The organism is Mycobacterium tuberculosis complex sp. N0072, assembly GCF_030323725.1.
In the GTDB taxonomy this organism is placed as follows: Bacteria; Actinomycetota; Actinomycetes; order Mycobacteriales; family Mycobacteriaceae; genus Mycobacterium; species Mycobacterium tuberculosis.
In genome coordinates this window covers 1,667,564-1,898,249 of record NZ_CP040689.1, presented here as the reverse complement: position 1 = coordinate 1,898,249, position 230,686 = coordinate 1,667,564, and the positions used below count along the sequence as shown (strand labels likewise).

Here is a 230,686-nt window from a genome sequence, read left to right as displayed (position 1 = left end):
CATCAGCCCGGCGCTTCCGCTGGGTGGCCGCTTTTCGATGGTGTCGCGCAAAATATGCAGTATCGAGGCCGACGAAAGGTTGCCGATCTCGCCCAGCGAGCGCCAGGTCAGCTCGAGCGCCTCGGGAGGCAGCGCGAGGCTCGTGGCGACGGCGTCGATGACCTTGGGACCACCGGGATGGCTCACCCAGGCGCCGATGTCGTCTTTGGTCAGCCGATGGGCATCAAGAAACGTGGTGACGTCATTGGCTAGGTACCGTTCGATCAGGTTCGTCAGGTCCGGGGAAAGCCGCAGCCGCAGGCCATGGGAACCGACATCCCAACCCATGATGTGCAGCGAGTCGGGGTACAGGCTGCTGCGCGAGTCCAAGATGTCCGGTCCGCCAGCGCGAACCTGCTCGGCGCGCCGGTCGCCGACGGCGACCACCGCGGCTGCTCCGTCGCCGAACAGTGCGGTCCCGACCAGACTCGACACGGTTGGTTTGACCGCGGGATACGTCAGCGAGCAAAGCTCAACCGAGACCAGAACCGCGACGTCGTCGGGCGCGCCACGCAGGTAGTCGCGCAGGCGGGCCACGCCCGCCGCCCCTGCCACGCAGCCCAGACCGAACAACGGCATCCGCCGCACGTCGGGGCGCAGACCAAGCCGCCCGGCGATCCGGGCATCCAAAGACGGCACCGCGACGCCGGTGACGGTTGCGGTGGCGATCATGTCGATGTCGCTGGGGCGCAGGTTGGCATCATCGAGCGCGCCCAGCAAGGCCTCGACGCCAAGGTCGACAGCCTTCTCGATAAAGATCTCGTTGGCGTCGCCGAAGTCGGTCAGCGACGGGTATTGCTGCAGCGGCAGCACCAGGTGTCGACCGTTGACCTTGGCGGCGGCATGCAAACGCCGAATGATCTCCTCGTGTTCCTTAAGGCCGGGAAACTCGACAAACGAATCAGTGATCTCACTTTGGCTATAGCGATGCGGCGGCAACGCACCGAACACACCCGCGATGACGCTCATGCCCCTGCCCACTTAAGTTACTTGCCACCCTCGAAGCCCAAAGTTTAAGCCACATTACGCGATCTCGCAAAAACATCGCTATTCAACGCCTGTCGTATTTGCACCTATGCCGATAGCATAATTTGAGCCTGCCAGGACGGATTTCGTCATCGAATATCGTTCTCGTCCTCATCGAGCGCCAGCCCGATAAGAGCTTCGGGGCTTAACGAGTCGATAACCTCGTCGCTGACGGTCCGACCAGCCAAGGACTCCTCGGGCTGGCCGGCCAGCAGCAGCAATTTGTCCAGCAAGCCGGTGCGTCGAAGCTGGTGGATAGGAATGTTTTTCAGCAGCTGCCAAATACTCTCGTCGTCGGATGATTCGTGTTGGCCGCCTAAGAGCTGGCCAAGGCATTCGGCGAGGGCACTCGCAGTGGGATAGTCGAAGATCAAAGTGCGCGGCAGCGACAAGCCGGGCAAACCGATAGCCATCTGGAGACGATTGCGTAGTTCGACCCCGCTCATTGAATCAAATCCCAAGTCTTGGAAAGCACATTCGGGGTCGATGTCATGGCTGCTCTTGCGACCCAAAACGATTGCTGCATGGAAGCACACCAACTCTACCAGCTGGCGCTGCAGTTCCGGTGGGGCTAGGCTTTGCAATCGCGCAATTGCGCCGGCGTCTTTGCCCGTCTGGTCCACCGACAACTCGCCATTGTCACCTAACCAAAACCGCTGCCGGGCAAATCCATACGTCGGCAACTCCACCCGCCGGCCGCCCAAACCCGCAAAGACCGAAGACCAATCAACCGCCACCCCTTCGGCGAACAGTCGCCCCACCCCGGCCAGCACCGACTCCACCTCAGGCCGATCCCTGGCTAGCAGCGCCACCGACGCCTCCAACCCGGCACCGGGACCCACTTCCACAAACACCCTGGCCCCGAGGGATTCAGCCAATCCCACACCGTCGAAGAACCGCACCGGCTTGCGCACATGTTCAACCCAATACGCCGGCGACCCATACCCAGCACCGGCCAGCTGACCTGTCACATTCGAGACCAACCCAATCCGCGGCGCCCGCACGCAGACATCAGCCAGCACCTTCGAGAACTCCTCGACCATGGGGTCCATCAACACCGAATGAAACGCATGCGACACTGCCAACCGCCGCACCCGCCGACCCAACCCCACCAATCGATCCACTACCACACCCACGGCAGCCTGCTCACCCGAAATCACCACCGATTCCGGCGCGTTCACCGCAGCGATGCACACGCCCTCGGTGAGCAACGGTGCCACTTCGTCTTCGCTGGCCGCTACGGCCACCATGACCCCACCAGCGGGCAACGCCTGCATCAACCGGCCGCGCGCCGCCACCACCCGCGCGGCATCCACCAGCGACAACGCCCCGGCCACATACGCCGCAGCAATCTCACCCACCGAATGACCCATCACAAGATCGGGCAGCACACCCCAGTCTTGCAACAACGCGGCCAATGCCACCTGGACGACAAACAACGCCGGCTGAGCAAACTCTGTGCTTTCCAATAGCCCGGCATCGGCGCCCCACATCACCTGCCGCACAGACAGCCGCAGCTGCCCATCCAACACCGCAACGACCTCGTCAAAAGCCCGGGCAAACACCGAGTACCGGCCGTACAACTGCCGGCCCATCCCCAGCCACTGCGACCCCTGTCCGGGAAACACAAACACCGTCTTGCCCACCGACCGCGCACGACCCACCACCACACCCGCGCCCGGCTCACCGGCGGCCAACCCCGCCAACCCCGCCATCAGACGCCCCCGATCAGCGCCCACCACCACCGCGCGATGGTCGAACACCGACCGGGTACTCACCAACGACCACCCCACATCGAGCGCGGTCAGGCCGTCGTCGGCAGTCAGGTGCGCCAACAACCGCCCCGCCTGGTTGGTTAGCGCCTGCGGCGACCGCGCAGCCAACACCCACGGCACCGCCACCGGAGCGTTACTACCCGCTGCGGCAACAGATTCCACTATCTCTGGCGACTGCGTCGGACCCTGTTCCAGGATCACATGCGCGTTCGTCCCACCCATGCCAAACGACGACACCCCAGCCCGTCGCGGCTCATCCGCCACCGGCCACGGCGTCAACGCGGTGTCGACCCGAAGCCCAAGGCTATCCAAATCAATTGGGGCACCGACGTAGTTGAGGCTGGGTGGAATCACGGCATTTTCAATCGCTAACACCGCCTTGAGTAATCCGGCGATTCCAGCGGCTCCCCCGGTATGACCAATATTGGTCTTGACCGACCCCACACTCACCGGGCGACGTTGCCGCGCCGCGAAGATCTCACCCAGCGCCCGCGCCTCGATCGGGTCGCCGATCTTGGTGCCGGTCCCGTGTGCCTCGACGTAGTGAACCTGATGGCAATCCACCCCCGCGCCGGACATCGCCCGCCTGATGACGTCCACCTGGCCGGCGACCGACGGCACGGTCAGCCCGGTAGCGCTGTGCCCGGCGTTGCCGACCGCGCTGCCGCGGATGATCGCGTGGATTCGATCTCCGTCGTCCAGGGCAGCTTGCACCGGCTTCAGCAGAACGAGGCCACCGCCGTCGCCTGGTACGTAGCCGTCGGCACGTTCATCGAATGCGTAGGTATGGCCGGACGGCGATACCGCGCCGAATTCTTGTTCCAGCATGGCTGTTTCGCGTGCCAAGTTGAGGTGAACACCACCGGCAATCGCCAGCGGCGCTTCGCCTGTTCGCACGCTTTCGCATGCCAGATGCACCGCTACCAGGGATGACGACTGACCGGAGTCGATCGTCACGCTTGGTCCACGCAGCCCGAAAGCAAACGACACGCGGTTTGCGATGATTGCCCGACTAGTGCCAGCGAACGCGTGATGGTCAACACGGTCCGCCGCGAGCGTCAGTACTGCGTAGTCGTCGTTCATCGCTCCGAGGTAGACCGCGATCGGTTGTCCGCGCAGCGTTTCCGGCACCACGAAAGCGTCTTCGAGCAGTTCCCAGGTGAGTTCGAGCGCCAGTCGTTGCCTGGGGTCCATCGCGCTCGCCTCGCGGGGGGATAGGTTGAAAAAGTCGGCGTCGAAATCGGCGACGTTGTCAATGGATCCAGCAGCCTCTCGCCCGTCGCGCAACAGGTCCCAGAGGTCGCCGGGGCTGACGACGGTGGGAAACCTGCATGCCAGCCCGATGATTGCGATGCCTGTCGGTTGCACGTGCGCTAAGGTCCAAGTTCGTCGTCGAGGATGGCAAAAAGCTGGCTTTCAGTGGCGGTGGTGATGTCCTCGTCGTCATGGGTGGTAGACGGGCCGGAGCTGGCCGGTGGAGCGGTGCAATCGGTCAAAATCGCTTGCAATCGCTTGATCAGGCGCGTTTTGTCGTCGGGGTTCCAGTTGGGTTGGTCGAGCAATGCTTGTAGTTCGCGGGTGACCTCGTTGAAACGAGTCGACGGGTTGGGTTGGTCGACCGTGACGGCAGGGGCGTTCGCCAGCTGGATGTCGAGGTGTTCGGCCAACTCGGCGGCCGTGGGGTAGTCAAAGATCAAGGTCGGTGGCAAGGTCAACCCGGTCGCAGTCTTGAGCCGGTTGCGCAGCTCCACCGCTGTCAGCGAATCAAACCCGAGATCCTGGAATGCCTTGTGCGCGTCGATCTCAGTGCCGGAATGCCCCAACACGATCGCGGCGTTGCTACATACTAACTCGGTGAGTTCGCGGTGCCGCTGCTCGGGAGTCAGCCCGTGCAGCCGCGACGCCAATCCCGACCCCGACACCTCATCGGCGCCGTCGATGATCCGTCGGATCGGACCGGCAACCAACTGGCTAAATAGTGCCGGCAGCTCGGCACCGGCCAGCGCGGCACGATCCAGCCGAGCAGCCACCACCACGGGCCGATCCGCCAGCAACGCGGCATCCAGGAATCCCATCGCCTGGTTGGTAGGCAACGGCGCCAGTCCAACCTGACTCATCCGGACCCGATCCCGCTCGCCTAAATGCTCGGTCATCGCCGAAGCCTGCTCCCACAATCCCCACGCCACCGACAACGCGGCCAGTCCACGTGATCGCCGATAGGCCGCCAACCCGTCCAAAAACGCGTTCGCTGCAGCATAATTGGCCTGGCCCGGCGCACCCACAATCCCGGCCATCGACGAAAACAACACAAACGCTGACACATCCAGGTGCCGGGTGAGCTCATGCAAATTCCAGGCCCCATCGACCTTGGCCCGCAATACCTTATCCACCCGCTCCGGCGTCAATCCGGTGATTACCGCATCGTCAAGAACCCCAGCCGCATGAAACACTGCAGTCAGATCTGGTTGGCTTGCCACCAAACCCGCCACCGCATCACGATCGGCCACATCGCAAGACACCACCTGCACTCGGGCGCCGGCCGAGCCGAGCTCGTCCACCAATGCTGCGACGCTCTCCGTGTGCTCACCAGCACGACTGGCCAACACCACCTGCCGCACCCCGTATCGACTCACCAGATGACGCGCCACCGCAGAACCTGCCATCCCAGTGCCACCGGTGATCAGCACCGTGCCCGCGGCCCACGCGTCCGGCATGGTCAGCACCACTTTGCCGACATGGCGCGCCTGGCTCAAGAACCGATACGCCTCCCGAGCGTGCCGCACATCCCATGACTTGACTGGAAGCCGATGCAGCGCTTCAGTTTTGAACAACTCGACTAACTCGGCCAGCATCTGCGCAATCCGCTGCGGTCCGGCCTCCATCAAGTCGAAAGCCCGGTAGGCCACCCCAGGATGGTCCTGGGCAACGACCTGGGCGTCCCGAACTCGGTTTTGCCCATCTCGATGAAGCGACCGCCTCGCGGCAGTAACCGCAACGATGCGTCGGTGAACTCACCGGCCAGCGAGTTGAGCACCACATCCACGCCGCGACCCTCGGTGGTCAGCCAAAACGTCTCCTCGAATGCCAGTGTGCGTGAATCGGCAACATGCGTGTTGTCACATCCCATTGTCTGCAACGTGTCCCACTTGCCGCGACTGGCAGTAGCGAAAACCTCCAATCCCCACAGCCGAGCCAGTTGCACTGCCGCCATACCCACCCCGCCCGCAGCGGCGTGTACCAGCACCGACTCGCCCGGCTGCACCTGCGCCAGCACGCGTAACGCGTAGTAGGCCGTCAGAAACACCACCGGCACACCCGCAGCATCGGTCAGCGGCCACCGGTTCGGCAGCTTGACCACCAGCCGCGCATCGACCACCGCTTCCGACCCCGCCACCCCCAACAGACCCATCACCGGATCACCAACTGCTAAACCGGTCACGCCTGGACCGACTTCGGTGACCACCCCTGCCCCTTCGGCCCCCAACTCCGCGGCACCGGGATATATTCCCAACGCCACCAACACATCCCGGAAATTGACACCCAAAGCCCGCACCTCTATTCGAACCTGTCCAGGTGCCAATTCCTTTGCAGGGCATGATGCCAACGTCAAATCCTCAAGGGTGCCCGCGCCGCCGGCGACCAACCGCCAGCCCGAGTTGGTATCGGGCAACTGCAGGATCGGCTGTGGTCGAAGCTGTGCCAGCCGGGCGGCATAGGCTGTGCCGTTCCGGATCATCAATTGCTCTTCACCACAGCCAATGACATCTCCAACATCCATCGAGCCGTCCGAATCGACCAACATCACCCGACCCGGATGTTCGGCTTGAGCCGACCGCACCAACCCCCACACCGCGGCGCCGGCCAAGTTCGTGGCATCCTGGCCGACCGACCCTTGGGTCAGCACCACCAGTCGGCCGGCCCGCTCCTGGGCCAGCCAGGACTGCAATGCCACCAACACCCGATGCGTAGCCGAATACACCGGACCCACACCGTCCTGGAAAGACTCCAACTCCCAGACCACGAGGTCGGCGCTGATGTCGTTGTGCGCCAATTCCACTGGCAACCACGCCACTTCCAACAACCCGCGACCTGCGGCATCGGCAGCGGCGACGGCCGCCGACAACAGCTGAGACGACACCGAACGCATGACCAATGCCTGTACCGACAACACCGGTAACCCCGCCTGATCGGCCAACTCCACCGACACCGTGCCATCACCGGCCGGCGCGATCCGCGCCCGAACCCGGGACGCACCCGCGGCATGCAGGGAGACCCCTTGCCAGGAGAAGGGCAGCATGGTAGCTGCCTGCTCGCCCACCATGCCCATTGCATGCAAGGCCGCATCCAGCACCAGTGGGTGAATTCCGAACCCACTCAACGTCACATCGACATCGTCGGGGACGGCAACATCGGCGAAGAGCTCCGATTCCCGCCGCCACATGGCCGTCAGACCCTGAAACGCCCGGCCATATTCATAGCCCAGTTCGGCGAATCGCTGATAGGCGCCATCGACATCAACCGGGGCAGCACCCAGCGGCGGCCACACCGACAAATCCGCTGCCGGGGCAACCGCCTTTGCCCCCAATACGCCCCGGGCATGCAACACCCACCCGGAATCCGACTCAGCGTTGCGTGAATATATCGACACTGGCCGCTGACCCATCTCACCGACACCCACCACCACCTGTAGCTGCACCCCGCCCACCGTCGGCAAAACCAACGGAGTCACCACCGTCAGCTCCTCGACCACCCCACAATCCACCTGGTCGGCGGCTCGCAGCGCCAGTTCCACGAAAGCCGCACCGGCGAGCAACACCACTCCAGCGATCACGTGATCGGCCAACCACCGCTGCTCCCCCACCGATAGCCGGCCGGTCAGTACCACCACGTCCGAATCCGGTTGCTCCACAACCGCACCCAACAAACCATGCCGGGCTGCCAGCAGACCAACACCGCTGATGTCTGCCGAACCCGCCGACGTAGGCGGCAACCAATACCGCTGCCGCTGAAACGCATAGGTCGGCAATTCGATCCGTCGACCCGGACTGCCAAACACCGCCGGCCAATCCATTTGGGCACCCGCAGTGAACAATGTCGCCACGGCGCCGAGCACCGACGACACTTCGGGGTGCTCTCTACGCATCATCGCCACCGATAGCGCCTCGCCTAAAGGCAGCGACTGCTCGACCAATGCTGTCAGGCCACCGCCGGGACCCACCTCAACAAACCTTGTGGCCCCAACCGCATTCAGCAACTGGACGCCCTCGGCAAATCGCACGGGGCGCCGCGCATGCTCCACCCAGTACTGTCCATCGCCGTAGCCTGCGCCGGCCATCTGCCCGGTCACATTGGACACCAACGGAATCCGCGGTTTCGACACCGAAATACCGGCAGCGATCCGCGTGAACTCGGCAAGCATCGGTTCCATCAGCAACGAATGAAACGCATGTGATACCGCTAGCCGATGCACCCGGCGGCCCCTGCGGGCAAAGTGATCGGCAATATCGCTGACCGCTGCCTCGCACCCTGAAACCACCACCGAGTGCGGCGCGTTGACCGCCGCGAGATTCGCCCCGTCGACCAGCACTGGCAGCACTTCTTCTTCGCTGGCGGCCACCACCACCATCACCCCACCGGCGGGCAACTCCGCCATCAACCTGCCGCGGGCAGCCACCAAACCCGCCGCATCGGTCAACGACAACACCCCGGCCAAATGTGCTGCCGCGATCTCGCCCACCGAATGTCCGATCAGGAAATCCGGGCTGATACCCCAGTGCTGCAACAACGTTGCCAACGCCACTTCGATTGCGAATAACGCCGGCTGGGCGAACTCGGTGCTAGTCAACAGCGCCTCGTCACCTTCCCAGAGCACGTTTCGCAGCGGCAGCCGCAGGTGCCGATCCAGCTCTTCGGCCACCGCGTCAAAAGCCAGGGCGAACAGGGGTAATTCGGCATATAACTGCGCTCCCATGCCTACCCATTGGGCCCCTTGCCCGGGAAACACGAACACCGTCTTCCCCACCGACCGCGCTCGACCCACTGCCACGCCCGCACCCGACTCACCAGCGGCCAACGCCGCCAACCCCGCCAGCAGGGCCCCGCGATCAGCACCCACGACCACCGCCCGATGCTCGAACATCGCCCGCGTCTTGACCAACGACCACCCCACATCGATCGGATCCAAATCCGGGTTGGCCGCGACGAAAGCCAGCAGCCGCTGCGCCTGACCGGCCAACGCCTGCTCCGACCGGGCCGACAGCACCCACGGCACGGCGGACGCCGCTGTTGGGGATGCAACTTCTGGCACAACACTTTCAACTACCGGTGCCTGCTCAAGAATCACATGCGCATTGGTGCCGCTGATCCCGAACGACGACACCCCGGCCCGCCGCGGCCGGCCGTGAACCGACCACGCCCGCGGTTGAGTCAACAACGACACCGCCCCCACCGACCAATCCACATGCGGCGTAGGAACATCCACATGCAATGTCTTGGGCATCACCCCATGCCGCATCGCCTGCACCATCTTGATCACCCCGGCCACCCCCGCCGCCGCCGATGTATGACCGATGTTCGATTTGATCGACCCCAACCACAGGGGCTCAACGCGGTCCTGACCGTAGGTCGCCAAAAGCGCCTGCGCCTCAATCGGATCCCCCAGCATGGTCCCGGTCCCGTGCCCCTCGACCACATCCACCTCAACCGCGCGCAGTCGCGCACTGGCCAACGCCGCCCGAATCACCCGCTGCTGGGATGGCCCATTGGGTGCCGTCAAACCGTTGGAGGCGCCGTCCTGATTGACCGCCGATCCGCGCACCAGGGCCAGCACCGGATGCCCCAACCGCCGTGCATCCACCAGCCGCTCCACCACCAGCACCCCGGCGCCTTCTGACCACGCGGTCCCGTCGGCGGCACCGGCGTATACCTTGCACCGACCGTCGCGCGCCAGCGCCCGCTGCCGGCTGAACTCGACGAATGCGGCGGGGGTGGCCATCACCGTCACCCCACCGGCCAGCGCCAAATCGCATTCCCCCGACCGCAGCGACTGCACCGCCAAATGCAGCGCCACCAACGACGACGAGCACGCCGTGTCCACCGACACCGCCGGACCCTCCAACCCCAGCACATACGCCACCCGCCCGGAGGCCACACTCAGCGTCGAACCCGTTAACCCATAGCCTTCCAGCTCGCCGGATAGCTGGCCCCCATAGCCGGCATGGATAACACCGGCGAACACACCCGTTGCCGAACCCCGCAACTTGGTCGGGTCAATTCCCGTACGCTCCAACGCTTCCCACGACACTTCCAATAGCAGGCGCTGTTGCGGGTCCATCGCCAGCGCCTCGCTAGGACCGATTCCAAAGAATCCGGCGTCGAAGTCACCCGCATGCTCCAGAAACGTCCCGCGGCGGGTATACATCTTCCCGCATGCATCCGGGTCAGGATCAAACAACCCGTCCACATCCCACCCGCGATCCGCCGGAAAATCCGATACCGCATCACGGCCCTGGGCCACCAGCTCCCACAACGTCTCCGGCGAATCCACCCCACCTGGATAACGGCATCCCATTCCGACCACCGCAACCGGCTCGGACAACTTGGCTTCCAAGTCGGACAGGCGTCTGCGGGTGCGCCGCAGATCTGCCGTGAGACGCTTCAGGTAGTCAACATGCGTGGTGGTTCCCGACATTGGTGTTCCTTGCGGGGGGTTAGGAGCCGAGTTCCTCGTCGAGGATGGCGAAAAGCTGGCTTTCGGTCGCGGCGGCGATGTCGTCGTCTTCAGTGGTCAGGCTGGTCAACATGGTTTGCAGGCGGGTGCGCAGGTGCGCTTTGACGTTGGCGCTCAAGTCGGGTTGGTCAAGCAGCACAACTAGCTCGCGGGTGATGTCGTCAACACGGTCTGACAGGCTTTGTTGATCGCTACCGCTGGCGGTGACTAGCCGGCTGTCGAGGTGTTCGGCCAGCGTGGCCGGCGTGGGGTAGTCGAAGATCAGCGTGGGCGACAACGTGAGCCCGGTGGCGGTCTTGAGTCGGTTGCGCAGCTCCACGGCGGTCAAGGAATCGAACCCGAGATCTTGGAATGCTTTGTGAGCGTTGATATCGACACTGCTGGAACGACCCAACACCGCCGCGGCATTGCTGATCACCAAATCGGTGAGTTCGCGCTGCCGCCGCTCGGGCGTGAGCGCATGCAGCCGGCTGACTAAGCCCGACATCGACACCGCCGTATCGGCGGCGTCGATCCTCCGCCGGGTCGGACCGGCAGCCAACTGGCTGAATAATGCCGGTAGCGCAGCACCAGCGCCGGCCAGCGCGGCACGATCCAGCCGGGCCGCCACTACCACCGCGCGATCGGCCTGCAGCGCAGTGTCCAGGAACCCTAGCGCCTGCTCGGTGGTTAGCGGAGCGAGCCCGGCCTGCGTCATCCTGGCGCGATCCCGCTCGCCGAGGTGCCGGGTCATCGCCGAGGCCTGCTCCCACAGTCCCCACGCCACCGACAATCCGGCCAGCCCACGCGAGCGCCGATAGGCCACCAACCCGTCCAAAAACGCATTCGCCGCAGCATAATTCCCCTGAGCCGGTGTGCCCACAATCCCGGCCATCGACGAAAACACCACAAACGCCGACAAATCCATGTCCTCGGTTAGCTCGTGCAGATTCCAGGCCCCATCGACCTTGGCCCGCAACACCGTATCCACCCGATCCGGTGTCAAGCCCGTGATCACGGCATCGTCCAACACCCCAGCGGCATGAAACACCCCTTTAAGCGGATAGCGCGGATCCAGACCCGCCAACAATGCCGCCAGCGCATCACGATCAGCCACATCACAGGAGACCACCGCCACCTGGGCCCCGCCCTCGCGCAACAGGGCCGCGACTTCTGCCGCCCTGTCGGCCTGCTCACCGCTTCGGCTGACCAGAACCAGATTGGCCACCCCATGTCGCCGGACCAAATGGGTAGCCACCGCCGAACCGGCCATGCCGGTCCCCCCAGTGACCACCACGGTGCCCCCCGCCAACCCGGACTGCCCACCCGGACCATCGGGGATGGTCAACACGACCTTGCCGATATGACGGGCCTGACTGACAAACCGGTAGGCCGCCGGGGCGCATCGCGCATCAAAAGTCTTGACCGGCAACCGCGCCAACACTCCGGCCGCTAGCAACCCCACTACCTCGGAAAGCATCGCCGCAATGCGGTCTGGGCCGGCTTCGACCAAATCGAACGCCCGATACCGCACCCCCCGATGCCGCTCGGCCACCGTCTGCCCGTCGCGAATATCGGTTTTACCCAGCTCGATAAAGCGGCCACCGCTGGGCAGTAGCCGCAGCGAGGCATCGGTGAACTCACCGGCGAGCGAGTTCAGCACTACGTCCACACCGCTGCCCTCGGTGGCCCGCAGAAACGCCTCCTCGAACTCCAACGATCGCGAGTCGGAGATATGGATATCGTCAAAACCCATCGCCCGCAATGTATCCCACTTGGCGCGACTCGCCGTGACGAAAACCTCTGCACCCCAATACCGCGCCAACGACACCGCTGCCATACCAACCCCGCCGGTGCCGGCATGCACCAACACCTTCTGCCCCGCCGCGACCTCCGCCAACACCGACAGCCCGTAAAACGCCGTCAGAAACGCCACCGGCACGGCCGCTGCCTCCACCAACGACCAGCCCGCCGGCACCATGGTTACCAACCGCGCATCCACCACCGCCTCCGAACCCACCAGCCCCAATAACCCCATCACCCGGTCACCAACGGCCAAACCGGTTACCCCCGGGCCGACTTCAACGACCACCCCTGCCCCGTCGACACCCAGTTCCCCGCCGCCGGGATACATCCCCAACGCCACCAACACATCCCGGAAATTGACCCCCACCGCACCCACGGCCACCCGCACCTGCCCCGTCGCCAGCTCCACCGGAGCAACGGGCGCCACCACCACATCCGCCAAAGTCCCCCCACCACCGGCAACCAACCGCCAGCCCCCAGCCGACGCCGAAGGCAAAGTCAACCCGGCCGCTACCGGGGCCAACCGTGCCGCATATACCCGGCCTCGACGAACCACCAGCTGCGGCTCACCCGAGCGTGCGCCGAAACCAACCGCATCCTCGACAGCGACCGACCCATCGGTATCCACCAACACCACCCGGCCCGGATGTTCAGCCTGGGCAGAGCGCACCAACCCCCACACCGCAGCACCCGCCAAATCGGTGACATCGTCATCAACCGGACCCACCGCCCCACGCGTCACCACCACACCCAGACCGGTCGCATCGCTAGCCAACCACGACTGCAACACCTCCAACACCTCGTGCACACCCCGGTACACCGCTGCCAGCACATCCCCGCCGGCCTGCGCGCCGGCGTGAGGCGGCAGCTCCCACACCACGGCGTCGTCGCCAATGTCGCCGCCCTCCAACGGCACCGGTGTCCAGATCATCTCCAGCAATCCCCGGTCGCCGGCGGTCGACCTCGACAACGCGGCCGCTGAGACCGGACGAACCATCAACTGCCGCACCGACAACACCGGCAACCCCTGCGGATCGGCCAACTCCACCGACACCGCCCCCCGGCCCACCGGCGCCAGTCGCACACGGACCCGCGCAGCCCCGCTTGCGTGCAAACACACCCCCTGCCACGAGAACGGCAACATCGTCTGCTGCTCACCCTCGACAATTCCCCACGCATGCAACGCCGCATCCAACACCGCCGGATGAATCCCAAACCCCCGTATCGGCACACCCTCAGGGAGAGTGACGTCGGCGAACACCTCGGCCCCCCGCCGCCACAAGGCCTGCAAACCCCGAAACGCCGGCCCATACCCATACCCCCGCGCCGCCAACACCTGATACCCGTCGGCGACGTCCATCGCCCGTGCCCCAACCGGCGGCCACACCGACAGCTCCGCGGCCGGCTGCACCGAGCCAACCCCCAACACGCCCTGCGCGTGCAACGTCCATCCCGGACTCGAATCCGCCTGGCCGGCAGCCGAATACACCCACACATTCCGAGTACCCGACTGCTCGACGCCGCCCACCACCACCTGGACCCGCACCCCATCTGCCGGCAGCACCAACGGTGCCTGCAACGTCAACTCCTGCAGCACCGAACAACCCACCTCGTCACCGGCCCGCAAGGCCAACTCAACAAACCCCGTGCCCGGGAACAGCACCACCGGGCCCACCGCATGATCGGCCAGCCACGGCGCAGCGACCACCGATATCCGGCCCGTCAACACCACCCCACCCGAGTCGGGCCGTTGCACCACTGCAGCCAACAATCCATGCTCGGCGCCCACCAAGCCGACACCACCCAGATCGCCGCCAACAGCACCTAGGCCGTCTAGCCAGAACCGCTGGCGCGCAAACGCGTACGTCGGCAACTCCACCCGGCGGCCTCCCAGGTCGGCAAACGCGGCACGCCAGTCAACACCCACGCCCGCAACGTGGGCCTGCCCCGCCGACAGCCAAAACCGGCCCACCCCGCCGTCATCGCGACCCAGCGTCGGAATGACAATCGGTTCACCCGTAGCGCCGCGATCACAGTCGACCAACGTCTCTTCGATGCCGGCGATCAGGACCGGATGGGGGCTGGATTCGACGAACACCCGGTATCCGCCGTCGAAGGCGTTGCGGACGGCGCGTTCGAACTGCACCGGCTGGCGGATGCTTCGGTACCAGTACTCGGCGTTCACACCGGCGGTATCCATGAGTTCGCCGGTGACAGTGGAGAAGAACGCCACCGTGGAAGTACGGGGTTCGATACCTCGCAGCGCCGCGATGAGCTCCTCCCGGATCGCGTCCACCTGCGCCGAGTGTGACGCGTAGTCGACGTCGATCCTGCGGGCACGAATGCCTTCGGCCTCACATCGCTGCATCAGCTCCGTCACGGCATCCGTCTCGCCGGCCAGCACGACCGACGAGACACCATTGACTGCAGCGATATTCAGTCGGTCTCCCCATTGGGACGCCAACTTCTCGGCCTGCGGCTGGCCACAGGCCAACGAGACCATGCCGCCGGCACCGCCCAACCGCACCAGCAACCGGCTGCGCAGTGCCACCACCGCAGCCGCGTCCCGAAGCGACAGGGCGCCCGCCACATATGCCGCCGCGATCTCCCCCTGCGAATGCCCGATGACCGCGTCGGGAACCACACCCACCGACCGCCACAATTCGGCCAGCGACACCATCACCGCCCACAACGCCGGCTGCACCACATCCACCCGATCCAGCCCCGGTGCGCCGGGTGCCCCGCGCAGCACGTCGAGCAGCGACCACTCCACGTGCTCACGCAGCGCCCGTTCGCAGCGATGGATATGTTCGGCGAACACCGGTGCGGTAGCACATAACTGGGCTCCCATGCCCAGCCACTGCGCGCCCTGGCCCGGGAACACGAATGCCGTCTTGCCCACCGTCTGGGCGCGGCCCGCCACCACGTCGGCGCCGGGCACGCCGGCCGCCAGACCCGTCAGCCCTTCCATCAGCTGAGTGCGGTCGGCGCCCACGACCACGGCCCGATGATCAAACAGCGACCGGGTGTTGACCAGCGACCACCCCACATCGAGCGGGCGCACGTTCTCATCGGCGCCCACCCAGGCCAACAGCCGTCGCGCCTGGTTGGTCAACGCTTGCGCCGACCTCGCCGACAGCCCCCACGGCACCGCCACCGGGTCGTTGCCATGGGCCGCGCCAACCGGTTCCACTGCCGGTGCCTCTTCCAGAATCACATGTGCGTTGGTGCCGCTGATCCCGAACGACGACACACCGGCCCGCCGCGGCCGGCCCGGCACGTGCCACGGCCGCGGCTCGGTCAACAACGACACCGCCCCCGCCGACCAATCCACATGCGGCGTCGGCACATCCACGTGCAACGTCTTGGGCAGCACGCCGTGGCGCATCGCCTGCACCATCTTGATCACCCCGGCGACCCCCGCAGCCGCCGACGTATGACCGATGTTCGATTTGATCGACCCCAGCCACAACGGCCGATCGGCCGACCGCTGTCCATACGTCGCCAAAATCGCCTGCGCCTCAATGGGATCCCCCAACGTGGTGCCCGTCCCGTGCCCCTCGACCACATCCACGTCGGCGACACCTAACCGCGCACTGGCCAGCGCCGCAGTGATCACCCGTTGCTGCGCCGGCCCATTCGGCGTGGCCAGCCCGTTGGAGGCGCCGTCCTGATTGACCGCCGATCCGCGCACCAGCGCCAGCACCGGATGCCCCAACCGGCGCGCGTCAGCCAACCGCGCCAGCACGAGCACCCCGGCGCCCTCGGCAAACGCGGTCCCATCGGCGGCACCCGCATAGGCCTTACAACGACCATCGGCGGACAGCGCCCGCTGCCTGCTGAACTCGATGAACATCGCCGGGGTGGCCATCACGGTGACCCCACCGACCAGCGCCAGGTCGCATTCGCCGAGGCGCAGTGACTGCACCGCCAAATGCAGTGCCACCAACGACGACGAACACGCGGTATCCACCGACACCGCCGGGCCCTGCAGGCCCAACACATACGCCACCCGCCCGGAGGCCACGCTCAGCGTCGAGCCACGCAGCCCGTAGCGCTCCAGGTCACCCGGCACCCGGCCTTGGCCCCCATACGAGCCGTGGAACACCCCGGCGAACACGCCCGTCTGCGAACCCCGCAACGTGATTGGGTCGATGCCCGCCCGCTCCAACGCTTCCCACGACACTTCCAACAGCAACCGCTGCTGGGGATCCATCGCAAGCGCCTCGCTGGGTGCGATCCCGAAAAACTCGGCGTCAAAACCGGCGACATCCGTCAAGAACCCGCCGCACCGGGTATACGACTTGCCTACCGCGTCGGGATCGGGGTCAAACAACCCCGCCACATCCCAGCCGCGATCCGCCGGGAACTCCGAAACCGCGTCACGGCCGTGTGCCACCAGCTCCCACAGCGTCTCCGGCGAATCCACCCCACCCGGATAGCGGCATCCCATCCCCACCACCGCCACCGGCTCGGTGGTCCGGGCAAGAAGATCCCGGTTCTCTCGCTTCAGTCGCTCGTTTTGCTTGAGCGATCTGCGCAGGGCCTTGACGAGGTCTTCGGGAGTGCTGTTCATGGCACGAGGTCCGCCGAGCGTAACGTCACTGCGAGATTGCGATCCGAATAGCGCAGTGGCGTTACGCTCGCGGAATCCAGCATCAGTGCCAGCGCAGCAACACGAGTTCGGAACAGAAGCCTGGGCCCATGGCGATCATCAACCCGGGACTTCCGCTGGGGGGCGGTTTGGCGATGGTGTCACGCAGCACATGCAGCACCGACGCTGACGACAGATTCCCGATTTCGCCCAACGAGCGCCACGTCAGCTCGAGAGCCTGCGGCGACAGGTCGAGGGTCTCGGTGATGGCGTTGATGATCTTGGGTCCCCGGGATGGGTGACCCAGGCGCCGACGTCGGTGGTGCTCAGGCCGTGCGAAGCCAGGAAGGTGGTGACGTCATTGCCCAGATACTGCTCGACCACGGCCGCCAAGTCCCGTGATAGGACGAGCTCGAACCCGGCCGAGCCGACGTCGTATCCCATGGTGCGCAGCGAGTCGGGGTACAGATGGCTGCGCGAATCCAGGATGTCCGGCCCGTCGGCGCCGATGTCCTGGGCGCGCTTCACACCTGCGGCCACCACCGCCGCGGCGCCGTCAGCAAACAACGCACTGCCGACAAGGCCCGGCAGCGTCGGCTTGTATCCCGGATACGTGAGTGAACACAGCTCGACCGAGACCAACGCGGCAACGCCGTCCGGGGCCCCGCGCAGGTAGTCGTGCAGCCGGGCGACCCCGGCCGCCCCGGCCACGCAGCCCAGCCCGAACAGCGGCACCCTCCGGACATCGGCGCGCAGCCCCAGCCGCCCGGCGATCCGGGCATCCAGCGACGGCACCGCCAGTCCGGTGACCGTGGCGGTGATCAACACGTCGAGATCCTCGGGTCGCAGACCGGACTCGTCGAGTGCCCCCGCCAGGGCTTGCACGCCCAAGTCCACGGCTTTTTCGATGAAAATCTTGTTCGCCTCGCCGAAGTCGGTCAGCTTCGGGTATTTCTCCAGCGGCAAGACCAGGTGGCGGCTGTTGACTTTGGCGCTGGCGTGCAGCTGGCGAACGATGTCTTCGTAGCCCTCGAAATCCGGGATGCTGACAAACGAGTCGGTGAGCTCGCGTTGTGAATAGCGATACGGCGGCAACGCGCCGAACACACCTGCGATGACGCTCACTGGTCCCACCCCTTTGACACGCACATCGAGGCCGAATGGTTCAACCGGGTCGCCTAGAGCCCGAAGTTTAGCCCGCCTGGAACTGGCCGGCAAAGTTTCGAGGCCCCCTCAGCGCACCAGCTGGCGGCGCAGCCGCTCGGCGGCTTCACCAATGGCGTTCAGTTGCTCGGCAACCCGGCCCGGCGCGGTGCCACCCCGGCAATCGAGGGCCGACACCGAGCCTTCGATGGTCAGCACCTCGCGGACTTGCGGGGTCAGCTCGGGGCTGATGGCGGCCAGCTCGTCGTCGGTGAGTTCCTGCAGCCCCACGCCGCGCTGTTCGGCCGCACGCACCGCCGCACCCGCGGCCTCATGCGCGGACCTAAACGGAACACCTTGCCGCACAAGCCATTCGGCGAGATCGGTGGCCAACGTATAGCCGGCCGGGGCCAGCTCCGCCATCCGCTGGACATTGAAGGTCAGGCTGGCCACCAGCCCGGCCATCGCCGGCAGCAGCAGCTCCAGCTGGGCCACCGAATCGAACACCGGCTCCTTGTCTTCCTGCAGGTCGCGGTTGTAGGCCAGGGGCTGGGCTTTCAGGGTGGCCAGCAGCCCGGCCAGGTTTCCGATCAGCCGCCCGGACTTGCCGCGGGCCAGCTCGGCGATGTCCGGATTCTTCTTCTGCGGCATGATCGAGCTACCGGTGGACCACGAGTCATGCAACGTGACGTAGCCGAATTCCGTCGAGCTCCAGACGATGATGTCCTCAGCCAGCCGGGACAGGTCGACGGCGATCATGGCGAACACGAACGCCGCCTCGGCGGCGAAGTCGCGGGCGGCGGTCGCGTCGACGGAGTTGTCCGCGGCAGCCGAGAAACCGAGGTCCGCGGCGATCGCGTCGGGATCCAGGCCCAGCGACGAGCCGGCCAAGGCGCCCGAGCCGTACGGGGACACCGCCGCGCGTTTGTCGAAGTCGACGATGCGGTCCAGGTCGCGCAGCAGGGGGTGGGCGTGCGCGAGCAGATGGTGTGCCAGCAGGATCGGCTGGGCGGACTGCAGGTGGGTTTTGCCGGGCATGATGGCGCTCGGGTGTGCGGCGGCCTGCTCTGCCAGCGCACCGACCACGTCGAGCACACCGGTGGCGACCCGGCGCACCGCGTCGCGCAGCCACATCCGAAACAGCGCGGCCACCTGGTCGTTGCGCGAGCGCCCGGCCCGCAGCCGGCCGCCCAGGTCCGGTCCGACCCGGTCGATCAGGCCCCGCTCCAGCGCGGCATGCACGTCCTCGTCGGTGACCAGCGGGCCGAAGCTGCCGTCGGCGACGTCTTGGGCGAGGCTGTCCAGGCCGGCGAGCAGCCCGTCGCGTTGCTCCTCGGTGAGCAGCCCGGCCCGAAACAGCACCATGGTGTGCGCCCGCGACGCGGTGAGGTCGTAGGGGGCCAGCACCCAGTCGAAGTGGGTGGACTTGCTCAGCGCGGCCAGCGCGTCGGACGGGCCGCCGGCGAACCGCCCGCCCCACAGCGACCCCTCGTTGGTGCTCACTTTTCTGTGGCGAGCAGACGCAGAATCGCACGCCGACGGGCGTGGCGGTGCGATTCTGCGTCTGCTCGCGGGAGAACCGTCACCGCAGATCCCGGCGGGCGGCGAGCTTGGAGGACAGCCCGTGCACGTAGACGAAGCCGCGGGCGGCGGACTGGTCGAAGCTGTCGCCCTCGTCGTAGGTGGCCAGGTTGAAGTCGTACAACGATTCCGCGCTGCGCCGGCCGTTGACCGCGATGTGGCCGCCGTGTAGCACCAGCCGCACCTCGCCGGACACGTGCTCCTGGGTCTTGGCGACGAAAGCCTCCAGCGCGGCCTTCAGCGGCGAGTACCACAGCCCGTCGTAGACCAGTTCGGCCCAGCGCTGGTCGGTCTGGCGTTTGAACCGGCCCAGCTCACGCTCCAGGGTGACGTGTTCGAGTTCGGTGTGCGCGGTGATCAGCACCATCGCGCCGGGCGCCTCGTAGATCTCGCGGCTCTTGATGCCCACCAGCCGATCCTCCACGACGTCGAGGCGCCCGACACCTTGCGCTCCGGCGCGGCGGTTGAGCTCCTCGATCGCCGCCAGCATCGACACCGGCTTGCCGTCGACGGACACCGGCACGCCGCGTTCGAAGCCGACGATCACCTCGTCGGGGACCCCCCAGTTGATCGTGGGGTCTTCGGTGTAGGCGTAGATGTCCTTGGTTGGGGCATTCCACAGGTGCTCTAAGAAGCCGGTCTCCACCGCGCGGCCCCAGACGTTCTGGTCGATGGAGAACGGCGAACGTTTGGTGACGTTGATCGGGATCGCGTTCTCCTCGGCGAACGCGATCGCCTTCTCCCGCGTCCACGCGTAGTCGCGCACCGGCGCCAACACCTCTAAATCCGGTGCCAGCGAGGCGAACCCGACTTCGAACCGGACCTGGTCGTTGCCCTTGCCGGTGCAGCCGTGCGCGACGATGCCGCCGCCGTGCTCGCGCGCCGCGGCGACCAGGTGTTTGACGATCAGCGGCCGGCTGATCGCCGACACCAGCGGGTAGCGGTCCATGTACAGCGCGTTGTTCAGCACGGTGGGCAGGCAGTAGCCTTCGGCGAACTCGTCGCGGGCGTCGACGACGACAGCCTCCACCGCGCCGCAGTCCAGCGCCCGCTGCCGTATGACGTCCATGTGCTCGCCGCCCTGCCCGAGGTCGATCGCCACCGCCACCACCTCACGGCCGGTCTCCTTGCCTATCCAGCTGATCGCCACCGAGGTGTCCAGACCGCCGGAATAGGCCAGGATGACGCGCTCTGACATGACTCTCCTTACCGAAGGTTCTCGAACATGCCGGCCAGTTGCGCGCCGGTCGTCGGCTCGCGGGCCACCACCAGGATGGTGTCATCACCGGCGATGGTGCCGACGACCTGGGGCAGGGCCGCGCGGTCGATGGCGCTGGCCAGGTAGTGCGCCGCGCCCGGCGGGGTGCGCAACACCGCGAGGTTGCCGCTGTCGTCGGTCGACACCAGCAGCTCACCGAGCAGCCGCGCCATCCGGTCGGTACCGCCCGAGACGCCGCGCACCGGGCTGCCGTCCTCGGGCACCACGTAGATGCCGGTGCCGCCGTCCGCGCCGCGCAGTTTCACCGCGCCGAGCTCTTCCAGATCGCGTGACAGTGTGGCTTGGGTGACCTCGATGCCCTCGGCGGCCAGCAGCGCCGCCAGTTCGTTTTGGCTGCGCACCTGCGCCGACGACAGGATCGCCACGATGCGCGCCTGGCGGCCGGCGCGGTTTGCGGCGACCTCGGGCCCCGCAACGGGCGCGGCCTTGGCGCGGCTCATGAGCGCTCCAGCAGCCACACCAGCAGCGCCTTCTGCGCGTGCAGCCGGTTTTCGGCCTCGTCCCACACCGCGCTGGCCGGCCCGTCCATCACCGCGTCGGTGATCTCGTCGCCGCGATGGGCCGGCAGGCAATGCAACACGATGGCATCCGAGTCGGCCAGCGCCAGAAGTCGCGAGTTGAGCTGAAACGGCCGAAACGGCTTCACTCGGTCCAACCCGTCGTTTTCCTGGCCCATCGACGTCCAGGTGTCGGTGACCAGAACGTCGGCGCCGGCGGCGGCCGCGTGGGCGTCGGCGGTCACAGTCACCGAGGCGCCGGTATCCTGGGCGCGGCGCTCGGCCGCGGCCCGCACCGACGGGTCGGGCAGGAAGCCCTCGGGAGCCGCGACGGTGACGTGGATACCCGCGGTGACCCCGCCGAGCAGCAGCGAGTGGGCCATGTTGTTGGCGCCGTCGCCGAAGTAGGACAACCTCAGGCCGCGCAGCGCCCCCTTGCGTTCGGCGATGGTCTGCAGGTCGGCCAACACCTGACACGGATGGAACTCATCGGAGAGCGCGTTGATCACGGGCACCGTCGCGACCGACGCCATGGCGTCCAGCCGCTCTTGGCCGAAGGTTCGCCAGACGATGGCATCGACGTAGCGGGACAACACCTTTGCGGTGTCCTGCAGGGTTTCGTCGCGGCCCAGCTGGGTGCTGCCGCTGTCGACGACGACGGCATGCCCGCCCAGCTGCGCGATGCCCAGCTCGAAGGAGAACCGGGTGCGGGTGGAGTTCTTGTCGAAGATGACCGCCACCCCGCGCGGCCCTTGCAGGGGACGACGGCTAACCGGGTCTTTCTTCAGCTCGGCCGCGAGCTCGAGCACCTCGGCCTGTTCGGCCGGGGACAGATCGTCGTCGCGCAGGAAATGCCTGATCACGGGGCCCCCACGGCGCGGTCCAGGATTGCCGGCAAGGCGGCGACAAAGCCGTCGAGCTGTGCTTCGGCGATGATCAGCGGCGGCGCCAACCGGATGACGTCGGGTGCGGCCGCGTTGACCAGGTAACCGGCGTCGCGGGCGGTGGCCTCGGCGTCCTTGGCGTGCGGGGCGGTCAGCGCGATGCCCAACAGCAGTCCGCGTCCGCGCACGTGGTCGATGAGCGGGTGGCCGAGCGCTTCGATGCCGTGCCGCAACGATTTGCCCAAGACTTCGGCGCGGCGGACCAGGCCGTCGCTCGCCAGCACCCGTAGCACCGCCAGCGCCGCCGCGGCGCAGACCGGGTTGCCGCCGAAGGTGCTGCCGTGCAGGCCTGGGGTCAGTAGTTCGGCGGCCGGCCCGACGGCCAGGCAGGCACCGATCGGCAGCCCGCCGCCCAGACCCTTGGCCAGGGTCACCACGTCCGGGGTGATGCCGTCGTGCTGGTGGGCGAAGAACGCTCCGGTGCGGCCCATCCCGGTTTGCACCTCGTCGAGCACCAGCAGCGCGCCGCGCCGCGCCGTGATGTCGCGGGCGGCGGCAAGGTAGCCCGCGGGCGGGACGACGACCCCGCTCTCCCCCATGATCGGTTCCAGGAACACCGCGGCGGTGTGGTCATCGACGGCGGCGGCCAACGCGTCGACGTCGCCGTAGCCGACGTGCGTGACGTCGCCGGGCAGCGGCGCGAACGGCGTTTGCTTGGCCGGTTGTCCGGTGAGCGCCAGCGAGCCCATGGTGCGGCCGTGGAAGGCGTCGTGGGCGGCGACCAGTTTCGTGCGTCCGGTGAGCCGAGACAGCTTGAACGCCGCCTCGTTGGCCTCGGCGCCGGAGTTGCAGAAGAACACTCGCGTCCGCTGGTCGGCCCCCAGCAGCGCGACCAGCTCCTCGGCCAGCGCGATGCCCGGTTCGGTGGCATACAGGTTGGAGGTGTGCCCCAGCGTCGACATCTGCCGGGTGACGGCCTCGATGACCGCGGGGTGGCGATGGCCCAGCACGTTGACCGCGATGCCGCCGAGCAGGTCGATATAGGTTCTGCCGTCCACGTCGGTGACCACGGCGCCGTCACCGCTGGCCAGCGCTATCGGGGGGGTGCCGTAGTTGTTCATCATCACGGCTTGCCACCGCTGCCGCATGGTCGCCGTCGTGGTCGAAGCGCCGGTCATCCGCGCACCACCTTGGTGCCGGTGCCCGCGTCGGTGAACAACTCCACCAACACGCAGTGTGTGACCCGCCCATCGATGATGTGCGCGCTGGGCACCCCGCCGATGACCGCCCGCAGGCACGCTTCGACCTTGGGGACCATGCCCGATTCCAGCGTCGGCAGCAGTTGCGCCAGTGTGCCGGTGTCGATCTCGCTGACCAGCGAGTCGCGATCCGGCCAGCGGGTGTACAGGCCGTCGATATCGGTGAGCATCAACAGCTTTTCGGCGCCCAGGGCTTCGGCGACCGCCGCGGCGGCGGTGTCGGCGTTGATGTTGTGCACCACGCCGTCGGCATCCGGGGCCAGCGTGGACACCACCGGGATCCGGCCCGCCGCAACCAGATCCAGCATTGCCGCGGTGTTCACCTGGTCGACGTCGCCGACCAGGCCGATGTCGGTGGCCACGCCGTCGACGGTGACGCTGCGCCGCACGGCGGTGAACAGCTGCGCGTCCTCGCCGGTGATCCCGACGGCATACGGTCCGTGCGCGTTGATCAGGTTGACCAGTTCCCGGCCCACCTGACCGAACAGCACCATCCGGGCCACGTCGAGCACTTCGGGTGTGGTGACCCGGAATCCGCCCTTGAAGTCGCCCTCGATGCCGAGCCGCCGCAGCATGGCGGTGATCTGCGGCCCCCCGCCGTGCACCACGACGGGATGGATGCCGCAGTTGCGCAGAAACGCCATGTCGGCGGCGAACGCGCGCCGCAGCGTGTCGTCGGTCATCGCGTTGCCGCCGTATTTGACGACGACGACCTTGCCGTGCAACTGCTTGAGCCAGGGCAGGGCCTCGGCCAGCACCTGCGCTTTGATGTGGGTGGGCAGTGCTTCGATGCGGCTCATGAGCTGTAGGCCGAGTTCTCTTCGACGTAGGCATGCGACAGATCAGTGGTTCGGATCCTCGCCTGCCCGTCGCCGACGCCGAGGTCGACGGTGATATCGATGTCCGCGTCCGACAGGTCCACCTCGCGCGCACCGGGAGCGCCGACACCGTGCACACACACCGCGGCACCGTTGAACGACACGCTGATTCGATCCGGGTCGAGGGTGATCGGTGCCATCCCGACGGCGGCGAGCACCCGTCCCCAGTTCGGGTCGGACCCGAACAGCGCGGTCTTGACCAGGCTGTCGCGGGCGATCTGGCGGGCGGCGACCAGCGCGTCGTCTTCGGTGGCGGCCCCGGTCACGGTCACGGTGACGCGTTTGGTGACGCCTTCGGCGTCGGCCTGCAGCTGGGCGCACAAATCGTCGCAGACCCGTAGCACGGCCTCGTCGAGATCGGCCTGGGCAGGGGGGATTTCACTGGCCCCGGACGACAGCAGCAGCACGGTGTCGTTGGTGGAGCAGCTGCCGTCGATGTCGAGCCGGTCGAACGTGGCCGCGGCGGCGCGGCGCAGCGCCCGCTCGAGTGCGGCCGGCTCGGCGGCCGCGTCGGTGGTGAGCACGCACAGCATGGTGGCCAACGACGGCGCCAGCATGCCCGCGCCTTTGGCCATGCCGCCGACCGTCCAGTTGTCGTGATGGTGCAGCGCAACCTGTTTGGGCACGTTGTCGGTGGTCATGATGGCGTGGGCGGCTTCATCGCCGCCGACCAGCCCGCCATGCATCTCGTGCACCACGTGGGCGACGCCGGCGAGCAGCTTGTCCATCGGCAGCCGGTCGCCGATCAGCCCGGTGGAGCAGACGGCGACCTCGATGGCCCCGGTCTCGGTTCCCCAGTCCGACAACGCCGCGGCCACCGCCTCCGCGGTGGCGTGGGTGTCGGCGAAGCCGGCCGGCCCGGTGCAGGCATTGGCGCCGCCGGAGTTGAGGATCACCGCGCGCAGCCGCCCGGTGGTCAGCACTTGCTGGGTCCACAGCACCGGCGCCGCCTTGACCTGGTTGCGGGTGAACACCCCGGCGGCGGCGTAGTCGGGTCCCTCGTTGAACACCAGCGCCAGATCCAGCGCACCGGAGGCCTTGATCCCGGCGGCGACGCCGGCGGCCCGAAAGCCGGCCGGGGCGGTGACGCCCTGAGCGCGCAGCAGCCGGGTGGTGCCGGCCAGGTCGGTCACGGCGCCACCCCCACAACCGAAAGGCCGTCGGTCTCCGGCCAGCCCAGCGCCAGGTTCATCGATTGCACCGCGGCGCCGGCGGTGCCCTTGACCAGGTTGTCGATCGCGGCGATCGCCACGAACGTCTGCGCGTCCTCGTCCACCGCGACGGCGATGTGCGCTGCGTTGCTGCCGATCACCGCGCCGGTGCGCGGCAGCTGCCCCTCCGGCATCAGATAAATGAAAGGCTCTGCATGGTAGGCCTTTTCGTAGGCTGCCCGCAGCTGCGACAGGGGTGATCGGGTGCGTGCCGTGCAGGTGGCCAGGATGCCACGGGAGGCCGGGATCAGCACCGGGGTAAACGAGACCGAGACGTCGCGGTCGGTGACCGCGCGTAGCCCTTGAGCGATCTCGGGGGTGTGCCGGTGGACGCCGGCGATGTTGTAGGCGCGCGCCGACCCGATGACCTCCGCGCCCAGCAAGTCGGTGGTGGCCGCACGACCCGCCCCCGAGGTACCGCTCACGGCGACCACGGTCACCGCGGGCTCGATAAGGTCTGCGGCCAGCGCGGGAAAAAGCGCCAGCAGTGCCGCGGTCGGATAGCAGCCGGGCACCGCGATGCGGCGGGTGCCGCGCAATTGGTCCCGCGCGCCCGGCAGCTCGGGCAACCCATACGGCCAGCTACCGGCGTGCGACGACCCGTAGAACCGCTCCCAGACGGCGGCGTCGGTGAGCCGAAAGTCCGCCCCGCAGTCGATGATCAGTGTCTCGGGGCTCAGTTGCTGCGCCAACACCGCCGAATGCCCGTGCGGCAAGGCCAAGAAGACGGCGTCATGGCCACCGAGCACGGCAGCTTCGGTGGGTTCGACTACTCGATGGGCCAGCGGCGTCAGGTGCGGATGGTGTTCGCCGAGCGTGCTGCCGGCGCTGGTCGCCGCGGTCAGCGCACCGATCCTCAGCCGGCCGTCGGCGTACGCCGGATGCCCGAGCAGCAGGCGGAGAATCTCACCACCGGCATATCCGCTGGCACCGGCAACCGCCACCTTCGTCGCATTGGCCACCTGCCGATTTTGCATCGTTATGCAACAGTTTGCAAACTCATTCCGCGGTGACTGCGCCGGGACTTGACACACCGCCGGGCGGCGCCGATGGGACTCGAAGTTGCGTCCGCGAAAACGTGCGTTTTCCCTCACATGACATAAGACCCAACTAGGCTGAATTTCCCGTGACACATGTCCACTAGCTGCGCCGAGTCGAAGGGGGACCGCCATGTCGTTCTTACTCGTGGAGCCGGACTTGGTCACAGCAGCGGCCGCCAATTTAGCTGGTATTCGCTCGGCACTGAGCGAAGCCGCTGCCGCCGCATCGACCCCCACGACCGCGCTGGCATCGGCCGGCGCCGATGAGGTGTCGGCGGCTGTCTCGCGACTATTCGGCGCCTACGGTCAGCAATTTCAAGCGCTCAACGCCCGGGCGGCGACGTTTCACGCCGAGTTCGTGAGCTTGTTGAACGGCGGCGCGGCGGCCTATACCGGCGCCGAGGCCGCCAGCGTGTCGTCGATGCAGGCCCTGCTCGACGCGGTGAATGCGCCCACGCAGACGCTGCTGGGGCGCCCACTGATCGGCAACGGCGCCGATGGAGTGGCGGGGACCGGGTCAAATGCCGGCGGCAACGGCGGGCCCGGTGGAATTTTGTACGGCAACGGCGGCAACGGCGGGGCCGGCGGACCCGACGGCGGGGCCGGCGGTAACGGCGGGGCCGCCGGATTGATCGGCAACGGCGGCGCCGGCGGCGCCGGCGGTGCTGGAGGTGCAGGCGGCGCTGGCGGGGCCGGCGGCACCGGCGGACTGTTGTATGGCAACGGCGGTGCCGGCGGCAACGGGGGCAGTGCCGCTGCGGCCGGTGGGGCCGGCGGCAACGCCCTGCTGTTCGGCAACGGCGGGAACGGCGGAAGTGGGGCTTCCGGCGGAGCCGCCGGCCACGCCGGGACGATATTTGGTAACGGCGGCAATGCTGGGGCCGGATCGGGGCTAGCCGGCGCGGACGGCGGGTTGTTCGGCAATGGCGGGGACGGTGGTTCCAGCACCTCGAAGGCTGGCGGTGCAGGTGGAAATGCACTGTTCGGCAACGGCGGGGACGGCGGATCGAGCACCGTCGCCGCCGGGGGTGCGGGCGGGAATACCCTGGTCGGCAATGGCGGTGCCGGCGGCGCTGGCGGCACCAGCGGTCTCACCGGTAGCGGCGTGGCCGGCGGGGCCGGCGGCAGCGTCGGCCTGTGGGGCTCCGGCGGTGCCGGCGGCGACGGCGGCGCCGCCACGTCATTGTTGGGCGTCGGCATGAACGCCGGCGCTGGCGGGGCCGGCGGCAACGCCGGCCTGCTGTACGGCAACGGCGGTGCCGGTGGGGCCGGCGGCAATGGTGGGGATACGACGGTGCCATTGTTCGACTCCGGCGTCGGCGGTGCCGGGGGTGCTGGCGGCAACGCCAGCTTGTTCGGTAACGGTGGGACCGGTGGCGTCGGCGGCAAGGGGGGGACGAGCAGCGATCTGGCCAGCGCTACCAGCGGAGCCGGCGGGGCCGGCGGGGCCGGCGGCGTCGGCGGGCTGCTCTACGGCAACGGCGGGAACGGGGGGGCCGGTGGCATCGGCGGGGCTGCTATCAACATACTCGCCAACGCCGGTGCCGGCGGCGCCGGTGGTGCCGCGGGCAGTAGCTTCATCGGCAATGGCGGCAACGGTGGGGCCGGTGGCGCCGGTGGGGCTGCAGCGCTATTTAGCTCCGGTGTCGGCGGTGCCGGCGGCAGCGGCGGCACCGCGTTGCTTCTCGGCAGCGGTGGGGCCGGTGGGAACGGCGGCACTGGTGGGGCTAACTCTGGCTCCCTCTTCGCAAGTCCCGGCGGTACCGGCGGTGCCGGCGGTCACGGCGGTGCCGGCGGGCTGATATGGGGCAACGGTGGGGCCGGTGGGAACGGCGGCAACGGTGGCACCACCGCCGATGGCGCCCTTGAGGGTAGCACCGGCGGTATCGGCGGCACCGGAGGCAGCGCCATCGCGTTCGGTAATGGCGGGCAGGGCGGCGCCGGTGGTACCGGTGGGGATCACAGTGGCGGCAACGGTATCGGCGGTAAGGGCGGTGCCAGCGGAAACGGCGGCAACGCCGGCCAAGTGTTCGGCGACGGCGGGACCGGCGGAACCGGCGGCGCGGGCGGCGCCGGTTCCGGTACCAAGGCCGGCGGCACCGGTAGCGACGGCGGTCACGGCGGCAACGCCACCTTGATCGGCAACGGTGGTGACGGTGGCGCCGGTGGCGCCGGCAGCCCGGCCGGTGCCCCGGGTAATGGCGGCACCGGTGGCACCGGCGGGGTGTTGTTCGGCCAAAGTGGCAGCTCCGGTCCACCGGGCGCGGCAGCGCTGGCCTTCCCTAGCCTGAGCAGCAGTGTTCCCATCCTCGGGCCATACGAAGACCTCATCGCCAACACGGTCGCCAACCTGGCGAGCATCGGCAATACCTGGCTTGCCGACCCGGCGCCGTTCCTGCAGCAGTACCTCGCCAACCAGTTCGGCTACGGCCAGCTGACCCTAACCGCGCTGACAGATGCCACCAGGGACTTCGCTATTGGGCTGGCTGGCATACCGCCGAGCCTGCAATCGGCCTTGCAAGCCCTCGCGGCAGGCGACGTCAGCGGCGCGGTGACCGACGTGTTAGGGGCGGTGGTGAAGGTCTTCGTCAGCGGTGTTGACGCGAGTGACTTGTCGAACATCCTGCTGCTCGGGCCGGTGGGAGACCTGTTCCCCATCCTGAGCATCCCCGGCGCCATGTCACAAAACTTCACCAATGTGGTGATGACGGTCACGGACACAACCATCGCCTTTTCGATCGATACCACGAACTTGACCGGGGTGATGACGTTTGGATTGCCGCTGGCGATGACCCTTAATGCGGTGGGTTCGCCGATCACGACGGCAATCGCATTCGCCGAGAGCACGACAGCGTTCGTCAGCGCCGTGCAGGCCGGAAACCTGCAGGCGGCAGCGGCGGCCCTGGTCGGTGCTCCCGCCAACGTCGCCAACGGCTTCCTCAATGGCGAGGCCAGGCTGCCGCTGGCCCTGCCAACATCGGCGACAGGGGGGATTCCGGTGACGGTCGAGGTTCCCGTCGGCGGCATTCTTGCGCCTCTGCAGCCGTTTCAGGCCACGGCGGTAATACCGGTCATCGGGCCGGTTACCGTTACGCTCGAAGGTACGCCCGCCGGCGGCATCGTTCCCGCGTTGGTGAACTACGCTCCCACACAGCTAGCGCAGGCAATTGCCCCTTAGGGCGGCGCCGCTACCCGGACAGGGCGGCGAGGTATAAACGCGGCGCGCTGAAATGCCGTCGTCAAATTTTCGTTGAACGCGTGCTGAGTCGGTTCAGCCACGCAGCACGGCACCCACCCGTTCGGCTGCGCTTTGCACAGCGGCATCGCGGGCGGCGCTGGCGTCGTCTTCGGTTAAGGTGCGATCCGGCGCACGAAACCGCAGCGCGAAGGTCAGCGACTTGCGGTGCTCACCAATCTGCGGGCCGGTGAACACGTCAAACAACGCAATATCCTCCAGCAGGTCGCCTGCCCCCGCGCGCACGGCGTCGGCCACCGCCTGAGCGGGGATGTCCGCGGCCACCACCAGGCTGACGTCTTGGAACACGGCCGGATACGGCGACACCCTGGGTGCCGGCAGCGGCGCGCTGCACGGAATCGCATCTAGGTTCAGTTCCACCGCGCAGGTGCCTTTCGGCAGACCCGAGCGCTCGATCACGGCGGGATGCAGCTGCCCGGCGTGACCAACCGAGCTTTCCCCGACGAACACCTGCGCGCACCGGCCCGGATGCCACGGCAGATATTGGGCCGGCCGCAGGGTCACGTCCACGCGGCTGGCGCGCGCGATGATTCGCACCGCCTCGAACGCATCAGCCGCCTCTACCGGGCGGCCCGGGCCCCAGGGGCCTCGAGGCTCGCGCAGTCCGGCCAGCACCGCCGCGACGTGCTGGGGTTGCCGGGGCAGCGAGGCATCCAGCATGGCGATCTCATCATCGGTCGGCCGCCGGTCAACCGGGATCAACCCGACACCGCGCGTCTGCTCGGTCGGCTGGACCACCTGGGCGATGGCGAACAGCGCGACGTCGACCAGCCCTCGGGACACGTTGCGCACCAAGGCTTCCAGCAGGGCCGGCAGCAGCGTGGTCGCCAGTTGCGGACGATCGGCCTCCAGCGGGTTGAGCACCCGCGTGGTCATGCGCCGTGAGTCATCGGCTTCCAGCCCCCACAAATCGAACACACCGGCCGGCAGAAATGGAGTCGGCAGAATCTCGACATAGCCCGACAGCGCCAGCGACCTGCCGATCGTGCGACGGCGCTGCTGCCCAGCGGTGAGTCCACGACCCGCGGGCGCCGGTGGCAGCACCGACGGGATAACTTCCAGCCCCTCAAGCCGCAGCACCTCCTCGACAAGGTCTGCGGGTTGCCGCAGATCAGGTCGCCAACTCGGCGGGGTCACGGTCAAGGTGTCGCCGTCGTGGGTCACCACCGCGCCGATCTGGGCCAAGCGCCTGGCAGTAGTGCCCTGCGGATAGGCCACCCCGGCGATGCGGTCCGGCACATCGACTCCCATCCGGATCGGCGGCGGTGACCAGTCATCACACGGCGGGTCACCCCGCCAGTCGGTAAGGGTGGGAGAAACCTCCCCCCCGGCGATGTCGGCGAGCAGCCTTGCGCACCGGTCCAAAGCGGCCACGGAGATGGCCGGGTCCACCGTCCGCTCGTAACGACGGGCGGCCTCGCTAGGCAGGTGCAGCCGCCGCTGGGTACGCGATACCGCAGCCGGGTCCCATATCGCGGCCTCCAACAGGACATCGGTGGAGTCGGCCCGCACTTCGGTGCTGGCCGCCCCCATCACGCCGCCGATCGCCGCTGTCGCAGCATCGTCGACGATCAGGACATCGGCGGTATCGAGCTTGCGCTCGATACCGTCGAGGGTCACGGCGGTCTCGCCGGACCGGGCGAACCGCACTCCGAGGGTTCCGCTGATCCGGTTGCGGTCGTGGGCGTGCATGGGGTGGCCAAGTTCGAGCATCACGTAATTGGTCACGTCGACCGCCGGACAGGTCGCGCGGATACCGCAGAGCAGCAGTCGGCGCTGCAACCACCAGGGCGATACCGCGGCGGGGTCGATCCCGATGACCGGGCGTAGCGCGAACCGGCGCACCCCCGTCTCGGGCTGAACCGTCAGCGGCCAGGCTGGCCCCTCGATGGGTAGCGGCGGCACCCGCGAGTTGCTGGCGGGGTCGACGAAGTCCAGGTCGTAGGCGCACGCGAGCTCGCGGGCCAAGCCGCGCACCGACATGCAGTAACCGCGGTCTGGGGTGATGGCCAGATGGAAGACCACGTCGTCGAGCCCCAGCACGCCCGCGCCGTCAGCTCCGGGCTCGGCGGCTCCGGGGGGCAACACCAGGATCCCGGAATGGTCTGCGCCCAAATTGAGTTCGGCTGCCGAGCAGATCATTCCGTCGGAGTTGCGACCGTAGGCCTTGCGGGCGCTAATGGTGAATCCACCGGGCAGCGTGGCACCGGGCAGCGCTACCACCACCAGATCACCAACCGCGAAATTGGTTGCACCACAAATAATCTCGCGATACTGCCAATCGCCGATATCTACCGCGCAGGCCCGGATCGGCTTCTTGTAGCCGGTGAGCTCCTCGATATCGGCCACCCGCCCCACGGTCACCGGGCCGTCCACCGGACCAAGGGGGATGACCTCTTCGACCTCGTGGCCGATGCGCAACAGCGTCTGCTCGAGTTCGCCTGGGGTAACGTCCCAGCCCGAAGCGCCGACCGCAACCACCTCGCGCAGCCAGCTGTAGGGTAGCCGCATCAGGCACCCACCCCGAACGGCAACGAGAATCGGACGTCGCCTTCGACCATGTCGCGCATGTCAGGAATGCCGTTGCGAAACTGCAGGGTGCGTTCCAACCCCATCCCGAACGCGAAACCGGAGTAGAGATCGGGATCAATGCCGGTGGCCCGCAACACGTTCGGATGCACCATTCCGCACCCGCCCCACTCCACCCAGTCGGCGCCGCCAATCTTGTTGGCAAACCACACATCGACCTCGGCGGACGGTTCGGTGAAGGGGAAGAAGTGTGGCCGGATCCGGGTCCGCGCAGACGGCCCGAACTCGGCGCGCGCAAAAGCGTCCAGCGTTCCACGTAGGTGAGCCATCGACAGACCGCGGTCCACCGCTAGGCCTTCCACCTGATGGAAGATGGGCGTGTGGGTGGCGTCGAGTTCGTCGGTGCGAAAGGTACGACCGATCGAGATGATGTAGACCGGCAGCTCACGCGCTAGCAGGGTGCGAATCTGCACCGGTGAGGTATGGGTGCGCAGCAGCTGCCGCGAATCCTCCGGCGCGATGTAGAAGGTATCTTGTTCGCCGCGCGCAGGGTGGTCGGCAGGGAAGTTGAGGGCGTCGAAGTTGAACTGCTCGGTCTCCACCTCGGGCCCCTCGGCCAGTTCCCATCCCATCGCGATGAACGTGTCGGCGACGTGTTCGGCCAACATGATGATCGGGTGCCGGGCGCCGGCCGGCACCCGAGTCGAGGGCAATGTGACATCGATACCTTCGGCCACCAGCACGGCCGCGTCGCGCTCGGCACGCAGCGTCGCCAGCCGTTCGTCGTAGCTGCGCTGAGCGGCATTGCGGGCGGCGTTGACGCGCTTACCGGCCTCGGCTCGCTGTTCTTTGGGCAGCACGGCCAGCGCCTGCCGCGCCAGCGCCAACGGCGAGCGGTCGCCGAGATGCTCCGTCTTGACGCGCGCCAGGACGTCCAGGGTGTCCGCTAGGGCGATGGCCTGCTGGGCGGCGTCGACCGCCGTGGTCAATGCCTCCGGCGACAACATCGACACAATCGACTCGAGGGGGGGATCACCCACGCGGCGCCACTCTCCTTGCTGACGAGGCTATTCGGACCGCCCGCATCGTCGCGGAGCGGAAACTGGACTGATGGACGTACCCGACTTGCCCGCTAACGGCGTGACGCAAGTGCAAATCATAGGTGATTCGGTCGGCCCGGCTCGGCACGCGTTGTGCGGGACTCAGCGACTTAGCGCCGGCTGCGGAATCGCCAGCGCGCCGGGTGGCAGCGATGTGGCGCGCGCTCTGGTCCAACGCGCAAACCCGGCGGCACCCAGGGCCCCGAGTAGACCCAAGGCCGACCCACTCACCAAGCTCCACCAGCTATGGGCTAGCAGCACCAAGCAGAACCCCGACGCCACCGCCAGCAAGGCACACCGCCCGAGTGTCCAGCGCGCGGGCCGGGTGAAGCAGGCAGTCACTAACATGCCCAACAGCAACGCAACCGTGTGGCCGGCATCGGTGAAACCACCGCCGATGGTCGCAGTCGCCAAGCCCAGCGATACCCACCAACCAATCCATGCCGGCCGCCACCGCCCAGGGATTGCCGCGGTCAGCGCCCCGAGCGCCGCGAGGGCACCGTAGCTCATCCCGACATCGCTGACCCGGCTAATGGACCATGGCAACCAGCCGATCTCGATCGCCCCGGCAAGCACGGCCGCCACCAACAGTGTCGCCCCAATATGACCGACGACGAACGCCACGGTCAGCCGCAAGCTGCGCAGCTGCAGCTCCGCGACCGCGAGCAGACACGCCAAGCAGGGTAACCAGAAATAAAGCGGGCCCTCGTCGATGACGAAGGCGCTGTTCCACAGCGTTCCCAGGTGTCCATGGGCCAGGTTGTGCAGGTTCGTACTGGCATGCCGAATCACCTGGGCGTGCACCTGCGGACCATGCATCAGGATGGTGGTGCTGACCGATGCAAGAGCCGCCACGTAGCCCACGGTGAACCGGATCCGGGCCAGCAGGCAGGCGACGCGGTAGATCATCGCGTTCTACTGTGCATCGGGACTCATCTCATCGAAGTTATCGGCAGCTGTCGACTCGCTAACAGTCTTGATGCGATAGATCGCCAAGTCGGGCGGAATGCCGGTGGGCTTGCTGGCAAACACGGGTTTACGCACCCGCCGGGCCACGACGCCCAGCGCGTCCAACTCACTTTGCGGGATCAGGTCCAGGGTCGGTTGCGAGATCATGATGCCCCCTTTGGTGGCACGTTCCATAACCCGGGCGGCGATGTTGACGTCGACGCCGAGCCAGTCGGCGGCCAGCCGCTGCGGCCGGCCGGTGTGGATACCGATCCGCATTCGCGGTGTATAGCCTTGCACTTCAAGCGACTTCACAGCATCTTGGGCGACGAGCACGGCTCGCAGCGCGACGGTCGGATTGCGGAACACCGCCATGATCCCGTCGCCCAGCCGTTTGACGATGTGCCCGCCGGCGTCCAGGAGGGGGGATTCGACAGCCCGGGCCACCTGCCGCAGCAGCGTGAGGGTGGCATCGTCACCAGCGTGCAACGACCACGTGGAAAAGCCGACCAGGTCGGTGAACACCAACGTCACCTCCGGGTTTGCCGGCCGGCGGGAAACGGCCTCGGTCAACGCCTGCCACACCTGCAGCACACTCAGGCCGACCTCGCGCGAGGCCGCATCGCGATCCCGCAGCAGCCGATCGGCAGCTCGAGCCGCGGCACGTGGACCACCCTCACCCGCGGTGGACAACGGGTCGCCGAATTCCGGATCGCCAGGCAACAGGCGGCGCGCCCGGTGGATGAATGACACCAGGCCAGGGCTGCGGTTCACGGTGCGCAGCCAGCGTAGTGCGGACCGTTGTCGAGGTACTGGCGACGCCATGGCGGTTGCCGTCTCGTCGGGCGCGCCGGACTCCGAATCCTGCGGCCCGACCTCCACGTGGCAAGGGTAGGTGGTGCGGGCTGAGCCCGGCAATGACGACCTCGGTGTTTGTGGCACAAGTCGCATCAAACACGCTGATCACGCGGTTTGCGGCGGCTGTCCGCAGACGGTTAGAAACCGTTGAGTAGGGCGGGAAGAAGGCCGCCAAACTGCGTACCACTCAATTGAATGGCAGTCGGCATACCAGATGTGGGCGTCAACGTGACCGTCACGGGCTGCAGCGGAGCCAAGAGCCCCCCGACCGGAACGCTGATACCCACCGACTCGTAGCCCAGATTCGATGGCCCCGGTATCGACTGCGATATCGCTGTTTGGCCAAACAGGAAGCCGGTCACCGCGTTGCCGGGAGCTTGCAGAAGCGCGCCCGCGGCCCCTAGCAGGTTCCCGCTTTGCACCGCGCCGGAAAATGCTGTGCCGCTGTTTTGCAGCGCGGTCATGGTGGTGAGAGCTGGACCTACCGCACCAAGACCGTACACGAACGGAGCGGGCGCGGTGAGTGATCCCGAGTCGAAAACAACCTGTTGGGTAAGCGGATCAAACGACCCGTTGAGCGTCATCGTTACTGGACCGAATGGGGTGGGCAGACTGGCCGGATAGCTGAATGGCACGGCCAGCAGCGGATCGCTACCAGCGAGGAGCAACGGGCCGAAGCCGAAGGAGACCGCGGCGGCGCTGGAGCCGACCGTCTCGGGCCCGATCAACGGGTGCCCCAACAGCGCCTGGGCGGGCGCATTCACGGCGTTCACCACGGTCTGCTGGACGTTGGCGGCTTCGGCGCTGGCGTAGGCGGCCGCACCGCCCCGCAACGCGCCCACGAACTGGTTATGAAAACCCGCGATCTGAGCACTGATGCCTTGAAAATCCCGGGCATATGCCCCCAACATCGCCGCGACGACCGCCGACACCCGATCCGCGGCCGGGGCCGCCAGCCCAACCGTGGCTGGCGCCGCCGCCGCAGCGGCCTCATTCAGTGCCGAGCCAACGCTTTCCAAATTCCCGGCGGCCGCCGTTACCATGTCCGGCGCCACGGTGAGAAACGACATAGCCCGACTCCTTGTACACGTTGTACTGGCCGCAGCAATCCTTACGTGGTCATTGAGAAATAAAGTCTACAGCTAAGCAATCCTGATCTAGTTAAAAACTTTCTGGCGTTCTAAGCAACATTTTTCATTGGACTCCCTGCCCCCGCACGCACCGCGGGCCAAGCTATGCAGCTGCAGTCCTCGTCCACGCTCGTTGCCACCCGGAGGAGGCACTGGGTGACACGGCGCGATATCGGCGGACCAAATCGTGGACAACGCGCGTTGTCAATGCCTATCGTGGGCGCAGACTAACCTGGCACGGAGGCAGTCATGACTGTCGCATCGAGGACATCCGCCGACCCGCTCGGGCCCGATTCGCTGACCTGGAAATATTTCGGAGACCTGCGCACCGGGATGATGGGTGTGTGGATCGGCGCGATCCAAAATATGTATCCCGAGCTAGGTGCCGGTGTCGAGGAGCATTCAATCCTGCTCCGCGAACCCTTGCAGCGGGTAGCCCGCTCGGTGTACCCGATCATGGGTGTGGTCTATGACGGTGACCGAGCGGCCCAGACCGGCCAGCAGATCAAGGGCTACCACCGAACCATCAAGGGAGTCGACGCTGAGGGGCGTCGCTATCACGCGCTGAATCCAGATACGTTCTACTGGGCGCATGCGACGTTTTTCATGCTTGTCATCAAGGTCGCCGAATACTTCTGCGGAGGCTTGACCGAGGCCGAAAAACACCAGCTCTTCGAGGAGCACGTGCGCTGGTACCGGATGTATGGGATGAGCATGCGACCGGTGCCCAAGTCGTGGGAAGACTTTCAGGACTATTGGGACCGGGTGTGCCGCGACAAGCTCGAGATCAATCAGGCGACCGTGGACATCCTCCAGATGCGGATTCCCAAACCGAGGTTTGTACTCATGCCAACGCCGATCTGGGATCAGCTGTTCAAGCCGCTAATAGCCGGTCAGCGCTGGATCGCGGCCGGCCTGTTCGACCCGGCCGTGCGGGAGAAGGCGGGAATGCACTGGACACCGGGTGACGAGGTGTTGCTGCGAGTGTTCGGCAAGGTGGTAGAACTGGCGTTTTTGGCGGTGCCCGACGAAATCCGGTTGCACCCGCGCGCGCTGGCCGCCTACCGGCGAGCGGCAGGCCGTACTCGCCATGACGCGCCCCTGGTGCAAGCGCCCGGCTTCATGGCGCCACCACGGGATCGGCAGGGGCTGCCGATGCACTACTTCCCACCCCGTTCCCATCGCTTTACCCGGTCGGCTCTCGATCCCGCCAAGGCCCTGATGGAACGCGCCGGGGCGCTGGTCCATTCCACACTTTCGCTGGCCGGCGTGCGGCCGGCGCGGGGCCCCAGCCGCGCTGCGTAGGGCCGGACAATCAGCGGCGGCCCAACGCCCGAGCGCTCTCATACAGACAGATCGCGGCCGCGGCCGCGACGTTGAGGCTCTCCGCCCCTCCCGACATCGGGATGTGTACGCGGTGGTCCGCCAAGGCCGCGATCTCGGCCGACAACCCGTGTGCTTCGGGCCCGAACAGCCATGCCGTCGGCTCGGCAAGCAGCCGATCGGCATCGTCGAGAGCCATCTCGCCGTCCACTGCGGTGGCCAGCACCTGCAGTCCGGCCGCTCGCAGGTCGGCGATGGCGGCACCGACATCGGGCGCGACGACGACCGGGATCGCGAAGATGCTACCGGTGGACGCGCGCAGACACTTGCCGTTGCATGGGTCGACGCTGCGCCCGGCGAGGATCACCGCCGCGGCACCCATGGCGTCGGCGATGCGGATTACCGTACCCGCGTTGCCCGGCTCGCGGATCTCGACGGTCACCGCGATCAGCTGAGGTGAGCCGGCCAATACATCCTCAAGTCGGGTCGCCGGCAGATCGCACACCGCCACCAACCCGGCCGGCGTGACCGTATCAGAGAGCGCCTTCGCGGCCCGCTCAGTCACCAGATGAACCGAAGCCTCGTGCGCGGCCAACAAGAGCTCGTGCCGCCGCGCCGCAACTTCGGTGACGAATACCTCCCGTACCAGCCCGCGCGCCAACGCCGCCGCTACCAGGTTGGGGCCTTCGGCGAGAAAACGTCCCGCCCGGCGCCGGCCTACGTGACGATGCAGTTTGACCGCCGTGGCCACCCTGGCCGAGCGTTCGGTGAGCACCGGCGTAGCCCTGCCTCAGGCCGGAATCCGGATCAGGCGGCCTCCCCGGAGGGGGCGTTGACGTCTTCGGGCAGTGCCGCCCGGGCGACGTCGACCAGCGCGGTGAACGCCGCCGGGTCGCTGATCGCAATGTCGGCGAGGTTTTTCCGGTCCACCTCGACGCCGGCGGCCTTCAGCCCCTGGATAAGCCGGTTGTAGGTGATGTCGTTGAGGCGCGCAGCCGCGTTGATCCGTGCGATCCACAACTTGCGGAACTCGCCCTTACGCGCCCGGCGGTCACGGTAGGCGTAGTTCAGTGAATGCAGCTGCTGCTCTTTGGCTTTGCGGTAAAGCCGCGATCGCTGGCCGCGATAGCCTCGCGATGCCTTCAGGATGCTGCGCCGCTTCTTGTGGGCGTTGACCGCCCGCTTTACGCGTGCCATGGATCTTCCTACTCTCGTTCGGACGTGATTGGTCAGGTGCCGGAGCCGGCCGGCGGTACGGTCAGCCGTTCAGCAACGACGTGACCCGTTTGGTGTCGTTGGCTGCCACCACGGTGCGGCCGTCCAGGCGCCTGGTGCGGGTGCTCGGCTTGTGCTCGAGCAGGTGCCGACGGTTGGCCTTCTGCCGGACGATCTTGCCGGTACCGGTGCGCCGGAACCGCTTCGAGGCCCCGCTGTGGGTCTTGGCCTTGGGCATGTTTCCTCAATTTCTAGAATTTCTAGGTTCTGCGTGTCTTGCTGGCGAGCTAGTTCGGTGCGGCTTTGCTGTCACCGGCCGTGGGCTTGGGCGGCGGCCCGCCGGCCGGTTCACCCGGGTGGCGGGCCCTAGCGCGGGTCTTCGCACCGCGGTGCGGTGCCAGCACCATCGTCATGTTGCGTCCGTCCTGCTTGGCGGACGTCTCGATGAATCCGTAATCGGCGACGTCCGCACCCAGCCGCTGCAGCAATCGATAGCCCAACTCCGGCCGCGACTGCTCACGTCCACGGAACATAATGGTGACCTTGACCTTCGATCCCGCCTCCAAGAAGCGGACGACGTGACCCTTTTTGGTCTCGTAATCGTGATCGTCAATCTTTGGTCGCAGCTTTTGTTCTTTGACGACGGTCTGCTGTTGGTTTCTGCGGGATTCGCGCGCCTTCTGCGCGGCCTCGTACTTGTACTTGCCGTAGTCCATGATCTTGCAGACCGGCGGTCTGGCATTGGGAGCAACTTCGACAAGGTCGAGATCTGCGTCCGCGGCGACGCGAAGTGCGTCTTCGATACGCACAATGCCTACCTGCTCCCCCCCTGGGCCGATCAATCGGACTTCAGGTACGCGGATGCGCTCGTTGACGCGGGTTTCAGTGCTGATGGGGCCTCCCTCGTTGGCTGCTGTTCCAGGCGCGACCAGCTTGTTGGACCCGGCCGGAATCAGGTGGGGAACACACCCAAACCATCAGCAAAAAAAGCCCTGCACAAGCAGGGCCCAATGCCGACCGATCGCGGCCAAAGCCGCCCACGCTGCACGCAGAACAGGCATCCGAGATGCCTGTGACCGGACCGCTGAACCTTGAGAAGGTGTGAAACGATCTCGTGGCTAGCGGTGGGAGTGGGACTCCACTTAACTGTCCCTGGCCTTCGCCGGGATGGTCGCGGCGTCCAGTCTAACAGCCATGACACGTCATCTAAGACAACGGCCGACATCAGCCGGTGCCCTCAGCACACCGATGCGGGGCTACAAAGGGCTGCAACGCCGGGCATTTCCCGGCTTTTGGGAATATCCTCGCGGTCTGTGACACTCACCAAACCTCGCTCGGCCACCAGGGGAAACTCCCGGTATCACTGGGTTCCCGCGGCAGCCGGCTGGACCGTCGGCGTGATCGCGACCCTGTCACTACTGGCCAGTGTGTCGCCGTTGATTCGGTGGATCATCAAGGTTCCGCGCGAATTCATCAACGATTATCTGTTCAACTTCCCCGACACCAACTTCGCGTGGTCCTTCGTGCTGGCATTGCTGGCCGCCGCGTTAACGGCACGCAAACGCATTGCCTGGTTGGTCTTGCTGGCAAATATGGTCCTGGCCGCCGTGGTCAACGCCGCCGAGATCGCAGCGGGCGGCAACACCGCCGCCGAGAGCTTCGGGGAGAATCTCGGATTCGCCGTGCATGTTGTGGCAATCGTCGTTCTGGTGCTGGGCTATCGGGAGTTCTGGGCCAAGGTCCGCAGGGGCGCGCTGTTTCGGGCGGCTGCGGTGTGGCTTGCCGGCGCGGTGGTCGGAATCGTGGCGTCTTGGGGTCTGGTCGAACTGTTTCCGGGATCACTAGCGCCGGACGAGCGGTTGGGTTACGCGGCCAACCGGGTGGTCGGATTCGCCCTCGCCGATCCCGATCTGTTCACCGGCAGACCGCACGTCTTCCTCAACGCGATCTTCGGGTTGTTCGGCGCGTTCGCGTTGATCGGGGCTGCGATCGTCTTGTTCCTATCTCAGCGCGCTGACAATGCGCTGACCGGAGAGGACGAATCCGCTATCCGCGGGTTATTGGATTTGTATGGGAAGGACGACTCACTGGGCTACTTCGCCACCCGTCGCGACAAGTCGGTGGTATTCGCATCCAGCGGCCGCGCCTGTATCACCTACCGTGTCGAGGTCGGTGTCTGCCTAGCCAGCGGCGACCCGGTAGGCGACCACAGAGCATGGCCGCAGGCCGTCGACGCGTGGCTGCGGCTGTGCCAGACCTACGGCTGGGCACCCGGCGTGATGGGCGCCAGTTCACAAGGGGCTCAGACATATCGCGAAGCGGGCCTAACCGCGCTCGAGCTGGGCGATGAGGCCATCCTGCGGCCAGCCGATTTCAAGTTGTCCGGCCCGGAGATGCGCGGGGTGCGCCAGGCCGTGACGCGGGCCCGGCGGGCGGGGTTGACGGTGCGCATCCGGCGGCATCGCGACATTGCCGAAGACGAGATGGCGCAGACCATCACACGGGCGGATTCCTGGCGCGACACCGAGACCGAGCGCGGCTTCTCGATGGCGCTGGGCCGCCTCGGCGACCCCGCGGACTCCGACTGCCTGCTGGTGGAGGCGATTGATCCGCACAACCAGGTGCTGGCAATGCTGTCGCTGGTGCCGTGGGGAACCACCGGTGTCTCCCTGGATTTGATGCGTCGTTCTCCACAATCCCCGAACGGCACTATCGAACTTATGGTCAGCGAACTCGCCTTGCACGCTGAACGCCTTGGTATCACTCGTATTTCGTTGAACTTCGCGGTGTTTCGCGCGGCCTTCGAGCAGGGCGCCCAACTCGGCGCCGGCCCGGTTGCCCGGTTGTGGCGGGGGCTGCTGGTCTTCTTCTCACGGTGGTGGCAGCTCGAGACGCTCTACCGCTCCAACATGAAGTACCAACCCGAATGGGTACCGCGCTACGCCTGCTACGAAGACGCCCGAGTGATTCCCCGAGTGGGCGTCGCCTCGGTGATCGCAGAGGGGTTCCTCGTGCTGCCGTTCAGCCGGCGCAACCGAGTACACACGGGGCATCATCCGGCAGTGCCCGAGCGGTTGGCGGCCACCGGCCTATTGCATCACGACGGCTCGGCACCGGACGTGAGCGGGCTGCGGCAAGTAGGCCTCACCAATGGCGACGGGGTCGAGCGGCGGCTACCCGAGCAGGTGCGAGTTCGGTTCGACAAGCTAGAGAAGCTGCGGAGCAGCGGCATTGACGCCTTTCCCGTGGGCCGGCCGCCCAGTCACACGGTGGCACAGGCGCTGGCCGCAGACCACCAGGCTAGCGTGTCGGTGTCCGGACGCATCATGCGAATACGTAACTACGGTGGTGTGTTGTTCGCCCAGCTGCGCGACTGGTCGGGCGAAATGCAAGTGCTGCTGGATAATTCACGCCTGGACCAGGGCTGCGCGGCCGACTTCAACGCGGCGACCGATCTGGGTGATCTGGTGGAGATGACCGGACACATGGGCGCCAGCAAGACCGGAACTCCATCGTTGATCGTCAGCGGCTGGCGCCTGATCGGTAAGTGTTTGCGGCCGTTGCCGAATAAGTGGAAGGGGCTACTGGATCCCGAAGCCCGAGTCCGGACCCGTTACCTCGACCTGGCGGTCAACGCTGAGTCCCGTGCGCTGATCACCGCTCGCAGCAGCGTGCTGCGCGCTGTGCGCGAGACGCTGTTCGCAAAGGGATTCGTCGAGGTCGAAACGCCGATCCTACAGCAGCTGCACGGCGGCGCCACCGCCCGACCGTTCGTCACGCACATCAACACGTATTCCATGGATCTGTTCCTGCGCATCGCACCAGAGCTCTACCTCAAGCGCCTGTGCGTCGGCGGCGTGGAACGGGTATTCGAGCTCGGCCGTGCCTTTCGCAACGAGGGCGTCGACTTCAGCCACAACCCGGAGTTCACCCTACTGGAGGCCTATCAAGCACACGCCGACTACCTTGAGTGGGTTGACGGCTGCCGCGAACTCATCCAGAACGCCGCCCAGGCCGCCAACGGGGCGCCCATCGCCATGCGGCCCCGGACGGACAAGGGTTCCGACGGCACCCGCCACCACCTCGAACCGGTCGACATCTCCGGGATATGGCCGGTGCGGACGGTGCATGATGCGATCTCGGAAGCACTCGGTGAACGCATCGACGCCGATACCGGCTTGACCACTCTCCGCAAGCTGTGCGACGCCGCCGGTGTCCCCTATCGGACCCAATGGGATGCCGGCGCGGTCGTGCTCGAGCTATACGAGCACCTGGTGGAGTGCCGCACCGAGCAACCGACGTTCTACATCGACTTTCCGACATCGGTGTCACCGTTGACCCGACCGCATCGCAGCAAGCGCGGTGTCGCCGAGCGTTGGGACCTGGTGGCGTGGGGTATCGAGCTGGGCACCGCCTACAGCGAGCTGACCGACCCGGTGGAGCAACGGCGCCGCCTGCAGGAGCAGTCCCTGCTGGCCGCCGGCGGAGACCCCGAGGCGATGGAACTCGACGAAGACTTCCTGCAAGCGATGGAGTACGCCATGCCGCCCACCGGCGGCTTGGGCATGGGCATTGACCGGGTGGTCATGCTGATCACTGGGCGCAGCATTCGCGAAACACTGCCCTTTCCGTTGGCAAAACCGCATTAGCCGGAGCCGGTGGGCGTCCGTCGGATCACAGGAAACCCCCAACAAATCACCGCCCGAAATGGCTCAGAATGAACTGGTGACCGCGTCGACGCCGCCAGCCGCGACGCAGCCGTTAGCAGTAGGCCACACATCGCTGATGCACGGTTGGGTGCCGCTCGCTGTCCAGGTCGTGACCGCGGTCGTGCTGGTGCTGGCGGCAGGGTGGCGATCACGTCACTGGCAACGGCGGTGGCTGCCGACGGCCGCCGCTATCGGGGCCACCCTGGCATGGGGGACGCGCTGGTATGTCACCGGCAACGGCCTGGCCAACGAACGGCCGCCGAGCACGCTGTGGATCTGGGTCGCGTTGACCGGCGCGGCGGCGACGGTTTTGATCCTGGGCTGGCGCAGCGCGCGGTGGTGGCGCCGCGGCGCGTCGCTGCTGGCCGTGCCCCTCTGTCTGCTCAGCGCGACCTTGACGCTCAACCTGTGGGTTGGCTACTTCCCGACCGTGCAGACCGCGTGGAACCAGCTCACCTCCGGCCCGTTGCCCGACCAGGCCGATCAGGCCGCTGTTGCCGCACTGGCGCACAGTGGGGTGCGGCCGTCGCACGGCACCTTGTTGCCAGTGGTGATCCCTTCCGACGCATCACACTTCAAGCATCGCGGCGAACTGGTGTACCTGCCGCCGGCCTGGTTCGACCGAGAGCATCGTTCCGAGAACCCTCCGCCGCCGCAGCTGCCGACGGTGATGATGATCGGCGGTCAATTCAACACACCCGCCGATTGGGCGCGAGCCGGTAACGCGGTGAAGACGCTCGACGACTTTGCGGCCGCCCACAGCGGCAATGCTCCCGTCGTGGTATTCGTGGATTCCGGCGGCGCGTTCAACAACGACACCGAATGCGTCAATGGACGGCGTGGCAACGCGGCCGACCACTTGACTAAAGATGTTGTGCCCTACATGGTCTCGAAATTCGGCGTCAGTCCCGAACAGACCAGCTGGGGCATCGTGGGTTGGTCGATGGGTGGGACCTGCGCGGTGGATCTGACCGTCATGCACCCGACACTGTTTAGCGCGTTTGTCGACATCGCCGGTGATTTCTACCCGAACGCTGGCAACAAGACGCAAACCATCGTCAGGTTGTTCGGCGGCAACGAAGACGCCTGGTCGGCGTTTGACCCGACGACGGTGATCACCCGGCATGGCAGCTACACCGGACTGTCGGGTTGGTTCGCGATCTCTTCGCCGGGTCCACCCTCGCCCGACAACGCTGTCGCCGATACCACCACGATGCGGCTGGCCGGTCGCGATGCCGCCGCCAACCCAGGCAACCAGGCTGCTGCCGCCAATGCACTGTGCGCCCTCGGCCGCGCCAACGGCATCTACTGCGCCGTGGTTCCACAACCGGGCAAGCACGACTGGCCTTTCGCCGACCGGGTTTTCGCTGCGGCGCTGCCATGGCTGGCCGGCCAACTGGCCACTCCGGGAGTGCCTAAGATCCCGTTGCCGGGTACGACACAGCAGATCGCCGGTACCGGCAGATAGGAGCATTGCCAGAGCATGCCCGACGAACCGACACCACCGGAAGCCACGACGCCGAATTCCGAGTCCGATCCGCGGTACGACAGCGCTGGGGTACCGACCTTCGAATCCGTCCGCGAGAAGATCGAAACCCGATACGGAACGGCCCTGGGGGCAACCGAACTCGACGCCGAGAGCCCGCAAGGCCGCCGGCTCGAAGATCAGTACGCGCAGCGGCAGCGCGCGGCAGCCGAACGGCTAGCTCAGATCCGTGAGTCGATGCACACCGATGAGTGAGACCGCACCCAGTTCGCCGCCGTGAGCACAGACTTGACGCGCGGCGATAGTCCAGCTCAGGCGCTGACGTTGCGCCGTCTGTTCGACCGCGATGTGGCGGCCGAGGCACCGCCGCCGACGACCTCAGCGAGAAACTTCCCGGTGTAGCTCGCCGGCACCGCGGCAACGTCCTCCGGAGTGCCTTGGGCGACAACGGTTCCGCCGCCGGCACCGCCCTCCGGGCCCAGGTCGATGATCCAATCCGATGTCTTGATCACGTCCAGGTTATGTTCGATGACGATCACCGTATTGCCCTTGTCGACCAGGCCGTTGATCACGTTGAGCAGCTTGCGTATGTCGTCGAAGTGCAGTCCCGTCGTCGGCTCGTCGAGGATGTAGACGGTGCGCCCGGTGGAGCGCTTCTGCAGCTCCGAGGCCAGCTTGACCCGCTGGGCCTCACCGCCGGACAGCGTGGGCGCGGGCTGGCCGAGCCGCACGTAGCCCAGGCCCACGTCGACCAGGGTGCGTAGATAGCGATGGACGCCGGCGATCGGCTCGAAGAACTCCGCCGCTTCCTCGATGGACATGTCCAGCACTTCCGAGACGGTCTTGCCCTTGTAGTGCACCTCGAGGGTTTCGCGGTTGTACCGGGCCCCCTGGCAGACCTCGCACGGCACGTACACGTCGGGCAGGAAGTTCATCTCGATCTTGATGGTGCCGTCGCCGGTGCAGGCCTCGCAGCGACCGCCCTTGACGTTGAACGAGAATCGTCCGGGTTGATAGCCGCGGACCTTGGCCTCGGTGGTGGCGGCGAACAGGGTGCGGATCTTGTCGAACACACCGGTGTAGGTGGCCGGGTTGGATCGCGGTGTGCGCCCGATCGGCGATTGGTCCACCCGCACCAGCTTGTCCAGATAGTCCAGCCCGGTGACCCGGGTGTGCCGGCCGGGGACCTGCCGGGCGCCGTTGAGGCGGTTGGCCAGCACCGCGGCCAGGATGTCGTTGACCAACGTCGACTTGCCCGAACCCGAGACACCGGTCACCGAGGTCAGCACACCCAGCGGGAAAGACACATCGATCCCGCGCAAGTTGTGCTCGCGGGCGCCGACGACGGTGAGTTGACGACGGGGGTCGACGGAACGCCGAATCGCCGGTATCTCAATGCTTTCCCGGCCGGACAGGTAGGCGCCGGTGATCGAATCCTTGTTGCGTAGCAGTTCATCGTAGGGCCCGCTGTGCACGATGCGGCCACCGTGCTCACCGGCCCCCGGGCCGATGTCGACGATCCAGTCCGCATGCTCGATGGTGTCCTCGTCGTGCTCGACGACGATCAAAGTGTTCCCCAAATCCCGTAACCGGGTGAGGGTTTCGATAAGACGACGGTTGTCGCGCTGGTGCAGCCCGATGGACGGCTCGTCGAGCACGTAGAGCACACCCACCAGGCCGGAGCCGATCTGGGTGGCCAGCCGGATACGTTGTGCCTCACCGCCGGACAGCGTGGCCGCCGCCCGGGACAGCGACAGGTACTCCAGCCCGACGTCGAGCAGAAACCCGAGCCGCGACCGGATCTCCTTGAGCACCTGCCCGGCGATCGCTTGCTCGCGCGGACCCAGCGTGAGCGCGTTCAGGAAGTCCGCGCAGTCGGCGATCGACAGCTCACACACCTCGGCGATGGACTTGGCGCCGTGCTCCCCCTTGGACTCCCCAGCCAGCGTCACCGCCAGAATCTCGGGCTTGAGCCGGGTGCCCGCACACACCGGGCAGGGCACGTCCCGCATGAAACCCTCGTAGCGCTCCTTCATCTGCTCGGACTCGGTTTGGGACATCTTGCGTTGCAGGAACGCCAGCACACCCTCGAAATCGGCGTAATACGACCGGGTGCGTCCGTAGCGGTTGCGGTAGCGCACGTGCACCTGCTCGTCGGCGCCTTCCAGAATCGCCTTGCGGGCCTTGGCCGGCAGCTTGCGCCAGGGCGTGTCGACGTCGAACCCGAGCGCCTCGCCAAGGCCGGCCATCATCCGGGTGAAGTACTCCGCGGTGTGGCCGTTCGACCACGGCGCCACCGCACCCTGCGCCAGGGTGCGATCCGGATCGGGCACCACCAGCTCCGGGTCGACCTCCTTGCGGATGCCCAGACCACTGCATTCGGGGCAGGCGCCGTAGGGCGAGTTGAACGAGAACGACCGCGGCTCCAGGTCGTCGACGGCCAGCGCGTGCCCGTTGGGGCAGGCCAGCTTCTCGGAGAACCGCTGCTCGCGATGCGGTGCACCCAGTTCATGATCGACGAATTCGAGCACCACGATCCCGTCGGCCAAATTCAGCGCGGTTTCCACCGAATCGGTGAGCCGCCGCTTGGCGGCGGCCTTGACGGTGAGACGGTCCACCACCACCTCGATGTCGTGCTTTTCCTGCTTTTTCAGCTTCGGCGGATCGGTCAGCGGATGCACCACACCGTCGACCCGCACCCGGCTGTAGCCCTGGGCGTTGAGCTTATCGAACAGATCGGCGAACTCGCCCTTGCGGGTACGCACCACCGGGGCCAGCACCAGAAACCGAGTGCCCTCCGGCATGGCCAGCACCTGATCGACGATTTGTTGCGGGGTTTGGCGCGCGACTCGCTCCCCGCAGGTCGGGCAGTGCGGCGTGCCCGCGCGCGCATACAACAGCCGCAGGTAGTCGTACACCTCGGTGATGGTCCCGACCGTCGATCGTGGGTTGCGGTTGGTCGACTTCTGGTCGATGGACACCGCCGGAGACAGCCCCTCGATGAAGTCGACGTCCGGCTTGTCCATCTGCCCGAGAAATTGGCGGGCGTAGGCCGACAGCGACTCCACGTAACGCCGCTGCCCCTCGGCGAAGATGGTGTCGAACGCGAGCGAGGACTTGCCCGATCCGGATAACCCGGTGAAGACGATCAGCGCGTCGCGGGGCAGGTCGAGGTCGACGCTGCGCAGATTGTGTTCGCGCGCACCCTTGACGATCAGGCGGTCAGCCACGCTGTCCCTTTCACTGAAACTCATCTCGCCGGCCAAAGGCCGTATCCCATGCTATGTGCCCGTACCGACAACCATCAGGGGACCGGTAACGTCGTAACGTCGGCGCATATGACCCGCGCCAACGACGATGATGCCGGCGCAGCCGGCATAGGAGCAGTGGCGCATATGACCCGCGCCAACGACGATGATGCCGGCGCAGCCGGCATAGGAGCAGTGGCGCATATGACCCGCGCCAACGACGATGATGCCGGCGCAGCCGGCATAGGAGCAGTGGCGCATATGACCCGCGCCAACGACGATGATGCCGGCGCAGCCGGCATAGGAGCAGTGGCGCATATGACAACAGTCGACGACAACTACACCGGACACGTCGAACGCGGCAAGGCGGCGCGTCGCTTCCTGCCCGGCGCCACGATCCTCAAGGCATCGGTGGGCCCGATGGACAACAACGCCTACCTGGTGACGTGTTCAGCGACCGGAGAAACCCTGCTGATCGACGCCGCCAATGACGCGGAGGTCCTCATCGACCTGGTCCGGCGGTACGCGCCGAAGCTGGCCCTGATCGTTACCAGTCACCAGCACTTCGACCACTGGCAGGCGCTGCAAGCGGTGGCCGCGGCCACCGGGGCGCCGACCGCGGCCCATCCGATCGACGCCGACCCGCTGCCGGTCAAACCGGACCGGTTGCTCACCCACGGCGACAGCGTGCGCATCGGCGAGCTGACATTCGACGTCATCCACTTGCGCGGACACACACCCGGATCGATCGCGCTGGCCCTCGGCGGGCCGGTGACCGGAGGCGTCACACAGCTCTTCACCGGCGACTGCTTGTTCCCCGGCGGTGTCGGCAAAACCTGGCAACCTGCCGACTTCACCCAACTGCTCGACGACGTCACCACCCGGGTTTTCGACGTGTACGCCGACTCCACCGTCATCTACCCCGGCCACGGTGACGACACGGAGCTGGGTGCCGAACGCCCCAGCCTCAGCGAATGGCGTGCGCGCGGCTGGTAACGGCCGCTAGGTGGTGTGCACGATCAGCACGTCGACCTTGGCCCGGCGTGACACATTGGCCGGTACCGATCCGAGCAGCCGACCCGCGATCGTGCTCAGACCGACATTGCCGACGACCAGCAGGTCCGCCTTCTCCTCATCGGCCAGGTTCACCAACGCGTCGACCGGGGCGCCGACGATCGGCCGTTCCTCGACGTTTTTCGCACCGGCGTTGTGCGCTCGTTCCTTGGCGTCGTGCAAGATCTCGTAGATCGGGGCGGTGCCCGTCACCTTGTAGCTTTCGTCCTTCAGAATGTCGGCGGCGCGAGCGTCCTCGTGCTGAGGTAGGTATGCCGAGGCGATGATCAACTTGGCGTCTGCGCCGGCGATCTGGGCAGCGCGATCTACCGCTCGCATCGACGAGTCCGAACCGTCGGTTCCTACCACCACGGTCTTATAGGCGCTCATTTACCCTCCCAGGTGTCGGTTGCTACGCCAACCCCAGACAGTATCGCGTTGCCGGATATAGATAGGTCAGATTAATCACACCGCAACGGCGTGGCGCAACCCTCATTTGCCCGATCGCGGTGAACCAGCCGACAATGGTGGCGATGACACGACGATTCAATACGCACGCTGATCGCGGAAAATGTTGCTGTGCAAGGCTTTTTGGGAAATGCATGCGAGTCGTCCCGGCGCACCGCCGCACGCCGGGCTGCCCAGTCGCCGAACCGCCGGTGACCAGGATCATCGCGCGGACCCTAAGGTGACCCGCATCATGTCCGCCTCCACTCTGGAGCAGCCCGCGGCAGCACACGTCGACGAGTTGGTGGCGCGGATGCGCGGCCGGCTGCTCGACCCGCTGGCGATTGCAGTGCTGGCCGCGGTCATCAGCGGCGCCTGGGCAAGCAGGCCATCGTTGTGGTTCGACGAGGGGGCAACGATCTCGGCTTCAGCCAGCCGGACATTGCCAGAGCTATGGAGTCTGCTGGGCCATATCGACGCCGTGCACGGCCTGTACTACCTGTTGATGCATGGCTGGTTCGCCATATTTCCGCCCACCGAATTATGGTCGCGGCTTCCCAGCTGCCTGGCCATTGGAGCGGCCGCCGCCGGCGTGGTGGTTTTTGCCAAACAGTTTTCGGGACGCACCACGGCGGTGTGTGCGGGAGCCGTGTTCGCGATTCTGCCCAGGGTGACGTGGGCCGGAATCGAAGCACGCTCCTCCGCGCTGTCGGTAGCAGCCGCCGTCTGGCTGACCGTATTACTCGTGGCCGCGGTGCGGTGCAACACCCAGCGGCGGTGGCTGCTCTACGCGCTGGTTTTGATGCTGTCGATCTTGGTCAGTATCAACCTGGCCCTGTTGGTACCGGCCTATGCGACGATGGTGCCGCTGCTGGCGTCCGGGAAATCACGCAAATCTCCCGTGATCTGGTGGACGGTCGTCACGGCAGCCGCGCTCGGGGCCATGACACCGTTCATACTGTTCGCCCACGGCCAGGTTTGGCAGGTCGGGTGGATCGCAGGGTTGAACAGAAACATCATTCTCGACGTCATACACCGCCAGTATTTCGATCACAGTGTTCCGTTCGCCATCCTCGCGGGCCTCATCGTCGCTGCCGGCATCGCGGCGCATCTGGCCGGAGCTCGTGGACCCGGTGGCGATACCCACCGGCTCGTGCTCGTCAGCGCAGCCTGGATCGTCGTGCCCACCGCCGTCGTCCTCATCTACTCGGCGACCGTCGAACCGATCTACTACCCGCGCTACCTGATCCTCACCGCCCCCGCCGCGGCCGTCATCCTAGCGGTTTGCGTCGTCACCATCGCCCGCAAGCCGTGGCTCATCGCCGGGGTCGTGTTTCTCCTTGCCGCCGCAGCGTTTCCGAACTACTTCTTCACACAGCGGGGGCCGTACGCGAAAGAGGGCTGGGATTACAGCCAGGTGGCAGATGTCATCAGCGCCCATGCCAAGCCCGGGGATTGCCTGCTGGTGGACAACACCGCGGGTTGGCGACCCGGGCCCATCCGCGCCCTGCTGGCCACCCGGCCGGCGGCGTTCCGGTCGCTGATTGACGTCGAGCGCGGCACCTACGGCCCCAAGGTCGGCACTTTGTGGGATGGCCATGTCGCTGTGTGGCTTACGACGGCCAAGATCGACAAGTGCCCCACGCTGTGGACGATAGCCAATCGTGACAAGTCGTTGCCCGATCATCAGGTCGGCGAAATGTTGTCACCGGGAACAGGCTTCGGGCGCACGCCCGTATACCGGTTCCCGAGCTACCTCGGCTTCCGCATCGTCGAGCGCTGGCAGTTCCACTACTCGCAGGTGGTCAAGTCAACGCGGTAAGCGCCGGTCGCGGTGCGTGGCCTGGTAGGAGGCGATGACACCAGCGGCGGCCAGCACCGTAAATGCCATGTATAGCCCACGAGCCGCCGCCACTTCGCCGCCCTTGGCAGTGTTGACCACCACACCGGCCAGCCCGGCGCCGAAAGCACCGGAGATCAGCTGTACGACATTGATCGCCGCGGCCGCCGCGCTGCTCTCGGCCGGGTCGGCGACAGAATCCATAGCGCGCACCGTTAGATGCGGCCAGGCGATCCCGATGCCGGTCCCGATGATCAGCAGCGCCAGCGCCCACAGCGCGATGATCCCCACCGGCGCATCGGCGCGCTGGGTGACGGCGCCTAGCGCCAACCCCGACGCCATCACCAGCGGTGCGGCTGCCACGACATGCCCGATAACTCGTGCACTGTTCAACGAGGCGCTGGCGACCTCACCGACCGTCCAGCCCACCGCCAGCGCGGCACCCAAGAACCCGGCTGCCACCGGGGTCAGGTGTCCCAGTCGCTGACCGAACAGCGGCACGTAGGTATCGACCATTGCCGCAATCATCTGCACCGACATGGTCAGGTAAATCCATTTCAACGGTCCGGAGCCAAATACGCTGGGCGGCAACACCGCTGCGTGTATCCGCCAGTCGACTACCACAAACACCGCAACCAGCAGCGCGGCGGCGGCTAGCAGCCCGGCCGTCTGGACGAGGTAGTTCGGAAGCGCGGCGACGCTGATCGCCAGTGCGGCGGCCCCCATCAGCAATAGCGACCACACCGGCACCTTGTGTGTGCTGCCCACCGGCGTCTCGCCGCCCGGGCCGACCCGCCCGGCACCGAGCGCGACCGGCACCAACATGGCCATCAACGCGGTCAGCAACGTCATCACGCCGAACGCCCATCGCCACAGCCCGAGCTGCGCGAAAAGGCCTCCGGTCGCCGGTCCGATCAGCGTCGCGACCCCCCACATCGCCGACACCAGTGCTGAGCCACGGGTCCACAGCGACTTGGGCAAGGTCGAGTTGATCAGCGCGTAGCCTAGGCCGGCCAGCAGCCCACCGGCTATTCCTTGCAAGGTACGCCCGGCCACCAGAATCTGCATGCTCGGCGCCGCCGCACATACCAGGCTGGCCAGACCGAAGACGGCCAACCCCATCAGATACGACGAGCGCGCCCCGACGCGCAGCAACATCGTATTGACGGTGGTCGCCGCCACCACCGACCCGACCAGATACAGGGTTGTCACCCAGGCGTACAGTCGGCTACCCCCGATGTCGGCGACTGTGCTCGGCAGCAGGCTGATTGTCAGAAACTCGTTGGTGGCGTACAGCGCGACGCCACCGGCCAGCACTATGGAGGTGCCCAGATACCTGCTCAGTAGCTCACGCCAGCTGCCGGTCTCGCTCGCTGTTTCGGTCACTTCAGGCCGGCCGCGTCCATCCCCCGCAGCTCCCGCTTGAGGTCGGCGATCTCGTCGCGGAACCGGGCCGCCAGCTCGAACTGCAGGTCGCGCGCGGCCGCCATCATCTGTGCGGTGAGGTCTTTGATTAGGTCGGCCAGCTCAGCGCGCGGCATGGCGGAGGTGTCGCGGCCCTCGAACACGCCGGCGCTGACCGCCCGGCCGGGCTCACCCTGAGCCCGCCGGCCGCGGGATGCGTTGCGCCCGGATCCGCCGACCTCGACGACGGCGGTGTCGTCGGCCTCCCGATAGACCTGATCGAGGATGTCGGCGATCTTTTTGCGCAGCGGCTGTGGGTCGATTCCGTTGGCCTCGTTGTAGGCGATCTGCTTGGCCCGCCGGCGTTCGGTCTCGTCGATGGCTTCCCTCATCGAGTCGGTGATTTTGTCGGCGTACATGTGCACCTCGCCGGACACGTTGCGAGCGGCGCGTCCGATGGTCTGGATCAGGCTGCGGCTTGACCGCAGGAATCCTTCTTTGTCGGCGTCGAGGATCGCCACCAGCGACACCTCGGGCAGGTCTAGGCCCTCGCGGAGCAGGTTGATGCCGACCAGCACGTCGTAGTCACCCAGACGCAGCTGGCGCAACAACTCGACCCGGCGCAACGTGTCGACCTCCGAATGCAGGTAGCGCACCCGAATGCCCATCTCCAGCAGGTAGTCGGTGAGGTCTTCGGCCATCTTCTTGGTCAGCGTCGTCACCAGCACCCGCTGGTCGGCGTCTGCCCGTGTGCGGATCTCGCCGATCAGGTCGTCGATCTGCCCTTTGGTCGGCTTGACTACCACTTTCGGGTCCACCAGACCGGTCGGCCGGATCACCTGCTCGACGAACTCGCCGCCGGTCTGGCTGAGCTCGTAGGGCCCCGGGGTGGCAGACAGATACACCGTCTGCCCGATCCGGTCAGCGAACTCCTCCCAGGTCAGCGGACGGTTGTCGCACGCCGACGGCAGCCGGAAACCGTACTCCACCAGGTTGCGCTTGCGGGAGATGTCGCCCTCGTACATGCCGCCGATCTGCGGCACGGTGACATGTGACTCGTCGATAACGAGCAGGAAATCCTCGGGGAAATAGTCGAGCAGGGTCGCGGGCGGCGTGCCGGGCCCCCTACCGTCGATGTGGCGGGAGTAGTTCTCGATGCCCGAGCAGAACCCGACCTGCCGCATCATTTCGATGTCGTAGTTGGTGCGCATCCGCAGCCGCTGCGCCTCCAGCAGCTTGCCCTGGCTCTCAAGCTCGGCGAGTCGCTCGGCGAGTTCTTCCTCGATGGCCGAGACGGCATGCGCCATCCGCTCCGGACCGGCGACGTAATGGGTAGCGGGAAAGATCCGCAGCGAGTCGACCTGGCGGATAACCTCGCCGGTCAGCGGGTGCAGATAGTACAGCGCCTCGATCTCGTCGCCGAAGAACTCGATGCGAACCGCCAGCTCTTCGTAGGAGGGGATGATCTCGACGGTGTCGCCGCGCACCCGAAACGAGCCGCGAGTAAAGGACATGTCGTTTCGGGTGTATTGCACGTCGACCAGCAGCCGCAGCAGCCCATCGCGCGGCACTTCCTCGCCCACCTTCAGCTCGACGGAGCGGTCCAGGTAGGACTGCGGTGTGCCCAGGCCGTAGATGCAGGACACCGAAGCCACCACCACCACGTCACGACGCGACAGCAGCGCCGAGGTCGCGGAGTGCCGCAGCCGCTCCACGTCGTCGTTGATGGAGCTATCCTTTTCGATATAAGTGTCGGTCTGCGCGATATACGCCTCCGGCTGGTAGTAGTCGTAGTACGAGACGAAGTACTCGACGGCGTTGTGCGGCAACATCTCTCGCAGTTCGTTCGCCAGCTGGGCGGCCAACGTCTTGTTGGGCGCCATCACCAGGGTGGGCCGCTGCAGGCGTTCGATCAGCCACGCGGTGGTCGCCGACTTCCCGGTGCCGGTGGCGCCGAGCAACACCACGTCACGCTCCCCCGCGTTGATCCGCCGCTCCAGCTCGTCGATTGCGGCCGGCTGGTCGCCGGCCGGAGCATGCGGACTGACCACCTCGAAGTGACCGCCGGCGCGCACAATCTCCTCGACCGCGCGATACTCCGAATGCGCGACCACCGGATGCTCGGTAGCGAAAGCCACGCCAACCAGCCTAGAGCCACCCGCGGACACACCGTGCGGCGAGCGTGCGCAGAATGCCACCAGTACCGGCGTGTCGATGTACCGGCACGCCTCGTGCGACCAGATAGGGTGAGCCATTCACCCACCCAAGCACGAGACGTTCGACCTGATCGCCCACACCAATACCGATCCGAAGGGCATAGTGCGGGCGGTCGATGAGTACACGGTGCATCCGTGGGGGCTCTACCTGGCCCGGCCCACCCCGGGCCGTGCCCAATTCCACTACCTCGAGTCGTGGCTGTTGCCGTCGTTGGGCCTACGCGCCACTGTCTTTCACTTCAATCCCAGCCACAAACGCGATCACGACTACTATCTGGACGTCGGCGAATACACACCGGGCCCTTCCGTATGGCGTTCCGAAGACCACTACCTCGACATCGAAGTCCGCACCGGCGGCGGGGCCGAGCTCGCCGACGTCGACGAACTACTCGACGCCGTCCGCCACGGCCTGTTGACCCCGACGGTCGCCGAGCAGGCGGTGCGGCACGCAGTCGACGCCGTCGAGGGCCTGGCCCGCAACGGCTATGACCTCACCCGCTGGCTGGCCACCAAGGGGATGGAGCTGACCTGGCGCAGCGGCTCATGAAGCGCGCGTGCCGGCTCGGGTAGCAGAAGCGCCCACCGCCCCGGGCGCCGGCGCCCCCGAGCTGGAAGCCTCAGATGAGGCTGGCCGGGGATGACAGCTGGGCGGCCTGCTCGATCGATGGCGTCATCGCCCAGTGCGGCAGGCCCTCGTTCAGGGACGCCAGTGCACCGCATCCGCCCACTCCCATGCCCGCTGGTAGGCATCCAGGAACCACGGCTCCTTGGCGGTGACGTAGCGCGCGAGCTCACCGTCGGCGCGCCTGTCGGCGTCACACTTGACCGTCAAATAGTCTTCTCTCGCGCCGGGATTGGCCGCCAGCCAGTCGACGAACAGCAGGGCGAACTGTTGGTTGGGCCAGCCGTGCACCCGCAGGTGCACGTTGGTCGGCCGACCGGGATCCGCCGAGGCGTGCACGCGCTTGTGCCACAGAGCGGCACTGTCGGTGTGGTCGTAGCGGCCGACGGTGCTGCGAGCGTCGGTCTTTTCGGTGTCCTGGGTGATGTGCTCGAGGCGTGGGTAGCCGGCGGCCAGCAAGGGCTCGGCCAGCTCGTCGGCCACGTCAAGTGATTCGACGGTGACCTGGATGTCGATGACATCCTTGGCTAGAAAATCGGGGAAGCCCGACACGGCGGTTGACCCAATGTGGTCAACTCGCAAGGCCTTATGCCCGCACGCGATCTTTAGCCGGTTGACGATGCGCCGCGCCTGATCCGGCCAGCTTGGATCCGCCGGCACCAACCTAGCCGGCGCGCGCGCAATCTGACGTTGGGCCAGGTTGTGCGCGAAGGGCTGGACGCGCGTGTTCCAGACGTCGCGGGCCCGCCGCACCAAATCCTCTGGGCTGCCCGAGTTGTCCAGCCAGACGTCGGCGACGGCACGACGCTGCTGGTCGCTGGCCTGCGCAGCGATCCTAGCCCGGGCGTCGGCTTCGGCCATGCCGCGTTGCTCGACCAGCCGTCGCACCCGTAGCTCGACGTCGGCGTGCACCACCACCACCAGCGGAAACAATGGCGCCATCCCGGATTCCACCAGCAGTGGAATATCTTCGACCACAACCGCGTCCCCCGAAACCGCCGCGATGATCTCGGATCGGCGCCGGGCGACCAGCGGGTGCACGATTCCGTTGAGCACACCGCGCGACTCGTCATCTCGAAACGCCTTGGCCGCCAACGCCTGCCGGTCCAGCGCTCCGTCTGCAAGCAGGATGTCGCGACCGAACGCGTCGACCAGCGAGGCCAGCCCCTCGGTGCCCGGCTGGACCACTTCACGCGCCAACACATCGCCGTCGACAACGATTCCGCCGCATTGCGAGAACGTCGTGGACAGCAACGACTTCCCGGCGCCAATGCCGCCGGTCAGCCCGATGCGCAGCATTACGTGAACGCGATCAGCTGCAAGATCAAGCGCTGCCGGCGAGTTTTTCCCGCAGGGCCGCCAGCTGGGCGTCGCTGGCCAGTGATCCACCCGCGGTCTTTTCCGACGGTGCGCTACTGGCCGACGACTGATCGTCCGCGCCGCGTCCAGCCGCCTCGGCGGCGGCGAACTTCTCCATCTGCGCGGTGTGCATCTTGTGCCGGCGCTCGGCCTCGGCGTACCGAGCTTCCCATTCGGCGCGCTGCTTTTCGAATCCCTCAAGCCATTCGTTGGTTTCGGCATCGAAGCCCTCGGGGAAGATGTAGTTGCCCTGCTCGTCGTAACTGTCGGCCATGCCGTACTTCGCCGGGTCGAACTCCTCGGTGTAGTCCTCATTGGCTTGCTTGAGCGACAACGAGATCCGACGGCGCTCCAGGTCGATGTCGATGACCTTGACCATCGCGTCGTCGCCGACGGCAACCACCTGATCGGGCACCTCGACGTGACGCTCGGCCAGCTCGGAGATGTGCACCAGGCCCTCGATACCCTCCTCGACGCGGACGAATGCACCGAACGGAACCAACTTGGTGACCTTGCCCGGCACGATCTGCCCGATCGCGTGAGTGCGGGCGAAGTGCCGCCACGGGTCTTCCTGAGTCGCCTTGAGTGACAACGAAACCCGCTCACGGTCCATGTCGACGTCGAGCACCTCGACGGTGACCTCGTCACCAACCTGGACCACCTCGGACGGGTGGTCGATGTGCTTCCACGATAGCTCGGAGACATGCACCAGACCGTCCACACCGCCGAGATCGACGAACGCGCCGAAGTTGACGATCGAGGACACGACACCCTTTCGGATGGTGCCTTTTTGCAAGTTATTCAGGAACTCGCTGCGCACCTCGGACTGGGTCTGCTCCAGCCAGGCGCGACGGGACAGCACCACGTTGTTGCGGTTCTTGTCCAGCTCGATGATCTTGGCCTCGATCTCCTTGCCGATGTAGGGCTGCAGGTCGCGCACCCGGCGCATCTCCACCAGCGAGGCGGGCAGGAAACCGCGCAGCCCGATGTCGAGGATCAGGCCACCCTTGACGACCTCGATGACCGTGCCCTTGACGGCCTCGTCCTTCTCCTTGAGCGCCTCGATGGTGCCCCAGGCACGCTCGTACTGCGCGCGTTTCTTGGAGAGGATGAGCCGGCCCTCTTTGTCCTCCTTGGTGAGCACCAGGGCTTCGACCTCGTCACCGACGGAAACGACCTCGTTGGGGTCGACGTCGTGCTTGATGGACAGTTCGCGGGCGGGGATCACGCCTTCGGTCTTGTAGCCGATGTCGAGGAGCACCTCGTCCCGGTCCACTTTGACGATGGTGCCTTCGACGATGTCGCCATCGTTGAAGTACTTGATCGTTTTGTCTATTGCGGCGAGAAAGTCCTCGCTAGAGCCTATGTCGTTGACGGCTACTTGCGGCGAGGTGACGGTGGGACTCGGCATATTGTTGGGTTGCTCCGGACAGGGTTGGGTCGTAGGGACAGATTGGTACCTGACGAGGCTACTCGACGGGTACACGCTGGACAAACTCGGTCCCGATTGCGCCGAGCGTGAACTCAGGGCGGAAAAATCGCCGAATTCCCGCCCCAGATGCACGCTCGGCACTCAGTGCGCCGCCGCGTCCCAGCTGCGGCCGTAGCCCACCGACACCTCCAGCGGGACGTCGAGCGGGTAAGCGCCGCCCATCTTGTCGCGCACCAGGGCCTCGACCCGCTCGCGTTCACCGGGGGCGATTTCGAACAGCAGCTCGTCGTGGACCTGCAGCAGCATGCGCGACGCCAGCTGTGCCTCGTTGAGCGCCTTGTCGACCTGGATCATGGCCACCTTGATGATGTCGGCCGCGCTGCCCTGGATCGGCGCGTTCAGCGCCGCCCGCTCGGCGGCCTCCCGCACTTGACGGTTGCTGCTGTCCAGCTCGGGCAGGTAGCGGCGACGGCCCAGCACCGTCGAGGTGTAGCCGTCCTTGCGGGCCCGCTCGACTACGGCGCGCAGGTAGTCGCGCACCCCGCCGAATCGGGCGAAATACGCGTCCATCTGCTCGTTGGCTTCCTCGGTGGAGATTTTCAACTGCTGCGACAGGCCGTAGGCGCTCAACCCGTAAGCCAGCCCGTAGGACATCGCCTTGACCCGGCGCCGCAGCTCGCCGGTGACCTCGTCGATGGGCACGCCGAACGCCCGGGACGCGACGAACGAATGCAGGTCCTCCCCGGTGTTGAACGCCTCGATGAGGCCCTCGTCCCCGGACAGGTGCGCCATGATCCGCATCTCGATCTGGCTGTAGTCGGCCGTCATCAACTCGGCGTAGCCGTCCCCGACCACGAACGCGTCCCGGATCCGCCGGGACGCGTCGGTGCGGATCGGGATGTTCTGCAGGTTGGGTTCGGTCGAGGAGAGCCGGCCGGTCGCGGCGATCGTCTGGTTGAACGTGGTGTGGATGCGGCCGTCGGCGGCCACCGCTTGGAGCAACCCGTCGACGGTGACCTTGAGCCGGGTGACGTCGCGGTGGGCGAGCAGATGTTGCAGAAACGGATGCCCGGTCTTGTCGAACAACGACTGCAGCGCGTCGGCATCCGTGGTGTAGCCGGTCTTGGTGCGTTTGGTCTTCGGCATGCCCAGTTCGTCGAACAGCACGACCTGCAGCTGCTTGGGTGAGCCCAGGTTGATTTGCTTGCCGATCACGCCGTAGGCGGCCTCGGCGGCGTCGCGGATCTGGTCGCCAAACTGGCTTTGCAGCTCGGTCAACATGGGCAGGTCGACGGCGATACCGGCACTTTCCATCTTCGCCAGCACCCGCTGGACCGGCAGCTCCATCTCCCCCAGCAGCGCGGTGGAGTCGATACGCGCTAACTCGGCGTCCAGCGCGTCGGCCAGGTCGATGACTGCCCGCGCCCGCAGGATCGTCGTTTGAATGGTCTCGGCGTCCGTATCGTCGTCATCGAGCAGTGAAAGTTGTTGCTGCTGCGGTGTTTCCGCACGCAGCTCGCGACGCAGATAGCGCAGCGAGAGGTCGTCGAGGGTGAAGCTGCGCTGCCCCGGCCGCACCAGGTAGGCCGCCAGTGCGGTGTCGGAGGTGACGCCCTCCAAGGTCCAACCACGACCCGCCAGGTCATGAACGGCCGCCTTTGCCTCATGCAAGGCTTTGGGTTTAGCTGGATCCGCTAGCCAGGCCGCCAACGCGGCGTCGTCGTCGGGCGTCAGCGTCGCGGTATCGAGGTAAGCGCCTTCGCCGTCGGCGGCGGCGACGGCCATAGCGGTAGCGTCCCCACCGTGCGGCAGATGGGTACCCACCACCGTCAGGCCCGCTCGGCGCCCGTCGCCGGCGTGCTCGGCCAACCATTGCCTAACCGTGCCGGGCGCCAACGCGCCGCCGCGCACGTCGAACCCCTCGTCGACCTCGGGTCCCCCGGCCGCGGCCAACGTGTCGAACAACCGGTCGCGCAACACCCGAAACTCTAGGTCGTCGAAGAGCCGGTGAATGTGGTCGCGATCCCAGGGCTGCAGCCGCAGCGTGTCCGGGGTCTGGGCCAGCGGCACGTCGCGAACCAGGTCGGTGAGCTCACGGTTGCGCACCACGCTGGCCAGGTTCGCCCGCAGCGCATCGCCCACCTTGCCGCGCACGGCGTCAACGTTGTCCACCAGTGACCGCAGCGAGCCGTACTCGGCGATCCATTTGGCGGCGGTCTTCTCCCCCACCCCGGGTATGCCGGGCAGGTTATCGCTGGGGTCGCCGCGCAGCGCGGCGAAGTCCGGGTACTGCCTAGGGGTGAGCCCGTACTTTTCGACGACGGCCTCCGGTGTGAAGCGCGTAAGTTCGCTGACGCCCTTGCGGGGGTAGAGCACCGTCACATCGTCACTGACCAGTTGCAGTGCGTCACGATCCCCGGTGACCACCAGCACCCGGTAGCCCTCGTTCTCGGCCTGGGTGGCCAGCGTGGCGATGAGGTCGTCGGCCTCGAACCCCGGCTCGGAGAGCACGGTGATGCCGAGTGCGCCCAGCACTTCTTTGGTGATGTCGATCTGGCCAGCGAACTCGTCGGGGGTCGACGATCGGTTGGCCTTGTACTCCGGGTAGCGTTGCAAGCGGAAGGTCTGCCGGGACACGTCGAAAGCCGCCGCGATGTGCGTCGGGGCTTCATCGCGCAGCAGGTTGATCAGCATGGCGGTGAAGCCGTAGACGGCGTTGGTGGTCAGCCCGCCGCGGGTCTTGAAGTTCTCCGCGGGCAGTGCGTAGAACGCCCGAAACGCCAGCGAATTGCCATCCAGCAACATCAGCGTCGGCTTGGCTCGATCCTCGCTGGGGGCACTGGCAGTAGTCACCACGGCTCACACTTTATGCACCGACGCTGACGTGGAATGCGGGCGCAGGTGCCAGCAGAACTGCAACACGTTTCAGTTTTACGCCCGGGCTCGGTAGGCTGGACCGGTGCCAGAGGTCACCCGTGAAGAACCGGCAATCGATGGATGGTTCACCACCGATAAGGCCGGCAACCCGCATCTGCTCGGCGGCAAGTGTCCCCAGTGCGGCACGTACGTCTTCCCACCCCGGGCGGACAATTGTCCGAATCCGGCTTGCGGCAGCGACACACTAGAGTCGGTCGGACTGTCGACCCGCGGAAAGCTTTGGAGCTACACCGAAAACCGGTACGCCCCGCCACCGCCGTACCCGGCACCCGACCCCTTTGAGCCGTTCGCCGTGGCCGCGGTGGAACTGGCCGACGAGGGACTGATCGTGCTGGGCAAAGTGGTCGATGGCACGCTGGCCGCCGATCTGAAGGTCGGCATGGAGATGGAGCTGACGACCATGCCGCTGTTCGCCGACGACGACGGTGTGCAGCGCATCGTCTACGCGTGGCGGATCCCATCGCGCGCCGGCGACGATGCAGAGCGCAGCGATGCTGAGGAGCGGCGCCGATGAGGATGAGCGCGCCGGAACCCGTTTACATCCTGGGTGCCGGTATGCACCCGTGGGGGAAATGGGGTAATGACTTCACCGAGTATGGCGTGGTCGCCGCCCGCGCCGCGTTGCGGGACGCCGGCGTGGACTGGCGGCACGTGCAGCTGGTCGCCGGAGCGGACACCATCCGCAACGGGTATCCGGGCTTCGTCGCCGGTGCCACGTTCGCCCAGAAGCTCGGCTGGACCGGTGTGCCGGTCAGCTCCAGCTACGCCGCGTGTGCCAGCGGTTCCCAAGCGCTGCAGAGTGCTCGCGCGCAGATCTTGGCCGGTTTCTGTGACGTGGCGCTGGTGATCGGCGCCGACACCACACCGAAGGGCTTTTTCGCGCCCGTGGGCGGCGAGCGCAAGGGCGACCCCGACTGGCAGCGCTTCCATCTGATCGGGGCGACGAACACGGTGTACTTCGCGCTGCTGGCGCGCCGGCGCATGGACCTGTACGGCGCCACAGTCGAAGACTTCGCTCAAGTGAAGGTCAAGAACTCCCGGCACGGCCTAGACAACCCGAACGCCCGCTACCGCAAAGAGAACTCGATCGACGACGTGCTGGCTAGCCCGGTGGTCTCGGATCCGCTTCGGCTGCTTGACATCTGCGCCACCTCCGACGGTGCGGCCGCACTCATCGTGGCCAGCAAGTCTTTCACCGAGAAGCACCTTGGCTCGGTGGCGGGCGTGCCGTCGGTGCGCGCGATCAGCACCGTTACCCCGAAATACCCGCAACATTTGCCCGAATTGCCGGATATCGCAACGGATTCCACCGCCGCGGTGCCGGCTCCGGAGCGGGTGTTCAAGGATCAGATCCTCGACGCTGCCTACGCGGAGGCCGGTATTGGTCCAGAAGACTTAAGCCTGGCCGAGGTCTACGACCTGTCCACCGCGTTGGAACTCGACTGGTACGAACACCTGGGGCTCTGCCCCAAGGGTGAGGCCGAGGCGCTGCTGCGCAGCGGCGCGACCACCCTCGGCGGCAGGGTCCCGGTCAACCCGTCGGGCGGGCTGGCGTGTTTCGGTGAGGCGATTCCCGCCCAGGCGATCGCGCAGGTCTGCGAGCTGACCTGGCAGCTGCGCGGTCAGGCCACCGGCCGGCAGGTGGCGGACGCCAAGGTCGGCGTCACCGCCAACCAGGGCCTGTTCGGGCACGGCTCGTCGGTGATCGTCGCGCGCTAGGTTCCGCGAGCAGACGCAAAATCGCCCATTTCGGGTACGAAATGGGCGATTTTGCGTCTGCTCGCCCTCAGGTGTCTTTGGGTGTTCCGAGGGTTTCCAGCACGACTTCGGCCACCCGCTTCATGGTGGTGCGCCGATCCATGGCGGCACGTTGAATCCACTTGAAAGCGTCCGGCTCGGTCATCCCATGTTTGGTCTGCAGCAGGCCTTTTGCTCGTTCCACCAGCTTGCGGGTTTCCAACCGTTCAGATAGCGTCGCCACCTCGCCTTCCAACGCGGTGATCTCCCTGAACCGGCTGACCGCCAATTCAATCGCTGGAATCAGGTCGCTGATGCTGAAAGGCTTTACCAGGTATGCCATCGCCCCGGCATCACGCGCACGTTCGACCAGATCACGCTGGCTGAACGCGGTCAGCACCACGATCGGGGCAATACGTTTGCTGGCGATTTCGGATGCGGCGTCGATCCCGTCCCGGCGCGGCATCTTCACGTCCATGATCACCAGGTCGGGCTTGTGCAGCTCGGCCAGCTCGACGGCTTCCTGGCCGTCGCCGGCCTCGCCGACAATTTCATATCCCTCCTCTCGCAACATCTCGGCCAGGTCCATGCGGATGAGCGCTTCATCTTCCGCGATCAAGACCCGACGTGGGACAGCGGCATCGGCGTCGGTGGTGGGGCCGGTCATGACGGACATTGTGTCGTGAGCGGGCGCGATCGGGAACCTCGGGGGGCGGTGAGTCGGGACGTGGCTCCTCTAGAGTAGGAGACCGGATCAAGCCCTCGTATCCCAACTGGCAGAGGAAACGGACTCAAAACCCGTCCAGTGTGGGTTCGAATCCCACCGAGGGCACCAAGCGAACGCACCCGGAAAGCGCCGACAGAGTCGGTAAACGCTAACTCACCGATTAGGCTTTAGTTCGTGGCGGCAAGAAAATGCGGCGCCCCACCGATAGCAGCGGATGGCTCGACACGACGCCCAGACTGTGTCACGGCCGTGCGCACTCAGGCCCGCGCTCCCACGCAGCACTACGCCGAAAGCGTCGCGCGGCGGCAGCGCGTGCTTACCATCACCGCCTGGCTCGCTGTCGTGGTAACCGGGAGCTTCGCGCTAATGCAACTAGCGACCGGGGCCGGGGGCTGGTACATCGCCCTGATCAACGTCTTCACCGCGGTTACTTTCGCGATCGTGCCCCTGCTACATCGCTTCGGGGGATTGGTGGCACCGCTTACGTTCATCGGCACCGCCTATGTGGCGATCTTCGCCATCGGCTGGGATGTGGGCACCGACGCGGGTGCCCAGTTCTTCTTCTTCGTAGCCGCCGCGTTGGTGGTGTTGCTGGTCGGCATCGAACACACCGCGTTAGCGGTGGGCCTAGCGGCGGTCGCCGCCGGTCTGGTGATTGCCCTGGAGTTCCTGGTCCCGCCCGATACTGGGCTTCAGCCGCCCTGGGCCATGTCGGTAAGTTTCGTCCTCACGACCGTCTCCGCCTGCGGGGTAGCGGTCGCAACGGTGTGGTTCGCGCTGCGTGATACTGCGCGCGCGGAGGCGGTCATGGAGGCGGAGCACGACCGCTCCGAAGCACTGCTGGCCAACATGTTGCCGGCCAGCATCGCCGAGCGGCTTAAAGAACCCGAGCGAAACATCATCGCCGATAAATACGACGAGGCCTCGGTGCTGTTCGCCGACATCGTCGGGTTCACCGAACGCGCCAGTAGCACCGCGCCGGCGGACCTGGTCCGGTTCCTGGACCGCCTCTACAGCGCTTTCGACGAGCTGGTCGACCAGCACGGGCTGGAGAAAATCAAGGTCAGCGGGGACTCCTACATGGTTGTCAGCGGCGTTCCGCGGCCCCGGCCTGACCATACGCAAGCACTGGCGGACTTTGCGCTCGACATGACCAATGTCGCAGCGCAATTGAAGGATCCACGCGGCAACCCGGTGCCGCTGCGGGTGGGCCTGGCCACCGGCCCGGTGGTGGCGGGTGTGGTGGGTTCTCGACGGTTCTTCTACGACGTGTGGGGCGACGCGGTCAATGTCGCGTCGCGGATGGAATCCACCGATTCGGTGGGGCAAATTCAGGTGCCAGACGAGGTTTACGAGCGTCTCAAGGACGACTTCGTGTTGCGCGAGCGCGGCCACATAAACGTCAAGGGGAAAGGCGTAATGCGCACGTGGTACCTCATCGGCCGCAAGGTAGCCGCAGATCCCGGCGAGGTGCGCGGGGCCGAACCCCGCACGGTAGGGGTCTGACCGCCAAGCGCTATCCCGGGGCCGCTACATGTGTCACACTGCGCCCATGGAACCAAGCCCTGTCGTGAGCCCTCTCCCAAGGTTGTTGCCGCATCTCTGGAAGTCCACTCTGGCATCGGGAATTCTGTCGCTGATCCTGGGCGTCCTGGTGCTGGCCTGGCCAGGAATATCCATTCTCGTTGCTGCCATGGCGTTCGGTGTCTACCTCCTGATTACCGGTGTCGCTCAGGTTGCGTTCGCGTTCAGCCTACATGTTTCGGCGGGCGGCCGAATCCTGTTGTTCATCAGCGGTGCCGCCTCACTCATCCTGGCTGTGCTGGCCTTTCGCCATTTCGGTGACGCGGTTCTGTTGCTGGCCATCTGGATCGGCATCGGGTTCATCTTCCGCGGCGTCGCCACCACGGTTTCGGCGATTAGTGATCCGATGCTGCCGGGACGGGGATGGTCCATCTTCGTCGGCGTGATCAGCCTCATCGCCGGCATTGTGGTGATGGCATCGCCGTTCGAGTCCATCTGGATACTGGCGTTGGTCGTCGGCATCTGGCTCGTGGTGATCGGCGCATGCGAGATCGCGTCGTCGTTCGCCATCCGCAAGGCTTCGCAGACGCTCGGCTGACCGCAGAATCGCGGTGCACCCACGATTGCCAGTAGCGCGGGCCCACTCGTGCCTACTACACTTCGTCGTAGCCAAATCAGTCGGCCCCGTAGTATCTCCGGAGATGACAGATGAATGTCGTCGACATTTCGCGGTGGCAGTTCGGTATCACCACCGTCTATCACTTCATTTTCGTACCGCTGACCATCGGCCTGGCCCCGCTGATCGCGGTCATGCAAACGCTGTGGGTCGTCACCGATAACCCCGCCTGGTATCGCCTCACCAAATTCTTCGGCAAATTGTTCCTGATCAACTTTGCCATCGGCGTGGCGACCGGAATCGTGCAGGAATTTCAGTTCGGCATGAACTGGAGCGAGTACTCCCGATTCGTCGGCGATGTCTTCGGCGCCCCGCTGGCCATGGAGGGCCTGGCGGCCTTCTTCTTCGAATCCACCTTCATCGGGTTGTGGATCTTCGGCTGGAACAGGCTGCCCCGGCTGGTGCATCTGGCCTGCATCTGGATCGTCGCAATCGCGGTCAACGTGTCCGCGTTCTTCATCATCGCGGCAAACTCCTTCATGCAGCATCCGGTCGGCGCGCACTACAACCCGACCACCGGGCGTGCCGAGTTGAGCAGCATCGTCGTGCTGCTGACCAACAACACCGCACAGGCGGCGTTTACCCACACTGTCAGCGGTGCGCTGCTGACCGCCGGGACCTTCGTCGCCGCGGTGAGCGCCTGGTGGCTGGTCCGTTCGAGCACCACGCACGCCGACTCAGATACCCAAGCCATGTATCGTCCCGCGACCATCCTGGGGTGTTGGGTTGCGTTGGCCGCCACGGCCGGGTTGTTGTTCACCGGCGACCACCAAGGCAAGCTGATGTTCCAGCAGCAGCCGATGAAGATGGCGTCGGCCGAATCGTTGTGCGATACCCAGACAGATCCAAACTTCTCTGTCCTGACGGTCGGCCGGCAAAACAACTGCGACAGCCTCACCCGTGTCATCGAAGTGCCCTATGTGTTGCCGTTCCTCGCCGAGGGCCGGATCAGCGGTGTGACGTTGCAGGGTATCCGCGATCTGCAGCAGGAATACCAGCAGCGCTTCGGACCAAACGACTACCGGCCCAACCTCTTCGTCACCTACTGGTCATTTCGCATGATGATCGGGTTGATGGCGATCCCGGTGCTGTTCGCACTGATTGCGCTCTGGCTCACCCGTGGCGGCCAGATCCCCAATCAACGCTGGTTCTCCTGGCTGGCGCTGCTAACCATGCCCGCCCCGTTCCTGGCCAACAGCGCCGGATGGGTGTTCACCGAGATGGGGCGCCAGCCCTGGGTCGTCGTCCCTAACCCGACCGGTGATCAGCTGGTTCGACTCACCGTCAAAGCAGGCGTCTCGGATCACTCCGCCACCGTGGTCGCCACGTCTTTGCTGATGTTCACCTTGGTCTACGCGGTACTTGCGGTCATCTGGTGCTGGCTGCTCAAGCGTTACATCGTCGAAGGCCCCCTGGAACACGACGCGGAACCGGCTGCGCACGGGGCACCCCGCGACGACGAGGTAGCACCATTGTCGTTTGCTTACTGAGGCCAACTGACCCCGGAAAGGAGCAGCCGGTGGTACTCCAAGAATTGTGGTTCGGTGTCATCGCAGCGCTGTTCCTCGGTTTCTTCATCCTAGAAGGGTTCGACTTCGGCGTGGGCATGCTGATGGCGCCGTTCGCTCATGTCGGTATGGGCGATCCGGAGACCCACCGGCGCACGGCACTCAACACCATCGGACCGGTCTGGGACGGCAACGAAGTCTGGCTGATCACCGCCGGCGCGGCCATATTCGCCGCGTTTCCCGGCTGGTACGCGACCGTGTTCTCCGCGCTGTATCTGCCGCTGCTGGCGATCCTGTTCGGTATGATCCTGCGCGCCGTCGCCATCGAATGGCGCGGCAAGATCGACGACCCGAAATGGCGGACCGGGGCAGACTTCGGGATCGCGGCGGGATCCTGGCTGCCTGCCCTGTTGTGGGGTGTGGCGTTCGCCATTCTGGTCCGCGGACTCCCGGTAGACGCGAACGGTCATGTTGCCCTGTCGATTCCCGACGTGCTCAACGCCTACACCCTGCTGGGCGGTCTGGCGACCGCCGGACTGTTCTCGCTCTACGGCGCGGTGTTCATCGCTTTGAAAACCTCCGGGCCGATCCGCGACGATGCCTACCGATTCGCCGTATGGCTTTCGCTTCCTGTGGCGGGACTGGTTGCGGGCTTTGGACTTTGGACGCAACTGGCATACGGCAAAGACTGGACGTGGCTGGTGCTGGCAGTTGCGGGGTGCGCGCAGGCGGCGGCGACGGTCTTAGTGTGGCGGCGGGTGTCCGACGGCTGGGCGTTCATGTGCACGTTGATAGTCGTGGCGGCTGTGGTGGTGCTGCTGTTCGGCGCGCTATACCCGAACCTGGTGCCCTCAACCCTGAACCCGCAGTGGAGCCTAACGATCCATAACGCGTCGTCGACCCCGTACACCCTCAAGATCATGACGTGGGTGACCGCGTTCTTCGCTCCACTGACGGTGGCGTACCAGACATGGACGTATTGGGTTTTCCGGCAACGGATCTCAGCTGAACGGATACCTCCACCCACCGGTCTGGCGAGGCGCGCGCCCTGAGCACCAAGGCCCGGGGAACCCGGGCGCCCCTGGATCCGCGGCTGTGGCAGGCATCGGCGGCGCTGCGCCGCTATCTACTCAGCACGGTGGCCTGCGGGGTCGGGATCTCCGGCTGCGCCATCGGCTCGGCGATCGTGTTGGCAAGCATCGTCGCCGGCGTCATCGACCCCGCCAACCCTGGGATGGCTGGCCTGCGTCGTTGGCTAGGGCCACTGTCAATCCTGTTGGTGCTGTGGGGGTTGCGTGCGTCGATTCAGTGGCTACAAGCGCGCCTGGCCCAGCGCGGCGCCAGCGCAGTGATCGCCGACCTGTCCGGTCAGGTGCTGACCGCGGTAACCGCCCGCCGACCCAGCCAACTGGCTGCGCAGCGAGACGCCGCCGCGGTGCTGATTACCCGGGGCCTGGACGGCTTGCGGCCCTACTTCACCGGCTATTTGCCCACGTTGCTGCTGGCCGCGATCCTGACCCCGGCCACCGTCGCCGTGATCGGGCTCTATGACTTGAAGTCAATGGCCATTGTGGTGATCACACTGCCCCTGATACCGATCTTCATGGTGCTGATCGGGCTGGCTACCACTAACCCCTCGGCGGCCGCGCTGGCGGCCATGACCGCCGTCCAGGCCCGGTTGTTAGACCTGATTGCCGGCATCCCCACCCTGCGGGCGCTGGGCCGTGCTTCCGGCCCGGAACAACGCATCGCGGAACTGTCTGCTGACCACCGGCGGTCGGCGATGGCGACGCTGCGGATCGCGTTCTTGTCGGCCCTGGTGCTCGAATTGCTGGCCACGCTGGGCGTGGCCCTGGTCGCGGTGGGCATCGGGCTACGGCTGGTCTTCGGGGAGATGAGCCTGACGGCCGGTTTGACGGTGCTGCTATTGGCGCCGGAGGTGTACTGGCCGCTGCGTCGCGTTGGGGTCCAGTTTCATGCCGCAGCTGACGGCAGAACCGCGGCCGACAAGGCATTCGCCCTCCTCGGCGAGTCACCCTCACCAACACCCGGCCGACGAACGGTCACCGCGCGCGGCGGGGTGATTCGCCTGGAGAGACTCAGTGTCAGAGGCCGCGACGGCCGCGCACCGTATGATCTCACCGCAGACATCGAACCCGGTCGGGTGACGGTGCTGACCGGCCGAAACGGCGCCGGCAAGAGCACTACGCTGCAAGCGATCGCCGGGCTCACCGCACCGTCGTCAGGACGAATCACGGTCGCCGGAGTCGACGTCACCAACCTGGCACCGGCTGCCTGGTGGCGGCAACTGTCGTGGCTGCCGCAGCGGCCGGTGCTGGTCCCAGGAACCGTCCGCCACAACCTGGTTCTGCTGGGCCCTGTGGATGATCTCGAGCGTGCCTGCGCAGCAGCCGGATTCGACGCTGTACTAGACGAGTTGCCCCGCGGGCTGGATACCGTGCTGGGGCGCGGTGGTGTCGGGTTATCCCTGGGGCAGCGGCAACGGCTGGGCCTGGCCCGCGCGCTCGGATCACCGGCTGCGGTGCTGCTGCTCGACGAGCCCACCGCGCACCTGGACGCCCGCACCGAACAACACGTGTTGGGCGCCATTGTCGAGCGTGCCCGCGCGGGTGCGACGGTGCTGGTCGTCGCCCATCGCCAGCAGGTCGCCGCGGCCGGTGACCGGGTCGTCGAAGTGAACTCGGATGGTTTCCGACGATGAACCGACCGAGTGCTGTGAGTCGCCGCCAGCGGGACCTGCTGGCCGCGTCTGGGCTGTTGGGTCCCCGGTTGCCCCGGATCTTGGCGGCCGTCGCGCTGGGCGTGCTGTCGCTGGGCAGCGCGCTGGCCCTGGCCGGGGTGTCGGCCTGGCTGATCACTCGGGCCTGGCAGATGCCGCCCGTCCTGGACCTGTCGGTGGCGGTCGTGGCGGTGCGGGCGTTCGCGATTTCGCGCGGCGTGCTGCACTACTGCGAGCGACTGGCCACCCACGACACCGCGTTGCGGGCCGCCGGCCGGGCCCGCACCCTTATCTATCACCGGCTGGCCCACGGACCGGCGGCGGCCGCCGTCGGGCTGCACAGCGGGGACCTGGCAGCACGCGTCGGCGCGGACGTCGACGAACTGGCCAACATGCTGGTGCGTGCTCTGGTGCCGATAGCCGTCGCAGCGGTGCTGGCAGTAGCCGCGACCGCGGTCGTCGCGGCCGTTTCGGTGCCAGCCGCCGTGGTACTGGCGGTCTGCCTTTTGGTTGCCGGCGTTGTTGCGCCCTGGCTTGCCGGCAGAACCGCCGCAGCGCAGGAAGCGATCGCCCGCCAACATCGGGGCATGCGCGACACGTCGGCGATGATCGCCCTTGAGCATGCCCCCGAGCTTCGTGTCGCCGGTGCCCTACGCAACGTCATCGCCGACTCACAACGGCGCCAACATGCCTGGGCCGATGCGCTCGACGCCGCCGCACGAACGGGGGCGATCGCCGAGGCCATGCCGACCGCGGCGATCGGGGCCAGCCTGCTGGGCGCCGTGGTGGCCGGGATCGGCATGGCCCCCACGGTCGCGCCCACAACACTGGCCATCCTGATGTTGTTGCCGCTGTCCGCATTCGAGGCGACCGTTGCACTACCCGCCGCCGCCGTCCAGTTGACACGGTCGCGCATCGCGGCGGCTCGTCTGCTCGACCTGACTGGGTCAAACCGGGTCCGCGAGACCGAATCCACGGTGTCGGCGCGACTGCCGGTAGGTACCGGGGTGCTAGCGGCCGACGTGTGTTGCGGTCACCAAGAGGCGCAGTCGATCCGGGTGACGATTGACCTACCGCCGGGTGCCCGGCTGGCCGTCACCGGCGCGAGCGGCGCCGGCAAGACGACGCTGTTGATGACGCTGGCCGGCTTGCTGCCGCCGGTGCACGGCCGGGTGTTGCTGGACGGAACTAACCTGAGCGACTTCGATGAGGATGAATTACGCAGCGCTGTCAGCTTTTTCGCTGAAGATGCGCATATCTTTGCTACCACCGTTCGGGACAACTTGCTGACCGCCCGAGGAGACTGCCCCGATGACGAACTGATCGAGGCCCTGGATCGGGTCGGCCTGTGCGGCTGGCTCGCCGGCCTGCCCGAGGGGTTGTCGACGGTGTTGATCGGTGGCGCGCAAGCGGTCTCGGCGGGTCAGCGCAGAAGGTTGCTGCTCGCCCGGGCGGTGCTTTCCCCGGCTCGGATCGTGTTGCTCGACGAACCTGTCGAACACCTCGACGCCGCCAACGCCGACCTTCTGCGCGATCTGCTGGCCCCGAACTCCGGGATCATGAGCGCTATGCGGACCGTGGTGGTAGCCACCCACCACCTGCCCAACGACATTCAATGCGCCGAGCTGTCCATAGCGACGGATCAGAGATGTCGCCGCCGCGGGACGAACTCCAGCGACAACAACACCAACGCCAGCGCAAAGACCTGAGTCATCGATATCAGCACGTAACGCCGCTCATCCAGCGCGTGGAACTTGCGCAGGTATCGGTATAACGACTCGAGAGCGATCAACGGATCGAGGATATGGATCAACGCACGGCAGACACGCTGCAGGCGGCCGAGCTGGTTGGCGCCGAAAAGGTCGGGGAACGCGGCGAATGCCAGTGACAACCGTTGTACCCCAGCATCTTTGGCGGCCGCAATCATGTCAGCGCTGAGCCGCTCATCGATCCCGTTCGGGGCCCCGCGGCGCCGCCACGGTACATCCAGAGACATGTCGCTGCCGCCGCCGGCGGTCGCGTACCGGTGGAAACCCTGCACCCGACCCGATGCGTCTCGCGCGATGATCAGTTGTATTCCGGGGTATCGACCCTCCAGCACGCCGTCCAGGTTCATGCAAAAGCCGCGATCGGTGCGGGCGCCGCTAGGTGACGCCGCCAGCACCTCGGCCAGCTCCGCCTGCCGCTGGTCGTCGAGTTGCTGTTCAGCGACGATCTCGGTCGTGACGCCGAAATTGTGGGTGCGTTTCACCGCCTGACGCAGGTTGCGAAACCTACGCCCGGTCATCTCAAAGTTAGACACGTCGATGACGACATCCCGGCCAATCGGTATGGGCCGCAACGATTGTCCGACCACCATGGGGTCGCTCCACAGGCCGAGCCGTCGTTCGCTGCAGCCCACGACCACGATTCGCCAGCCGTGCATGTGACACATGGCCGCGAAGTCGGCGACCAGCTGGGGGAATTGCGCCTCGTCGCCGATCGGGTCGCCGCTGACCACCGCATAGCCGATACGGGTCCGATACGCCAGAGCCGCGGTGCCGGCCGCGCTGAAGTGATGGCTCTTGCCCGCCTGCATGGCAAACGGAGCAAGCGAGTCCGCGCGGGTGGCATTGATCAACGCCCACACGCGGGGCAGATCTTCGGGTCGCGGATGCGCCGACGTCGGCCACATCAGTGCCCATCCCGAACCGGCTATCAGAATCTCACCGAGCAGATCTGCGACCAACACGTGGGCAGCCAGTCCGGCGAGCAAAAATAGGCCGGCCGCGGTCGCATGCATGGCCGTGACCGGGCGGCCCAGGAAGATGCCGCGAGCAATGAATGCCACCGCAGCCAGGACCGTCAGCGACCAGCCCAACCGGCCGGCGACCGCCCACTGGGCGTGCCGGTAGTCGCCGGCGAGCAGCGCGATCAGCCAGCAGGCCGCGCACACCAGCGCCAGCGCGCCGACACAGCGGGCCGTGCGGGAATCGACGTGCACGACTACACGCTGGCGACCACGGAGCCTCGGTACCACATCGGCCGACGGCAGCTTCACAGTCACCTCCGGGTTCGCTCGCTGGCAATTCAGCGGCTCGCCGGCCGCTGCCACCATCGGTCATCTGGCTACCAGGAACGTTACGCCTGATCACAGCCGTGCTGACCCGGAATCCTACGAGCGTCCTGCCGCACTGTCAGGGGTGGCGGGAAAATACTTCAACACACCTTCCTGCACCACAGTTGCGATGAGCTTCCCCGAGCGATCAAAAAAGTGCCCCGAACCCAACCCACGTGAATCGGCGGCCACCGGTGACGACGTAGAGTAGAGCACCCAATCATCGAAGTTGACCTGCCGGTGAAACCACACCGAGTGGTTGGCAGAGGCCGCAAAGATGCGATCGAAGCCCCAGGACAGACCATGGGTGGTAATGACCGAGTCCAGCACGGTGGTGTCCGAGGAGTACAACAGTGTCGCCGTGTGCAGCACCGGGTCGTCGGGCATCTCCCCTAGTGCCTTGACCCAGACCCGGTTGTAGGCAAGCCGATCGCCCTTGTCCCGCATTATCCAGGCCGGGTCGTTGGCGTAGCGCCATTCGATCGGTTGCAGCGCGTTGACAAAATGCGGGACGGTCTCCTCGTAACCGCGCAACAGCTCACCGATCGGCGGCCGGGTATGAGGCTCGGCCACCTGCGGCGGATCCAGCGCATGCTCGAGCCCGCGACCACCGGCCATGTAAGACACCATCGCCGAGGACAGCAACGTGCCGTCCTGTACCGCATCGACGCGCCGGTTGGCGAAGCGCCGCTCATCGCGCAGTCGTATCACCTGGAACTCGATGTCCTTGGCCGTGTCACCGCCGTTGATGAAGTGCACCGAGAATGCGCTGGGCGGTAGGTGGTGGCGGGTTAGCGTTCGGCTGCTCGCGACGAATGACTGCGCCATGAGCTGGCCACCAAATGTCCGGAGCGGGTTTTTGCTGGGGTGGGATCCGGTGAACAGGTCGCTTGCGACGGCGTTGAGGTCCAATACCGCCAGTAGTTCATCGAAGTCGGACATGGGTTTACCGTCCGGCACGACCCGGCTAGACGTCATCTTCCCCGATCCGGTGCACGTGGATCAGGTTGGTCGAACCCACTGTGCCTGGCGGCGCACCCGCGACGATGACCACCAAGTCACCACGCTTGTAGCGGGCGAGTTCGAGCAGCGATTTGTCGACCTGGCGGATCATGCCATCGGTGGACTGCATCTTCGGCACGATGAACGTCTCGGTGCCCCAGGTCATCGCCAGTTGGCTGCGCACCTCGGGCCACGCGGTGAAGGCCAGCAGCGGCAGCGGGGTATGCAGGCGGGCCAGTCGCCGCACGGTATCACCGGACTGAGTGAAGGCCACCAAGGCCTTGGCGTCGAGTCGTTCGCCGATGTCACGGGCCGCATACGAGATGACCCCACGCTTGGTCCGGGGAATGTGTGTCAACGGCGGTGCGGCCGTGGAGTTCTCCTCGACCGCGCAGATGATGCGCGACATTGTCCGGACCGCAGCAAGGGGGTACTTCCCTACCGAGGTTTCCCCGGACAGCATCAGCGCGTCGGCGCCATCGAGCACCGCGTTGGCGACGTCGGAGGCCTCAGCTCGGGTCGGCCGCGAGTTCTCGATCATCGAGTCGAGCATCTGGGTCGCCACAATGACCGGCTTGGCGTTCTCCCGGGCCATCTGGATGGCTCGCTTCTGTACCAGCGGGACCTCTTCGAGCGGCAGCTCAACACCTAGGTCGCCCCGAGCGACCATGACGGCGTCGAACGCCAGCACGATCGCTTCGAGATTGTCGATGGCTTCCGGCTTCTCCAGCTTGGCGATCACCGGCACCCGTCGCCCGATCCGATCCATCACCTCGTGGACCAGTTCGACATCGGCCGGGGAGCGGACGAAGGAAAGCGCCACCATGTCGACGCCGAGGTTCAGCGCGAACGTGAGATCCTCGATGTCCTTCTCCGACAGGGCCGGCGCGGTCACGTTCATTCCGGGCAACGAGATGCCCTTGTTGTCGCTGACCGGGCCGCCTTCGACGACGGTGCAGACCACGTCGTCGCCCTCGACGGCGTCGACCACCAATGCGACTTTGCCGTCGTCGACCAGCACCCGGTCACCGGCCACCGCGTCCTGGGCTAGCCGCTTGTAGGTGGTGGACACCCGATCGTGGCTGCCCTCGCAGGCGCCCACGGTGATCCGGACGGTTTCGCCTTCGGCCCAGTGGGTGGCCCCGGAGGCGAAGCGTCCCAACCTGATCTTCGGGCCCTGCAGGTCGGCGAGCACGCCGACCGCGCGCCCGGTGGCGTCGGAGGCTACCCGGACCCGCTCATAGGCGACCTTGTGATCGTCGTAGTCGCCGTGGCTGAAGTTCATTCGGGCGACGTCCATTCCGGCCTCGACCAGCGCTCTGACCAGGTCGTCCCGCTGGGTGGCCGGCCCGAGAGTGCAGACGATTTTCCCGCGTCTCGTCACGACGACTCAGCATAGTCGCGACGGCGGTAGGGCCGGCACCGCCGGGTCGGCACACCGGTCAACACCACCGCGGGCAGCCCAGCCAACCAGACCGCGGGTAGGCGCGGCTATCCGCTGATCGTCGGCACTAACGGGAAGCCTGGCAGGTTGCGCAGCACCGTCCACGCGATCACCGCGACCGCCACAGCAATCATCACCGGTATCGGGAGCGCCAAGTCGCCGTGGCGGCGGCGCAGCAGGACCCAACTGGCCAGCACTGGGACGCCGACAAGCAGAAAGACATTGTCGTTGATGCTGGCCGCCAGCTCACCGTGTAGCAGATCGTGGATCATCCGCAGACCCCCGCACGCGGGGCAGTTCCAGCCCGTAAGCAACTTGAATAGGCACGGTGGATATAGCGAATTCGAGTTGTGCGGGTCGACAAGTCCGATGTAGCCAAGCGCGCCGGCCAATAGCACGACCGAACCGGCCGCGGCGTAGCGACGTTGACGCCCGCTAGCTTCCATCGCGCAAGGGACGACCCCAAGGGTCGCCGACTTTGTCGGTCAATATCAGCAGGGCGTCAATGACGCCCCAGATGACGGCGCCCAAACCGCACGTCACCCAGCCCACCAGCAGCTGCGCGATGCCCAGGCCGGTATGGCCCAGGTAGATTCGCCCGATCCCGGCGATGCCGAACAGTCCAAGCAACTGCAACAGGCCGGCAACAGTCTTCGATTTGTCGGAAAATGGTTGGCCGGTGACCGGATGGCGACCATATGGCGCGAACGGGTCAAAGTAAGAGCCAGGCCCCGGATATTGCGGATAAGGCGGTGGATATCCGGGTGGTGCGGATTGCCAGCCCGGCTCGAAGGCACCGTGCTGCAGGGGATCGGTCACGCCTTTCAGCATGCCAGATCGAGCCGGGCGCACGACCCGTGCCGGCCGTAGGCCCATGCGTTCCCAACATCGGCGCGGCAGAGCAGGAGTGTTCGTTGTGCCCGGCTGCGAGCGACCGTGTGCGCCTCAGCATGTCGTTGTGAGGCGGGCAACCGGTGCACCTCCGCTCAGAGATTCATTTCCTGAGTTGGCTCAAATTGGTGCGCACCGAGGGTCGGGCACATCGCACGGCCACAACTCTCACATGTGTCACTGCACCGGGCGACACCCGATGTGCCCGGCTCTCAGCGACAGCTGCCTGACCGGCGGTTTTGTTCCCGAGTTGGTCGCGGCTGTGCGGGATTGGAGGCGGGCGTTGACCTGCAGAAACCGAGTTGTCGCGCTTAGCTGGGCACAGCGACCATCGCCGACGGCGAAGGCCAGTGTTGCGGACGTGACGAAAGAGCGGTACGGACAGATATTCATGTGGCGGTCGGGCATCGGAGGCAGCGCCCCGGCGTCGCGTGCGCGTCCGGGTTGCGAAAAAATATGGAACCTGCCGGGCTTGCTAGCCTACTGGGCTTAGTGGTCTGGCTCGTAAGCGCGTCGGGGTTCGGCTGATTACCGTTCCAGCCGGTGGCCATTTTGTGACCGGGAACTTCGTCGGCGCATCGTTCCGGCTGCGGCAACGGCCGCCCGATCGGCGGTCTATTGAGTCCAGCACCGGCGACCAGGCAGTGCCGTCGTGGGTCGTCATTGTCGACGCCGTCGAAGCCGCCACCAACGGCGGCGTCTCGAGCTGAAATCGTCTTGCCGTCGAATGCCGTCCGGCTCAGCAGGGTCGTCCCCAGGTCCGGCGACCGCCAATTCATCCGGCTTGGCCGGATCGGGGATGGGCGCCGCCTTCTCGGGCACCTCGGGCTCGGTTTCGTCGTGTGCCTCCGAAGCCAACGCTGCCGGCTCCTCGGGCGCGGCCGATGCAGCTTCGGCGTCGACCTGGTGCGCGGCTGGCGCCTGGCCCGCGAGGTCGCCCGGTTGTTCCCGCTCGATATCGGCTTCGGAGGTCTCCTCGACAGCGGGGGTTGACTCACCATCCCGGTCTGCTACTTGGACAACGGATTCCGCGGCCACTTCATCGGTGACCTCGGCGACTTCGGCTTTCACCGCTTCCGCCACATCGTCGGGTTGGTTCGGTCCCCCCGGGCCAACCGGCCCCACAGCGCTCGCAGCGGAGGCCACAGCAGCGGCGGCGAGTTCAGCCGGTTCACGTTCCAGCGCCTCATCAACAACATACTCGCTGCCACGCAGGGCCCCAGGAGCCTCGCGCCCCTTCGGCGCCAAGATGATGTACACCACGGCCCCGATAAACACGAAGGTGGACGTGAACGAATTGATCCGGATGCCGGCAATAAGCGTGGCGGGATCGTCACGCAGCAGCTCAACACAGAATCGCCCGGCGCAGTAGAAAGCGACATAGAACCCAAACAGTCGCCCGTGGCCGATGATGAACCGGCGGTCAATGTAGATCAATGCGACGAATACCAAAACATTCCAGATCAATTCGTAGAGGAACGTTGGCTGCACGACGAACGCCACCTGACCCGTCGAGACGCCGTCCAGCGAATTCGGGACGTCGAATCCGGAGGGGTCCCGGCGGTAGAAGATCTCCAAACCCCACGGCATAGTGGTTTCCCGGCCGTAGAGCTCTTGATTGAAGTAGTTTCCGAGCCGACCGATAGCCTGCGCCAACACGACACCAGGCGCCACCGCATCAAGCAAGACGGGCAGCGGGATTCCACAACGCCGGCAGCCAATCCACGCGCCCATGACACCAAGGGTTACCGCACCCCAGATGCCCAGGCCCCCATCCCAGATTCGCAGTGCCGCGGCCAGCCCGGCACCACCGTCACCGAAATATGTCCGCCAGTCGGTAGCCAGGTGATAGAGCCTGCCGCCAATCAGGCCGAAAGGCACGGCCCACAAGGCGATGTCGTAGGTCATGCCGCGCTCGCCGCCGCGGGCTGTCAACCGGCGATCCCCGATCAGCAGTGCGACAATGATGCCGGTGATAACGCAAACTGCGTAGGCGCGGACGGGTAGCGGGCCCAGGTACCAAACCCCGCGCGGTGGGCTGGGGATATAGCTGGGCAACATCCGCATCATGCGGACATCCCTAGTCGTACCCCGGCAGCGAGCTCTCCGGTCAGTGCCCGCAATCTAGGCAACCCCTCGGTTAGCGCCGTCACCAATGCGGAACCAACGATGACACCGTCGGCGTATTGGGCGATCTGCGCGGCTTGAGCGCGCGACCGCACACCCAGACCGACGCCCACCGGTATGTCAGACACCGCCTTCACCCGGCCCACCAGTTCGGGTGCCGCCTGCGACACCGCATCCCGCGCCCCGGTCACCCCCATCGTCGACGCCGCGTAGACGAACCCGCGTGAAGCCTCGACGGTGGCCGCCAACCGCTCCGGTGTCGAGGACGGCGCGACCAAGAAAATGCGATCCAACCGATGCTCTTCGGATGCCGCCAGCCACTGTTGCGCCTCGTCGGGAATGAGGTCAGGAGTGATCAGGCCGAGTCCTCCGGCCGCCGCCAGATCCCGCGCGAATGCATCAACCCCATAGCGCAGCACCGGATTCCAGTAGGTCATCACTACCGCACGCCCGCCGGCGATACTGATGGCCTCGACCGCGGCTAACGTATCCCGGACTCGCACCCCGCCACGGAGCGCCGCCTCGGTTGCCCTGGCGATGGTGGGGCCGTCCATGCCCGGGTCCGAATACGGAACCCCGACTTCGATAATGTCGCAACCGGATTCAACTAGCGCTGTCATCGCGGCCACCGACGCTGGCACGTCCGGGTACCCGGTCGGCAAGTAACCAATCAATGCCGCGCGGTTGTTTGCACGGCAGGAATCGAAAACCGGCCCGAGCCTACTTGCTTCGCTCTGTTCCACCGCCACCATCAGTCGTTGCCCAGCAAGCCAAACCATTTCGCGGCCGTCTCGACATCTTTGTCGCCACGTCCCGACAGGTTCACCACAATCACCGCGCCCCTTCCCAACTCAACACCTAGCTTGAGGGCGCCGGCCACCGCGTGCGCGGATTCAATAGCCGGGATGATGCCTTCCATGCGACACAGCAGGCCAAACGCGTCCATCGCCTCGGAGTCGGTGATCGGCCGATAATCGACACGCCCGGCCTCCTTGAGCCACGCATGTTCCGGGCCCACCCCCGGATAATCCAGACCCGCGGAAATTGAATGGGATTCAATGGTCTGACCGTCCTCGTCTTGCAGCAAGTACGAGAACGATCCGTGAAATGCCCCGGGCGAACCAGCGGTGAATGTCGCGGCATGCCGGCCGGTCTCAACGCCGTCGCCGGCTGCCTCGAATCCGACCAGCCGTACGCCTGGGTCATCGAGAAACGCATGAAAAATACCAATGGCATTGGACCCGCCACCAACGCACGCGACGACGGCGTCAGGCAGCCGACCGGCCTGACCCTGGATCTGCACACGTGCCTCCATGCCGATGATTCGCTGGAAATCGCGCACCATGGTTGGAAACGGATGCGGTCCGGCCGCAGTACCAAAGCAGTAGTAGGTGTTGTCGGCGTTGGCAACCCAATCCCGGAACGCCTCATTGATGGCGTCTTTGAGCGTTTTCGAGCCCGTCTGAACCGCGACGACTTCGGCACCCAGCAATCGCATCCGGGCCACGTTTAGCGCCTGACGGGCGGTGTCGATGCCCCCCATGTAGATGACACAGTCCAGGCCGAGCAATGCGCATGCGGTGGCCGTGGCGACCCCGTGCTGGCCGGCACCGGTCTCGGCGATCACCCGGGTCTTGCCCATCCTGCGCGCCAGCAGTGCCTGCCCGAGCACGTTGTTGATCTTGTGAGAACCAGTATGGTTCAGGTCTTCTCGCTTCAGAAAGATTCGCGCCGACCCAGCGTGCTGGCTCAACCGGGTCGCCTCGTAAAGCGGCGAAGGCCGGCCCGCATAGTTCGCCTGCAGCCTGTCTAGGTCGTCCAGAAAGTCCTGGCTGACGCGCTCCTTTTGGTAGGCGGCGGTGACCTCTTCGATCACCGCCATCAGCGCCTCGGGAACGTAGCGGCCACCCCAACCACTGGGGCCGCCGAAATGGCCGCCGGAATCAGGATCGTGACTGGTCGGTTCGGCGATGGCAGCACTCATGCGCGGAAGATCCGGGGTGGATAGATCTGTCATCACCGAGGCTCAAGATGCAAGCGGCTCATCGACGGCTAGCGAGCCGGTTTCGGACAGGACGGATGGGTGCCCGCGGTAACCAGATCGGCAACCGCGGCACGTGGGTCGCCGCTGGTGACCAGACCTTCGCCTACCAACACCGCGTCAGCGCCCGCGCCGGCGTACGCCAGCAGGTCAGCGGTGCCACGCACGCCGGATTCAGCAATCCTGATCACACTGCTCGGCAAACCAGGAGCTATTCGCGCGAAGCAATCCCGGTCCACGTCCAGCGTCATGAGGTCGCGGGCGTTAACGCCAATCACCTTGGCCCCGGCCTTCAGCGCTCGGTCGGCTTCCTGCTCGGTATGGACCTCGACGAGTGCTGTCATACCCAACGATTCGGTGCGGTCCAACATCGACACCAACACCGACTGCTCCAATGCGGCGACGATGAGCAACAACATGTCGGCGCCGTGCGCACGCGCCTCATGAATCTGGTACGGCTGCACCACAAAGTCCTTGCGCAGCACCGGAATCGAAACCGAGGCCCGCACCGCGTCGAGGTCGTCGAGCGATCCCTGAAAACGCCGCTGCTCAGTCACCACGCTGACGATCCGGGCACCGCCATCCTGGTAGGCCTGGGCCAGCTTTGCCGGGTCGGCGATGGTCGCCAATGCGCCTGCCGAAGGACTAGCGCGCTTGACCTCAGCGATGACGCCGATGCCGGGCTCGCGTAGGGCGGCCATCACGTCGAGCGGCGGCGGCGCCGCAGCGGCGGCAGCCTTGATCTCCGACAGGCTCACCGAGGCTTCACGCGCGGCAACGTCGGCCCGGACTCCCTCGAGGATGGAGTCGAGCACGGTTGCCGGACTCATGCCTGCCGTTCCCTTCCCACTGTCACCCACACGCGCTCGTCAATTTCGACGACGTCCATGAAGGGTAGCGACCGTCAGCGCGCGGTCCGTCACCGCCCCTCGGTGTCAGACTCCTGCTCCCGATCGGTCGGGTCACGGCCCTCGTCAAGAGCTTCCCAAATCATTCGCTCCGACATCCGCGGCCCCATATCCGGCCCGTCGTCTTGCGGAGCCGCCCGGCCGGCCGCATTCGAGTGCTGGCGCCGGGCAATCGACCGGCGGGCGCGGGGCGCCGCATATCTCGCCATGTCCTCGCCAGCCGACCCGCGAATCGCCGCCGAACTCATCAAGAAGACGGCAGCGAGCAAAGCACACACTGCCGCCAACACCGCCGCCACCGCGCCCCAATAGTGCCGGGCGCTTCCGACCAGCGTCACCACTGGGACATGGGCAAGATCGGCTCCGCGGGCCGCGACATCCGGGACCACCCACAGACTGATGCCGAGGTAGCCGACCGCGAAGCTGGCCGCGGCCAGCAACACTGCCAGCGCCCGCAGCGGCCAGCCGCGCACCGCGAGCGCCGCCACCGCCGCGGCCAGCATCAGCAGCGCTAACGGCAGCAAAGCGGTCGACCACGACGCACCGGTCAGCGTCACCTCCTTCGGCGGCCCCAGCTCGTCGAATGACCCGATGACCACCCAGGGCAGCCGTGCGGCCATCCACAGCGCCCCGGCGGCAACCACCAACAGCAACTGGGCGATGCCGATCATCGGCCTGGCCCGGCGGTTGGGCCGAACACTGCCGGCATTAGCAGCCACTGCGGTTCGCGCCCGGAGCGGCCAGCGTCTCGGCGGCAGCGATCGCGTTGAGCACAGCCCGAGCCTTGTTCCTCGCCTCGTTGTATTCGTAGGATCCGTTGGAGTCGGCCACCACACCACCGCCTGCCTGGACATAAGCCGTGCCGTTACGCATCAGCGCGGTGCGGATGGCGATGGCGAAGTCAGCGTTGCCGGCGAAGTCAAGGTAACCGACGACACCGCCGTAAAGGCCGCGGCGTGTCTTCTCCACCTCTTCGATCAGCTCCATCGCCCGCACCTTCGGCGCGCCCGACAGCGTGCCGGCCGGAAAGCAGGCGGTCACCGCGTCCAGCGCGGTGCGCCCTTCGCCGAGCTTCCCGGTCACCGTGGACACCAGGTGCATCACGTGGCTGTACCGCTCGATGTGGCTGTAATCCTCGACCCGAACAGTGCCCGGCGTGCAGACCCGACCCAGGTCGTTTCGGCCGAGGTCGACCAGCATCAGATGCTCGGCACGTTCTTTGTCGTCCGCCAGCAGCTCTTTTTCCAGAAGCACGTCCTCGTCGTCTGTCCTTCCGCGCCACCGGGTTCCGGCGATCGGATGCGTCGTCGCCCAGCCTTCGTGGACCGTTACCAGCGCCTCCGGACTGGATCCAACAATCGAAAAGTCCACTGCACCATCACTATTCGGCACCTGCAGTAGATACATGTAGGGACTTGGGTTGGTTACCCGCAGAATTCGGTACACGTCGATGGGATCGACATCGGTGTCCATCTCGAAGCGCTGCGAGGGCACCACCTGGAACGCTTCACCGGCTGCAATCTGATCCACCAAGTATTCGACGATCGCACCATATTCTTCGACGGTGCGTTGCGCACGGTGGCGCGGCTCGGGTCGGCTGAAGGTGGCCACGGTTGACGGTAGTGGTTGGCCGAGCGCTGCGGTCATCACGTCCAGCCGAGCGACCGCGTCGTCGTAGGCCCAGTCGACCCGCTCGTCGGTGCCGTTCCAGTTCACGGCGTTGGCGATCAACGTGATGGTGCCCTCGTGGTGATCGACCGCCGCCACATCGGTGGCCAGCAACAGCAGCATGTCCGGCAGGCAGAGGTCATCGACGGCCCGTTCCGGCAATCGTTCCAGCCGTCGCACCATGTCATAGGCGAAGAAACCGACCATGCCACCCGACAGCGGCGGAAGACCCGGCTCGGACTGACGATCCGCCGTAGCCAGCAGCTCCAAGGTCACCTGCAGCGCCCGCAGCGGGTCTCCGCCAGTGGGAGCGTCCTTGGGCACGGCACCCAGCCATACCGCTTGCCCCTCACGCACGGTCAACGCCGTTGGCGCCCCCGCACCGATAAACGACCATCGCGACCACGACCGGCCGTTCTCGGCCGACTCCAGCAGGAACGTACCCGGGCGATTGGCGGCGAGCTTGCGGTAGGCCGACAGCGGCGTCTCGCTGTCGGCCAAGACCTTGCGAGTCACCGGAACCACCCGGTGCTCGGCCGCCAGGAGGCGGAAATCCTCACGCGAGGTGGTGGCTGCGAGGTCGGCGTGCACCGAACCATCTTCCCAGATACGCCGATCGGCCCGGGCGTAGCCCGACGACGATGCACGCCGCGCAAACGGCGCGCATGGGGGCACCCCCAGCCGCGAAGCGGCGCGCAAGGAGTCGGGCAATCGGTTGTAGCCTGACGACTATGAAAACCGGTGACACGGTAGCCGACTTCGAACTGCCCGATCAGACCGGGACTCCTCGCAGGCTTAGCGTCCTGCTATCCGACGGACCCGTGGTCCTGTTCTTCTATCCGGCGGCGATGACGCCTGGCTGCACCAAAGAAGCCTGCCACTTCCGCGACTTGGCCAAAGAATTCGCCGAGGTCAGGGCCAGCCGGGTCGGCATCAGCACCGATCCCGTTCGAAAGCAGGCCAAATTCGCCGAGGTGCGGCGTTTCGACTACCCGCTGCTTTCGGACGCCCAAGGCACGGTCGCCGCCCAATTCGGGGTCAAGCGCGGTCTGTTGGGCAAGTTGATGCCGGTCAAACGCACGACCTTTGTCATCGACACCGACCGTAAGGTGCTCGACGTGATCTCCAGCGAATTCAGCATGGACGCCCACGCCGACAAAGCGTTAGCGACGCTGCGGGCAATCAGATCTGGATAGCGGCGGCGAAAACCATCGCTTGCGCACGGATTCATCACGGGACGACGGCAAGAAACAGGTAAGCAGCCAGCAACACCAGATGCACCTCGCCCTGCAGACGGGTGGCCCGACCGGGAACCACGGTCAGCACGCTGACCACAACCGTGAGCACCAGCAGCACCAACTGAATGGCACCGAGGCCAAGTTGCAGCGGGCCACTGAGCCACAGGGAAGCAAGGGCGATGGTCGGGATGGTGAGTCCAATACTCGCCATCGCGGAACCGTACGCCAGATTGAGGCTGGTCTGCAGGCGGCCTTGCCGGGCCGCGCGGGCCGCCGCAAGTGTCTCCGGCAACAGCACCAGTGTGGCGATGACCACGCCGACGAAGGATTGCGGAAACCCGGCCGCCGAGACGACCTCCTCGATGACCGGCGATTCCACCTTGGCCAGACCCACCACCGCAACCAAAGCGACGAGCAGCAATCCAAGGCTCAGCAGCGCCGCGCGGGTGCTCGGTGGATCGGCGTGGCTGTCATCCTCGACCGCGCCCTTTTGCGCCACCGGTAGGAAGAAGTCTCGATGCCGGACAGTCTGGGTGAACAGGAACAACACGTAGAGTCCCAGCGACGCGGCGCCGGCGAAGATGAGCTGGCCGGGCGATAGCTCGGGGCCCGACTGACTGGTGGTGAACGTGGGCAGCACCAGGCTCAGCGTCGCCAGTGTGGTGACCGTGGCCAGCGCGGCGCCGCTGCCGTGGGGGTTGAACAACGTCACGCCATAGCGCAGCGAACCCAGCAGCAGGGACAACCCGGCGATCCCGTTGGTGGTGATCATCACCGCGGCGAACACGGTGTCGCGGGCGAGCGTCGCCGCATCGTCCCCGCCGGACACCATGAGCGCAACGATCAGCGCCACCTCGATGGTCGTCACCGCGACCGCGAGCACCAGCGAACCGAATGGCTCACCCACCCGGGCCGCCACCACCTCGGCATGGTTGACCGCGGCCAGGACAGCACCGGCTAACAGCACCGCCGCTAGCAAGCCCACCACCGGGCCGATCTGCTTTCCCCAGGTCAATACCAGCGCGACAAAGGCCAGCGAAGGCAGCACAACGGTCCAGGGCACTCGTTTCAGCATCGACCGCCATTCTCATCGACGCCATCGCCCGGACGGGCAACCCCCCTTGACATCTGCATGGATCCCAAGGTGGTATGTCCGCGCTCGCTCGGCGGCGTGTCGATGGGCACTCTTGCCTCGCGGGCGACCACTGCAATCTGTTGCGCCGCGAGCCGCTAGCCCCAGTCTTTCCGCGGCGGGTTAGTCGTCGGGTTCTAACAACACCGCGGCATCGAAGCAACTGTGATCGCCGGTATGGCAGGCACCGCCGACCTGGTCAACCGTCAACAATACGGCGTCGCCGTCACAATCCAGGCGCACCGAGTGAACGTGCTGGGTGTGGCCGGACGTCGCGCCCTTGACCCATTGTTCGGCACGGGATCGCGAATAGTAAGTGGCCTCACGGGTTTGCAGGGTACGGGCCAAGGCCTCGTCGTTCATCCAGGCAACCATCAGCACGTCACCGCTGCCCCGCTCCTGGACGACGGCGGTAACCAGTCCGTCGGCATTACGCTTCAACCGCGCCGCGATCTTTGGGTCGAGTGTCATCGCACGGTGATTCCTTCCGCGGCCAGGGCCGCCTTCACCTGACCGATCGTCAGCTCCCGGAAGTGAAAGACGCTGGCCGCCAACACTGCATCGGCCCCCGCGGCAACCGCTGGCGCGAAGTGCTCCACAGCACCGGCGCCCCCGCTGGCGATTACCGGCACCGTGACCGCGGCACGGACCGCACGCAGCAAAGCCAGGTCGAATCCGGCTTTGGTGCCGTCGGCGTCCATCGAGTTGAGCAGGATCTCCCCCACACCGAGGTCGGCGCCACGGGCCGCCCACTGCACGGCGTCCATACCGGTGCCACGACGACCGCCGTGAGTGGTGACCTCCCAACCCGACGGTGTCGGGGCTGATCCCACCGGAACTGTGCGCGCGTCGACGGACAACACGATGCACTGCGAGCCGAACTGCCTCGCCATGTCCGCCAGCAAGTCCGGGCAAGCGATGGCGGCCGTGTTGACGGCGACTTTGTCAGCCCCAGCCCGTAGCAGCGAATCGACGTCGGCGACGGTGCGTACCCCACCGCCCACCGTCAGCGGGATGAACACCTGCTCGGCGGTGCGGCGCACCACCTCCAGCATGGTGGCTCTTCCGGACGACGACGCGGTCACGTCGAGAAAGGTCAACTCGTCCGCGCCCTCCGCGTCATAGACGGCGGCGAGTTCCACGGGATCACCGGCGTCGCGGAGGTTCTCGAAGTTGACTCCCTTGACCACCCGCCCATCGTCGACATCCAGACACGGGATCACGCGTACCGCGAGGCCCCCAGCCCCCGGAAGGTCACGGTCGGCATACATCTCAGTAGTCCTCTGGTTCCCCTATGCTGCCAAGAATCTCGAGGATCTGGGCATGCACGCGCGGTGGCCCGGCCAAGGCAGAACGCGATGCAGGGGTCCACGGTTGCCCAGCCAGGTCGGTGACCACGCCACCGGCGGCTCGTACCAACGCCACCCCAGCGGCATGGTCCCAAACGTGACCTCCGAAACTTATTGCACCACCGAGTATCCCGTCAGCGACGAAGACGAGATCGATGCCGGTGGATCCGTGCATGCGCAGCCGCGATGACACTCGGCTGAGCTTTTCCAGCACCGCCAGTCGATATCGCCCCGGGAACTGGCCCCGTGAGTCGGCGCTGAATGTGCCGACGCCGACGAGCACGTTGGCCAGTTCGGCGTCAGCCAGCGGCGGCTGCGGTACACCGTTCTTGATCAGCGGACCACCCGCCACGGCGGTATAGCGTTGGTCGGTGAATGGCATCCAGGTCAAGCCGGCCACCGGAACTCCGTCGTGCAGCAGGCCCAACAGGATCGCAGCCAACGGCGATCCGGCGGCGTAGTTGATTGTGCCGTCGATGGGGTCCAGTACCCACACCCACCGCGAGTCGACTGCCGGGCCGCCGAACTCCTCGCCGTGCACCTCGATGCCGGTGGCCGCCACCAGCGCTGCGACAACCTGCCGCTCGATCGCTAGATCGACTTCGGTGGCGAAGTCGTTACCCTTCTTGCGGACCGCTGAATCGGCGCGATGACCGACGAGAAAGAGCGCCGTTGCGGCATCCAGGATCGCCGACGCCTGTTCAACCAGCGGGGCAACCAACGAATCCAAGTGCATCGCCGATCTAGTCCCGAACCGCGGCCAACGCTTGCGGCAAGGTGAACCGACGGGCGTAGAGGGCCTTGCCGACGATGGCCCCCTCGACGCCGCGGTGCGTGAGAGTCGCAATGGCGCGCAGGTCATCGAGGCTGGACACACCTCCGGACGCGATCACCGGGGCGTCGGTGCGGTCGGCAACACCGGCCAGCAGGTCCAGATTGGGGCCGCCCAGGGTGCCGTCCTTGGTGATATCGGTCACGACGAACCGCGAACATCCTTCACTGTCTAGGCGTTCTAGCACGTCCCACAGGTCGCCGCCGTCGGTTTCCCAGCCGCGTCCGCGCAACCGATGCTCGCCGTCGATGATCTGGACGTCCAAGCCGACGGCGACCTGGTCGCCGTGCTCGCCAATCACCCGGGCACACCACTGCGGGTTTTCCAGGGCAGCAGTGCCCACATTGACCCGAGCGCATCCGGTGGCCAGCGCCGCGGCCAGCGACTCGTCGTCTCGAATACCGCCGGATAGCTCAACCTGTACGTCGAGCTTGCCGACAACCTCGGCAAGCAGTTCGTGGTTGGAACCGCGGCCGAACGCAGCATCCAGGTCCACCAAATGGATCCACTCGGCGCCATCGCGTTGCCAGCCCAACGCGGCATCCACCGCTGAGCCGTACTCGGTTTGGCTGCCGGCCTTCCCTTGAACGAGGCGCACGGCACGACCCTCGACCACGTCGACGGCGGGCAAAAGTATCAGCGGCATCACCAGTATCCTTTAAAGTCCATCAACCCAGTTGCTCAGTACGGCTGCACCGGCATCGCCACTCTTCTCCGGATGAAACTGGGTGGCGGCCAATGCGCCGTCCTCCACCGCAGCGAGGAACGGCGCCCGATATGTGGCCCAGGTCAGCAGCGCGTCGGGTGAGCCTTCCCATCGCTGCGCGGCATAGGAATGCACGAAATAAAACCGGGCGTCGACGTCCAACCCTTTGAACAGCGCGCTGCCCGCAGCGGAATCCACGACATTCCAGCCCATGTGCGGAATCACCGGGGCCTCAAGTCGAATGACCGCCCCCGGCCAGTGCCCGCAGCCTGGCGTCTGCACACCGAATTCGACCCCGCAAGCAAACAGAATCTGCATACCGACACAGACCCCCAGCACCGGGCGGCCGGCGGCCACCCGCTCGGCGATGATTCGCTCTCCGCTGATCTTGCGCAGGCCCGCCATGCACGCCGCGAAAGCACCGACGCCCGGCACCACCAGTCCGTCAGCGGTCATTGCGGCGTCGGTATCGGCGGTTACTTCGACCTCGGCGCCTACTCGTTGCAGCGCACGTTGGGCCGACCGCAGGTTTCCTGAGCCGTAGTCAAGGACTACAACCGATTTTGCTGTCACAGAGCACCTTTGGTGGACGGCACGCCTGACACCCGAGGATCTGGCTCGACCGCTTGACGCAACGCGCGCGCGACGGCCTTGTATTGAGCTTCGGTGATATGGTGCGGGTCGCGCCCGTACAACACGCGGACGTGCAGCGCGATGCGGGCGTTGGCCGCCAACGATTCGAACACGTGCCGGTTGATGACGGTGTGGTAGGGCACTGAACTGCCGGCAATAGTGGTGTGCTGCAGGTGATCCGGCTCTCCGGTATGCACGCAATAGGGGCGGCCGGATAAGTCGACGGCGGCGTGGGCCAGTGTTTCGTCCATCGGGATGAAGGCATCGCCAAACCGGCGGATGCCCCTCTTGTCACCTAGGGCCTGCCCGAGCGCGGTGCCCAGCGCGATTGCCGTGTCCTCGATGGTGTGATGGGCTTCGATTTCGACATCACCTGTGGCGCGCACGGTGAGGTCGAAGCTGGCGTGACTGCCCAGCGCGGTCAACATGTGGTCGTAGAACGGAACACCGGTGTCGACGGCCACCTGCCCGGTACCGTCAAGGTCGAGCTCGATGACGATATCGGATTCGCGGGTACGCCGTTCGATACGCGCCCGCCGGCTAGCTTTGGCTGTCTGGGTGGTTGTCATGGCGCTCCTACAGGACTGCGGGTGACGGGGACCAGGTCGGTGGCGATCCGGGCGCTTGCCCGCAGGAACGCATCGTTCTCCTCAGCCAGCCCGGTGGTGGCCCGCAGATAGCCGGGAATCCCAACGTCGCGGATCAAAATGCCGGCCTCCAGATAGCGCCGCCAGGCGGCCGGCGCATCGGCAAACTCGCCGAACAACACGAAGTTGGCATCGCTTGGGATGACTCGAAAACCCATGTCGTTCAATGAGGTTGTTACGCGTTCGCGTTCGGCGATCAGTGCGGCGACACTGCTCAAGGTGTCGTCGGAGTGCCGCAGCGCGGCCCGGGCCGCGGCTTGAGTGACCGACGACAGGTGATACGGCAACCGCACCAGCAGCATTGCGTCGATCACCGCGGGCGTAGCGATCAGGTATCCGAGCCTGCCGCCGGCGAAAGCGAATGCCTTGCTCATGGTGCGCGTGACGACGAGCTTGCTCGGATACTCCTCGACCAGCGACACCGCGCTGGGCTGCGAGGAGAACTCGCCGTAGGCCTCGTCGACGATCGCAATTCCGGGCGCAACGTCCAGCAGCTTACACAGGTCAGGTAACGAAACACTTTGTCCGGACGGGTTGTTAGGGCTAGCAATGAACACCACATCGGGTTTGCGATCGACCACAGCCGCGACGGCGACGTCCACGTCGAGACCGAAGTCATTGGCGCGGGACGCCTCGATCCATTCCGTGTGGGTGCCGTCGGAGATGATCGGGTGCATCGAATAGGACGGTACGAAACCGATCGCGCTACGCCCCGGACCGCCAAACGCCTGTAACAGTTGCTGCAGAATCTCATTGGAACCGTTGGCAGCCCATATGTTTTCGACACCAAGCTGGATTCCGGTCTGCGCGGTGAGATAGCCGGCCAAGTCAGCACGCAGAGCCACGGCGTCGCGGTCGGGGTAGCGGTGCAAGTCGATGGCCGCTTCCCGCACCGATCGCACCACGTCGTCAACCAGCGCCCGGGTAGGCGGGTGCGGGTTCTCGTTGGTGTTCAGCCGTACCGGAACAGCTAATTGCGGTGCACCGTATGGTGCTTTACCACGCAAGTCGGCGCGCAGCGGCAAGTCGTCCAATGTAACCGGGTGTCCGGACCTGGTCATCGCTCGAACCTCCGCCGTACCGCCTCACCGTGCGCCGGCAAGTCCTCGGCCGTGGCGAGCGTGATCACGTGTCCGGAAACGTCTTTGAGGGCCGCCTCCGTGTATTCCACGACGTGGATGCCGCGCAGGAACGTCTGCACCGACAGGCCGCTGGAATGCCGGGCGCAGCCCGCGGTCGGCAGTACATGGTTGGATCCCGCGCAGTAGTCGCCGAGGCTCACCGGGGACCACGGGCCGACGAAAATGGCTCCCGCCGAGCGGATCCGGCTGGCAACCTGCGGGGCATCGGCGGTCTGAATCTCCAAATGCTCAGCGGCGTAAGCGTTCACCACCAAGACGGCGGCGTCCACGTCGTCGACCAGGACGATCGCCGATTGGCGTCCGGTCAGCGCGGCCGTCACCCGTTCGCGGTGCACCGTAGTCTGCAGCTGGCCAGCCAGTTCGGCGTCGGTGGCATCGGCCAGGTCCTCACTCGGAGTGACCAGCACGCTGGCAGCCAACTCGTCGTGTTCGGCCTGGCTAATCAGGTCGGCGGCCACATGCACCGGGTCGGCGGTGTGATCGGCGAGGATAGCGATCTCGGTTGGCCCCGCTTCGGCGTCGATGCCCACCCGCGAACGGCACAGTCGCTTGGCGGCCGTGACATAGATGTTGCCAGGCCCGGTGATCATGTCGACCGGTGTCAGTGCTGCGCCGTCGGTGTCGGTGCCGCCGTAAGCCAGCAACGCCACCGCCTGAGCGCCGCCGACCGCCCAGACCTCATCGACGCCCAGCAGCCGGGCCGCGGCCAGAATGGTCGGATGCGGCATTCCATCCCACTGCGCCTGCGGCGGGCTGGCTACCACCAACGAGTCGACGCCCGCGGCTTGGGCGGGCACCACGTTCATCACCACGCTGGATGGGTACACCGCATTGCCCCCCGGCACGTACAGGCCTACCCGCTCGACCGGAACCCACCGCTCGGTGACCGTCGCGCCCGGGCCCAGTGTGGTTGTGACGTCGGTGCGACGCTGCCCGGAGTGCACGGCGCGGGTCCGCTCGACCATCACCTGCAACGCTTCGCAGACGTCGCAGTCCAGTCCGGCCAGCGCCGCGTCCAGCGCTGCGTCTGGCACCCGGATGGCATGGGGCCGCACACCGTCGAACGATGCGCCGAAGTCCAGCGCGGCCTCGGCCCCGCGCTCGGCGACGGCCGCCACAATGGGCCGTACCGTCGGCAGCACGGCTTCCACATCGGCGCCGCCGCGTGGCAGAGCGGCCCGCAGCTCGGCAGCTGTCAACTCGGCTCCCCGCAAGTCGATACGGGTAAGCACGGGCGGCGGCGCGGTCACGTAGACCATTCTCCCAGAGCAGCTCAAGTCGATATCTGACCGGTACAGTGCAGTAGAAAGGACCGGCAAAGAGGAGCCGCCATGTCCGCAAAGGATCACCCGAATAACGCCCCGGGCGTTCCGATGGTGTTCCCGCTCTGGCTCGAGCGTCTGCAGGTCAAGTACATCAACCGGGCGCTCAAACCGATAGCGCGCTACCTACCCGGAACGGCCACGATCGAGCACCGCGGTCGCAAGTCTGGAAAGCCATACCAAACGATTGTGACCGCCTACCGCAAGGACGGTGTGCTGGCGATCGCGCTCGCGCACGGTAAGACGGATTGGGTCAAGAACGTGTTGGCCGCGGGCGAAGCCGACGTGCACTTCGCCCGCGGCGTTGTTCACGTCATCAACCCCCGGATTGTGCCCGCCGGCTCCGACGGTCAGGGGCTGCCGCGGATGGCGCGCTTGCAGCTGCGCCGGATCGGGGTCTTCGTCGGCGATATCGCCTGAGCCTAAGGCCCCGGCCGACGTCAGGACGGTTTGCGGGCCTCGATGAGCGCGCGGGTGGAGTAGGTGACGAAGGGCCCTTCGGCCTGGATGCGCTCATGCAGTGCACGCAGCCGATCGTGGTAGCCCTCGACGGTGAAGTCCGGCAGAAACCAGATCACCTTGCGCAGAAAGTAGATGACGGCACCGACGTCGAAGAATTCCACCCGCAACCGCTCCATCTGCAGGTCGACGATCTCGAGGCCGGCGTCGGTGATGCAGGTGCGCACAACCTGCGCGTACTGATCGGCCCCGTTGTGTTCTCGCGGCCCGAGGAAATGCTCGCGCAGGTCCCACAGCGTGGCCGGTCCGACGTGTTGGGCGAAGTAACTGCCGCCAGCCCGGAGAACCCGGGCAATCTCGGTCCACCATCGGGTGCTGGGGTGGCGGCTGGTCACCAGGTCAAACGCCGCATCGGCAAAGGGCAGTGGCGGTTTATCGCCGGTGATGACGACGACCGCGCCCAGCGGATGCAGCCGCCTAGTGGCCATAGCCGCGTTGGGTGGCCACGCTTCGGTAGCGACCATGGTGGGCGGGAAGTTGCCCGCGCCGGCTAGCACCTCTCCGCCGCCTGTCTCAAGATCTAAGGCAGCCGTCGCGTTCGCCAGCCGCTGACTGAGTTGTCGTTGATAGCCCCATGACGGGCGTTCTTCGGTCGCGCGGCCGTCCAACCAGGAAAAATCCCAGCCGCCGACGGATGCTGATGCGGCTTCGGCCACGAGATCTTCGAACGTTCGCGCCACGGCGCCTACCCTATCCGGCGCCGCCTAATGGGCGCCGGGGCCGCCCGGCTACATATCCAAGCCGATGTCGAGCACGCGCACTGAGTGTGTGAGCGCCCCGACCGCCAGGTAGTCCACCCCGGTTTCGGCGTAGGTCGCCGCCGTCTGCAGGCTGAGCCCACCGGATGACTCCAGCATGACGGTGGGCGCGCGCGAGTCCCGACGCTGCACCGCGGTCTGCGTCTGCCACACCGCAAAATTGTCCAGCAGGATCAGCTCGGGTTTTTCCGGCAGCACGGCATCGAGCTGCTCAAGCGAGTCCACTTCCACCTCGCACGGCAGATCGGGTGCAGCATTTCGCACCGCACGTAGCGCGTCTACCACGGATCCGGCGGCGGCAACGTGGTTGTCCTTGATTAGCGCGGCATCACCCAACCCCAGCCGATGGTTGACGCCGCCACCGGTACGCACCGCGTATTTTTGCAGCGCGCGCAGGCCGGGCAGCGTCTTACGGGTATCGCGGATTTTCGCTTTGGTCCCGCGCACAGCATCGACCCACGCGGCCGTCGCGGTGGCGATTCCCGACAGGTGACCGACCAGGTTCAACATGGTGCGCTCGGCGGTCAACAATCCGCGCGTTTGGGCTTCCAGCGTCATAAGTGCCTCTCCCGGCGGCACCCGGGCGCCGTCCTCGACGCGGTCGAGCACCCGATAACCGTTGGTGCCCAGGACTTCGTCCAGCGTCAGCAGCGCGACATCCAATCCGGCAACCACACCGGCCTCCCGGGTCACCAGCGATGCGGTGGTCGTCGCACTGGCAGGCACCGTCGCCAATGTGGTGACATCCGGGCCGTACCGGAGGTCCTCGTCGAGCCCACGCGCGATTGCTGCTCGAGCCGCAGCCAGCTCCCAGTCGGATAACCCCATCAGCACACCGCCACTAGCGCCTGGACACACACCGCATTTGCGTCGTCGGCTCCCCGGACCACGATGCTGCGTGCCTGCTCCGGCACGGTGCACGGGTACTCCGCGCGATGATGGCAGCCACGGCTTTCGGTGCGGGCCAAGGCGGCGGCGGTCACGCTCTGCGCGACCAGCGTGAGCGCCACGTCCTCGAAATCGCGGCGACAAGCCACGTCGCGAACCTGTGCTCCGGATAGGCTGTCGCACAGCCGGTGCAGCCCGGCGGCGGCGCGGTACATCGACGCGTCCCGGCTCATCGCCCGTTGCAGGTCGCCGCGGTCCAGTGCGGTGTAGCTGATCGGTTCGGGCCAGGTCGCTGACGAGGTCGCACGCGAACGCCCGGCCGCCGCGGCGTGGGCGGCGGCGGCCTTTCCGGCGCGGCCGCCCACCACCAAACCCTCTAGCAAGCTGTTGGAGGCCAGGCGGTTGGCGCCGTGCAACCCGGTGCGGGCCACCTCGCCAGCGGCGTACAACCCGAGCAGCTCGGTCTGGCCGTACACATCGGTCACTATGCCGCCGCAGCTGTAGTGCGCACCGGGAACAACCGGGATCGGTTGCCGGACGGGGTCAATGCCGGCAGCCCGGCAGGATGCCGTGACTGTCGGGAACCGGGACGCGAAGCCCTCGATGCCGCGGGCGTCGAGGTAGACGCACGGATCGCCGGTGGCCTTCAGCCGCGCGTCGATGGCGGCGGCGACGACGTCGCGCGGCGCCAAATCACCCATCGGATGCACGCCTGCCGTTATCGAATTGCCTTGCCTGTCCACCAAGATCGCACCCTCGCCGCGGATGGCCTCGGTGATCAGCGGCCGCCGACCCCCGGCGCGTCCGGCAAAAAGCATCGTGGGGTGGAACTGGATGAACTCGAGATCGCTGACCGCGACGCCCGCCCACAATCCCAGGGCGATGCCGTCGCCGGTGGAGCCCGCCGGATTGGTGGTCGCGCTGTACAGGTGCCCGAGCCCGCCGGTGGCCAGGATCACCGACGGAGCGCTGATAATGCCGCATCCGTCCGGTCTGACCACTAATAGCCCGGTCACCGCGGTACCGTCGTGCAGCACTCGCAACGCCACGTGGCCGGTGCGGATATCGAGCATCCCGGCGGCATCCTGGAGCGCCCGCTGAACCTCGGCGCCGGTCGCGTCGCCACCCGCGTGCACGATGCGTCGCCGCGAGTGCCCGCCTTCGCGCGTCAACGCCCAACGGCCCGGGACCGATTCATCCAACCGTGCCCCAGCTCCGACCAAATCGGTAACCGCTCGGTAGCCGTCGGCGACGATCGAGTACACCGCATCGGGATCGCATAGGCCCGCGCCTGCGGCCAAGGTGTCCGCGACGTGAGCGTCGACCGAGTCGTCGTTGTCCGGCAGCACCACCGCGATACCGCCTTGCGCGTAGTGTGTCGCGGTCACGTGCGTCTGGGCAGCCTTGCTGAGCACCACGACGCTGCGCCCGGCGCGATCGGCGGCCAATGCCGCCGCCAGCCCGGCAACGCCCGTGCCGATCACGACAACATCGGCCGCATCCCGCCAAGCGGGACCGGCCATCATTCGCCACCGCCGGGATGGCCGATTTCGATCATCCGCTGCACGCTGCGACGCCCACTGGCGGCGATTCCCGGATCGACATGGACTTCGTCGGCACCCTCTACCAGGCAGCGCAACAGGGCCGCGGGGGTGATCATCTTCATGTACTTGCATGAGGCGCGGTCGTTGACCGCGCGAAAGTCGACTTCCGGTGCCGCCCGGCGAAGCTGGTGCAACATGCCGACCTCGGTGGCGACCAGCACCTGGCGGGCGCGCGTCGTGTGCGCCGCTTCGAGCATGCCGCCGGTGGACAAGATCTTTACCCGCTCGGCTGGGAATGCTCCTTCGCCGGCGAGGTATAGCGCCGAGGTTGCGCAACCACACTCCGGATGCACGAACAGTTCGGCATCGGGATGTGCGCGGGCCTGGTCAGCGAGCTCGTCGCCGTTGATCCCGGCGTGTACGTGGCATTCGCCGGCCCACACATGCAGGTTCTTGCGGCCGGTCACCCGGCGCACGTGTGCACCGAGGAATTGGTCCGGACAGAACAACACCTCGCGGTCGGGATCGATGGATGCGACCACGTCGACGGCGTTTGACGAGGTGCAGCAGATGTCGGTGAGCGCCTTGACGGCCGCCGTGGTGTTGACGTAGGAAACGACGACGGCGCCGGGATGCTCGTCCTTCCAGGCGCGCAGCTCGTCGGGGGTGATCGAATCGGCCAGCGAACAGCCGGCCCGCTGATCCGGGATCAGCACGGTTTTGTGCGGGCTGAGAATTTTGGCGGTCTCGGCCATGAAGTGCACTCCGCAGAACACGATGGTGTCCTCCGGTGCCTCGGCGGCCACCCGCGATAGCGCCAGCGAATCCCCGACGTGGTCGGCAACGTCCTGGATCGCGGGCAGCTGGTAGTTGTGCGCCAGGACGGTGGCCCCGCGCAAATGCGCCAGACGGCGAATCTCGGCGGCCCACCGTTCGTCACCGTCAACCCCGCCGTAGCCGAGCGGTGTGTTGGTGATGTCGGCAGTCAGTTCATCCACGAGCGTGTCCGTGCGATTCAGCACAGTCATTGCCGCCCCTTCCGCGCTCCAACAGGTTTTCGACTTATAATCGAAAACATGGCCCATGGTAGCACCGCCCACGAAGTGCTGGCCGTCGTCTTTCAAGTGCGCGGAGTTGGCATGAGCCGCGGTGCGGCAAAACCCCAGCTCAATGTGCTGCTGTGGCAACGTGCGAAGGAGCCGCAGCGCGGCGCGTGGTCGCTGCCGGGCGGACGGCTACGCAACGACGAAGACATGACCAGCTCGGTTCGGCGCCAACTGGCCGAGAAAGTCGACCTGCGAGAGTTGGCCCATCTAGAACAGCTCGCGGTGTTTTCCGACCCACACCGGCTGCCAGGCATCCGGATGATCGCGTCGACCTACCTGGGGGTGGTGCCCTCCCCCGCCACCCCCGAGCTGCCAGCAGACACCCGCTGGCACCCGGTGAGTTCCTTGCCGCCAATGGCGTTCGATCACGGTCCGATGGTGACCCATGCCCGCACCCGGCTGATTGCCAAGATGTCCTATACAAACATCGGATTCGCTTTGGCCCCAAAAGAATTCGCGCTCTCAACGCTGCGCGACATCTACGGCGCCGCACTGGGCTACCAGGTCGACGCAACCAACCTGCAGCGGGTACTGGCCCGTCGCAGAGTCATCACCCAAACCGGAACCATCGCGCAGTCCGGCCGCAGCGGTGGCCGCCCGGCGGCGTTGTACCGGTTTACCGACTCGCAGCTAAGAGTCACTGACGAGTTCGCCGCACTGCGGCCTCCCGGCCAGCTTTGAATCTGGTCGCACCAGCGATGGGGGAACTCGGCGTACCCAACCTGTGATAGGCGCCACGCCGCGCTGGCCTCGGAGTCGGCCCTTGGATCCTGTAACTTGTATGAGACTTTAAGAGCCGGATAAGAGCCGCTGGCGCCATTCGAGTGCCGACGCTGACCTTGAGTGCCGGCGCTGAACTGCGACAGGCAAACCGCGCTGCTACCCCGTCAGGGACCGATCACGCGCGAGGATGCCGGATGGCCATGAAGGGAGCCTAATGGTAGAGCCCGGCAATTTGGCAGGCGCGACCGGCGCCGAATGGATCGGCCGGCCACCGCACGAGGAATTGCAGCGCAAAGTGCGCCCGCTGCTGCCATCCGACGATCCGTTCTACTTCCCACCTGCCGGCTACCAGCATGCCGTGCCCGGAACGGTGTTGCGCTCGCGCGATGTCGAACTGGCGTTTATGGGCTTGATTCCGCAGCCCGTCACCGCTACCCAGCTGCTGTACCGGACCACGAACATGTACGGCAACCCCGAGGCGACGGTGACCACGGTGATCGTCCCAGCGGAGCTTGCCCCGGGTCAGACCTGCCCCTTGCTGTCGTACCAGTGTGCGATCGATGCCATGTCGTCGCGCTGTTTTCCGTCATATGCCCTGCGACGACGGGCCAAGGCCCTGGGGTCACTGACCCAAATGGAGCTGTTGATGATCAGCGCCGCACTTGCCGAAGGATGGGCGGTATCAGTACCCGACCATGAAGGGCCGAAAGGGCTGTGGGGGTCGCCGTATGAACCCGGTTACCGAGTCCTCGACGGAATCCGGGCTGCCTTGAATTCCGAGCGTGTCGGGTTGTCCCCGGCAACGCCGATCGGGCTGTGGGGCTACTCCGGCGGCGGGCTGGCCAGCGCGTGGGCCGCCGAAGCATGCGGCGAGTACGCACCGGACCTAGACATCGTCGGCGCCGTGCTGGGATCACCCGTCGGTGACCTTGGTCACACGTTCCGCCGGCTCAATGGCACTCTTCTTGCCGGTCTGCCCGCGTTGGTGGTGGCCGCGCTGCAACACAGCTACCCCGGCCTGGCCCGGGTGATCAAGGAGCACGCCAACGACGAAGGACGTCAGCTGCTGGAGCAACTGACGGAGATGACAACGGTAGACGCAGTGATCCGGATGGCCGGCAGGGACATGGGTGACTTCCTCGACGAACCCCTTGAGGACATTCTGTCGACGCCGGAGGTTTCCCATGTCTTCGGCGACACCAAGCTGGGTAGCGCGGTGCCCACCCCGCCGGTATTGATCGTGCAGGCCGTGCATGACTACCTCATCGACGTCTCTGACATCGACGCGCTCGCTGACAGCTATACAGCCGGCGGCGCCAACGTCACCTACCACCGCGACCTGTTCAGCGAACATGTGTCCCTGCACCCGCTGTCGGCCCCAATGACGCTTCGCTGGCTCACCGACCGGTTCGCCGGCAAGCCACTGACCGACCACCGCGTCCGGACCACGTGGCCGACCATCTTCAACCCGATGACCTACGCCGGCATGGCGAGACTGGCCGTGATCGCGGCCAAGGTGATCACCGGCAGGAAGTTGAGCCGCCGTCCGCTCTGACCTGGCCAATGCGCTCTGCGCATACCGGCGCGAACTCGGACCTGGCACACAACCTCGTCACGCCAGACTTAAACCAGTTCGACGATCTGCCGCTTGAATCCAAGCGCTGACACCCGACCGGAGACACGGTCCGCTCCGGATGCCGGCGGGCGGCTGCGACTCTCCTAGGACACCGGGGCCTGAGGGGTTTCCAGGGCTTCAGTACGAGCGTTCGACGACGGATCGACAGCCGGATAGCCGCCCAGGTCGTCCCGCGCCGTCCCGGCCGCAAGCAGGGCATATACCAGCGACGCGATGCCAGCCGGCCACATGAGAGTGAGGGCGATCTGCAGCGGCCGGCGGGCGAAAAACACCGGCGGGGCCTGGGTGACGTACGTCAGGGCGTGGTCGCCGCGGGAAAGTGGCACGGTGTCAAAGTCCAACGCACCGTAGCGCAACCGAACCACCAGCGCGCCAACTCCCGCCGCGATCGCCGCAGCGGTCGTCAGCCCAATCGACAGCCCAGCAACCATCTGCGGTCCGCGGTGCTCTCGCCACTGCCACATCAATGCCGATGCCACGACAGCCAGCACACTCGAGAGCCCCAGCAGCATAAATGGCGCGATGAAGAAGTTCTGGGATTCGCTGCCCAGATACTCGTGCACCCGCTCACCCGCGCGTGTGATGGCCACGACGGCATGGATTGGCGGGGCGATCCACGCCCACAGGCCACCGACCAACACACCGGTCGCCGACAGACCCAGCATCACAAACAGGACCGCCCGTGTCCGCGACGTCCGCGGTGCACCGGAAGGCTCGGACGGTCCGCCAAAACCGGGTGGCTCGGTCACCGCTGTGTCGCCAAGTCGGCCGAGTCCACCTGCCCGTGGCGAGAACAGCGCGCCCACCAGCCGTCGGGCCGGACCTGGACGACCATCCGGCGACCGCACTGCGCACAGAACCGGGGGGGCTCCAGACCCATCCGAGCCGCTGTCGGCGTGGCCGTATCCGCCAGTTCCCCGGTGTACACGTTGTACACGCCGGCAGCGACCGGAGCGCGTTGTTTTCCAGCCACGATTTCCACCATTTACAGGCTGGCGTTGAGTGCCTTCAGCGGCATCTGTAGCTCGTCGAGCAGTTCCAGGTCGGCTTCCGCGGGCCGGCCGAGGGTGGTCAGGTAGTTGCCGACGATCACGGCGTTGATGCCGCCCAGGATGCCTCGCTTGGCGCCGAGGTCACCCAGGGTGATCTCGCGGCCACCGGCGAACCGCAGCATGGTGCGCGGTAACGCCAACCGGAAGGCGGCCACCGCCTTGAGCGCGTCACCGACCGGCATTACCTCCAGGTCGGCGAACGGGGTACCGGGCCGCGGGTTGAGGAAGTTCAGCGGGACCTCGTCGGGGCCCAGCTCGGCAAGCTCGGCGGCGAATTCCGCGCGCTGCTGCAGCGTCTCCCCCATGCCGAGGATGCCGCCGCAGCAAACCTCCATGCCCGCGTCACGCACCATCGATAGCGTCTGCCAGCGCTCTTCCCAGGTGTGGGTGGTGACGACGTTGGCGAAGAACGAGCGCGCCGTTTCGAGGTTGTGGTTGTAGCGATGCACCCCCCTCGCCGCCAGTTGGTCCACTTGCTCGGCGGTCAGCATCCCTAGGGAGCAGGCGATGTTGATCTCGACTTCGTTGCGAATCGCCTCGATGCCGGCCGCGACCTGGGCCATCAATCGCTCGTCGGGTCCGCGCACCGCGGCCACGATGCAGAACTCGGTGGCGCCGGACTTGGCGGTCTGTTTGGCCGCCTCGACCAGGCTGGGTATGTCCAGCCAGGCGCTGCGCACCGGGGAGGCGAACAGCCCCGATTGCGAGCAGAAATGGCAATCCTCCGGGCAGCCACCGGTTTTCAGGCTGATGATGCCTTCGACCTCGACCTCGGGTCCGCACCAGCGCATCCGCACCTCGTGGGCCAGCGCCAACAGCTCCTCGAGCCGGTCGTCGGGTAGCTGCAGCACCGCCAGCACCTGGTCCTGGTTCAGGCCCTCACCGCGCTGCAGCACCTGTTGGCGGGCAACCACCAGAATGTCCGAGTTGTTCCCGCCATCCTGGCCGGCGTCGTTCGTCGGTCGCGTTGCCGCTTGCGTCACCAGGTACTCCCCTGCATCCTTCGTCATCTCCGCACGCGCGGAACCCATCCGCCGCCTGCTCGGCGGCCTGAATGAAACGGTGTTCAGGCTACGGTAGCGGTGCGCACGGGGACAAACGCGACGTGGGCGGAGGTCACGGATCGTTGGCAGCGGCCCAGCTATCAGCACTCGCACTCGACCCGCCAGGCATCCCACACAGCGGCCCAGACGCCGAATCGTCGATCCCGCAACCTCAAGCCGCTCACTAAACTGCGGTTCACCGGCGGGGGTTATGCCCGGTTGGTCAGATTGCCGGTTGGCGGGATCGAATCCTGGTAGGCATCCCCGCCGACCTGGTGGGCGGCCAAGCTCGCGAGGGCTCTCGAGTCACTGAATTCACTTAGCTAACACCAGTTCTAGCAGCTGTCGGCGCGACTTCTTGTCAGTGCCCGACGTTATGATTCGAACATGTTAGCGAATAGCCGGGAGGAGCTTGTCGAGGTCTTCGACGCGCTGGATGCCGAGCTGGACCGCTTGGACGAGGTGTCCTTTGAGGTGTTGACCACCCCGGAACGGCTGCGGTCTCTGGAACGTCTGGAATGCTTGGCGCGCCGGCTACCGGCGGCCCAGCACACGTTGATCAACCAACTCGACACCCAAGCCAGCGAGGAAGAACTGGGCGGCACGCTGTGCTGCGCGCTGGCCAACCGGTTACGCATCACCAAGCCCGAAGCCGCCCTACGCATCGCCGACGCCGCCGATCTCGGACCTCGTCGAGCACTCACCGGCGAACCGCTAGCCCCACAGTTGACCGCCACCGCCACCGCCCAACGCCAGGGCCTGATCGGCGAGGCGCACATCAAAGTGATTCGCGCCCTTTTTCGCCCACCTGCCCGCCGCGGTGGATGTGTCCACCCGCCAGGCCGCCGAAGCCGACCTGGCCGGCAAAGCCGCTCAATATCGTCCCGACGAGCTGGCCCGCTACGCCCAGCGGGTCATGGACTGGCTACACCCCGACGGCGACCTCACCGACACCGAACGCGCCCGCAAACGCGGCATCACCCTGAGCAACCAGCAATACGACGGCATGTCGCGCCTGAGTGGCTACCTGACCCCCCAAGCGCGGGCCACCTTTGAAGCCGTGCTAGCCAAACTGGCCGCCCCCGGCGCGACCAACCCCGACGACCACACCCCGGTCATCGACACCACCCCCGATGCGGCCGCCATCGACCGCGACACCCGCAGCCAAGCCCAACGCAACCACGACGGGCTGCTGGCCGGGCTGCGGGCCCTGCTCGCCTCCGGGAAACTGGGCCAACACAACGGTCTTCCCGTCTCGATCGTGGTCACCACCACCCTGACCGACCTGCAAACCGGCGCCGGCAAGGGCTTCACCGGCGGCGGCACCCTGCTACCCATGGCCGATGTGATCCGCATGACCAGCCACGCCCACCACTACTCCCCCGCAAGCGGGAGGTACCCCCAGGCGATCTTCGACCACGGCACACCCCTGGCGCTGTATCACACCAAACGCCTAGCCTCCCCGGCCCAGCGGATCATGCTGTTCGCCAACGACCGCGGCTGCACCAAACCCGGCTGTGACGCACCGGCCTACCACAGCCAAGCCCACCACGTCACCGCCTGGACCAGCACCGGACGCACCGACATCACCGACCTCACCCTGGCCTGCGACCCCGACAACCGACTCGCCGAAAAAGGCTGGACCACCCGCAAAAACACCCACGGCCACACCGAATGGCTACCACCACCCCACCTCAACCACGGCCAACCGTGGACCTGTGAGATACACTACACCTGTGCGTGCTGCTGTCTACCTCCGAATCTCAGAAGACCGCTCCGGCGAACAGCTCGGCGTGGCCCGCCAACGCGAGGACTGCCTAAAGCTGTGCGGGCAGCGAAAATGGGTGCCCGTCGAGTACCTCGACAACGACGTCAGCGCATCAACCGGCAAGCGCCGCCCCGCCTACGAGCAGATGTTGGCCGACATCACCGCCGGCAAGATCGCCGCCGTGGTGGCCTGGGACCTGGACCGGCTCCATCGCCGTCCCATCGAGCTGGAAGCCTTCATGTCATTAGCCGACGAGAAGCGGCTGGCCCTGGCCACCGTCGCCGGCGACGTTGACCTGGCGACACCCCAGGGCCGGCTAGTCGCCCGCCTGAAGGGGTCGGTGGCCGCTCACGAAACCGAGCACAAGAAGGCACGACAGCGCCGCGCCGCCCGCCAGAAAGCTGAACGCGGCCACCCCAACTGGTCGAAAGCCTTCGGCTACCTGCCCGGCCCCAACGGTCCCGAACCCGACCCCCGGACAGCGCCGCTGGTCAAACAGGCCTACGCCGACATCCTCGCCGGGGCGTCCCTGGGCGACGTGTGCCGCCAGTGGAACGACGCCGGGGCGTTCACCATCACCGGCCGCCCGTGGACGACTACAACGCTGTCGAAATTCTTGCGCAAACCCCGCAACGCCGGACTACGCGCATATAAGGGTGCCCGCTACGGCCCGGTGGACCGCGACGCGATTGTCGGCAAGGCCCAGTGGTCGCCGCTGGTGGACGAGGCGACGTTCTGGGCCGCCCAGGCCGTGCTGGACGCCCCCGGCCGCGCCCCCGGCCGCAAAAGCGTGCGCCGCCACCTGCTGACCGGGCTGGCAGGCTGCGGCAAATGCGGCAACCACCTGGCCGGCAGCTACCGCACCGACGGCCAGGTCGTCTACGTGTGCAAGGCGTGCCACGGGGTGGCCATCCTGGCCGACAACATCGAACCGATCCTGTATCACATCGTGGCCGAGCGGCTGGCCATGCCCGACGCCGTTGACTTGTTGTGCCGGGAGATTCACGACGCCGCCGAAGCCGAAACCATCCGCCTGGAACTGGAAACCCTCTACGGGGAGCTGGACAGGCTCGCCGTCGAACGCGCCGAAGGGCTACTGACCGCGCGCCAGGTGAAGATCAGCACCGACATCGTCAACGCCAAGATAACGAAACTTCAGGCCCGCCAACAGGATCAGGAACGGCTCCGAGTGTTCGACGGGATACCGTTGGGAACACCGCAAGTCGCCGGGATGATAGCCGAGCTGTCGCCGGACCGGTTCCGCGCCGTCCTCGACGTCCTCGCTGAAGTCGTTGTCCAGCCGGTCGGCAAGAGCGGCAGGATATTCAATCCCGAACGGGTGCAGGTGAATTGGCGATGAGCCGGCACCACAACATCGTGATCGTCTGTGACCACGGCCGCAAAGGCGATGGCCGCATCGAACACGAGCGCTGCGATCTTGTCGCGCCGATCATTTGGGTCGACGAGACCCAGGGCTGGTTACCGCAGGCGCCAGCGGTGGCAACATTACTCGACGACGACAACCAGCCGCGAGCCGTTATTGGCTTGCCGCCCAACGAGTCTCGCCTACGACCTGAAATGCGCCGCGACGGGTGGGTGCGGCTGCACTGGGAATTCGCCTGCCTGAGGTACGGCGCCGCCGGCGTGCGCACGTGCGAGCAGCGGCCCGTGCGGGTTCGCAACGGCGACCTGCAAACACTGTGCGAGAACGTTCCGCGGCTACTGACCGGACTGGCCGGCAACCCCGACTACGCACCGGGTTTTGCGGTGCAGTCGGACGCGGTGGTCGTCGCCATGTGGCTGTGGCGCACGCTCTGCGAAAGCGACACGCCGAACAAACTACGCGCCACCCCAACGCGTGGTAGCTGCTAGACTCCGACGTAGCCGGCTTCGACTCCGGGGTTTTGGTGTCCCCAAGGAGTCGCACGTGTCGACCATCTACCATCATCGCGGCCGCGTAGCCGCACTGTCTCGTTCCCGCGCATCCGACGATCCCGAGTTCATCGCCGCGAAAACCGATCTCGTTGCCGCGAACATCGCGGACTACCTCATCCGCACCCTCGCCGCAGCGCCGCCCCTGACTGACGAGCAGCGCACCCGGCTGGCCGAGCTGCTGCGCCCCGTGCGGCGGTCAGGCGGTGCCCGATGACCGCCGGCGCCGGCGGGTCGCCGCCGACGCGACGATGCCCGGCCACGGAGGACCGGGCACCCGCGACAGTCGCCACACCGTCTAGCGCCGATCCTACCGCGTCACGCGCCGTGTCGTGGTGGTCGGTGCACGAGCATGTCGCGCCGGTCCTGGATGCTGCCGGGTCGTGGCCGATGGCCGGCACACCGGCCTGGCGTCAGCTCGACGACGCCGATCCTCGCAAATGGGCCGCGATCTGCGACGCAGCCCGGCACTGGGCTCTGAGGGTAGAGACGTGCCAGGAGGCGATGGCGCAGGCGTCACGTGACGTATCTGCGGCCGCCGACTGGCCCGGCATCGCCCGCGAGATCGTCCGACGGCGCGGCGTGTACATCCCGCGGGCGGGGGTGGCGTGATGGCCGACATCCCCTACGGCACCGACTATCCCGACGCCCCCTGGATCGACCGGGACGGGCACGTGCTCATCGACGACGGTGGCAAACCGACGCAAGTTCATCGCGGCCAAGCCCGAATCGCCTACCGGCTAGCCGAACGTTACCAGGACAAGCTGCTGCACGTGGCCGGGATCGGCTGGCACTCCTGGGACGGCAGACGCTGGGCAGCCGACGACCGCGGCGAAGCCAAACGTGCAGTGCTGGCAGAGCTGCGCCAAGCGCTCTCAGACAGCCTCAACGACAAGGAATTACGCGCCGACGTCCGAAAATGCGAATCGGCGTCCGGCGTGGCCGGCGTGCTCGACCTGGCCGCCGCACTGGTACCATTCGCCGCGACGGTAGCCGACCTCGACAGCGACCCGCACTTGCTCAACGTCGCGAATGGGACGCTGGACCTGCACACGCTCAAATTGCGGCCCCACGCGCCCGCTGACCGCATCACAAAGATATGCCGCGGTGCCTACCAGTCCGACACCGAATCGCCTCTCTGGCAAGCGTTCTTGACCCGCGTTCTGCCCGATGAAGGTGTGCGCGGGTTCGTGCAACGCCTGGCCGGCGTCGGCCTACTAGGCACCGTCCGCGAACATGTCCTGGCGATTCTTATCGGTGTAGGTGCCAACGGAAAATCTGTGTTCGACAAGGCGATTCGCTATGCCCTTGGCGATTATGCCTGCACCGCTGAGCCTGACCTTTTCATGCACCGGGAAAACGCTCACCCAACAGGCGAAATGGACCTCCGCGGCGTGCGATGGGTAGCGGTATCCGAGAGCGAAAAAGATCGCCGGCTGGCCGAATCAACGATAAAACGGCTGACTGGCGGCGACACCATCCGCGCCCGAAAGATGCGGCAAGACTTCGTGGAATTCACGCCGTCACATACCCCACTGCTCATCACCAACCACCTACCGAGAGTGCCCGGCGATGATACGGCCATCTGGCGGCGAATTCGAGTGGTGCCGTTTGAAGTAGTGATTCCTGCCGACGAGCAGGACCGGGAACTGGACGCACGGTTGCAGTTGGAGGCCGACAGCATCCTGTCCTGGGCGGTGGCCGGATGGAGCGACTATCAGCGAATCGGACTATCCCAGCCGGACGCGGTGCTCGCGGCAACGTCGAATTACCGCGAGGACTCCGACACGATAAAGAGGTTCATCGACGACGAATGCGTCACCAGCTCGCCGGTGCTGAAAGCCACTACTACGCATCTGTTCGAGGCGTGGCAAAGGTGGCGGGTGCAAGAAGGCGTACCCGAAATCTCGCGCAAAGCGTTCGGCCAGTCGCTCGACACCCACGGATACCCGGTCACTGACAAGGCCCGTGATGGTCGTTGGCGGGCCGGAATAGCGGTGAGAGGGGCCGATGATTTCGATGATTAGCACACCTAACGTGACGCATGTGACGCATTTCCAGGTTCGCCTACGCGCGCGCACGTATGGCGGTTATACCGCGCAAACGTCACATGCGTCACGGCCTGCCGTGCCGTTCTGCCCAGGATGCGGTACCTACCTGGCCGTTCACGGCCGCCACCGGGCGGACTGTACCGCCAAACCAGCAAACACCGGCGGTGCCGCATGACCGCTGTCGCGATCACCCCGGCATCCGGCGGTCGGCACAGCGTCCGATTCGCCTACGACTCTGCGATCGTGTCGTTGATCAAGTCCACGATCCCCGCCTATGCCCGCTCCTGGTCCGCGCACACCCGCTGCTGGTTCATCGACGCTGACTGGACCCCACTGCTGGCCGCCGAGCTGCGCTACCACGGCCACACCGTCACCGGACCCGCCGACCCGGCGCAACAGCAGTGCACCGACTGGGCCAAAGCGTTGTTCCGGGCGGTCGGACCCCAGCGGACACCCGCCGTGTACAGGGCTTTATCCAAAGTGCTGCACCCCGACGCCCCAACCGGATGCCCGATACTGCAACAGCAGCTCAATGCCGCCAGAACCGCACTTACCAACCCTGCTTGAAAGGACACAAGCCATGGCTGAAACCCCCGACCACGCCGAACTGCGGCGACGAATCGCCGACATGGCTTTCAACGCCGATGTCGGTATGGCGACCTGCAAACGCTGTGGTGACGCCGTGCCGTACATCATCCTGCCGAACCTGCAGACCGGCGAACCCGTCATGGGTGTCGCCGACAACAAATGGAAGCGCGCGAACTGTCCCGTCGACGTCGGTAAGCCGTGCCCGTTCCTAATCGCCGAAGGTGTCGCCGACAGCACCGACGACACCATAGAGGTCGACCAGTGACCCCGATCAACCGGCCCCTGACCAACGACGAACGACAACTGATGCACGAGCTGGCAGTCCAGGTTGTCTGCTCGCAGACGGGTTGCTCACCCGATGCGGCGGTCGAAGCACTCGAATCCTTCGCGAAAGACGGAACACTTATCCTCCGCGGCGACACCGAGAACGCCTACCTCGAAGCCGGAGGCAATGTTCTTGTCCATGCCGATCGTGACTGGCTTGCCTTCCACGCGTCGTATCCCGGCAACGACCCGCTGCGAGACGCCCGACCTATCGAGCAGGACGACGACCAGGGGGCGGGGTCGCCATCGTGACCAGGCCCAGCCCGGACACCGCCACGGTGCCGGCGCGCATGCACGCTCATTACCTAGACTAAAAATTGATGGGAGGACCGATGCCAAGACCACCGAAACCGGCCCGGCTCAAACTGGTTGAGGGCCGCTCCCCCGGCCGCGATTCCGGCGGCCGGAAAGTCCCCGAGTCGCCGAAGTTTATCCGTCAGGCACCGGATGCCCCGGACTGGCTCGACGCCGAGGCGCTGGCCGAATGGCGGCGCGTCGCACCGACTTTGGAGCGGCTTGACCTGCTCAAACCTGAGGATCGGGCGCTCCTGTCCGCGTACTGCGAGACCTGGTCCGTCTACGTCGCGGCGGTTCAGCGGGTCCGCGCCGAAGGCCTCACAATTACCTCACCGAAATCCGGTGTCGTGCACCGGAACCCGGCGGTGACGGTTGCGGAGACGGCGCGCATGCATCTGCTGCGCTTGGCCTCCGAGTTTGGCCTGACCCCGGCCGCCGAGCAGCGACTGGCGGTGGCGCCGGGCGACGACGGCGACGGGCTCAACCCGTTTGCCCCGGACCGGTGATGACCTTTTGTGTGTGATACAATCGAGTTTGGCATCTCGGCATCCGCTGACGCCGGGCAGTCGCCGCGGGGCGGCTGGAACCCGGATAGCGGCCGCCATGCGCCACAAGCGATTCCGCGCGTTTCTTGCGTCTGCTAGGTGGTGGCCGAATTTTGAGTAGCATCCTTTTCCGCATGGCCGAGCTGCGGTCTGGCGAAGGCCGAACCGTGCACGGCACCATCGTGCCCTACAACGAGGCGACCACCGTCCGCGACTTCGACGGCGAGTTCCAGGAAATGTTCGCTCCTGGCGCTTTTCGGCGCTCCATCGCCGAGCGCGGCCACAAATTGAAGCTGCTGGTCTCTCACGACGCTCGAACCCGCTACCCGGTGGGCCGGGCCGTTGAGTTGCGGGAGGAGCCTCACGGCTTGTTCGGGGCGTTCGAGATTGCGGACACCCCGGACGGCGACGAGGCTTTGGCGAACGTAAAAGCTGGTGTCGTCGACTCGTTTTCGGTGGGTTTCCGACCGATCCGGGACCGTCGCGAAGGGGATGTGCTGGTGCGCGTCGAAGCGGCGCTGTTAGAGGTTTCCCTAACCGGCGTTCCGGCCTATTCGGGGGCACAAATCGCCGGGGTGCGCGCGGAATCGCTTACAGTCGTTTCCCGTTCGACAGCCGAAGCCTGGCTGTCCCTACTCGATTGGTGAACAATCTATGACCGAATTCGACGACATCAAAAACCTCTCTTTACCTGAAACCCGTGACGCGGCGAAGCAGCTCCTCGACAGTGTCGCCGGCGACCTGACCGGTGAGGCGGCGCAGCGTTTTCAGGCGCTGACGCGCCACGCCGAGGAACTGCGGGCGGAGCAGCGCCGCCGCGGCCGCGAAGCCGAGGAGGCGCTGCGCCGCTACCGGGCCGGTGAGCTGAGGGTGGTGCCCGGCGCTCCCACCGGCGGCGACGACGGCGACGCGCCGCCGGGCAACTCGTTGCGGGACACCGCGTTTCGCACACTGGATTCTTGTGTGCGAGACGGCCTGATGTCGTCGCGGGCGGCGGAGACCGCGGAAACCTTGTGCCGCACCGGGCCGCCGCAGTCCACCTCGTGGGCGCAGCGCTGGCTGGCGGCCACCGGCAGCCGCGACTATTTGGGCGCGTTCGTCAAGCGGGTTTCCAATCCTGTTGCGGGGCACACGGTTTGGACCGACCGGGAAGCGGCCGCGTGGCGTGAGGCTGCCGCGGTGGCCGCCGAGCAGCGAGCGATGGGCCTGGTGGACACCCAAGGCGGGTTTCTGATCCCGGCGGCGCTGGACCCGGCGATCCTGCTGTCGGGTGATGGGTCGACGAACCCGATTCGGCAGGTGGCGAGGGTGGTGCAAACGACCTCCGAGATTTGGCGGGGCGTGACTTCCGAAGGCGCCGAAGCTCGTTGGTACTCCGAAGCCCAGGAGGTGTCCGACGATTCGCCAGCGTTGGCCCAGCCGGCGGTGCCGAACTACCGTGGAAGCTGCTGGATTCCGTTCTCCATCGAGCTGGAGGGTGACGCGGCGAGCTTCGTTGGCGAGATCGGCAAGATTCTCGCGGACAGCGTTGAGCAACTGCAGGCCGCGGCGTTCGTCAACGGCTCCGGCAACGGCGAGCCCACCGGGTTCGTCAGCGCGCTAACCGGCACCTCCGATCAGGTGGTCGTCGGCGCGGGGTCAGAAGCGATTGTGGCGGCGGATGTTTACGCGTTGCAGTCGGCGCTGCCGCCAAGGTTCCAGGCCAGCGCCGCGTTCGCGGCGAACTTGTCCACCATCAACACGTTGCGGCAGGCGGAAACTTCGAATGGCGCGCTGAAATTCCCATCGCTGCACGACAGTCCGCCGATGCTAGCCGGGAAGTCTGTCCTGGAAGTCTCCCACATGGACACCGTTGATTCGGCGGTGACAGCGACGAATCATCCACTGGTGCTTGGCGACTGGAAGCAATTCCTCATCGTCGACAGAGTTGGGTCCATGGTGGAGTTGGTGCCTCACCTGTTCGGGCCGAATCGCCGGCCGACCGGGCAGCGCGGATTCTTCGCCTGGTTCAGGGTCGGATCAGATGTGCTGGTGCGCAACGCGTTTCGAGTTCTGAAGGTGGAGACTACCGCGTAGGTAGGATAGGGCCAGGCGTGGGCGGCCTCTGCTTAGGGGTGCCGGGCCGCCCACGCCGCCAACTCGCTGCGGGTTGCGTTGTCGATTCGTTTGAGCCGCCGGTAGGTGCCGGCGGAGATGCCGAGGGCTGCGCCGATAGCAGTGTCTGTTTTCGTCGAACGACGCTCCGATTCTGGCTTGGGGCCCATGGGCCCCAAGCCAGAATATCGAGCCTGGCGGCCATGGTCGCCGCCTTCCTGTTGCCGCTGCTTGGCTTTCGGCCGTTCCAGCTCGGCGATCCGGCGGCCAGCGGCGCCATTTGTTTCTCCGCGAACAGGCGGATTTCTTTGTCGTCGCTGCGGGTTGCGTTGTCGATTCGTTTGAGCCGCTTGTAGGTGCCGGCGGAGATGCCGAGGGCTGCGCCTACCTCCTTGTCAGTGTGGCGCTGAGACGGCTTTGGTTCCATGGGACCAAAGCCGGCATTGGTGATCGATGCACCGAGGCGACCACCCTCGCGTTGGCGCTCCTTGGCTTTCGGGCGTTCCAGCTCGGCGATCCGGCGACCAGCGGCGCCATTTGTTTCTCCGCGAACCGGCGGATTTCTTTGTCGTCGCTGTGGGTTGCGTTGTCGATTCGTTTGAGCCGCCGGTAGGTGCCGGCGGAGATGCCGAGGGCTGCGCCGATAGCAGTGTCTGTTTTCGTCGAATGACGCTCTGATTCTGGTTTGTAGCCCATGGGCCCCAAACCAGAATATCGAGCCTGGCGGCCATGATCCTGCCCCTCGCGCTGCCGCTGCTTGGCTTTCGGCCGCTCCAGCTCCGCGATCCGGCGGCCAGCGGCGCCATTTGTTTCTCCGAGATAGCTTCCGGCCCATGGGCCGGAAGCTATCCATGCCCCGCCCGTGGGACCGCCCAGCGTCCTGTTGCCGCGGTGTTCACCGTCAGCGCTCGTCTTCCGCTGGGCTTCCGCCGCCAAGCCCGATCATCCGGCTCCACGGCGGGGTGTCGTCGCCGTCGGGCTCGTCGTCGCCGGCGAGTCCGAGTTGCCGGTTGATGGCGGCTTGTTCCGGCCCGGAGCGGCCGGCCAGGATCGCCGGGCCGCACTCGTCGCCGCCGGCGGCGTCGGCGTGCTCGACGCTGATCCGCAGGAACGCTTCGAGCTCGCCGGTGTGCTCGTGCCGATTCAACGCGGCCTGCAGCCGAACGAGCGCTTCCCTCACCTCCAAGGGCGCGTCCGGGAACCACGCCCGGATCGTCTCGGCCACCTGGTCGCGGTCGCAGACGGCGCGGTCACCGGTTTCCAGGTCGGTTACCGTCACCAAGTGGTTGAAACGTGCTGGTGTGGTGGTCATGGTTGATCTCCTGGCGTGGAATGTTCTTCAGCAGTCCACGGCCAACCCCGCACCAACACCTTCCACCACCACGAGAAGCTGCTACGCCACAACGACGAGGACAACCACGACGATCCGTGAGAATCGCCGCCCGCGAAGATCTTTGGACATCCCCACATCGACGTGCGTCCTCGCCACCTGGCCAGCACCCGCCCGAACCCGCGAGCTGGCCATTAAGACGAAGTTGCGATCAAACCCCTTCGCCATCAAGCTTTTTGGGCCCGCCTCACCCCAGCAGGTACTCGGCACGCGTGTTGCCGTCCCAGCGGCGCAAGCCGGCGAACCGACCGTCAATCCGCGACGGCCGTCCCGCAATGCGCAGCGCCCGCCCCAATTGGTGACCACCGACCCGTCGGGCCAGGGTGACATGGGCGGTCCACTGACCGGGCAGGCTGTTGGCCATCGGCGCGGGCGCCAGGTGCGGGCCGCAGAGCCGGTGCACCTCGGCATGCAGGGCCAAAAGCTCGCTGGTCGGCACCACCAGCCGGGTGAACACGACATTGGCCCGCCCGAACAGCACCGGCGCGCCGATCACGCAGTCCAGCGGCAGCCGACGGGCAACCGCACCCAGCGGCTCATCGACCTCCGGGGCGATCCGTTCGGCCACCGCCAGCGACACGTGCGGACGGCTGGCCGGCGCCTGGCTGGGTATGCCGGCGGCGGCCAACCCCGCCCAGATGCGCCGGATCGCCGCCTCGGTATCGCTGTCGAAGACCAGCTCGATCGAATGCACCATCAGCCGACCAGCCCGGCAACCCAGTTGCGGTCGAACGCCGCCGCGCTCATCGCCGCGAAGTCCCCGGCATCCAGCGACGCGGCCCCGGCGGGCAGAGCGGCCCGCACCGTAGCAATGCGCGCCAGCGCGGACCGATTCGAGGCTGCCACCAACCCGGGCGGGTCCGGCCAGCTGCCGATCACCAGCCCTGCACATGAAACCTGTTGTGCAGCAAGCGCTTCCAACGTCAACTTGGTGTGGTTGAGGGTGCCCAGGTCCGCGGTGACCACCACCAAAGCCGCGGCGGCCACGTCGACGGCGACATCGCGCAGCGTGACGCCCGGCTCGGCGAGTTCGACCAGCAGCCCGCCCGCCCCCTCGACGAGGGTCAACCGCCCGGGACGGTCCAGGTCTGCGATCAGCCGCACGATCTGATCGCGGGCGGGCAACGCCATCCCGGCGTGTTCGGCGGCGGCGGCCGGGGCCATCGGCTGCGGATATCGCGCCAAGCCGGCCAGCTGGGTCACCCCGGCCAACCGGCCGACCTCGGCGAGGTCGTCGTCACCGCGGGCGGTGCCGGTCTGAACGGGCTTGCACACCGCCACGTCGATGCCGGCCTGACGTGCGGCCGACGCCAGCGCCGCGCAGACGACCGTCTTGCCGACCCCCGTGCCGGTCCCGGTGACGACCAGGATCGTCAACGGCGCGCCACGGCGAGAACATCCGTCAGCACCCGCCGGGCCAGCTCGAGCTCGCCGGCGTTCAGCGATGCGCGCGCGGTCAGCCGCAGCCGCGACGTACCCGCGGGCACCGTCGGCGGCCGGAAGCAGCCCACCTTGACCCCGGCGTCCAGGCAGGCCGCCGCGGCGGCCACTGCCGACTCCGGCTCGCCCAGGATCACCGACACCATCGCCGAGTCCGGCACCGCAGCCACACCGCACATCCGCGCAAGTTCACCAGCGTGGTTGAGCACCGCCTGCGGTCGCCACGGCTCGGCCTGCAAGACGCGCAGCGCGGCCCGTGCGGCACCCACCGCCGCCGGCGCCAGACCGGTGTCGAAGATGAACGGCCGGGCAGCATCGATCAGATGGGCCCGCACCGGCGTCGGCCCGAGCACCACACCACCCTGGCTGCCCAGCGCCTTGGACAGCGTGGTGGTCATCACCACGTCGGGCGCACCCGCTAGACCTAACTCGTAGAGCAGCCCGCGTCCGCCGCCACGCACACCCAGGCCGTGCGCCTCGTCCACCAGAAGCAGCGCACCATGACGCCGGCAGACCTCAAGCAACTCCCGAACCGGCGCCAGCGAGCCGTCGGCGCTGAACACCGAGTCGGTGACGACGACGGCGCGCTGCTCGTCGCGCGATCGCAGCGCGGCGTCCACGGCGTCGACGTCGCGGTGCGGCGTCACCACAACCCGCGCCCGCGACAGCCGACAGGCATCCACCAACGACGCATGCGAACGGGCGTCGGACACCAGCAGGGAACCCGGGCCGGACAGGCCGACCACGGCGCCCAGGTTGGCCGTGTAGCCAGAGGAGAACAGCAATCCCGCGGCAGCGCCGACGAACTCGGCGAGCTCGGCCTCGAATTGCTGGTGCAGCTTGGTGTCGCCGGTAACCAGGCGCGACCCGGTGGCGCCGGCGCCCCAGATCCGCAGCGCCTGGACGCCGCCGTCGATGACGGCGGGATGTCGGGACAGACCGAGATAGTCGTTGGAGGCCAAGTCCAGCTCGGTGGCGACCGCGGGACGCGGCCGCAGGCAGCGCCGCAGTCCGGCCTCGTGGCGCTGCCGCTGCACCGCGTCCAACCAGGCCAACGGTGAATCGTCGATCCGTGCCTGCGTGGCGGCTTTCATGGCAGTGAGCCTACGAGCCGTGCGACCTCGACCATCGCCGAGGTGATCTGCGTGATCTCGGCCGGTGTGCAGATATAGGGCGGCATGGCGTAGACCAGGTTGCGAAACGGGCGCAGCCACACGCCTCGATCCAGCGCCGCGGGAGTCGCGACGGCCAGGTCGACCGGTCGGTCGCATTCGATGACGCCGATCGCGCCGCACACCCGCACATCGGTGACGGCGGGCAGCGCCCGGGCGGTATCCAGGCCGGCGGTCAGCCCGGCGGCCAGTTCGGTGATGCGCGTGCGCCAGTCCTGGCCGAGCAGCAGCTCCACACTGGCCACCGAGACCGCACAGGCCAGCGGATTGGCCATGAAGGTGGGGCCGTGCATCAGCGCCCCGGCCGCACCGGCGCTGATGGTGTGCGCGACGTCGGCGGTGCACAAGGTGGCGGCCAAGCTGAGGTAGCCGCCGGTGAGCGCCTTGCCGACACACATGATGTCCGGGCTCACCCCGGCGTGGTCGGCGGCGAACAACGCGCCGGTGCGGCCGAAGCCGGTGGCGATCTCATCGAAGATCAGCAGCACCTCGTAACGGCGGCAGATGTCCCGCAGGTCGTGCAGATAGCGCGGGTCGTGAAAACGCATACCGCCCGCACCCTGCACGACCGGCTCCACGACCACCGCGGCCAGCTCGCCGGCGTGCTGCGCCAGCTGCGCCTCGAACGCCGCGCTGTAGGCGGGATCGTAGTCCCGTGGCACTTGTGGCGCGAACACTTGGGCGGCCAGGACGTCGGTCCACAGCGAGTGCATGCCGCCGTGCGGGTCGCAGATGCTCATAGCCAGGAAGGTGTCGCCGTGATAGCCGCCGCGCCAGGTCATGAGCCGTCGCTTGCCGGGCAGGCCGCGGCCGCGCCAGTACTGCAGCGCCATCTTGGCCGCGACTTCCACCGACACCGAGCCGGAGTCGCTGAAGAACACCGTGTCGAGACCCGCCGGGGTGATGTCGACCAGCAGCTTCGCCAGCCGGGCCGCCGGCTCGTGAGTCAGCCCCCCGAACATGACGTGGTTCATCACCCGCAACTGGGTGGTTAACGCCTGGTCCAGAGCGGGGTGGCCGTGCCCGTGGATCGCGGTCCACCAGGAGCTCATCGCGTCGAGCACCTCGATCGGCTGGCCGTCGCGAATCAGCGTCAACCACGCTCCGTGGGCGGCGACGGCCACCACCGGCGACACGGCTTCCCTGCCGATGGAGCTGTAAGGGTGCCACAGATGGGCGCCATCGACCGCGATGATCTGCTCGGGCGTCAACCCGCCAGTCGCCGCAGCCATGGAGATCGAGGGTAATGCAGCCACGCCACGGCCCATCCCAGTAACGGTCGCCAAAACCTCTGCCATCGGGGAGCATGCATGCATGGCACCGCCGAATCAGCCTGAAGACACTCAGCCCGATGCTGGCACCGAATCCCGGTCGGCTCTAGACGAGCCCGACGAGCGGACACCCCCACGGGTACTCACGCTGCGGATAGCGCCCTGGGACGTGGTATGTACCGTAGCGATATTGGCAGTATTTCTGGTCATGGTCACGATGACTAGCTGGCCATCACGGCTCTTCGCCTTCACCGACAACGTGTGCCCGCCGGATGCTTGCCCGCTGGTACCGTTCGGCGTCAACTATTACATCTACCCGGTGATGTGGGGAGGGATCGGTGCGGCCATCGCCACAGCCGTCATCGGCCCCTTCGTTTCCATGTTGAAGGGCTGGTACATGTCCTTCTGGCCGATCATCTCGATCGCCGTCATCACCGTCACCTCCATCGCGGGCTACGCGATAGCGGGATTCAGCGAACGCTATTGGCATTAATCGCGCGTGACTGAAATCACAACTGCCGATCAAAGATTGAGCGCGGCAGTCACCGTCCGGTCACGTTACGGCAAAAAGACTTCTGGTGGATCTGGCCAGCTATGGACGCGGCCGGCATCTGTTGTCAAAGTGTCTGTAGTGATTGGTGTGAATAAAGTGACTTCCGGCTGGAATGGCAGACGGTGAAGTCACGTGCTGAGGCACACACCACCCGAGAGTGCCAAGGAGGTTACAACCCCATGAAACGCAGCATGAAAAGCGGCTCCTTCGCGATCGGTCTGGCAATGATGCTCGCCCCGATGGTGGCCGCGCCCGGTCTTGCGGCCGCAGACCCGGCCACGCGGCCGGTGGATTATCAACAGATCACCGACGTCGTGATCGCGCGCGGGCTGTCGCAGCGCGGCGTGCCGTTCTCCTGGGCCGGCGGCGGCATCAGCGGCCCCACGCGCGGCACCGGTACCGGCATCAACACCGTCGGGTTCGACGCCTCCGGTTTGATCCAGTACGCCTATGCCGGTGCCGGGCTAAAGCTGCCGCGTTCTTCCGGCCAGATGTACAAGGTTGGGCAAAAGGTCCTGCCGCAGCAAGCGCGCAAGGGCGACCTGATCTTCTACGGCCCCGAAGGCACGCAAAGCGTCGCGTTATACCTCGGGAAGGGCCAGATGCTGGAGGTGGGCGACGTCGTCCAGGTTTCGCCGGTGCGCACCAACGGCATGACGCCTTACCTGGTCCGGGTTCTCGGGACCCAGCCGACGCCCGTCCAACAGGCGCCGGTCCAGCCAGCGCCGGTCCAGCAAGCGCCCGTCCAGCAAGCGCCCGTCCAACAGGCGCCCGTCCAACAGGCGCCGGTCCAACAGGCGCCGGTCCAGCAAGCGCCCGTCCAGCAAGCGCCCGTCCAGCCGCCTCCCTTCGGCACCGCGCGCTCACGCTAACGGTCCCGCTTGCTTTCTCGCCTCCCAAACCCGCCTCCTGCTTCCCGCTGCTCAGCGCGCGAAGCAGGAGGCTGGTTTGGGTAAATTAACTGTCAACCATGTTGACCCTGTCGCCGCCTCGCCCACCGGCCTTGACCCCGGAGCCGGCCTTGCCCCCGGTTACCATGGGGACCCGTACGACCGGCTTTTACCGGCACGACCTGGACGGATTGCGCGGTGTCGCGATCGCCCTGGTGGCAGTGTTCCACGTTTGGTTCGGCCGGGTTTCCGGCGGAGTAGACGTGTTCCTGGCGCTGTCCGGCTTCTTCTTTGGCGGGAAAATACTTCGCGCCGCCCTCAACCCGGATCTGTCACTCTCGCCTATAGCCGAAGTGATCCGACTCATCCGCCGGCTGCTCCCGGCACTGGTTGTGGTCCTCGCCGGCTGCGCGCTGCTCACCATCGCAATACAACCGCAGACGCGGTGGGAAGCGTTTGCCAACCAGAGCCTGGCCAGCTTGGGGTATTACCAGAATTGGGAGCTGGCTAGCACGGTCTCCAACTATCTGCGAGCCGGTGAAGCGGTGAGCCCCTTGCAGCACATCTGGTCTATGTCGGTGCAGGGTCAGTTCTATCTCGCTTTCCTGCTGCTTGTTGCCGGGTGCGCCTACTTGCTGCGCAGACTGTTTCGGGGCCCGCGGGCCCCGTACCTGCGGACGATGTTTGTGGTGTTATTGAGCACGTTGACGTTGGCCTCATTCATCTATGCCATCGTTGCGCATCACGCCTACCAGGCGACCGCTTACTACAACACCTTCGCGCGGGCCTGGGAGTTGTTGGCGGGAGCACTGGTCGGCGCTGTGGTGCCCCATGTGCGCTGGCCGATGTGGCTGCGCACCGCGGTGGCCACCGCCGCGCTGGCGGCGATACTGTCGTGCGGCGCCCTGATCGACGGTGTCAAGGAATTTCCAGGGCCGTGGGCGCTGGTACCCGTCGGAGCCACGATGCTGATGATCCTTGCCGGAGCCAACCGGCAGGGCCATCCCGGTACCCGCGACCGGCTGCCACTGCCCAATCGCCTGCTAGCCACCGCTCCGTTGGTGGCGCTGGGCGCGATGGCCTATTCCTGGTATCTGTGGCATTGGCCGCTGCTCATCTTCTGGCTCTCCTACACCGGGCACCGGCACGCCAACTTTGTCGAAGGCGCGGCAGTCCTGCTGGTATCCGGGTTGCTGGCATACCTGACCACCCGGCTTGTCGAAGACCCATTACGCTATCGGGCACCCGCCGGCGTGAGATCGCCGGCGGCGGTCCCGCCGATTCCCTGGCGGCTGCGGCTGCGTCGGCCAACGATCGTGCTGGGATCTGTGGTGGCACTGCTTGGCGTCGCTCTTACCGCGACCTCGTTCACGTGGCGTGAGCACGTCATCGTCCAGCGCGCCGCCGGCAAAGAGTTGAGCGGGTTGAGCTCCCGCGACTATCCCGGGGCGCGGGCCCTGATCGACCACGTCCGGGTGCCCAAGCTGCGGATGCGCCCAACCGTCCTGGAAGTCCGTCACGACCTGCCGACCTCGACCAAGGACGGCTGCATCAGCGACTTCGTCAACCCGGCGATCATCAACTGCACCTACGGCGATGTGGACGCACCCCGGACCATCGCACTGGCCGGGGGTTCACACGCCGAACACTGGCTGACCGCACTGGATCTGCTGGGTCGCATGCACCACTTCAAGGTGGTGACGTACCTCAAAATGGGTTGCCCGTTGTCCACCGAGGAAGTCCCGCTGATCATGGGCAATAACGCTCCCTATCCGCAGTGTCACCAGTGGGTGCAAGCGGCGATGGCCAAGTTGGTCGCTGACCACCCCGACTACGTTTTCACAACCTCGACTCGACCGTGGAACATCAAACCCGGCGATGTGATGCCAGCAACCTATGTCGGGATCTGGCAAACGTTCGCCGACAACAACATTCCCGTTCTCGCGATGCGGGATACCCCTTGGCTGGTCAAGGACGGCCAACCGTTCATCCCTGCGGACTGCCTGGCCAAAGGCGGCAATCCGCAGTCGTGTGGGATCGCGCGGTCCAAGGTGCTGGTCGATCGGAATCCAACCCTCGACTTCGTTGCGCGGTTCCCGCTGCTTAAGCCACTCGATATGTCCGACGCGATATGCCGGACCGACACCTGCCGCGCGGTCGAGGGAAATGTTCTGGTGTACCGCGACAGTCATCACCTGACCCCCACCTACATGCGGACGATGACCAGCGAGCTCGGTCGGCAAATCGCGGCGAACACCGACTGGTGGTGACGCCTACACCCGCCGGAGAACCTGGATAAGGTCGTGTGATGTCGTCGAACAACGCCGGGGAGTCCGACGGGACCGGGCCCGCTCTACCCACGGTGTGGCCGGGCAACGCCTATCCGCTTGGAGCCACCTACGACGGCGCCGGGACCAACTTTTCGTTGTTCTCCGAGATCGCCGAGAAGGTCGAGCTATGTCTGATCGACGAGGACGGCGTCGAGTCGCGGATCCCGCTTGACGAGGTGGACGGGTACGTCTGGCATGCCTATCTGCCGAACATCACCCCCGGCCAGCGCTACGGGTTTCGTGTGCACGGGCCGTTCGACCCGGCGGCCGGCCATCGGTGTGACCCCAGCAAGCTGCTGCTCGACCCGTATGGGAAGTCGTTCCACGGCGATTTCACCTTCGGGCAGGCGCTGTATTCCTATGACGTCAACGCCGTCGACCCGGACAGCACTCCCCCGATGGTCGACTCGCTGGGCCACACTATGACCAGCGTCGTGATCAATCCGTTCTTCGACTGGGCATACGACCGGTCGCCGCGCACCCCGTACCACGAGACCGTAATCTACGAAGCGCATGTCAAAGGCATGACACAGACCCATCCCAGTATCCCGCCCGAACTCCGGGGCACCTACGCCGGCCTGGCCCACCCGGTGATCATCGACCACCTCAACGAGCTCAACGTCACCGCCGTTGAGTTGATGCCGGTGCACCAGTTCCTACACGACTCCCGGCTGCTGGACCTCGGCTTGCGAAACTACTGGGGTTACAACACCTTCGGATTCTTCGCCCCGCACCATCAATACGCGTCGACCCGGCAAGCCGGCAGCGCGGTAGCCGAGTTCAAAACCATGGTGCGCAGCCTGCACGAAGCCGGCATCGAGGTCATCCTCGACGTCGTCTACAACCACACCGCTGAAGGCAACCACTTGGGTCCGACGATCAACTTTCGCGGAATCGACAACACCGCCTACTACCGACTGATGGACCACGACTTGAGGTTCTACAAGGACTTCACCGGTACCGGCAACAGCCTCAATGCCCGCCACCCACACACCCTGCAGCTGATCATGGATTCGCTGCGCTACTGGGTGATCGAAATGCACGTCGACGGGTTCCGGTTCGACCTGGCGTCCACGCTGGCCCGCGAGCTGCACGACGTCGACCGGCTGTCGGCATTCTTCGATCTGGTGCAACAAGATCCGGTGGTCAGTCAGGTCAAGCTGATCGCCGAGCCATGGGATGTCGGCGAAGGTGGCTACCAGGTTGGCAACTTCCCAGGACTGTGGACGGAATGGAACGGCAAGTACCGCGACACCGTGCGCGACTACTGGCGAGGCGAGCCGGCCACCCTAGGCGAATTCGCCTCCCGGCTGACCGGGTCGTCGGACCTCTACGAAGCAACCGGCCGCCGGCCCAGTGCCAGTATCAATTTCGTCACCGCCCACGACGGGTTCACACTCAACGACCTGGTCTCGTACAACGACAAGCACAACGAGGCCAATGGCGAGAACAACCGCGACGGGGAAAGCTACAACCGATCGTGGAACTGCGGTGTCGAGGGCCCCACCGATGACCCCGACATCTTGGCGCTGCGTGCCCGCCAGATGCGCAACATGTGGGCCACGCTTATGGTCAGCCAGGGCACGCCGATGATCGCCCATGGCGACGAGATTGGGCGCACCCAATACGGCAACAACAACGTCTACTGCCAGGACTCCGAATTATCTTGGATGGATTGGTCATTGGTGGACAAGAATGCCGATCTGCTAGCTTTCGCACGCAAGGCGACGACCTTGCGCAAGAACCACAAGGTGTTTCGCCGACGCCGGTTCTTTGAGGGTGAACCGATCCGCAGTGGCGACGAAGTCCGCGATATCGCCTGGTTGACACCGAGCGGTCGGGAGATGACGCACGAGGATTGGGGCAGAGGCTTCGACAGGTGTGTTGCGGTGTTTCTCAACGGTGAAGCCATTACCGCACCGGACGCCCGTGGTGAGCGAGTAGTCGACGATTCATTCCTGTTGTGCTTCAACGCCCATGACCACGACGTGGAGTTCGTGATGCCGCATGACGGCTATGCGCAGCAGTGGACCGGAGAGCTGGATACCAACGATCCCGTCGGTGACATCGACCTGACGGTAACCGCCACTGACACGTTTTCGGTACCTGCGCGCTCGCTGCTGGTCCTGCGTAAGACGTTGTGAAATATGGCATTTCCGGTTATTTCCACTTACCGGGTGCAGATGCGCGGTCGGTCGAACGGATTCGGGTTCACCTTCGCCGATGCCGAGAACCTGCTGGACTACCTCGACGACCTCGGGGTATCGCATCTGTACCTGTCCCCCATTTTGACGGCGGTCGGCGGGTCGACCCACGGCTATGACGTCACCGATCCGACGACGGTGTCACCCGAGCTTGGTGGCTCTGACGGCCTAGCGCGGTTATCCGCGGCGGCGCGGTCGCGGGGCATGGGCCTGATCGTCGACATCGTGCCCAGCCATGTCGGCGTCGGCAAGCCCGAGCAGAACGCGTGGTGGTGGGATGTCTTGAAGTTCGGCCGGTCCTCGGCGTATGCCGAGTTCTTCGACATCGACTGGGAGCTAGGTGATGGCCGGATCATCCTGCCGCTATTGGGCTCCGACAGCGACGTTGCCAACCTCAGAGTCGACGGCGACCTGCTGCGGCTGGGCGACCTGGCGCTGCCCGTCGCCCCCGGCAGCGGGGACGGCACCGGCCCCGCTGTGCACGACCGCCAGCACTATCGGCTGGTCGGATGGCGGCACGGGCTGTGCGGCTACCGCCGTTTCTTCTCGATCACCTCGTTGGCCGGCCTGCGCCAGGAAGACCGCGCTGTGTTCGACGCCAGCCACGCAGAGGTCGCTCGCTGGTTCACCGAAGGACTCGTCGACGGCGTGCGCGTCGACCACCTCGACGGACTATCCGATCCCAGCGGATACTTGGCCCAGCTGCGCGAACTGCTCGGCCCGAACGCCTGGATCGTGGTCGAAAAAATCCTGGCGGTCGACGAGGCGTTAGAGCCCACGCTGCCAGTGGACGGCTCCACCGGCTATGACGTGCTGCGCGAAATAGGTGGCGTCCTCGTTGACCCCCAAGGAGAGTCACCACTGACAGCGCTGGTCGAATCGGCCGGTGTGGACTATCAGGAGATGCCGGCGATGTTGGCCGACCTCAAGGTGCACGCGGCCGTCCATACGTTGGCCAGTGAGCTTCGCCGATTGCGGCGATGCATCGCGGCGGCGGCCGGCGCCGATCATCCGCTGTTGCCCGCGGCGGTGGCTGCACTGCTGCGCCACATCGGACGCTATCGCTGTGATTACCCCGGCCAAGCCGCCGTCCTACCCTGCGCGTTGGCTGAAACCCATTCGACAACACCACAATTGGCACCTGGACTGCAGCTGATTGCCGCAGCTGTGGCCCGCGGTGGCGAACCAGCCGTACGCCTGCAACAACTGTGCGGCGCGGTGAGCGCCAAGGCCGTCGAAGACTGTATGTTCTACCGTGATGCCCGGCTGGTGTCACTCAATGAAGTGGGCGGAGAACCGCGCCGGTTTGGTGTGGGCGCCGCGGAGTTTCATCACCGGGCCGCCACCCGTGCTCGGTTGTGGCCACGGTCCATGACGACACTGTCCACCCACGACACCAAACGCGGCGAGGACGTGCGTGCCCGCATCGGCGTGCTGTCCCAAGTGCCGTGGCTGTGGGCCAAGTTCATCGGCCACGCCCAAGCCATTGCGCCCGCCCCTGATGCCGTGACTGGACAGTTTCTGTGGCAGAACGTCTTCGGAGTGTGGCCAGTGAGTGGAGAGGTCAGCGCCGCGCTGCGCGGCCGGCTGCACACTTACGCCGAGAAGGCGATCCGGGAGGCGGCATGGCACACCTCGTGGCACAACCCGAACCGGGCGTTCGAGGACGACGTGCACGGCTGGCTTGATCTGGTGCTCGACGGACCGCTGGCGTCCGAGCTGACCGGACTTGTGGCCCACCTCAACTCGCATGCCGAAAGCGACGCGCTGGCCGCTAAGCTGCTCGCGTTGACCGTGCCTGGCGTACCCGACGTCTACCAGGGCAGCGAACTGTGGGACGACAGCCTGGTCGACCCGGACAACCGCCGTCCCGTCGACTACGGCACCCGGCGTGTCGCTCTGAAAGCCTTGCAGCACCCTAAGATTCGGGTGTTGGCCGCGGCGCTTCGACTGCGGCGCACCCATCCGGAGAGCTTCCTGGGCGGCGCATACCATCCGGTGTTCGCCGCCGGGCCGGCCGCCGACCACGTCGTTGCGTTCCGCCGCGGTGACGACATCCTGGTCGCGGTGACCCGCTGGACGGTGCGCCTGCAGCAAACCGGCTGGGACCACACCGTACTGCCCCTACCCGACGGGTCGTGGACAGATGCCCTCACCGGATTCACGGCCAGTGGGCACACGCCGGCCGTCGAGCTGTTCGCGGATCTGCCTGTGGTGCTGCTGGTGCGCGACAATGCCTGAATTCCGAGTATGGGCACCCAAACCCGCGCTGGTCCGGCTCGACGTGAACGGTGCGGTACATGCGATGACCCGCTCAGCCGACGGCTGGTGGCACACGACGGTGGCGGCGCCGGCGGACGCCCGCTACGGATACCTACTCGACGACGACCCCACCGTGCTACCCGACCCGCGATCGGCCCGCCAACCCGACGGGGTGCACGCACGCTCCCAGCGGTGGGAGCCGCCCGGCCAGTTTGGTGCTGCCCGGACCGACACTGGCTGGCCGGGGCGGTCGGTCGAGGGCGCGGTGATCTACGAGTTGCACATCGGCACGTTCACCACGGCTGGCACGTTCGACGCCGCCATCGAAAAGCTGGATTACCTGGTCGATCTCGGAATCGACTTCGTCGAGCTGATGCCGGTCAATTCCTTTGCCGGAACCCGCGGTTGGGGATATGACGGTGCTGTGGTACAGCGTGCACGAACCCTACGGCGGCCCCGACGGTCTGGTCCGGTTCATCGACGCATGCCATGCCCGTCGTTTGGGCGTGTTGATCGACGCGGTGTTCAACCATCTCGGCCCATCGGGCAACTACCTGCCGCGATTCGGCCCGTACCTGTCGTCGGCCAGCAACCCGTGGGGGGACGGCATCAATATCGCCGGCGCCGACTCCGACGAGGTTCGCCACTATATCATCGACTGCGCGCTGCGATGGATGCGCGACTTCCACGCCGACGGCTTGCGGTTGGACGCCGTGCATGCACTGGTGGACACCACCGCCGTGCATGTCCTCGAGGAGCTTGCCAACGCGACCCGCTGGCTGTCAGGCCAGTTGGGCCGTCCGTTGTCGCTGATCGCCGAAACCGACCGAAACGACCCGCGGCTGATCACCCGGCCCAGCCATGGCGGCTACGGGATCACCGCCCAATGGAATGACGACATCCATCACGCCATCCATACCGCGGTATCCGGTGAGCGGCAAGGCTACTATGCGGATTTCGGCTCGCTGGCCACTCTCGCGTACACGCTGCGCAACGGCTACTTCCACGCCGGCACGTATTCGTCGTTCCGGCGTCGTCGGCACGGGCGTGCATTGGACACTTCTGCGATCCCGGCCACCAGGCTGCTCGCCTACACCTGCACCCACGACCAAGTCGGCAACCGCGCTCTCGGCGACCGCCCATCGCAATACCTGACCGGTGGCCAGCTCGCGATCAAGGCGGCGTTGACCCTTGGATCTCCCTATACCGCAATGCTTTTCATGGGCGAAGAGTGGGGGGCCTCCAGCCCGTTTCAGTTCTTTTGCTCACATCCCGAACCGGAACTGGCCCATAGCACCGTGGCAGGACGCAAGGAGGAGTTCGCCGAACATGGCTGGGCCGCGGACGACATTCCGGACCCGCAGGACCCGCAGACATTCCAGCGCTGCAAGCTGAACTGGGCCGAAGCCGGCTCCGGCGAACACGCCAGGTTGCACCGGTTTTATCGCGATCTGATCGCTTTGCGGCACAACGAGGCCGACCTTGCGGACCCCTGGCTGGACCACCTTATGGTCGACTACGACGAGCAGCAACGCTGGGTTGTGATGCGCCGCGGCCAGCTGATGATCGCCTGCAACCTTGGTGCCGAGCCAACCTGCGTGCCGGTCAGCGGTGAGCTGGTGCTGGCCTGGGAGTCGCCGATTATCGGCGATAATTCCACCGAGCTAGCAGCGTATTCGCTTGCGATACTGCGGGCTGCGGAGCCGGCCTGATGCTGGGGCGGCATGCTCACCGAAACGATGCGGCCTGCAGGTTGGTAATCCGGGCAATCACATCAAAGTCGGCGTCACGGTGGACGATACGCGCACCGTGGCGGATCGCGAGCGCCGCTATGAGGCAGTCGTTGATGCTTCGAACCGTTTCGCCGGCGCGCCGGGCGGCGCGATAGATACCCGCGGCAGCACGAAAGTCAATCGCGTCATCAACGTTCAACGACGGCAAGCCATTCACGAGCCGCTCTAGCGTCGTGTGGGTGTTGTCGTCGAGCGCGCCACTCAAGATTTCCATCGCAATGGGCTCACACATAGCGATTCGCGCTGCTTCTTCGGACAGCAGCCGGCGTACTTCGACAGCGGCGATTGATCCGGTGGCACGGAAGTACTCCACCCAGGCCGATGTGTCGATGAGGATCATCGAGATCAGTCTGGGCGATCGCTTCGCAAGTCATCCAGGTCGCCTTCCCAGCCGACGCCTTCCAGCCCGAGCAGAAACTCACGGCTCAACGGCGACCCGACCAACCGTCGTAGGGCAAGGTCGACCGCCGCCCTCTTGGTGGTCAGACCGAACCTGCGCATGACCTCGGCGGCAAGTTCGTCATCGATGTCGATGTTGGTGCGCGACATACACCAACGATACACATGCGAGGTTTGTCGGCACGGTCGCGCCGACGCCTCGCTACAGCAGATAGCGGTAAGCCGGCGACCCCGGTTCCAACGCCTCGACGTGAATGTCGGTCGCCCGCATCCGGGCCAGCAGACCGTCTAGATCCGCGGCCGATCCCAGCTCGATACCCACCAGCGCCTCACCGGTCTCCCGGTTGTTGCGCTTGACGTACTCGAACAAGGTGATGTCGTCGTTGGGTCCGAGCACGTCGTCGAGAAACCGGCGCAGCGCACCGGGCTCCTGCGGGAAGTCGACCAGGAAATAGTGCTTGAGGCCCAGGTGGACCAGCGAGCGCTCCAACACCTCCCCGTAACGGGACACGTCGTTGTTGCCGCCCGAAATCAGGCACACCACGGTGGACCCGGGCTCGATGTCGGCTTCCAACAGACCGGCGACCGACAGGGCACCGGCCGGTTCGGCGATGATGCCCTCGTTCTGATACAGATCGAGCATCGCCGTGCACACCGCACCCTCGTCGACGGTGGTGAGCGAAACCATGTCGCCGGCGGCGGCTAGCGCGGCATAGGTCAGCGTGCCCGCCCGGTTCACCGCGGCGCCGTCGACGAACTGGTCGACATGGTCCAGCGTCACCGGCTCGCCCGCCGCGAGCGCGGCCATCATGGCGGCCGCACCAGCCGGCTCGACGCCCAGCACCGCGGTGTTGGTCGTCCGCTCGGCCAGGTAGGTGGTGATCCCCGCGATGCAGCCGCCGCCACCCACCGGGACCACCACCAGGTCCGGCTCGTCCTCGAGCTGGCCAAGCACTTCGACGGCTATCGTGCCCTGGCCGGCGATGGTGCGCAGGTCGTCAAACGGCGGTACCAGCGTGGCCCCGGTGCGTTCCACGTCCTCAAGGGCCGCCGCCGCAGCCAGATCATAGGTCGACCCACCCACGATCAGGTCGATGAACTCCCCGCCGTGGTAGCGGATCCGGTCACGCTTCTGCTTGGGGGTTTTGGCAGGTACGTAGACCCGGCCGTGCACACCCAGACAGCGACACGCATACGCGAAGCCCTGCGCGTGGTTGCCCGCAGAAGAACACACCACGCCCGCGGCCAGTTCCTCATCGGACAACTGCACCAACAGGTTGTACGCTCCGCGTAGCTTATAAGAGCGCACCGTCTGCAAGTCTTCGCGCTTGAGGTAGACCGTGGCGCCAGTGATCGCCGACAACCGATCGCTAGGTTGCAACGGGGTGGGCGTGACTACCGGTGCGATCCGCTTGGCGGCACGGTCGATGTCTGCCCCAGATAGTGAAAACAGCGGCGAGCTGCTCGGGCTCTGGCTCAGTTCGGCGGACACCGGTCAATGGTGCCACGCCGCCCTATCCCAATGGCTAGCCGCCCGCGCGCACCGGGGTCAGCACGAACACCGGAATCTGGCGGTCCGTCTTGGTCTGGTAGCTGGCATAGTCCGGCCAGACCGCCACGGCGCGCTGCCACCAGATGGCCTTCTCGTCACCGAACACCTCGCGGGCGTCGTAGTCGCCGGTCACGGTGCCGTCCTGCAGCTCGACCCGTGGGTTCTTCACGACGTTGTGGTACCAGACCGGATTTTTCGGCGCCCCACCCAGCGAGGCGACGATCGCGTACTGGCCGTCGTGCTCGACGCGCATCAGCGGGGTCTTACGGAGTTTGCCGGTCTTCGCCCCGACGGTGGTGAGCAGGATGACCGGCTTTCCCTGCAGCTGTGTGCCCTCGGTTCCGCCGGACTTCATATACGTGTCGGCTTGCTCGCGCGACCAGTCGAGCGGGCTCGGCGCATATTCCCCTGAAAGCGGCATCCCACCACCTTAACGGTGGGTAGCCACCTGAGTTCTCGGGTCATCGTTGCCCTCGCGCAGCAGCAATTCACGAACCACGGGCCGCGGGCCGTACGGCCGAAGCATCCTGCTGGCAGGGCGCGGGCGCACTCGTTGCGGCCACCAGAACCAGCGCCCGAGCAGCACCGCGATGGACGGGGTCATGAACGCGCGCACCACCAGCGTGTCGAACAGCAGCCCAAGACCAATGGTGGTCCCGATCTGACCGAGGACCCGCAAATCACTGAACACGAACGAAGACATAGTGGCGGCGAACACCAGGCCGGCAGCGGTCACCACCCCGCCGGTGCCGGCCATCGCACGGATGATGCCGGTGTTCAAACCTGCACCGATCTCCTCCTTGAATCGGGAAATCAGCAGCAAGTTATAGTCCGATCCCACGGCCAGGAGCAGGATGACGGCCAGCGCGAGCACGATCCAGTACAACTGGATACCGAGAAGATGCTGCCACACCAGCACGGACAGGCCAAAAGAAGCGCCCAACGACAGCGCCACCGTGCCCACGATCACCAGCGCCGCAACCAGGCTTCGGGTAATGATCATCATGATGAGCAAAATCAAGCTCAGCGCGGCTATTCCGGCGATCAGGAGGTCGTAGGTGGCGCCGTCTTGAATGTCCTTGAAGGTGGCGGCCGTGCCGGCCAGATAGATCCCAGCACCCGCCATGGGAGTGCCCTTCACGGCCTCGTGGGCCGCCTGCTTGATCGCGTCGATATGCGAAATGCCTTCGGGGGTGGCGGGATCGCCTTCATGGGAGATGATCATCCGAGCCGCCTTACCGTCTGCCGACAGGAACAATTTCAGGCCGCGCTGGAAATCTGGGTTGTCAAAAGCCTCCGGCGGCAGATAGAAGGAGTCGTCGTTCTTGGCGGCGTCAAAGGCTTGTCCCATGGCGGCAGCGTTTTCGATCAAGGCCGCCGTCTGGGCATAGATCCCGGACATGGTGGCGTAGTTAGCCAGCGCCAGTTCCCGATTGATCTGCTGGCTGGCGATCTCGTCTGGTAGCAGCGCCACCAATTGAGGCTGGATCGCAGCCAACTTGTCCAAGGTTACGGTCACGCTGGCCAGCTGCTCGCCGAGTTGGTCGATACCGTCGATCGTGTCAAAGACGGATCTCAGCGCCCAGCAGCTCGGGATATCGTAGCAGTGCTTTTCCCAGTAAAAGTAACTACGAATCGGCCTGAAGAAATCGTCGAAATTGGCGATCCTATCTCGCAGTTCGTTTACCGTGGCGATCGTTTGGTGAAAGCTTTCGGCTTGCTCGTGAGTAGCGGCCGCGAGTTCCTGCTGTAGGGCATATTGGCGCTGCAAGATTTCGATCGTCTTCCCCAGCTCTTCGGCCTGCTTCAGCAAGTCGGCTGCTCGGTCCCTCTGATACTTGAGATTCTGAATCTGGCCGACGCTTTGCATGCTGATCTGAAACGGTATCGAGCTGTGGTCAATCGGGGTTCCTAGCGGCCGGGTCATGGCCTGCACCAGCCCTATGCCGGGCAGATGGAAGACAGCCTTGGCGATCCTATCCAAGATGAGCATGTCGGCCGGATTGCGCATATCGTGATCCGTCTCGATCATCAGTAGTTCGGGATTCAGCCGCGCTTGGGGAAAATGTCGCTCCGCGGCCATGTAGCCAATATTGGCCGGGGCGGTGGCGGGCATGTAATAGCGAGCGTCGTAGCTCGTTTTGTATCCCGGCAGCGCGAGCAGACCCACCACCGCAATTGCGCACGCCACTGCCAGGATGGGTCCCGGCCAACGCACGATGGCCGTGCCGATGCGCCGCCATCCCCTGGTCCTCATCCTGCGCTTGGGTTCGAAACAACCGAAACGACTGCCCAAGATGAGCACGGATGGGGCCAGGCTGAGCGCGGCTGCCAACGCAATCATCACCCCTATCGAGGCGGGAATACCCAGGCTTTGAAAATAGGGTAGCCGGGTAAAGCTCAGGCAATACACCGCGCCGGCAACGGTCAGACCCGAGCCCAAGACGACGTGGGCGGTCCCGCGATACATCGTGTAGAAGGCCGTTTCCCGATCCTGTGCGGCGTAGCGCGCCTCGTGATAGCGGCCGAGGACAAAAATCGCGTAGTCTGTGCCCGCCGCGATTACCAATAGTGTGAGCAGATTCGTCGAGTATGTCGACAGCCCGATTACCCCGGCGTTTCCGAGAAAAGCGACGATCCCGCGGGCCGCGGCCAACTCAATAAGAACCGTGATAAGCACCAGGACCATGGTGACGACGGAACGGTATACGAAGAGCAACATCACCGCGATCACAACCAGAGTTATCCCGGTAACTTTCGCGGTTCCTTTGCTGCCCACCTGAAACTGATCGGCCATGAGCGGGGCCGCGCCGGTGACGTAGGCCTTGACCCCGGCCGGTGGTGGCGTATGGGCGACGATGTCGCGCACCGCGTCGACGGACTCGATTGACAACGCCTCGCCTTGGTTGCCGGCGAGATAGACCTGAACGTAGGCGGCTTTGCCGTCGGTGCTTTGCGAGCCGGCCGCGGTCAGCGGATCGCCCCAGAAGTCCTGAACGTGCTCGACGTGTTTGGTGTCGTTTGAAAGGTTGCGGAGCAGGGTGTCGTAGAACCGGTGGGCGTCGTTGCCGAGCGGCTTATCGCCTTCCAAGACGATCATGGCCGCACTGTCGGAATCGAACTCGTGGAACACCTTGCCGATGCGTTTCATCGCCTGCAGCGACGGGTCATCCGGGGAGCTCTGTGCGACGTTATGCGCCTCCCCGACCACCTCCAATTGCGGCACGGCGGCATTGGTTATGGCGGCCACACCCACCCAAAACAGCAAGATCGGCAACGAAAGCCGTCGGATGGTGTGCGGCAACCAAGGCCGCGGGCGGTGGTGGTTGCTCATGAGGACTTGTCGAGGCAGAAGGTATAGGCGCGCACTTCGTTGACGATCCTTTCGTCCTTGACTACACCGTTGACGGTGATGCGGCAGCCGATGGAATTGCTGTCGCCTTGCGCGACAACATTGGCGAAGACCGCGGGCAGGGTCGTCGTGATCGTGTATGACCACGGCAGGGTCGTGTCCAGGACTTGCCGAGGTGTGGCATCCACGTCCAGATAATTGATCGTTGCCACGGTTCCGGGAGCGCCAAAGACCTCGAGGGTTACCTGTTTGGGGTTGAACGGCTTGATGTCGTTCGCGACACCACCGGCGGTCGAGGTGGTGTCGTGCGAGCCGAAGATGCCGTGCAACCGATAGACGCTGAATCCCGCGACCGCCACCACCGCCACGGCAACCAGCACCATCCAGCCGCGTTTGACCAGGCCAGTCACTGAAATCCCCTGCACCCGTTAGCCTTTCGATAACCGGCGACGCTATTGCCCGGGGCGCGACCACGCCCCGTACCTCAGGCGGGGATCCGCGGATTCAACAGTACGGTACGGGACCGGACACCACAACGGTGCCCAGCCATTCGCACCGCTGACTCAACCGGTGGATCGGGTGAGGCTGGGGAGTATCACGTCGTCGACGAGGGCTTGCACCGTGTCCTGGGTGGGCGGCCGGTTGGGGATGATGGACCGGAAGATGAGGTAGCCGGGTAGCAGGTCCCAGAGTTCATCGCTGATGGCCGCGCTGGAGATCTCACCGCGGTCGACGGCCTGCTGCAAGATGTACTGGATCAGGGCCTTACGGTGGTCGACGAACTGATGCTGCAAAACGTCGTTGAGGGCAGGATTGCGCGACACTTCGACGAGCACCGCGCGGATGGTGCTGGCGTGTTGGCCCACCTCCCGACAGATCAGCTCCCCCAGTCGCAGCAAGTCGTCGCGCAGGTTGCCGGTATTGGGCGGGACCGCGACCTGGCGGATGCCCTCGATGAACGCGGCCAGCACCAATTCGGCTTTCGACGGCCAGCGCCGGTAGACCGTTGCCTTGCTGGCGCGGGCGCTCGCCGCAACGGCATCCACTGTTAGCCGGTCATAACCGTGCTCCTGCAGCAGCCGTAGTGTCACCGCCAGTAACTCGGTCTCTCGCGGCGACCAGGGCGAGGGGTCTGTAGGCCGATCCGCTATCTGGGTCACAGCGCCTACCATAGAACCGTTGTGGTGGTACAGGTCCGTACCGTACCGTGCCGGCGGCCAAAGCGCCCGGCCAGCGACTTTACATGGTGAGCAACATCCAACCCGCCGTCGCCGAGCCCAACACGGCCATGCCGTAACACCACAGGGCGATCACTCGGTCGAACCGGCCCAGTTGCAGCCCATGGTCGAGCACGAACCGGAACCGGTGCGCCGCATGGAACAGGGCCAGTACCACCAGGACCAGCACAACAAGCTTGGTGATCGGGTTGCGCACCATCGCCAGTAGGTGCCCGTGGTCGGGCGCGTCGAGCCACCCGAGCGGAAACGCGAGTCCGAACAGCAACAGCAGGACGGGCGCAACCAGGGCGGTGACCATGCCCCCGGCGCTGAACAGCAGCCACAGGAAGGGCTCCGCCGAGCGTCGGCGCGACCTGGCATCCGATGTCGAGGGAGTCATGACAGCACCATCCAGGCAACGATCACCGAAACCACCAGCCATGCCGCGTAGTGCCCAGCAAGGACCGCGCGAGCGGGTACCCGGCGGCCGCGAACCTGAATCACCATCGCGCGCGGTGCCGATCCGAACCAGGTAACAGCATGCAGCAGCAGGAAACTCAACGCGACGACGTTCAGCACTACGACAACCGGATTGGCGCTGAAGTCCAAAAACCGCTGGTAGGAATTCCCGCCCGCGCCAACGGCGCGCAATACCAGCACCAGATAGAGAACAAACCAGGCCACGAAGATGCAACTGATTTCGCGAAGCATGAATCGCAGGTAAGAACGCCGCCTCGCCCACCAGTATCTTTCGACCGGCTGGCGATAGGCGCTCATCCGCCCCCCCAAGGGAACAGCAACTTCTTCAGCGCGTGCGTGGCCGCGGTCAGCTTGTAGCGCTGGATCGCGCCGGCAGGATCGACGCCTTTCGGACAAGCCGTCGAACATTCGCCCACCAGGGTGCACGCCCAAGCGCCGTCGGCCGCGGCCAGGACATCCCTGCGATCCGCCGCACCTTGGTCGCGCGAGTCCAGGTTGTACCGCTGCCCCAGCGCGATCGCCGCCGGACCGAGGAAGTCGGGGTCCAGCGCGTACACCGGGCACGCCGAGTAGCACAACATGCAGTTGATACACATGCTGAACTGCTTGAATGCATCGAGTTCGGCCGGGGTCTGCCGGTATTCGCCGTCTTCGACGGGCGGTTCATCATGCCGGACGAGCCACGGCTTCACACTGGGCAGCTTGGCCATGAAGTCACTGATGTCGACAACGAGATCGCGGATCACCGGGAAGTTTCGCATCGGCTCCACCCGCACCGGCCCGGGTAGGTAATCGGCAAGGAATGTCGCGCACGCCAGCTTTGGGTCGCCGTTGATCGTCATACCACTACTGCCGCAGATACCCATCCGGCACGACCAGCGGAAGGAGAGTGTTCCGTCGAGGTGATCCTTGATGTAGGTCAGGCCGTCCAACACCGCCCATTCGCGGGTGAGGGGAACCTCGTAGGCCTGAAATGTCGGGGCCGATTCGATCTCGGGCCGATACCGGGAGACCTCCATGACAATTCGATCCATCATCCTTACCTCCCATACACGCGTTCGCCCGGTGGCCAGCGAGTGATAGTGACCGGAAGGTAGCCGACCCGCAGCGTTCCGTCGCTTTCTCTATGAACCAAGGTGTGCGCCAAGAAATGCTCGTCGTCCCGGTTCGGAAAGTCGGTTCGCTGGTGTGCGCCACGGGATTCTTCTCGGCGCAAACCAGATTCGACGATCGCCAGTGCAACGTCGAGCATCCCCGACAACTCGAGCAGCGCAGTCAGCTCGGTGTTGAATGTGCGGCTGTGATCGTCGATGCCCGCCGTGGCGAATCGTTCCTGCAGCACCCGAATCTCCTCGACCGCTTTGGTGAGGGTGGGTCCGTCACGATAAATACCCGCGGCGCTTTCCAAGGTGGCCTGCATGTCCGCCCGAATATCCGCGATTCGTTCGCCTCCCTGGCCATGGCGGCTGAGCTCACGCTCTAGCCGTAGAGCCTCGGTGCGGGCCTGAGCCCGCACTGCCGACGACGGGCCACGGTCCGACTTTTGGTGGCGCGCTGCGTAATCCGCGGCGGCACGGCCCGCTCGAGCCCCGAACACCAGCAGCTCGGGCAGCGAGTTCGACCCCAGGCGGTTGGCGCCATTAATGCTCACGCAGGCTGTTTCACCTGCGGCATATAGCCCAGGAAGCGTTGTGGCGCCGTTGATATCGGTGTGAACGCCACCCATCATGTAGTGCACTACCGGTCGTACCGGGACCAATTCGACCACGGGGTCGATGTGCTGGTAGTCGCGGCACAGCTCACGTACGAACGGCAACTTTGCATCGATCAGGTCCGCCCCCAGGTGCCGCAGGTCTAGATAGACGACGGGGCCGTACGGGGTGTCGACCGTCCTTCCTTTGTTGTGCTCGTGTACGAAGGCCTGCGACAGTCGGTCCCTGGGCCCGAGCTCCATACTGCGCAGCCTGGGCTCGGGCGTGGGCTTGCCGAGGTCGTAATCCTGGAGGTAGCGGTAGCCGTCTTTGTTGAGCAGCCAGCCGCCTTCAGCTCGTGCGGCCTCGGTGATCAAGATCCCGGTGAACGGCAGTCCGGTGGGGTGGTATTGGACGAATTCCATGTCTTTTAGGGGCGCGCCCGCGCGGAATGCGAGCGCCATGCCGTCGCCGGTCTTGATGTTCGCGTTGGTGGTGAATGGAAATACCCGCCCGCATCCGCCGGTGCACAGAATCACCGCGTCGGCAAGGATCGTCTCGATGCGCCCGGTCGCCAACTCGATAGCGACCAGACCACATACCCTGCCGTCGTCGACCAGCAGCGTCGTAGCGAACCACTCGTCATAGCGCATGACGTCGGAATAGGTGAGCAGCCGTTGAAACAACGTGTGCAGGAGGTGAAATCCCGTCTTGTCGGCGGCAAACCAGGTGCGCAGCTTCTTCATCCCGCCGAACGGGCGAACGGCAACGCGCCCGTCTGGTTTACGGCTCCACGGACAGCCCCAATGCTCGAGCTGCACCAACTCTTTGGGCGCCTCGGCCACGAAAGCCTCGACCGCATCTTGGTCACACAGCCAGTCGCCACCGGATACCGTGTCGTGCGCGTGTTCATCGAGGCTGTCGTCGTCACCGGTCACCGCCGCGGCGCCGCCCTCAGCCGAGACGGTGTGGCTGCGCATCGGGTACACCTTGGAAACGATCGCCACATCCAGGTGCGGATTGGTTTCGGCTATCGCAATCGCGGCGCGCAGACCCGCACCACCGCCGCCGATAACCACGATGTTGTGTTGGGCGGTCATCGCGCTGGTTCACGCTTCGTGATCGCCGCTGTGCTCGTCCTTCAACACCTTGCCGTCGTGTCGAATCGTGCGTACCCGCATGGATCCGTCGTGGTAGAAATGCCGGATTTCGCGGCAGCCGCAGGAAAACTTGAGGTCGTCGTAGGCAAGGCCTTCGTCGTCGCGCTCGATGTGGTGATCGCCGTCAACCATGTGCCCGCAGGGCGCTTTTTGCTTCGGGAAGTGCGTAGTGGTCGCGACCATAGTCCCGCCTCCTCCGGTGCTGGCACGTGACCTAGATCACATTCAGACTATGCCCGGGGGGATGGCGCGTCCACCGTTTGACCCGTTCGCTGGACGGCGCAGCGGCCCTGGCGGCCGCATTTGTCGCTCATTGCCTGCGGGCCAGTTCTGCGATTGTGTTTACCCGCCTGGTTGCCGTGGCTATCTCGTCGGCGAACTGCTGTCGGCGTTTGGCGATGTCCGTCGCATCGGCACCGTCGACCAGCTCGCGATGGCGAGCCAGGCGCAGTGCGGTCTTGAACAGCTCCATCGACCTGGACTCGGCGCTGGCGATATTGCGCTGCAGCTCCCACTGCTTGCCGACCTGTAGACACTCGGCCAGAAACCCTTCCTCGTCGAAAGAGTCGTCTTCATGGGCGGCCAGCCGATCGGCGACAATGTGGTAGGCATCGAGAAACGGCCGCAGCACCAGGTGGGCCAGCAGCACATCGGCCGATTCCAGCAGGCGCCACACATCGGCTGCGGCCGCGGGCTTGGAGGTGTCGACCACCGACCCGATCAGCAGTACCTCGTTTGCGAGGTCTTTCTCAAACTGGGCACGGCCAGAAAACAAGAACTCGAACTTCAGCAAGTCGCGAAGGCTCAACGCCTCATCACGCACGGTCGCCGGGGAAACCGAGCCGTTTGTTGTGGTCTCTGCGGCCGCCAGCAACGCCAACTCGGCGACGGCCCGATCGACCAGGATATGGATCGCGGTGTTGCGGTAAAACGCCGCCACCAGGTGCTGGTCCTCGCCGATGCCCCACACCGCCTCGGTGCCCGCGTCGTAGACACTCACCACGCCGGAAGCAACCATCTGATGCAAGGTCCACCGGATCGTCGAGCGATTCGTCAGATCGGCGGCGCCGGCCACCGCCCAGTTGCGGGCAGCTATGTAGCTGGCCAACGGGCGAACCGTCGCCAACACCTCGCTGATGGACAACGAGCGGTCCGCGCCCAGCAGGGCCAGACTCACCACCGCGGTGGGGGTAACCGGTGTGGCGCGGTTGATCCGGTGCTCGACATCCAACGCGATCCGTTCGATCTCGCTGCCGGTGCCCGACTTGTCGGCGCGCATCTCCTGCAGGCGCTTGCGAAGCGGCAGCGGTTCGCCGAAGTCGAGATAGGCGCGGCCCAGTCGCTCGCCCTGCTGTCGCGCCAACCGGACCAGAAAGCGCAGGTCTTCGGGTCGTTTCACCGCGCCATAGGCCTCGGTGGTCATGGCTTCCACCTCGTGCAGCTGGTCGTACACGATCGAGGTCGGCACCAAATACACTTCGGGACCGTCGATTTCGTCGACCGCATCGGTGATGTAACGCAGGATCCCGAACACCGGTGGCCGTAGCTTGCCCGTTCTGGTCCGACCCCCTTCGATCGACCAGGTGAGGTTGACATGGTTTTGCACCAGCTGCGCGGCGTAAGCACGTAATACGAAGCGGTAGACGGGAATATCTTTCGTCTGACGCCGAATGAAGATAGCCCCGGTACGTTTGGCCCAAGCGCCCATCGGAAAGAAGTTCAGGTTCGCCCCGCCGAAGGTCAGCGCCGGCGAGAGCCGGTTGGCCAGGATCGCCTCGGGCAGCAGCATCCCATCCAAGTACGAACGATGCGAGAACGCGAACGCCAGGGTGGCTTTGCGATCAAGCTTGCGCAGCTGCGTGATCTGGTCCTCGTCGACCAGTACGTCGTAGGCGCGCATGAGCCAGCGACTGAAGCCGCGCCATGCCTGCACGGCCCGCTCATCCAGCGAGGCGGCCATCTCCCGCAGATAGCCTGCCGCCTCGGCGCGCACGCTGTCCGGATCGCGTCCGAGCTCGTCGGCCAGCGCACGCAGCCGCTCGTCATACCATCGGGCATCCAGCAGTTGGGTAACCTCAACGGGGTCGGTCGCTAGCGGCGTCATTGATTCAGCAACAATACCGATGCGCTGCAGCAACTTTCGCAGTCCGATGCGGCCCACCTCCCGTGCAGTCACTGGCTAGCCCCCGTCATGCCGGTTGTGTCGATGGCACGGCAGCGGGCTCGTAAACCTGCGGTCTCAGCTCGCTGGCGTAGAGCTCCTCGATCTCCGCGGAATATTTCGCGGCGATTCGACGGCGCTTGAGTTTCATCGTCAGGGTTATCTCGTCCCCGCCGGGCTCCCACAGGGTGGGCAATATGCGGAACCGCTTGATCTGTTCGACCCGCGATAATTTGGCGTTGCCCTCGGCCACGCCGGCGGCGATGCGCGCGATCACCTCCGGGTCAGCCGCCAGAGCCGCGGGCGAGGCATCGAGGCCACGCTGGGCCGCATACGGACCGAGAGAGTCGGCGTCGAAGACCAACAGCGCGGTGTTATACGTTCGCCCGTCACCGATTGCCATCATCACCCCGACCATGGGGCACGCGGCCAGGATGGTGTTCTCGATGTTGGCCGGCGACATGTTTTTTCCGGCCACATTGATGATCAGCTCCTTCTTGCGGTCCACCACCCGCAGATAGCCGTCGGAGTCGATATCGAAGACATCTCCGGTGTGTAGCCAGCCGTCGGAGTCGATCGCCTCCGCGGTCTTGGCCGGTTCTTTGCGATAACCCTTCATCACCAGCGGACCGCGGACCAGGTACTCACCGTCTTCGGCGATCTTGCCCTGCAGCCCGGGAAGTAGTTTTCCGACGGTGCCCAGCCGCCCGTCGCGGGGATGGCTGGCGGTGGCAACGCAGCTCAGCTCCGACATTCCCCAAATCTCGGCGATTGGGATGCCGATACCTGCGAAGAACGCGAGCGTCTCCTTGGGGATCGGCGCCGCTCCGGACAGGGCCCACCGCAGCTCGCCGAAGCCCAGCCGCTCGCGCAACTTGGACAACACCAACTCGTCGGCTTTGGCCCATTCGGCGACCAGCTGATCCGACATAGATTCACCTGCGAGCAGGGCGTTGGCGCGTTTGCCAGCCACCGACATCGCCCACGCCAACGCCTGCCGCTTCATCTCGTCGGTCTCACGAGCGACGGTGAATTCGATTCCGGCCTTAAGCTTTTCCCAAACCCGGGGAACGGCCCCCCACACGGTTGGCCGCACGTCGGGGAGCGCGGCTGCGATCGTGCGCGCGTCGGCCACCGCGGTGACCTGGGTGCCGAACATCGCCTGCAGGTACAGCCCGGTCATCCGATCGGCGATGTGCGCCGATGGCAGGAAGGACGTCACCCGATCGCCAAACCGGATTCCGAGCACCTCGTCGATGGCATACCCCTCGAACAGCAGGTTGGCGTGGGTCATCTCCACACCCTTGGGGTTTCCCGTTGTGCCGGACGTGTAGATGAGGGTGACAATGTCCTCGGGTTGTACGGCACGCCACGTCGACTCGAAGTCGAAGAAGTCGCCGGAGGCGGCCGCGTACAAATCCGTCAGCGAGAGCGTGCCGGGGGGCGCGCCATCGACGCAGACGATGTGTTCGATGGGCACACCGCTGGCGCGAACGCGATCGACGTACTGTTGCTCGCAGATGACCACCTTGGTCCCCGCGTTGTCGAACACGTAGGTCAGCTGCTCGGCGGGCAGGGTGTTGTACACCGAAAACGAGGTGGCGCCGACGTGCTGAGCACCGACGTCGAGCGGGTAGAACTCGATCCGGTTCGCCATCATCAGCGAGACCGTGTCGCCGCGCCGAACTCCCAAACCTGCCAGGCCGGCAGCGACCCGCCGCACCTGCGCCGCGTAGTCTCGCCATGTCATTGTCTGGTTACCGCCGGGGGTCCGTAGCGCAACGGCGTCCGGGTCCATGACGGCGGTGCGCTGGAACGCCTCGCACATGGTTGTCGGGCGCTCTGTTGTGGTCATTTCCGTTCTCCTTGACAGCGGATCAGTATGGCCCAGGTCACATCGGTGAGCGTACGTCCACAATCGAAGGACGCGGAAGCACGGGGGCCGCGACCACCGAGACCCGTGGCGGCCCATGGCCGCAAGGAGGCTCCTCGCGAGATTCGTCACGCGTTACCTGGATTTAACCTGCGCCCGTCCGAAGCGCCCGGCTTTTTCGTAGGCTTCGCTGCGGTTGGGGCCAGACAGCGCCGTGAAGCCCGGTGGGTGTGGCCGGCTGACGGGATGGTTGTGATGAATTTTTCGGTGTTGCCGCCGGAGATCAATTCGGCGCTGATGTTCGCTGGTGCCGGGCCGGGACCGATGTTGGCGGCGGCGTCGGCCTGGACCGGGCTGGCCGGCGATTTGGGTTCGGCGGCGGCCTCATTTTCGGCGGTGACCTCGCAGTTGGCCACCGGGTCCTGGCAAGGTCCGGCGTCAGCGGCCATGACAGGCGTGGCCGCGTCCTATGCTCGCTGGCTGACCACGGCCGCAGCGCAGGCTGAGCAGGCGGCGGGTCAAGCCCAGGCGGCGGTATCGGCGTTCGAGGCGGCGCTGGCGGCGACGGTGCATCCGGGCGCGGTGAGCGCCAATCGAGGTCGGTTGCGCTCCTTGGTGGCCTCGAATCTGTTGGGGCAAAACGCCCCGGCCATCGCGGCCGTCGAGGCCGTCTATGAGCAGATGTGGGCCGCCGATGTCGCCGCGATGCTCGGTTATCACGGCGAGGCGTCGGCGGTCGCCTTGTCGCTGACGCCGTTCACACCGTCGCCGAGCGCGGCAGCCACGCCCGGCGGTGCGGTGATCATCGCGGGGTTTCCGTTTCTCGATCTGGGCAACGTCACCATCGGTGGCTTCAATCTGGCCAGCGGCAATCTGGGCCTCGGCAACCTGGGCAGCTTCAACCCGGGTAGCGCCAACACGGGCAGCGTCAACTTGGGCAACGCCAATATCGGTGATCTCAACCTGGGCAGCGGCAATATCGGCAGCTACAACCTGGGTGGCGGCAACACCGGGGATCTCAACCCGGGCAGTGGAAACACGGGCACGCTCAACTGGGGTAGCGGAAACATCGGCAGCTATAACCTGGGCGGCGGCAACCTCGGCAGCTATAACCTGGGTAGTGGAAATACCGGCGACACCAACTTTGGCGGCGGTAACACCGGAAATCTCAACGTGGGTGGCGGCAACACCGGGAACTCGAATTTCGGGTTCGGAAACACCGGTAACGTCAACTTTGGTAACGGAAACACCGGCGACACCAACTTTGGCAGCGGCAACCTTGGCAGTGGAAATATCGGTTTCGGCAACAAGGGCTCTCATAACATCGGGTTTGGGAACAGCGGCAACAACAACATCGGCTTCGGGCTCACCGGTGATAACCAGATAGGTTTCGGCGCCCTCAATTCAGGTAGCGGGAACCTCGGCTTCGGGAACTCGGGCAACGGTAATATCGGCTTTTTCAACTCGGGCAATAACAACATCGGCATGGGAAACTCGGGCAATGGAGTCGGGGCGCTGAGCGTGGAGTTCGGCAGTTCGGCCGAGCGCAGCTCGGGCTTCGGCAACTCCGGCGAGCTCAGTACCGGTATCGGCAACTCCGGCCAGCTCAGCACGGGCTGGTTCAACTCGGCCACCACCAGCACCGGCTGGTTCAACTCCGGCACCACCAATACCGGCTGGTTCAACTCGGGCACCACGAACACCGGAATCGGAAACTCGGGCGGAAACCTGGTCACCGGCAGCATGGGTCTGTTTAACTCCGGCCATACCAACACGGGTAGCTTCAATGCCGGCAGCATGAACACGGGCGATTTCAACTCGGGCAACGTGAACACCGGCTACTTCAACTCCGGCAACATCAACACCGGCTTCTTCAACTCGGGCGATCTCAACACCGGATTGTTCAACTCGGTCAACCAGCCGGTACAGAACTCCGGCTGGCTGCACACGGGCACCAACAACTCGGGCTACGCTAACGCCGGCACCTTCAACTCGGGCTTCGATAACAACGCCCGTGACGAACACGCCGAATTTGTCACCGGTAACTCGGGCCTGGCCAACGTGGGCAACTACAACGCCGGCATCATCAACGTGGGTGACCATCTGTCGGGCTTCAGAAACTCGGTACCCACGATCACCGGTACGGCCAACATTTCGGGTTTCGTCAATGCGGGAACCTCGATCTCTGGCTTCTTCAACTTCGGCAGCCTCATGTCGGGCTTCGCCAACTTCGACGACGAGGTCTCGGGGTATCTCAACGGGGACAGTCGGGCGTCGGGCTGGATCCATTAGCGGCGCTCACGGGCGATCGTGCGGAAACCGCTGGGGGCGGTCGCCTCGCTAACTCCCCAGACATCCAGGGCCGAGCAGCTCCTTGAGGTCACCCATCAACGCCGGCGACGGCGTCACCCGCAACGACTGATCAAGTGCCAGCGTGGTGATCCGGTCTCCGCTGATGAGCCGCAGATGCACCTGCGAGGTGCCGGGGTGGCGCGCCAACACCTGTTTGAGCGCACTCACCTTGTCAAAGGTGCACTGCCGGGTGGGCAAGCTGACCGCCAGCGGCCGCTCCACCTCGGCGTTGGAAAAGTCGGGCACTGTGAGGTCATTGGCGATCAATGCGATGCGGTCGTCACGGACCGCCACCTTGGCGTTGACCAGCACGACGGCATCGTCGACGATGTCGGCACCATAGCTGGAGTAGGTGTGCGGGAAGAACATCACCTCGATGCCGCCCGTGAGATCCTCCAATTGCGCTGAAGCCCATGGCATTCCGTTTTTGTTGACCCTCCGGTTCACCGACGCCAGGATGCCGCCCACCCGCACTTGGGCATCGTTGGGGACATCGCCGTCGAGGATCGCTGGGATCGCGGTGTCGACCTGGGCAGCCAGCAAGTGTGCCACACCGTTGAGGGGATGCCCCGAGACGTACAGTCCCAGCATCTCGCGCTCTAGGGCGAGTTTGTGTTTGTCCTCCCACTCATCATCGGGCACCTTGATGGTGAACACGGGATCTGCGGTGCCGGTCCCATCATCATTGCTGCCGAAGAGATCGAACTGCCCCAGTGCCTCGGCCTTCTTGGTGCCCAGCACCGAGTCCACCGCATCGCTGTGCACCAGGAAAAGACCCTTGCGGGCATGCCCCAGCGAGTCGAACGCACCCGCCTTGATCAGCGATTCGGTCACCTTCTTGTTGCACGCCGAGATGTCGATCTTGTTCAGGTAGTCCGAAAAGTCGGTGAACTTGCCCTTGTCGTTGCGGGTTTGGAGCAACGAGCCCACGACATTAGCGCCAACGTTGCGCACCGCGCCCAGCCCGTAGCGGATGTCTTGGCCGACCGATGCGAAGTTCAAGCCAGATTCGTTGACGTCGGGCGGGAGCACGGTGATGCCGAGCTTGCGGCAGTCGGCCAGATAAACCGCGGCCTTGTCTTTATCGTCGCCGACCGACGTCAACAGACCGGCCATGTACTCGGCGGGATAGTTGGCCTTGAGGTAGGCCGTCCAGTAGGACACCATGCCGTAGCCGGCGGCATGTGACTTGTTGAACGCGTAGTCAGCGAACGGCAGGATGGTGTCCCACAGCGCCTTGATGGCCGCCGGAGAGAACCCGTTGGCCTGCATGCCATCGGAGAAGCCCTCGAACTCCTTCTCCAGCACCTCGCGTTTCTTCTTGCCCATGGCCTTGCGTAGAATGTCGGCGCGGGCCAACGAGTAGCTCGCCACCTTCTGCGCGATGCGCATGATCTGCTCTTGATAGACGATGAGGCCGTAGGTCTCGGCGAGGATCTCGCGCAGCGGTTCTTCGAGTTCCGGGTGAATAGGTTTGATGGCCTGCCGGTTGTTCTTGCGGTCGGCATAGTCGTTGTGTGCGTTCATGCCCATCGGGCCGGGCCGGTACAGCGCGATAACGGCGACGACGTCTTCGAACCCGGTCGGCTGCATGCGGCGCAGCAGGTCGCGCATGGGCCCGCCGTCGAGCTGGAACACGCCCAGGGTGTCGCCGCGGCCCAGCAGCTCATAGGTGGCCTTGTCGTCCAGCGGCACGGATTCCAGGTCGAGGTCGATACCCCTGTTGGCCCTGACGTTGTCGATCGCGTCGCCGATGATCGTCAGGTTCCGCAGGCCCAGGAAGTCCATTTTCAGCAGACCGATGGCCTCGCACGCCGGGTAATCCCAGCCGGTGATGATGGCCCCGTCCTGCGGCCGCTTCCACAACGGGATGGCCTCAGTCAGCGGCTCGCTGCTCATGATCACCGCGCAGGCGTGCACACCCGCGTTGCGGATCAGGCCTTCCAACCCGCGTGCGGTCTGGTAGATGGTGCGTACGTCCGGGTCGGTTTCGATCAGGCCGCGGACCTCGGCGGCCTCCTTGTACCGTTCGTGGCTGGGATCGGTGATCCCAGACAGCGGGATGTCTTTGGCCATGATCGCCGGCGGCAACGCCTTGGTGATCCGGTCGGCGATGGCGAACCCGGGCTGCCCGTAGTGGATTCGCGCCGAATCCTTCAGCGCCGCTTTGGTTTTGATGGTGCCGAAGGTGATGACCTGCGCGACCCGGTCGTGGCCCCACTTGTCGGCTGCGTAGCGCACCATCTCACCGCGGCGCCGGTCGTCGAAGTCGATATCGATGTCGGGCATCGAGGTGCGCTCGGGGTTGAGGAACCGCTCGAACAGCAGACCGTGTGGAATCGGGTCGATGTCGGTGATGCCCAGCGCGTAGGCGACCAGCGAGCCGGCGGCCGAGCCGCGGCCGGGACCCACCCTTATGCCCGCCGACCGCGCGTAGCTGATCAGGTCGGCGACGATCAGAAAGTACGATGGGAAACCTTTGGAGCAGATGACGTCGATCTCGTAGGCGGCGCGCTCGCGGTACCCGTCCGGCGGACCGGCCGGAAATCGCCGGCGAAGCCCGGCGTCCACCTCGTGACGCAGCCAGGACGCCTGGTCATGCCCATCGGGCACCGGAAACACGGGCATCCGGTCGCGCGGTGTCCACACGTCGGCGTAGGACTGCACCCGTTCGGCGATCAACAAGGTGGAGTCACACGCGCCCGGCACTTCGTCGTCCCAGATCTGGCGCATCTCGGCGGCCGACTTCAGGTAGTAGCCGTCACCGTCGAACTTGAAGCGATTCGGATCCGAGAGGGTCTTGCCGGTCTGCACACACAACAAAGCCTCATGGTTGTGGGCGGCGTCGCGGGTCACGTAGTGGCAGTCATTGGTGGCAAGAGGCGGAATGTTGAGCGCGCGTCCGATCTCGAGCAGACCGTCACGGACCCGGCGTTCGATGGTCAGCCCGTGGTCCATCAGCTCAAGGAAGTAGTTGTCCGGTCCGACGATCTCCCGCCACTTCGCCGCGGCTTCGAGCGCCTCCCGATCCTGGCCGAGCCGCAGGCGGGTCTGCACCTCCCCCGACGGGCATCCGGTGGTGATGATGATGCCCTCGGCGTGTTCGGCGATGAGCTCGGCGTCCATGCGCGACCACTTGCTCAGCTGGCCCTCGAAGGAAGCATGCGAGGACAGCTTGAACAGGTTGCGCAGACCGGTGGCGTTCTCGGCCATCATCGTCAGGTGCGTGTAGGAGCCGCTGCCGGAGACGTCGTCGGCCTTTTGGCTGGGGTCACCCCACAGGATGCGCCGGGTGTCGAACCGCGAGCCCGGCGCGATGTATGCCTCCACGCCGATGATCGGCTTGATCCCGGCCTTGGTCGCGGAGTTGTAGAACTCGCTGGCACCGAACATGTTTCCGTGGTCGGTCATCCCCACCGCGGGCATCCCCAGCCGCTCCACCTCGGCGAGCATGGGCGTGATCTTCGCGGCACCGTCCAGCATCGAATACTCGGTGTGGTTGTGCAGGTGCACGAAGGAGGACCCCGCAGATGAACCGCTCATAGGGACGCCAGTCTATGACCGAGGACCGACACCGTTCGGGCGTGTCGCAAAGTGTGTCTTCTAGCGGCTAGCCGTATAGCTCGGCGAACTGCTTAAGCGACTTCTCGACGTCGCCCTTGACGGCGCGAGCCGCCGCCGAACCCAGCGGGCCGAACAGCGCACGCCCGCCCAGCTCGAGACGCAGCCCCAGCGCCGACCCGCCTTTTGTGGGTCGCACGGTGAGGGTGACTCCGTACTTTGTTCCACCCTTCCCGGATCCTGTCATCGCGACCTCATGTGGCGGGTCCCACTTGGTCACCCGCCACGTAACCCGGTTGCGCATGCCCATGGCCCGCGCGACACCCACGATCTGGACGCCTTCGCCCAGTTGATCAGGCAACTCGCTGCGCCACCCCTCATGGATGACGAGCCACTCCCCCAACTCTGACAGCTCCGAAACGTGGTCCCACGTGTCCTGCGGGCTGATGGGGACGTCAGCGGACAGCTCAACAGAGGCCATCGCATGAGACTAGCGCCGGCGACGAAGCGGGCCGTGCGCTATGGCCCGCTAAGGAGCGGCGCCATCCAACCCAGCTGTCTTGTCACACACGCCGCATTCGTCTCTGCCGGCAAGGATGGTCGTTATGCCCACCTCCTCGCGACACGCAACAGTGACTTGTCGCGCTGCAGAGGGCAAATTGTGCATCTGGCAGCACTGCGACTCGTGCGCCAGCTGCAACCCATACAACGCGGCTAGCCGGCTGGGATTGCCCAGGCCCAGCACTCCGTTCGGCACCAGGCCGGAACGCCCCTCACATCAGCGGCTGGGCCCGCCGCGCAGCCGGTTGCCGATCCGGATCGCGGGCAGCAGCAGGCTGCGCGGAGCGAATCTGCCGCTGGTGCTGACGAACTTTGGCACTATGCCCGGCACGACGGTGCGCTTACCGGAGAGCATCCCGGCGATGGCGGCTTCGGCGACGTCGTGCGGCGAAACTTGGGCGAGGGGAATGCTGAACCGCTCGGCGCTGGCGATCTCGGCCCACTCGGTGGGTACCGGGCCTGGGCACAGGGCAGTCACCGACACGCCCGTTCCGTGCAGCTCCTCCTGCACGGCTTCAGAGAACGTCAGCACAAAGGCTTTGGTAGCCGAATACACGGCCATATAGGGAATCGGCTGGAAACCCGCGATCGAGGCGATGTTGAGCACCGCACCGGCGCCGCGCTTGACCATGCCTGGCAGTGCGGCATGGGTGAGTTCCATTAACGCCAGAGCATTGAGGACGACTTCCTCGCTTTCGCGTGCGAACGGCAACTCCCAAAAACGCCCACTGGTGCCGAAACCTGCGCTGTTGCACAGCCCGGCAATCGCATCACTACGCAAGCGATCAGCCAGCTGTGCCCTCGCTTGCGTATCGGCAAGGTCGAGCGGCAAGACCTCCACCCCGACGCAGTGTTCCTGGCGCAGCTGATCGGCCAGTTCGTCGAGGCGCTCGCGGCGCCGCGCCACTAGCATCAGTGGGAAGCCGCGGCCGGCCAAGCCACGAGCCAATTCGACACCGATGCCGGAGGAGGCGCCGGTGATCACAACGGTGGTCTGATTGTTCGGTTTCGGAAGGCTCATGGTGTCACCAATGGATCCCTCGGGTGGCCCGCACAAACGTCTCGCTTCGCTTGTCGAGTTCTGATGTGTCGGTTTGGGATTCACTTCCCTTGGCTGCGGACGAGTCGCCGAACATGTTGAAGGCACGGTTACGTACCCGGTCCATCACCGCGGGGTTGACGGCGTCGGCAACGGCGGCGAACTGTCCGAACGGTGAGCTGGCTCGCCGGGGCCGATGCACGATGGCATCGGTGATCACACCGGCCGCCTGATCCGGCGTCAGCGTGGGAAACTTGTCGTAGATCGTGGTCGGGCTGATCATTGGAGTCCTTACCAATGCCATGTGCACGGTGGTGAATCGGACGTTGTCGTGCACGGTCTCGGCTTGCAACGCATCACACAGGCTGTCCAGCGCGGCCTTGCTGGCGATGTAAGCGCCGAAGCGCGGCGCGCGGGTCTGCACGCCGACTGAGGAAACGTTGACGATATGCCCGAAGTGGCGTTCTCGCATTCCGGGGATGAACTTCAGGATCAGCTGGACCGCGCCGAGGTAGTTGAGCTGCATCGTTCGCTGGTAATCGTGGATCCGGTCATAGGACAACTCCAACGAGCGCCGAATTGACCGGCCCGCGTTGTTGATCAAGATGTCGACGCCGCCGAGGTCGCCGTGCACCTGGTCGGCCATCACGGCAATCGCATCCATGTCGGATAGATCGCACGGGTAGACGTGGGCGGTCCCACCGTTGCCTCGGATCGCCCGTATGTCGTTGGCGACGTTCTCGAGGTTTTCCAGGGTGCGTGCGACCAACACCACCGTGCCGCCGGCCTCGGCAATTTTCTTCGCGGCCGCCGCACCGATGCCTGATGACCCACCAGTGATGAGGACAACCTTGCCCTTGACAGCATCATTGAGGTTGCGGCCCTGCACCGCATCGAGCAAGTTGCGCAAGTAGAAGGGCCGATATCGCCCGGCCGAGTTCGGGGTGTTGACGATGTTGGACACCGCCGCGAGCGGCTTCTCGACGAAGTTCGTTAAGTCACCAAGATTCATCGTGGGTAGCTCCTGATGGCGGCGTGGGGTGATGGACACGGGTCATGAAGCCAACCTACTAGCACATGAGCTGATGAATGGAGTCCACTACCGGCCGGTGCGGCGACCAAGGATCTGTTTGCGACGGGATCTGTGCGACGTTGGCGGCAATCAGCTTGTTACAGCTGATAATCCGAGCGTGATCGCGACCTAACCGGCAGGCAACGCCGGCATGGTCCCCTGGCACGATGGGACTACTGTCACGCTTGCGCAAACGTGAGCCGATCAGCATCTACGACAAGATCGGCGGGCATGAGGCCATCGAAGTCGTCGTCGAGGACTTCTATGTTCGTGTGCTTGCCGATGACCAACTATCGGCCTTCTTCAGCGGTACGAACATGAGCCGCCTCAAGGGCAAGCAGGTGGAGTTTTTCGCGGCCGCGCTTGGCGGGCCCGAGCCCTATACCGGTGCGCCGATGAAGCAAGTCCATCAGGGGCGCGGAATTACCATGCACCACTTCAGCCTGGTCGCCGGACACTTGGCCGACGCGCTGACCGCAGCCGGCGTGCCCTCCGAAACGATCACGGAAATCCTCGGCGTCATCGCGCCGCTGGCGGTCGACGTCACATCGGGCGAGAGCACCACGGCACCAGTCTGAGCCCTGTGGCGTGTCGCGCTGGACACCGCGTCGGTAGCCGGGTAGTCCGTTTCCATGAGATGGATCGGCGTCCTGGTGACCGCCCTGGTTCTGAGCGCCTGCGCCGCAAACCCTCCGGCTAACACAACCTCGCCGACCGCCGGGCAGTCGCTCGACTGCACCAAACCGGCAACCATAGTGCAGCAACTGGTTTGCCACGACCGGCAGTTGACCAGTCTGGACCACCGGCTTTCGACCGCCTATCAACAGGCGCTGGCCCATCGACGCTCGGCGGCGCTGGAAGCCGCACAAAGCAGCTGGACGATGCTGCGTGATGCTTGTGCGCAAGACACCGACCCGCGTACCTGTGTGCAGGAGGCCTACCAGACCCGGCTGGTCCAATTGGCAATCGCCGATCCCGCCACCGCGACTCCACCCGTCCTCACCTACCGGTGTCCCACGCAGGACGGCCCATTGACCGCACAGTTCTACAACCAATTCGACCCGAAGACGGCCGTGCTCAACTGGAAAGGCGACCAAGTGATCGTGTTCGTCGAACTGTCCGGCAGTGGCGCCCGGTATGGTCGCCAAGGCATTGAATACTGGGAACACCAGGGCGAGGTGCGCCTCGATTTCCATGGCGCCACGTTCGTCTGCCGCACCTCGTGATGCCGGTCAACCCTCGCCACGCAATATCTTTAGCGCGTGCTGCAGATCGGCCGGATACGGGCTGACGATCTCCACCCGCCGGCCGTCGGCCGGATGAGCGAACGCCAGTGAACGCGCGTGCAGCCATTGACGGTCCAACCCGAGCCTCTTCGCTAGCTTGGGATCAGCTCCGTAAACGAGGTCGCCGCAACATGGGTGATGCAACGCGGCGAAGTGCACCCGGATCTGGTGGGTGCGGCCAGTTTCCAGATGCACGTCGAGCAGGCTGGCTGCCACGAACGCTTCCAGCGTGTCGTAGTGCGTAAGGCTGTGCCGGCCATTCTTGGTGATCGCGAACTTCCATTCATGGCCGCGATGACGACCGATCGGCGCGTCGATCGTTCCGCTGGACGGATCTGGATGTCCTTGAACCAGCGCGTGGTACCGCTTGTCCACCGTGCGGTATTTGAACGCCCGCTTCAGCACGGTGTACGCCCGCTCGGAGATCGCCACTACCATCACCCCGGAGGTCCCGACGTCGAGGCGATGCACGATGCCCTGCCGCTCGTGCACCCCGGATGTGGTGATCCGGTACCCGGCGGCGGCGAGTCCGCCGAGCACCGTCGGTCCGGTCCAGCCGACCGACGCATGCGCGGCAACTGCAGCCGGTTTGTCGACCGCAACGATGTCGTCGTCGGAATACAGAATCGTCATGCCCTCGATATCGATGGGGGTGTTCTGCAGCGGCGCGGGCGCCTCGGGCAACCGCACCTGCAGCAAGGCGCCGGAGACGAGCCGATCGGACTTTCCGGCCGGCACGCCATTCAGCTCGACCGCGCCCTCTTCGGCGAGGGCAGCCGCAGCGGTCCGAGACAGTCCCAGCAAGCGGGCCAGTCCGGTGTCAACACGCATTCCCGCCAATCCATCCGGAACGGGCATTGAGCGGTCAGCCATCGGCTTTGCGCCGACCTACGGTGTCCCCGTCGGCGTGTCGCCGACCTACGGTGTCGAAGTCAAAGCCAAAGATCGACAGGATGACCAGCAGGATGGCGCCACCGACTACCGACGGATCGGCGACATTGAACACCGGCCACCAGCCGACCGACAAGAAATCGACGACGTGCCCGCGCAGCGGCCCCGGTGCCCGAAAGAAGCGATCAACCAGGTTGCCCATGGCACCGCCCAGGATCATCCCAAGACCCAGCGCCCACCACGGCGATACCAGCCGCCGCCCCATCCAGAAAATTCCGACCACGACACCCGTCGCAATCAGCGTCAAAACCCAGGTGTATCCGGTCGCCATCGAGAAGGCCGCCCCAGAATTACGCACCAGAGTCCAGGTCACCGTGTCGCCGATAATCGACACCGGCTGGCCGGGCGGCAACAGTTGGACAGCTACCACCTTGGTGACAATGTCGAGTGTGAGCACCACCACAGCGACCGACAGCAGCATGCGCAGCCGTCGCGGCGGCGCGGGAGCGTTAGGTTCCCCCGCCCCCCCGGCTTCCTCGGTCGAGGTCAGCGGATCAGCCGATCCTGTTGGTTCGTCAGGCACACCATCATCATCCCCTAGGGCCGATATGGCCCGCCCAGACCCCGCGGCCGGATGGGAGCAAACCACGTGCGCAATGATCCCATCATGGCCCGCCTCACCGTCATCACTACTGGAGGGACAATCTCGACCACCGCCGGCCCCGATGGGGTGCTACGGCCAACCCATTGCGGGGCGACGCTGATCGCCGGTCTCGACATGGACTCCGACATCGAAGTAGTCGACCTCATGGCGCTGGACAGCTCAAAGTTGACGCCGGCCGATTGGGACCGGATAGGCGCTGCAGTGCAGGAGGCATTCCGCGGCGGCGCAGATGGGGTGGTCATCACTCACGGCACCGATACGCTCGAAGAGACCGCTCTGTGGCTGGACCTCACCTATGCGGGTAGCCGCCCGGTCGTGTTGACCGGGGCCATGCTCAGCGCCGATGCCCCCGGCGCCGATGGCCCGGCCAATCTGCGCGACGCGCTTGCGGTCGCCGCCGACCCAGCCGCCCGCGACCTCGGGGTGCTGGTGAGTTTCGGCGGCCGGGTGTTACAGCCTTTGGGCCTGCACAAGGTGGCCAACCCGGACCTGTGCGGATTCGCCGGCGAGTCGCTTGGCTTCACGTCGGGCGGGGTGCGGCTGACGCGCACCAAGACGCGGCCCTATCTCGGCGATCTGGGCGCTGCCGTGGCGCCACGAGTCGACATCGTCGCCGTCTATCCGGGAAGTGACGCGGTGGCGATGGACGCCTGTGTGGCAGCCGGCGCGCGCGCCGTGGTGCTGGAGGCGCTGGGCTCGGGCAATGCCGGGGCCGCCGTGATCGAGGGAGTCCGTCGCCACTGTCGAGACGGGAGCGATCCGGTGGTGATCGCGGTGTCTACCCGGGTCGCCGGCGCGCGGGTCGGCGCAGGCTATGGTCCCGGGCACGACCTGGTGGAGGCTGGCGCGGTGATGGTACCGCGACTGCCGCCGTCCCAGGCCCGGGTGCTGCTAATGGCCGCGCTGGCGGCCAACTCACCGGTCGCCGACGTCATCGACCGTTGGGGCTGAGGCGCCGGCGGACCCCTCGACCGATAGCTGGCCGATGTAGTCCGGCCAGTCCAAGCTGTCAAGCGGGCTGGCGTTGCTGATGTCGCCGGTGTCGACGGGGAACGTCCGCGCCGAGCCCGGGCCTGAACCACGCGTTTCGAACCGCACGGTGACCACGCCGTGGCCCGCTCCCTGCACCCAGCCGTGCCCAAGCTCAGGGTGGGCGACGTCATCGCCGACCCGCCACATCGTGGCGTCGTGCGCGGCCGGCACGACCGCTCCCGGTGTTTCGACGTAATGCGCTGCCGCCGTTTCCTGCGTCAAGTCCGAGTCGGCAAACAACGACTCCTGGCGAATGTCGCTCAAACCCGAAAACCCAACACCCAGAAGACGAATTGGCCCGATTTGCAGTGGATCCGGCAGCAGCCGGCGGGCCACCGTAAACAGCGCGCCGGCGTCGGTCGTCGGGTAGGGCATCGTCGCCGAGCGGGTTAGCGTGCTCATGTCGGATTTCTTTAGCTTCACCGTGATGGTGCGGGCGCCGCGGCCGTCGCGCAGCAGGCGTTGGTGCGCGTGCTCAGCGATGGAGTCGATCGCCTCGTGCAATTGCTCCATGGTGGTCAGATCGACGGCGAACGTGGACTCGGCGCTGATTTGCTTGGCTTCGGCGCGCTCCACCACTGGGCGGTCGTCGATGCCACGGGCCAGCCGGTGCAGCGCGGGCCCAATCGTCGCGCCTAGGATGTTGGCCGCCTCGGCATCGCTCAGCGCGGCCAGCTGCCCGATCGTCTCGATGCCGAGCCGATGCAGCTTTTCCTCGGCGACCGGGCCGATGCCCCACAGCCGTCGTACCGGCAATCCGCTGAGAAGCGCTTGCTCTTCAGCGTGCCGGACTACCCGAATGCCGTCGGGTTTGGCCAGACCAGAAGCAATCTTGGCGATCTGCTTGCCCGAGCCCGCTCCGACCGAGGCAATCAGGCCGGTCTCGTCGCGCACCCGTCGCCGCAACCGTTCGCAGAACGTCTCGACGTCCTCGGCCACTGCCCCGGCGAGTTGGGGCGGTTCGGCGAACGCTTCATCGAAAGAAAGCTGTTCGACGACGGGCACCAGGCCGCGCACGGTGTCGAATACCCGGCGGCTGGCGATCCCGTACACCACCCCGCGTGGCGGCAACACCACGGCCGTCACCCCGATCAGCCTGCGGGCCTGATGCATCGGCATGGCCGATCGGGCACCGTAGGCCCGCGCTTCATAGCTCGCGCCGGCCACCACACCTCGCCCACCCAGCCCGCCAACCAGCACCGGCCGCCCCCGCAGGGTCGGCCGGGTGAGCTGTTCGACCGAGGCGAAAAACGCATCCATGTCCAGGTGCAGCACCCAGCGGGACTCCACACCCGTGATGCTATTTGGGGCTACCGAGCTAGTTTTCGCTATGGCGATCAACCTCAGCCGCTGCCATCGGCCTTGGCCGACGTGGATCTGGGCGACAACGCCCTAGAGATCGGGTCCCCGCGCCGCGAGCGTAACGCCACGGCGAAGTCGGGCACGGATTTTCAGCCGTGACGTTACGCTCGTCGCCCAGTCGACCTCAGGTCTTTTCGATGCTTACCCGCACGCCGTCGCCGATGGCCACACCATCGGCGAGGTCGGCGAATTCGAAGTCGGTAGCCAAGATTTCTCCGGCAATGAGGTCGCGATGGGTGCGCGCCCAGTCTTCGCGTTCCGCAGGCACCGACATCACCACCCGGATGCGGTCGGAAACGTCCAGCCCGGTCGACTTACGCAGCTCTTGCAGTTCGCGGATGCGATCTTTGGCCCAGCCCTCGGCTTCGAGTTCGGCAGCGACGGTGCCATCCAGAACGACCAGCCCGGCGCCGTCGGGCAACGCCGCGGTGGACTCCGGGTCGGCGGCCACCAGCCGGGAGTTGTACTCGTCGGGCGTCAGCACCGCGGGGCCCGCCAACAAGGTGCCGTCCGGGTTTATGACGCCGTCGCCGGCCTTGACCGCCTTGATGGCGGCCTGCACATCTTTGCCCAGCCGTGGTCCGGCTACCCGGGCGTTGACCGTGAGCTCGAATCGGCCATAGGTGTCGATGGCATCGGTCAGTTCGACCTGCTTCACGTTAAGCTCGTCGCCAATAAGGTCGACGAACGGCCTCAGAAGTTGCGGATTCTCAACTGCCACAATGAGTTTCGGTAGCGGCAGGCGCACCCGTAGCTTCTTGGCCTTGCGCAGCGAGGATGCCGCCGAGCACACGTCGCGGACCTGGTCCATCGCGGCGACCAGGTCGGCATCCGACGGCAGCAGGTCGGGCGCTGGCCAGTCCGTCAGGTGCACCGATCGCTCGCGTGTCAGACCACGCCAGATTATCTCGGTGATCAGCGGAAGCAGCGGGGCGGCCAGCCTCGTGGTCACCTCCAACACGGTGTGTAGCGTGTCGATGGCATCGGCGTCTTCTGCCCAGAACCGCGAACGCGACCGTCGCACATACCAATTAGTCAACGCCTCAGTGAACTGACGCAAATGTTCACAGGCACCGGGAATATCGTAAACTTCCATCGACTCGCTGAGGTCGTCGCGCAGCACCGCCAGCTTGGCCAGGATATAGCGATCCAGCACGTGCACCGAATCGACGCGCCAGGTACCGACTTTCGGTGCATACAGCGCCAGGAAGCTGTAGGTGTTCCACAGGGGCAGCAGGACTTGTCGCACACCGTCGCGAATTCCTTGCTCAGTGACGATCAGGTTGCCGCCGCGCAGAATCGGCGATGCCATCAGGAACCACCGCATGGCGTCGGAGCCGTCGCGATCGAACACCTCTGTTACGTCTGGATAGTTGCGCAGCGACTTGCTCATCTTCTGGCCATCGAAACCAAGGACAATCCCATGCGCCACACAGGTTTTGAATGCCGGCCGGTCAAAGAGCGCGGTCGCCAACACATGCAGTGTGTAAAACCAGCCACGGGTCTGCCCGATGTACTCGACGATGAAGTCGCCGGGGTAGTGTCCCTGGAACCAATCCAGGTTCTCGAACGGGTAGTGCACCTGGGCATACGGCATGGATCCCGAGTCGAACCACACGTCGAGCACATCGGGAATGCGTCGCATCGTGCTACGGCCAGTCGGATCGTCTGGGTTGGGACGGGTGAGCTCGTCGATGTAGGGCCGGTGCAAATTGGCCGGGCGTACGCCGAAGTCGCGCTCCAGCTCGTCGAGGCTGCCGTAGACATCGATGCGCGGGTAGGCCGGGTCGTCGGACTTCCATACCGGAATCGGGGTACCCCAGTAGCGATTCCGGGAGATCGACCAATCGCGGGCGCCCTGCAGCCACTTGCCGAACTGGCCGTCCTTGACGTGTTCGGGATACCACGTGATCTGCTGGTTTAGCTCCACCATGCGGTCTCGGAAGTCCGTCACCCTGACGAACCACGACGACACCGACCGGTAGATCAGCGGGTTACGGCATCGCCAGCAGTGTGGGTAAGGGTGCTCGTAGGTTTCGTGACGAATCAACACTGGGCCATTCACCGCAGCCGGGCCGCTTTGGGTCTTCAGGTCCCGGACGATCTGCGCGTTGGCGTCAAAGACATGCTGCCCTTGGTAATCGGCAACGGTGACGTCGAAGCGTCCCTTGGAGTCGACCGGAGTCACCGGCGCGATACCGACCGCCTCCGCGACCACCATGTCGTCCTCACCATAGGCCGGTGCCATATGCACGATGCCGGTGCCATCGTCGGTCGTTACAAAGTCGCCTGCTAGCACCTGAAAAGCGTTGGGCCAGTCCATGAAATAGGCAAACGGCGGCAGGTAGCGGGTGCCCAGCAGTTCGGCGCCGCGATAGGTGCCGAGCACCACGGGCTCTTCACCGAGTTCGCGGGCGTAAGCGGCCAGCCGTGCCTCGGCCAGTACGAAACGGCGATCGCCCGCCTGGACCTGTACGTAGGTGATGTCCGGGCTTACCGCAACTGCGAGGTTCGACGGCAGGGTCCACGGAGTCGTCGTCCACACCAGCAAGTAGGCACCGTCTAGCCCGTTGTCTGGTTGGCCACCCACCACCTTGAAGCCCACCGTTACCGCGGGATCTTGGCGGCTTTGGTAGACGTCGTCGTCCATCCGCAGTTCGTGATTCGACAGCGGAGTTTCGTCGCGCCAGCAGTACGGCAGCACCCGGTAGCCCTCGTAGGCCAGGCCCTTGTCCCACAACTGTTTGAAGGCCCAAATCACCGACTCCATGTAAGCCAGATCGAGCGTCTTGTAATCGTTGTCGAAGTCGACCCAGCGAGCTTGCCGAGTTACATACGCTTGCCACTCGTCGGTGTAGCGCAACACGGATGCGCGGCAGGCATCGTTGAAGGCGGCGATACCCATGGCCTCGATCTGGGATTTGTCAGTGATGCCAAGCTGGCGCTCGACTTCGAGTTCGGCGGGCAGCCCGTGAGTGTCCCAGCCGAAGCGACGCTCCACCTTGTAACCGCGCATAGTGCGATATCGCGGCACGATGTCTTTGACGTAGCCGGTGAGCAGGTGCCCATAATGCGGCAGACCGTTGGCAAACGGCGGCCCGTCATAGAACACATACTCGGGGGCGCCATCGCGGCGAGCAATGCTGGCCCGGAAGGTGTCGTCACGGGACCAGTAGTCGAGGACCTCGAGTTCGAGTGCCGGGAGGTCGGGTGCCCCGCCGGCCAGCTTTGGATATGCGTTATCGGTCACTTTGCGCGTCGTCTCCCCAGGCCCCAGCACCGTTCGGCACTGCGTGCCTGCAATCCAGGCTCGGGGACGACGCCACGCCGGTGCGCGAACGCCGCGGTACCACCCCGCTTGCCACGCCGATGCGCGGCCGCTCGACTTGAGGCTGTGACGGGCCAACCCGTTCGGTTCTACTGGGCCTAACCGGCCGTTCTTCCGAAGGCTCCCCGGTGATCGCCGGATCGATGCCGTTCCCCTGATTCTACGGGGATTGTCGCCCAGCGCCGCAAATCCACATCGCGGCGCAAGGTCGGCTGCCTGCCCATCGGACTAGGCCTGGACCTCGAGCAGCCCGACGCGCCACAACGCGGCGTAGAGGTGGCGCAGCGGAATGCTCAGCAAACGAGCTGCCCCGTCGACCAGCGGGTCCCCTCCGGTGCCGAAAGGCTGCGCGTCGAGCCGGCGAGCAACCTTCTTGGACGCGGGGGCCGGGGGCACATCCCGCACCACCCGCAGCTTGGGGGCCGAAGCTACGGTTACTACGTCATTGTGCAGAGCAGCGGTCATGATCGCCTCCTAGACGGAGTTGCAAGCGAGGACGGAAATCAAAACGAGCACATATGGACTGAACCGAGTTGGCCCCGTCCCGTAGCGGTTCCGATCCAAGAAGGCTGATCTTGGTTTGACGACTCAGCGCAAAACGTCGCGCCGGAAACCGGATCGGGACGAAACAGAGCCCGGATATCGGTCCGGACTGTCACCGGAACTCATGCGTCCCTCACCTCCTCACGGCCACGACACGTACGGTTGTCCGCACGATAAAGCGCGTCACAGGAGTACAGAGATGCCGGCAACTGCCGGAAATCCGCACCCCTCTCGTCAGAGCTTCGGCACCACACGACGTGTCCGGTAAGCCGGAAGCCACCTGGGCTCAACCCTTAAGCCGGGAAGAGCTGTCCTGACCCGGGGCGTCTCTCGACGTTCGGGGTCAGTGGCCTATGTTCGTGTAGCCGCCTCACCTAACGAGGTGCTTACCGGACCGATCATGCACGACCTACCCGTCTCGGTCAACGTGATCCGGGCGGGTGTCGCGAATCCTTACGCGTTCACCATGTATTTGGCAGCCTTTGCTCAGGTTCGGGCGGCCCGACCACCGCGGGCCCCGACCGCCAGTGCACGCGGACGCAGCCCGTCTAGCACCAGCGACACCACGAAGTCGGCTACCTGGGCGGCGGTGACGTTATCGTCGGTATTCAGCCGTCGGTGTGCCAACTGCCCCACCAGCGCCGCCAACGTGTACGCGGCCATCCGGGACGGGGCCTCGACAACCTCACCGCGCCGTTGAGCGGCAACAACGACGGCTTCGATGTCGTCGATGAACCGCTCGTAGATTCCGCCGAGATGCTCTTCGAATCGGCCCCCAAGCGCGTAAGCGTCACGGAACAGTAGTTTGACGGTAGCCTTGTCGGTTTCGAAGAACTCGAACGTGGCCTGTACCGCGGCCTGTAACAGGGCCCGAAGCGGCGCCTCGGTAGACCCGCCAACGCGGGCCAGTTCGGCCGCGACATGCGCGCGCAGCGCCTCCTCTTCACCGGCCATCAAGGCGTGGAACAAGTCGTCCTTGGAGTCGAAGTACCAGTAGATCAGCCCGTACGCCAGGCCGGCCTGCTTGGCGATGTCTGCGACGGTGGTGGCATGAAAACCCTTGTGAGCAAACACTATTTTGGCCGCGGCCAAGATCTCGTCGCGCCGTTGCGACTTGTCCTCATCGCTGACCGCTCGGCGCCGCCGCGCGCTAGCGCGGCTCACCTTTGCACCAACCCCTGCAGTTGCCCGACGGTGTCGATGAACTCCTCGACCATGTCAAGCACCACCGAGCGGGCCGACCGCACCCGGTCGAGTGAGCCGACGACCTGTCCGACGAAGTAGGTCGCCAGCTCACGAGCCTTGGCCCCGGGCTGGCCGGCGGCCTGGTTGATGCGCAACTGCGGGTCGCTGACCAGCGCGCTCTGCAGCGGCATGCCAAGCGGGTCGGGGCTGTCAGGCCGATCCCATTCGTCGGTCCAGGCCGTGCGCAGCATGCGCGCCGGCTTGCCGGTTAGCGACCGGGACCGCACCGTGTCCGAGGATGTTGCGGCCAGAAACTTGTCCTTGACCACCGGGGGCGTTTCGGCTTCTTCGGTGGTCAACCAGACCGACCCGCACCAGACGCCTTCCGCCCCCAGGGCCAACGCCGCAGCGATCTGGCGGCCACGGGCGATCCCGCCCGCGGCCAGCACCGGCGTTGGCGACACCGCATCGACGACTTCGGGAACCAGAACCATGGTCGCCACCTCGCCGGTGTGGCCTCCGGCCTCGGTGCCCTGCGCGACGATCAGGTCAACACCCGCAGCCGCGTGTCGCCGCGCGTGCTGCGCCGTGCCGGCTAGGGCGGCAACCAGCACGTCATGGTTGTGGGCGCGCTCCACGAGATCCGGTGGCGGCGGCCCGAGCGCGCTGGCGATCAACCGGATGTCATGGGCGAAGGCCACATCCAGCAACGGCTGATAACCCTTGGGCGAGATGTGCAGCCCACCGGCCGAGGACGAACGCTGCCGGTCGGTGACCGCGGGGATGCCATAGCGAACCAGCAAGTCGTCGACGAAGGTGCGATGCCCTTCGGGTATGAGCTCCCGGGCCTGCTGGGCATCGATACCGCCTTGCTCGGCGCCGATGTATTTGGGCGGCAGCAGCACGTCGACTCCGTACGGCTTGCCACCCGTGTGCTCCTCGATCCAGGTCAGCTCGCTCTCCAGCCGTTTGGGGCTATGTGCGACGGCACCGAGGATCCCGAACCCGCCCGCATTGGACACCGCCGCCACCACATCCCGGCAGTGGCTGAACGCGCATATTGGAAACTCAGCACCGAGCAGCTCGGCGACTCTGGTCCGCATTGCGACGACGCTAAGAGTTATTGATTGATATGTCAATCTAATAGGGTAGATTACCTGCCATGTCCGACCCGTTGACCGCCCAAGAGCAGCACAAACGTCGCCAGGCGGTGCGTGAGCTGATGCCGAGGACGCCGTTCATCGGCGGGCTCGGCATCGTGTTCGAACGCTACGAACCCGACGACGTCGTGATCCGACTCCCGTTTCGCACCGACCTCACCAATGACGGCACCTACTTTCACGGTGGGGTGATCGCGTCGGTGATGGACACCGCCGGTGCCGCCGCCGCTTGGTCGAACCACGACTTCGACAGGGGCACCCGCGCCGCCACGGTCGCGATGAGCATCCAGTACACCGGCGCCGCCAAGCGGTGTGACTTGCTCTGTCATGCGCGCACTGCCCGACGCCGCAAGGAACTCACCTTTACCGAGATCACCGCAACCGATCCCGACGGGAACATCGTCGCTCACGCTGTGCAGACCTACCGGATCGTCTAGTGCTTCTGCGCCGAACGTGCACTCAGGGCGGAAAAATCGCCGGCGGAATCTCGCCATGGTTACACGCTCGGCGCAGTCACCTTGGCGAAAGGCCGTCGGGCGGCCAGCTGGAAACGCCGTCTTCCAGTGGGACCTCGAGGCTGTGCAGGATCGAAGCGACCATTCGCCATGCGCTTATCACCGTAACGAGTTCGATGAGAACCACTTTGTCGCAATGTAATTCCCGCTCGCAAGCCGACCAGCTCTGCGCACTCACCGCGCCCTCGCGCACCACGTCATCGGTGGCCGCCAGGACGGCCTGCTCAGCGGGCCCGAACCCGTTGTACCCTTGCCAATCCCGTACACCGAGCAGATCGTCGGCCGACACGCCAAGCCCTGAAGCAACCCGCCAGTGTTGGGTCCATTCGTAGTCACAGTCGGTGAGCCAACCAATCCGCATGATCACCAACTCACGCAACCGTGAGTCCAGGGTCCCGTGCCACAGCATGGTGGCGAGCAGGTCGTTGAAGGTCCGCGCTAGTCGCGGATGATTCAGCAACACTTGGAAGATGCTGAGCTCAGCCATGTAGTCGGGCACGCCCGCTTCGTCGGCAGCAGCTTTGGCCTCGTCGACCGGCAACAGGGGCACGCGGGATGTTGTCATGGTGTGAGCACTCCGTGGATAGGCGGGACACCGTCGCGTTCACCGGCCATGGTAGCCAGCAGATCCTCGGCGCCTTCGAGCCGCACGCAGCGGCGAGGCAGGCTTGCGAAGGGGTATCGACCGGACACCAACAGATCAAGCGCGGCCCGGTAGGCGGTGGCGTCTACGCCGAGGGCGCCAAGCACACGCAGCTCCTTGAACACAACGACGTCGGGCGAAAATCCCGGTGCCCCGCTGCCCACGCCCCGGGTGCCGGCGACAACAACGGTCCCGGCGGGCCGGGCTAGCGCTATCGCCTGTGCGAATGCCGCTGGCGCCTTGGCGGTCACGTCGACAACGACGTCTGCCAGCCCACCGGTCTGTTCGGTCAGGGCGGCGACCGGGTCATCGATCGCAACATCGACGGCGAGGTCGGCTCCGAACTGTGCCGCCAGCGCCAACCGGTCGGCGTCACGGGGTCCCAACCCGGTCACCATCACGAACCCGGCACCGGCCCCTTTTGCCGCCGCGGCGGCGCACAGCCCCCGGATTCCTGGACCCAGCACCGCCACGACGTCGCCCGGTTTGGTTTCGGGAATCGTTACTCCCCAACGTATTCCCGCCCCCAGCGGGTTGAACAAGGTGGCCACTTCCGGGCTGAGGTCACCGGCCACCCGCAACACCATCGAATCCGGCGCCAGGTACTGATATTCGGCGTAACCGCCCCACAGGCCAGGCTCTCGGTCAACCGGGATGAACCCGTACATGTCAGCGAGGCCATGCCGTACACAACGCCGGTACTCGCCGCCACGACAGTTAGCGCACTGCCGACACGACTGGAATACCTCGACGGCTACTCGGTCGCCGGCCGACACGCCCCACCGCTGCTCCGCCCGCGGACCGATGGCCGCAATCGTCCCGACCGTCTCGAGGCCAGGTACGAAGGCAAACCCACCGGCCAGCTCGCCCGTGTATTGCTCGTGATCGGTGCCGCACAGCCCGCAGGCCTCTACTCGCACTAGTGCGTCATCATCGCCGATGCGCGGCAGCCGGTACTGGCGCACGACCAGCCTGCGCGGCGCCTCCAATACCAATGCCCGTACCACCGCGCCGTCCGACATACCAGCACACTAGGAATCGTGTCGTGCTCAGTCAATGCCGAGCGGCCCACTAACACTGGGCCACAGAGACAGCAAACCGGTTGTAGCACAATGGAAAACAAGCTCCAACGATGCAGTCAAGCGTCTAACCGGGTGAACTCACGCCGTCGGTAAAGCTGGACGCACTGTGCCCGCCTGATCTTGCCGCTGGTGGTGATGGGAATCGACCCGGGCGACACCAGAACGAGATCGGCCACGCTCAGACCGTGCGAATCAAATATCGCCGCGGCGACGTCACGCTTGACGATGCGCAGCCGGTCCGCCACATCCTCGTCGGAGTCTCCCCGTTTCTTGAGTTCGATAATCGCGACCAGCTTTTCGGTGCCGTGGTCGGGGACCGCGATCGCCGCACAGCGGCCGGAGGTTATCTCCTGGATGGTCGCCTCGATGTCGTCGGGAGCGTGGTTGCGCCCATACACAATCAAGAGGTCCTTGATGCGGCCGATGATGAACAGCTCGCCGCCGGAGACGAAACCCGAATCCCCGGTTCGCAGCCAAGGCGCTTCGGGTGTGCCCGCCGAAGGGGTGACAATCCTGGCGCCAAACGTGCGCTTGCTCTCCTCGGGTTTGTGCCAATAGCCGGACGCAACGTTGCCACCTTGCACCCAGATCTCACCGACCGATCCCTGCGGACACTCGATACACGTGTCTGGATCAACGATGCGCACTAGCTGTGACCGTGGGACGCCGTAGCTGACCAGCGGTGTGCCGCTTCCGCTCGGGCACCGGATCGCTTGGCCCGCAGGCAGTTTCTCGGATTCGAAGTCGACGATTTCTGGTGGTTCGTTCACATTACGGGTCGCTATGTACACCGTTGCTTCCGCCATGCCATACGCGGGCCGCAGCGCCGCGGCGGCAAAATTAAAGCGGCCGAACCGTTCAGCAAATCGTTTGAGGGTCGCCGGGTGTACTCGCTCGCTGCCGTTGAGGATGGTGTGCACGCCGGCGAGGTCAAGTCCGTCCATGTCGTCGTCTGACGTCTTACGCACCGCCAATTCGAAAGCGAAATTCGGTCCTGCCGAAATCGTGCGACCGTTACGTGCCAGCAGTTGTATCCATCGAGCCGGCCGCTGAAGGAACCCCACCGGACTCGTCAACACGGTGGGTACACCCGCCAGGATCGGCATGATCGCGCCTAATAGAAGACCCATGTCGTGGTACAGCGGCAGCCAAGACACCACAGTGAGGTCCGGCGGGACGACGCCCCCCTCGGGCGCAAAGAAGTCGGCCACGATCTGCTCGAAATTGGCGAAGACATTTTTGTTCGAGACCATGACACCGGCCGGCGTACGGGTGGATCCCGAAGTATATTGCAAATACGCGGTTTCCGGCGTATCCCTGCCGGTTGGGCGCGCGCCAGGGCTGCGGGAGCGCTGCCGAGAATCTAAGTCCAGCAAATCAAGCTCAACGATTGATGGTGCGGACTGGCCTGGCTGTGGCTGAGCGCATTCTCTGACATCGTCAACGGCCCCCGACGTCGTCAGAATGACAGCGGGCGAAGTGTCGCTTAGCACCGAAATCGTACGCTCATCGTGGGCGCCGGCATGTGGAACCGGCAGCGGAACCGCGATACGTCCGGCCTGCAACGCGCCGAGAAATCCAACGACGTATTCGATTCCCTGCGGTGCCAGTATCACTGCCCGATCACCGGTCGCCCCCACATGCCGGAGCGGCTCGGCGACATTGAGCATTCGCCGATACAACTGAGACCAGGTCAGGGTTTCGGCAACACCGGCCCAGTCCTGCTCGTAATCGATGTAGGTGATGGCCGCACCATTGGGGTGCACACTGGCGCGCTCGCGCAGCGCGGTGGGAATCGAAGACGCGACCACGGCAGCACACTACCTCTAACGCTTCGTCAACGCTGACGGTTTCGCCCGACGGTGACTCAGCTTCCACAACCAACCTGGCGCTGGTGGCAGCAAAGAGAGACGGAGCAGGTGCAGTCCAGCCACATCGACGGAGAAATAGTCGGCGCGTTGATCCCTGACCTGGCGGTGCTGCACAGCGAGGATGCCTCACGCGCGGCCGTGGGAAGGGAAAAGCATAGATGCTCGTTGGATCCTCTAGGTGGCGGCTTCCGTTCCCGTCGTGCCTCGATGCCGGCCGGCGCGCTTCTGCTGTCTGCGGTCATCGCAATACAACTGGACCGGATGAATGCCAGAGTATTCGGCGATGGCTGGATCGGCGCGCAAGCGTGCATGTGGGTCAACAAGTTTCACGAGGAGAGCACCGTCACCGCGTTGTCCCCCAGTAGTCCGATCGCGCAGGGCTCGATCGCGCGGCATCCAGAGACGATGCAATCGGCGTACGTGCGCATCGCCGAGGGCGGATCGCGCGATGTCGCCCCAGCCGCCCAGCTTCAGCGACGACGGCCTTGATCCGTCCAGTGAAACCTGCACGTAACATTTTCGATTTCGGGGATTTCCGGGCACCAATTGGCATAACCTGAACATCGGAGTTCGGGTTGCCTTCGACACTTCGGCAATCCGTCTTCCACGACTAGGCAAATTGCGTGGCGCGAAGCCCGGCTGGCTACCTAAGCCGGTCCGGCACGGGCGGTCGTCCACCATCAGATATTGACGACGAGGCAGGGAAAGGCGACATCGGACCGCGAGGCGTCCGGCGCTTCCGCAATTGTCCGCTGCACCGGCGTATTATAGTTGTGAGCTGCGACTTTAATATTGACTGATGAATCAATCATGACTTCCGAGGCAGGTTCGAGTTGACGCCAGCGTCAGGAACTTTTTTTGTACGTCCGAACGATTTTTCCACATATATCGGGGCAACCGGCTACGCTGCTGTTCACGCCAATGAACTAAAGGGTTGGCGTGAAGCGTGGGGGTCGGTGGGTGCGTTTGGTGCTGCGGTTCTATCAACCCGGACCGAAGTTCGACGATACGCCGCTGGCAAAAGCTTGAACCGTGGGTAAGGAGAGAACAAAGACCGTGGATAGGACACGTGTTACGCCGGTAGCTGTCATTGGTATGGGGTGCCGGCTGCCGGGGGGCATCGACTCACCCGATCGGTTGTGGGAGGCGTTGCTGCGGGGCGACGATCTGGTCACCGAGATCCCCGCCGACCGCTGGGACATCGACGAGTACTACGACCCCGAACCCGGCGTGCCCGGACGCACCGACTGCAAATGGGGCGCGTACCTCGATAACGTCGGCGACTTTGATCCCGAGTTCTTCGGGATCGGGGAGAAAGAAGCGATAGCGATCGATCCGCAGCACCGCTTGTTGCTGGAAACCTCCTGGGAAGCCATGGAGCACGGCGGCCTAACACCGAACCAGATGGCCTCGCGGACAGGGGTTTTCGTGGGGTTGGTTCATACCGACTACATATTGGTACACGCCGACAACCAGACTTTCGAAGGGCCGTACGGCAACACGGGCACCAATGCCTGCTTCGCATCCGGGCGGGTGGCGTACGCCATGGGCTTGCAGGGTCCCGCGATCACGGTAGATACCGCATGCTCGTCTGGCCTCACCGCTATCCACCTGGCTTGTCGTAGCCTGCACGACGGCGAAAGCGACATTGCGCTAGCCGGCGGTGTCTACGTGATGCTCGAACCGCGGCGGTTCGCCTCGGGCTCGGCGTTGGGCATGTTGTCTGCGACCGGGCGCTGTCATGCGTTCGACGTTTCCGCGGACGGTTTCGTCTCCGGTGAGGGTTGTGTCATGTTGGCGCTCAAGCGGTTGCCGGATGCGCTGGCCGATGGGGACCGGATCCTGGCCGTAATTCGTGGCACGGCCGCCAACCAAGACGGCCACACCGTCAATATCGCGACACCATCACGGTCCGCGCAGGTCGCGGCGTATCGGGAGGCGTTGGGTGTGGCCGGTGTGGACCCGGCTACGGTGGGCATGGTCGAGGCGCACGGCCCGGGCACCCCGGTGGGTGACCCCATCGAATACGCCAGCCTGGCCGAGGTATACGGCAACGACGGCCCCTGCGCGCTGGCATCGGTGAAGACCAATTTCGGCCACACCCAGTCGGCCGCTGGAGCGCTGGGACTGATGAAGGCGGTCCTGGCCCTCCAACACGGCGTGGTCCCACAGAATCTGCACTTCACGGCCCTGCCTGACAAGCTTGCCGCAATCGAAACCAACCTGTTTGTGCCGCAAGAGATTACGCCGTGGCCCGGCGCCGATCAAGAAACGCCCCGGCGCGCGGCGGTGTCGTCGTATGGCATGACGGGCACCAATGTGCACGCCATTGTCGAGCAGGCACCGGTGCCAGCCCCCGAATCCGGTGCACCAGGCGACACCCCGGCCACACCCGGTATCGACGGCGCGCTGCTGTTCGCGCTGTCGGCCAGCTCGCAGGACGCGCTGCGGCAGACCGCCGCGCGGCTGGCCGATTGGGTCGACGCCCAAGGACCCGAGCTGGCGCCGGCGGATCTGGCCTACACCCTGGCCCGCCGGCGCGGACACCGGCCGGTGCGCACCGCCGTACTGGCCGCCACCACCGCGGAGCTGACCGAGGCGCTGCGGGAAGTCGCCACCGGCGAAACCCCCTACCCACCCGCGGTCGGCCAAGACGACCGCGGACCGGTCTGGGTGTTCTCCGGGCAAGGCTCGCAATGGGCGGGCATGGGCGCCGACCTGCTGGCCACCGAACCGGTATTCGCCGCCACCATCGCCGCGATCGAACCACTGATCGCCGCGGAATCCGGCTTCTCGGTGACCGAAGCCATGACCGCCCCCGAGGTCGTGACCGGCATCGACCGGGTGCAACCGACCCTGTTTGCCATGCAGGTCGCGCTGGCGGCCACAATGAAGTCCTACGGCGTAGCGCCCGGCGCGGTCATCGGCCACTCGCTGGGCGAGTCCGCGGCCGCGGTGGTCGCCGGCGCGCTCTGCCTCGAAGACGGAGTGCGCGTCATCTGCCGGCGGTCGGCGCTGATGATCCGTATCGCCGGCGCCGGCGCCATGGCATCGGTGGAACTGCCTGCTCAACAAGTGCTTTCGGAGTTGATGGCGCGCGGCGTCAACGACGCCGTGGTCGCGGTGGTGGCCTCCCCGCAGTCCACCGTGATCGGCGGGGCCACCCAGACGGTACGCGACCTGGTGGCCGCCTGGGAGCAACGCGACGTGCTGGCCCGTGAGGTGGCCGTCGACGTAGCATCGCACTCCCCGCAGGTCGACCCGATCCTCGACGAACTGGCCGAAGCGCTCGCCGAAATCAGCCCGCTGCAACCGGAAATCCCCTACTACTCGGCGACCTCGTTCGACCCGCGCGAGGAGCCCTACTGCGACGCCTACTACTGGGTGGACAACCTGCGCCACACCGTACGCTTCGCCGCGGCGGTGCAAGCCGCCCTCGAAGACGGCTACCGGGTCTTCACCGAGCTGACCCCCCACCCCCTGCTGACCCACGCGGTCGACCAGACCGCCCGCAGCCTCGACATGTCCGCGGCTGCGCTGGCCGGCATGCGCCGCGAACAACCACTGCCCCACGGGCTGCGCGCACTGGCCGGCGACCTCTACGCCGCCGGCGCCGCCGTCGACTTCGCCGTGCTCTACCCCACCGGCCGACTGATCAACGCACCACTGCCCACATGGAACCACCGTCGTCTGCTGCTCGACGACACGACCCGTCGCATCGCCCACGCCAATACCGTCGCCGTACACCCATTGCTGGGCTCCCACGTGCGCCTGCCCGAGGAGCCGGAACGCCACGTCTGGCAGGGCGAGGTCGGCACCGTGACACAACCCTGGCTGGCCGATCACCAAATCCACGGCGCGGCCGCCCTTCCGGGAGCCGCCTACTGCGAGATGGCGTTGGCCGCAGCCCGCGCCGTCCTCGGCGAAGCCTCCGAAGTCCGCGACATCCGATTCGAGCAGATGTTGCTGCTCGACGACGAAACCCCCATCGGCGTCACCGCCACGGTAGAAGCCCCCGGCGTTGTCCCACTCACAGTAGAGACCAGCCATGATGGTAGGTACACACGGCAACTCGCCGCGGTTCTGCACGTTGTCCGGGAAGCCGACGACGCCCCGGACCAGCCACCCCAGAAAAACATCGCCGAACTGCTGGCCAGCCATCCCCACAAGGTGGACGGCGCCGAGGTTCGGCAATGGCTGGACAAGCGTGGTCATCGCTTAGGGCCGGCTTTTGCGGGTCTGGTTGACGCGTACATCGCCGAAGGGGCCGGCGACACGGTGCTGGCCGAGGTCAACCTACCGGGCCCGCTTCGCTCGCAGGTCAAAGCTTACGGCGTGCATCCCGTGCTGCTGGATGCGTGCTTCCAGTCGGTGGCGGCTCATCCCGCCGTCCAGGGTATGGCCGACGGTGGTTTGTTGCTGCCGTTGGGTGTGCGGCGGTTGCGGTCCTATGGGTCGGCCCGTCATGCCCGGTACTGCTGCACGACGGTGACCGCGTGCGGTGTGGGCGTGGAAGCCGACCTGGACGTGTTGGACGAGCACGGCGCGGTGGTGTTGGCGGTGCGTGGGCTGCAGTTGGGTACCGGCGCGTCGCAGGCCAGCGAACGTGCCCGGGTTTTGGGTGAGCGGCTGCTGAGCATCGAATGGCACGAACGTGAGCTGCCCGAAAACAGCCACGCCGAACCCGGCGCCTGGCTGCTGATCAGCACGTGTGACGCTACGGATTTGGTGGCCGCACAGTTGACCGACGCGCTGAAGGTGCACGACGCGCAGTGCACAACGATGTCCTGGCCGCAGCGCGCCGACCACGCAGCCCAGGCCGCGCGGCTGCGCGACCAGCTCGGCACCGGCGGGTTCACCGGCGTATTCGTGTTGACCGCGCCGCAGACCGGCGACCCCGACGCGGAATCCCCCGTGCGCGGCGGCGAGCTTGTCAAACATGTGGTGCGTATCGCCCGCGAGATTCCAGAGATCACGGCCCAAGAGCCGCGGTTGTATGTGCTGACCCACAATGCTCAGGCGGTGTTGTCTGGTGACCGACCCAATCTTGAGCAGGGTGGGATGCGGGGGTTGTTGCGGGTGATTGGTGCTGAGCATCCGCATTTGAAGGCCAGCTATGTCGATGTGGATGAGCAGACCGGCGCGGAGTCGGTGGCGCGTCAGCTGCTGGCGGCCAGCGGCGAGGATGAGACCGCCTGGCGCAACGACCAGTGGTACACCGCCCGGTTGTGCCCAGCCCCGCTGCGCCCCGAGGAGCGGCAAACCACCGTCGTCGACCACGCCGAGGCCGGCATGCGCCTACAGATCCGTACTCCCGGTGACCTGCAAACCTTGGAGTTCGCCGCGTTCGACCGGGTCCCGCCGGGCCCGGGAGAGATCGAGGTCGCCGTCACCGCGTCCAGCATCAACTTCGCCGACGTGCTGGTCACCTTCGGCCGCTACCAAACCCTCGACGGGCGACAGCCGCAGCTGGGCACCGATTTCGCCGGGGTGGTGAGCGCGGTCGGGCCCGGGGTCAGCGAACTCAAGGTCGGTGACCGGGTCGGCGGCATGTCACCCAACGGCTGCTGGGCCACGTTCGTCACCTGCGACGCCCGCCTGGCCACCAGACTGCCCGAGGGGCTGACCGACGCCCAAGCCGCGGCAGTGACCACCGCCAGCGCCACCGCGTGGTACGGGCTGCAGGACCTGGCGCGGATCAAGGCCGGCGACAAGGTGCTCATCCACTCCGCCACCGGCGGAGTGGGCCAGGCCGCAATCGCGATCGCGCGTGCGGCCGGAGCCCAGATCTACGCCACCGCAGGCAACGAAAAGCGTCGAGACCTGCTGCGCGACATGGGCATCGAACACGTCTATGACTCGCGCAGCGTCGAGTTCGCCGAGCAGATCCGCCGCGACACCGCCGGCTACGGCGTGGACATCGTGCTCAACTCCGTGACCGGTGCCGCACAGTTGGCCGGCCTCAAACTACTGGCCCTGGGCGGCCGCTTCATCGAAATCGGCAAACGCGACATCTACTCCAATACCCGACTGGAACTCTTGCCATTCCGGCGCAATCTGGCGTTCTACGGTCTAGACCTGGGGTTGATGTCGGTGAGCCATCCGGCTGCGGTCCGCGAACTGTTGAGCACGGTGTATCGGTTGACCGTCGAGGGTGTGCTGCCGATGCCGCAGAGCACCCATTACCCGCTGGCCGAGGCGGCCACCGCGATCCGGGTGATGGGCGCGGCCGAGCACACCGGCAAGCTCATCCTCGACGTCCCCCACGCCGGGCGCAGCAGCGTGGTGCTTCCCCCCCGAACAGGCTCGAGTTTTCCGTTCAGACGGGTCCTACATCATCACCGGTGGCCTGGGTGGGCTGGGCTTATTCCTGGCCGAGAAGATGGCCAACGCCGGGGCCGGCCGCATCGTGCTCAGCTCGCGCTCACAGCCCAGCCAAAAGGCGTTGGAGACCATCGAACTCGTCCGCGCGATCGGGTCTGACGTAGTGGTGGAGTGCGGCGATATCGCCCAGCCGGACACCGCCGACCGGTTGGTCACGGCGGCCACCGCGACGGGTTTGCCGCTGCGCGGCGTGCTGCACGCGGCCGCGGTGGTCGAGGACGCCACCTTGGCCAACATCACCGACGAACTCATCGAACGCGACTGGGCGCCAAGGCATATGGCGCCTGGCAACTGCACCGGGCCACCGCGGACCAGCCGCTGGACTGGTTCTGCTCATTCTCCTCAGCGGCCGCCCTGGTGGGCTCGCCGGGTCAGGGCGCCTACGCCGCGGCCAACAGCTGGCTGGACACCTTCACCCACTGGCGGCGAGCCCAAGACCTACCAGCCACCTCCATCGCCTGGGGCGCCTGGGGCCAGATCGGCCGCGCGATCGCCTTTGCCGAACAAACCGGCGACGCCATCGCCCCCGAGGAAGGCGCCTACGCCTTCGAGACCCTGCTGCGCCACAACCGCGCCTACAGCGGCTACGCCCCGGTGATCGGATCACCCTGGCTGACAGCCTTCGCCCAGCACAGCCCATTCGCGGAGAAGTTCCAATCCCTGGGGCAAAACCGTTCAGGCACAAGCAAATTCCTTGCCGAGCTGGTGGACCTGCCCCGCGAGGAATGGCCAGACCGGCTGCGGCGGCTACTCTCCAAGCAGGTCGGCCTAATCCTACGCCGCACCATCGACACCGACCGGCTGCTCAGCGAGTACGGCCTGGACTCACTGAGCAGCCAGGAACTGCGTGCGCGGGTGGAAGCCGAAACCGGGATCCGCATTTCCGCCACCGAAATCAACACCACCGTTCGTGGCCTGGCGGATCTGATGTGCGACAAGTTGGCGGCCGACAGGGACGCGCCGGCACCCGCCTGACGTCGAACGCGGGAAGGCGCTGATGAAGTTTGTCTTGGCGGTCCACGGAACCCGCGGTGATGTCGAACCTTGCGCCGCGGTTGGCGTGGAGCTGCGGCGGCGAGGCCACGCAGTTCATATGGCAGTGCCGCCCAACCTGATCGAGTTCGTCGAGTCGGCAGGTCTGACCGGCGTCGCCTACGGCCCGGACTCGGACGAACAGATCAACACGGTCGCGGCATTCGTCCGCAACCTCACCAGAGCCCAGAATCCGCTCAACCTCGCCCGCGCCGTCAAGGAACTATTCGTCGAAGGCTGGGCGGAGATGGGCACGACGTTGACCACGTTGGCCGACGGCGCCGACCTGGTGATGACGGGCCAGACATATCATGGTGTGGCAGCCAACGTCGCCGAGTACTACGACATTCCGGCTGCGGCACTGCATCACTTTCCGATGCAGGTCAACGGCCAAATCGCGATCCCGTCGATACCGACGCCGGCGACTCTGGTGCGCGCGACGATGAAGGTCTCATGGCGGCTGTATGCGTACGTCAGCAAGGATGCCGATCGCGCGCAACGACGTGAACTGGGCCTACCGCCAGCACCGGCGCCGCCGGTGCGTCGGCTGGCGGAACGCGGAGCGCCCGAAATCCAAGCCTACGACCCGGTTTTTTTCCCCGGACTGGCGGCCGAATGGAGCGACCGCCGCCCGTTTGTCGGCCCGCTGACCATGGAGTTACACAGCGAACCCAACGAAGAACTCGAGTCGTGGATCGCCGCCGGAACACCACCCATCTACTTCGGCTTCGGCAGCACGCCCGTCCAAACGCCCGTCCAAACGCTCGCCATGATCTCCGATGTCTGCGCACAGCTCGGCGAGCGAGCCCTGAGCTGCTCCTGAGAGTCCCTGCTTCCGTATGCGACAGCAGACAGCCCGGCCGTTTCCACGAAACCAATCAGGTTGGGCGGCACGGCAAGGCACACATCATGGCCGCGCCGCTGCAGCTCCAGGCCGACCGCTGCGCAGGGCTCGATGTCGCCGCGAGTCCCATAGCTGGCCACGACAAATTTCATGAGTTTTTCATGGGTGTGGTCTCGCCGAATCAATCCTTGGCGAACAAGTAGATCCGATAGCTGAACCCGCCGCCGCGACGTAGATCCCAGTCCAGCACACGCACCGCACAGCGGGTCAAGCCGGCCAGCAATACGGGTGCGCGGCGGCCGATGGCCTCTTGCGAACGCGCCGTGTTCGCATCCAACCCACGCTTGGCCTGCGCGCCGATGTCCCGCTGCGAAATCGTGCGCAGCGGAGCATCGGCCAACGCCGCCTCCCATTCGGCGACGACGGGATTTCGGCGGGAATCGGTGTAGAGGAAGTGTCCGCCCGGGCGAAGCACGCGCGCCACTTCGGCCAAGAAGCCGCGAAAGTCGGGGTACTGGTGCGAGGCTTCGACATTGACCACCGCATCGAAGGATTCGTCGGGGAAAGGCAGGTTCTGCGCGTCGCCCTGCACGAACTGCAGGCCGGGCAGCCGGTGCTTTGCCCGGCAGAGGTCGATGCTGGCCGGATTCAAGTCCAGCCCCGTGTAGGAGGCCGGACCTAGGTTGCGGGCGATGTAGGAGGCCCCGCCACCGGCGCCACAACTGACCTCTAGCACCTCCTTGCCGGTGAGGTCCACCTGACTGGCCGTCTGGTGGTAGAGCTGGATGCAATACCGATTGGGCTCGTCGGACTCCGACAGCGGCAACGCCATCGGCGGATCCTCCTCGTAGCCGAAGTTGAAAAACACCACGTGATCGCCGACCTGGCGAGTGCCAAGCGGCAAGAAGTACTTGGTCGTGAGCTTGCCGACCAACGGATTGGACTGCAGGCGATACCTAAGAGCCACGGGGAGAGTGTCGCACGACCGCGAGGTGCACCAGGACCGAAATGCCCACTTTGCCGGACCGTGACCGCAAACCAGCACGACCGTGCAAGTTTGAGTCCAGCGAGCTATCTGTTCGGACGCCGCATCCCGCCCGCCAGCGTCGGCTGCGGGCACGCCAGCCGATCCCACGAAATGCCCCTGATCTGCGTATTTGACGCCCGCAGTGGTCAAACGCCGCCAAAGTAACGGCAACGTCACGGTTAATGCGGTTATCGTCATTTCCCCACGCCACCGATTGCCAGGCTTGTACGGTTATCGGGTGGCAAGGCATGACGAGGCCAAAGCCGGGGGACTGTTCGACCGTATCGGCAACTTCGTGGTGCGATGGCCGCTGATCGTCATTGGGTGCTGGATCGCGGTGGCGGCCGCGCTGACGCTGTTGCTCCCAACGCTGCAGGCGCAAGCCGCAAAGCGCGAGCAAGCTCCCCTGCCGCCCGGGGCCCCATCGATGGTCCTGCAAAAGGAGATGAGCGCGGCTTTCCAGGAAAAAATTGAGACCTCCGCCCTCCTTTTGGTCCTCTTGACCAACGAGAACGGGCTGGGACCCGCCGACGAGGCCGTCTACCGAAAACTGATCGAAAACCTGCGGGCGGACACGCAGGACAAAATATCGGTTCAGGATTTTCTCGCCGTCCCCGAAATGAAGGAGCTGTTGGCCAGCAAGGACAACAAGGCTTGGAACCTGCCCATCACGTTCGCGGGCGATGCCGCGTCGCCTGAGACACAAGCGGCGTTCAAACGCGTCGCCGCGATCGTCAAGCAAACAGTCGCGGGAACCAGCCTGACCGTCCACCTCAGCGGTCCGATCGCCACGGTCGCCGACCTGACGGAGCTCGGCGAGAAAGATGTGCGGATCATCGAGATCGGCACCGCGGTCAGCGTGCTGATCATCCTGATCCTCGTCTATCGGAACCTGGTGACCATGCTGGTGCCGCTGGCCACCATCGGAGCGTCGGTGGTCACTGCGCAGGGCACGTTGTCCGGGCTCGCCGAGTTCGGCCTGGCCGTGAACATGCAGGCGATCGTCTTTATGAGCGCGGTCATGATCGGGGCGGGAACCGATTACGCCGTCTTTCTGATAAGTCGCTATCACGACTATGTGCGCCACGGCGAAAAATCGGACATGGCGGTCAAGAAGGCGTTGATGTCCATCGGCAAGGTGATCACCGCATCGGCGGCCACCGTCGCCGTCACATTTCTGGCGATGGTGTTCACCAAACTGGAAGTGTTTTCGGCGGTGGGCCCGGCAATTGCGGTTGCCATCACGGTGTCGCTGCTGGGTGCGGTCACCCTGCTGCCCGCCATCCTGACACTCACCGGACGGCGGGGCTGGATCAAGCCGCGACGCGACCTGACCAGTCGAATGTGGCGGCGTTCGGGTGTTCGCATCGTGCGTCGGCCCACCATCCACCTGGTCGGCAGTCTCATTGTGCTGGTCGCCCTGGCCGGCTGCACGCTGCTGATCCGATTCAACTACGACGATCTCAAGACGGTGCCGCAGCACGTCGAAAGCGTCAAAGGATACGAGGCGATGAACCGCCATTTCCCGATGAACGCGATGACTCCGATGGTGCTGTTCATCAAATCCCCCCGAGACCTGCGGACACCCGGCGCGCTTGCCGACATCGAGATGATGTCCCGCGAGATAGCAGAATTGCCCAACATCGTGATGGTGCGGGGCTTGACCCGACCGAACGGGGAACCTCTGAAGGAGACCAAGGTCTCGTTTCAGGCTGGTGAAGTGGGCGGCAAGCTCGACGAAGCGACCACCCTGCTCGAAGAGCACGGAGGCGAGCTGGACCAGCTGACCGGCGGTGCGCACCAGTTGGCCGACGCCCTCGCCCAAATACGCAACGAAATCAATGGGGCCGTGGCCAGCTCGAGCGGGATAGTCAACACCCTGCAGGCCATGATGGACCTGATGGGCGGCGACAAGACCATCCGACAACTGGAAAATGCGTCCCAATATGTCGGGCGCATGCGGGCTCTGGGGGACAATCTGAGCGGGACCGTCACCGATGCCGAACAAATCGCCACTTGGGCCAGCCCTATGGTCAACGCCCTCAACTCCAGCCCGGTGTGTAACAGCGATCCCGCCTGTCGGACGTCGCGCGCACAGTTGGCGGCGATTGTCCAGGCGCAGGACGACGGCCTGCTCAGGTCCATCAGAGCGCTAGCCGTCACCCTGCAACAGACGCAGGAATACCAGACACTCGCCCGGACGGTGAGCACACTGGACGGGCAACTGAAGCAAGTCGTCAGCACCCTCAAAGCGGTCGACGGCCTACCCACCAAATTGGCTCAAATGCAGCAAGGAGCCAACGCTCTCGCCGACGGCAGCGCAGCGCTGGCGGCAGGCGTGCAGGAATTGGTCGATCAGGTCAAAAAGATGGGCTCAGGGCTCAACGAGGCCGCCGACTTCCTGTTGGGGATCAAGCGGGATGCGGACAAGCCGTCAATGGCGGGCTTCAACATTCCACCGCAGATTTTTTCGAGGGACGAGTTCAAGAAGGGCGCCCAGATTTTCCTGTCGGCCGATGGTCATGCGGCGCGGTACTTCGTGCAGAGCGCGCTGAATCCGGCCACCACCGAGGCGATGGATCAGGTCAACGATATCCTCCGTGTTGCGGATTCCGCGCGACCGAATACCGAACTCGAGGATGCCACGATAGGTCTGGCGGGGGTTCCGACTGCGCTGCGGGATATCCGCGACTACTACAACAGCGATATGAAATTCATCGTCATTGCGACGATCGTTATCGTATTCTTGATTCTCGTCATTCTGCTGCGCGCACTTGTGGCTCCGATATATCTGATAGGCTCGGTGCTGATTTCTTACTTGTCGGCCCTAGGCATAGGAACTCTCGTTTTCCAATTGATACTGGGCCAGGAAATGCATTGGAGCCTGCCGGGACTGTCCTTCATATTATTGGTTGCCATCGGCGCTGACTACAACATGCTGCTCATTTCACGCATCCGCGACGAATCACCACACGGTATACGCATCGGCGTCATCCGAACCGTGGGCTCCACCGGTGGTGTTATCACCTCGGCGGGTCTCATCTTCGCCGCGTCGATGTTCGGTCTGGTGGGCGCGAGCATCAACACGATGGCTCAGGCCGGTTTCACCATCGGCATCGGGATCGTGCTGGACACCTTCCTGGTCCGCACGGTCACGGTGCCGGCCTTGACCACGATGATTGGCCGGGCAAACTGGTGGCCGTCCGAGCTGGGACGCGACCCATCCACGCCGCCGACCAAAGCCGATCGGTGGCTGCGGCGGGTGAAAGGCCACCGACGCAAGGCCCCGATCCCGGCGCCCAAGCCGCCCCACACCAAGGTCGTCCGCAACACCAACGGGCACGCAAGCAAGGCGGCAACCAAGTCGGTTCCCAACGGCAAGCCCGCTGACCTAGCCGAAGGCAACGGGGAGTACCTGATCGACCACCTGCGCAGACATTCGCTTCCGCTGTTCGGCTATGCCGCCATGCCGGCCTACGATGTCGTGGATGGCGTGTCGAAACCCAACGGCGACGGCGCCCACATCGGTAAAGAACCCGTCGACCATCTACTCGGCCACTCGCTGCCGCTGTTCGGTCTTGCCGGCCTACCGAGCTACGACCGTTGGGATGACACGTCTATCGGCGAACCCGCAGTCGGTCACGCGGGGTCAAAGCCCGACGCGAAGCTGAGCACCTGAGCCTCAGTGCGCACGGTTGGCGCTCAACTCAGTTTTCCCCTGTTGCCCCTCCAGGGGCTGGTGCTACTGGTGTGACGATCCCCATTGCGCCCCATTGCGGGAGCCTCGCCTGTGGGTGCTATGCGTCCAGGCGAGTGAACTCGTCCTGACGGTACAGCTCCACACACTGTGCTCGCCGGATCTTGCCGCTGGTGGTGATTGGGATTGAGCCCGGGGAGACGAGCACAAGATCCGCCACGCTCAACCCGTGCGACTTCGAGATTGCCGAGGTCACTTCGCGTTTCACGAAACCCAGTCGTTCCGCCGCCTCGTCGTCGGACTCGTCCTTCTTCTTGAGTTCAATAATGGCAACCAGCTTCTCAGCACCATGCTCGGAAACAGCGATCGCCGCACAGCGGCCCGGACTGATCGTCTGAATCGTCGCCTCGATATCGTCGGGAGAGTGGTTGCGCCCGTACACGATCAAGAGGTCCTTGATGCGCCCCATGATGAACAGCTCACCCTCGGAGAGGAAACCCGAATCTCCCGTCCGCAGCCATGGTCCTGCGGGTGTGCCTTCGGAGGGATTGACGATCGTTGCGCTAAAGGTGCGTTCGGTCGCCTCGGGTTTCTGCCAATAGCCGATGGCGACGTTGTCGCCGTGCACCCAAATCTCACCGATCGTTCCCGCGGGGCGCTCGATGCCGGTGTCCGGGTCGACGATGCGCACCAGCTGGGTGTCGACGATGCCGTAGCTGACCAGCGGTGTGCCGCCGTCGCTTTCGGTCCGCTCAGCTTGGCCGTCCGGCAGCTTCTGGGGATCGAATTGCACTATCTTTGGCGGTTGACCCGCCTTGCGGGTGGCCACATATACCGTGGCCTCTGCCATTCCGTACGACGGACGTATCGCCTTGGGGTCAAGATTGAACGGGGCGAACCGGTCGATGAAGCGCTTCAGCGTCACCGGCTGCACCCGTTCGCTGCCGTTGAGGATGCCGTGCACGCCACCGAGATCGAGGCCCTCCATGTCCTCGTCTTTGGTCTTACGAGACGCCAGATCGAATGCGAAGTTCGGCGCGGCGGTAAACGCAAGAGTGTTGCTTGCCAACATCTGTATCCAGCGAGCCGGGCGCTGCAGGAAACCGATCGGGCTGGTCAGCACGGCGGGGATGCCAGCCAGAATCGGCAATATCAGTCCCAAGACGAAACCCATGTCGTGATAGAACGGCAACCACGACACCACGGTGGAGCCTGGCGGGGCGACCTTGCCATAGACGCCGTAGTAACTGGTCATAATTTGTTCGAAATTGGCGAAAAGATTCTTATTCGAGACCATGACACCGGCCGGCGTGCGCGTGGAACCCGAGGTGTACTGCAAGTACAAGATATCCGGATGGCCGTGAGCGGCAGAACGAGAACCGGAGCTCGGCCGAGCATCAAGATCCAGCCGATCGACTTCGATCACCGCCGGTGCGTTTTGGCCGGGCTGCGGCTGGACGTATTCGACGACATTGTCGACGACCGAGGACGCCGTGAGAACGATCGCCGGTGCGGTATCGGCGAACACGGAAACGGTGCGCTCGTCGTGGGCACCACCCTGGGGAATCGAAAGCGGAACCGCGACAATTCCGGCCTGCAGCGAGGCAATAAAGCTAACGACATAGTCGAGGCTTTGTGGCGCCAGAATTAATGCCCGATCGCCGGTCGACCCATGTTCTCTTAGCTGTGCGGCGAGGTTAAGCGTTCGCCGATATAACTGCGACCACGTCAGAGTTTCTTCAACACCATCCCAGGACCGCTCGTAATCGATAAAGGTGAGCGCTTTGTCGTTGGGCTGAAAACTGGCGCGTTCACGCAGCACACCAGGAAGAGAGGATTCGACCACGGACATCACACTACCTTCGCTGGTGTTGTTTCTCTCCAGGACTGACGAAGATGCCGAGTTCGGGAACCGCACTAGCTCATCCCGACCAGAGCCTGGAGGACATCAGGACCGGCGGGTTGACAGATCTCAAAGATGGGCCGCAAGGCTATTTGATGGCTCTTTCGGTCGTCGAGTCGGCGGCAACCGGTCCGATCCCGCATGCTCCATCCATAGAGGCCAGACGGGCGATCTATCAAGATCTAGGCATGTGATCCGCGGACGTTACGTCCCCTACCGGTCGGCGGAGAAGTGGTTTCGCGATAACCGCCGTCCCGACCTTCGAGTGCGCGCCGTCGGGTGGCGTACGCAAGCGCCGCCAAGCTCGATAACTCGGTGGACAGCCGGCGCTTGAACCGCCGCCAGGGCGTTTGCGCCCACCGGTGTTGTAGCGACAGCATCGTCATCCGCGGATGGTCCGCGATGGACTTCAGAAGCAGGGCGCGACCCTGTCGGCCGGGTGTCTTTCCGATCTCGCGAAGCACCCAGGCGGACACCTCACCGACGATCGCCTCGCGCTCGCGGTGGCCGTGAACTAGGTCGAGCATCGCCTCGAGCGTCGCGGCCATCCCATGGCCTCGTGTCTCCCAAAACTTTCGGCGGTCAGTGTACGCGGAATGCCAAATACCGTGAGCGTGGCGACGGTAGACCGCCATCGTCTCGGGCAACATGGCGATCTCGCCGCCCACCGCATGCCGCACATGCAAGTACCAATCTATCGGCATGACGTTGGCCGGGATGTCGTCGTAGCTCGGCTGACGGCGGTACACGACCGAGTTGGTTTGGATGAAGTTCCGCGCGAGCAGGGCATCGACGCTCAGGTCGCGGCGCCAGCTGAGCGGCGGGAACTCGGAGTCTTTTGCGCCATCCTCATAGATCACTCGCACAGGATGAAAACACACCGTCGTCTCCGGATGCCGGTCCAGGTACTTTACCTGCTTGGACAGCTTCAGCGGATCGGTCCAGTAATCGTCGCCTTCGCACAGTGCGAGGTACTCGCCACGAGCGGCGGACAGCACATCCTTGAAATTGGCGTGGACACCGATGTTGGTCTGCCGCAGGATCGGCCGAAACAGCTGCGGATAGCGGGCGGCGTACTCTCCTATGATCCTCGGGGTGGCGTCCGTGGAGGCATCGTCAGCGATGATCACCTCGACGGGGAACTCGGTCCTCTGGGCGGCGAAGCCGTCCAGGGCCTCGCGAATGTACTCCTCTTGGTTGTAGGAGATCGAGACGATACTCACCTTGGGCGAATCCGTCGCTGTCGGGTCAACCACCGCGCGCTAACCCTTCCCCGAACGGCGCAACGACCCGCGCAACGTCGGCAATGGCCATGTGGTCGTGAACTGGCAGCGACACGATTCGCGAGCAAATATCCTCGGTGACGGTCAGATCGGCCGACTCGACCAACTCGGCATTCGTCGCCAAGCTGTGCAACGTTCGGGTCGCCACAGCTGTACAGGTCAAGGCTGGCCTTCTCGGACGACCTGGGCCGTTGGCGCAGAGCACTCCGTCGCATGCGAGGCAACCACAACGCAACAGACCCGAGGTCCTGGATACGCGGACGCTTAAGGCTAGCCTTACCTTGTAAAAATGTCATCTTGGCCGCCAGGCCAAATGGGTTGGAATTGTCTGTGGCTCCGACGACGGCCAGGCAGAGTGCGACTGCTAGTCAGCCATCGGCAGTTGACGCCGGGCGTGGGCGAACTCGCGGAATGGGGCCGGCGCCAAAGCCTTCAAGTGCGTCCGCCGCTGCGGTCCGAGCACGGCCACCTCCACGATCATGGCCAGCCATGCGGGTATCCACCACAGCGCCGCGGCGCTGCGAACGCTGTTGGGCGACAACGGGTCCACGATCAACCAGGTGAGAATGCGCTGTCGGTCCAGCACGTTGCGCCGAGTCGCCATCACCCGTGTGGTCTCCGTCGCCGCCGTGTGACGGCGCACCGAGAGCTCGTGCGGAACGAAGCAGACCGCCGACCTCAGCATCAACCGAAGCCAGAAGTCCACATCGACGAGCTGGTAGATATCGGTGCGAAAACCACCGGCGTCCAGCGCCAATTGCCGCCGAAACATCACGGCGGTCGGTTCGCCGATCCAATTTTCCTTCGCGCCGTGCAATACCATCTGCAAGACCAGCGACGGCCCGTGGTTGCGGTCGCGCAGCTTGCGGAAACGGGTATGGACCCTGCCGTACCGTTGTTGCCACTTGATGTCGTCGCTCTCCACCCGTCGGGGGGCGAAAGCCATTCCGACACTGGGATCCTCAAAACGTCGGCTGAGTGTCTGCAGGGCTCCGGGGAGCAGCCGATCATCACCATGTACGAACTGAATAAGTCCGCCGCGCGCGACTTCCAGACATTTGTTGTGGTTTCGGTTGAGGCCGAGGCGAGGCTCATTTCGCAGCAAGCGGTCTCCGGGTCGCAGCATCGTTGCGGCGATCGCGGCGCAGTCGTCGGACGAGTCGTCGTCAACGACCACGATCTCGAACTCGACGCCCTCCTGTTCGAGGATGCTACGCAGACAGCGCTCGATGGTGGCGCCGTTGTTGTACATCGGGATGCACACCGAGATAAGCGGTTTCGCCGGGTTCACCGATACCACGCTTGATGCATCACCAGGCACCACATGGCGACTCAGAGACTAGTCACGCCCTGGTACAAAAAGAGGAACCCGACCCCTATCAGGATGGTGAGGGAGATCTGCCGACGATTGGACCGTACCCAATCCTGAAACCGCAGCATAACCTGCTGGGTTTGCTGCGGTATCGCCAGGTAGGCGACCAACGGAATCTCGATGACCGCAAGCACCAGGAGGGTGAACACGACAAATGCGCCGAACTGAGTGCCGATCTCGGCTCCCGATGCCATGATGACCGTCAACGCCACCACACTCTCGAAGGGCGGTGCGGACGAGGCGACGCCCACCACGAACGCCGGCCACACAACGTCGCCCTGCAGCATCTGTTGAGTACGCACTTCCAGCCGCGCAACAAGACCCGGGGGGCGCTGCGCTAGCGCCAGGGCCGACATTCCACCGTCGGCTACCCCCACTGGCCCTACCGGTACCCCTACCTGCGCCCGCGCGCGAGCCACCATGCGCGCGGCCAACAGCAGCATGATGACACCGATGACGATGTGCAGACGCCCACCCGCCAGGATCCCGACCGCTTCCCTGAACTCGTTGGCCGCGGACACCACGCCTTGTATGGCCGCCAAGGCGACATCGCGCATGAACACCAGCACGGCTAGCGCGATGCCGACACCCGCCACCATGCCGCCCACCCAGAAGGCGAACAGATTCAGCATGGGCCGACGCCGCGACAGCATGACGACCGCGAGTCCCAGACGCGCCGGGTCAATCGCCATCCCCAACCCCAAAAGGAGCACCATCGTCCACATCAGTGGGGACGCTACTACGGCACGGCGCGCCCCGTAGCGTTACTGAGAAATTGCTGAAAAATGGCTATTGACCAGCTAAGATATCCGGTACGCCCGCGCCGCGGAGAGCGCCGTTGTAGGCCGCGAGCCAACCAGCACCGACTCGAGACGGTGCGCCCACACCGCGCGCCACGCGGTTCGAGCCCAACGTCAGTGCACCCTCGCTATACTTCGCCAGCGTGTGCCGTACGTCCGCCGACCACCAGGCCACGACGGCCGACGGCCGGCGGGCACAGGCGATTCACGTTCGCCATCGCAATACCCTTGCGGCCGCGCAGGAAAAGGGCCGACGGTGAGTCCCCAGCTTTGCCCCAAGGTGAGCATCGTCTCGACCACTCACAACCAGGCGGGCTACGCCCGTCAGGCCTTCGACAGCTTTCTCGACCAGCAAACCGACTTCCCGGTGGAGATCATCGTCGCCGACGACGCGTCGACCGATGCCACCCCGGCGATCATCCGTGAGTACGCCGAGCGGTACCCGCACGTGTTCCGGCCGATCTTCAGGACCGAAAACCTCGGCCTCAATGGGAACCTGACCGGCGCCCTGTCGGCCGCTCGCGGCGAGTACGTCGCGTTGTGCGAGGCGGACGACTACTGGATCGATCCGCTGAAGCTAAGCAAACAGGTCGCATTCCTCGACCGGCACCCCAAGACGACGGTGTGCTTCCATCCCGTCCGAGTGATATGGGAGGACGGCCATGCCAAGGACTCGAAGTTCCCCCCGGTTCGGGTGCGGGGCAACTTGAGCCTGGATGCGTTGATCTTGATGAACTTCATCCAGACCAACTCGGCCGTGTACCGTCGCCTCGAGCGCTACGACGACATTCCTGCCGACGTCATGCCCCTGGACTGGTATCTGCACGTCCGGCACGCGGTGCATGGCGACATCGCCATGTTGCCCGACACCATGGCCGTGTATCGCCGCCACGCCCAAGGCATGTGGCACAACCAGGTGGTGGACCCGCCAAAGTTCTGGTTGACGCAGGGTCCGGGGCATGCGGCGACGTTTGACGCGATGCTCGACCTGTTCCCGGGAGACCCCGCGCGCGAGGAGCTCATCGCCGTCATGGCCGACTGGATCCTTCGCCAGATCGCCAACGTTCCAGGCCCGGAGGGGCGCGCCGCGCTGCAGGAAACCATCGCGCGCCATCCCCGGATCGCCATGCTGGCGCTGCAGCACCGCGGGGCGACACCCGCGCGGCGGCTCAAGACCCAGTGGCGCAAGCTCGCCGCCGCGACGCCGAGCCGCAGGGGGCTCGTGGATGTGTGGCCCTCCCGGCTCCGACGCGGCTGTCGAGCCTGACCATGTCGACAAACCCAGGACCAGCCGAAGGGGCTAACCAAGTGATGGCACAGGAACATTCGGCCGGCGCGGTACAATTCACCGCCCACAACGTTCGCCTCGACGACGGAACCTTGACGATACCGGAGTCCTCGCGCACGTTAGACGAATCGTCCTGGTTCATCTCGGCGCGCGGGATTCTGGAAACCGTCTTTCCCGGGGACAAGAGCCACCTACGCCTGGCCGATGTCGGCTGCTTGGAAGGCGGGTACGCGGTCGGGTTCGCGCGCATGGGATTTCAGGTCCTCGGGATCGAGGTTCGCGAGCTGAACATGGCGGCCTGCAACTACATCAAATCGAAGACCAACCTGCCGAATCTCCGGTTCGTCCACGACAACGCCCTCAACATCGCCAACCACGGGCTCTTCGATACCGTCTTCTGCTGCGGCCTCTTCTACCACCTGGAGAATCCGAAGCAATACCTGGAAACCCTCTCGTCGGTAACGAACAAGCTGCTGATTCTCCAGACGCACTTCTCGATCATCAACCGGAGCGATAAATGGCTCCGGTTGCCCACGACGGCACGACAATTGACCGATCGGTTGCTGCGGCGGCCGGCGCCGGTGAAGTTCATGCTCTCGGCGCCCACCGAACATGAGGGACTTCCCGGTAGGTGGTTTACCGAGTTTTCCGACGACCGCTCGTTTGGCCAGCGCGACACCGCAAAATGGGCGTCCTGGGACAATCGCCGGTCATTCTGGATTCAACGCGAGCACCTACTTCAGGCCATCAAAGACGTCGGCTTCGACCTGGTGATGGAGGAGTACGACAACTTGGAACCAAGCATCGCCGAGTCGTTGCTCGGAGGTTCCTATGCGGCGAATCTTCGAGGCACCTTCATCGGTATCAAGACCCGGTGATCCACAATCGCCGCCAGCAACCTAGGGGAACTCGGTGACGTCTGCTCCGACCGTCTCGGTGATAACGATCTCGTTCAACGACCTCGACGGGTTGCAGCGCACGGTGAAAAGTGTGCGGGCGCAACGCTACCGGGGACGCATCGAGCACATCGTAATCGACGGTGGCAGCGGCGACGACGTGGTGGCATACCTGTCCGGGTGTGAACCAGGCTTCGCGTATTGGCAGTCCGAGCCCGACGGCGGGCGGTACGACGCGATGAACCAGGGCATCGCGCACGCATCGGGTGATCTGTTGTGGTTCTTGCACTCCGCCGATCGTTTTTCCGGGCCCGACGTGGTAGCCCAGGCCGTGGAGGCGCTATCCGGCAAGGGACCGGTGTCCGAATTGTGGGGCTTCGGGATGGATCGTCTCGTCGGGCTCGATCGGGTGCGCGGCCCGATACCTTTCAGCCTGCGCAAATTCCTGGCCGGCAAGCAGGTTGTTCCGCATCAAGCATCGTTCTTCGGATCGTCGCTGGTGGCCAAGATCGGTGGCTACGACCTTGATTTCGGGATCGCCGCCGACCAGGAATTCATATTGCGGGCCGCGCTGGTATGCGAGCCGGTCACGATTCGGTGTGTGCTGTGCGAGTTCGACACCACGGGCGTCGGCTCGCACCGGGAACCAAGCGCGGTCTTCGGTGATCTGCGCCGCATGGGCGACCTTCATCGCCGCTACCCGTTCGGGGGAAGGCGAATATCACATGCCTACCTACGCGGCCGGGAGTTCTACGCCTACAACAGTCGATTCTGGGAAAACGTCTTCACGCGAATGTCGAAATAGATTGACGCGCCGGCGCGTCAATCGCTGCCCCGGAAGAAGATGCCATCGGCCTGCAGCATTCGACCGTTGCGGGGGTCGGTGAAACCGGGTTGCAATCCCGAGAGCGTAAAGCCCAACGAATCCACGAGATCGAGCGCCTCGCGGATGAGCATGCCACCCTCGTACAACGGCTGGAAAGACAGCTCGAGCTGCATGCCGACGCATCGGTCGTGCACCGTTGAATCGCCACCCGCGATCACCTGCTTCTCGAATCCTTGAACGTCGATCTTCAAGAACGCAATATCGTTGGGCCGCAGAACGTCTGCAGCCACGGAATCGAGTCGATGTATCGGCACCCGTTGGGCGCCCACGTAGTTGGCTGGTGGAAAGGCGTCCTGATGTCGTTTCAACATCGGCAAGACGGAACTGCTGGCGCCCTCGTTGCCGGCGACGTTGATCGAGATGGTTCCATCGACATCGCCCAGCGCACAGCGCCGGCATTCCCACAACGGGTCCGTGGAGGCGCTGCGCTGCAAGACGGCAAAGGGCCCGGGCAGCGGCTCGAACGAGACGATGCGGCCCGCGAAGCCCGCGCCGCGCAGACCCCTGGCGTACTGCCCCGAATTGGCCCCGACATCGAGCACGGCACTGACCCGATGCGATTGCAGTTGGCGCAAGAAATTGCGTTCCCAGTCCAGTTCGGCAAAGTAGCGCGACACCTCGATGCCGTTGCGACGCAAGATGTTCCGAGCGCGACGGGCCAGCCTCATTGCCGAACCGTTCCCGCGTGCTCGCGATACCACGCCACCGTCGCCTCGATGCCGTCGCGCAGCGCGATCGAAGGCCGCCATCCCGCCTCCCGTAGCACCGAAACATCCAGCAGTTTGCGTGGTGTTCCGTCCGGTTTGCTTGGATCCCAGCGGGTTTCGCCGCTATAGCCTACCGCCGAGGCGACCATCTCGGCGATCTCGCCGATGGTGTGGTCGATGCCGGTTCCCACGTTGACATGGGTCGGCCCGTCGAAATGTTCCAGCAGATACAGGCATGCGCTCGCCAGGTCGTCGACGTGCAGCAACTCCCGTCGGGGCGTGCCGGTGCCCCAGTTGGTCACGTTGGGCGCGCCACTGGCTTTGGCCTCGTCATAGCGGCGGATGAGTGCCGGCAGCAGATGCGAGCCGGACGGCGAAAAGTTGTCGCCTGGCCCGTACAGGTTGGTGGGCATCGCCGAGATCCACGGCAGGCCATGTTGGCGGCGCACCGCCTGGACCGCAAGGATGCCGGCGATTTTGGCGATCGCGTACGCGTCGTTGGTCGGCTCCAACGGACCGGTGAGCAGCGCGCTCTCCGGGATCGGCTGCGGGGCGAGTTTCGGGTAGATGCACGACGAGCCCAGGAACAGCAGCCGCGGCACCCGCGCCGCCACGGCGGCATCCAGCAGGTTGACCTGGATCTGGAGGTTTTCCGACAGGAAATCGGCCGGGTAGGTGTCGTTGGCCAGGATGCCGCCGACCCGGGCCGCCGCGTCGATGACGACCTGCGGCCTCGACTCGAGAACGAAGTCGAACGTCGCGGCCCGATCCGTCAGATCAAGCTCGGCGCGTGACCGCACCAGCAGGTTGGTGAACCCCGCGCCCGCAAACGTGCGTAGCAGCGCGGACCCGACCAGGCCGCGATGCCCGGCGATGTAGACCCGGGCCGCGCGGTCAAGCGGGCCGACCGAGGTGTGCGCGTTCATGTCCGGCCGGCGATCATCGGCTTGTCGATCCACGGCTTGCCTTCGCACTCCAGCGCCGCCATGTCCGCGTCGACCATGATCCGAGCCAACTCGTCAGTGTGCACCGAAGCCCTCCAGCCCAGCAATTCGGCAGCCTTGGTCGCGTCGCCGATCAGCGAATCCACCTCGGTGGGCCGCAGATAGCGTTGGTCGAATTTCACGTACTGCTGCCAGTCCAAACCGGCATGCTCGAACGCGGCCCGCGCGAACTCACGCACGGTGAAACCGCGCCCGGTCGCCAAAACGAAGTCGTCGGGCTCGTCGGTCTGCAGCATCCGCCACATGCCTTCGACGTATTCGGGCGCGTACCCCCAGTCGCGGACCGCATCCAGATTGCCCATATAGACCTCGGACTGGATACCGGCCTTGATGCGTGCCACGGCCCTGGTGATCTTTCGGGTCACGAACGTCTCACCGCGCCGCGGTGATTCGTGATTGAACAAGATGCCGTTAACGGCGAACAATCCGTACGCTTCGCGATAATTGCGGGTCGCCCAGTACGAATAGACCTTGGCGGCGCCATACGGTGACCGCGGGTAGAACGGCGTCAGCTCGTTCTGCGGTGGCGGCGAGGCGCCGAACATCTCCGACGAGGACGCCTGATAGAAGCGGCAGTGCACCCGAGAGAGCCGAACGGCTTCCAGCAGTCGCATGGATCCCATGCCGGTGGTGTCACCGGTGTGCACGGGTTCGTCGAAGCTCACCCGCACGTGTGACTGCGCCGCCAGGTTGTACACCTCGTCGGGTTCGATGGTGCTCAGCAGGGTCACCAACCGGGTTCCGTCGATCAGGTCACCATAGTGCAGAAACAGCCGCGCGCCCGGTTGGTGCGGGTCGACGTAGAGGTGATCGATCCGCGAGGTGTTGAACGTCGAAGCGCGCTGGATGAGCCCGTGAACCTCATACCCCTTGGCCAGCAGCAGTTCGGCGAGATACGAGCCGTCCTGGCCGGTGATTCCGGTGATGAGCGCTCGCTTCACTGTCTTCCCGCCTCTGTCGGTCATGCTCAGCCATCACAGCGGGGCGCCGCTGTCGCTTCATAGTAGATGTGGGTAGGGAACGCCCGTTCTGCAGCGACCTCCTGGTTGTCGGGGGCGACCAGGAAAATGTGAGGCTAGACTCCACCGCGGCCAAGTTGGTGACCATTGCGCCTGCGGCCGTTTCGCGCGGAACCGAGGAGGAGAATCCATACGACGCGACCCCCACGCCACCTCCAATCCCGCACAGCCACGACCAACTTGGGAACAAAACCACAGGTCAGACAGCTGTCGCTGAGAGCCGGGACATCGGGTGTCGCCCGGTGCAGTGACACATGTGACTGTTGCGACCCTACGATGTGCCCGACCCTCGGTGCGCACCAATTTGAGCCAAATCAGGTTGCAACGTCTCCTGGAAGGATCGGACCCGAGGACGGAGTGCTCACTGACGAGACGGCGTGATTTGTCGACCTGGGGCACAAATCAGTCGGGTCGCCGCGCCAACGCGGCCACATGGATGGCGATTCCCACCGTTGGACCGAACAACAGCGCGATCACGGTGCGCGTCTCCAGCGGCATCGGCAGCAGCAGCAACAGCGTCGACGCCACCGTCGCGCTGACCCAGCCCAGCAAATACGCCCGGTGCAGTGCGGCCGCGACCGCGGCGGCGCCGGTCAGCGTCAGCATGGCGATAGCTACCGCCGCTGCCGTCAACCAGGCCAGCAACGCCCCGCCAGTTTGGTAGTCGGGGCCGAATCCAACACGCAGCAACCAGGGACCGGTAAGCCCTGCGGCCAACATCCCGACCGCACCGATGCCGCCGACGACCAGCGCCGGTGCGATCAGCGCCCGAAGCCGTTGGGTGCGCCGGTCGACGAAATGCGCGATCAGGTTGCCTTGCATCGCGCTCAGTGGGACCAGAAGCGGCGCACGCGTCAAGGTCACAGCCAGGATGACCGCTCCGCCCTTTGCCCCTAACTGGTCGGAGGTCACTTTGAGCAACACTGGGAAACCCATTACCAGAATCGCGCTGGCACCCGCGGCGGTTATCGAATGAGCGGCACCGCGCACGAACGTGGCGATTCCCCCGGGCGTCAGCAGGCTGGCCGCGCTGCGCGCGGTGGGCGAGGCCATCAGCATGAGCAGCCACGCCACCGCTCCCGCGGTGGCGGCCCACAAGTACCCGGCCAGACCCCATCCGATCACAACCGCTGCCGCGGCGACCGCCAACCGGATGACCGCGTCGGTCACCATCAGTGACCCGTACTGTGTCCACCGGTCGACGCCGGCCAGCGCGCCCAGCAGGGTCGCCTGCGCGCAGAACCCGGCCACCCCAACGCTGAGTAGCCCCACGGACAGCCAGCGCCCCTCGACGAATAGCTGTCGGCTCCACAGCGGTGAGCTACCCGCAATTACGACGGCCGCGACGGTGCCAATCATCCCGGCCACCCGCAGCGGATGGGTACGATGGCCCGCAACTATTTGGGTGGAGCGCACCCAGCGGACCTCGCGGGTCGTTTCTTGCAGGAGGCCGTGGGTGGCGCCGGTGGCAATGCCGAGCGCCCCCCAAAACACCGCGAATATCGAAAAACAAGCCGGGGGTAGGTCGCGGGCCGCCAGATAGATGACCGTGTAGACGCAGGCAACGGCCAACGCGGTCGCCGCGCCGACCCGAGCGACGCTGCCCCGCGCGATAGGTCCGGTGGGGGCTGCCGTAGCGCCGACGTCGGTCATCTCGACGGCACGGTCGCACATTCCGCGCTCATGCCGTCTCTCGTACATGTCACGTCCACTGGCGGGGAGCTGTGTATCACCGCTGGCCAGCAACCGAGGTCGAGAGTACGCATGCCTGGCAACGACTGGATGGGGTCGGTTGTGATCCACGCAAGCCCGCTTTTAGCGCCCGCAATCCGCTGATACGCCTCATACACAGCAGGTTGCGAAAGTGCCGCGCGAATGTCCGATGTCGCTTGCGCCATGTCATTACCTCTTCGTTAGCCGCACATCCATGATGGGCTGCAGCGTAGCGGGAACATAGCCTGCCAGATGATGCACACGCAATTTCACCGCCGAGCGAATAGCAGCGACCATCCATTGTGCCCGGCGACCAGCGAATTCCTTATCCGTCAGCGCGCGTTCCAGCATCCATACCAACATTGCACGGTGGAAGCGCAAGGTCAGCGTCGCATCCTTCGCCGCAAAGCGTTTCACCTTGGGAACCGTAATCCAGTTGAGCGAACGCCAGACTCCCTTCGGGTCATCCATGCCCGTATTGCCCTCGATGCGATGTCGCATCACCCGGCATGTCAGCTCTTTGGTGAAGAATGTTGGGATATTGAAATGCGGTTCGTACGGGAATACGTAATTCGGGCACAGGAAGTGGTAACTGGCCCCCGGTTTCAGCACTTCCGATACCCGCCTGACTGCCTCATCCGGAAGGTCGATGTGCTCCATCACATTCAGCGAGAAGGCGAAGTCGAACCGCTTCTCGGAAATAAAGTCTTCCGCCTTGCATGGCGCGATGGTGGGTCGTGCTGCAGCCAATTCCAGCACGATGTCGCCAAGCTGTCTGAACTTGCCAAAACCTTCACCCGTCGGCTCGATGGCGGTGATGTCAAATCCCTCCGCCGCCAGTTGACAGCTGAGCAGAAGTACCCCCCCCCGCCCACTTCCAGCAATGCTGCACCGACAGGCAACCGCGCGAGGTCCTCGGACAGCCAGTCGCGTGCAAATCGGGCCTCGGCCGCCATCGTATCGAACAGTGAACGCAATTCTGGCGCGTGCGCATCAACATGTGAGCGGATACGGGCAAGGAATCCATCCATGCATGCGTTCACACGGTTCAGATTATTACTCAACGCAAACACCCATTGCGCGGTCGATCACGCCTCGTACGCTGGCCGGAACGCCCCAATACTGATACCTATCCGGGTGGGCCGGCGCATCAGCGTCTGCGCATCGATCAGCGCCTCGTTGCCGACCGCGATATGGTGCAGGATTACGAGTCATGAATGTCTCGCCGTGACGCGGTGATTCGTGATTGAACCAGATGCTGTTGACCGCGAGCAACCCATACAATTCGCGATAATTCCGTGTCGCCCAGCAGAAATAGACCTCGGCCGGGCTACCAGCGGCCACATATCCCTTCAGCGGGAGCTTAGCGAGATACGAGCCGTCCGGTCCTGTGATTCCGGTGATGAGCGCTCGCTTCACTGGGTTCCCGCTCCTGTCGGTCGCTCTTCGCCATGGCATAACGTCGGGGCGTGGCTGTGGGTTCATCCTAGATGTCGGTGCCCAGCGCCCTTTCGGCAACGACGTCCTGTTGTCGGTTGCCACGAGGAAGATCCGGTCTAGACTGCCCGGCGACCGCGTTGGCAACCATGGCGCTCTGCTACCGTTTCGCGCAGAACCGAGGAGAATCCAGATGAAGCGACCCCCGGAGGTGTTGCGCGGTGCCGTGACCGCGAGCCGGGAGCGGCTCTGGGCGATCGGCTCCCAATCCGAGCGCACCCTCATGCTCGGCACCATCCTGCTGGCGTCGGTGATTTCGGCGGCGACGGCGTACGCCCTCAGTCAGTGGTACGCGGTCGACGTCTTTTCCACTCTTTTGGTAGTCCCTGGGGACTGTTGGCTTGATTGGGGCATGAATATCGGTCGGCACTGCTTCAGCGACTACGCCATGGTCGCCGCCGCCGGGATTCAACCCAATCCCGCGGACTACCTGATCTCGCTACCCGCCGATTACCAGCCGACCGCGGTTGCTGCATGGGCCCCCGCCCGCATACCGTATGCGATTTTCGGACTACCCAGCCATTGGCTGGGTGCGCCGCGCTTGGGGCTGATCTGTTACCTGGTCGCCCTAACGATGGCGGTCATATCTCCCGCCATCTGGGCGGCCCGGGGGGCACGTGGTCTGGAGCGAGTGGTCATCTTCGTGACACTGGGCGCCGCGGCCATCCCGGCGTGGGGGGTCATCGATCGAGGCAACTCGACAGGGTTCGTGGTACCGATCGCGCTGGCTTACTTCGTGGCGTTGTCCCGACAGCGGTGGGGCCTCGCCACCATCACGGTGATCTTGGCCGTCCTGGTAAAGCCGCAGTTCGTCGTTCTCGGCGTGGTGTTGTTGGCGGCTCGACAATGGCGGTGGGCTGGTATCGGGATCACCGGTGTGGTGGTGTCCAATATCGCAGCCTTTCTGTTGTGGCCACGAGGCTTCCCGGGGACGATCGCACAGTCGATCCACGGCATCATCAAGTTCAATAGTTCGTTCGGAGGGCTTCGAGACCCGCGGAACGTGTCCTTTGGCAAGGCACTCCTGCTGATCCCCGATAGCATCAAGAACTATCAATCGGGCAAGATCCCAGAGGGTTTCCTCACTGGTCCGCGAACGCAGATCGGGTTTGCTGTCCTAGTCATAGTCGTGGTCGCCGTGCTGGCGCTCGGACGCCGTATCCCGCCTGTCATGGTGGGGATTGTGTTGCTCGCCACCGCCACCTTCTCCCCCGCGGACGTCGCCTTCTACTATCTCGTTTTCGTCTTGCCAATCGCTGCACTGGTAGCCCGAGACCCCAACGGGCCTCCTGGTGCTGGGATATTCGACCAACTCGCAGCCCATGGAGACCGCCGCCGCGCGGTCGGCGTCTGCGTGAGTTTGGCCGTGGCGCTGAGCATCGTCAACGTCGCGGTCCCGGGCCAGCCGTTCTACGTGCCGCTCTATGGACAGCTGGGAGCCAAAGGGGTAGTCGGTACCACGCCACTCGTTTTCACCACGGTGACATGGGCACCGTTCTTGTGGTTGGTCACGTGCGTAGTAATCATCGTCTCCTACGCGCGCAAACCCGCTCGCCCACATGACAGTCACAACGGGCCTACTCGGGAGAGCGACCAGGACACCGCTGCCAGCACCACCTCATGCTTACCCAATCCGGTTGAGGAGTCCTCACCACGGGGACCCGGCCCAATCTGCCAAAATTACACCCCATAGGCGGAGTCCGAGCTCACATCCGCCCAGGGGCTCAGTGGTTGGTAACCTGCCAACCGTGCAGCCTAACCACAACCCGAACCAGTGCCTACAGAACATGGCGCGCAACGGTTTACACTGATCCACGCACTCAATCGACATGGACCACGGCGCCACAACGAGGTACCACGCCAGCAACCGGAACGCTGCCGATCCCGTGGTGCGCCATACCGGGATAGGGCCCTGCAAACACTGATGGTCAACCCGCTAGAAGGCCGGTGACGGGCCTCGACCGAGTGGTATCCTCCCCCCAATCCCGATTCGGTGGCGAGGTTCTCGCCGCCGCGTAGTGCGGGTACGAACAAAGCGCGACACCTATCGACATCGCGACGCTGGGGGAAGACCAGGAATCGATCTCGTGAACGGAAGCGGATTTGATCATCAAGACAAAACCAGAAACGGATCGGCCGCGATATCTTTTTGCCAGCAACCTAGCCGCAGCCAGCCCTATATGATCGGATGCAATTATCTCACAGGAGACGATGCGACGTTCATCGCGCACCGGACGCCCCGGGTCGCGGCCCATCCTGGCCTTCCCGAGCACCATATTGAATATGTCGCAGAATCGCTTGAACTCGCTCCAGCGGAGCTGTCGCGGGCGCGACGTATTTGTTATTCTAAATTGGAGACACCGCGTTGAAGAAAGTCGCGATTGTTCAATCAAATTACATACCTTGGCGAGGATATTTTGACCTGATTGCATTCGTCGATGAATTCATCATCTATGATGACATGCAATATACCAAGCGTGATTGGCGAAACAGAAATCGGATCAAAACGAGCCAGGGGTTGCAGTGGATAACTGTTCCCGTCCAGGTGAAGGGACGTTTCCATCAAAAGATACGTGAGACGCTGATCGACGGCACCGATTGGGCGAAAGCGCACTGGCGGGCACTAGAATTCAACTACAGCGCGGCCGCTCATTTTGCGGAGATCGCTGACTGGCTCGCGCCGATTTACCTCGAAGAACAGCACACGAATCTTTCCTTACTCAACAGGCGTCTATTGAATGCGATTTGCAGTTATCTCGGTATCAGCACGCGACTGGCAAATTCGTGGGACTACGAATTAGCCGACGGCAAGACCGAGAGACTGGCCAACCTCTGCCAACAGGCCGCAGCGACCGAATATGTCTCTGGCCCCTCAGCCCGTTCGTATGTCGATGAGCGCGTGTTCGACGAACTTAGCATCCGGGTAACTTGGTTCGATTATGACGGCTACCGCGATTATAAGCAATTGTGGGGAGGGTTCGAGCCCGCCGTGTCGATTCTGGATCTGCTCTTTAACGTCGGAGCCGAGGCTCCGGACTATTTGAGGTACTGTCGCCAGTGAAATTATCTATCGTCTCCACGCTTCCTTGCTCGGCGAACCGTGCCGGCGGGTTTTTGGGTCATTGCCCGCCGCAGCCTCGGCATGCAACTGTTGAAGGTATAGTCTCGGACCCACGCACCGACGCCCACACACACAAATCGTGAGGCAGCTTCATGGCGGAAGACGCAACGACCATGCTCGCTGACGTGGCCCGTTACTACGCATCGAAACTCGAAGCACACGGCACCACCGCGCGCGGCGTCGATTGGAACGGCGAAGCCGGGCAGGCGTTGCGCTTTGACCAGCTGGTGCGCATTGTCAATGCGGCGGACCCATTTTCGATCAACGATCTAGGCTGTGGCTATGGGGCTCTACTGGACTACCTAGATGCGCGTGGCTTCAAAACTGATTACACCGGCATCGACGTCTCCCCCGAAATGGTGCGCGCGGCCGCACTACGTTTCGAAGGTCGGGCGAACGCAGACTTCATCTGCGCGGCGCGCATAGATCGGGAGGCGGACTATAGCGTCGCGAGTGGAATATTCAATGTTCGTCTGAAATCGTTGGACACGGAATGGTGCGCTCACATCGAAGCGACGCTCGACATGCTGAATGCCGCGAGTCGCCGTGGCTTCTCTTTTAATTGCCTGACATCTTATTCCGATGCATCAAAGATGCGCGACGACCTGTACTATGCTGACCCATGCGCCCTATTTGATCTCTGCAAGCGCAGGTACTCCAAGAGTGTTGCGCTTCTGCACGACTACGGCTTGTATGAATTCACAATTCTGGTTAGGAAGGCGTCATGACCAAACCATTGGTAATTTTTGGGAGCGGCGACATCGCTCAGCTCGCACATTACTACTTCACAAGGGATTCGGAATATGAGGTCGTCGCGTTCACAGTCGACCGAGACTATGCAAGCGTGTCCGAGTTTTGCGGCCTGCCTTTAGTGGCCTTCGACGAGGTCGCACAACGCTTTCCGCCGGAGTCCCACGCGATGTTCGTGGCGCTGGCCTACGCCAAACTGAACGGTGTGCGGAAGGAAAAATATCTTGCCGCTAAGGCTCTCGGCTATGAACTCGCCAGCTATGTGAGCTCCCACGCTACCGTCTTGAACGATGGGCGGATCGGTGAAAATGTCTTCCTGCTTGAAGACAACACTATCCAGCCATTCGTATCGATTGGCAACAACGTCACATTGTGGAGCGGCAATCATATCGGCCATCACTCGACGATTCACGATCACTGTTTTCTAGCGTCTCATATCGTCGTATCCGGTGGCGTGGTAATAGAGGAGCAATCTTTCATTGGCGTCAATGCAACGCTACGCGACCATATCACCATCGGTTCACGGTGTGTGGTCGGAGCGGGCGCCCTACTCCTTGGCGACGCTGACGCGGATGGTGTCTATATAGGAACCAAGACGGAGCGCCGTCCGGTGCCCAGCACGGAGTTGCGGAAGATATGAAGAAATAGTGAAGGCATGTTGGGATACCTGAAAAGGCTAGGGATCCGCCGGCCACAAGGAGAATTCTGGTGGATGTTCGACCCCGATCACCGAACACTTCAGCGCCCTGTTCGATGATTTGAGAAGTTGGCGTCGAGTGTCAGATCACAAAGTTCCATTCAATCGGCCGTACATGACCGGCCGGGAGCTCGCGTACATCGCCGAAGCGCATTCTTGCGGCCACCTGGCCGGCGATGGTCCCTTCACCCGGCGTAGCCATGCATGGCTCGAACAGCAGACCGGTTGTCGCAAGGCACTACTCACCCCCTCATGCACCGCCGCGCTGGAAATGATGGCGCTGCTTCTGGACATAGAGGAGGGGGACGAAGTCATACTGCCGTCATACACCTTTGTCTCTACCGCCAACGCCTTCGTGTTGCGCGGTGGTGTGCCAGTCTTTGTCGATATTCGGCCCGACACGCTCAACATTGATGAAACTCGCATCGTAGACGCCATCACCCCGCGAACCAAGGCCATCGTCCCCGTTCACTATGCCGGCGTGGCCTGCGAGATGGACGCGATCATGAAGATCGCCACGCACCACAACCTGGCGGTGGTCGAAGACGCGGCCCAAGGCGCGATGGCGTCGTATCGTGGGCGGGCGCTCGGCAGCATCGGCGACCTGGGAGCGCTCTCATTTCACGAGACCAAGAATGTGATTTCCGGCGAAGGCGGCGCCCTGCTTGTCAACTCAGAAGACTTCCTGCTCCGGGCAGAGATTCTCAGGGAAAAGGGCACCAATCGCAGCCGCTTCCTTCGCAACGAGGTCGACAAATATACGTGGCAGGACAAAGGGTCTTCCTATTTGCCCAGCGAATTAGTCGCTGCCTTTCTATGGGCTCAGTTCGAGGAAGCCGAGCGGATCACGCGTATCCGATTGGACCTATGGAACCGGTATCATGAAAGCTTCGAATCATTGGAACAGCGGGGGCTCCTGCGCCGTCCGATCATCCCACAGGGCTGCTCTCACAACGCCCACATGTACTACGTGTTACTAGCGCCCAGCGCCGATCGGGAGGAGGTGCTGGCGCGTCTGACGAGCGAAGGTATAGGCGCGGTCTTTCATTACGTGCCGCTTCACGATTCGCCGGCCGGGCGTCGCTACGGCCGCACCAATGGCAACCTGACCGTCACCAACGACGTGGCTTCCCGCCTAATCCGTCTGCCGATGTGGGTTGGACTTCAGGAGGTAGATCAGAGCCGCGTTGTCGAGGCGCTCACGCGCATCCTGACGTTGCGCGCATGAAGATAAGCAGTGCGAAGGATACAATGAAGCCCTTAAAGGGCCTCGACGAGCAGTGAGTGATCGCGGCGACGACGATAATCCGGGAAATCATCGCTACCGCGGCAATAATGGTCTCAGCCTATTCGAGCGGGAAGCGCATCATCAGCCGCTAAACATCTATTGTCAGCCCTGATCAGTTCTCCAGCACCGCCAAACCGAACCCGGTGCGACCGTAGCCATCGCCCGAATAAAGCATAAAGCGCTGTCCCCTGTGATCGAACACGCAAGGATACTCGATCATATCCGAGTCCCAGCTATCTGGCGAAACGTCGATGCCCTCATCTTTGCCGAGTTGCCGCCAAGTCAAACCATCCTCCGATGTAGCGCAGTAAATCCGATATTTCGCACCGCGAGCGCAAAACCACATTCTGTATACTCCCGCATCGCGGACGACGCACGGCCTACAGGCCGCGCTATTGTCGGATCCGCTTGTGTCGATATGCACGCGATCCTGCTTTTCCCAGTGGACACCGTCCCTTGATTGCGCATACCTGATCACGTGAGGTATCTCGTCGGTGCCCTCTCCCCAGCCTAGATTTGAGCCATACCACATACGGTATGTCCCTCCATCTTGGATGACCCAGGGATAAGAAAGCGAGAATGGATCACGCTCGTCCAGCGCAACGACGGGAAAAGTAGACCATCGCTCGAATGGTGCACCTGCTTCGCTAATCGCCACGCCTATGGTGTTTTTCCAGGGCACGGTGACAGCGAGATTCCAGCCCGTGTAGTACAAAAGTCGCGTATCGCCGGCACGCACAATCGATCCGATTGACACCCCACAGTCGTCAAACATTCCTCGAGCGCCGGGGCGCAAAATCGGCTCCGCCGGAATGTCCAGAATCTTGCCGCCCACGGCGAGATCGACGATCACGCTACCGATACTGGAACGATTCTGACCATCGCGGCCGCTGAAATAGATGCGGAAAATATCACCCTCGATCCATTCAGGAACCGGTAGCGCAGCATGACTTCGCGACCAGTCGAGTTCGCCCGACGGAGCAAAAATTCTCCCGAGCTTTCGCCAGGCCATTACGCCACCGCAACGCCATCGGGACGCGCAAATTCTGCTTCCACGGCCTGTCTAAGTGGATCATCCGGCCACCTACAAAACACGGCACGCATCGAGCTTTCCCACCAACCTTTATCGGAAAAATTAGACATTTTTGCAGAACAGACATATGCGCTTAAAAGCGATCGTTTCATGTCGGGCTTTCAAATAGGCGCAACGGAATTCTCGCAAAACTAGCCTTGCCCCTTCCGATACAATCGCTTGTCCGGCGGCTGGTAATACTCGTCCAGATTGGTAACCACTCGACTGTACCATCCGAGCAGTTGCTGAGTACGCGCAGGCTGCTCCAGAACCACGGCGTCGCCCAGCGCGCGGACGTAGTCGATCTGCTGCTTGAAAAACGAGCGCGTAAACTGATGATTTATGGCCAAGCGGTCTTTGCCGGAGGTGTTTCGGCCAGCCGCATGCCAAAGCGTAGAGTCAAAAACGAACAACGAGCCCGCCGCGCATTGAACGGGAACGGCATTGCGCGCGAGGTAGGTATGGTCCGGTTTCTCTATGCGCTGGTGGCTCCCCGGCACTACGAGCGTTGCGCCGGTGTCTCGTGTAAAGGGATCGATGGCGAACATAATATTGACGGAGGCAATGTAACCGGACAGAACCCTGGGAAAGTCTTGGTGGAACGCATTCTGAAAAACGTCCGGCGTGGAGAAGGGCGGGAAGGACGGAAGGATAAAGCCATTCTGCAGATGTAAGATGGCCGTTTCAGATAGCACACGATCAACGATGCTTAGGACTTCGGGGATTTCAAGAAAGGTAAAGAAATGAGGGTCATACTTCATCATGAGTCGAAGAACACCGAGCTCACCGGCCCTTGCCAGCCGCTCTTTGCCAATCTCGGTAAGAATCCGCTCCTGTACACGATACATGCGATCACGGGTCGCTGCCAGTGACGCCTCATCAAGCACATCTTCTACAACCGCGTACCCGACGCAATTAAGAGCGTCTTGCACCTGATCGAGCGAAGTATTGTTTTCAACCTTTACAGGAATCATGCTACGCTTATTCACCTGTTGCCAGTTGCCAATCCCTCTGGCTCTGATGTGACGCGTTTCCCGTTCGACAGGTGCGCGGCCGGGAAGGCGGTCTTCAGAGAGGATGGCTCCCGGGTTGTTAAATCCGAACCGTAGATTCTTCGGATAATTGTGTATGGCCGCTGCTTAGTTTCGATGAAGACTTTGGATACATAAATTCCGACCAGCCCTATGCAGAAAATCGTCACACCCCCCAGCATCCAGATGGATACGATCACGGATGCCCACCCCGCTTGCAGAGCGCGAAAGAAAATTCGATCGATGATCAGATAGCCCGCGGCCGAGCTTGAAATAATAAAAATGGCCGCACCAAGATAGAAAATGAAGACTCGAGGTTTGTTGCTAAATGAAGTGACATTGTCGACCAGTGTCGCTACTTTACGCCTAAACGTGTATGTGGTCGTTCCTTTCCATGCCTTGTTTACGGACATGGGCACCTGGTAAAAACCAGTAATCTGCCACAGACCGGCAATCGAAAGTTCACGCTCCTGGTGCTGGACCAAGCTGCGTACATAGTCGGCTGTCATCAGCCGCACGGTGAGAGTATTTTCATGAAGCGGGGGGTCACACAGCAGGGCGGACGCCCGATAATGGATTTTCGGTCCGAAATTCCTCAACCAACCGCCGGGCCGCCGCGCGTGGCAACCAAATACTACGTCGGCGCCCGTCGAGATCAGCTTTTCATAGAACGGCTCTAGGAGAGCCGGGTCCTCTTCCAAGTCTGAGTCGATCAGAAAGACGAGATCCCCCGTGGCGTGCGCCAGGCCGGTCATCATCGCTTTGTGGTGGCCGAAATTTCGCGAAAGCTGAATTACCCGAACACAGGGGTCGCTGTCGAGCAGCGAGACGGCCTGCTGGAGCGCTGCGTCCGGCGAGCCGTCATCCACGAAGATGATCTCGACGTCAGGCGTGATTTTGTCCGCCGCCGCGCGCGCTCTCCTGTAGAACTCCAGCACGTAAGGCTCTGACATGTACATAGTCGTTACGATCGAGAGGCGCATCGCCGATCCATCCCCAATCCACCCCGTAGGGTATCTCCTCGGGATCATACGAGGGCCGAGTGGCGTCCGCGGCGGTTTTGGACTCGTTCGATCCAGGTTGTCGCTGCGGTCGTCGCTGCCGCCTTGGTCGGCCGGAGCGCTGGGCGTTTCGGCTGCTGATACAAACAGCACGCTACCTGTGACGTTGTTGAATGGCCGATGGTGCCGCCAGCCGACGACCGGCTCTCGTAGTTGATGACCACCGCCGGCGTCGCCGCACCACCCGGGTCGTGCTCATCGACCCCCACCGCCGGGCGCTTCTGGTCGAAGGTCGCAATCCCGACGACGAGCAACTCACGTGGATGATGGTCGGCAGCGGCATTGAGGACGGAGAGAATCCGGCCGAAGCTGCCGCGCGGCAAGTGCTCAAAGTGACCGGCCGTAGAGGGCTCCCCCGATGGCACCGGACTATTCTGGTGTGCCGCTGGCCGGTAAGAGCGGGTAAAAGAATGTGAGGGGACACGATGAGCAATCACACCTACCGAGTGATCGAGATCGTCGGGACCTCGCCCGACGGCGTCGACGCGGCAATCCAGGGCGGTCTGGCCCGAGCTGCGCAGACCATGCGCGCGCTGGACTGGTTCGAAGTACAGTCAATTCGAGGCCACCTGGTCGACGGAGCGGTCGCGCACTTCCAGGTGACTATGAAAGTCGGCTTCCGCCTGGAGGATTCCTGAACCTTCAAGCGCGGCCGATAACTGAGGTGCATCATTAAGCGACTTTTCCAGAACATCCTGACGCGCTCGAAACGCGGTTCAGCCGACGGTGGCTCCGCCGAGGCGCTGCCTCCAAAATCCCTGCGACAATTCGTCGGCGGCGCCTACAAGGAAGTCGGTGCTGAATTCGTCGGGTATCTGGTCGACCTGTGTGGGCTGCAGCCGGACGAAGCGGTGCTCGACGTCGGCTGCGGCTCGGGGCGGATGGCGTTGCCGCTCACCGGCTATCTGAACAGCGAGGGACGCTACGCCGGCTTCGATATCTCGCAGAAAGCCATCGCGTGGTGCCAGGAGCACATCACCTCGGCGCACCCCAACTTCCAGTTCGAGGTCTCCGACATCTACAACTCGCTGTACAACCCGAAAGGGAAATACCAGTCACTAGACTTTCGCTTTCCATATCCGGATGCGTCGTTCGATGTGGTGTTTCTTACCTCGGTGTTCACCCACATGTTTCCGCCGGACGTGGAGCACTATCTGGACGAGATCTCCCGCGTGCTGAAGCCCGGCGGACGATGCCTGTGCACGTACTTCTTGCTCAATGACGAGTCGTTAGCCCACATCGCGGAAGGAAAGAGTGCGCACAACTTCCAGCATGAGGGACCGGGTTATCGGACAATCCACAAGAAGCGGCCCGAAGAAGCAATCGGCTTGCCGGAGACCTTCGTCAGGGATGTCTATGGCAAGTTCGGCCTCGCCGTGCACGAACCATTGCACTACGGCTCATGGAGTGGCCGGGAACCACACCTAAGCTTCCAGGACATCGTCATCGCGACCAAAACCGCGAGCTAGGTCGGCATCCGGGAAGCATCGCGACACCGTGGCGCCGAGCGCCGCTGCCGGCAGGCCGATTAGGCGGGCAGATTAGCCCGCCGCGGCTCCCGGCTCCGAGTACGGCGCCCCGAATGGCGTCACCGGCTGGTAACCACGCTTGCGCGCCTGGGCGGCGGCCTGCCGGATCAGGTGGTAGATGCCGACAAAGCCTGCGTGATCGGTCATCACCAACGGTGACAGCAGCCGGTTGTGCACCAGCGCGAACGCCACCCCGGTCTCCGGGTCTGTCCAGCCGATCGAGCCGCCCAAGCCCACATGACCAAACCCCGGCATCACGTTGCCGATCGGCATACCGTGATAGCCAAGATGAAAATTTAAGGGCACCAATAGATTTCGATCCGGCAGAACTTGCCGTCGGTTGCGGGTCAGGCCCGTGACCAGCTCCCGCGACAAGAACCGTATGCCGTCGATCTCGCCGCCGTTGGCGATTGCGCCGTACATCCGCGCCAGCGCTCGCGCCGTCGCCACCCCGTTGGCCGCGGGTATCTCGGCGTCCAGCAACGGCGCCTCGCCCTGCACGGCCGCGATGGCGCCGGGAAAATACATGGAGCGAAATCCGCCGGAGAACCGATGGGCGAGCCGGCGCATCGCACAGGTCAGCACCGCATTGGCGGCAATATCTTGCGGCATGATGATCTCGGCGACCCGCGTCGGCGCGTCGGCCGGCGGCCGACCCAGGTGCAAGCCGTCGGTGTCCAACGGCTCGGCAAGTTCCTCGCGGAACAGCAGGCGCATGTCCTTTCCGGTGACGGCCCTGGCCAGGCCCGACATCAACCAACCGAACGTCAGCGCGTGGTAGGCGGATTTGCCCAGCAGCCGCCCGGGCACCGCCGCCGCCAGCCGCTCTTCCATCACGACGTGATCCAGCAAGTCTTGCTGCGTCGCGCCACGCAATCCGGACAGGCCGGCCTGGTGTCGCATCACGTCACGAACCGTCAGGGTTGCCTTGCCGTTGGCGCCGAACGCCGGCCAATACTCGGCAACGGGAGCTTCGTAGTCGATCAGCCCCCGGTCGGCCAGCCGGTGGATGACCGTGGCCGTCATGCCCTTGGTCGCCGAGAACACCATCGGCGCGGAATCCGCCGACCACGGCACCCATCCGGCCCGATCAGCCCACCCCTTCCACACGTCGACGACCGGCTGCCCGTCGAGATACACCGCCAGCGCTCCGCCACCGAACCGGCGCCCCGGAAACATGCTGGCAAAGGCTCGAACGACGCACGCAAAGCGTGGGTCCGCCGCACCAAACACCCGCCGGCCCGCGTCCGGTCCGTCGTGGGACGAAACCGCGCGGTGATCGACTCCGGTGTCAACCATCACACGGTCGAACTTACGTGGATTTCGCAGCGACCATCGGCAAACACGGATTTATTTACCTATCCGTTAGGTTAGCTATCTCCAGTATTTGCTGAGCCGCCAGGGCCGGGGTCAGTTCGCCGGCGCGGACCCGACGCTCGAGCTCGGAGCGGACCTTGCGCACCGTCGGATTGGACCACACCCGATCCAGGACGGCGTCGCGAACCAGCTGCCAGGTCCAGTCGACCTGCTGATCGCGCCGACGGGCGTCGAATTCGCCGGCCCCGGTGAGCACCTGGCGATGACGCTCGACGGTGTCCCACAGCTCGGCCAGTCCCCTGCCCTCCACCGCGCTCATGGTGAGCACCGGTGGGCGCCACAGTGCTTCGCGAGGATAGATCAATCTGATCGCCGCCGACAGCTCCCGGGCGGCCAGCCGGGCCTCTTTGTGGTGCTCCCCGTCGGCCTTGTTCACCACCACGATGTCGGCGAGCTCCAGCACGCCCTTCTTGATGCCCTGCAACTGATCACCGGTGCGGGCCAAGGTCAGCAACACGAACGTGTCGACCATGTTGGCCACCGCGACCTCGGACTGGCCCACCCCGACGGTTTCGATCAGGATCACATCAAAACCGGCCGCCTCCAACAGCACCACCGTTTCCCGGGTGGCCCTCGTCACCCCACCCAGCGTTCCCGACGTCGGGGACGGCCGGATGTAGGCGTTCGGGTGCACCGCCAGCCGCGCCATCCGGGTTTTATCACCAAGAATCGATCCACCCGTGCGGGTCGACGACGGGTCGACCGCCAGCACCGCCACCCGATGCCCGCGCTCGATCAGATGCATGCCCAGCGCCTCGATGGCAGTCGACTTGCCCACCCCCGGGACCCCGGTGATGCCGACGCGATGGGCGTTCCCGGAGTCCGGCAGCAATCGCAGCAGCAGCTGTTGCGCCTGCTCACGATGGTCGGGGCGGGTCGACTCGACCAGTGTGATGGCCCGTGGCAGCGCCGCACGGTCACCGCCGCGCACGGCCGTCGCCAACCCGTCGACGGTGTCGTCGTCGTGGGATGCGGCCATCATGGCCACGGTAGCCCCAGCGCGGTCGCGAGCGCCGTGTTGATTTTGTTCATCGTCGCCGGCGTGACCTCACCGAGGTAGTCACCGAGCTCGTCTTTGCCGAGGGTCTCGATGTTGTCCGCGTTGACGTATCCGGTCAATGGATCGCTGGGGCCCATGGCGACCCAGGTCGGTATGGTTCTCCGCGTTGTTGTCAGGCGCACAGCCACCACGTCGGCGGTGTGACGGTTGCGGGCGTTGTTGGAGACGATGAGCCACGGTTTGGCCCCGTATCCGAGGTCGCATCGATAGACCTGACCACGCAACGGCGCGTTCACTGTGCCGAGCGCTGCTGCCTGGCGTTGCGCCGGGCCCGCGCGGCGCTCCGTTCGGCCTCAGACTCGTACGGGTACGCCGGATTGTCATGGATCGCGGCCGCGTAGGCGGCGTCGAGTTGCTCATCGTGTAGCGCCTCCCAGCGCTTGTTGATGGCGTCGACGATCGCCGCATTAGCGCTCCGGTATCCGCCTTTCACAATGTCTTGCAGGCGCTGGCGAGTTTGCTGGTCGAGCCGCACGGTCATCGAATGATCACGCACGCCCGAGATGATACCGGATAATGCAACCAGAAACGGCACCGCGGGCCTCTCGCTAATCCAGCGTGTACCCCAGCCGCTCGGCCAGCCTGTGCAGCAGGTCAATCGCCGCGTCGGCAATCACCGTCCCCGGCGGGAAAATGGCGGTGGCCCCGGCGGCGTACAGCTCGTCGAAGTCGCCCGGCGGGATGACACCACCGACCACGATCATGATGTCGGGCCTGCCCACCTGCGCCAACGCGTCGCGCAGCGCCGGCACCAGCGTCAGATGGCCGGCGGCCAGCGAGGACACCCCGATCACGTGCACGTCGTTGTCGGCGGCCTGACGCGCCACCTCCTCGGGGGTGGAAAACAGCGACCCCACGTCGACGTCGAACCCGATGTCGGCGAACGCGGTCGCGATCACCTTCTGCCCGCGGTCGTGGCCGTCCTGGCCCATCTTGGCGATCAGAATCCTGGGCCGGCGGCCGTCGGCCTCGGCGAACTTCTCCACTAGCTCGGTTGCGGCTGCGATGTTGGGGGCCTTTCCAACTTCGTCGCGGTAGACCCCGGAAATGGTACGGATCTCGGCCCGGTGCCGTCCGTACACCTTCTCCAGCGCTTCGGAGATCTCGCCCACGGTGGCCTGGGCCCGGGCGGCGTCGATGGCCAGGGCCAGCAGATTATTGCCCAGCCCGTCTGCTCCGGCGCGTCCTTGCTCGGCGGCGGCGCGGGTCAGCTCGGCCAGCGCGGCCCGTACCGCCGGCTCGTCCCGGCCTGCCCGCAGCCGCTGCAGTTTGGCCAGCTGCTCGGCGCGCACCCGGCTGTTTTCGACCTTGAGCACCTCGATCTCGTGGTCCTCGGGCACCTGGTATTTGTTCACCCCGACCACCGGTTGCTGACCGGAGTCGATGCGGGCCTGGGTGCGCGCGGCCGCCTCCTCGATGCGCAGCTTGGGGATGCCGTCGCTGATGGCCTGCGCCATGCCGCCATGTTCAGCGACCTCGGCGATGTGCGCCCGGGCTCGCCGCGCGAGCCGATGGGTCAGCCACTCCACATAGTAGGAGCCCCCCCACGGGTCGATCGGCCGCGTGGTGCCCGACTCCTGCTGCAACACCAGCTGGGTGTTGCGCGCGATGCGGGCCGAAAAATCGGTGGGCAGCGCCAGCGCCTCGTCCAGGGCGTTGGTGTGCAGCGACTGGGTGTGCCCCTGGGTGGCGGCCATCGCCTCGATGCATGTGCGCGCCACGTTGTTGAACACATCCTGGGCGGTCAGTGACCACCCCGATGTTTGCGAATGTGTACGCAGCGAAAGGGATTTGGCGCTCTTGGGCGCGAACTGTGCGACCAGCTCACTCCACAGCAACCGGCCGGCCCGCAGTTTGGCGACCTCCATAAAGAAATTCATCCCGATGCCCCAGAAGAACGATAGCCGGGGCGCGAAGCTGTCGATGTCCAGGCCGGCGTTCAGGCCCGCCCTGATGTAGTCGACGCCGTCGGCCAGGGTGTAGGCCAGCTCCAAATCCGCCGTGGCACCGGCTTCTTGGATGTGATAGCCGGAAATGGAGATGGAGTTGAACTTGGGCATCTTGGCGCTGGTGTAGGCGAAGATGTCGGAGATGATCCGCATCGACGGCTTCGGCGGATAGATGTAGGTGTTGCGGACCATGAACTCTTTGAGGATGTCGTTCTGGATGGTGCCGGCCAGCTGCTCCGGCGCCACGCCCTGCTCCTCGGCGGCAACCACATACAGCGCCAGGATCGGCAGCACCGCACCGTTCATCGTCATCGACACGCTCACGGTCGACAGGTCGATGCCGTCGAACAGCTGTCGCATGTCGAGAATGGAATCGATTGCCACACCGGCCATTCCGACATCGCCCTGCACGCGGGGATGGTCGGAGTCGTAGCCGCGGTGGGTGGCCAGATCGAAGGCCACCGACAGCCCCTTCTGGCCGGCGGCCAGGTTGCGTCGGTAAAACGCATTGGAATCCGCGGCGGTGGAAAACCCGGCGTACTGGCGGATGGTCCACGGCTGGTTCACATACATCGTCGGATAGGGGCCGCGCACAAAGGGGGGCTCGCCCGGGAAGCTGTGCAGCGGGTAGCCCTCGGCTTCGGCGGCGGCCCGGTCGGCGGCGATGTATACCGGTGTGACGTCAATGCCTTCCGGCGTGTGCCACACCAACTGTTCGGGCGTGTACCCGTGCGCCGCCGCGGCGGCGGCGACATGCGTGTGCACCGCGGCCTCTGTGGGCGATTGCGCGGCACGCTCGCTATGCAGCGGAACGCCGGCGAAGCTGCCGATCACGGGTGTCTTGGTTGTCATCTAGGCCCCCAACCGCGTCAGCAGATTCGACAAGGCTTGCACCACATTGATTTTCGCGGTCAAAAACTCGTCGGGCCGGTGTGCGGCATCTCCCAACGCCTTCTCGGGACCCGCGAGGTACACCCTCGAAACACCGGCGGCTCGGGCCGCTTGCACAATGTCGGCAACCTCGTCCCGGTAGCGCGCATCGGTGCCGCAGATCACGGCAACGCTGGGCGAACCGGCATCGGCAACGGCATTCCCGACGGTGCCCGCATCAACCGTTCCCGGGTCGATCGCCTCGATGCCGCCGGACGCCAGCAGGTTGGTGGCGAAGGTCGTCCGGATGTTGTGCTCGGCCAGCGGACCCAACGGCAGCAACAGCACCCGCGGCCGTGCGCCAGTGCGGGCTAGGTGGTGATCGGATCGATCGCGCAATGCTTCGAATCCGGCAGCGTAGCGGCGCACCGGCGATGTCGGATCACCGGGCGGCAGCGCGGGTTCGCCCAGGTTCGGGTATTCGTTGACGCCGGTGATCGCCAGGCGCCGATGGGCGATGTCGTCGGCGCGGCGGGCGGCGCACTCGGCGATCTGGCCGGCCAGGAAGTCGTGGGCCTCGACGAAGCCGCCACGGGCCTCGATGGCCTGGAAACGCTGCCAGGCGCGCCGAGCCAGCCGGTCGGTGAGCTCTTCGACGAACCACGACCCGCCGGCGGGATCGAGCACCCTGCCGACATGCGACTCTTCTAAAAGCAGCAGTTGGGTGTTGCGAGCGATCCGGCGCGCAAAGCCGGCCGCCGTGCCGGGAAAGCCGCCGGGAATCGCCACGTCGAACGGGTGCACCAGCACGGTGTCCGCGCCACCGACACCGGCGCCGAAGGCCGCCAGCGTGCAGCGCAGCATGTTCACCCACGGATCACGCTGGGTCATCATCGGTAGCGACGTCTCCGCGTGCACGACGGCCGCGCCGCCACCCGGGTCGCCCACGACCTCGGCGACCCGCGCCCACAGTTGACGTAGAGCCCGCATCTTGGCCAGCGTCATGAACTGGTCGTCGTCGGCGGCGAGCCGGAAGCTGATCTGCCGCAGCGCGTCACTCACCACGAGCCCGGATTCGGTGAGCACCCGCAGGTAGGCCACCGCGGCCGCGACGGTGGCCGCGAGTTCGGTGGCCGCGGTCGCGCCCAGGTTGTGGAAGGCCGGTCCGTCGACGGTGATCGCACGAAGCCCACGTTCGCCGGCCGCCCGGGATGCGACCGCGACGACCTCCTCGATCGGCGGGGCGGGACGATCGCGCAGCGACGCCGTCAGCGGGTCGGCGCCCAGGTCGATCGACAGGGTGTCGCGCTGGCCGGGATCGAGCTGGGCGACCAGCGCCAGCATGACGTCGCAGGCCGGGCGGTAGTCGGCGCCGGCGTCGAGGATGACCGGCGCCAGGTTCAGATACACCCCGGACAGCAGCGCCGTGAGCCGGTCAGGCGCCACACCCGACTCCCCCACCCGGATCAGCAGCGCGCTGACCCCCTCGCCGAGCGCGGCCAGCACCGCCGCGTTGGTGTCGGCCGTCGCACCGTTGGCGGGAAACGCCTCGGCGACCTTCCAGCCGGAATGCACGTCGCGCAGCGGGTCTCCGCCGCGCACAAAGGGCCACTGGCCCGGCAACGGCGGCTCCGGGAGCTCGTCGAACGCGGTGTAGAGGGCCCGGATGGCGAACCCGTCAGCGGTCTGGGTATCCAGCAGCCGCTCGGGGTGATCGCCGAGTTGTGCTGAGTCGGTACGGTTGCTCTTGGACAGCACACCGGCAACCGCGTTGCGCCAGCGCCCGCGAACCTGTTCTAGGTCGGCACGCTCGGGTACATCAATGGACACCGACTGCTCCTGTTTTCCCAGCAATTAGCGATGTTGCTTGGGCTTGCTTCGGGATTGTCACTTAACTAATAAGGCTAGTTGATCGGGACGCCCATATAGACGCCCAGGTGCGGCAATCGCGGCCGGAGTGTGACGAAACGCCAGCCTGGGGAAACGAGTTATTCATGTTGACCCCGTACGCTCCGAAGACGTGACGGCTCCCGCCATCTGCAACACCACCGAAACCGTGCACGGTATCGCCACCTCGCTCGGCGCGGTCGCGCGTCAGGCGTCGCTGCCGCGCATCGTGGGAACAGTGGTGGGAATCACAGTACTGGTAGTGGTCGCGCTGCTGGTTCCGGTGCCCACTGCGGTGGAATTGCGCGACTGGGCCAAGTCACTGGGCGCGTGGTTCCCGCTGGCATTTTTGCTGGTGCATACCGTCGTCACGGTGCCGCCATTCCCCCGCACCGCGTTCACGTTGGCCGCCGGGCTGTTGTTCGGCTCTGTGGTGGGCGTATTCATCGCGGTGGTCGGCAGCACCGCTAGCGCGGTAATCGCGATGCTGCTGGTGCGTGCCACCGGCTGGCAGCTGAACAGTCTGGTGCGCCGCCGAGCGATCAACCGGCTGGACGAGCGTCTGCGTGAGCGAGGCTGGCTGGCCATCTTGTCGCTGCGGCTCATTCCCGTCGTCCCGTTCGCGGCGATCAACTATGCCGCCGGCGCCTCGGGCGTGCGGATCCTGTCCTTCGCCTGGGCGACCTTGGCAGGCTTGCTCCCCGGCACCGCGGCGGTGGTCATCCTGGGCGACGCGTTCGCCGGTAGCGGTAGCCCGCTGCTGATCCTGGTGTCGGTATGCACGGGCGCGCTAGGTCTGACTGGGCTCGTCTATGAGATCCGCAATTATCGACGGCAGCACCGACGCATGCCGGGTTACGACGACCCTGTGCGCGAGCCGGCTCTCATTTGATAAACCTTCGGTCGGGGTCAGCGCATCAGCGCGTGCAAATTTGGCGTGGCAGCTCGATGCCGTCAACGCACCGCGCTACGTTCGGTCGGCCAGCATTCTCGTGTCGGGAAGCAGAGGTCACGGCCACTGACCTTGCCCCTGTAACTGGGCCTCGAACAACGGAGCCTCTACGCGGAGGACGTCTTTTCCGTTAGTGCCCGAATATCCGGCATCGGCACTAAGGATTGTCCGACACACGAACGTAGGACGGCGCTGATGTAGGGCCTTTGGTGGGGTTATTCTTCGACGGCACCCAAGTTTCGACCCGCGACGGCATTTGAAAATGGTGCATCCACCAACACGTCGGATCCGAAGCCCGCAGCCGGTTACGCATCCCGACCAACACCGTGGGATGCAACGACGGCGCGTGCACCGTCAACCCCGCCGCGGCCTCCCAACGCAGATCAAGGGCCAACCGGTCACAAGGCTCCCGATCCGACAACCCCTAATAGGCCTGCAACAGCATCACCGTCCCAAGCATGTCAGCGGCGGTTGGCCTACGTCACCATGCCCGCCTTCGGGTGGTCCCGCGGGGTGCCTCATCTGCCGATGTTGTTGGCGGACCCGGTCGGTATCACCGCCAGCACCAACACAACGCAGACGAAGACCTGCACGTTTCTCCTCGACGGCGGTTGCTCGATCTCCGGTCTGTCGATCGCGTACAAGATGTAGACAATGGCCACGTCGAGTGTGATCATCACCCACCAGCGAGTCCAGTCGACAGCGGTGATGAACAGCGGAACCAGCAATGCCGATGCCAGCACCGGCAACGCCAGATTGCCGCGCAGTTCGGCAAAGAAGGTTCTGACCGGCACGGCGGAGACATAGCGGATCATCGATGTCGTGGCAACGAAGAACAGCAACCCGAGGAGGAATGCACCGAATAGTGCGCGGAAGCCAACCACGGCCACCAGCTTTGCAGAGGTAATCCAGTCGAGGTTAAACCACGGGGTCACATGCTCGCACACCCAATCGTGGTAATCTGCATGGCTCTCGACACGACCGAATATGTAATCGAGAACTCGCTGCGGTGTCGTTGCAACCGCCCACGGATTTTCGACCATCCCATGCGGGATATGGGCACACAACTGGTCCGCGATATCGCGACGCCCGACCACAGCGAGCAACAATACTGAGACGGTCCCCGGACCGATGGCCAACGCAGTACAGATTCGCCTTGTCGCACCTGTCGCATTCTTCGACAACACGATTATCGCCAGCACCGCGCCGAGTGCGAATTCCAGTGGAATCGCTTCGTGTATGAGCGCCAGCACGGCCATCGTAAGTCCGTACAGCGTACTGAGGATCACCCGGGTTCGAGAGGTGTGGGCCCTGGTCAGAAAAATGCTGAAGGCTACCAACGCGGTCATCCCGAAGAGTTCCGGATGTGGATTATAGATGGCGTAAGAAAAGGCAAAGGGTAGCACCGGAACGAGGAGGGCAAGCATTATCCTGCGCTCGGACCGGTTGCCCGTGGAAAGGATAAGCCACACCACGACGGCAAGGGCGATCAGCCACACCGTGATAGACGTCCACAGAACGGTATAGGCGCCGGCAAAGAAATGATCGCCGGTCAACATGCGAATCAGTTCACCGCCCAGCCCGCGACGTACAAACCCGAATTCATAGCTGGCCGCGTAATAATGCAACCACAGGATGGCATTCGGAAAGACAGCTTCGACAAAATACACATGCCAGATACCCCACACGACCAACCAGGTCGACACCAGGACATATACCCGAGCGCGTTTGTCAGCGAGTTGAGCGTATTTCACGAGGATTTCTGCACTGCCCAGTGTCGCTTGGTCGGCACCGCCAATGCCTTTGACAGCAAAGCACTGTGACACACCATAACGACCCTCCGCGCCCCAAGGTCGAAAAAGAGACTAACCGACGCAGAATGGCGGTGGCAACGGGTTCGGCTCCACGGATCGCTCGCCAATCCAGTGTGTACCCCAGCCGCTCGGCCAGCCTTCGTAGCAGGTCGATTGTGGCGTCAGCGATCCCGTCCCAGGAGGGAATGGGGCGGCCCCGGCGCCATCAGGTTGTTGCCGAGCCCGCTAGTACCGGCACAACCGCGGGCGGCCGCGGCGCGGCTCAGCTCGGCTAGTGCGGCGTCGACCCTGACCCGATCCCGACTTGAGCGCAATTCGTACAGTTTGGCCAGCTGCTCGGCGCGCACCCGGCTGTTTTCGACCTTGAGCACCTCGACCTCACCGACCGACACACCACTGCCATAGGTCGAGTTGCGCCTCCATGCTTAAGTGCGCTCCGGCCCCTTTGCCGTCATCAGCGCGAACAACGTCAGGAATGACGCCGCCGGAATCGCATTAACAACGCGATCTCGCACCCGGACATGTGCCCCCACGGCGAGGATGAAGTACAACGTCAACATCGCTGTCGTCAGCCGCGCCAAGGCCGGGAATCGGGTGACCGACAACAAACCGACCGCAGAGGCGGCCTTGACCACCGGCAGCACCGGGCGAACGCTGACCGGAACGTCCAAGTCGTCGAGTAACCTGGCGATAGGTGGCAGCGGGATGGCGCACGCCACCGCGTCGCCCGCCTGCAGAGCTGCCAGTACCGCATAGGTTTTCGGTGAGGTCAAACCACTCATCGGACCACTCTATTGAGTCAACCTGGGGGGCGTCCCCAGCGAACCCTCGACCGGCTTGCGGGCTATCGCCTCGGCTGTAGCCACCGCCCGAGCGATCGACGGGTCGGTATCGGTGGAGAACCAGCCGGCGACCTCGGCGTCGTCACCGTCGGCCGCGTGCTTGGGCTGGTCTTCGACCGGGGACGGCTCGAACCGGAACACCCCGTCCTCACCCGGCTTGCCCAGCAGCCTGGTGAACCCCTGCAGTGCGGCGTTGAAGTCGCTGGGCACCACCCATACCTTGTTGGCGTCCCCACGCGCCATCTCCGGCAGCGTCTGCAGGTATTGGTAGGCCAGCATCTCCGGGGTGGGCCGGCCAGCCTTGATCGCGGCGAACGTCTTCTCGATGGCCTTGGCCTGCCCTTGCGCCTGCAGGTAGGCCGCGGCGCGCTCACCCTGAGCGCGCAGCATCCGAGACTGCCGATCGGCCTCAGCAGCCAAGATCGCGGCCTGCTTGGCGCCCTCGGCGGCCAGGATCTGCGCCTGCTTTTGCCCCTCGGCCTGTTTTATCGCCGCCTCCCGGGTACCTTCGGCGGTCAGAATCATCGCTCGCTTCTCCCGGTCGGCCTTCATCTGCTTTTCCATCGACGCCTGAATCGACGGCGGCGGATCGATGCTGCGCAGCTCCACCCGCGCCACCCGCAGACCCCAGCGGCCGGTCGCCTCATCGAGAACGCCGCGCAGCTGGGCGTTGATCTGGTCACGCGAGGTCAACGTCTGCTCCAGCGTCATCCCGCCGACAACGTTGCGCAGGGTGGTGGTGGTGAGCTGTTCGACCCCGACGATGTAATTGCTGATCTCGTACACCGCCGCCTGCGGAACGGTCACCTGGAAGTAGACGACGGTGTCGATGTTCAGCGTCAAGTTGTCCTCGGTGATCACCGGTTGCGGCGGAAACGACACCACCCGCTCGCGCAGGTCCACCCGAGCCCGGACGCGGTCGATGAACGGCACCAACAGCGTCAACTGCCCACTGACCGTACGACTATAGCGACCCAGCCGCTCGATCACCGCGGCCTCCGCCTGCGGGATCAGCGCCACCGACTTGGCCACCACGATGATGGCGAAAATCACCAGGACGGCCAGAAACACCAGACCAGCAACGGCTCCTTGCACCGGAATTCCTTTCTCGAGTCCCTACACGTCCTTGAAGACCACCGCCGTGGCGCCGTCGATTTGCACCACGGTCACCGAGTCACCAGGTTCGAACACATCACCGTCGTTGAGCGGGCGCGCCGTCCACACCTGGCCGTCCAGCTTCACCTGACCCCCGTCGCGGGCCACCCGACCAAGCACCACCGCCTTCTTACCCTCCAGCGCCTCGATGCCCAGCTGCACACCTTTGGTCTGCGTCAGCCGGCGCCGCACCGCCGGCCGAACCAACACCAGCAGCAGCACCGAGACGAGGAGAAACACCGCCCCGTCGGCCCACATCGGCCAAGCCAGCAGCCAGCTGCTTACCGAGGCGGCCAGCGCACCGCCGCCGAGCATCAGCAAGAACATGTCGCCGGTCAGTGCCTCTGCGCCGACGAGCACCAACGCCGCGATAAGCCAGATCAAAGCGACGGGCATGCGCTTAGGATACGCGTGATCCGCGTCAGCCGGGTCGAACAACTACACTGCAAGATCATGTGGTGTCCCAGTGTTTCGCTGTCGATCTGGGCTAACGCTTGGCTCGCCGGCAAGGCTGCTCCCGACGACGTGTTGGATGCATTATCACTTTGGGCGCCAACGCAATCCGTCGCAGCTTATGATGCCGTGGCTGCGGGCCACACCGGGCTGCCGTGGCCCGACGTCCACGATGCTGGAACGGTCTCGCTCCTGCAGACACTGCGCGCCGCGGTGGGCCGGCGCCGACTGCGGGGGACGATCAATGTGGTGTTGCCGGTGCCGGGCGATGTGCGCGGGCTGGCTGCGGGAACACAGTTCGAGCACGACGCCCTTGCCGCCGGCGAGGCGGTGATCGTCGCCAACCCGGAGGATCCCGGCAGCGCCGTTGGCCTGGTCCCGGAGTTCTCCTATGGCGATGTCGACGAAGCCGCGCAGAGCGAGCCACTCACGCCCGAATTGTGTGCACTTTCTTGGATGGTGTATTCACTTCCCGGGGCCCCAGTGTTGGAACACTACGAGCTCGGCGATGCCGAATACGCGTTGCGGTCAGCGGTGCGCTCGGCCGCCGAAGCCTTGAGCACCATCGGACTGGGATCTAGCGACGTCGCCAATCCCCGTGGCCTCGTCGAGCAGTTGCTCGAATCGTCACGGCAACACCGGGTTCCCGACCACGCGCCATCGCGCGCATTGCGGGTGCTCGAGAATGCCGCGCACGTCGATGCGATCATCGCGGTCAGTGCCGGGCTGAGTCGATTGCCGATCGGAACGCAGTCGTTGTCGGACGCTCAGCGTGCCACCGATGCGTTGAGACCGTTGACCGCCGTGGTGCGCTCGGCCCGGATGTCCGCGGTCACGGCGATCCTGCACTCGGCCTGGCCGGACTGACGCTAGCCACGCAGTGCGGCGGACGGCATGGCTGGCCGTTGATGCTGGACAGACAGCCCGGCACCGGATCGGGGCCACTCACCCGCGCAGGTATACGGCCGTAACGGAGTTCGTCGATCAAACCTCTGGCTAGTCGAGCGAACCGCGGGTCGGCATTGGGGGTGCTGGCCCGGGCGTACGCGATGCCCGCTGCCTCGGCTTGTAATCGCAACTCGTGGTCGAGATCCCACACCACCTCGATATGGTCGGCGACGAATCCAATGGGACACACGATCACCGCGTTGATGCCGGCCCCAGCCAGACCGGTGAGCTGGTCGGTAACGTCTGGCTCCAGCCAGGGCACCTGCGGCGGGCCCGATCTCGACTGCCAGGCCAGGTCAAAGTCGCAGTATCCGGCAGCGGCCGCGACCAGCCTTGTGGCGTAGGCGACTTGGCGGCTGTAGAGGTTGGGGCCACAGCGGCGGTCGGCGGCCGTCGGGATCGAATGCGCGGTGAACACCAGCCGGGCATCACCGCGCACGGTTGCGGCGGCCGCGGTGATGGCGTCGGCGAACATCTCGACGAACAGCGGATGGTCGAAGTAGGGCCGCAGTTTTACCAGTTCAGGCGCGTCGCGCCCGGCCGCGCGGCGGGCCCGCGCGATGTCCTCCACGTACTGTGTGCAGCTCGAGTAACCGCTCCACGCAGATGTCGCAAAGACCGCTGCACGCCGGACACCGTTGTCGCGCATGGCCGTAACGGCATCTTCTACATACGGCTCCCAGTTGCGGTTACCGAAGTACACCGGCAGTTCTTGCTGCGCCTCCAGCTCCGCGATCAGTGTGCGATTAATGCCATTGATCGGTGATACCCCACCGAAATGCAGGTAGTGCTCGGCCACCGCGTCCAACCGTTCGGCAGGCACACCGCGGCCCCGGGTAACGTTCTCCAGGAACGGCCGCACCTGCTCGGGCCCTTCCGGTCCGCCGAACGACAGCAGCAGGACGGCATCAAATTGCATGCGTTCTAGAGCAATTGGGTGTGCGCGCCGCCGTCGGCGTAGATGATGTCACCCGTGGTCGCCGGCAGCCAGTCAGACAGCAGCGCGCACACCGTCTTGGCGACCGGCGTCGCATCCTTCATGTTCCAGCCGATCGGAGCGCGCTGATCCCAGCCCTCCTCGAGCAGCTGGATCTGGGCGCCGGCCTCCTCGCCGAGCGCACCGCCGACGATCGCACTCATCGCCAGCGTCCGGATAGGGCCTGCGGCAACGAGATTCGAACGCACACCGTACTTGCCGGCCTCGCGCGCCACGAACCTGTTGACCGACTCCAACGCGCTCTTGGCGACCGTCATCCAGTTGTAGGCCGGCATCGCCCGGCTCGGGTCGAAGTCCATGCCGACGATGGAACCTCCGGGGTTCATGATCGGCAGCAGCGCCTTGGCCATCGAAGCATACGAATACGCCGAGATGTGGATGCCCTTGGACACATCCGCGTAGGGCGCGTCGAAGAACGGGTTGATGCCCATCCCGGTCTGCGGCATGAACCCAATCGAATGCACCACCCCGTCGAGCTTGTTGCCCGCCCCGATCGCCTCGGTCACCCGGCCGGCCAAGCTGGCCAGGTGCTCCTCGTTTTGCACGTCGAGTTCGAGCAGCGGGGCCTTTGCCGGCAGCCGGTCGGTGATGCGCTGAATCAGCCGCAGCCGGTCGAACCCGGTGAGCACCAGCTGGGCGCCCTGCTCCTGGGCTACCCGTGCGATGTGAAACGCGATCGACGAGTCGGTGATGATTCCGCTAACCAGAATCCGTTTGCCGTCCAGCAGTCCTGTCATGTGCGTCCTTGTGTTGTGTCAGTGGCCCATACCCATGCCGCCGTCGACCGGGATGACCGCACCGGAGATATAGCTCGCATCCTCGGAAGCCAGGAAGCTGACCACCCCGGCGACCTCGGCGGGGGTGCCGACCCGCTTCGCTGGGATAAATTGCAGCGCCCCCTGCTGAATCCGCTCATCCAGCGCGCGGGTCATATCGGTGTCGATGTAGCCCGGGGCCACCACATTCGCGGTCACGTTTGCCTTCGACAGCTCGCGGGCGATCGAGCGGGCCATGCCAATCACTCCGGCCTTGGAGGCTGCGTAGTTGGCCTGGTTGCCGATGCCCCAGCTGCCGGAGACCGAACCTATGAATATCATTCGACCGAATTTGTTGCGCTGCATGCTGCGCGATGCCCGTTGAGCCACCCGGAACGCCCCGGTGAGGTTGGCGTTGATGACCTTCTCGAACTTTTCCTCGGTCATCCGCATGAGGAATGCGTCCGCGGATAGGCCGGCGTTGGACACCAGCACCTCGACCGGACCCTGGTGCTCTTCTACCGCCGTGAAGGCGCGATCGACGGCGTCGCTGTCGGTGACGTCACATTCGACGCCAAACAGCCCCTTTGGCGCTCCGGATCCACGGTGGGTGACGGCCACCTTGTGGCCGTCGGCAGCCAGCCGCTGTGCGATCGCCAGCCCGATCCCCCGGTTTCCTCCGGTAACCAGGACTGAACGGGATACGAATGGGGGTTTGGCCCCTTCAGTGGCTGTGGCAGTCACCCCGACAACCTATCGTCTCGCCGCGGCCGGGCCGAAATCGGTATGTCCACGAGCGTAACGTGGCTGCGATTTCCGGCGGGAACTTTCGCACTGGGGTTACGCTCGTGACGTTTGTCGGTGTGACTCAGCACACTTCGACCATGACGGATCCCTTTCTGGGCAGCGAGGCCCTGGCTGCGGGTGTATTGACGCCCTACGAATTGCGCAGCAGGTATGTCGCGCTACATAAAGACGTGTACGTGCCGCAGGGTGTGGAACTGACCGCGCAATTGCGTGCAAAAGCGCTGTGGCTGCGCTCGCGCCGCCGCGGCGTGCTGGCCGGCTACTCGGCTTCTGCCTTCCATGGCGCCAAGTGGATCGACGCGGATCTTCCCGCCGCGATCATCGACACCAACCGCCGCCGTGCCCCGGGGCTGCAAGTCTGGGAAGAGCGCATCGAGCCCGACGAGATCTGCGTCATCGAGGGCATGCGCGTGACCACACCGGAGCGAACGGCGCTCGACCTGACCAGTCGATTTCCATTGGACCCCGCCGTCGCGGCCGTCGACGCCCTGATACAGGCCACCGATTTGAAGGTGGCCGACGTCGAGCCGCTGATCGAGCGCTATCGGGGCCGCCGTGGCATGAAGGCCGCAAGAGCCGCTCTGGACCTCGTCGACGGCGGTGCCCAGTCCCCCAAGGAAACCTGGCTGCGCTTGTTGTTGATCCGCGCCGGCTTTCCGCGCCCCCAGACGCAGATCGCGGTGCGCAACGAATGGGGCTGGGCGGAAGCCCATTTGGATATGGGCTGGCAAGACATCAAGGTCGCGGCCGAGTATGACGGCGACCACCATCTGACCAGTCGCTACCACTACCGGAAAGACATCCTCCGGCACGAGAAAGTCCAGCACCGCTACGGGTGGATCGTGGTCCGGGTCGTCGCCGAGGACCACCCCGCTGACATCATCCGCCGCGTGGGCGAGGCCCGCGCTTTCCGAGCGTAACCGCACTGCGAAAATCCGCGCCGGAAATCGCAGCCAGGTTACGCTCGCGGGCTGCCGGGGCCGCGGGAGAAGCTAAGTCGGCAACCGCCGGTTGATGAGCAGCGCCGCTAGCGCCGCCAACGCCAGCGCCAGCGCACCCAACCGCAACCAGCCGACGCTGGCGTCACCCTTGATGGTCTCGTAGCCGATCTGCTGCTGCAGCGACGAGTAAACGGCCCTCAGCTCGGCCAAAGTCGCCGCATTGTAGGAATTTCCACCGGAGAGCTGGGCGACCTTCTTCATCGTTTCGTCGTCGACGGGCACCGGTTGGCGCTGGTCGTTGATCTCGACGAAGCCGTATGGGGTGCCGAACGAGATCGTCGAAATCGGCACGCCCTGGTCCTTGGCGGTGCGGGCGGCGGTGTAGGCGCCCTTGGGGTTGTCCGGGTTGGTCGGCATCGTCTCCTTGCCGTCGGAGAACAGCACGATGCGCGCCGGCGGCGGCGTGTCGCCGCCACCGATCACCGCGCCAACCGTGGCGATGGCCTGCAGCGCGGTGAAGATCGCCTCCCCGGTGGCGGTACGGTCGGCGAACTGTAACTTGTCCAGCGCATTCTTGGTCGCCTCCCGGTTGGTCGTCGGCGACACCAGGACCGTCGCCGTGCCCGCGTAGGCAATCAATCCCAGATTGATGCCCGGGGTCAACTCGTCGGCGAACTGCTTGGCAGCCTCCTGCGCGGCCACCATCCGGCTGGGCTCGACGTCGGTGGCGCGCATCGACTGCGACACGTCGATCACCAACATCACCACCGCGCGGTTGCGGGGAATCCGGACGTCATGCGTCGGACCGGCCATCGCGATGGTGAACAGCAGCAGCGATAACACCAGCAGGATCGCCGGGACATGCCGCCAGCGGGATGGCCGCTTGGGTGCGACGCTCTCCAGCAACTCCATGTTGGCGAACCGCAGCATTCGCCGCTGGCGCGCCAGCTGCATCAGGATGTACAGCGCGACCAGTCCGGCCACGACAAACAGGAATAGGAAGAACCATGAATGCGCGAAGCCGGATAGCGTCATCGGCCCCAGCAACGGCAATGTCATAACTGACCCATCACTGGTGTCCCGCCAATGCCCCACGCCGGCGAGAGGCGACGAATCGTACGATATCGGCAAGCCAGTCGCGGTCGGTGCGAAGCGATAGCAAGGGTGCCCCGCAACCGCGGATGGTGCGCGCCACGTCGGCCCGGTGCGCCGCAGCTGCCCTAGCGAAGTCGTCGCGCAGCGCAGGGTCGATGCTGAACTCGCGCACAACCCCGGATTCGGCGTCCTGCAGCACCACATCACCCACGTCCGGCAATTCGACATCGCGCGGATCGAGCACTTCGATGGCCAGCACCTCATGGCGGGCTGCGATCGCCCGCAGCGGACGCATCCAGTTGATCGGGCCCAGAAAATCGCTGATGATCACCGCCATCCCGCGACGACGTTCGGGCCGGCGCAGCGCATCGATGGCAACCGCCAGGTCGCCGCGGACCCCCGCAGGGGCCTGCGGCATGGTCGCAATGGTGCGCAACATCGTGTGCTGATGTTGGCGCCCGGTGCGAGCCGGCACCCGAGTCATCGCGGCGCCGTTGGCGATCAGCGCACCGAGCCGGTTGCCGCCGCCGCTGTTGAGGAAGGTGATGGCAGCCGCCGCCGCCACCGCGAGGTCACGTTTCTCGCAGCAGGCGGTGCCAAAATCCAGGCTGGCCGACATGTCGACCACCAGCCAGGTTTCCAGTTCCCGGTCGGCGATCATCTGCCGGACATGCGGGTGAGTGGTGCGAGCGGTGACCGCCCAGTCCATCCGGCGGACATCGTCACCGGGCTGGTAGAGGCGCGACTCCCCTGGCTCCGAACCCGGCCCAGGTATCAGGCCGAGGTGATCGCCGTGCAAGACACCGTCGAGCTTCTGCTTGACGGTCAACTCGAGGGTGCGCAGCGCCGCCGCCAGCTTCGGGTCGTCGATGTCCCCGCGCAGCATCGACGGCGGATGCACCACCGCCGGCGCTTTGGATTCGGTCACCGGCCGCTCGCCGCGGCCGCGGCCTGCATCACCGGCGGCACCGAATGGCCTTGCTGTGGAACGGCATTCACCTGTGGCAGCGCCACAGTCTGCAGCACACGGTTGATGACGATCTCCGGTGAGATTTCGTCGGCGAGCGCGTCATAGGTGAGCACGAGCCGGTGTCGCAGCACATCAGGAATGACCTCGATGACGTCTTGCGGGATGACATAGTCACGGCCCCGGACCAGCGCCAGGGACCGTGCGGCGGCGATGATGCCCAGCGAAGCACGCGGGGATGCGCCGAACGCGACCCAGCTCTTCACGTCGTTCATCCCCAACTGCTCGGGTTTGCGGGTGGCGAAGACGACTCGAACGACATAGTCGACCAGCGCGTGGTGGACGAAGTTGTTGGCCGCTATCTCCTGCAGCCGCAGCAGGTCGCCCGTGCTCAGGATCTGCTTGGCCTGCGGCGGGGTAACACCCATACGGTAGATGATTTCGCGCTCTTCTTCGGGCGACGGGTAGCCCACGTTGATCTTGAACAGGAAGCGGTCCCGTTGCGCCTCCGGTAGCGGGTAGACGCCCTCGTGCTCGATCGGGTTCTGCGTCGCCATCACCAGGAACGGGCTGGGCATCGGGAAGGTCCTACCGCCGATGGACACATGGCGCTCCTGCATGACTTCCAGCAACGCCGACTGCACCTTCGCCGGAGCCCGGTTGATCTCGTCGGCGAGCAGGAAGTTGGCCACCACCGGTCCGAGTTCGGTGTCGAATTCCTCCCTGCCTTGCCGGTAGATGCGCGTCCCGATGATGTCGGTGGGCACCAGATCCGGGGTGAACTGGATGCGCGAAAATGTCCCGCCGACCACCCGAGCGAAGGTCTCCACCGCCAACGTCTTGGCCACGCCGGGAACGCCCTCAAGCAGCACATGCCCCTTGGACAGCAGGCCGACGAGCATCCGCTCCACCAGCTGGTCCTGGCCGACGATAATCCGCTTGACCTCGAAGATGGCCCGCTCCAGCGTGTGCACCTCGGCGGCCAGCCCCTCGGCACCACCGGGGGGCGCCTCGTGGGCTGGCGAAGCTGAATGCCCACCCGGGGTCTGGTAACCGCCGGCGCCCGCGGGGAACCCACCTGCTGATGTCATCAAAATCCTCCACAGCTCAATCGGACACGACTGCCGACATGACCAACGTCGCGGGGCAGCGACGCGCCCGCGTTCAACTATTCCAGGCCTCCTGGATTCCGTCGACGCCGCGGTGGTGCCCGGCAAATCACACCTGGCTCAGTATTCGATGATCCTAGTCACGAACGGCGTCATTCCGGCCTTTCGCACCGGGCTCACCGTGACTTTGCCGGCGCTTCCGGATGCCTCCAGCATTTGGCCGTTGCCCAGATACAGGGTGACGTGCTGGCCGCCGCCTGGGCCGTAAAAGATCAGGTCGCCGCGCTTGGCCTCAGCGGGCGGAACGTGGCGACCGGCGTTGTACTGATCACCGGAGAACCGCGGGATCAGCACGCCGACCCCGGCGAAGGCATACCGCACCAGACCTGAGCAGTCGAAGCCGACAGTGTTGGCCCCCGAGTCCACGCCCTTGCTGGGGCCCTGAAGCGAGCCACCACCCCACGAATAGGGCACCCCCATCTGCGACCCGGCCCGGCGAATCACATATTCGACGGCCTGACGGGCGTTGGCCCGCGGAATCCGGCTCGCGCCGGTTGTGGCGGCGCTGGGAGCGCTGGCAGCAGGGCCGCCGAGGTTGATTCCCAACCCACCGAGGAACTGCCTGCCCAAATCCAGCGTGGTCTGGGTGGCCTGGGCGGTGGCCTGCAACGACGCGTTGGCTACCGCCAGCGGATCTCCGGGCGCCCCCGCACTGACCAATGCCGGCAGCGTGGGATCCCATTGTCCGGGTTCGGCATCGGCGGGCGTTGCCACACCGACCATCAGGCCGGCAACCACCGCGGTGATCCAGGCCAGTTTGATCGGGTGAAAACGCGTGTGGCGCATGAATCCTCGTCTAGTACTCGATGTATCGGACCACATACGGGGTCATGCCAGCCGTGCGCACGGGCGCAACCCGCACCTTCAAACCGACGTCGGGCGCCTCGAGCATCTGGCCGTTGCCGAGGTAGATCGTCACGTGCTGGCTACCGTTCGGGCCGTAGAAGATGACGTCGCCGCGGCGCATCTGCGAGGACGGGATCTTGCGGCCCAGGTTGTACTGCGAACCCGAGTAGTGCGGCAGCTTGATGCCCACCCCAGCAAACGAGTACAACACCAGGCCTGAGCAGTCGAAGCCGACGGTGCCGGCCCCGGAGTCGATGCCCTTGCTCGGGCCCGCGGCATTGCCGCCGCCCCAGGAATAGGGCACCCCGATCTGTGACATGCCGCGGCGGATCACGTATTCAGAAGCCTGGCGCCCATAAACTCGCGGAATCCGGCCCTGGGCCGAGCCCGCCGGAGCGTTGGTGATGCCGGTATCGGTGGGCTGCAAGATGCCCAGCTGCTCCAGGAACTTGCGCCCCATATTGGCGGTGACCTGCGCTGACGTTGCCGAGATCCCCAACACCTGGTTCACTACCGCGATCGGGTCGCCGGGGATGTTGGCGCTGGGGATCATGGGCAGCGTGGGGTCCCACAAGCCATCCCATGCACGCCCACCGGCAGGGCCCGATCCGGGATCCCACATCCGGAACGGCGGCGCACCCTGACCACCCTCCGAGGACCAGGCAACCAACCTGGCCGCCTGCAGTCGGGCTTGAGCCGCATCGCGCTCGGCGGCCAGGCGTTGGACCTCCTCGCGCTGTTCATCGAACTTCCGCCGGGTCTCGGTGAGCGCCGCCACCGCGGCATCCTGGCTGGCCTTTGCGTCGGCGGCGGCCTTATCAGCCTTCTGCTTGGCTAGCCGCGCCGCCGACTCCGTGTTCACCCGCTCGGTCCGGGCCCGCTGCAGGTTGGCCATCACCGCTTGGGAACTGGCGCTAAGGGTCTTGGCGGCGGTCACAGTGGCAATGATCTCGTCGGGGCTGCTCGCGCTGAGGTAGCTGACCGAGGGACCGTTCATGTAGGTGGCCGCCGCGAAGGTGTCGAACCGGTGCTGAGCCGCGGCGATCGCCGCGTTGGCGTCCTTAACCGCGCGCTGGCTGACCTCCAGGTCGTCTTCGGCCGCGGCAGCGTTGTCCCGAGCGGTTTCCACGTCGACCATCGCCTTGTTAACGCTTTCCTGTTCGGCCTGAACCTCGTCGCTCAGGTCTTGCAGGCGCTGGTTGGCCTTGGCGACGTCGGCAATCAGCGCGGCGATGGTGTCCGTCTGTGGATCGGCGGTAGCCAGCCCCGGTGTGCATACCAGCAGGGCCACACTCAAAGCCGACGGAATTGCCGGACGGACAAACCGTGCGGCCGGTCGCGCTGGCGAGCCACGGCGATTCCGTCTCATTCGACTCAGATCTCCTAGGGCTCAACTCGGAGGGACAGCGCAGGTCAACGCCAACGACACCACAAGCATCATTTGCACCGTACGTCACATCTGACGCTATGGAAACGTAAGTCACAAACTGCCCCCGGTACGTGCGACTAATGTGACCCAACGGTGACCTCGCGCGTTTGCCGCAAACAACCGCCCGGTTAGCGCGGCAACACGAGAAGAGATAGATGTGGCTGGCTAGACGCCTTGATTGAGATCGTCCCCCGCCCCTGGGGCGGCGTCAGTCGACGTTGCTGACCTCCTCCCGCGCAGTTGCATCAACCGAGCACCCACAGCCGCTGCCAGCACACCGATCAGCAAAACAATGGTCAGCGCGCTCCAGGGAAACTCGGGTGTGCTCAGCTCATGGACAAAGTTCTGCGCGGACTGCACCGGATTGCCGGTCTTGGAATGGTCTTCCCCGGCCTCGAGCGTGACCCGGGGGTATTGCGTGCTGTAACTGCCGACATAGTTCGGGCTGAGCACCAAGACGGTGGCATCCGAGTAGTCGGCCCCGACAACGGTCGCGATGTCACGCAGCGGTGTGTCATTGGGCGGGTTGTGGTCGAGCAGCACGATCTTGAGATCGATGCCCTCGTCGCGAGCGTGCTGGACCACCTCGAGCAGGCCCGGCGTGGCCGCCGGTGGAGCGCTGACACCGAGTGCGGCGACCTCCGCTTTGACCGCGGTCATGTCGACGTCTTGCGGAATGTAGCTGGGCAGGAACGGGATCGTCTGAGGAAAATATGGCCCGGTCATCGCATCCTTCCTGCCGACGTGCTACTGGCACGTTACGCGCTGCTCGCACTTCGGCGCGCACCCACACGGCAACAAAGCAGGACAAGCGTACTGCTAGGCTGACACCACGCCGTCGACACGGCCCGTCGGCGGGCGAACCAAATCCCTGGGAGTTGATGTGACTAGCAAATCTGTGAACTCATTCGGAGCCCACGACACCCTGAAGGTCGGCGAAAAGAGTTACCAGATCTATCGTCTCGACGCCGTCCCCAATACCGCGAAACTCCCCTACAGCCTCAAAGTGCTCGCCGAGAACCTGTTGCGCAACGAGGACGGCAGCAACATCACCAAGGACCACATCGAGGCCATCGCCAACTGGGACCCTAAGGCCGAGCCCAGCATCGAGATCCAGTACACGCCCGCCCGAGTGGTGATGCAGGACTTCACCGGCGTACCGTGCATCGTCGACTTGGCCACCATGCGCGAGGCGATCGCCGATCTGGGCGGCAACCCGGACAAGGTCAACCCGCTGGCGCCCGCAGACTTGGTGATCGACCACTCGGTGATCGCCGATTTGTTCGGCCGCGCCGACGCATTCGAGCGCAACGTCGAAATCGAATACCAGCGCAACGGTGAGCGTTACCAATTCCTGCGCTGGGGCCAAGGCGCTTTCGACGACTTCAAAGTGGTGCCGCCGGGCACCGGCATCGTGCACCAGGTCAATATCGAGTACCTGGCCAGCGTGGTGATGACTCGCGACGGAGTGGCCTACCCCGACACCTGCGTGGGCACCGACTCACACACCACCATGGTCAACGGCCTGGGTGTGCTCGGGTGGGGTGTCGGCGGCATCGAGGCGGAGGCCGCGATGCTGGGTCAGCCGGTATCGATGCTGATCCCGCGGGTCGTGGGTTTCAGGTTGACCGGCGAGATCCAGCCGGGAGTCACCGCCACCGACGTGGTGTTGACCGTCACCGAGATGCTGCGCCAGCACGGCGTCGTCGGCAAATTCGTCGAGTTCTACGGCGAGGGCGTGGCCGAGGTGCCGCTGGCCAACCGCGCCACCCTGGGCAACATGAGTCCCGAATTCGGTTCCACCGCAGCGATTTTCCCGATCGACGAAGAAACCATCAAGTATCTGCGGTTTACCGGTCGCACGCCGGAGCAGGTCGCACTGGTCGAGGCCTACGCCAAGGCGCAGGGCATGTGGCACGATCCCAAGCACGAGCCGGAGTTCTCGGAATACCTCGAACTCAACCTATCCGACGTGGTGCCGTCGATCGCCGGACCAAAGCGTCCACAGGACCGAATCGCGTTGGCGCAAGCCAAATCAACATTCCGCGAGCAGATTTACCACTATGTCGGCAATGGTTCCCCGGATTCCCCCCACGACCCGCACTCGAAGCTGGACGAGGTAGTCGAGGAGACATTCCCGGCCAGCGACCCGGGGCAGCTGACGTTCGCCAACGACGACGTCGCCACTGACGAAACCGTGCACTCGGCTGCCGCGCATGCCGATGGCCGGGTGAGCAACCCAGTGCGGGTGAAGTCGGACGAACTCGGCGAATTCGTGCTCGACCACGGCGCGGTGGTGATTGCCGCGATCACGTCCTGCACCAACACCTCCAACCCCGAAGTAATGCTGGGCGCGGCGCTGCTGGCCCGCAACGCCGTCGAAAAGGGACTGACCTCGAAGCCGTGGGTGAAGACCACGATTGCCCCGGGCTCGCAAGTGGTCAACGACTACTACGACAGATCCGGCCTGTGGCCGTATCTGGAGAAGCTCGGCTTCTATCTGGTCGGCTACGGCTGCACCACCTGCATCGGCAACTCCGGGCCGCTGCCCGAGGAAATCTCAAAAGCGGTTAACGACAACGACCTTTCGGTGACCGCGGTACTGTCCGGCAACCGGAACTTCGAGGGCCGTATCAACCCAGACGTGAAGATGAACTACCTGGCATCGCCGCCGCTGGTCATCGCCTACGCGCTGGCCGGGACCATGGACTTCGACTTCCAAACCCAGCCGCTCGGTCAAGACAAAGACGGTAAGAACGTTTTTCTCCGCGATATCTGGCCATCGCAGCAGGATGTCTCCGACACCATCGCCGCGGCGATCAACCAGGAGATGTTCACCCGCAACTACGCCGACGTGTTCAAGGGCGACGACCGCTGGCGCAACCTGCCAACCCCGAGCGGCAACACCTTTGAGTGGGACCCGAATTCGACCTACGTGCGCAAGCCGCCGTATTTCGAGGGGATGACAGCCAAACCCGAACCGGTCGGCAACATCAGCGGTGCCCGGGTGCTGGCGCTGCTCGGTGATTCGGTGACCACCGACCACATCTCCCCCGCCGGCGCCATCAAGCCCGGAACTCCCGCGGCGCGCTACCTCGACGAACACGGTGTCGACCGCAAGGACTACAACTCCTTCGGTTCTCGCCGCGGCAACCACGAGGTGATGATTCGTGGCACCTTCGCCAACATCCGGCTGCGTAACCAACTGCTAGACGACGTGTCCGGCGGTTATACCCGCGACTTCACCCAGCCGGGCGGTCCGCAGGCGTTCATCTACGACGCCGCGCAGAACTATGCGGCGCAACACATTCCGCTGGTTGTGTTCGGCGGCAAAGAGTACGGGTCGGGTTCGTCACGGGACTGGGCGGCCAAAGGCACATTGCTACTGGGCGTGCGGGCGGTGATCGCCGAGTCATTCGAGCGGATCCACCGGTCCAACCTGATCGGCATGGGCGTGATCCCGCTGCAGTTCCCCGAAGGAAAGTCAGCGTCGTCGTTGGGACTCGACGGTACCGAGGTCTTCGACATCACCGGTATCGACGTGCTTAACGACGGCAAGACACCCAAGACGGTGTGCGTCCAGGCCACCAAGGGCGACGGCGCCACGATCGAGTTCGACGCCGTGGTGCGCATCGACACCCCCGGTGAGGCGGACTACTACCGCAACGGCGGCATCCTGCAGTACGTGCTGCGCAACATACTGAAGTCAGGCTGACCGAGCGCCCGTGCCCAAGGTCAGCGAGGACCATCTGGCGGCTCGCCGCCGTCAGATCCTCGACGGTGCGCGCCGTTGCTTTGCCGAATACGGCTATGACAAGGCCACGGTCCGGCGCCTGGAACAGGCAATCGGGATGTCGCGCGGTGCGATCTTTCACCACTTCCGCGACAAGGACGCGCTGTTTTTCGCGCTGGCGCGCGAGGATACCGAGCGAATGGCGGCTGTAGCATCCCGCGAAGGCCTCATCGGTGTGATGCGCGACATGCTTGCCGCGCCCGACCAGTTCGACTGGCTGGCCACCAGGTTGGAGATCGCACGCAAGCTGCGCAACGACCCTGACTTCAGCCGCGGCTGGGCGGAGCGCTCCGCGGAATTGGCGGCGGCGACCACCGATCGGCTGCGCCGGCAAAAGCAGGCTAACCGAGTGCGTGACGATGTGCCTAGCGACGTTTTGCGGTGCTACCTGGACCTGGTGCTCGACGGATTGCTGGCCCGGCTGGCCTCCGGCGAAGACCCGCAGCGGCTAGCCGCCGTCCTCGACCTGGTGGAGAACTCGGTGCGTCGGTCTTGACATGCGCTGACTGTGAATCTGACGACGCGACACGCCGCTGTCGCGTCGTCAGATTCACAATCGGCGGATCAACGCGGCCGGGAACGGCGATTGGGGCCGCCGCGGCCGCGCATCGTGGTGCCTGACTCGCGCAGCATGCTGTGAATAGATCCGTACGACCGGCCGGTGGTGGCCGCCAGGTTGCGGATACTGGCCCCGCCCTCGTAGGCGTTGCGCAACTCGCGCAGCAGCTGATCGCGCGTCTTCTTTGACTTCCGCATCGGTACCCTCCGTCGATCCCAGGCACCTAGCCTAAGAACCCGCCGCCGCCCCGGTGGTGCTTTGGCCGAAATCGTTACGCGGCAGCCGCATCTAGGTCAGGCCAGCTCGATGAGATCTCGATACTCGTCGGACCAGTAGTCCTCGGTGCCGTCGGGCAACAGCACCACCCGTTGGGGACCGAGCGCCGCGGCCGCCCCGGGATCATGCGTCACCAGCACCACCGCACCTCGGTAGCTGCGCAGCGCGTCGAGCACCTGCTCGCGCGAGGCCGGATCGAGATTGTTGGTCGGTTCATCGAGCAGCAGCACATTCGCGGTGGAGGCCACCAAGCCGGCCAGCGCGAGCCGGGTCTTCTCACCGCCGGAGAGCGTGCCGGCCGGCTGCTCGAGCTGCGGACCGGTGAACATGAACGCACCCAGCAGGCCGCGCAGGTCCTGTTCGCCGGCATCCGGTGCCGCGTGCCGGACGTTCTCCCAAACGGTGGCATCGTTGTCGAGCGTGTCGTGCTCCTGCGCGAAATAGCCGATCCGTAAACCGTATCCGGGTTCCAGCACTCCGGTGTCGGGCTGCTCGACACCGGCCAGCAATCGCAGCAGCGTGGTCTTGCCGGCACCGTTGAGTCCGAGTATGACCACCCGCGAGCCGCGGTCGATGGCCAAGTCGACACCGGTGAAGACTTCCAGCGAGCCATACGTCTTGCCCAGACCGTTGGCCACCAGCGGTGTGCGTCCACACGCCGCCGGGGTGGGGAACTTGATCCGGGCCACCTTGTCGGCGACTCGCTCCTCGTCGAG

The 230,686-nt window shown here is 65.1% G+C and carries 187 protein-coding genes, 1 tRNA gene, 14 pseudogenes and 1 riboswitch (2 of these 203 cut by a window edge); of the genes and pseudogenes, 67 read left to right on the top strand and 135 right to left on the bottom strand.

Annotated elements, in window-relative coordinates; genetic code table 11:
• The 15 genes and pseudogenes from FF952_RS08825 to argC all read right to left on the bottom strand — a co-directional run.
• A protein-coding gene (locus tag FF952_RS08825; RefSeq protein ID WP_003408248.1) for a type III polyketide synthase crosses the window boundary here: on the bottom strand, positions 1–1,008 show its 5' portion. 54 nt of this gene lie to the left of the window's left edge; 1,008 of the gene's 1,062 nt are visible here — the first part of the coding sequence; the start codon lies at positions 1,006–1,008; the stop codon falls past the left edge of the window.
• Positions 1,009–1,154: 146 nt separating this feature from the next.
• Positions 1,155–4,208 carry a type I polyketide synthase gene (locus FF952_RS08820; RefSeq protein WP_003903553.1) on the bottom strand — a complete coding sequence of 1,018 codons (3,054 nt, stop codon included), beginning with the start codon at positions 4,206–4,208 and terminating at the stop codon, positions 1,155–1,157.
• Between the two features lie 272 nt (positions 4,209–4,480).
• Positions 4,481–4,747, bottom strand: a pseudogene (locus FF952_RS20955) (acyl carrier protein); the annotation flags it as partial.
• 318 nt (positions 4,748–5,065) lie between these two features.
• Positions 5,066–5,692 (bottom strand): annotated as a pseudogene (locus FF952_RS20950) (SDR family NAD(P)-dependent oxidoreductase); the annotation flags it as partial.
• Positions 5,693–5,721: 29 nt separating this feature from the next.
• Positions 5,722–10,530, bottom strand: coding sequence for a type I polyketide synthase (locus FF952_RS08810; protein WP_020824512.1), 4,809 nt, complete (start codon positions 10,528–10,530; stop codon positions 5,722–5,724).
• A gap of 19 nt (positions 10,531–10,549) precedes the next feature.
• A complete protein-coding gene (locus tag FF952_RS08805; protein ID WP_031653846.1) occupies positions 10,550–16,930 on the bottom strand; it encodes a type I polyketide synthase in 6,381 nt (2,126 codons plus the stop codon).
• Between the two features lie 82 nt (positions 16,931–17,012).
• Positions 17,013–18,073 (bottom strand): annotated as a pseudogene (locus tag FF952_RS08800) (type III polyketide synthase).
• A gap of 108 nt (positions 18,074–18,181) precedes the next feature.
• Positions 18,182–19,594, bottom strand: a complete 1,413-nt coding sequence (gene argH / locus FF952_RS08795; protein WP_003904667.1) for an argininosuccinate lyase — start codon at positions 19,592–19,594, stop codon at positions 18,182–18,184.
• Positions 19,595–19,673: 79 nt separating this feature from the next.
• Positions 19,674–20,870, bottom strand: coding sequence for an argininosuccinate synthase (locus FF952_RS08790; protein WP_003408179.1), 1,197 nt, complete (start codon positions 20,868–20,870; stop codon positions 19,674–19,676).
• A gap of 8 nt (positions 20,871–20,878) precedes the next feature.
• Complete coding sequence (locus FF952_RS08785; RefSeq protein WP_003408178.1) at positions 20,879–21,391, bottom strand: arginine repressor; 513 nt, start codon at positions 21,389–21,391, stop codon at positions 20,879–20,881.
• On the bottom strand, positions 21,388–22,311 hold the full coding sequence (gene argF, locus FF952_RS08780) for an ornithine carbamoyltransferase (RefSeq protein WP_003408165.1): 924 nt from the start codon (positions 22,309–22,311) through the stop codon (positions 21,388–21,390). The genes FF952_RS08785 and argF overlap by 4 nt, the downstream gene beginning before the upstream one ends.
• A complete protein-coding gene (locus tag FF952_RS08775; protein WP_003408163.1) occupies positions 22,308–23,510 on the bottom strand; it encodes an acetylornithine transaminase in 1,203 nt (400 codons plus the stop codon). Before FF952_RS08775 ends, argF begins: the two co-directional genes overlap by 4 nt.
• Entirely contained in the window at positions 23,507–24,391 is an 885-nt protein-coding gene (gene argB, locus FF952_RS08770; RefSeq protein ID WP_003408161.1) for an acetylglutamate kinase, read from the bottom strand. Before argB ends, FF952_RS08775 begins: the two co-directional genes overlap by 4 nt.
• Entirely contained in the window at positions 24,388–25,602 is a 1,215-nt protein-coding gene (gene argJ / locus FF952_RS08765) for a bifunctional glutamate N-acetyltransferase/amino-acid acetyltransferase ArgJ (protein ID WP_003408160.1), read from the bottom strand. Before argJ ends, argB begins: the two co-directional genes overlap by 4 nt.
• On the bottom strand, positions 25,599–26,657 hold the full coding sequence (gene argC / locus FF952_RS08760) for an N-acetyl-gamma-glutamyl-phosphate reductase (protein ID WP_003898960.1): 1,059 nt from the start codon (positions 26,655–26,657) through the stop codon (positions 25,599–25,601). The genes argJ and argC overlap by 4 nt, the downstream gene beginning before the upstream one ends.
• 193 nt (positions 26,658–26,850) lie before the next feature.
• Here argC and FF952_RS08755 point away from each other — a divergent pair, with 193 nt between their 5' ends.
• A complete protein-coding gene (locus tag FF952_RS08755) occupies positions 26,851–29,898 on the top strand; it encodes a PE domain-containing protein (protein WP_031653843.1) in 3,048 nt (1,015 codons plus the stop codon).
• 93 nt (positions 29,899–29,991) lie between these two features.
• On the opposite strand, the gene pheT is transcribed toward FF952_RS08755, so the two are convergent.
• The 5 genes from pheT to FF952_RS08730 form a co-directional block, all read right to left on the bottom strand.
• Entirely contained in the window at positions 29,992–32,487 is a 2,496-nt protein-coding gene (pheT, locus tag FF952_RS08750) for a phenylalanine--tRNA ligase subunit beta (RefSeq protein WP_003904663.1), read from the bottom strand.
• A complete protein-coding gene (pheS, locus tag FF952_RS08745) occupies positions 32,487–33,512 on the bottom strand; it encodes a phenylalanine--tRNA ligase subunit alpha (protein WP_003901219.1) in 1,026 nt (341 codons plus the stop codon). Before pheS ends, pheT begins: the two co-directional genes overlap by 1 nt.
• Positions 33,513–33,707: 195 nt before the next feature.
• Positions 33,708–34,514, bottom strand: coding sequence for a rhomboid-like protein (locus tag FF952_RS08740; RefSeq protein ID WP_003408145.1), 807 nt, complete (start codon positions 34,512–34,514; stop codon positions 33,708–33,710).
• Between the two features lie 6 nt (positions 34,515–34,520).
• The gene (locus FF952_RS08735) at positions 34,521–35,435 is read right to left on the bottom strand and encodes an adenylate cyclase (protein WP_003913695.1); all 915 of its coding nucleotides are present in this window, start codon (positions 35,433–35,435) and stop codon (positions 34,521–34,523) included.
• Between the two features lie 113 nt (positions 35,436–35,548).
• A complete protein-coding gene (locus FF952_RS08730; protein WP_003900384.1) occupies positions 35,549–36,481 on the bottom strand; it encodes a PE family protein in 933 nt (310 codons plus the stop codon).
• A gap of 309 nt (positions 36,482–36,790) precedes the next feature.
• Between FF952_RS08730 and FF952_RS08725 the strand changes: the two genes are divergently transcribed.
• Positions 36,791–37,846, top strand: coding sequence for an oxygenase MpaB family protein (locus FF952_RS08725; protein WP_003408141.1), 1,056 nt, complete (start codon positions 36,791–36,793; stop codon positions 37,844–37,846).
• Positions 37,847–37,856: 10 nt separating this feature from the next.
• On the opposite strand, the gene FF952_RS08720 is transcribed toward FF952_RS08725, so the two are convergent.
• The 4 genes from FF952_RS08720 to infC all read right to left on the bottom strand — a co-directional run bounded on the left by FF952_RS08720 (position 37,857) and on the right by infC (position 39,972).
• Positions 37,857–38,639, bottom strand: coding sequence for a TrmH family RNA methyltransferase (locus tag FF952_RS08720; RefSeq protein WP_003904662.1), 783 nt, complete (start codon positions 38,637–38,639; stop codon positions 37,857–37,859).
• Positions 38,640–38,671: 32 nt separating this feature from the next.
• Positions 38,672–39,061, bottom strand: a complete 390-nt coding sequence (gene rplT, locus FF952_RS08715) for a 50S ribosomal protein L20 (protein ID WP_003408108.1) — start codon at positions 39,059–39,061, stop codon at positions 38,672–38,674.
• A 61-nt stretch (positions 39,062–39,122) separates the two neighbouring features.
• Positions 39,123–39,317, bottom strand: a complete 195-nt coding sequence (rpmI, locus tag FF952_RS08710) for a 50S ribosomal protein L35 (RefSeq protein ID WP_003408106.1) — start codon at positions 39,315–39,317, stop codon at positions 39,123–39,125.
• 49 nt (positions 39,318–39,366) lie between these two features.
• Complete coding sequence (gene infC, locus FF952_RS08705; protein ID WP_003901217.1) at positions 39,367–39,972, bottom strand: translation initiation factor IF-3; 606 nt, start codon at positions 39,970–39,972, stop codon at positions 39,367–39,369.
• A gap of 420 nt (positions 39,973–40,392) precedes the next feature.
• On the opposite strand from infC, the gene lysX reads away from it, so the two are divergent.
• Genes lysX through FF952_RS08690 form a run of 3 tightly spaced genes read left to right on the top strand, consistent with a single transcriptional unit; the run spans position 40,393 to position 45,529 of the window.
• A complete protein-coding gene (lysX, locus tag FF952_RS08700) occupies positions 40,393–43,728 on the top strand; it encodes a bifunctional lysylphosphatidylglycerol synthetase/lysine--tRNA ligase LysX (RefSeq protein WP_031680787.1) in 3,336 nt (1,111 codons plus the stop codon).
• Positions 43,729–43,786: 58 nt separating this feature from the next.
• The gene (locus FF952_RS08695; protein ID WP_003408099.1) at positions 43,787–45,256 is read left to right on the top strand and encodes an alpha/beta hydrolase; all 1,470 of its coding nucleotides are present in this window, start codon (positions 43,787–43,789) and stop codon (positions 45,254–45,256) included.
• Positions 45,257–45,271: 15 nt separating this feature from the next.
• Positions 45,272–45,529, top strand: coding sequence for a PspA/IM30 family protein (locus tag FF952_RS08690; RefSeq protein ID WP_003408096.1), 258 nt, complete (start codon positions 45,272–45,274; stop codon positions 45,527–45,529).
• 56 nt (positions 45,530–45,585) lie between these two features.
• On the opposite strand, the gene uvrA is transcribed toward FF952_RS08690, so the two are convergent.
• The gene (gene uvrA, locus FF952_RS08685; RefSeq protein ID WP_003408092.1) at positions 45,586–48,504 is read right to left on the bottom strand and encodes an excinuclease ABC subunit UvrA; all 2,919 of its coding nucleotides are present in this window, start codon (positions 48,502–48,504) and stop codon (positions 45,586–45,588) included.
• Between the two features lie 336 nt (positions 48,505–48,840).
• Here uvrA and FF952_RS08680 point away from each other — a divergent pair, with 336 nt between their 5' ends.
• The gene (locus FF952_RS08680; RefSeq protein WP_003408088.1) at positions 48,841–49,518 is read left to right on the top strand and encodes an MBL fold metallo-hydrolase; all 678 of its coding nucleotides are present in this window, start codon (positions 48,841–48,843) and stop codon (positions 49,516–49,518) included.
• A 6-nt stretch (positions 49,519–49,524) separates the two neighbouring features.
• Here the strand turns inward: FF952_RS08680 and FF952_RS08675 are convergent, their stop codons facing one another.
• Entirely contained in the window at positions 49,525–49,965 is a 441-nt protein-coding gene (locus FF952_RS08675) for a universal stress protein (protein ID WP_003408085.1), read from the bottom strand.
• 208 nt (positions 49,966–50,173) lie between these two features.
• On the opposite strand from FF952_RS08675, the gene FF952_RS08670 reads away from it, so the two are divergent.
• Complete coding sequence (locus FF952_RS08670; protein WP_003408080.1) at positions 50,174–51,844, top strand: mannosyltransferase; 1,671 nt, start codon at positions 50,174–50,176, stop codon at positions 51,842–51,844.
• Here FF952_RS08670 and FF952_RS08665 read toward each other — a convergent pair.
• A complete protein-coding gene (locus tag FF952_RS08665) occupies positions 51,833–53,248 on the bottom strand; it encodes an MFS transporter (RefSeq protein ID WP_003904659.1) in 1,416 nt (471 codons plus the stop codon). The two genes, FF952_RS08670 and FF952_RS08665, sit on opposite strands and share 12 nt — an antisense overlap.
• Entirely contained in the window at positions 53,245–55,404 is a 2,160-nt protein-coding gene (gene uvrB / locus FF952_RS08660) for an excinuclease ABC subunit UvrB (RefSeq protein WP_003911575.1), read from the bottom strand. The genes FF952_RS08665 and uvrB overlap by 4 nt, the downstream gene beginning before the upstream one ends.
• A 181-nt stretch (positions 55,405–55,585) precedes the next feature.
• On the opposite strand from uvrB, the gene FF952_RS08655 reads away from it, so the two are divergent.
• Complete coding sequence (locus FF952_RS08655) at positions 55,586–56,029, top strand: ribonuclease FAU-1 family protein (RefSeq protein WP_003898953.1); 444 nt, start codon at positions 55,586–55,588, stop codon at positions 56,027–56,029.
• On the opposite strand, the pseudogene FF952_RS20945 reads toward FF952_RS08655, so the two are convergent.
• The 4 genes and pseudogenes from FF952_RS20945 to polA all read right to left on the bottom strand — a co-directional run.
• Positions 56,025–56,141, bottom strand: a pseudogene (locus FF952_RS20945) (hypothetical protein); the annotation flags it as partial. The gene FF952_RS08655 and the pseudogene FF952_RS20945 sit on opposite strands and share 5 nt — an antisense overlap.
• A gap of 38 nt (positions 56,142–56,179) precedes the next feature.
• Positions 56,180–57,403, bottom strand: a complete 1,224-nt coding sequence (gene coaE, locus FF952_RS08650) for a dephospho-CoA kinase (protein WP_003408069.1) — start codon at positions 57,401–57,403, stop codon at positions 56,180–56,182.
• A 25-nt stretch (positions 57,404–57,428) separates the two neighbouring features.
• A complete protein-coding gene (gene rpsA, locus FF952_RS08645; protein WP_003408066.1) occupies positions 57,429–58,874 on the bottom strand; it encodes a 30S ribosomal protein S1 in 1,446 nt (481 codons plus the stop codon).
• A 162-nt stretch (positions 58,875–59,036) separates the two neighbouring features.
• The gene (gene polA / locus FF952_RS08640) at positions 59,037–61,751 is read right to left on the bottom strand and encodes a DNA polymerase I (RefSeq protein ID WP_003903519.1); all 2,715 of its coding nucleotides are present in this window, start codon (positions 61,749–61,751) and stop codon (positions 59,037–59,039) included.
• A 103-nt stretch (positions 61,752–61,854) separates the two neighbouring features.
• Here polA and FF952_RS08635 point away from each other — a divergent pair, with 103 nt between their 5' ends.
• Together FF952_RS08635 and FF952_RS08630 are read left to right on the top strand one after the other, a co-directional pair.
• The gene (locus FF952_RS08635; protein ID WP_003408058.1) at positions 61,855–62,346 is read left to right on the top strand and encodes a Zn-ribbon domain-containing OB-fold protein; all 492 of its coding nucleotides are present in this window, start codon (positions 61,855–61,857) and stop codon (positions 62,344–62,346) included.
• Positions 62,343–63,551, top strand: a complete 1,209-nt coding sequence (locus FF952_RS08630; protein ID WP_003408054.1) for a lipid-transfer protein — start codon at positions 62,343–62,345, stop codon at positions 63,549–63,551. Before FF952_RS08635 ends, FF952_RS08630 begins: the two co-directional genes overlap by 4 nt.
• Positions 63,552–63,618: 67 nt before the next feature.
• On the opposite strand, the gene FF952_RS08625 is transcribed toward FF952_RS08630, so the two are convergent.
• Positions 63,619–64,236: an ANTAR domain-containing response regulator gene (locus FF952_RS08625; RefSeq protein ID WP_003408045.1), complete on the bottom strand. Its 618-nt coding sequence runs from the start codon at positions 64,234–64,236 to the stop codon at positions 63,619–63,621.
• A 91-nt stretch (positions 64,237–64,327) separates the two neighbouring features.
• On the opposite strand from FF952_RS08625, the gene FF952_RS08620 reads away from it, so the two are divergent.
• From FF952_RS08620 to cydC, 7 genes are all read left to right on the top strand, one after another.
• Positions 64,328–64,404, top strand: a tRNA-Leu gene (locus FF952_RS08620).
• Between the two features lie 66 nt (positions 64,405–64,470).
• On the top strand, positions 64,471–65,802 hold the full coding sequence (gene cya / locus FF952_RS08615; protein ID WP_003903516.1) for an adenylate cyclase: 1,332 nt from the start codon (positions 64,471–64,473) through the stop codon (positions 65,800–65,802).
• Between the two features lie 28 nt (positions 65,803–65,830).
• Positions 65,831–66,418: an HdeD family acid-resistance protein gene (locus FF952_RS08610; RefSeq protein ID WP_003408030.1), complete on the top strand. Its 588-nt coding sequence runs from the start codon at positions 65,831–65,833 to the stop codon at positions 66,416–66,418.
• Between the two features lie 110 nt (positions 66,419–66,528).
• Positions 66,529–67,986 carry a cytochrome ubiquinol oxidase subunit I gene (locus tag FF952_RS08605; RefSeq protein WP_003408027.1) on the top strand — a complete coding sequence of 486 codons (1,458 nt, stop codon included), beginning with the start codon at positions 66,529–66,531 and terminating at the stop codon, positions 67,984–67,986.
• Between the two features lie 29 nt (positions 67,987–68,015).
• Positions 68,016–69,056 carry a cytochrome d ubiquinol oxidase subunit II gene (gene cydB / locus FF952_RS08600; protein ID WP_003408024.1) on the top strand — a complete coding sequence of 347 codons (1,041 nt, stop codon included), beginning with the start codon at positions 68,016–68,018 and terminating at the stop codon, positions 69,054–69,056.
• A 62-nt stretch (positions 69,057–69,118) separates the two neighbouring features.
• Positions 69,119–70,726 (top strand): thiol reductant ABC exporter subunit CydD, encoded by a 1,608-nt coding sequence (cydD, locus tag FF952_RS08595; protein WP_071854213.1) that lies wholly within the window; start codon positions 69,119–69,121, stop codon positions 70,724–70,726.
• A complete protein-coding gene (cydC, locus tag FF952_RS08590) occupies positions 70,723–72,453 on the top strand; it encodes a thiol reductant ABC exporter subunit CydC (RefSeq protein ID WP_003908715.1) in 1,731 nt (576 codons plus the stop codon). The genes cydD and cydC overlap by 4 nt, the downstream gene beginning before the upstream one ends.
• On the opposite strand, the gene FF952_RS08585 is transcribed toward cydC, so the two are convergent.
• From FF952_RS08585 to FF952_RS08530, 11 genes are all read right to left on the bottom strand, one after another.
• A complete protein-coding gene (locus tag FF952_RS08585; RefSeq protein WP_003900378.1) occupies positions 72,387–73,841 on the bottom strand; it encodes a bifunctional lysylphosphatidylglycerol flippase/synthetase MprF in 1,455 nt (484 codons plus the stop codon). The two genes, cydC and FF952_RS08585, sit on opposite strands and share 67 nt — an antisense overlap.
• Positions 73,842–73,898: 57 nt before the next feature.
• Positions 73,899–74,801, bottom strand: a complete 903-nt coding sequence (gene tesB, locus FF952_RS08580) for an acyl-CoA thioesterase II (RefSeq protein ID WP_003408017.1) — start codon at positions 74,799–74,801, stop codon at positions 73,899–73,901.
• Between the two features lie 7 nt (positions 74,802–74,808).
• Entirely contained in the window at positions 74,809–76,227 is a 1,419-nt protein-coding gene (gene pyk / locus FF952_RS08575; protein WP_003898945.1) for a pyruvate kinase, read from the bottom strand.
• Positions 76,228–76,334: 107 nt separating this feature from the next.
• Complete coding sequence (locus FF952_RS08570; RefSeq protein WP_003408005.1) at positions 76,335–76,733, bottom strand: DUF2752 domain-containing protein; 399 nt, start codon at positions 76,731–76,733, stop codon at positions 76,335–76,337.
• A complete protein-coding gene (locus tag FF952_RS08565; RefSeq protein WP_003408004.1) occupies positions 76,723–77,163 on the bottom strand; it encodes an NINE protein in 441 nt (146 codons plus the stop codon). The genes FF952_RS08570 and FF952_RS08565 overlap by 11 nt, the downstream gene beginning before the upstream one ends.
• Before the next feature lie 675 nt (positions 77,164–77,838).
• Positions 77,839–79,245, bottom strand: a complete 1,407-nt coding sequence (locus FF952_RS08555; RefSeq protein ID WP_003904654.1) for a prolipoprotein diacylglyceryl transferase — start codon at positions 79,243–79,245, stop codon at positions 77,839–77,841.
• A complete protein-coding gene (gene trpA / locus FF952_RS08550; protein ID WP_003407999.1) occupies positions 79,245–80,057 on the bottom strand; it encodes a tryptophan synthase subunit alpha in 813 nt (270 codons plus the stop codon). Before trpA ends, FF952_RS08555 begins: the two co-directional genes overlap by 1 nt.
• Positions 80,057–81,322, bottom strand: coding sequence for a tryptophan synthase subunit beta (trpB, locus tag FF952_RS08545; RefSeq protein ID WP_016721143.1), 1,266 nt, complete (start codon positions 81,320–81,322; stop codon positions 80,057–80,059). The genes trpA and trpB overlap by 1 nt, the downstream gene beginning before the upstream one ends.
• Before the next feature lie 35 nt (positions 81,323–81,357).
• On the bottom strand, positions 81,358–82,176 hold the full coding sequence (trpC, locus tag FF952_RS08540) for an indole-3-glycerol phosphate synthase TrpC (protein ID WP_003407990.1): 819 nt from the start codon (positions 82,174–82,176) through the stop codon (positions 81,358–81,360).
• A gap of 89 nt (positions 82,177–82,265) precedes the next feature.
• Entirely contained in the window at positions 82,266–82,973 is a 708-nt protein-coding gene (locus FF952_RS08535) for a TIGR02234 family membrane protein (protein ID WP_003407980.1), read from the bottom strand.
• Entirely contained in the window at positions 82,963–84,513 is a 1,551-nt protein-coding gene (locus FF952_RS08530; RefSeq protein WP_003407977.1) for an anthranilate synthase component I, read from the bottom strand. Before FF952_RS08530 ends, FF952_RS08535 begins: the two co-directional genes overlap by 11 nt.
• A gap of 140 nt (positions 84,514–84,653) precedes the next feature.
• On the opposite strand from FF952_RS08530, the gene bcpB reads away from it, so the two are divergent.
• Entirely contained in the window at positions 84,654–85,118 is a 465-nt protein-coding gene (bcpB, locus tag FF952_RS08525; RefSeq protein WP_003407974.1) for a peroxiredoxin BcpB, read from the top strand.
• A gap of 34 nt (positions 85,119–85,152) precedes the next feature.
• On the opposite strand, the gene FF952_RS08520 is transcribed toward bcpB, so the two are convergent.
• The 9 genes from FF952_RS08520 to hisD all read right to left on the bottom strand — a co-directional run bounded on the left by FF952_RS08520 (position 85,153) and on the right by hisD (position 92,833).
• A complete protein-coding gene (locus FF952_RS08520) occupies positions 85,153–86,235 on the bottom strand; it encodes a calcium:cation antiporter (RefSeq protein ID WP_003898943.1) in 1,083 nt (360 codons plus the stop codon).
• A 180-nt stretch (positions 86,236–86,415) separates the two neighbouring features.
• The gene (gene hisI, locus FF952_RS08515; protein ID WP_003407963.1) at positions 86,416–86,763 is read right to left on the bottom strand and encodes a phosphoribosyl-AMP cyclohydrolase; all 348 of its coding nucleotides are present in this window, start codon (positions 86,761–86,763) and stop codon (positions 86,416–86,418) included.
• Positions 86,760–87,563, bottom strand: a complete 804-nt coding sequence (gene hisF, locus FF952_RS08510; RefSeq protein ID WP_003898942.1) for an imidazole glycerol phosphate synthase subunit HisF — start codon at positions 87,561–87,563, stop codon at positions 86,760–86,762. The genes hisI and hisF overlap by 4 nt, the downstream gene beginning before the upstream one ends.
• A 1-nt stretch (position 87,564) precedes the next feature.
• Positions 87,565–88,377, bottom strand: coding sequence for an inositol monophosphatase family protein (locus FF952_RS08505; protein ID WP_003407957.1), 813 nt, complete (start codon positions 88,375–88,377; stop codon positions 87,565–87,567).
• A gap of 7 nt (positions 88,378–88,384) precedes the next feature.
• A complete protein-coding gene (gene priA / locus FF952_RS08500) occupies positions 88,385–89,122 on the bottom strand; it encodes a bifunctional 1-(5-phosphoribosyl)-5-((5-phosphoribosylamino)methylideneamino)imidazole-4-carboxamide isomerase/phosphoribosylanthranilate isomerase PriA (protein WP_003900374.1) in 738 nt (245 codons plus the stop codon).
• Between the two features lie 9 nt (positions 89,123–89,131).
• Positions 89,132–89,752: an imidazole glycerol phosphate synthase subunit HisH gene (hisH, locus tag FF952_RS08495; protein WP_003407952.1), complete on the bottom strand. Its 621-nt coding sequence runs from the start codon at positions 89,750–89,752 to the stop codon at positions 89,132–89,134.
• Positions 89,749–90,381 carry an imidazoleglycerol-phosphate dehydratase HisB gene (hisB, locus tag FF952_RS08490; RefSeq protein WP_003407950.1) on the bottom strand — a complete coding sequence of 211 codons (633 nt, stop codon included), beginning with the start codon at positions 90,379–90,381 and terminating at the stop codon, positions 89,749–89,751. Before hisB ends, hisH begins: the two co-directional genes overlap by 4 nt.
• Positions 90,378–91,520 (bottom strand): histidinol-phosphate transaminase, encoded by a 1,143-nt coding sequence (locus tag FF952_RS08485; RefSeq protein ID WP_003407947.1) that lies wholly within the window; start codon positions 91,518–91,520, stop codon positions 90,378–90,380. The genes hisB and FF952_RS08485 overlap by 4 nt, the downstream gene beginning before the upstream one ends.
• Positions 91,517–92,833, bottom strand: coding sequence for a histidinol dehydrogenase (gene hisD / locus FF952_RS08480; RefSeq protein WP_003407943.1), 1,317 nt, complete (start codon positions 92,831–92,833; stop codon positions 91,517–91,519). Before hisD ends, FF952_RS08485 begins: the two co-directional genes overlap by 4 nt.
• Positions 92,834–92,932: 99 nt before the next feature.
• Between hisD and FF952_RS08475 the strand changes: the two genes are divergently transcribed.
• Entirely contained in the window at positions 92,933–93,343 is a 411-nt protein-coding gene (locus FF952_RS08475; protein ID WP_003407939.1) for a nitroreductase family deazaflavin-dependent oxidoreductase, read from the top strand.
• 20 nt (positions 93,344–93,363) lie between these two features.
• Here the strand turns inward: FF952_RS08475 and FF952_RS08470 are convergent, their stop codons facing one another.
• The 4 genes from FF952_RS08470 to nadA are packed head-to-tail and all read right to left on the bottom strand — an operon-like array spanning position 93,364 to position 97,660.
• A complete protein-coding gene (locus FF952_RS08470; protein ID WP_003898940.1) occupies positions 93,364–94,122 on the bottom strand; it encodes a methyltransferase domain-containing protein in 759 nt (252 codons plus the stop codon).
• 48 nt (positions 94,123–94,170) lie between these two features.
• Positions 94,171–95,028, bottom strand: a complete 858-nt coding sequence (nadC, locus tag FF952_RS08465; protein ID WP_003407935.1) for a carboxylating nicotinate-nucleotide diphosphorylase — start codon at positions 95,026–95,028, stop codon at positions 94,171–94,173.
• On the bottom strand, positions 95,028–96,611 hold the full coding sequence (locus FF952_RS08460) for an L-aspartate oxidase (RefSeq protein ID WP_003901204.1): 1,584 nt from the start codon (positions 96,609–96,611) through the stop codon (positions 95,028–95,030). Before FF952_RS08460 ends, nadC begins: the two co-directional genes overlap by 1 nt.
• Positions 96,611–97,660: a quinolinate synthase NadA gene (nadA, locus tag FF952_RS08455; RefSeq protein WP_003407931.1), complete on the bottom strand. Its 1,050-nt coding sequence runs from the start codon at positions 97,658–97,660 to the stop codon at positions 96,611–96,613. Before nadA ends, FF952_RS08460 begins: the two co-directional genes overlap by 1 nt.
• A 48-nt stretch (positions 97,661–97,708) precedes the next feature.
• Between nadA and FF952_RS08450 the strand changes: the two genes are divergently transcribed.
• Both FF952_RS08450 and FF952_RS08445 read left to right on the top strand, forming a co-directional pair.
• Positions 97,709–98,419, top strand: coding sequence for an NUDIX hydrolase (locus FF952_RS08450; RefSeq protein ID WP_003898937.1), 711 nt, complete (start codon positions 97,709–97,711; stop codon positions 98,417–98,419).
• Positions 98,420–98,675: 256 nt separating this feature from the next.
• Positions 98,676–100,016: a lipase family protein gene (locus FF952_RS08445; RefSeq protein WP_003407926.1), complete on the top strand. Its 1,341-nt coding sequence runs from the start codon at positions 98,676–98,678 to the stop codon at positions 100,014–100,016.
• Positions 100,017–100,180: 164 nt separating this feature from the next.
• Here the strand turns inward: FF952_RS08445 and FF952_RS08440 are convergent, their stop codons facing one another.
• The 3 genes from FF952_RS08440 to bioB are packed head-to-tail and all read right to left on the bottom strand — an operon-like array spanning position 100,181 to position 102,132.
• Positions 100,181–100,846 (bottom strand): DUF2567 domain-containing protein, encoded by a 666-nt coding sequence (locus FF952_RS08440; RefSeq protein WP_003903982.1) that lies wholly within the window; start codon positions 100,844–100,846, stop codon positions 100,181–100,183.
• The gene (gene bsaP, locus FF952_RS08435) at positions 100,843–101,082 is read right to left on the bottom strand and encodes a biotin synthase auxiliary protein BsaP (protein WP_003407914.1); all 240 of its coding nucleotides are present in this window, start codon (positions 101,080–101,082) and stop codon (positions 100,843–100,845) included. The genes FF952_RS08440 and bsaP overlap by 4 nt, the downstream gene beginning before the upstream one ends.
• Positions 101,083–102,132 (bottom strand): biotin synthase BioB, encoded by a 1,050-nt coding sequence (bioB, locus tag FF952_RS08430; RefSeq protein WP_003898934.1) that lies wholly within the window; start codon positions 102,130–102,132, stop codon positions 101,083–101,085.
• Between the two features lie 447 nt (positions 102,133–102,579).
• Between bioB and FF952_RS08425 the strand changes: the two are divergent.
• The 13 genes and pseudogenes from FF952_RS08425 to FF952_RS08365 all read left to right on the top strand — a co-directional run.
• Positions 102,580–103,924: pseudogene (locus FF952_RS08425) on the top strand (HNH endonuclease signature motif containing protein); the annotation flags it as partial.
• On the top strand, positions 103,911–105,320 hold the full coding sequence (locus FF952_RS08420) for a recombinase family protein (protein WP_129467346.1): 1,410 nt from the start codon (positions 103,911–103,913) through the stop codon (positions 105,318–105,320). The pseudogene FF952_RS08425 and the gene FF952_RS08420, both read left to right, overlap by 14 nt.
• Positions 105,317–105,832 (top strand): hypothetical protein, encoded by a 516-nt coding sequence (locus tag FF952_RS08415; RefSeq protein WP_003903978.1) that lies wholly within the window; start codon positions 105,317–105,319, stop codon positions 105,830–105,832. The genes FF952_RS08420 and FF952_RS08415 overlap by 4 nt, the downstream gene beginning before the upstream one ends.
• A 55-nt stretch (positions 105,833–105,887) precedes the next feature.
• Complete coding sequence (locus FF952_RS08410) at positions 105,888–106,109, top strand: hypothetical protein (RefSeq protein ID WP_003900694.1); 222 nt, start codon at positions 105,888–105,890, stop codon at positions 106,107–106,109.
• On the top strand, positions 106,106–106,504 hold the full coding sequence (locus FF952_RS08405) for a DUF2742 domain-containing protein (protein WP_003900695.1): 399 nt from the start codon (positions 106,106–106,108) through the stop codon (positions 106,502–106,504). The genes FF952_RS08410 and FF952_RS08405 overlap by 4 nt, the downstream gene beginning before the upstream one ends.
• Positions 106,504–107,919 (top strand): phage/plasmid primase, P4 family, encoded by a 1,416-nt coding sequence (locus tag FF952_RS08400; protein WP_003903975.1) that lies wholly within the window; start codon positions 106,504–106,506, stop codon positions 107,917–107,919. Before FF952_RS08405 ends, FF952_RS08400 begins: the two co-directional genes overlap by 1 nt.
• Before the next feature lie 195 nt (positions 107,920–108,114).
• Complete coding sequence (locus FF952_RS08395; protein WP_003900698.1) at positions 108,115–108,510, top strand: hypothetical protein; 396 nt, start codon at positions 108,115–108,117, stop codon at positions 108,508–108,510.
• A 13-nt stretch (positions 108,511–108,523) separates the two neighbouring features.
• The gene (locus FF952_RS08390; protein WP_003900699.1) at positions 108,524–108,796 is read left to right on the top strand and encodes a hypothetical protein; all 273 of its coding nucleotides are present in this window, start codon (positions 108,524–108,526) and stop codon (positions 108,794–108,796) included.
• The gene (locus tag FF952_RS08385) at positions 108,793–109,107 is read left to right on the top strand and encodes a hypothetical protein (RefSeq protein ID WP_003900700.1); all 315 of its coding nucleotides are present in this window, start codon (positions 108,793–108,795) and stop codon (positions 109,105–109,107) included. The genes FF952_RS08390 and FF952_RS08385 overlap by 4 nt, the downstream gene beginning before the upstream one ends.
• A gap of 80 nt (positions 109,108–109,187) precedes the next feature.
• A complete protein-coding gene (locus FF952_RS08380) occupies positions 109,188–109,658 on the top strand; it encodes a phage terminase small subunit P27 family (protein ID WP_003900701.1) in 471 nt (156 codons plus the stop codon).
• A gap of 152 nt (positions 109,659–109,810) precedes the next feature.
• On the top strand, positions 109,811–110,344 hold the full coding sequence (locus FF952_RS08375; RefSeq protein WP_003914984.1) for an HK97 family phage prohead protease: 534 nt from the start codon (positions 109,811–109,813) through the stop codon (positions 110,342–110,344).
• A gap of 7 nt (positions 110,345–110,351) precedes the next feature.
• A complete protein-coding gene (locus tag FF952_RS08370) occupies positions 110,352–111,773 on the top strand; it encodes a phage major capsid protein (RefSeq protein WP_003908713.1) in 1,422 nt (473 codons plus the stop codon).
• A 221-nt stretch (positions 111,774–111,994) separates the two neighbouring features.
• On the top strand, positions 111,995–112,147 hold the full coding sequence (locus FF952_RS08365; protein ID WP_017351282.1) for a hypothetical protein: 153 nt from the start codon (positions 111,995–111,997) through the stop codon (positions 112,145–112,147).
• Positions 112,148–112,175: 28 nt separating this feature from the next.
• On the opposite strand, the gene FF952_RS08360 is transcribed toward FF952_RS08365, so the two are convergent.
• The 6 genes from FF952_RS08360 to FF952_RS08335 all read right to left on the bottom strand — a co-directional run bounded on the left by FF952_RS08360 (position 112,176) and on the right by FF952_RS08335 (position 117,025).
• Positions 112,176–112,727, bottom strand: a complete 552-nt coding sequence (locus FF952_RS08360; protein WP_144080268.1) for a hypothetical protein — start codon at positions 112,725–112,727, stop codon at positions 112,176–112,178.
• On the bottom strand, positions 112,693–113,103 hold the full coding sequence (locus tag FF952_RS08355; RefSeq protein WP_003904648.1) for a hypothetical protein: 411 nt from the start codon (positions 113,101–113,103) through the stop codon (positions 112,693–112,695). Before FF952_RS08355 ends, FF952_RS08360 begins: the two co-directional genes overlap by 35 nt.
• Positions 113,104–113,368: 265 nt before the next feature.
• Entirely contained in the window at positions 113,369–113,878 is a 510-nt protein-coding gene (locus tag FF952_RS08350; RefSeq protein WP_003407809.1) for a 2'-5' RNA ligase family protein, read from the bottom strand.
• Positions 113,878–114,558 carry a dethiobiotin synthase gene (gene bioD / locus FF952_RS08345; RefSeq protein WP_003407806.1) on the bottom strand — a complete coding sequence of 227 codons (681 nt, stop codon included), beginning with the start codon at positions 114,556–114,558 and terminating at the stop codon, positions 113,878–113,880. The genes FF952_RS08350 and bioD overlap by 1 nt, the downstream gene beginning before the upstream one ends.
• Entirely contained in the window at positions 114,555–115,715 is a 1,161-nt protein-coding gene (locus FF952_RS08340; protein WP_003407805.1) for an 8-amino-7-oxononanoate synthase, read from the bottom strand. The genes bioD and FF952_RS08340 overlap by 4 nt, the downstream gene beginning before the upstream one ends.
• A complete protein-coding gene (locus FF952_RS08335) occupies positions 115,712–117,025 on the bottom strand; it encodes an adenosylmethionine--8-amino-7-oxononanoate transaminase (protein ID WP_003407803.1) in 1,314 nt (437 codons plus the stop codon). Before FF952_RS08335 ends, FF952_RS08340 begins: the two co-directional genes overlap by 4 nt.
• Before the next feature lie 82 nt (positions 117,026–117,107).
• Here FF952_RS08335 and FF952_RS08330 point away from each other — a divergent pair, with 82 nt between their 5' ends.
• The 6 genes and pseudogenes from FF952_RS08330 (at position 117,108) to treZ (ending at position 127,015) form a co-directional block, all read left to right on the top strand.
• On the top strand, positions 117,108–117,557 hold the full coding sequence (locus tag FF952_RS08330; protein WP_003911567.1) for a hypothetical protein: 450 nt from the start codon (positions 117,108–117,110) through the stop codon (positions 117,555–117,557).
• Positions 117,558–117,796: 239 nt separating this feature from the next.
• Positions 117,797–118,489, top strand: a complete 693-nt coding sequence (gene ripD / locus FF952_RS08325) for an NlpC/P60 family peptidoglycan-binding protein RipD (RefSeq protein ID WP_003407798.1) — start codon at positions 117,797–117,799, stop codon at positions 118,487–118,489.
• A 98-nt stretch (positions 118,490–118,587) separates the two neighbouring features.
• Entirely contained in the window at positions 118,588–120,777 is a 2,190-nt protein-coding gene (gene sucT, locus FF952_RS08320; protein ID WP_003407794.1) for an acetyltransferase SucT, read from the top strand.
• A gap of 38 nt (positions 120,778–120,815) precedes the next feature.
• Positions 120,816–122,981 carry a glycogen debranching protein GlgX gene (gene glgX / locus FF952_RS08315; protein ID WP_003898930.1) on the top strand — a complete coding sequence of 722 codons (2,166 nt, stop codon included), beginning with the start codon at positions 120,816–120,818 and terminating at the stop codon, positions 122,979–122,981.
• 3 nt (positions 122,982–122,984) lie between these two features.
• Entirely contained in the window at positions 122,985–125,282 is a 2,298-nt protein-coding gene (gene treY / locus FF952_RS08310) for a malto-oligosyltrehalose synthase (RefSeq protein ID WP_003407790.1), read from the top strand.
• A pseudogene (gene treZ / locus FF952_RS08305) lies at positions 125,275–127,015 on the top strand (malto-oligosyltrehalose trehalohydrolase). The gene treY and the pseudogene treZ overlap by 8 nt, the downstream one beginning before the upstream one ends.
• 16 nt (positions 127,016–127,031) lie before the next feature.
• Here treZ and vapc11 read toward each other — a convergent pair.
• From vapc11 to fadD11, 14 genes are all read right to left on the bottom strand, one after another.
• Positions 127,032–127,436, bottom strand: coding sequence for a type II toxin-antitoxin system toxin ribonuclease VapC11 (gene vapc11, locus FF952_RS08300; protein ID WP_003407786.1), 405 nt, complete (start codon positions 127,434–127,436; stop codon positions 127,032–127,034).
• A 5-nt stretch (positions 127,437–127,441) separates the two neighbouring features.
• On the bottom strand, positions 127,442–127,645 hold the full coding sequence (locus tag FF952_RS08295; protein WP_009935474.1) for a type II toxin-antitoxin system VapB family antitoxin: 204 nt from the start codon (positions 127,643–127,645) through the stop codon (positions 127,442–127,444).
• 52 nt (positions 127,646–127,697) lie between these two features.
• Positions 127,698–128,987 (bottom strand): threonine ammonia-lyase, encoded by a 1,290-nt coding sequence (gene ilvA / locus FF952_RS08290; protein ID WP_003407781.1) that lies wholly within the window; start codon positions 128,985–128,987, stop codon positions 127,698–127,700.
• A gap of 34 nt (positions 128,988–129,021) precedes the next feature.
• Positions 129,022–129,468 (bottom strand): F420H(2)-dependent quinone reductase, encoded by a 447-nt coding sequence (locus tag FF952_RS08285; protein ID WP_003407780.1) that lies wholly within the window; start codon positions 129,466–129,468, stop codon positions 129,022–129,024.
• Positions 129,469–129,477: 9 nt separating this feature from the next.
• A complete protein-coding gene (locus tag FF952_RS08280; protein ID WP_003904644.1) occupies positions 129,478–132,381 on the bottom strand; it encodes an MMPL/RND family transporter in 2,904 nt (967 codons plus the stop codon).
• The gene (locus FF952_RS08275; protein WP_003903500.1) at positions 132,378–132,824 is read right to left on the bottom strand and encodes an MmpS family transport accessory protein; all 447 of its coding nucleotides are present in this window, start codon (positions 132,822–132,824) and stop codon (positions 132,378–132,380) included. Before FF952_RS08275 ends, FF952_RS08280 begins: the two co-directional genes overlap by 4 nt.
• 138 nt (positions 132,825–132,962) lie before the next feature.
• Positions 132,963–133,571 (bottom strand): TetR/AcrR family transcriptional regulator, encoded by a 609-nt coding sequence (locus FF952_RS08270; RefSeq protein ID WP_003407773.1) that lies wholly within the window; start codon positions 133,569–133,571, stop codon positions 132,963–132,965.
• 67 nt (positions 133,572–133,638) lie between these two features.
• On the bottom strand, positions 133,639–134,016 hold the full coding sequence (gene frdD, locus FF952_RS08265; protein ID WP_003407771.1) for a fumarate reductase subunit FrdD: 378 nt from the start codon (positions 134,014–134,016) through the stop codon (positions 133,639–133,641).
• Complete coding sequence (locus tag FF952_RS08260; protein WP_003407768.1) at positions 134,013–134,393, bottom strand: fumarate reductase subunit C; 381 nt, start codon at positions 134,391–134,393, stop codon at positions 134,013–134,015. Before FF952_RS08260 ends, frdD begins: the two co-directional genes overlap by 4 nt.
• Positions 134,390–135,133, bottom strand: coding sequence for a succinate dehydrogenase iron-sulfur subunit (sdhB, locus tag FF952_RS08255; RefSeq protein ID WP_003407767.1), 744 nt, complete (start codon positions 135,131–135,133; stop codon positions 134,390–134,392). The genes FF952_RS08260 and sdhB overlap by 4 nt, the downstream gene beginning before the upstream one ends.
• 2 nt (positions 135,134–135,135) lie before the next feature.
• Positions 135,136–136,887, bottom strand: a complete 1,752-nt coding sequence (gene frdA / locus FF952_RS08250) for a fumarate reductase (quinol) flavoprotein subunit (RefSeq protein ID WP_003898925.1) — start codon at positions 136,885–136,887, stop codon at positions 135,136–135,138.
• A gap of 9 nt (positions 136,888–136,896) precedes the next feature.
• A complete protein-coding gene (locus tag FF952_RS08245) occupies positions 136,897–137,130 on the bottom strand; it encodes a hypothetical protein (RefSeq protein WP_003407763.1) in 234 nt (77 codons plus the stop codon).
• A 127-nt stretch (positions 137,131–137,257) separates the two neighbouring features.
• Positions 137,258–139,123, bottom strand: a complete 1,866-nt coding sequence (locus FF952_RS08240; protein WP_003407762.1) for a lysophospholipid acyltransferase — start codon at positions 139,121–139,123, stop codon at positions 137,258–137,260.
• Between the two features lie 13 nt (positions 139,124–139,136).
• Positions 139,137–140,963, bottom strand: a complete 1,827-nt coding sequence (fadD11, locus tag FF952_RS08235; protein ID WP_003903498.1) for a fatty acid--CoA ligase FadD11 — start codon at positions 140,961–140,963, stop codon at positions 139,137–139,139.
• A gap of 273 nt (positions 140,964–141,236) precedes the next feature.
• Here fadD11 and FF952_RS08230 point away from each other — a divergent pair, with 273 nt between their 5' ends.
• Positions 141,237–143,273 (top strand): PPE family protein, encoded by a 2,037-nt coding sequence (locus FF952_RS08230; RefSeq protein ID WP_003903497.1) that lies wholly within the window; start codon positions 141,237–141,239, stop codon positions 143,271–143,273.
• A gap of 48 nt (positions 143,274–143,321) precedes the next feature.
• Here the strand turns inward: FF952_RS08230 and dnaE are convergent, their stop codons facing one another.
• The 5 genes from dnaE to FF952_RS08205 form a co-directional block, all read right to left on the bottom strand.
• Complete coding sequence (gene dnaE, locus FF952_RS08225; protein WP_003407751.1) at positions 143,322–146,876, bottom strand: DNA polymerase III subunit alpha; 3,555 nt, start codon at positions 146,874–146,876, stop codon at positions 143,322–143,324.
• A gap of 67 nt (positions 146,877–146,943) precedes the next feature.
• A complete protein-coding gene (locus FF952_RS08220) occupies positions 146,944–147,375 on the bottom strand; it encodes a type II toxin-antitoxin system Rv0910 family toxin (RefSeq protein WP_003407748.1) in 432 nt (143 codons plus the stop codon).
• Positions 147,376–147,423: 48 nt separating this feature from the next.
• On the bottom strand, positions 147,424–147,651 hold the full coding sequence (locus FF952_RS08215) for a hypothetical protein (protein WP_003901194.1): 228 nt from the start codon (positions 147,649–147,651) through the stop codon (positions 147,424–147,426).
• 21 nt (positions 147,652–147,672) lie between these two features.
• Positions 147,673–148,476 carry an SDR family NAD(P)-dependent oxidoreductase gene (locus FF952_RS08210; RefSeq protein WP_003407737.1) on the bottom strand — a complete coding sequence of 268 codons (804 nt, stop codon included), beginning with the start codon at positions 148,474–148,476 and terminating at the stop codon, positions 147,673–147,675.
• Positions 148,477–148,480: 4 nt separating this feature from the next.
• Positions 148,481–149,506 (bottom strand): SDR family NAD(P)-dependent oxidoreductase, encoded by a 1,026-nt coding sequence (locus tag FF952_RS08205; protein ID WP_003903496.1) that lies wholly within the window; start codon positions 149,504–149,506, stop codon positions 148,481–148,483.
• Positions 149,507–149,733: 227 nt separating this feature from the next.
• On the opposite strand from FF952_RS08205, the gene glbN reads away from it, so the two are divergent.
• Together glbN and FF952_RS08195 are read left to right on the top strand one after the other, a co-directional pair.
• Entirely contained in the window at positions 149,734–150,144 is a 411-nt protein-coding gene (gene glbN / locus FF952_RS08200) for a group 1 truncated hemoglobin GlbN (protein WP_003407730.1), read from the top strand.
• A gap of 54 nt (positions 150,145–150,198) precedes the next feature.
• Positions 150,199–150,792, top strand: coding sequence for a lysozyme inhibitor LprI family protein (locus tag FF952_RS08195; RefSeq protein ID WP_003407725.1), 594 nt, complete (start codon positions 150,199–150,201; stop codon positions 150,790–150,792).
• A 6-nt stretch (positions 150,793–150,798) separates the two neighbouring features.
• Here the strand turns inward: FF952_RS08195 and FF952_RS08190 are convergent, their stop codons facing one another.
• Together FF952_RS08190 and lspA are read right to left on the bottom strand one after the other, a co-directional pair.
• Positions 150,799–151,725 carry an RluA family pseudouridine synthase gene (locus tag FF952_RS08190; protein WP_003407723.1) on the bottom strand — a complete coding sequence of 309 codons (927 nt, stop codon included), beginning with the start codon at positions 151,723–151,725 and terminating at the stop codon, positions 150,799–150,801.
• On the bottom strand, positions 151,718–152,326 hold the full coding sequence (gene lspA, locus FF952_RS08185; protein ID WP_003407722.1) for a signal peptidase II: 609 nt from the start codon (positions 152,324–152,326) through the stop codon (positions 151,718–151,720). The genes FF952_RS08190 and lspA overlap by 8 nt, the downstream gene beginning before the upstream one ends.
• Positions 152,327–152,377: 51 nt before the next feature.
• On the opposite strand from lspA, the gene FF952_RS08180 reads away from it, so the two are divergent.
• Positions 152,378–153,358, top strand: a complete 981-nt coding sequence (locus tag FF952_RS08180; protein WP_003407720.1) for an asparaginase — start codon at positions 152,378–152,380, stop codon at positions 153,356–153,358.
• On the opposite strand, the gene FF952_RS08175 is transcribed toward FF952_RS08180, so the two are convergent.
• The 5 genes from FF952_RS08175 to FF952_RS08155 all read right to left on the bottom strand — a co-directional run bounded on the left by FF952_RS08175 (position 153,323) and on the right by FF952_RS08155 (position 160,960).
• Positions 153,323–154,729 carry a DNA polymerase IV gene (locus FF952_RS08175; RefSeq protein WP_003407718.1) on the bottom strand — a complete coding sequence of 469 codons (1,407 nt, stop codon included), beginning with the start codon at positions 154,727–154,729 and terminating at the stop codon, positions 153,323–153,325. The two genes, FF952_RS08180 and FF952_RS08175, sit on opposite strands and share 36 nt — an antisense overlap.
• Positions 154,730–154,925: 196 nt before the next feature.
• Positions 154,926–158,051: an isoleucine--tRNA ligase gene (gene ileS / locus FF952_RS08170; RefSeq protein ID WP_003903493.1), complete on the bottom strand. Its 3,126-nt coding sequence runs from the start codon at positions 158,049–158,051 to the stop codon at positions 154,926–154,928.
• 306 nt (positions 158,052–158,357) lie between these two features.
• Positions 158,358–158,594, bottom strand: coding sequence for an Rv1535 family protein (locus FF952_RS08165; RefSeq protein WP_003407710.1), 237 nt, complete (start codon positions 158,592–158,594; stop codon positions 158,358–158,360).
• 297 nt (positions 158,595–158,891) lie between these two features.
• A riboswitch (M-box (ykoK) riboswitch) is annotated at positions 158,892–159,061 on the bottom strand.
• Positions 159,062–159,158: 97 nt separating this feature from the next.
• On the bottom strand, positions 159,159–159,836 hold the full coding sequence (locus tag FF952_RS08160; protein ID WP_003407700.1) for a TetR/AcrR family transcriptional regulator: 678 nt from the start codon (positions 159,834–159,836) through the stop codon (positions 159,159–159,161).
• Positions 159,833–160,960, bottom strand: a complete 1,128-nt coding sequence (locus FF952_RS08155) for an NAD(P)H-dependent flavin oxidoreductase (protein WP_003898921.1) — start codon at positions 160,958–160,960, stop codon at positions 159,833–159,835. Before FF952_RS08155 ends, FF952_RS08160 begins: the two co-directional genes overlap by 4 nt.
• 59 nt (positions 160,961–161,019) lie before the next feature.
• On the opposite strand from FF952_RS08155, the gene FF952_RS08150 reads away from it, so the two are divergent.
• A complete protein-coding gene (locus FF952_RS08150; RefSeq protein ID WP_003407695.1) occupies positions 161,020–161,454 on the top strand; it encodes a PaaI family thioesterase in 435 nt (144 codons plus the stop codon).
• Positions 161,455–161,530: 76 nt separating this feature from the next.
• Here FF952_RS08150 and FF952_RS08145 read toward each other — a convergent pair whose 3' ends face one another.
• The 3 genes from FF952_RS08145 to fadD24 all read right to left on the bottom strand — a co-directional run bounded on the left by FF952_RS08145 (position 161,531) and on the right by fadD24 (position 165,068).
• Positions 161,531–162,097 (bottom strand): carboxymuconolactone decarboxylase family protein, encoded by a 567-nt coding sequence (locus tag FF952_RS08145; RefSeq protein ID WP_003407692.1) that lies wholly within the window; start codon positions 162,095–162,097, stop codon positions 161,531–161,533.
• Positions 162,094–163,197, bottom strand: a complete 1,104-nt coding sequence (locus FF952_RS08140; protein ID WP_003903492.1) for a zinc-dependent alcohol dehydrogenase — start codon at positions 163,195–163,197, stop codon at positions 162,094–162,096. Before FF952_RS08140 ends, FF952_RS08145 begins: the two co-directional genes overlap by 4 nt.
• 116 nt (positions 163,198–163,313) lie before the next feature.
• Complete coding sequence (gene fadD24 / locus FF952_RS08135) at positions 163,314–165,068, bottom strand: fatty-acid--AMP ligase FAAL24/FadD24 (RefSeq protein WP_003898920.1); 1,755 nt, start codon at positions 165,066–165,068, stop codon at positions 163,314–163,316.
• A gap of 51 nt (positions 165,069–165,119) precedes the next feature.
• Between fadD24 and FF952_RS08130 the strand changes: the two genes are divergently transcribed.
• The 5 genes and pseudogenes from FF952_RS08130 to FF952_RS08110 form a co-directional block, all read left to right on the top strand.
• Complete coding sequence (locus tag FF952_RS08130) at positions 165,120–165,617, top strand: polyketide synthase (RefSeq protein WP_003898919.1); 498 nt, start codon at positions 165,120–165,122, stop codon at positions 165,615–165,617.
• 567 nt (positions 165,618–166,184) lie between these two features.
• A complete protein-coding gene (pks2, locus tag FF952_RS08125) occupies positions 166,185–171,611 on the top strand; it encodes a sulfolipid-1 biosynthesis phthioceranic/hydroxyphthioceranic acid synthase (RefSeq protein WP_285948926.1) in 5,427 nt (1,808 codons plus the stop codon).
• Positions 171,511–171,926: pseudogene (locus FF952_RS20770) on the top strand (SDR family oxidoreductase); the annotation flags it as partial. The gene pks2 and the pseudogene FF952_RS20770, both read left to right, overlap by 101 nt.
• Before the next feature lie 180 nt (positions 171,927–172,106).
• A complete protein-coding gene (locus FF952_RS20765; protein WP_003904638.1) occupies positions 172,107–172,487 on the top strand; it encodes an acyl carrier protein in 381 nt (126 codons plus the stop codon).
• 22 nt (positions 172,488–172,509) lie between these two features.
• Positions 172,510–173,355 (top strand): annotated as a pseudogene (locus tag FF952_RS08110) (glycosyltransferase); the annotation flags it as partial.
• Here FF952_RS08110 and FF952_RS08105 read toward each other — a convergent pair.
• Both FF952_RS08105 and FF952_RS08100 read right to left on the bottom strand, forming a co-directional pair.
• Positions 173,355–173,540, bottom strand: a pseudogene (locus tag FF952_RS08105) (glycosyltransferase); the annotation flags it as partial. The pseudogenes FF952_RS08110 and FF952_RS08105 sit on opposite strands and share 1 nt — an antisense overlap.
• A 29-nt stretch (positions 173,541–173,569) precedes the next feature.
• Entirely contained in the window at positions 173,570–174,613 is a 1,044-nt protein-coding gene (locus FF952_RS08100; protein ID WP_003407670.1) for a phthiotriol/phenolphthiotriol dimycocerosates methyltransferase, read from the bottom strand.
• A 40-nt stretch (positions 174,614–174,653) separates the two neighbouring features.
• On the opposite strand from FF952_RS08100, the gene mmpL12 reads away from it, so the two are divergent.
• Positions 174,654–178,094, top strand: a complete 3,441-nt coding sequence (mmpL12, locus tag FF952_RS08095) for an RND transporter MmpL12 (protein WP_003901188.1) — start codon at positions 174,654–174,656, stop codon at positions 178,092–178,094.
• Between the two features lie 118 nt (positions 178,095–178,212).
• On the opposite strand, the gene fadD25 is transcribed toward mmpL12, so the two are convergent.
• The 5 genes and pseudogenes from fadD25 to FF952_RS08070 all read right to left on the bottom strand — a co-directional run bounded on the left by fadD25 (position 178,213) and on the right by FF952_RS08070 (position 183,395).
• Entirely contained in the window at positions 178,213–179,964 is a 1,752-nt protein-coding gene (fadD25, locus tag FF952_RS08090) for a fatty-acid--AMP ligase FAAL25/FadD25 (RefSeq protein WP_003901187.1), read from the bottom strand.
• Between the two features lie 233 nt (positions 179,965–180,197).
• Positions 180,198–181,238 carry a glycosyltransferase gene (locus tag FF952_RS08085; RefSeq protein ID WP_003407657.1) on the bottom strand — a complete coding sequence of 347 codons (1,041 nt, stop codon included), beginning with the start codon at positions 181,236–181,238 and terminating at the stop codon, positions 180,198–180,200.
• 25 nt (positions 181,239–181,263) lie between these two features.
• Positions 181,264–181,416: pseudogene (locus FF952_RS08080) on the bottom strand (DegT/DnrJ/EryC1/StrS family aminotransferase); the annotation flags it as partial.
• A gap of 246 nt (positions 181,417–181,662) precedes the next feature.
• A complete protein-coding gene (locus FF952_RS08075) occupies positions 181,663–182,622 on the bottom strand; it encodes a glycosyltransferase family 2 protein (protein ID WP_003407655.1) in 960 nt (319 codons plus the stop codon).
• Between the two features lie 8 nt (positions 182,623–182,630).
• Entirely contained in the window at positions 182,631–183,395 is a 765-nt protein-coding gene (locus FF952_RS08070) for a GAP family protein (RefSeq protein ID WP_003407654.1), read from the bottom strand.
• 331 nt (positions 183,396–183,726) lie between these two features.
• On the opposite strand from FF952_RS08070, the gene FF952_RS08065 reads away from it, so the two are divergent.
• The 3 genes from FF952_RS08065 to FF952_RS08055 are packed head-to-tail and all read left to right on the top strand — an operon-like array spanning position 183,727 to position 186,459.
• Positions 183,727–184,737 carry a glycosyltransferase gene (locus FF952_RS08065; RefSeq protein ID WP_003900357.1) on the top strand — a complete coding sequence of 337 codons (1,011 nt, stop codon included), beginning with the start codon at positions 183,727–183,729 and terminating at the stop codon, positions 184,735–184,737.
• Positions 184,738–184,739: 2 nt separating this feature from the next.
• Positions 184,740–185,636, top strand: a complete 897-nt coding sequence (locus tag FF952_RS08060; protein ID WP_003407652.1) for a class I SAM-dependent methyltransferase — start codon at positions 184,740–184,742, stop codon at positions 185,634–185,636.
• A gap of 34 nt (positions 185,637–185,670) precedes the next feature.
• On the top strand, positions 185,671–186,459 hold the full coding sequence (locus tag FF952_RS08055; protein ID WP_003407650.1) for a glycosyltransferase family 2 protein: 789 nt from the start codon (positions 185,671–185,673) through the stop codon (positions 186,457–186,459).
• Positions 186,460–186,476: 17 nt separating this feature from the next.
• Here FF952_RS08055 and FF952_RS08050 read toward each other — a convergent pair whose 3' ends face one another.
• The 6 genes and pseudogenes from FF952_RS08050 to FF952_RS08020 all read right to left on the bottom strand — a co-directional run.
• On the bottom strand, positions 186,477–187,208 hold the full coding sequence (locus FF952_RS08050) for an FkbM family methyltransferase (protein WP_003407647.1): 732 nt from the start codon (positions 187,206–187,208) through the stop codon (positions 186,477–186,479).
• Positions 187,205–188,173, bottom strand: a complete 969-nt coding sequence (locus tag FF952_RS08045) for a GDP-L-fucose synthase family protein (RefSeq protein ID WP_003407642.1) — start codon at positions 188,171–188,173, stop codon at positions 187,205–187,207. Before FF952_RS08045 ends, FF952_RS08050 begins: the two co-directional genes overlap by 4 nt.
• Positions 188,170–189,192: a GDP-mannose 4,6-dehydratase gene (gmd, locus tag FF952_RS08040; protein ID WP_031680783.1), complete on the bottom strand. Its 1,023-nt coding sequence runs from the start codon at positions 189,190–189,192 to the stop codon at positions 188,170–188,172. Before gmd ends, FF952_RS08045 begins: the two co-directional genes overlap by 4 nt.
• A gap of 480 nt (positions 189,193–189,672) precedes the next feature.
• Complete coding sequence (locus FF952_RS08030) at positions 189,673–190,971, bottom strand: hypothetical protein (protein WP_003901183.1); 1,299 nt, start codon at positions 190,969–190,971, stop codon at positions 189,673–189,675.
• Between the two features lie 201 nt (positions 190,972–191,172).
• Positions 191,173–192,056 (bottom strand): annotated as a pseudogene (locus FF952_RS08025) (class I SAM-dependent methyltransferase).
• A 133-nt stretch (positions 192,057–192,189) separates the two neighbouring features.
• Positions 192,190–192,309 (bottom strand): annotated as a pseudogene (locus FF952_RS08020) (GDP-mannose 4,6-dehydratase); the annotation flags it as partial.
• Positions 192,310–192,373: 64 nt separating this feature from the next.
• Between FF952_RS08020 and FF952_RS08015 the strand changes: the two are divergent.
• Positions 192,374–194,173 carry a glycosyltransferase 87 family protein gene (locus FF952_RS08015; protein WP_003902092.1) on the top strand — a complete coding sequence of 600 codons (1,800 nt, stop codon included), beginning with the start codon at positions 192,374–192,376 and terminating at the stop codon, positions 194,171–194,173.
• A gap of 235 nt (positions 194,174–194,408) precedes the next feature.
• Here the strand turns inward: FF952_RS08015 and FF952_RS08010 are convergent, their stop codons facing one another.
• Positions 194,409–194,912, bottom strand: coding sequence for a hypothetical protein (locus FF952_RS08010; RefSeq protein ID WP_003900353.1), 504 nt, complete (start codon positions 194,910–194,912; stop codon positions 194,409–194,411).
• Between FF952_RS08010 and FF952_RS08005 the strand changes: the two genes are divergently transcribed.
• From FF952_RS08005 to rffA, 4 genes are all read left to right on the top strand, one after another.
• Entirely contained in the window at positions 194,846–195,541 is a 696-nt protein-coding gene (locus FF952_RS08005; RefSeq protein WP_003407623.1) for a WbqC family protein, read from the top strand. The two genes, FF952_RS08010 and FF952_RS08005, sit on opposite strands and share 67 nt — an antisense overlap.
• A gap of 152 nt (positions 195,542–195,693) precedes the next feature.
• Complete coding sequence (locus FF952_RS08000; RefSeq protein ID WP_017351437.1) at positions 195,694–196,329, top strand: class I SAM-dependent methyltransferase; 636 nt, start codon at positions 195,694–195,696, stop codon at positions 196,327–196,329.
• Positions 196,326–196,991 (top strand): acetyltransferase, encoded by a 666-nt coding sequence (locus tag FF952_RS07995; RefSeq protein ID WP_003407619.1) that lies wholly within the window; start codon positions 196,326–196,328, stop codon positions 196,989–196,991. Before FF952_RS08000 ends, FF952_RS07995 begins: the two co-directional genes overlap by 4 nt.
• Before the next feature lie 172 nt (positions 196,992–197,163).
• Positions 197,164–198,276: a dTDP-4-amino-4,6-dideoxygalactose transaminase gene (gene rffA, locus FF952_RS07990; protein ID WP_017351436.1), complete on the top strand. Its 1,113-nt coding sequence runs from the start codon at positions 197,164–197,166 to the stop codon at positions 198,274–198,276.
• 172 nt (positions 198,277–198,448) lie between these two features.
• On the opposite strand, the gene FF952_RS07985 is transcribed toward rffA, so the two are convergent.
• The 3 genes from FF952_RS07985 to losA form a co-directional block, all read right to left on the bottom strand.
• Positions 198,449–199,348, bottom strand: a complete 900-nt coding sequence (locus FF952_RS07985; protein ID WP_003407616.1) for a glycoside hydrolase family protein — start codon at positions 199,346–199,348, stop codon at positions 198,449–198,451.
• A gap of 212 nt (positions 199,349–199,560) precedes the next feature.
• Positions 199,561–200,382 carry a phytanoyl-CoA dioxygenase family protein gene (locus FF952_RS07980; protein WP_003898901.1) on the bottom strand — a complete coding sequence of 274 codons (822 nt, stop codon included), beginning with the start codon at positions 200,380–200,382 and terminating at the stop codon, positions 199,561–199,563.
• Positions 200,383–200,393: 11 nt separating this feature from the next.
• Positions 200,394–201,422 carry a glycosyltransferase LosA gene (losA, locus tag FF952_RS07975; RefSeq protein ID WP_003903478.1) on the bottom strand — a complete coding sequence of 343 codons (1,029 nt, stop codon included), beginning with the start codon at positions 201,420–201,422 and terminating at the stop codon, positions 200,394–200,396.
• A gap of 191 nt (positions 201,423–201,613) precedes the next feature.
• On the opposite strand from losA, the gene FF952_RS20760 reads away from it, so the two are divergent.
• Genes FF952_RS20760 through FF952_RS07960 form a run of 3 tightly spaced genes read left to right on the top strand, consistent with a single transcriptional unit; the run spans position 201,614 to position 202,969 of the window.
• Positions 201,614–201,916 carry an NUDIX domain-containing protein gene (locus tag FF952_RS20760; protein WP_003407610.1) on the top strand — a complete coding sequence of 101 codons (303 nt, stop codon included), beginning with the start codon at positions 201,614–201,616 and terminating at the stop codon, positions 201,914–201,916.
• Between the two features lie 9 nt (positions 201,917–201,925).
• Positions 201,926–202,138, top strand: a complete 213-nt coding sequence (locus FF952_RS07965) for a dodecin (protein WP_003898900.1) — start codon at positions 201,926–201,928, stop codon at positions 202,136–202,138.
• A gap of 54 nt (positions 202,139–202,192) precedes the next feature.
• The gene (locus FF952_RS07960) at positions 202,193–202,969 is read left to right on the top strand and encodes a class I SAM-dependent methyltransferase (RefSeq protein ID WP_305953045.1); all 777 of its coding nucleotides are present in this window, start codon (positions 202,193–202,195) and stop codon (positions 202,967–202,969) included.
• Between the two features lie 72 nt (positions 202,970–203,041).
• Here the strand turns inward: FF952_RS07960 and lipL are convergent, their stop codons facing one another.
• From lipL to mutA, 6 genes are read right to left on the bottom strand one after another with little or no spacing between them, the layout of a single operon-like run.
• Positions 203,042–204,331, bottom strand: coding sequence for an esterase/beta-lactamase LipL (lipL, locus tag FF952_RS07955; RefSeq protein ID WP_003407599.1), 1,290 nt, complete (start codon positions 204,329–204,331; stop codon positions 203,042–203,044).
• A 52-nt stretch (positions 204,332–204,383) separates the two neighbouring features.
• A complete protein-coding gene (gene meaB / locus FF952_RS07950) occupies positions 204,384–205,388 on the bottom strand; it encodes a methylmalonyl Co-A mutase-associated GTPase MeaB (protein WP_003407596.1) in 1,005 nt (334 codons plus the stop codon).
• The gene (gene mazF4, locus FF952_RS07945) at positions 205,385–205,702 is read right to left on the bottom strand and encodes a type II toxin-antitoxin system toxin endoribonuclease MazF4 (RefSeq protein WP_003407593.1); all 318 of its coding nucleotides are present in this window, start codon (positions 205,700–205,702) and stop codon (positions 205,385–205,387) included. The genes meaB and mazF4 overlap by 4 nt, the downstream gene beginning before the upstream one ends.
• Positions 205,699–206,001: a type II toxin-antitoxin system antitoxin MazE4 gene (mazE4, locus tag FF952_RS07940; protein WP_003900349.1), complete on the bottom strand. Its 303-nt coding sequence runs from the start codon at positions 205,999–206,001 to the stop codon at positions 205,699–205,701. Before mazE4 ends, mazF4 begins: the two co-directional genes overlap by 4 nt.
• A 13-nt stretch (positions 206,002–206,014) precedes the next feature.
• Positions 206,015–208,267 carry a methylmalonyl-CoA mutase gene (gene scpA / locus FF952_RS07935; protein ID WP_003407587.1) on the bottom strand — a complete coding sequence of 751 codons (2,253 nt, stop codon included), beginning with the start codon at positions 208,265–208,267 and terminating at the stop codon, positions 206,015–206,017.
• Complete coding sequence (gene mutA / locus FF952_RS07930) at positions 208,268–210,115, bottom strand: methylmalonyl-CoA mutase small subunit (RefSeq protein ID WP_003407585.1); 1,848 nt, start codon at positions 210,113–210,115, stop codon at positions 208,268–208,270. It abuts the gene before it with no gap.
• A gap of 190 nt (positions 210,116–210,305) precedes the next feature.
• On the opposite strand from mutA, the gene FF952_RS07925 reads away from it, so the two are divergent.
• Positions 210,306–211,064: a TVP38/TMEM64 family protein gene (locus FF952_RS07925; protein ID WP_003407583.1), complete on the top strand. Its 759-nt coding sequence runs from the start codon at positions 210,306–210,308 to the stop codon at positions 211,062–211,064.
• 346 nt (positions 211,065–211,410) lie between these two features.
• On the opposite strand, the pseudogene FF952_RS20940 reads toward FF952_RS07925, so the two are convergent.
• The 6 genes and pseudogenes from FF952_RS20940 to FF952_RS07900 form a co-directional block, all read right to left on the bottom strand.
• Positions 211,411–211,602: pseudogene (locus FF952_RS20940) on the bottom strand (transposase); the annotation flags it as partial.
• A gap of 40 nt (positions 211,603–211,642) precedes the next feature.
• Positions 211,643–212,950: an Rv1490 family membrane protein gene (locus tag FF952_RS07920; RefSeq protein ID WP_003898896.1), complete on the bottom strand. Its 1,308-nt coding sequence runs from the start codon at positions 212,948–212,950 to the stop codon at positions 211,643–211,645.
• 188 nt (positions 212,951–213,138) lie between these two features.
• A pseudogene (locus FF952_RS07915) lies at positions 213,139–213,318 on the bottom strand (methylmalonyl-CoA mutase family protein); the annotation flags it as partial.
• Between the two features lie 45 nt (positions 213,319–213,363).
• Positions 213,364–213,720, bottom strand: a complete 357-nt coding sequence (locus FF952_RS07910; RefSeq protein ID WP_003900347.1) for a DoxX family protein — start codon at positions 213,718–213,720, stop codon at positions 213,364–213,366.
• 9 nt (positions 213,721–213,729) lie between these two features.
• A complete protein-coding gene (locus FF952_RS07905) occupies positions 213,730–214,875 on the bottom strand; it encodes an SPFH domain-containing protein (protein ID WP_003407571.1) in 1,146 nt (381 codons plus the stop codon).
• A gap of 21 nt (positions 214,876–214,896) precedes the next feature.
• The gene (locus tag FF952_RS07900) at positions 214,897–215,331 is read right to left on the bottom strand and encodes an NfeD family protein (RefSeq protein ID WP_003407562.1); all 435 of its coding nucleotides are present in this window, start codon (positions 215,329–215,331) and stop codon (positions 214,897–214,899) included.
• Positions 215,332–215,388: 57 nt separating this feature from the next.
• On the opposite strand from FF952_RS07900, the gene FF952_RS07895 reads away from it, so the two are divergent.
• Positions 215,389–216,255 carry an Rv1486c family protein gene (locus FF952_RS07895; protein WP_003902086.1) on the top strand — a complete coding sequence of 289 codons (867 nt, stop codon included), beginning with the start codon at positions 215,389–215,391 and terminating at the stop codon, positions 216,253–216,255.
• Here the strand turns inward: FF952_RS07895 and FF952_RS07890 are convergent.
• The 3 genes from FF952_RS07890 to fabG1 are packed head-to-tail and all read right to left on the bottom strand — an operon-like array spanning position 216,221 to position 218,832.
• Positions 216,221–217,255: a ferrochelatase gene (locus FF952_RS07890; protein ID WP_003407559.1), complete on the bottom strand. Its 1,035-nt coding sequence runs from the start codon at positions 217,253–217,255 to the stop codon at positions 216,221–216,223. The genes FF952_RS07895 and FF952_RS07890 overlap by 35 nt on opposite strands.
• Positions 217,256–217,260: 5 nt before the next feature.
• Positions 217,261–218,070, bottom strand: a complete 810-nt coding sequence (gene inhA, locus FF952_RS07885) for an NADH-dependent enoyl-ACP reductase InhA (protein ID WP_003407553.1) — start codon at positions 218,068–218,070, stop codon at positions 217,261–217,263.
• A gap of 18 nt (positions 218,071–218,088) precedes the next feature.
• On the bottom strand, positions 218,089–218,832 hold the full coding sequence (fabG1, locus tag FF952_RS07880; RefSeq protein WP_003898892.1) for a 3-oxoacyl-ACP reductase FabG1: 744 nt from the start codon (positions 218,830–218,832) through the stop codon (positions 218,089–218,091).
• A gap of 140 nt (positions 218,833–218,972) precedes the next feature.
• Here fabG1 and FF952_RS07875 point away from each other — a divergent pair, with 140 nt between their 5' ends.
• Entirely contained in the window at positions 218,973–219,815 is an 843-nt protein-coding gene (locus FF952_RS07875) for a type IV toxin-antitoxin system AbiEi family antitoxin (RefSeq protein WP_003407537.1), read from the top strand.
• A gap of 72 nt (positions 219,816–219,887) precedes the next feature.
• On the opposite strand, the gene FF952_RS07870 is transcribed toward FF952_RS07875, so the two are convergent.
• The 6 genes from FF952_RS07870 to FF952_RS07845 all read right to left on the bottom strand — a co-directional run bounded on the left by FF952_RS07870 (position 219,888) and on the right by FF952_RS07845 (position 226,068).
• A complete protein-coding gene (locus tag FF952_RS07870; protein ID WP_003407530.1) occupies positions 219,888–220,895 on the bottom strand; it encodes a VWA domain-containing protein in 1,008 nt (335 codons plus the stop codon).
• A gap of 10 nt (positions 220,896–220,905) precedes the next feature.
• The gene (locus tag FF952_RS07865; RefSeq protein WP_003407529.1) at positions 220,906–221,859 is read right to left on the bottom strand and encodes a DUF58 domain-containing protein; all 954 of its coding nucleotides are present in this window, start codon (positions 221,857–221,859) and stop codon (positions 220,906–220,908) included.
• Complete coding sequence (moxR1, locus tag FF952_RS07860; protein ID WP_003407527.1) at positions 221,856–222,989, bottom strand: chaperone MoxR1; 1,134 nt, start codon at positions 222,987–222,989, stop codon at positions 221,856–221,858. The genes FF952_RS07865 and moxR1 overlap by 4 nt, the downstream gene beginning before the upstream one ends.
• A 138-nt stretch (positions 222,990–223,127) precedes the next feature.
• A complete protein-coding gene (gene ripB / locus FF952_RS07855) occupies positions 223,128–223,853 on the bottom strand; it encodes an NlpC/P60 family peptidoglycan endopeptidase RipB (protein ID WP_003407525.1) in 726 nt (241 codons plus the stop codon).
• A gap of 10 nt (positions 223,854–223,863) precedes the next feature.
• Positions 223,864–225,282, bottom strand: coding sequence for an NlpC/P60 family peptidoglycan endopeptidase RipA (ripA, locus tag FF952_RS07850; protein WP_003407523.1), 1,419 nt, complete (start codon positions 225,280–225,282; stop codon positions 223,864–223,866).
• A 225-nt stretch (positions 225,283–225,507) separates the two neighbouring features.
• Positions 225,508–226,068, bottom strand: a complete 561-nt coding sequence (locus tag FF952_RS07845) for an Rv1476 family membrane protein (RefSeq protein ID WP_003407520.1) — start codon at positions 226,066–226,068, stop codon at positions 225,508–225,510.
• Positions 226,069–226,225: 157 nt separating this feature from the next.
• Here FF952_RS07845 and acn point away from each other — a divergent pair, with 157 nt between their 5' ends.
• Together acn and FF952_RS07835 are read left to right on the top strand one after the other, a co-directional pair.
• A complete protein-coding gene (gene acn / locus FF952_RS07840) occupies positions 226,226–229,057 on the top strand; it encodes an iron-regulated aconitate hydratase Acn (RefSeq protein WP_003898889.1) in 2,832 nt (943 codons plus the stop codon).
• Between the two features lie 10 nt (positions 229,058–229,067).
• Positions 229,068–229,631 (top strand): TetR/AcrR family transcriptional regulator, encoded by a 564-nt coding sequence (locus FF952_RS07835; RefSeq protein ID WP_003407514.1) that lies wholly within the window; start codon positions 229,068–229,070, stop codon positions 229,629–229,631.
• Positions 229,632–229,699: 68 nt separating this feature from the next.
• On the opposite strand, the gene FF952_RS07830 is transcribed toward FF952_RS07835, so the two are convergent.
• Both FF952_RS07830 and FF952_RS07825 read right to left on the bottom strand, forming a co-directional pair.
• Complete coding sequence (locus tag FF952_RS07830; protein WP_003407511.1) at positions 229,700–229,891, bottom strand: helix-turn-helix domain-containing protein; 192 nt, start codon at positions 229,889–229,891, stop codon at positions 229,700–229,702.
• Positions 229,892–229,987: 96 nt separating this feature from the next.
• Positions 229,988–230,686, bottom strand: partial view of a macrolide ABC transporter ATP-binding protein gene (locus FF952_RS07825; RefSeq protein ID WP_003407507.1) — the 3' end only. It continues 930 nt past the right edge of the window; 699 of the gene's 1,629 nt are visible here — the last part of the coding sequence; its start codon lies beyond the right edge, outside the window; its stop codon occupies positions 229,988–229,990.

Bases quoted from the DNA above. Each gene is read 5' to 3' on its own strand.
- ripD (WP_003407798.1), top strand. From the start codon at position 117,797: ATGAAACGCAGCATGAAAAGCGGCTCCTTCGCGATCGGTCTGGCAATG.
- ripB (WP_003407525.1), bottom strand. From the start codon at position 223,853: ATGCGCCACACGCGTTTTCACCCGATCAAACTGGCCTGGATCACCGCG.
- FF952_RS08245 (WP_003407763.1), bottom strand. From the start codon at position 137,130: ATGGTCGCGACCACTACGCACTTCCCGAAGCAAAAAGCGCCCTGCGGG.
- FF952_RS08195 (WP_003407725.1), top strand. From the start codon at position 150,199: ATGAGATGGATCGGCGTCCTGGTGACCGCCCTGGTTCTGAGCGCCTGC.
- sdhB (WP_003407767.1), bottom strand. From the start codon at position 135,133: ATGATGGATCGAATTGTCATGGAGGTCTCCCGGTATCGGCCCGAGATC.
- coaE (WP_003408069.1), bottom strand. From the start codon at position 57,403: ATGCTGCGCATCGGGCTGACCGGCGGCATTGGCGCCGGGAAGTCGTTG.
- FF952_RS08805 (WP_031653846.1), bottom strand. From the start codon at position 16,930: ATGAACAGCACTCCCGAAGACCTCGTCAAGGCCCTGCGCAGATCGCTC.
- FF952_RS08270 (WP_003407773.1), bottom strand. From the start codon at position 133,571: ATGGTAGGCGCTGTGACCCAGATAGCGGATCGGCCTACAGACCCCTCG.
- FF952_RS07830 (WP_003407511.1), bottom strand. From the start codon at position 229,891: ATGCGGAAGTCAAAGAAGACGCGCGATCAGCTGCTGCGCGAGTTGCGC.
- FF952_RS08730 (WP_003900384.1), bottom strand. From the start codon at position 36,481: ATGTCGTTTCTCACCGTGGCGCCGGACATGGTAACGGCGGCCGCCGGG.
- FF952_RS08050 (WP_003407647.1), bottom strand. From the start codon at position 187,208: ATGAGGCTGGCCCGTCGCGCTCGGAACATCTTGCGTCGCAACGGCATC.
- FF952_RS08230 (WP_003903497.1), top strand. From the start codon at position 141,237: ATGAATTTTTCGGTGTTGCCGCCGGAGATCAATTCGGCGCTGATGTTC.
- FF952_RS08220 (WP_003407748.1), bottom strand. From the start codon at position 147,375: ATGGCCTCTGTTGAGCTGTCCGCTGACGTCCCCATCAGCCCGCAGGAC.
- FF952_RS08785 (WP_003408178.1), bottom strand. From the start codon at position 21,391: ATGAGCCGCGCCAAGGCCGCGCCCGTTGCGGGGCCCGAGGTCGCCGCA.
- nadC (WP_003407935.1), bottom strand. From the start codon at position 95,028: ATGGGGTTATCCGACTGGGAGCTGGCTGCGGCTCGAGCAGCAATCGCG.
- sucT (WP_003407794.1), top strand. From the start codon at position 118,588: ATGTTGACCCTGTCGCCGCCTCGCCCACCGGCCTTGACCCCGGAGCCG.
- FF952_RS08400 (WP_003903975.1), top strand. From the start codon at position 106,504: ATGGCCGACATCCCCTACGGCACCGACTATCCCGACGCCCCCTGGATC.
- FF952_RS08790 (WP_003408179.1), bottom strand. From the start codon at position 20,870: ATGTCAGAGCGCGTCATCCTGGCCTATTCCGGCGGTCTGGACACCTCG.
- FF952_RS08450 (WP_003898937.1), top strand. From the start codon at position 97,709: ATGGCCCATGGTAGCACCGCCCACGAAGTGCTGGCCGTCGTCTTTCAA.
- rffA (WP_017351436.1), top strand. From the start codon at position 197,164: ATGACCGGCCGGGAGCTCGCGTACATCGCCGAAGCGCATTCTTGCGGC.
- FF952_RS08505 (WP_003407957.1), bottom strand. From the start codon at position 88,377: ATGCACTTGGATTCGTTGGTTGCCCCGCTGGTTGAACAGGCGTCGGCG.
- FF952_RS08205 (WP_003903496.1), bottom strand. From the start codon at position 149,506: ATGAATCTTGGTGACTTAACGAACTTCGTCGAGAAGCCGCTCGCGGCG.
- losA (WP_003903478.1), bottom strand. From the start codon at position 201,422: ATGCGCCTCTCGATCGTAACGACTATGTACATGTCAGAGCCTTACGTG.
- FF952_RS08365 (WP_017351282.1), top strand. From the start codon at position 111,995: ATGGTCGCCGCCTTCCTGTTGCCGCTGCTTGGCTTTCGGCCGTTCCAG.
- FF952_RS08150 (WP_003407695.1), top strand. From the start codon at position 161,020: ATGTCCGACCCGTTGACCGCCCAAGAGCAGCACAAACGTCGCCAGGCG.
- trpC (WP_003407990.1), bottom strand. From the start codon at position 82,176: ATGAGTCCGGCAACCGTGCTCGACTCCATCCTCGAGGGAGTCCGGGCC.
- fadD11 (WP_003903498.1), bottom strand. From the start codon at position 140,963: ATGACCACAACAGAGCGCCCGACAACCATGTGCGAGGCGTTCCAGCGC.
- FF952_RS08520 (WP_003898943.1), bottom strand. From the start codon at position 86,235: ATGCTGAAACGAGTGCCCTGGACCGTTGTGCTGCCTTCGCTGGCCTTT.
- trpB (WP_016721143.1), bottom strand. From the start codon at position 81,322: ATGACAGATCTATCCACCCCGGATCTTCCGCGCATGAGTGCTGCCATC.
- FF952_RS08370 (WP_003908713.1), top strand. From the start codon at position 110,352: ATGACCGAATTCGACGACATCAAAAACCTCTCTTTACCTGAAACCCGT.
- FF952_RS08145 (WP_003407692.1), bottom strand. From the start codon at position 162,097: ATGACAACATCCCGCGTGCCCCTGTTGCCGGTCGACGAGGCCAAAGCT.
- FF952_RS08585 (WP_003900378.1), bottom strand. From the start codon at position 73,841: ATGGTGGCAGCGGCCGGCGAGCCGCTGAATTGCCAGCGAGCGAACCCG.
- treY (WP_003407790.1), top strand. From the start codon at position 122,985: ATGGCATTTCCGGTTATTTCCACTTACCGGGTGCAGATGCGCGGTCGG.
- FF952_RS08690 (WP_003408096.1), top strand. From the start codon at position 45,272: ATGCCCGACGAACCGACACCACCGGAAGCCACGACGCCGAATTCCGAG.
- hisB (WP_003407950.1), bottom strand. From the start codon at position 90,381: ATGACAACCACCCAGACAGCCAAAGCTAGCCGGCGGGCGCGTATCGAA.
- FF952_RS08475 (WP_003407939.1), top strand. From the start codon at position 92,933: ATGTCCGCAAAGGATCACCCGAATAACGCCCCGGGCGTTCCGATGGTG.
- dnaE (WP_003407751.1), bottom strand. From the start codon at position 146,876: ATGAGCGGTTCATCTGCGGGGTCCTCCTTCGTGCACCTGCACAACCAC.
- FF952_RS08555 (WP_003904654.1), bottom strand. From the start codon at position 79,245: ATGCGGATGTTGCCCAGCTATATCCCCAGCCCACCGCGCGGGGTTTGG.
- FF952_RS08485 (WP_003407947.1), bottom strand. From the start codon at position 91,520: ATGACCAGGTCCGGACACCCGGTTACATTGGACGACTTGCCGCTGCGC.
- FF952_RS08675 (WP_003408085.1), bottom strand. From the start codon at position 49,965: ATGAGCGCCTATAAGACCGTGGTGGTAGGAACCGACGGTTCGGACTCG.
- bcpB (WP_003407974.1), top strand. From the start codon at position 84,654: ATGAAAACCGGTGACACGGTAGCCGACTTCGAACTGCCCGATCAGACC.
- FF952_RS20760 (WP_003407610.1), top strand. From the start codon at position 201,614: ATGGCCGATGGTGCCGCCAGCCGACGACCGGCTCTCGTAGTTGATGAC.
- nadA (WP_003407931.1), bottom strand. From the start codon at position 97,660: ATGACTGTGCTGAATCGCACGGACACGCTCGTGGATGAACTGACTGCC.
- FF952_RS08630 (WP_003408054.1), top strand. From the start codon at position 62,343: ATGAGGATGAGCGCGCCGGAACCCGTTTACATCCTGGGTGCCGGTATG.
- FF952_RS08190 (WP_003407723.1), bottom strand. From the start codon at position 151,725: ATGGCTGACCGCTCAATGCCCGTTCCGGATGGATTGGCGGGAATGCGT.
- FF952_RS08155 (WP_003898921.1), bottom strand. From the start codon at position 160,960: ATGCGGACCAGAGTCGCCGAGCTGCTCGGTGCTGAGTTTCCAATATGC.
- FF952_RS07895 (WP_003902086.1), top strand. From the start codon at position 215,389: ATGTGGTGTCCCAGTGTTTCGCTGTCGATCTGGGCTAACGCTTGGCTC.
- moxR1 (WP_003407527.1), bottom strand. From the start codon at position 222,989: ATGACATCAGCAGGTGGGTTCCCCGCGGGCGCCGGCGGTTACCAGACC.
- FF952_RS08350 (WP_003407809.1), bottom strand. From the start codon at position 113,878: ATGGTGCATTCGATCGAGCTGGTCTTCGACAGCGATACCGAGGCGGCG.
- FF952_RS08140 (WP_003903492.1), bottom strand. From the start codon at position 163,197: ATGTCGGACGGCGCGGTGGTACGGGCATTGGTATTGGAGGCGCCGCGC.
- argC (WP_003898960.1), bottom strand. From the start codon at position 26,657: ATGCAAAATCGGCAGGTGGCCAATGCGACGAAGGTGGCGGTTGCCGGT.
- FF952_RS08285 (WP_003407780.1), bottom strand. From the start codon at position 129,468: ATGCCGCTTTCAGGGGAATATGCGCCGAGCCCGCTCGACTGGTCGCGC.
- FF952_RS08445 (WP_003407926.1), top strand. From the start codon at position 98,676: ATGGTAGAGCCCGGCAATTTGGCAGGCGCGACCGGCGCCGAATGGATC.
- FF952_RS08330 (WP_003911567.1), top strand. From the start codon at position 117,108: ATGGCACCGCCGAATCAGCCTGAAGACACTCAGCCCGATGCTGGCACC.
- FF952_RS08725 (WP_003408141.1), top strand. From the start codon at position 36,791: ATGACTGTCGCATCGAGGACATCCGCCGACCCGCTCGGGCCCGATTCG.
- frdA (WP_003898925.1), bottom strand. From the start codon at position 136,887: ATGACCGCCCAACACAACATCGTGGTTATCGGCGGCGGTGGTGCGGGT.
- rpsA (WP_003408066.1), bottom strand. From the start codon at position 58,874: ATGCCGAGTCCCACCGTCACCTCGCCGCAAGTAGCCGTCAACGACATA.
- FF952_RS08210 (WP_003407737.1), bottom strand. From the start codon at position 148,476: ATGAGCCTTCCGAAACCGAACAATCAGACCACCGTTGTGATCACCGGC.
- FF952_RS08335 (WP_003407803.1), bottom strand. From the start codon at position 117,025: ATGGCTGCGGCGACTGGCGGGTTGACGCCCGAGCAGATCATCGCGGTC.
- vapc11 (WP_003407786.1), bottom strand. From the start codon at position 127,436: ATGATCCTCATCGACACATCGGCCTGGGTGGAGTACTTCCGTGCCACC.
- FF952_RS08165 (WP_003407710.1), bottom strand. From the start codon at position 158,594: ATGACCGCTGCTCTGCACAATGACGTAGTAACCGTAGCTTCGGCCCCC.
- fadD25 (WP_003901187.1), bottom strand. From the start codon at position 179,964: ATGTCCGTGGTCGAATCCTCTCTTCCTGGTGTGCTGCGTGAACGCGCC.
- FF952_RS08755 (WP_031653843.1), top strand. From the start codon at position 26,851: ATGTCGTTCTTACTCGTGGAGCCGGACTTGGTCACAGCAGCGGCCGCC.
- FF952_RS08415 (WP_003903978.1), top strand. From the start codon at position 105,317: ATGAGCCGGCACCACAACATCGTGATCGTCTGTGACCACGGCCGCAAA.
- glgX (WP_003898930.1), top strand. From the start codon at position 120,816: ATGTCGTCGAACAACGCCGGGGAGTCCGACGGGACCGGGCCCGCTCTA.
- FF952_RS08030 (WP_003901183.1), bottom strand. From the start codon at position 190,971: ATGTACGAGAGACGGCATGAGCGCGGAATGTGCGACCGTGCCGTCGAG.
- FF952_RS07910 (WP_003900347.1), bottom strand. From the start codon at position 213,720: ATGAGTGGTTTGACCTCACCGAAAACCTATGCGGTACTGGCAGCTCTG.
- FF952_RS08625 (WP_003408045.1), bottom strand. From the start codon at position 64,236: ATGACCGGCCCCACCACCGACGCCGATGCCGCTGTCCCACGTCGGGTC.
- hisI (WP_003407963.1), bottom strand. From the start codon at position 86,763: ATGACACTCGACCCAAAGATCGCGGCGCGGTTGAAGCGTAATGCCGAC.
- FF952_RS08340 (WP_003407805.1), bottom strand. From the start codon at position 115,715: ATGAAAGCCGCCACGCAGGCACGGATCGACGATTCACCGTTGGCCTGG.
- FF952_RS08260 (WP_003407768.1), bottom strand. From the start codon at position 134,393: ATGAGCGCCTATCGCCAGCCGGTCGAAAGATACTGGTGGGCGAGGCGG.
- FF952_RS07980 (WP_003898901.1), bottom strand. From the start codon at position 200,382: ATGATTCCTGTAAAGGTTGAAAACAATACTTCGCTCGATCAGGTGCAA.
- inhA (WP_003407553.1), bottom strand. From the start codon at position 218,070: ATGACAGGACTGCTGGACGGCAAACGGATTCTGGTTAGCGGAATCATC.
- FF952_RS08405 (WP_003900695.1), top strand. From the start codon at position 106,106: ATGACCGCCGGCGCCGGCGGGTCGCCGCCGACGCGACGATGCCCGGCC.
- scpA (WP_003407587.1), bottom strand. From the start codon at position 208,267: ATGACAACCAAGACACCCGTGATCGGCAGCTTCGCCGGCGTTCCGCTG.
- FF952_RS08605 (WP_003408027.1), top strand. From the start codon at position 66,529: ATGAATGTCGTCGACATTTCGCGGTGGCAGTTCGGTATCACCACCGTC.
- FF952_RS07870 (WP_003407530.1), bottom strand. From the start codon at position 220,895: ATGACATTGCCGTTGCTGGGGCCGATGACGCTATCCGGCTTCGCGCAT.
- FF952_RS08355 (WP_003904648.1), bottom strand. From the start codon at position 113,103: ATGACCACCACACCAGCACGTTTCAACCACTTGGTGACGGTAACCGAC.
- FF952_RS08010 (WP_003900353.1), bottom strand. From the start codon at position 194,912: ATGCAATCAGGTCAAAATATCCTCGCCAAGGTATGTAATTTGATTGAA.
- FF952_RS07985 (WP_003407616.1), bottom strand. From the start codon at position 199,348: ATGGCCTGGCGAAAGCTCGGGAGAATTTTTGCTCCGTCGGGCGAACTC.
- FF952_RS08610 (WP_003408030.1), top strand. From the start codon at position 65,831: ATGTGTCACACTGCGCCCATGGAACCAAGCCCTGTCGTGAGCCCTCTC.
- FF952_RS08395 (WP_003900698.1), top strand. From the start codon at position 108,115: ATGACCGCTGTCGCGATCACCCCGGCATCCGGCGGTCGGCACAGCGTC.
- hisF (WP_003898942.1), bottom strand. From the start codon at position 87,563: ATGTATGCCGACCGTGACCTTCCGGGGGCTGGGGGCCTCGCGGTACGC.
- bsaP (WP_003407914.1), bottom strand. From the start codon at position 101,082: ATGGTGGAAATCGTGGCTGGAAAACAACGCGCTCCGGTCGCTGCCGGC.
- FF952_RS08390 (WP_003900699.1), top strand. From the start codon at position 108,524: ATGGCTGAAACCCCCGACCACGCCGAACTGCGGCGACGAATCGCCGAC.
- FF952_RS08565 (WP_003408004.1), bottom strand. From the start codon at position 77,163: ATGGGCCTACGGCCGGCACGGGTCGTGCGCCCGGCTCGATCTGGCATG.
- FF952_RS07875 (WP_003407537.1), top strand. From the start codon at position 218,973: ATGACGGATCCCTTTCTGGGCAGCGAGGCCCTGGCTGCGGGTGTATTG.
- FF952_RS08070 (WP_003407654.1), bottom strand. From the start codon at position 183,395: ATGTGGACGATGGTGCTCCTTTTGGGGTTGGGGATGGCGATTGACCCG.
- FF952_RS07965 (WP_003898900.1), top strand. From the start codon at position 201,926: ATGAGCAATCACACCTACCGAGTGATCGAGATCGTCGGGACCTCGCCC.
- pheT (WP_003904663.1), bottom strand. From the start codon at position 32,487: ATGCGGCTACCCTACAGCTGGCTGCGCGAGGTGGTTGCGGTCGGCGCT.
- FF952_RS08775 (WP_003408163.1), bottom strand. From the start codon at position 23,510: ATGACCGGCGCTTCGACCACGACGGCGACCATGCGGCAGCGGTGGCAA.
- FF952_RS08740 (WP_003408145.1), bottom strand. From the start codon at position 34,514: ATGATCTACCGCGTCGCCTGCCTGCTGGCCCGGATCCGGTTCACCGTG.
- FF952_RS08570 (WP_003408005.1), bottom strand. From the start codon at position 76,733: ATGGAAGCTAGCGGGCGTCAACGTCGCTACGCCGCGGCCGGTTCGGTC.
- argB (WP_003408161.1), bottom strand. From the start codon at position 24,391: ATGAGCCGCATCGAAGCACTGCCCACCCACATCAAAGCGCAGGTGCTG.
- FF952_RS08810 (WP_020824512.1), bottom strand. From the start codon at position 10,530: ATGTCGGGAACCACCACGCATGTTGACTACCTGAAGCGTCTCACGGCA.
- FF952_RS08180 (WP_003407720.1), top strand. From the start codon at position 152,378: ATGGGAGCAAACCACGTGCGCAATGATCCCATCATGGCCCGCCTCACC.
- FF952_RS07890 (WP_003407559.1), bottom strand. From the start codon at position 217,255: ATGCAATTTGATGCCGTCCTGCTGCTGTCGTTCGGCGGACCGGAAGGG.
- FF952_RS08670 (WP_003408080.1), top strand. From the start codon at position 50,174: ATGCATGCGAGTCGTCCCGGCGCACCGCCGCACGCCGGGCTGCCCAGT.
- FF952_RS08100 (WP_003407670.1), bottom strand. From the start codon at position 174,613: ATGACGATAACCGCATTAACCGTGACGTTGCCGTTACTTTGGCGGCGT.
- rplT (WP_003408108.1), bottom strand. From the start codon at position 39,061: ATGGCACGCGTAAAGCGGGCGGTCAACGCCCACAAGAAGCGGCGCAGC.
- FF952_RS08045 (WP_003407642.1), bottom strand. From the start codon at position 188,173: ATGAACGCGCACACCTCGGTCGGCCCGCTTGACCGCGCGGCCCGGGTC.
- FF952_RS08060 (WP_003407652.1), top strand. From the start codon at position 184,740: ATGTCGACAAACCCAGGACCAGCCGAAGGGGCTAACCAAGTGATGGCA.
- FF952_RS07995 (WP_003407619.1), top strand. From the start codon at position 196,326: ATGACCAAACCATTGGTAATTTTTGGGAGCGGCGACATCGCTCAGCTC.
- FF952_RS08295 (WP_009935474.1), bottom strand. From the start codon at position 127,645: ATGTCGCGCACCAACATCGACATCGATGACGAACTTGCCGCCGAGGTC.
- FF952_RS08000 (WP_017351437.1), top strand. From the start codon at position 195,694: ATGGCGGAAGACGCAACGACCATGCTCGCTGACGTGGCCCGTTACTAC.
- trpA (WP_003407999.1), bottom strand. From the start codon at position 80,057: ATGGTGGCGGTGGAACAGAGCGAAGCAAGTAGGCTCGGGCCGGTTTTC.
- FF952_RS08695 (WP_003408099.1), top strand. From the start codon at position 43,787: ATGGCTCAGAATGAACTGGTGACCGCGTCGACGCCGCCAGCCGCGACG.
- meaB (WP_003407596.1), bottom strand. From the start codon at position 205,388: ATGATGGCCGCATCCCACGACGACGACACCGTCGACGGGTTGGCGACG.
- ripA (WP_003407523.1), bottom strand. From the start codon at position 225,282: ATGAGACGGAATCGCCGTGGCTCGCCAGCGCGACCGGCCGCACGGTTT.
- cydC (WP_003908715.1), top strand. From the start codon at position 70,723: ATGAACCGACCGAGTGCTGTGAGTCGCCGCCAGCGGGACCTGCTGGCC.
- FF952_RS08460 (WP_003901204.1), bottom strand. From the start codon at position 96,611: ATGGCCGGTCCCGCTTGGCGGGATGCGGCCGATGTTGTCGTGATCGGC.
- frdD (WP_003407771.1), bottom strand. From the start codon at position 134,016: ATGACTCCCTCGACATCGGATGCCAGGTCGCGCCGACGCTCGGCGGAG.
- FF952_RS07900 (WP_003407562.1), bottom strand. From the start codon at position 215,331: ATGCCCGTCGCTTTGATCTGGCTTATCGCGGCGTTGGTGCTCGTCGGC.
- FF952_RS08280 (WP_003904644.1), bottom strand. From the start codon at position 132,381: ATGAGCAACCACCACCGCCCGCGGCCTTGGTTGCCGCACACCATCCGA.
- pheS (WP_003901219.1), bottom strand. From the start codon at position 33,512: ATGTTGTCGCCGGAGGCATTGACCACGGCGGTCGACGCCGCCCAGCAG.
- FF952_RS08680 (WP_003408088.1), top strand. From the start codon at position 48,841: ATGACAACAGTCGACGACAACTACACCGGACACGTCGAACGCGGCAAG.
- glbN (WP_003407730.1), top strand. From the start codon at position 149,734: ATGGGACTACTGTCACGCTTGCGCAAACGTGAGCCGATCAGCATCTAC.
- FF952_RS08380 (WP_003900701.1), top strand. From the start codon at position 109,188: ATGCCAAGACCACCGAAACCGGCCCGGCTCAAACTGGTTGAGGGCCGC.
- rpmI (WP_003408106.1), bottom strand. From the start codon at position 39,317: ATGCCCAAGGCCAAGACCCACAGCGGGGCCTCGAAGCGGTTCCGGCGC.
- FF952_RS07845 (WP_003407520.1), bottom strand. From the start codon at position 226,068: ATGACCGGGCCATATTTTCCTCAGACGATCCCGTTCCTGCCCAGCTAC.